Below are 230686 nucleotides of genomic sequence, written 5' to 3' on the forward strand. Positions count from 1 at the left end.
CGCAGCGAAGCACAGGTCGAGCTCCAACAGTTCTCGACCCCGCCGATGCTGGCCTGGCTGATGGCGAAGGCCGCAGCCGTCTCTGCGCAAGACACGCTCCTCGAACCGTCCGCAGGTAATGGTGCCATTGCCCTATGGGGTAGCGTCCAGAACACCTCACTGCTCCTCAACGAGATCGATCCAGCCAGACGAGACGGCTTGGGCCACATCTTCCCTTCGGCCGCGATCACCGCGCATGACGGGGAACTGATCGCCGACCTGCTTCGCGGCCCTGTTCCGTCAGTCGCGCTGATGAACCCGCCATTCGCCCGCAGCCAGGAGCGCGGCAAGGACGGCGATACAGCCCAGCGCCACCTGCGAAGCGCGATCCGGTCTGCCGCCGTTGGAGCGAGGATTGTCGCCATCATGCCCGAAGGCTTCGAGGCCTCCTCCTTCGCCGAGGCTCAGGAGGAAGCATCGCTGCTCCTCGATGTCCGGTTGCAGCAGATGTTTCGCCGGACCGGAACGGGTATCGCCGTTCGTCTGGTCGTGATCGACAAGACCCAGACCGAGTCCGCGCCAGTTCTCACCGGAGATACTTGCGACCTGATCGCGCTCGGCGAACTAGTTACCGAGCTTCCGCCACGTGCGCAAATATCCGCCAGCGTCCATCGCCTCCCAGTCAGCAAGCCAGTGCGCCTCGGTGGCAAGACCTCAACGCATCGCGCGCCGGTCCGTCCGGTGGCGCCTTTCGCAGCGAAAGCAGCAGTCAGGGCGAATGCGATCGAACTGGCCTATTCGGTCCTCGCCGATCCCGCACCGGTTTCCGAACAGGCGGGTATCTATCTCCCTTACCGGCCTAGCCGCATCGCGTTCGAAGACGCGCCGGTCCATCCCACCCCGCTCGTGGAATCGGTCGCCATGGGTTCGGTCGCGGCCCCCATTCCCGAAGCTAAGCTTCGTCTTCCTGCAGGTTGGCAGGCCGACAGCCTGCTGTCCGAAGCGCAGTGCGAGACACTCGTATACGCTGCCCAGGCATTCGCACGCGATCTTCCGGGCCAGTTCCGGCCGAGCCAGGAAGGCACCTCGCTCGAATTGTCCGAAGACGGGCACGCCTACCGGCAGGGCTTTTTCCTCGGCGACGGGACCGGTGCGGGCAAGGGGCGGCAGATCGCAGCGGTGATCATGGATCGCTGGCTTGCAGGCGAGCGGCGTCATATCTGGATCACCAAGAACGAGGCGCTGCTCGAAGACGCACGCCGCGACTGGGAAGCGCTCGGTGGGTTGCCGCTCGATCTCCAGCCGCTCTCGCGCTGGAAACTCGGCCATCCGGTAACGATGTCCGAAGGCATTCTCTTCGTCACCTATCCGACGCTACGCTCTGGGCGCGCCGAAGATACGCGGCTCGACCAAATTCTGGCCTGGGCGGGTGAGAGTTTCGAAGGCGTGATTGCCTTCGACGAAGCCCACGCCATGGCCAATGCGCTCGGGGGCTCATCGACCCGCGGCAAGGTCAAGGGTTCCGAACAGGGCATGGCAGGTCTGAGGCTGCAGAACCATCTGCCGCGCGCCCGGGTGCTCTACGCGTCTGCCACTGGCGCTTCGGATATCGCCAACCTTGGCTACACATCCCGGCTTGGTCTCTGGGGACCCGAGACTGCTTTCCCGACCCACGAGGCGTTCATGACCGAGATCCGCGCTGGTGGTGTGGCAGCGATGGAACTCGTCGCCCGCGACCTCAAGGCCCAGGGGCTATATCTCGCTCGCGCGTTGTCCTTCGCCGGGGTTGAGTACGATATTCTCGAGCATAATCTGACCGAAGCGCAGGTAAAAACCTATGACGCCTATGCTGATGCCTGGGCGATCATTCACCGCAATCTTGAAGCGGCGCTGGAGGCAACGCGGGTGGTCGACGAAGACAGCGGCGATACGCTCAATCGCAACGCCAAGGCTGCAGCCCTCTCGATCTTCGAAGGCACCAAGCAGCGCTTCTTTGCCCAGCTCCTGCTGTCGATGAAACTGCCGAGCTTGATCCCGGCGATGGAAGAAGCACTTGGCGAAAGCCATTCGGTGGTCGTCCAGCTGGTCTCGACCGCCGAAGCCATGCTCGACCGGCGCCTTGCCGACCTCACCGAAGAGGAACGCGAAGCGCTCGATATCGATCTTTCCCCGCGTGAATACGTGATCGACTACCTCGCCAAGAGCTTCCCGGTGCGTCTTATGCAGGTCTTTGCAGACGAAGACGGTAATCTTCGTTCCGAAGCGATGAGCGACGAGCTGGGCAATCCCGTTTTCTGCCAGCGTGCGATTGCCGCGCGCGATGCACTGATCGAGCAACTCTGCGCGCTGCCGCCGATCGCCACAGCGCTCGATGCGATCATCGAGCACTTTGGAACCGAAGCCGTGGCCGAGGTCACAGGCCGGACCCGAAGGCTTGTCCTGGGGCGCGATGGCCAGCAGCGCCTCGAACGGCGTAGTCCCAGTGCCAATGTCGCCGAAGCGCAAAGCTTCATGGAAGGAACCAAGCGCATCCTGGTATTCTCGGATGCGGGCGGGACTGGGCGTTCCTACCATGCTGATTTGGGCGCCAGGAACCAGCAGCGCCGGGTTCATTTCCTGCTCGAGCCGGGCTGGCGCGCTGACAACGCGATCCAGGGGCTCGGCCGCACCAATCGCACCAACCAGGCCTCGGCCCCGCTGTTCCGGCCGGTAACCACCGACGTGAAGGGCGAACGCCGGTTTATCTCGACCATTGCGCGAAGGCTCGACGCATTGGGCGCGCTCACGCGTGGCCAGCGCCAGACCGGCGGGCAGTACCTGTTCGACCCGGCCGACAATCTTGAAAGCGACTATGCGCGCGACGCTCTCAGCCGCTGGTTCCAGCTCCTCTATGACGGCAAGCTCGAAGCCACCACCTTTGGCAACTTCGTCGAGCGCACCGGCCTCCGGCTCGAAAGCCCCGACGGCGGACTGACCGACAATCTTCCCACAATCCAGCGTTGGCTCAACCGCATCCTCGCGCTGCCGATCGCGCTCCAGAATGCCATATTCGATGAATATCTCGGCCTCGTCGAAGCGCGGATCGACGCCGCGCGCGAGGCCGGAACGCTCGACCAGGGACTGGAAACCATCAGGGTTGATCGTTTCACGTTCCTCGCCGATGAGCTCCTGCGCACCGACCCCGTGACCGGAGCAGAAACCCGCCTCGTCTCGCTCGAACTCACCAGGCACCTTCGGCCTCTGCGATTGCAGCGCTTGGTGCGGATGCACGAGATCGGCGGCTCGCACGCGATCCCGATGCGCAATGCGCGCTCTGGCAAGGTCGCGCTGTCGGTTTCGGCCCGTCGCCTCATTGCTGACGACGGGGCTGTAATTGATCGCCGACGCCTGCTGCGACCGCTCAAGTCCGCGAACTGGACGCTTGAGGCGCTCGCAGAGAGCCACTGGGAAGAAATCGGCGTCACCGCGTTCACGAGCGCCTGGCGGGCCGAGGAAGAGGAGGCCGCCGCTTCACCGGTGACCGAGCGCGTCCATCTCGCCACCGGACTGCTGCTCCCGGTCTGGAAACGCCTGCCCGGCGATCATGTTCGGGTTACCCGGCTCGTTGCCGAGGACGGCCAGTCGATCATCGGCCGCGAAGTGCTCGATATCGATCTCTCTGCGATCGCCGAGACCTTTGGTCTTTCCGGGGTTGCCGGACCAGCGGTGGAGCAGATCGGCGACCTCGTCATCGCCAGTGGAAAGCCGCTCGGCCTCGCAAGCCACGATCCACTCACAGTGAAGCGCTCGTTGGTCGGCGGCGAACAGCGCCTCGAACTGACCGGCTTCTCGCCCGATCGGCTCGACTGGTACAAGGGCAAGGGCTGCTTCACCGAGATTATCCGATACCGCACGCGGCTGTTCGTGCCAGTCTCCGCAGCCTCGTCGGTCCTCCCCGCGCTTGCCGCCTGTTCCCTCGGGCAGACCCCAATCTCAGAATGAGAGGGGAGGGAGCCCTTTGGGCTTGTGGGCCTCGTGATCCTCACCTGCGCCTTCATTCCATCAGGAGAATACCCATGATCCAGTCGATTCCCTTGAAGAAGCTCGTCCCGAGCCCGCGCAACGTTCGCAAGTCAGGCGACGTGCTGGCCGACCTCCAGCTGCGGGCAGACATCGCTGCGCGCGGCCTGCTGCAGAATCTTGTCGTTCGTAAGGCCAAGCGCGGCAAGTTCGAGGTCGAGGCCGGCGGTCGTCGTCTCGCCGCGCTGCTGGCGCTGGCCGAAGAGGGCACCTTGCCCGAAAACCATGAGGTCACCTGCCTCGTCATCGAAGGCGAGGAAAGCGAAGTGCGCGAAGCTAGCCTTGCCGAGAACTTCCAGCGTCTCGCGATGAACCCGGCCGACGAGGCGCAGGCCTTCGCCTCCATCATCGAGGCTGGGGCTACCCCTGAAGACGTGGCGCGCCGCTTCGGCCTCACTGTCCGTTTCGTCGAAGGACGTCTGCGCCTCGCAAGCCTCGCGCCTTGCGTTTTCGAAGCGCTCGCCGAAGGCACGATCACGCTCGATATGGCCAAGGCCTACGGCGCGATTTCCGACGTCGAGCGCCAGGCGCATGTCTATGCCGAGCTGCAGGATGCCTGGTACCAGATCACGCCCGATACAATCCGACGGATGGTGCTCGATGCCACGGTGCGCGGGTCCGATCCACGAGCTGTTTTGGTCGGTCGCGACGCCTATCTCGCCGCAGGCGGCCGGATCGAGCGCGAACTCTTCGATGATGATGCCAGCGAGAGCTGGATCGATGTCGCGCTGCTCGAGGACCTCGCGCACAAGGCCATGGAGGAAGCGGCCACCAGGACGGCTCAGGAACACGGCCTTGCCTGGGTGCGACCGACGCTTGGCAACTACGTCAGCCACGACCTTGTTGAAGGTCTCGGTCGCTTGCCCTGCGAGCCTGCGCCAATGACCGAACAAGAAGCGCAGGAGCTCGGCGAGCTCGAGGCCGACTACGACCGCGTCGCCGCCATGCTCGAAGATGAAGACAGCGACGAGGACGAGGTAGCCAAGGCCGAACAGGAACTCGTCGTCATCGACCGCGCCATGCGCGCGATCAATGACCGGCCGCCGGTACTCGCCGACGAACTAAAATCCGAGGCCGGAGCGTTCCTCGTCCTCTCGCGCAATGGCGAGCCGACCTTGGTCCCTCAGTACTACACCGAAACCGAAGTCATCGCTGACGAAGGCGTTTTCGAGGCAATCGAGGAAAGTGGAGCGGCAAAGCCCAAAGGGAGCTCGCTCTCACAGCGCCTGCTTGACGAACTGGCCATGCAGCGCCGCGACATCCTGGCGATCCATCTCGCTAACGATCCGGCCCTGGCGCTCGATTTCATGGTCTTCACGCTCGCCGATGCCGATGGGCACGACTGGCGTGCCAAGAAGGCGTCGACGCTCGTTGGGTCGCTGGCGTCGGGCCCGGTCACCGGGTTCGAGGCCAAGGATGCACCGGCGAGTGCTGCGCTGGTCGAGTTCGCAGGATCGCTCGATGAAAGCTGGCGTTCTGGCGAAAGCGACGTGGAGCGATTTGCGAGGTTCCGGGCGCTTTCCGACGAAGTGCGTTCGGCCTGGCTTGGCCATGTCATCTCGCGCACTCTAATTGCCAGCCTTGCCTGCGAAGGCGAACGCTCGGTGCCGATGCACGAAGCACTCGGCTCACTCCTCGAAATCGAGACCTCCCATTGGTGGCGTCCTACGGCGGCCAACTACTTCGATCGTGTAGCCAAGGCTCGTACGCTCGAGGCGCTCGATGCCGCAGGTGGTCCCGAACTGGTCAGTCGCTACGCTGCCTCCAAGAAGGCCGAACTGGCGAGCGCTGCCGAGCGCATCTTCTCGGGCAACTTCATCGGCGAGGCTGACGTCAAGGAACGGGCGCAGGCTTGGGTTCCGCCGATGATGCGTTTCGCCAGTGCCGAGGAAGTCCAATTGACTGACCACGAAGGAGACGAGGCGGACAACGCAGAAGAAACAGACGAGATTGCCGAGCAGGCTGCCTGACCCCTCCTGACAGGTCCAGGTCACTCGGCGGGCGGTCCGTCCCTTTTGGGACGGGCCGCCTTTCGCATGTCAAATTTTGGGCCGGTTGCAGACTGTCTGCTATCGGCAATCAGATCGCAAAAAGCTGCCATTCGGCTAGCGACCCAGTTGCGGATACATGTTTATCCAGCCTAAGGTTCCTGCGATGACGGTTGACGAGAACACTGTTGCTCGAGGTGGATGCCCTCGCTGTCAGACGACGATACCATTAAAGCGCTGTTTGTTGCGTCGAGGCCATCCTTTCAAATGCCGTAGATGCGGAACATCGATCGTCGTTCCGAAGACAAGCGTCCGCCTAGCGATCTCGTTGTTCGTTTTATTTTCAGCAACACTCAAAGAAGCGCCTTACTGGTTCGTAGCAAGTATCATCGTTTGTTTAATAATAATGGGATGGATGTTATCAAAAGTTACCATATACAAAGGCGAGGTAAACACGGCTACTTGATTTACGGGCAGCTTTCCACCCCACTTCCTGCCGTCTAAGCTTGCGTAGCGGCCTCTCAAAAGCTGCCACGCGTTCAAGTTGCAGTTCTTCGGCTGCAATTGGGCCGGTTGCTGACTATCTGCTTTGGGCAGGCAACCAATGCAAATCGGCCATTTTGCTTCCGACCCCATGGCAGACCACCCATGTATGCCCAGCACCTGTTCAATGGCAGCCGTTTGTCGTGTCTCTACAATACATCAGGTAGCAGAAGCCCATGAAGTTCATCACTCTCAATCGCGCCTCGACCCTTTCCGTTGGGCTGAGCTGGCCGGGTTTCCGGCTCGTGAAGCAGCAATGCCGCTCGACCATACGCGCCTAATCGATACTTCTCTGCGCTTGGCGCAGATGCCATTGCCCGCTTCGTTCGCGACGGCTTCGTCTGGGTGGGTGCTGCATTTTCATCCAAGGTGGCCGCAGAAGCGCGCGCGATCCTGTGGGTGGCCACGGGATGCGATCCGATGACTCGACCACCTGGACCCGGCCCGTCTCGAGCGGTTCGATCAGGCTCCGTTTCACGAAGCGGCAAACACAACCGCCCTGCATACAGCATTCGACCAGCTTGTGGGCAAAGGTCGGTGGCTGCCGCGGGGCGGACGCGGAACATTTGCTGTTGGCTTTCCATCTGCCGAAGAACCTGGAGACGACGGGTGGCACATCGAGGTCAGCTTCGCTTATGAGAAGCCCGACTTCATGGAGTGGCGGGCCAATGTGCACCGCAAGGGCCGCGCCCTGTTGATGCTGTTCCTATTCTCGGATGTGGGTATTCACGATTCCTCAACGCGCATTCGGGTCGGCTCGCATATCGATACAGCGCGACAACTCGCACCGGCCAAGGAAGCCGGTCTGACCCTTCGAGAGTTGGCCTCGGACGGATTCGCCGGATCGGCCCATCGCCTGGAGCAACTGGCAACGGGTCCGGCCGGCAAGGTGTATCTGTGCCACCCTTTCCTCGTGCATTCTGCATATAAGGATTACGGTAAGCAGCCGCGCTTCATTGCGCAGCCGCCACTGCTACCGCGTGAGCCGATCAGTCTCGAGCGTTCCGACAATAGCTACTCGCCGGTCGAGAAGACTATTCTGAGGGCTTTGGGCAGGTGACGCGGTCAGAATTTGACGCAAAGGCGTGTCTGCCAGCATGACGCGCCTTGCAAATTATATATTGCGCACAATATAATTGGATACTATTTATCCTGCTGTCTAACCGTAAGGAGCTAACATGAAAAATCTCTACAACACTCGCGTTAACGCCTATGGTGGCCGCGCCGGAAAGGTCAAAAGCGAAGATGGCATTCTCGAGCTCGACCTCGCTCTACCGAAGGAACTCGGTGGCAAGGGCGACGCGACTAATCCCGAGCAACTCTTCGCTGCTGGTTATGCGGCTTGCTTCGAAAATGCCGTGATCCATGTAACGCGGGCACAGACCGACAAGGTGGGTGACGACGACATTGAAGTCTCCTGCCAGGTCGGCCTCTTGCCGAATGGTAATGACGGGTTTAATCTCACTGTCACACTGGATGTCGAAATTGCCGGGGTCAATCAGGCAAAGGCTGACGAGATCGTGAAGAACGCCCACGCTGCTTGCCCCTATTCCAACGCAGTCAGCGGAAACGTCGATGTGAAAATTAATGTGTTCGCCCAATGAATGACGGGGTGGCAGCAGCACAGGACCCGCGCGATCCCTTGTTGCTCGATCGACAGGTTTGCTTTCCCCTTTATGCTGCCACCAACCTCCTCAGCCGCCTCTATGGCCCTGTTCTTCGGGAGCTGGGTCTCACCTATCCGCAATATCTGGTCATGCTGGTATTATGGGAGAAAGAACCCCAGACGGTGGGCTCCCTCGGCGCGCGGCTTTACCTCGATAGCGGAACTCTCACCCCTCTGCTGAAGCGTATGGAGGCCGCCGGCCTGGTTCGACGAACACGCGATCCGGAAGACGAGCGCCGAGTGGTTATCGAACTGACCGAGAGTGGAAAAATACTGCGCAACCAGGCAGTGTATGTTCCCGAAACCCTCGCGAGGGGGCGCAAATCCGAAGGGATTGACGAACTGCGGGACAGCGTGCGCAGGCTTGTCGAACTGCTTGCGGAGCAAACCGGCTCGAAGAGGTGAAGCCTCTCAGCAGGTGTCGCACGTCTGCGAGGATTGCCTGTCCGATCTTCGTGGGGCGTCCACTGGGACGCTTGGCGATAGTCGAGCGACCTTGCGATGCAGTTCGTTTCCTCTCGCCCGCCCGCGTAAATGAGGACTGCCGACCCGACTTTACAGACCTATCTCGACCGCAATGTCGCCGGTGCCACTCTACTGGTGGCACCCGAGACCGGACAGCCAACATCGGGCGATCCGATCGAAATCGTCCTGACCGGCCCCGACATGTTGAAGCTGCAAGAGCTGTCGCAGGACGTGCAGGCGCTGCTGGAAGACGAGGTTGGCGTAGTCGACGTTCGCGACAATCTCGGCAGCATCAAAGGTGAGATCGCACTTCAGCCAAACCGCGAGGCTTTCCGATGAATCGGCAAGGTCAGAGACGTCGAGCCGTTCCACCGACTTGGCTCTTGCCGATATCCCGTTCAACCATGGCCGCCGCATTTCTGGAGAATGGCCAGGCGCGGACCCTGTGGCTGTCGGGCGTTCACCGGAGAAGTGCCACGAAGGCCGATGCCAAGATCCTTGCCGGACAGGATCTGGACTATTCGCTCGACCCCTTTGATGACCAGAGCTTCTACCGGTCGGCCGCGCGTTCGCGCAATGCCGCGCTGGAAGTTACCGTGGGCGTGTCGCCCAAGGCCTCGCGGGTCTGGCTTGGCAAGGCAAATTCAATCGAAGGGTTTGCCGCTTCGGCGGCGCTGCTCATCAACGCTGTCGCGGCCGCGAAGCAAGGAACCGCCGAGCCATTCCGCTTTCTCGCAACCCCGGTGCAGGCGCTCGACCCTGCACAAGTCAAAGGCGGATAAAGACCGAACCCAGGTCGCTTTGTTGCCACCGTTCGAGATGTCCTTAAGCCCAATCCATCTCCGTTAAGCCGACTAATCCTATTGTCCGATATGGGCATCGCTCCGACGCCCTCGAACCGACGTCCGCTTTCGGAACGTAGCCCTCAATGCTCGGATGACTGGGATGAGAGGGCGAAGCCGACCTGGGCGCATGCCATGCGAACATCTGCTTCTGGCGAACCGCCGAGTTGGTGGTTAGGACCGACATTAGAGTCGCAACCCGCCATTCCACTTTTGACCATCCAGTCTACGCAAGCGCCAAGCCCCAGACTATTTGTCGAAACCCGGGCGGATCGGCGTTTTCTACTTGGACAAGGCGATGCGGGTAGAGTGGGCAGGCACAATCGTTTATGCTAGCCAAAGTGAGCCGGTTCTGTACGAAGTCATTCTGCCGTCGAAATGTGGGATCGCGTCGAACTGCCTTTCTCCTCGCGCACCTGACCCACGAATTCGAGAAGAAACGCAGTGCTCAAACCGAACATGACGAGGCCGTTGGCAGCCACGATCGCAGACAGCAGCCGCACATCCTGCGAGAGGATAACGTCGCCGAAGCCTAGCGTCGTCAGGGAAACCGTTGCGAAATAGAGCGCCGGTTCCAGCGCTTCGAAGGCACCCAATACAATAAACAGGCCCGCCCAAATCCAAGCCGCCAGCGTGATAGCGAGCAGCATCCATATCGTAGAAGCGGCAAGAAGCAAGGTCGCTCCAAAGCGTGTTGTTCGCGTGCGAGGCGGCGTGAAGCGATCATCGACTGAGAAGGCTATTGCGGCAAAACACGCTTGCATGATGATGGTAAGTGCAACGGTCACCGTTCCGATCACGAGTTGAGCGACGATACTCATCGTTGATGATCCTCAATTTTATCAATTTGATTTACTCCTCCGATTATTATCAGTCTGCAGTGGAGTCTCGCTCATTCTGAGCTTCTACCCGCCGACAACAGCACGACTTGCACATGCAGTCCTCGGCCCGGCTTGGACCGGAACGAGACGGAGCCGCCTATGGCTTCGGCAAGTCCGCAGACGATCGCTAAGCCAAGGCCGGCTCCGCCCGTCTGTCGATCGCGTGACGGATCGAAACGGGCATAGGCCGTGCCTAACGTCAGTTGTTGGTCGGGCGCAACTCCCGGGCCATCGTCCTCAAACGACCAGCAGGTCTTACCGCCATCCGAAACATTCCTTACCGTGACGGTCGAGGCGTGGCGCAGGGCATTATCGACGAGGTTATCAAAAATCCGTCCGAGCGCGGTGGGATCACCCAGCACATGGCTTGCCGGCGAAAGGTCGAGGCCGATGCGGTCCTCATCTGAATGCAGCGCCAATAGATCACCAGTCAGAGCCGTAAGGTTGACCTCCACCGTCGCCCAGACCGCGGCGTCGCTCTCTTTATAGTAAGAGGGCGACGCTGCGCTTCGTGAAAGTTTTGAGGTCAGGAGAGAGGCTCCCGACCGGCCCGTCATGGAGAAAACTCATGGGCTCCGCCGCGAACCCGAACTGCCCGATCATCTCGATATCGCACGAGAAACGCCGGACTCGTTACCGACCGGCGAGTTCCCGATTTTCGAGGATGACCCGGATGAAGCTGCGCGCGCATCGGCCTTGCGGCGACGGATGCAAGGGCTGGCGCGACAGGCCTCGCAACCCCGACGACGGCATTGATCTGTAGGAGATCGTGATGCGAAGCGTTACTAAGGGTTTATCGAGACGCTCGGGCGGCGGTACGCCTCTGGCAGAACATTGCTCGACGAGATTCCAGAGCACATTGAGCCGGGGCCATCTTCTGGACACTCCGATCACGATGAATCCGAAGGATACTGAAATATCTTTAGGTTCAAACCAATGCAACGAAGTTACTGATTTATAAGATATGCGCCAGCTTACCGCCCATTCGTCGAAAAGACGACGCCAGTGCGAAGTGCAGCCATCACGAAATCAAGTTCCTTGTCCAGGCTGACGGATTCGCTGCCATGATATTCGGGACCCATGCCCCTCAGTATTTCATAATTCGGCAAGGAGAATAATAAGTCGAAGACTATCTTAGCGATCGCCGGGAAGTCTGAGAACGCAATTTCTCCGTTTGCGTAGCCGTCCTTTAGAATTTGGTTCATAACGCCGGTAACGTCAGCCACGGCTTTGGCCCTGATCTTGTTCTGCAAATCGGGGCGGTAATTGGCAAGCCATGTCAGCAAGGTCTGTATGCCGCGGCCTTCTGCGGTGAGCGAGGCTTCTAGAAATTTATGCGCAACGGCTTCGAGGCGCTCGCGAATGGGGCCATTGGCAGGAAGAGTGCTCACCGGACGGATGTGCTTCGCAATACCATAGTCCATCGTCGCACATAGCAGTTCATCCTTGGATTTGTAGCGTGCGTAAAGTGTTCGCTTCGATACGTGGGCCGAAGCGGCGATCGCGTCCATCCGGGACGCATCGAGGCCCTTAGCGATAAATTCCTGCAGCGCTTCCTGCAATATGTGCTCGCCTAGTTTCTCGGCCTCCTCTTTTGAAGGACGACCGCCGCTTGAGGTTCTGCGGGGAAGTGACATCTATTCTTTCACTATTGCATTGGTTCGGCCATCTGATCTGCTGCCCAGTAGGACGAGGCCTTTGTGGTATGGCCAGGCAAAGCTCCGCAGCGGGCAACGCGGACTAATGATGCCCACATGAACGCTTGCCTGCCGCAACGGAAAACGGCATGGTACCGGTGAGTTTACTTTCTTTCATCGCCGGCGCCAGCAAAAATGGCCTTTCCCCAAGGCAATCTCTCCGATCGATCAGTGAGCCGAGCTTTAGCGGTTGGAATGCAATCTCTGTCTTTCGTAGGTTCGTAGGGTTGAAGCCATTGCGGAACTGCGATGGCCAGCGCCTTCCAGATAATATCCCGATCGGACCGATATCGGTTCTCCGTCTTTCTGCCCTTTTATTGCTGGTCGCCTGCGCCGCCTTAACACCGGCTTCCGCTCAAATCGCTCCTGTGGCGGAGCCGATGGCCGAGCAGGCCGCTGAAGTGGCTACCGACCCTTTCGGTCGCGAGACGCCGCGTGGAACGGTGACCGGCCTGATCAGCGCCCTGGCGGCGAAGGACTACACGAGGGCTGCTCACTATTTCCACCTGTCTGCGGAAGAGGATGAGGCTCAACTTGTCGATCAAGGAGCGATCTGGGCCACCAAGCTGCAAGCCGCGCTCGACCAACAGGGGACGCTCCTGCCTTTCGGTGCCTTGTCGAACGAAGCGAGTGGGCGTCTCGACGATGAACTGCCGGCCGACACCGAAGAGGTAGGCAGGCTCGGCGGCGAGGAAAGTCTGCCGATCCTTCTCACCCGGACCGACAGCCCTGTCGGCAGCGAGGTCTGGGGGATTTCGCAGGAGACCGTTGAAGCTCTCGAAGCAGTGTCTGTGGCGGCGACAAATCGGGCTGAACCGGAAGACGGTGAAAGCGCCGAGGTGGCCGGAGCCCCGCTGCAGGACTGGGCTCTCTTGCTCGGGAGCGCAGCCGGCAGTTTCTTTCTCTACTGGCTTATATCGGCCGGACTTCTGGCCATCATGCGGCGTTTTGTGGCCGACCGCGAGAAAAGCGCGATCTACCGCTTCACGCAGGCCGCCTTGCCGCCGCTCAGCCTGTTTCTCGCAGTGGTGACCTTCCACCTGTGGACGGGCAGCATCGAGGCGTCCATCGTCGCGCGCCAGACCTTGCTGCGCTATATCGGTATCGTTGGCTGGGTAGCGCTTGCTTGGTTTGCGCTGCGCCTGGTCGATGCCATCGCACGCGTTGCTAGTGCCCGGATGGAACGCCGCCAGCGGCGGCAGGCAGTGTCGGTCGTCGTCCTGTTGCGGCGTACGGCAAAGATAGTGCTCTTCCTATTGGCGACGGTAGCGGTCCTCGACACGCTGGGGGTCGATGTGACCACGGGCATTGCCGCATTGGGCATTGGCGGCATCGCCTTGGCGTTAGGCGCACAGAAGGCCGTGGAGAATTTGATCGGCAGCCTGAACGTCATCGCAGACCGCCCTGTTCAGGTCGGAGACTTCTGCCGCGCGGGAGATATTGTCGGCACCGTAGAGGATATCGGTATGCGCTCGACGAGGATTCGCACGAATGAACGCACGCTCGTCACCATCCCGAACGGTGATTTTTCCTCCCGCGAGATCGAAAACTTCGCCAAGCGCGACCGCTTTCTCTTCAATCCCACGATCGGCGTCGAATACGGTATCTCCGCAGGCCAGCTGCGCCGGGCCGTGGAGATTATCGAGCAGATCCTGCGCGATCACCACCTGATTGAAAAGGATGGCCTCCGTGCTCGATTTGCTCATTTCGGCGAGAGCTCGCTGGATATCGAGATCTGGTCCTACATCATGGTTGCCGATTACGCGGAAAGCCGACTGATCCGGCAGGAACTGCTGCTGGCCATTTTCGAGAGGTTGAAGGCAGCCGGTCTCGCTATCGCCTACCCGACGCGGACGGTCCATTTGGTGACCCAGGAGAATGACGTCGGCGCGTAGGTCGCCGCGCCCAGATGGTATTCACAGCAGCCAATCGATCGGCGTTTTGCTGAGAAGGCGAGTGAGCACTCGCGACCACCATGTGGTTCCAGGCTCGGCCAGTTCACATTGACGGACATCGTCGCGCATGTCCACCCAGTTCAGTCGGCCTTTGTCATCCACGACGATTTTGTAGGAGCCGGACGCGATCATGGTATCGAAGGCGTGGTGCATCTGTGCCGCCAGATTCTCACTCTGGATGACGATCCCGAGCTCAGTATTGAGAGCGAAAGAGCGCGGATCGAAATTGAAAGAACCGACAAAGACCCGACGGCCGTCTACAGCGAACATCTTGGCATGCAGGGTGGCATTCTCGTTTGTGTTGCGCGGCGAAGGTCGACGCAGAGATTTGCGGGTGGTCTTGGGCCGGTCTCCAGGGGCAGGCATCTCATACAGACGCACCCCCGACTTCACGAGAAAATGCCGATGCTTTGCATATCCGGCATGAACCATAGCGACATCGGTCGAAGCAAAGGAATTGGTCAGGACGCGCACATCGACCCCGTTGCGTGCCATTTGCGCAAAGGCCCTGGCACCTGATGAGGTCGGCACGAAATAGCCCGAAACGACGAGCAATTCCCTTTCCGGTTGACCGATGAGACTCCTGAGGACGCTAGCCATGAGATCGCCTTGACGCGATTGTCCGAGAACCTTGGCGGGCCGATCGCTGACCAGCTCGACGGGCACCCATTCGAATTCAATCCGTCCGGCCCGCGCACGCTCAAGCAAAACAGATCCGGCGGCACGGCTTAGATAATCGGTCGCGGAGGGGCCGGAAACTGACCGCGTGAAATCAGTTGCCCCGCTTGCCGCGTACTGCTTCGGATCTTCCTTCACGATGCAGTCGATTTCGACTGCAGCGGGAAAATTCCAGAACGCATCGAAACATTCGGAGACTTCTTGCACCACCGCGCCTACGCAAAGCGCATCCACATCGGCAAAAATCCCCTGCTCTCGGTTGGCGAAGTACTCGTCTCCGACATTACGCCCGCCGACACAGGTTATCTGATTGTCGACTGTAAAGCTTTTCGAATGCATCCTGCGATTGACGCGGTGGAAATCCAGCAGGAAATCGAGCGGCTTGAAGTGTCGGTTTCGAAACGGATTGAAAATGCGGATTTCGAAATTGCGGTCGCTGGCCAGCCAGCGCAATTTGCGGTCGAGGCCGGGAATGCCGTTATCGTCAACCAGCAGACGGACCCGTACACCCCGCGCTGCCGCTCTGCGCAAGTCTTCCAGCAGGAGATTACCGGTCAGATCGTCGCGCCAGATGTAATATTGCAGGTCGATCGATCTTTCGGCCGCGGCGATGAGTCGAGAGCGGATGGCAAACGCGTCTATGCCGTCCTCGACAAGTGCAACGCCCGTCAGGCCGGGATGGCCCACCGCGTGCTTAGCGACACTCAAGCCGATTGCGGAAAGTGCCGTATTTCCGAACGCATGAGAAGCTGCGCGCTGTATCATGAACGGAGGGTGCCGGTCGCGCATCCGCGTTACGGTGCGCTGTCGGGAGGCGTTGTCTGCGACGGAACAGCAGGGCCAATGTCCGGTTCTGTTCCGGTTAGTGCAACCGACCTGTTGCACAGCTTTCTCGTCATCTCCCGGTCGCGAGTCGGGTCTGTCACGACCGCGCGACCCGAAGTCTGGCCACGCATCCCCATGAGACCGCAAGGACCGGGATGGTCGCCGCCTTCCGCTTGCGGATCGGTCACGGCCTGTAAGACACGCAAAGTGCCGTGCTCGGCATCGCGACACGCCAGCAGCACGCGCACGCCTTTCATCGCCAGGTGCGGGGCGATCTCGTAGCCGGTGCCGCTATTGGCGCCGTTAACGACGGCCGGCCGTCCGGATTGATGGGGGATATCGGAAAAGGCGAAGCTCATGCGGAATGTTCGTCCCGGTGCCATGACGGGCGCTAATCCTCGGAACTCGTCGTTTCGGGCACGGCTGATGCGACAGTGTCCGGATCCGACGATGGCGGACTATCCTGCCATGCCTGTGCCCGACCGCGCTCCACGCCATAGTCGAACAGCGTGCGCATATAATCCTGCTCGAAAAGATCGTGCTCGTCCGCGTCGAAGTCCTGCTCGATAAAGGTCAAGTGATATCCGGCGCCGGTCGATCTCGCCCAGACATAGGCCGAGGCCACACGGTCCTGGAGGCTGGAGAAGAGCATCACCTCAAGCGTCCGCTTGGCGATGCTGGAGAGACCTGCTTCGATCAGCTCGAACTCGCCTGCCATCTTGCCGTTGACCAGCAGATACAGCTCCGTTGGGGACTGGCTGTCCCGCAGGATCTGGTCGTTCGCGACCGGCGGAGCGGCCATCAGGGTCGCAATGGTGCCGCCATCGACATGGAGTTCGCTGATTCGCTCTCCCTGCGCTTCCATCTCGATCAGCACCGGGGGGAACTGCACCGGGACGGAGCTGCTGGCGAGCAGGATGCGCCGGAAAAGGGCATAGCGACCGGGCGCATCACCGGCCGCGATCGCTCCCATGTCCCAGATCGCATTGCCGGGGCGGTCGAGGCTGACGGTGCCGACGAACAGGCGCCGGCCCTTGCGGTGCTCTTCGCCGATGGCATCGATCACCGCATCAGTGGCGAAGCGGGCGATTAGAGCCTCGAGCGGCCCGGTCGTCGCGACGCTGGTCGAGAACGGGATCGCCAACGCGAAGCGGTCCTTGTAAATGTCGTCGGGCGTGATCTCGGTATAGGCGCGTTTCAGCTCGTCGTCGTAGTCCGGCCCGAGCAGCGCGAAGGGGGCGATGAGAGCCCCGGTGCTGACTCCAGTGACCACGGCAAATTCAGGTCGCTTGCCGGTTTGCGACCATCCGTTGAGAAAACCCGCACCATAGGCCCCGTCATCCCCACCGCCCGACAGCGCGAGCACGCGCAGTGGCTCGCCCGGCGGTGGCGGGGCGATCGAGATCTGTGTCAACAGGTCGGGGGAATTGGCCCAATGGCGGATTTTCGGCGAATCCGGCGCGTGCGCGGCTTCGATCTGCGCGGCCTCGAACGGTTGCCGGTCGAAGCTGGCACAACCGCCAAGCAGCAATGCGGGGCCGAGCACTCCCAGGACGAGCGTTCGCACCAGGTCGATGGCCTGTCCCGGCATCATGGTCAGGCGGAGTTCTTTACGGGTTCGCATCGCCATCCTTCTCGGAAATCTCTGGGGGATCAGCCTCCGGCGCGTTCCAGCTTCCGCCGAGCGCCAGATTGAGCGTGACGAACTGCTCGCGTTCCATGCGCTCGATCGTCGCCAGATCGCTGCGCGCAGTGATCGCCTGCTGCCGGATCTGCAACACGTCAAGCAGGCTGCTTTCGCCGACCCTGTACCGCAGATCCTCGATCCTGAGCGCTTCCTCTATCTCGCGCACGCGGATGACGGCCGCGTCCCGGCGGCGGCGAAGCACCACGCCGCTGTCGAGCGCGGTTTCCACCTCCTCGAAAGCGGCCAGCGCGGCGCCGGCATATTGCGCGATCGCCGCGCGCAGTTCGGCATCGGCAATGTTTTCGCCGGCAGCCAGCGCGCCGCCCTGGTAGATCGGCGCCGCGACATTGCCGCCAATGCTGAACAGGGTCGCGGTAGGATCGAAGATATTTTCAAGGGCGTCCGACACCGCGCCCGCCAGCCCCGTGAGCGACAGGCGCGGCAGGCGCGCCTTGCTGGCCTGGTCCTCGGCATGCAGTGCGGCGGCGACGCGCCGCTCGGCCGCGACCAGATCGGGCCGCCGCTCGAGCAGCGTCGAAGGCAGCCCGGCAGGCGGCGGCGTTGGCATGGGCGGCAAGTCAATTCCCGAGGCGAACTCGGCCGCGGGATAGCGCCCGACCAGTAGTTCGAGAGCACGGATCGCCTCGCGCCGCGCGCCCTGTGCCCGTGCGAGAGCCTCGCGCGCCTGTTCGAGATTGGCGCGGATCAGTGCCAGATCGCCATCCATCGCGACGCCCTCGCGGACCTGCAGACCCACCAGGCGATGCAGATGTTCGAGCGTATCAACCGCTTCCTCGGCCAGCCCCACCTGCCGCGAAGCCTCGATCGAGACCAGATAGGCGCGCGCCACGCCCGCGGCAATCGATTGCCGGGCCGCGAAATAGTCGGCGCGGGCAGCCGCCTCGTTCTCGAGCGCGGCATACCAGCCATCGCTGATCCTGCCCCACAGGTCGATTTCCCAACTCGCCTGCGCCAGTCCCAGAAAGCTGGTGCTGTCATATTCGATGCTGGACGGCACCGGCAGTCCGGCCTGCCCGCCGATTTCGATATCATCGATCTCGATATGGCTGCGCGAACCCAGGCCGACCGCCTGAACGGCCGGACGCAGCCCGGAACGCGCCTGACGGGCAAGTGCTGCGGCGCGCTGGACCTGCGCCGCGGCGGCCTGAAGATCACTGTTCTTCTCCTGCGCTTCGGCCACGAGCGCGGCGAGGCGCGGGTCGCCGAAGGCGGCGACCCATCCGTCCGCGACCGGCCCTGCGGCATCGGCGACTGCCCGCCAGCGTTCCGGCAAAGGCGGCAGGGCCGCGCGGGCGGGTGCGACCGGACCATCGCCGACCCTGTCGGGATGCGAGCAGCCTGACACCAGCATCAGGCCGAGCAACATGGCGGTGAGAGGGACGATGCGCATGGTTCAACTTGCCCCCTGTGGCTCGGCTGCGGTCTCGTCAGGGCCGATCTTGAAGAAGATTGCATAGAGGACCGGCACCACGAACAGGGTCAGTACCGTCCCGAAGGCCAGCCCGAAGGCCAGGACCACGGCCATCGCCTTGAAGAAGGCGTCGAACAGCAGTGGGATGACGCCGAGTACCGTCGTCAGCGAACTCAGGATGACCGGGCGGGCGCGATCATAGGCTGCCTCAATGATGGCATCGAAACGCGGTTTGCCCTCGCCGATCTCGATATCCATCTGATCGACCAGCACGATCGCGTTCTTGATCAGCAGGCCCGAGAGCGAGAGCACACCGAGAATGGCGATGAACTCCATCGCTATGCCGGTGATGAGCAGGCCGATGGTTACGCCGATGATCGCCAGCGGCACGATCATGAAAATGATCACCGGCTGGCGCACTGCGTTGAACAGCACGATTACCACCAGCACCATGCCGATGACACCGAGCGGGACCACGCCAATCAGCGAATCGATCGCCTCGGTGCTCGTTCCTTCCTGGCCGTCCCATTCGAAATGGTAGCTGGAAGGCAGTTCGATCGCCTCGACGTCTCCGCGCACGCGATCGAGCAGACGGTTGGCGGTTTCGCCCGGCGCGGGATCGGCCTGGGCGTTGATTGCCCAGCGCTGATCGATCCGCTGAATCTGCGAATGACGCCAGCGGGTCTCGAAACCGTCGATCACTTCCTGCAGCGGAAGCGAGGCGCCGCTGGCGCTGAACACCTGGATTGCTTCCATGTTCTGCGCGTCGCGCGTTTCGCTTTCGGGCGAGCGGGCGATGATCGGGATCAGGTCGTCGCCCTCGCGGAAGACGCCTATCGGACGGCCCGCGAACGTGCCCTGCAAGGCCTCGGCCACGTCCTCGCGGCTGACGCCAAGGCGACGCGCGCGCGTTTCGGAATAGAGCGGGTGGATGACCGGCACCTGCTCGCGCCAGTCATCCTTCACGAGGATGGCCGCTTCGTCCTCGGCGAAGACATCCTTGGCCTGCTGCGCCAGGCTCTGCAGAACCGCCGGATCGGGCCCCGAAAACTGCGCCTCGATCTTCGAGCCGCCACCCGGCCCCAGTTCGAACAGCCAGACCTTGGCGCGCGCTTCGGGGGCGTTCTTTTGCAAATAGGCATGCACATCTGCCTGCAGCCGCTCGAGCGTCGAGGCGTCCTCAACCCGCAGGATCATCTGGCCGAAGGAGGATGTCGGCGCCTCGGGCTGATAGACCAGCTTGTAACGCAAGGTACCCATGCCGACCACGGTCTGAACGTCAGTAACGCCGTCCATCGTCGCCAGATCCTCCTCAATCTCCTCCAGATCGGCATTGGTCCGCTCGATATCGGTGCCCGCAGGCAGCCAGTAATCGACCATCAAATGCGGCGTGGTGGAGGCGGGAAAGAAACCCTGTTCCACGAACGCGAAGCCCACAAGGGAGACGGCGAACAACCCCCCGGTCAGGCCCATGGTACGCCAGCGATGGCGCAGCGCGCGCGCGAGCCATTCGCGATAGGCGGTGCCGATCCGGCCGGCTTCGCGCTGCGGGGCGGCCTCGTCCTCGAGACCGTCGTGGCCTGCATCGAATCCTGTCTCCCGATCAGTGCCGGAAGCGGCAGCATCCTCCTCCTTCTCGAACAGCCAGTTGGCGAGAAAAGGCGCTACGGTGACCGCGAAGAACCACGAGAACAAGAGCGAGATCATCACCACCCAGAACAGGTGATTGGTGTATTCGGCGACCTGCCCGGGGGCGAGGCCGATCGGGGCGAAGGCGATGATGCCGACCAGCGTGCCTCCTAGTAGCGGCCACAGCATCTGGCCCACGATCGCGCGCGCCGCCTCCAGCCTGTTTTTGCCCTGCTTGAGGCCGACGAGCATCCCCTCGACCACGACGATGGCGTTGTCCACCATCATTCCCAGCGCGATGATCAGCGCGCCCAGCGAGATGCGGTGCATCGGTATCCCGCCGGCATTCATCCCAGCCAGCGTCGCCGCGACGGTGAGCATGAGCACGGCGCCGATGACCACGGCCGAGCGCCAGCCCATGAAGATCAGCAGCGTGACCACCACGATGACGAGCGCCGTCGCGACATTGATCACGAAATCGCCGATCGCGTCCGACACCACCTTGCCCTGGTGGTAGAATTCGTGGATCTCGATGCCGATCGGGCGGTCGCTCTCGCTCGCGCGCAGCTTGGCTTCGATCGCCTCGCCGACCTCGACCACATTTGTGCCGGTCGCATTCGAGATGCCCATGCCCACCGCCGGCCTGCCATTGTAGCGCAGGATCTGCATCGGCGGATCGACATAGCCGCGCGTCACGCGGGCCAGATCGCCCAGTCTCACGACCGCGCCTTCCTGGCCGGTCATCACCGGCAGATCGCGCAATTCCTCGACCGAATCGATCTCGCCGGTGGGAACGATCTCCAGACGCTGGTCGCCGACGCGCACGCTGCCCGCTGCGACGACGGAATTCTGCTGTGCTAGATCCTGATAGACGCTCTGCACCGACAGCCCCAGCGCCGCGACCCGCTCGCGCATGATCTCGACATAGAAGGCCTCGCGTTGCTCGCCCGACAGCACCACCTTGCCCACACCCTCCACACCGCTCAGGTCGGTGCGCAGCTTTTCGGCATAGTCGTACAGCTCGGCCGGCGAATAACCATCGGCGGTTAGCATGTAGAAGATGCCGAAGACGTCGCCGAAATCGTCGTTGACGATCGAGGGACCTGCCCCGGGCGGAAGCAGCCGGGCGGCATCGGCCACGCGGTTGCGCAGCTTGGTCCAGACGATCTGGAGCTGTTCCTTGTTGCGCCCGAACTCGTACTTGATCTCCACCTCGATGCGCGACTGGCCCGCCTCGGAGGTCGAAACAATCTCCTTCACCTCCTGCATCTGCCCGATCTCCCGCTCGAGACGCTGGGTGACCTCGGTGGCGACCTCCATCGGCGATCCGCCAGGATAGGGTGTTACCACGACAGCGCGGCGGATGGTGAACTCGGGATCCTCGAAGCGCGGCAGCGACCCATAGGCCGCCATCCCGGCAACGATCGTCCCGATGATGACGAGCAGGATGAGCAGGCGATTCCTGATCGAGAAGACGGCGGGATTAAACGACATGGCTCAGTCCCGCTCGTAGGGGCGGACTTTCATCCCCTCTTCGAGATTGGCCACGCCAGCAGCCACTATCAGGTCTCCGCGGCCGATGCCGGCAGTTACAGGCAGCATTCCGCCTGCTCCCTTGCCTACGGTGACGCGGCGCAGCGCGATGGCTCCGGTCCTGCGGTCCACGCGCCAGACGAATGTCTTTTCGTCACGCCCAACGATCGCTTCCAGTGGCACAGCCGGCATCTCGGCATCATCGGTATCGAGCTCGACATGCAGTGTTCCCGTCATGCCCGGCAGGATCAGCGCGCCGGAAGGCGGATCGAACAGGAACGTCGCCTCGTAGGTGAGCGACTGACGCGTGGCGTCGGTGGCGAACGAGCCGAACCGGGCCGCGAACCGCCTGTCGGGAAGACTGTCGAACGCGATCGCCGCGTTGATCGGGGCCCGCTGCTCGGCATTGGCAACGATGGACGAGGGAACCTGGACCACCACCTTGGCGGAACCGGCGGTCTGTAAGGTCACGACCGGCTGCTGCGGCGAAACATATTCGAACGGCTCGGTCAGTCGCCTGGCCACGCGGCCCGAAAAGGGCGCCCGCAAGACGGTCTTCTCCAACTGCTCGCGCACATTGTCAAGTTCGGCTCGCGCAGTGTCGCGCTGCGTTTCGCGCTGAACGTGCACTGCCCGCGGAATCGCGCCTTCGCCGACCAGCGCGTCGGCGCGGCGGAATGCATCCTGTGCCGCCTCGTACTGTTCGCGTGCCTGGACGAGCTGGTTGCGCGCGATGGTCTGGTCGAGCTGCGCGATCACCGTGCCGGCCCTGACGAAATCGCCCTGGTCCACCGTCAGCCGGACGATCTTGCCCGGCACATCGAAGGTTAGATCCGAAGATGTGCTTGCCTCGATGATCGCGGGAAACTCGTAAGTCCTCGCCTGACCGCCTGCCGCCACGGTGTAGAGTTTGACCGGACGCCGATCGGCCTCCTCCGGAATGGGAGCATCGTCGCAACCTGCAACAAGGCATGCGAAAATTAGCGAAACGAATATGCGCAGCATGAAGAATTTGGGTCTGAAAATGGTTCGGCGCGAATCAGACTTTGACATGCGCCCAAAATGAAACGAATAAGTTTACATATCATCGCTCGTCGCAATAGGAAGACCCAATTGCAAGGCCAAACGCTTTCGCTGAACCTGTCTCATCCCGAATCGACGAACCGCCCCCGGGTCGTCATCGTCGGCGCCGGTTTCGGCGGCATGGCTGCGGCGCGCGCTCTTCGCGGCAATGCCGCGGAAGTGACGCTGATCGACCAAACCAATCATCACCTGTTTCAACCGCTGCTATACCAGGTCGCGACTGCGGCGCTTTCCCCGTCCGATATCGCTACGGCCACCCGTGTGCTGATGCGCGGCGGGTCAAACCTAAGTGTGTTGATGGCGGAGGTTACAGGCGTCGATATCAGGGCGCGCTCGGTGCTGCTGCGCGATGGGCATCGGTTGCCATACGATTATCTCGTACTCGCCACGGGATCGGCCTCGAGCTTTTTTGGACAGGACAACTGGCGCGAACACACGCTGGTTCTCAAGACGATTGAGGATGCGCTTGCCATCCGCGCGCGGTTGCTGGAAGCGTTCGAGCGGGCCGAGCAGTCGACCGACGACGCAGAGATACGACGCCTCCTGACCTTTGCTATTGTTGGGGGCGGCCCAACTGGCGTGGAACTGGCTGGGACCATCTCCGAACTCGCACGCGCGACTTTGGCGCGCGATTTCTCTCGCATCGATCCGCGCGACACGCGTGTGGTCCTATGCGAGGCGGGCGGCCGTTTGCTGTCGGGTTTCGATCCCGCGCTTTCGACCTATGCGACCGAAGCTCTAACCTCGATGGGGGTGGAGGTGCGGATTGGCACGGCCGTCGAGGCAATCGATCCCACCGGCGTGGTGCTCGGTAGCGAGCGGATAGATACCGGAGCCGTGCTGTGGTGTGCCGGCACTGAGGCCCGTCCGGCTGCTGAATGGCTTGGAATCGATGGGGTCCGCAACGGGGCTGTAACGGTCCGGTCCGATTGTTCGGTGCCGGGTCATCCAAACATCTTTGCGATCGGGGACGTCGCAAGTTTCGAAGCAGGCGGCGACGAGCGCTTGCCGGCTCTTGCACCAGTTGCCAAGCAGCAGGGCACATATGTCGGGAAGCTGCTCGCGGCCCGTATCGCCGGTCGGCGCGAGCCCGGCGCCTTCCGCTACCGCGACTATGGTACCATGGCGGTGATCGGGCGCTCGCGTGCGGCGGCGCAATTCGGCAGGCTCCGGCTCACGGGATTTCTCGCCTGGCTGGTCTGGTCACTTATACATTTGATGCTGCTTGTGGACTTTCGCAGCCGCCTGGTCGTCTATGTCAACTGGGCTTGGGCATGGTTTACTTACGGACGCGGGGCGCGGTTGTTGACGGGATCAACCACAAGCGATGCCCGGCAGCCGCCGCTCAGCGACCCAGAAAGCGGGCGGCCCGATGACAAGTAGCGGTCTCAGCCAATATTCAAATAGTTGACCATGATGAAAGCATGCTCCCGCACCGCCATCTAGGACCATTCGAAGGCTCGCCTGGCCTCGCTATCCATCACCTGCAAGTTGTCGCGACCTAGCTTGCACTTGATCGCAGGAAGCGCTCGAAGCCAAACCGCATCTAAGATCAGCGTATCTGTCTTTGGCGTCGATCTACCTCAGTTGACTAAGCAGCGGTAGGCATGGCGGTCGCATGAAGACCGAACGGCTTCGGCGACACTACGTCATAGCTCTCATCTTCCCTGGAAACCCGGCTAGCGGCGAAGATATCGCGTTTCAGCTCACCATGCCGGGTTTGGAGGAGGAGCTCTTCTATCGTGGCATCCTGCTGTTCGCGCTGGATCAGGCTTTCACCGGAAGGAGACGGTTCCTCGGGTCGATTGGGGATGGGGCGCGGTCCTGTCGTGCTTCCTGTTCGGATTGGCACATGCCTGTGGCTTCTCGGACGACAGCTTTGCCTTCGATCCCATCACGATGGCGCTGACGGCAATCCCAGCCTTTATCGCGGTCTGGCTGCGTTTGCGCACCGGAAGCCTGCTCCTGCCGGTTCTGCTTCACAATTTCGGCAATTCGCTCTCGTTCATCGTGTGAAGATGTCTTCCCGGAATGCCCGCTTCCGGGATCAGCATTCTGCCCGTAAAATGACCGAATTTAGGGCGCATAGCGGCAATAATTAACGAGAGGGGAGGGAGCTTTGCTCTTCCTGAACCGGGGCATGTCCGTTCCGGCGATCAGGAGAATTCCCATGAAAAAGTCCCGCCGCACTGCATCGACTTCGCCTGCCGCGCGCATCACCTCCGCCATTATCGAAAAGCTCGAACAGGGCACAAAGCCGTGGGTCAAGCCGTGGCGCGGCGTGCCAGTCTCCCGTCCTTTGCGTTCTTGCGGAACGCCCTATCGCGGAATGAATACCTTCTGGCTGTGGATGGTGGCCGATGGCTGTGGCTACACCTCGCCATACTGGATGACCTACCGCCAGTGCCAGAAGCTTGGTGGACAGGTCCGCAAGGGCGAGAAATCGACCATTGCGATATTCTACAAGAGCTACACCAAGGAGATCGAGAACGCTGATGGCGAAGCGGACACCGAGAACCGCCGCGTACTCAAGGCCTACGCCGTGTTCAACGCCGACCAGTGCGACGGCCTCCCTGACTTCTATCATCCCAAGCCGCTGGTTGCCGCGCTGGAGCCCGAAGGACGCGAAGACCGGCTCGATGCCTTCTTTGCCCACATCGGCGCAGACCTGCGCCATCATGGTGCCCAGGCCTACTACGAACCGCTGCGCGACCGCGTCACGATGCCGCCAGCCGAACTCTTCGAAGCCTATGATCACTACTATGCGACACTCGCGCACGAGCTGTCGCACTGGACGGGGCATTCCTCGCGGCTTGATCGTGATCTTAAGAACCGTTTTGGCAGCGACGCCTATGCTGCCGAGGAACTCATCGCCGAGTTGTCCTCGGCCATTCTTGGGGCCGAACTGGGTCTTCCAGTCACCCATCTCGATCATCACGCCAGCTACATCGCGTCCTGGCTCAAGATTCTCAAATCGGACGAGCGCGCGATACTGACGGCTGCGGCCAAGGCTGAGGAAGCGGCCAGCCTGCTGCTGGGCTTGGGTGGATACCAATCATGCGAGAGCGAGGCCGATATCGATCTCGCTGAAGCGGCCTGAGCGGGAGACTGACGATGGGACGTTCCGTCAGCTATCCGACCGGCTCGGTGGTTGCCTTTCGCCTGCTTGATGACGGCGAAGAGGACGACACCGACTGGGTCTACGAGTGCCTCGTCGACGAGGTCATCGATGCCGCGAAAGCCGCCTTTCCTTCCTTTCAACCCTTTGATGGATGGCGCGGCCGCGAGGACCGTATTCTCCTGCGCAACGCCTTCGCCGATTGCGGCATATCGACCTATTGCGGGCTCGCGGCGATCTGGCTCGCCGAACGCGACGATGCCCGGTACTGGGAGGCCGACTTCTACAACCCACGAACGGCGAGGGCACGGCACTGGCTTGGCCAGGTGTCGGGAAGGTTCATCGACCTGTTCGGTGAGATGCGCCTGGTCGGGCGGTTCTCGAATGGCGAAGCGATCTTCGAGCGCTCCCGATCCACCTGCGACACCGGGTCCTGATCCTGCCTCATCCTTGTCCGCCGGGAGAGGCCCTTGGGCCGGTCGGGGCGCGCCGCAACCTGCGGCCCGTCGGCCCGTGTTGCCCGCGCCAGCCTTAGGGCCGCAGGTTCCCCGCTACGCGGTGCGTCTCGCCCCTTGTCCCGGCCCTGATCGGGCTCCGGCGGACAGGACCGAGGCAATGGTGCCTCCTCTCCTTGTCTGCCCGATCAGGAGACACCCCATGTACGACAGCTTCATCGACCAGTTGAGCGGCCTCGACCTTTCAGGCCTCAGCATCAGGCCGGCCCCCTTCAACGCTACTGACTTTCCCTGCGAGGACGCGATCGACCAGACACTCGGCGCCGTATGGTCCGACCTCTTCGCGATGTTCTCCGACACCGCCCTGGAAGCCGATGCCGAGGACATTGCCTGGAGCGTGGTCAATCTCTTTCATCGAGCCGCCAGCCGCAAGTCGGCTCAGCTTGACCGGGCCAGCGACGAGATCCGGGTCCTCCTCGCATCGGCCGATGGCTCCGAAGTGCATTCGAGCAATCTTGAAGAGCAGGTCGCGCGCGCGCAGGCAGCCGAAGCCAGCATGCTGGCCTTCGAGCAGATGCGTGAGGCGGCGGCTGCACTTTACCGCGACGAGACCGGTTCCTCGTGGAAGCCCGTTTCCGGCTCGCGTGCTAGCCATTCGCGCAACCTCACTTCAGCCGTAATCGATGCCCGCGATTTCCTCCGCGCACGCGCCGAGAGCCAGCGTCATGCCCTGATCCCGGAAGGAACTCCGGTTGTTTTCGCCGGTGGTCGCCAGAGCTTCGAGAGCGCCGAGGATGCGAAGCGTTATGCTGACAATATCTGGGCGACGCTGGACAAGGTTCGCGATGCAGTCCCCGATCTCTTCCTGGTCCATGGTGGCGACGGCAAGGGTGCCGATCGCCTCGCAGCGAGCTGGGCGGAGCGCCGCGAAGTCCAGCAGCTGACTTACTCGCTCGATCGTCGGCTTGGCGCCCGCGCCGGCTTCAAGCGCAACGAGCACATGATTTCGCTCAATCCGCGTTACGTTGTCGCATTTCCGGGCAACGGCGTGACCGAACGGCTGGTGATCGATGCCAAGACCCGCCGGATCACCGTGGTCGATCGTCGCGGCCCCTTGGGCACTTCTCCCGGGTCCTGAGGGACCCTTCGTTATCGATATTTGAAATGCCTGGATGTGCATTCGGCGCCGACCCGACTATGGACCAGTCATGCAACTTGACGATCTGCTGCAGCGCTACTTTGCCACCACCGACCTCTCCGGGGTTGCCCCGGACACCTTTGCAGCCGGCATCGAGCACTGCCGGGTCGATCTCGGGCTTGAGGAGGACCGTGGCAAGCGCTTTGCACTGTGGTCGTTCCTGCACATGTTCGGGTCCGCCCCCGATCTCGATGTGGCGTTCGAAAGCGAGGAAGACCGGGAAGCGGCCCGCAACTTCATGGATCTGCTGGCGGCATCGGAAGGCGAAGGCGAAGCCTGATTGCAAGTGCCGGTCACGGCACCTTCAGACCCGCACCCGATACCCATCCGGCTTTCTTCGCGAACAGTCCTGAACCACGTCAGCTGAGGACGGCAACCCGTTCCTTTCCGGCCGTGTTGGCAGCTGCGCTGCCTGGCCGCACCACCCGTCATGAACGGGTTCCCCTTGGAGCTTTGCTCCTGCGGTGCAGTCCCCGCATGCCCTGCTTCTTCTGGATGTTCGCAAGCCGGAGATGGTCTCCGGTTTGAGGAACTGAAGGACTTACACCATGACCAATATCGCAATCCTCACCGGCCGCATCGCCCGCGATCCCGACACCCGCGAGACCAAGGGCGGCACCAACGTCACCGGGATCACCGTCGTCACCGATCGCCCCGCTCGCGACAAGGACGGCAAGACCTACAAGGACGAGAACGGCTACACCGCCAAGGAAAGCGAGTTCCACCGGGTGACCTGCTTCAACGGCCTTGCCAAGACCGTCGGCCAGTACTGCTCCAAGGGCCAGCTGGTCAGTGTTCAGGGCCGCATCCACTACACCCAGTGGGAGGACAAGGACGGGGTCACCCGCTACGGCACCGAGATCCTTGCCGATAAGGTCGACTTCCTCTCCCGCGGTAACGGGTCGGGTGACGACAACGACAACACCGACGCTCCCGAGATCGACTGAGATCGATCCCGGTCGTTCCCCCTACGAAGAGGCTCTGCTGCAAGCGGCAGGGCCTCTTCTTCCTTGGCTACTGGGTTCCCGGCGCGCTATTCGAAGCACGGGTTGCACCGCGCCCGGTTAGTTTCTCGATCGCGGCGTCCTCGCCGAGTTTCCCGAGTTCTTCGGCAACCTTCCTCAGACCTTTCTTCGAGAAGCTTTCGAGGCCGCTTCCCAGGATGATTTCGCCGAGTTCCTTGGCCGCTTGCATTTCAAGTTCGCGTTGCTTGGCGTCCAGTGCCGCGCGGTCCGCTTCGAGCTTTTGCAGGGCTGCAATCGCGCTCCTGTTTCGGGGCATGCTACTTGTCCTTCTATCCCCCTCGGATCTGCTCCCCGGTTGTTTCCATGCCCGCGTCATCAGGGTGTAGGAAAGGCAATTCGCACGCAGCAGGCGTTCGATATTGGGGCGGAGGTGGTGGGTTCTTGCTCACGGTTCTCCCAGCATGATGGCCTTGCGCCTCCCGCCTCAAGGACGGCGGGGCCCCACCATTTTGCCCGCCACCGGATTGCATCCGGCAGCGAACAAAATCGTTACCCCCACCGCCGCTATCGCGGTCGCCCATTCGGGCGATCCCTGACCCGGGATGCACAAGACCATCGCGCGCACCTCCTGTCGTCTCACGACAGAAACCAGGAGGATTATCATGGCTTATTCAATGCATTGCGCCCTTCCGTCACGGAGCTATTTCGAGGCTCTGGAAACAGCCGAAAAGAGAGCGCTACATAGCTTCTTCGATCAGCACGTTATCGAGGATGACGAACTCGGGTACTTTGCCGTCGACGAGGGTGACTACAACATCTTGCCAGCGCATCTCGCGGCGCGGGTGGTCCACACGGTCCACGGCGGCATGGTCGACGAATTCTGAGACTACCGACAGGGCGGGAACCGGAAGCGGTTCCTGCCCTTTTTTCTCGTTCGCCGGGTAATTCAATCAATCACAAGAAACCGGTTGGGCCGGTTGCCCTGGCGGCCGCCCACCGCAATGCGGCGGCGCCCGATAAATGGAGCGGGGCTGTGGACGCACTCTGTCCCGCGCATCTTGCGATGCGCTCCTGAGGGTGCGGCGTGATCTGTTCTTGGGCCCCGCGCGCACTTGCGAACCGGCACCGGGTCGGGCGGCGGGAAGCTGGGCACGCGACATGCCCCGCTTGCCTTGCTTCCCACGCGCCCTTGGCCGCTGCCTCTTTCGCAGGTGCTGTCTTTGGCTGGAGGCGTCCAACTGCTTTCTATCTGCATGCGGTGAGCTGCCAGGCCCGGTTGCTCGCGCTCTAACGAGGAGGTCGGAAAAGGTCGTCCTTGATCAATCCCCCTCACTGTCTGGACCACCCCGCGCAGATGGGAACAAGGGAGCACACCGTACCCCGCGAATTCGGGACTTATCTTCTTGTTATCGTGATGAAATTCCGTTTGCGCACTTTCAACCCGCCTGCGAGTAGAGCGGCTTTGCGCCGATCCGCCAGCCACTCGTCCTGGTGTATCATTCTGAATTATCTCCTGAATCTTTCGATTGACTGCGAGTTGTTCACGATTTATTCTCATCGGCACCTTCCGCAAGGTGAGCTAGGTTCCGTCGGCCCGACAAGGAACCTGTTTCATGACCCGACACGATCGGCTTCAGGCATTCGTACCGCTTCCCGTTTCCACCTGGGTGCGGCAGCGGGCGGCTGACCAAGGAGAGAGCGTCAGCGTCTTCATCCGCGACCTCATCGTCGCGGCGTGGCAGCGCGAGAACGAGGCGAAGGACCGGCCCGCAGGGCTCGATCCCGCGCGCCAAGCTATCTTCATTTCGGTAGCGCTCGATGCGCTCCTGGCCAGCCATGCTGACGCAAGTTTGCGCGACCGTACCCACGAGGCGTACCGGCGACGCCTCGAGCGTCTTGGCCTCCCTGTCAACGCGAACATGGGAGGCCAGTCCCATGAAGCATAATCTCCTGAACTTTACCCGCGGTAGCCAACTGCTCGGCCACTTCGGTTTCATGTTTGCTGCGGGGCTGAAGGGTCCACTCATTGTCACCGGGCTGGTTGCGGTCGGCACCTGTTATTGGGAAGTGCGGTCGGCCCTGACCGATGACCAAGTCTACCTTGTCTGGATGCATATCTATGCCAGTCTCTATGCCTTCATGGAGTTCGATCCGGCCAAGCTAGTCAACCTTCAATTGCTTGACGGCGAAAGGGTCGGCCTCCCCTTTGGCATCGTTCGCGAGTTCCCGCCGATGCGCGAGGCGGTCGAGGCGTTTCGCACGGCAGTGAAGCAGGGATTGCTCGTCTCGGCGGTACTGTTGATCCCGGCCTTCGTGTTCTTCTGGTGGTTCGCCGAGCGCTTTGGCGGGCGGTCGAAGGCGCGCAAGCACGAGCGCGGCGCAATGCTTGTTTCGCTCGACGAACTCGAAGAAGAAATCGAGCGTCACAACAAGGCATTCCGGGCCGAAGAACTGGGACGCAAGTTTGGCTGGAAGTGGCGGCTTGCGAGCTCGTCGGCGCTTGCCGAAGCGGGCCATTACCAACCGACACATCTCGCCGGTGTGAGCTGGCCGTGGCGGCTCGAGCAGAGCCACGCGATGCTTATTGGCACGACCGGAACCGGCAAGACCGTGGCGCTCACCGAACTCGTTGCCGAAGCGCGCGAGCGCGGCCAGCGCGCGGTCATTTTCGACCTGACCGGCGCCTTTATCGAAACCTTTTACGACCCCGCGCGCGACATCATTCTCAATCCTGTCGATGCGCGCTGTCCGCTGTGGAGCGTGTTCAATGACTGTACGAGCGAGGCGGAGTTTCATGCCGCGGCGGAAGCGCTCGTGCCCCATGACGGGGGCGGTTCGGAACAGTTCTGGGTGCTCGCGGCGCGCATGCTGTTCGTCGAGATGTGCCTCCATCTTGCCCGCGCCGGCACGCCGACCAACGAGGACCTGGCGCGGCGGCTGATGACCGCTGACCTGTCCGAAGTGCATAAGCTGATGCGCGGTACCATGGCCGATCCGCTGACCGCTCCGGAAGCCGCACGAATGGCGGAATCGATCCGCTCGGTTTTCAATGCGAATGCGAAAGTGCTGAAGCTTTTGCCCTCCACCGGACCGCGCTTTTCGGTCCGCGACTGGGTCAAAGGAGACTGCGAGGCGGGCTCGATCCTGTTCCTCTCTGCCCGTTATGTCGACATGAGCATCTCCTCGCAGTTGCTGACGCTGTGGCTCGATACGGCAATGAATACGCTTATGACGCTCGAGCGCACGCAGGACCTCAGAATGTGGTTCCTGATCGACGAGTTGGGCGCCCTCCACCGACTACCGGCGCTCGAAAAGGGGCTGCAAACCGCGCGCAACTTTGGCGGTGCGATCGTCACCGGGGTGCACGCGTTTGCCAAGCTCAAGGAGGTCTACGGCGAGAACATGGCCATGACATTGTCCTCGCTTGCGCGCACCAAGCTCATTCTGGCGACGGCCGATCGCGAGACAGCGACCTGGTGCTCCGATTTCATCGGCCACCGGCAGGTGCGGGACATGGAAGAAGGCTACAGCTATGGGTACAACAATGCGCGCGATGCAGTCAGCCTGACACCTCGTCGGCAGATCGAGCCGTTGCTCCTGCCCGACCAGTTCATGAACCTTCCGCGGTTGTCGGCCTACATCAAGTTTCCCGACGGATTTCCCGCTGCGCCGGTCTCGCTCATTCCGCGCACCCGTGGTCGTATTGCCGAAGGTTTCATCGCCCGCGAGAAACCGCTCACAAAGCCTGACCAGGGTCCTGCGGCGACGACGCTCCAGGCGAAACCGGGTTCGAAACCGAATGACGAGCATCCCGCCTCGAACGATGACGGTGCAGGTAAGCCTGTCGATTCAAAGCAGCTTAAACTCGACCTGGAGGGACAGCGCCGTGTCGCCGATGAACCGCAGGATCGGCAGGAGCCTGTGCAGCATGAAAAGCTGAACGCAGGGCGCGCTGGTGGTGATCTCCGTGCCGAAACCCCGTCCGATACGCATCTGGATGCAGGTCCAACGCTACCTCTCGCCGCCGTGCAAACCAGAGAGGATGCACCAGCAATGGGCGCGGAACAGCATTCGTCCGAACCCGGAGCCGCCGGAGATGATACTCGTGGCAAAGGCGGTTCGACGCCTCAAGGCCGTTCGGCTGCCAACGGGCGCCAGCCACTAACGCCGGTCGAAAAAGACCTGCGTGAAGGTGCGGTTGCAGATCCTCCGGAAAAGGATTTCGGCGAGTTCGAGCCCGACATGTGAAAGGCAAATGGGGAGGGATTACCCGGCCGCGAGGGGAGCCGTGACGAGGATCAGACAGTATGCTTTCCGTCGCCAATGTGCGCTCCCCTTCGGCTGCCGCGAGCTATTTCGCGGCAGACAATTACTACACCGGCGCCGATGCCGATCGTTCCGGAACCTGGGTCGGGAAGGGAGCGGAACGACTTAGCCTTGAGGGCCGCGTCAGTGCCGAGCAGTTCGATGCCTTGCTGCGGGGAGAACTTCCCGGTGGTATCGAGGTCGGCAACGCGGGACAGGCCCATAGGCCAGGAACCGACCTCACGTTCTCACTCCCGAAAAGCTGGTCGCTGCTCGCGCTGGTGGGCGGCGACCAGCGGATTATCGATGCTTATCGCGAGGCAGTCATCGAGACCTTGCGCTGGGCAGAAAAGAACGCGGCGCAGACCCGGATGGGCAGCAAGGCTGGATACGGGAAGGTCGCGACCGATAACCTGACAATTGGTCTTTTCCAGCACGACACCAACCGCAACCAGGAGCCGAACCTGCATTTTCACGCGGTCGTGGCGAATGTCACGCAAGGCAGCGACGGGAAGTGGCGCGCGCTTCGCAACGACAAGCTTTGGTCGTTCAACACGCTGCTCAACTCGATGACCATGGCGCGCTTTCGCCTGGCGGTTGAGAAAATGGGCTACGAAGCAGGGCCGGTTGGAAAGCATGGCAACTTCGAAGCAGCGGGCATTGCCCGCGAGCAGGTGATGGCCTTTTCAACGCGGCGCGAAGAAGTCCTCGCAGCCAGGCGAGGGAGCGGACTGGAGGCAGGGATTGTCGCAACGCTCGAAACGCGCAAAGGCAAAGAACCAGTGCGCGATCGCGAGGGCCTTCTTTCGTCGTGGCGCCAGCGGGCCGACGAGGTCGGTCTCGATCTTGGAGGCCTCATTGACGCATCCCAGATGCGTGCCGCGGCGAAGGTCGCCGGAGGTTCGAAAGAGCAAAGCCTCCTTCAGCGCGGGATTGCGAAGCTGAGGGAGTTTGCGCAGCGGATCAAGGGCGATCCGGCTGATCCACTGATCCCTGCCCATGTCCTCAAGCAGGATGCGCCGACCATCGCGGCTGCACAGGCGGTGGCCTCTGCGGTGCGTCATCTTTCGCAGCGCGAGGCAGCCTTTCCCCGTGAGGGATTGCTGAAGGCGGCGCTCGATTTTGGGCTACCGACGACGGTGGGCCACGTCGAAACCCGTGTGAACGCACTCGTCAGAAGCGGCGCACTCGAGTCCGGCAAAGGCGAACACAAAGGCTGGTTGGCGAGCCGCGAGGCGCTAGACCTTGAAAGCACCATTCTCGCGAACGTCGACCAGGGACGAGGTGCGGTGTCGCCCATCCTGGATCGATCGGACGCCGCAGAACGGGTCCAGGCTGTTGCCGCGATCAACCACGGAATTTCGCTGAACGAAGGGCAGGAGAATGCGGCGAGCCTCGTGCTCTCATCGCGTGACAGGATCGTGGCGATCCAGGGCATAGCCGGGGCAGGCAAAAGCAGCGTGATGAAACCGGTCGCCCAGCTGCTCCGCGAGGAAGGCAAGCAGGTGCTGGGGCTCGCGGTGCAGAACACGCTCGTCCAGATGCTCGAGCGCGACACCGGTATCCATTCAATGACCATTGCTCGCTTCCTCGCGCAATGGGGCAGGCTTCTGCGAGAGCCGGGCAATACCACGTTGCTTGGTGAGGCTCGGAGCGCGCTCGGAGACCATGTCCTGCTACTCGACGAGGCCTCGATGGTGTCAAACGAGGACAAGGCCAAGCTGGTACGGTTAGCCAACCTTGCCGAAGTCCAGCGCCTGGTTCTCGTCGGCGACAAGCGACAACTTGGTGCCGTCGATGCCGGTAAGCCCTTCGACCTCGTCCAGCAGGCCGGGATCGAGCGCGCCAACATGGACGTCAACCTGCGCGGCCGCGATCCCGACTTGCGGCGAGCCCAGGCCGCCGCGCAGGAGGGACGCATCGACGATGCGCTCAGGGCCCTTGCCCCTTCAACCATCGAGGCTCGGTGGGACAGTGCGATCGTTGCTGCCGAGCAATGGCTCTCGCTGAGCCCGGCGGATCGTGATCGGACGTCGATCTATGCGTCGGGGCGATCCCTTCGATCCGCGATCAACGAGGCTGTGCAGCGCGGCCTCAAGGCCAATGGCGAGCTCGGGCCAAGGGTGGCAAGGTTGAGCGTCCATGTACGGATTAACGCCACGCGCGAGGAACTGCGACACCTCGGAGCATACCAGTCTGGCATGATCCTCAACTTCCGATCCTTTGACCGCGCGCAGGGACTGGCGGCGGGAGACTACACGGTCAAATCGATCGACCACGCGCGAAAGCGACTGGTGCTTGAAGACAAGAAGGGACGTGCCCGCAACTTCAGCCCGTCTCGGCTTCGCCCTGGTGCAGGGAATGACCGGCTGTCGCTTTTCGAGCGAAAGTCGCTGGTCGCTTTCGAGGGTGACAAGATCCGTTGGACCGACAACGACCACAAGCGCGCGCTCTTCAACGCCGACCAGGCGAGGATCGTCGCGATCGATCCGAAAGGCGTCACGGTGGAGACCACGTCGGGAAAGGAACTGCGCTTGTCGCGAAGTGACCCGATGCTGAAACGCCTAGACTTGGCCTACGCGCTGAACGCGCACATGGCACAGGGACTGACGTCAGATCGCGGGATTGCCGTGATGGACAGCCGCGAACGCAACCTCTCGAACCGGCAGACATTTCTTGTCACGGTCACCCGGCTTCGCGATGGCCTGACGCTTGTCGCAGACAATGCCGAGAAACTCGGCCGGGCCATCAAGTCAAACAGCGGCGAGAAGACATCGGCCCTCGAAGTTACGCAGCGGCTCAAGGCGGCGGCTGCCAAGGGCCTTGCGAAGGACAACGGGAAGGAGGTTGTACCTTCGGAAAAGGAGAAACCCGAACTCGTGAAGGAACGCGTAAAGCCCTTCGAGATCGGGATCTAGGGGGATTGGATAGAAGCCGGCCGCTTCTACGCGTTCCGGAAGGTCTCGAGGAGCTGGTCGTTCGGTGTCAATTGATCCATCTGGACATTGAGGCAGGCCGTCCAAAACGTCGTACCATTCGAAGGATCGGTCTGCCCGGCGTCCCAACGTTTCGCCACACGGTCGAGGTCTTGTAGCGAGATCCCGCCCATCAAGTATGCCTCTTTGAAGCGCCTAGGATCTGTCGCGCCGAGAGACTTTTCGCGGAGCAACGAAATGAAGTAATAATAGTCGGGGCGCTGGTGTGGATGGTTGTACAGCGGGACCGAGTTGTCGAAGTGGCGTTGCGGACGAACCGTCCGATCTTTCGTCTTCACGTCCAGCGCGAGCGAATTCCCGATAACGTAATCACGGCGGGTAGAAATCGTGTCGTTCTTGAAGGTGACCTGGTGGTGAGCGAGGTATCTCTCGAAGACGACCTCGCCGATGCAGCCGACGAGGTTTGCCTGTTCTTGCCTATGCGAATTCTCGAAGATGGGGAGGCTGTCGGCACGCTCCATGGCCTCATCGATCAGCTCAACGGTGAGCTTCATGCGCCGATAGCCTACAGCCATGATGATACCTTCAAGAAGTGGTCAAAAAGGGCGCTCACATACACTGAAACGGCTTAAAGCTTCGTGTTCTCAAGGTTCTGCTGTCTATCGATACGTATCCCGGGAGTCGAGAAATGGTCTCCCGTGGAGCTGCTGGCTGATTGGGCGTTGGAATCTTTTGGTGAAACGCATACCCGTGAGAGGCGTCTATTTTGGACCGTCTCAAGCGAGGTTTTGCGCGTAGCTCTATGGCAGACAACTTCAACTACATTTCATTCGGTAACCCCGATTACGTCGTAGGTGTTGACGAGATCGGCATGAGCCGTGGCCGCATGTTCGAGTATACTCCTACCGATCTGGCCAAGGGTTTGGAGGACCTCGGGCAGCCTTCCCTCGAATTCCTCGGCAAGCTGCCGACCTTCCTCTGTAGCGAGATTGACCGGTCGACCGACAATCCCACGATGATTGTCCGCTACGGGCGCGTTTCGAACCTCGAGGCCGGCAAGAGGGAAGTTACGGCCGATTTCGATCCGATCATAGATTTCGGCGAGGTCGCGTTCGAGAGCGTTGACCAGGCAACAGAGATTTTCGGTGCCGACGGGTTCCAGCTTTACCGCACGCACTGGGCGGTGCGGGAAGGCGCATCCGGTGCAATTCTCGAAGCTCTCGCCCAAAGAAAGCCTGCATTTGCCGATGCGGTCGCGGAATTGCTCGGTGGAGTGGCCGATGCTCCCGGTGCAGAGCCTCCCGAGAGGCACAAGAACATCATAGATGAGGTCGACAGCGTCGAAGCGTTTCTTGCCGTGTTGCAGGCGCATCCGCCGAAGGACGGAGAACAGACGTTCTACAGGGGCCACGAGGATGTCACGTTCGAACTAACGCCTTCGCTGCTTCGAAAGTGGCCGAATGGCAGTTGGAAGTTCATGCCGAACGAGGATCGCCTCTGCAAGGAACTGCTCATCGCCCACTACGACGAGTTCGAGGGCGACCAGTACTGCTTCGACCAGCTGGTCAGGATGCAGCACTACGGGTTACCGACGCGGCTTCTCGACATCTCGGGCAACCCGTTGGTGGCGCTGTTTTTCGCCTGTTATTGCAAGCCCGAACTGATGGACGAGGACGGTGAGGTCATCATCTTCCGCGTGCCGGAAGAGCAGGTGAAATACTACGATTCCGATACGGTTAGTTGCATCTCCAACCTATCCAAGCTGAGCTACGAGCAGAAGAGCGATATCGATCTCTCGTTGGAACTTGAAGAGTTCAACGACGAGCCTGTCACGGGCAAGCTCCTGCATCACATCAAGTCGGAAAAAGGCTTCTTCGAAGCTCGGATCGTGCCCGACGACCTTGGCTCGATCGTCTGCGTGAAGGCAAAGCAAACGAACACCCGCATCAAGTCGCAATCAGGCGCATTCTTGCTGTTTGGCCACGAGGCGATCTTGCCCGAATCTGGTCAGGACGGGCTCGAGGTTTCGCGCATTACCGTCAAGGACAAGCAGCGGATCCTCGGTCAACTCGACGCCCTCAACATCAACGCCACGACGGTCTATCCCAGCATCCAGGAGACCGCGCAGCACGTGAAGGCACGCTACAGCCTGCCAGACAGCTAGATCGCACGGCCGAACCAAATGACGCGGCCGACCACCTGGATACCCGACCGGTCGACGTCATCCCAGCTCGGGTAGGCCGGGTTGTCGCTGCTGATCGTGATCTTGCGTCCACCGGGCTTGAGGGTGACACGCTTTACAACGAGGGCATCGTCGGCCCGCAGGACGTAGATCCCATCACGCAGGCGGGAACCGTGGTCGGACGCATCGACCATGACCTCGTCGCCGTCGCTGAGCGTGGGCTCCATGGAATCGCCCAAGACGTGGATGATCGAGAGGCTGGGGCTCTTGGCCGGGGTAAGTCGCTTGAGCCACCGCTCGTCGAAGCCGAACCGGGTATGTGCCGTTTCGCTCTCGGCAATCGCCCCGAAACCGGCCGATGCATCGACATCGAGTACCGGGATCTCGACCAAGCCGTCGCGAACCGGCAACGGTGGGCCACCCAGGACCTGCTCGTCGACACCGAAGAAGCTCGCCAGCGTTCGCCGGTCGTTATCGTCGAGCCGACGCGGCGACCCGCGCTTGATGAACTGCTGGATATACGACGAGTTGCGCCCGATCAGGCGGGAAATCGAGGAGTAACCGAGCCGCCTTTGCTGGATCAGCCTGTCGAGTTCTTCCCGTACTTGTTCCATCGCTTGCATCCTTCCGGTCAATGCCGGGGTGAAGGAAATTTCCTAGACTCAATGGAGTCTTCCTACTAAGAACAAACCAAGAACACAAGGGCAAAGCGAGTCGAGGACTACATGAAACTGCTGGATAGGATCGAGTGCCACCTGCGGGAATCGCGGATGTCCGCGACGCGCTTCGGCAGGCGGGCAGTTGGCGACCCCCGGTTCGTTCTTGACCTTCGGCTCGGAAGGCGACCGCGGCGCCGCACGATCGAGAAGGTTGAAACCTACTTGGCGTCATATGCGAAGCCGACCGTGCCTCGCGAAGATCCTAGACAGCCTTGAACGCGCACCTGCTGGAAATGAAACACGACTTGCAGTAGGGGTTCCGCGCGCGACAGGTCAACGCGGCATGGTCGAGCACCGACCAATTGACCGTTTTTGGATCGCCTCGCCTCACTAGCCACTTGCAAGCTTGCTGAAGCCAAGGATCGTGCCGGATGTCGGCAAGTTTGCGCGGACGCACGAACCGCTCGACCACGCGTGCCATGTTCACGTCGATGAGCGGAAACCTCTCTCCATGCTGGAACATCAAGATCGCGTGGGCAACGTACTGGCCAACGGCTGGTACCTGCAGGAGCTCCTGGTACCGGGAAGGAAACATGCCGTCATGTTCGGAAGCATACGCCGCGAGTGCACGCAAAGACGCGGCCCTGCGTTTCCATAGGCCGAGCGGCTTGAGGAACTCCTCGAGCTCTACGGCCGGTGCGTCCGCGAGCGCGTGCCAACCCGGGAATCGGGTGAAGAACCGGTCGTAAAAGCTTGCGACCGTCTCGGCCCGGGTCCGCTGGAGCAAGACTTCCACGCAAACGAGCTGGTAGAGCGGCGTACCCGGCTCGCGCCATGGGAAGGACCGGCCGCCACCCTGCCGGTACCAGTCCGCGAGATCGGCCGCGAGGAGCGTCAGCTTGCGCTTTTCGCCCGTCCCCAGGACCGTGTCAGGCGAGGACATGGACATTGGATGGCGGGAAGAGTGCCGGGAAGTCCTTTTGCTTGATCTTGAAGAGGTAGCCGTGGTCCCTGACCAGTTGCTTCTCGCCCCTCTGGCTCATGAGGTAATCGACGGAAATCACACCGCTTTCCAAGAGCGCTTGGAAATTACGCACGCTCGGTGCGCGCGTGTGTTCGACCTGCATGTAATGGAAATGCTCGTCTGCGCCTTTGCCGCGGCAGCGCGCACCGACCCAGAATGTCTGGGGATGCTTCTCGCGAAGCCTGCCTCTCAAGACCTCGAGGGGCCAAGTGACTACATGCGCGCGCCGTTCTTCCTCGGCTCGGACGTGATCCTGCTTCAGCCAGTCCTTTTCCGTGTCGACGCTCAGCATGAACCCGAGGGAGTTTGGAGCTTTCGCGTTGATCTCGCAATTCAAGCGAAGCTTGCCATTGCGATGGTACCCGAAGGTGCTGAGCAGGTTCCACGCCGAGCCGACGGGGCTGACCGTCCAATCGGGCGACTGCGAGAATAGCGTGGACCTGGTGGGAGCCCGCTTGATCCGCTTCGCCTTGAGCTCGATCCCCTTGAAGTCAGGCGTCTTCTCGGCATTGGCCGCGATGCCGAGCAAGGTCTCCAGCGTCATGCCGACGCCGGTGTCACCCGGACGCAGCGTGCGAACAAACCCTTGCGCGGCAATCTCCCTCAGCGCATCGAGCAATTCGCCGACGACAGGGTCCTCGCCTCGCCGGTACTTTGCCGCGATATGCCCGAGGGGGCTGGCAGCATTGTCGAGCGAGGCCAAGACCTCGGGCCGGCTCGCGTTGACCACGTAGAGGTCGCCTTCGTGCTCGAAGACGGCAAGCAAGTTGTAGGGATCGGCATAGCGCCCGAGCAGGGCAAACCAGATACGTGGGTCACCGGACTTCGTCTGGGGACGATACAGGGACACCGTCGATTCCACGAGGCGATCGGGCTCGACGAAGTAGGCCCTACGGACCACCTTGTTCTCCGGGCCTTGCGCCTGGTCGTCGAAATCGTGGATGCCGGTCGACAGGAGGTAATCCCGCACGTTGGCGGTCGCGTCCATGATCGACTTCTTCAACCCCGTTTCGGTGGGGACCAAGAGTGCTACGTCGATCTCTTGGCGCGTGAACGCGGCGAGGACATCGCCGACGTCCGTGTCACTCTTCTCAAGCACGGGTTCCCACGGCCTCGTCCAGAACCTTGCGGAAATGCTTGCCGACGGCCTCGGCGAGGCCGACGGGAACGGCATTGCCGATCTGCGTGTACTTGGGAACCTCGCGGTCGAAGTTGCCCTCGAGCGGGTTACCGGCCCGCCGGATGCCACCCGTCGTCCGCTTGCCCGAGAACTCGTACCAATCGGGGAACATTTGGAGCCTTGCCCATTCCCTCACGGTGAGGATGCGCGGCTGGCTGAAATGGACGTAGTCGTCAGGAAGCGAGGTCGCGGTCATGTTCGGTTCGGCATTGCCCCAACGCGGCTTCAAGACGCGCTGCGAAAACTTCTTGGTTTGCGCGTGGGCGGGAATCTCGCCGCCATTCGCCAGCATGTAGTCGAACTTCTCGACGATCTCGCGCTTGTGCTTGCTGTACTCCTGCTCCGTCAGCTTGCCTGCCCGGGAGGCGGCCCAGGCCGGCGGGGTGCGAAAACCCTCCTGCAACCCGTTCATCGGCTTGCGCGGGTAGGCAGTGGTTTGGAACGAGCCGGATGGGAAGTCGCCGCTTCGTAGGATCTTCTCGATCTTGGGATCGATGAGGTCGCCAAGCAGGTCTACGAGATCGGGAAACGCTCCCGTGTTCGGCGGCGGCAAGAACCCGCATCCGACAGCGTCTTCCGCGTCGGCGTCCTTGTCGAGGAAGCTACAGGACTCGAGAACGTCCTTGCGTATCCCGACGAGCAGCACGCGCGGTCGGTTCTGCGGCACGCCGTAATCCTTGGCGTATACCAGCGACCACCGGACCTCGTAGCCCGGAATCTTGCGAAATTCTTCCAAGACGTCCGGGAAGATCTTCCGCGATCCCTCGCGCGTCCAGCGGGAAGTCAAGAGTCCGCGCACGTTCTCGAACAGGAACATGCGTGGACGAAGCCGGTCAATGATCTTGGTCATCCTCGCGTAAAGCCGGTTGGAAGGCAGGGCTTCCTTGTCGACCGCGTAAGAACGCCTGATCCCGATGCCCGAGTACCCTTGGCAAGGAGGGCCGCCGGCAACGAGGTCAAGGTTGCTGAGCTTGCCAAGGCTGGCTTGCTCGAAGCGCAAGTCGACCTCGCTTATCGATCCGAGATCACTGACCAGCTTCTCGAGCCGCTTGCCCTTGAGCTCGTGCGCGTCGTGGCAGCGAAGCTCGGCATTGTCAGAGAAGCGCATCCCGCCGAGCTCGTGTCCCCGGTTGCGCAGGTAGGTTGCCATCGCGTCCTTATCGAGCTCGTTGACGAAGACCGTCGTGAAGCCGGCGTTCTCGAGCCCGGTGCCAAGCCCGCCGCACCCGGCGAACAAGTCGACCGCGGAATAGATCGAACGAGTCGCCGTTGGCTCTTTGGCGGAAGTCAGCGGGACCGCGGTCGTCCCGTCCTTGTCGAGGGTCTTGGTGTCGAGAGTCATGCCGCGTTTGCTAGCACGGGGCCTGGCGGCGGTCCAGGTGTTTCGCTCGGTTTTCGACTTTTCATTTTGAACGAGAATCGATGTTTGGTTCGTGCTACTCACTCGGCTCCGAGGCGTCCCTGCGCGCGTAGGAGGCCTTCAATCGATTACTCTACGGGAGTCGCCAGACTCGCGATGTCTTGAGGTTGGGTTCGCATGGACTAGGTCAAGAACACGCCGATGGTGTTGCAGAACTCCGCCTAGTTCATGGTTCGGTTGTCTACGATATCCCCCAGTGCATCGGCCACGCTCAAGATCTCCTTCGCAAGAGGGCTTGAGAGATCATCCAAGGTGATTACGAGCGTGTCGATAGGTCTTGTCAAAGCAATAAAGACCCAGCGCCATGCTTCGCGAGATGCCAGCTGTTCATTCGACATCATCGAGTCAGCTTCGCTTGCCGACGGGCCCTTGCGAAACTTCTCCTCACGTTTTTCGGCCCAAAACTCATCGAGCCGTTCCAGGATCACGTTCCAGCCTTCAAGCCCCCTGCACGAATGATAGTTCACTACGCGGTGCTGGTTTGTTGACCTGGGGAAGTCATGCCGTTCGTCGCCATCTGTTCCGTCCCAAACCTCCAAGCCCCATTCTTCGAGCGCCTTGGCTAGGTCGGCGTGGCTCTCATCGCCAACGGTCACCACGGAATCGCTGGGCACGCAAAAAAGCGAATCCACTGGTTCGTTCTTTGCTTCCCGCGCCTGCTCGGAGAGTTCCTCGTGCAAATCCCGGTGCGCCGACCAAGGCCCTTGAACGATGATTACACGGCCGCCGCCAGCCTGATCGTTTGGAATGATGTCGAGGTTTAGGCCGATATTGTCGGCCAAGTCGGAAGCGAAGACCGCCAGGTTTCGCTTCATGCGAAGGCAGCGAATGACATTCAGTATCAATCGTCGATCCTTGGGTATGCCCGAAAGCCAATCAGCGCGCTCGCCCCGCACTAGCTGGTCCAGACCGTCGGAGATGACGATGTTCTCTAATGGATAGAGCGCCTTGAGGAGAGCGACTTCCTCCGCGGGCGAATCCTGTGCCTCGTCGACCACTATCCGGTCAAACTCGAATTGCGCGGGATTTCGGGCCTTTATCGATGACGTGTCGTCTCGAGAAAGTGCGCCCCCATCAATGAGTTCGAGCGCTTCGGCACAGAGGTGCCTGTAATCCTCGAATCCGTCTTGGTGCGGCGATGAAACTCCCAGCTGAGATAGCCAGCTGTAGAAAAATGACATCGTCGTTTGGACCTTGATCCCCCCTTCTTCTCCGGAAGGCACTCCCATGAGAGCCAAGAGGCGCCGAATGTCAGCTGCGAGGGCGTGATTGTACGTAAGGACAAGGGTCCGATCCGCGTCTTCCTTGTAGGCTCGCCATGCGGCTTGAAGGCACGTGACAGTTTTTCCCGTCCCGCCATGCCCACGGATGCTGGTGAACTTCTCTCCTGCACTAGCAACAATCTGATCTACCCGTGGCCCCTTCCGAAGAAGCCTATCCATCCGCAATCGATCCAGAGAGCTTGGAACGAGTTGTTCGAAGATCCGGGCCGACAGCATCATCTTCGCATCATCCGCGCGGCAGGATGATATCGAGTAGTTTCCTTTCCAAGCCCGTGGGGGGCTAGCCGCGCAAACGGCAGTAAAGAAGTCAGTTGCCGTGAAGCCGGCCGCAACCGCGGTGTCGACATCGATTTCGTCGAGGCCTTGCATGATCAGGCACCGGTGAACGTAAGTGTTTGCGCCAAGGTCAGCGAAGTAGTCTTTGATCACATGTGCCTGATCAACGTTTTGTCCCGTGGCGTTGTGCCAACCTTTTGAAGATCCGCGACTGTAGTGAACTTCGACCTTGTCGCCGACAATCCGTACTGCCCTCGGCCCCTGATCCTTGACCTCGACGGCGCACAAGACATTCTGGACCGAAATCGGGTTGCCGGTGAGTCTTTTTCCTTCGCTATCCCGTAAGACCTTCTTGGGAAAAATCGTCCGTCCTTTTTTGAAGAAACCTGCGACCACGACATCGATATCAGTACGCTTCGCATTGGCGATCTTCACGTCAGATGCAATCTTGACGTGCTCGTCTTCACTAGGCGTCTCCAACAGGTCTGGCCAATGCGCGATGAAGGCATCGTAGAGCGACTTTGCAGCAGCATACTCGCGGGTGCCCTCGAGTCCGATCAATTCAATCACGCTTGGTTGCCCAACTCGACCACGTACTTCTGCGGATTAGCTGAAAGTTCTCTAATATCGACAAAGAGAGGACTAGTGCCTGCTCCGAACTCCTCGCGTATCGCCAGCTTTGCGTCTTGTTGCCAATCGTGTGTCAAGCCGTCCCGGTGATGCCAAAGAGGGTGACCTATGATGATACCCAATTTCCCCGGTAGCACCACGGATGTGAGCTTTGCCGATTTTGCAACCACGACGTCCAATCCGTTCGGTAAGCAAAGCTCCTTGAACCGGCTGGCAACATCGACTGATTTACTCAGCCATCGATCGACATCCAATTCCTTGCCTAGGAATAGCTCGGCCATGTCGAGTGCCAGGCGCCAATCGAGATGCCCGTGCATGAACCGGTTGCCGTAATTCCGCAAGCAATCGGGACATGACCGATCGCAGTCCGCATGGGCAGCATTCTGCCAGTCAATCGAGACCTTGTCGTAATGTTCGCGCAGCAACCTTTGCAGCCGCGTATCATCGAACAGCTGGCGGGCGTAGCCAGCCCCGTTTTCCAGCGTGTCTGCCAAGAATACCTGGCTTGTCACGCACTTCGACGAGCGGAACTTCTGTGTCCCTACCCTGAATTCGCTGGAATCGACATCGAGGTGGACTGCAGACGCGACACGAAGGAATTCCCCAAACGACGTGAGCGCTGGCAATGCGGCCGGTTGGCCGTCAGTCCCGGTGTCGAGAATGCCGTGGGCGCCTATCCCCTCGGGGCCTTCGAAGACCAGCGAAAGGATGTCCGTCTTGAATACTGCGCCGATTGCACCAGAGCCTTCGAAGTCTCCGTGGTCGCCTTGTGGAGGCGCGTCTCGGTAAAGCGAGGGCTCTGGCACCGTGACGGTATTGAACCGCTTGTAGAAATCGAAAAGGCGCCCTTGGTTGTCATTCACCAGTGCAATGGGTCGATCCGACGTAAGCGCGAGTTTGAATGGACCAACAGCTATTCCCGTCTCGTAATCCGGCTGAAACGCCAAGACCGGTGGTGCTATGGACGAGCCCCGTTGGCGGGTCCCCTCGTAATCCTTTCGGCCGAATGCCCGGAAGCCCTTGGGTTGGAACAGGGAGAACTCCTCCGTTGGCTGCTCGCAAACTGGGCATGTCGAATGCTTACCCGCGGTGATCGCCTCGCAATCTTCAGCACGGCATCTCGAGAATTCTATGGGATCTCCGAGCGGATTGGGGTCTTCCCTGACCTTTCCGCGGCTCTCGTACATGTACATGAAGCCACATGCAGTGTGGATCCTCTTGTCTCTCGGCACTTCGGCGCCCGGAGAAAATGCCCATACCGCGTGGTCAAGCGATCGGTCACTTATCACCATGTCCTCCGCGCGGGCGTCCTTCTTGAATCCAAAGAGGCTTCGAACTTGGGACGGGAAGCCGAACATCGGCAAAATGCCTGCAATTGCGAGGCGTTCGCTGAGCTCTTCCTGGATGAACGAGGTACTATCGACCACCTCGGATATCTTGGACGCCAAATCGTTTCGTAGGTAGCTCTTGATACTCGCTTCGGTACCCTCGATTCCCGGGGCGAAAACCGAAAGACGGCGGAAGACGTCATCGACCTCCGCGCTACTGGCAAGCCATGCCGACACATCGCTCTTGTACCGATCATGCCATTCGTCAAACTTGCCAAAAGATCCGTGCGTTGAAGCTCCGGTTTGGTCCGGTGGGCTGCCAAGTGATCGGAATGCCCGCCGCAGGCACTCAGCCGAGGCGACGCGCTTAATGATCTCCTCGCGACGCAAGTCCAAATACGGCTGCGGTGGTGGGTCGCCAGTGATGCGCTCCGGATGGGAATAATAAAAGTCGTCATGGGAGCCGCCACGACAAATGGTGAGGGCATAGGAAAATGATTGACCGGCCCGGCCTGCTCGACCGACGCGCTGTTGGTAGTTGAAACGCTGCGGCGGCATGTTCGCCATCATGACGACCTGCAGCGATCCAATATCAACGCCGACCTCCATCGTGGTCGTAACGCTCAGTAGATCTATGCCGTGGGTTAGGGGTGTCTCCTGCCCGACGAAGGCGCCTTTAAAGAAGCGCTGTCTCTGCCTTTGCTTCGAAAGTGGTTTCGTTGCGCCGGTTAGTTCCTCGACGTGAAGCCGATGAATGGGCTCGGTTGACACCCAGCGATAGTAGTCCTCGACCGCTGATGCCGCGGGCGAGAATTTTTCAGAGGAACAATGCGAGGCAGTGCAGGCCAAGACCGGCAAATTCGCCGTGACTTTCGAGCACGTGTCGCAGCTTTTCAGGTCATCCGGCGCAACAACCTTCAATTCCACTGGTAGCCCAACAGCGCGTCCAGTCCGGATGATCCAGTTCTGGTTGATTATTCCAGCATTCAACAGCGCGGTACGGACTTTTTCCGAGAACTCCGACGGCGATTGCCCTAGTTTCGCAGCGGCCCGTTCGAGATAGCCTCGAAGGGCCTTCGGAGCTTCTTCGCTCGTCGCGTTCTTACCCGCGCCTTCAAAGTACTTGGCTTGTCCTAGGACACGCAGGATGTTTCCAAGCACCTTTGCAGCTTGCTCATCGGTAATGCCCAGTTGGGCGCCAAGCCTGCCGCTTGGGACCATGTATGCCACTCCGATTGACTCAAGGTCTCTCCCGCCCCGGTCGAAGATCGCGGCGACAACGTGGTTCGACAGGGCTTCTACGAGGGAATTGCGACCGTCTGCAGCTTCACTCGCCGGAAGCGAGTCCCAATCTTTCCCAGGAGGAGGTTTGAAATACCGCCACCACGGCTCCTGCCCCACTTCTTGCATAGAAGCTGCCGGCCCCGCCGGATTGATGCCGAGCGAAAGCATCTTGTCCCGGACCTTGTCCAACAGCGATCCCCAAGACATCCCTCCGCCGGTTTGATACTTCTCCAAGTAGCCCTTGATCCGGTCGAGGTGACCTTCCTTCGCACTGCCTTGGGATTCCATGAGGAATGCCATCCAAGCACTGGTATCTCGCTCTTGGACAAGGTCAGCGATCTCCCGGTCGCGGGGAGTAAGGTCCTCGCAATCTGCTTCTTTCTTCGCGGCCACGCGGATTTCTTCGGCGGTGGCTTCGCCGGGACTTTGGAGAGCTTGGAACACGGCTTGCCTTACCGTGTCCCTGAAATGGTTTAACTCAAGACCTGCGGCTACGTCGGCCGCATCGTCGCGACTGTCTGTAAAGGAGATCATCTGGGCCGGCCCGTTCTCGTCCCCGAGCACTGACACGGTTCGATCCGCCACGAGCTGGGTCGTTGCGTTAAGACCAGTCCGAAGACCCCGGATAGGGGACTCGACCTTCCCGCCGAAAAACGATTTCAAGCTAGGCTGCCATTTCGTTGAATCGCACTTCGGGCATTTTTCGGGAAGAGCCGGCACCGTGGCTCCCCCTCCCACCAGCAGCATCGTCCCATCTGGATCTTCACCAGGAGGGCACTGGGTCAAGTACCCGAACATCGGGTTGTACTTGGCCGCGGAGAACCTTAGCGTCGTGGACTTGCCACCCTCCGGATTCTTGTGCGTCGCAATCTTCTCGTTCGCGACGCTTCCTGGCCAAAACCAAGTGAAGTCACCGTGCTTCCGTTCGAAGACCATACCCGCGTTGGTGTCGGCCGGTGGGCTGGATTCGAGGAAAAAGCCATCGGTAACACCGGTTGGAGACGGCGTTACGAAGCCGCCAAGGTAAGCTTCGCCACAGTCGTAGCAGTACAAGAGTTCCAAGACCTGCCCACCGCAACCGCACTTGATCGCCGGCACCTTGAAGAGCTTTCCGAACTTGCGATCCGGTGACCGGAATGCCTCGTCGACGTGATCGCAGGCCTTGTTCGAGCAAGCCCAGATCCCTTGGATCTGGCGAATGAACATATGCGACCTGAATGACGGCTGGGGATCGTGAAAGGATTCGAGCTCTTCGCGGTCGGCAGCCGCCAACACGGTATTGAAGTCCTCCTCTTTCGCCCCAGGTCCTAGCAAGGCATCCTTGATTGCAGACAAACGTGCGGGAACCGTTCTTCCATCTCCCTGCATGCCCGCGCGAAGACACGCCGCGCCCAGAGCCCGCCGCGCAGAATCCGCGCCAGTCAATACATCAAGGGCATCCTCGTCTCCTCCCGCGACGCGACTGGTGATTTGCTGTACCTTGCCAATGTCGAGGGGGAGCTTGAACTCGGGCTTTAGAGGATCGCCTTCGAAAACGGCGAATGTCTCGCGATGGACACCGAAGAACTGCTCGAGGTATTCGCGGCCTTCTTCACCGTCCAGCGACGCACTGGTCGCCAAGCACCTTAACTGGGGGCTGTCTGGCTCTAGTCCCAGCCGCGAAAGCAAGCTGCGCACGACCAAGGCGACTTCCGTTCCCTGCGTGCCGCGGTAGCCGTGAAGCTCGTCAACGATCAGTGAAAATTGGTTCTCTTCTGACTCTGCCAGCCAGCTCCTGGTCTCCTCGAAAATTCGCTCCTCGTTGTCACGCATCAGCATAACATTGAGCATCGATGTGTTGGTAATTAGAATGTCTGGGGGAGAAGCAATCATGTCCCAGCGCGTGAGCATCTCGCCACATTCGGGGTCTGAAAATTGGCCTCGCAATTCTTCCTTCATGCCGCGTAGGACGTCGGCCTCTTGCGCAATCTCGCGCAGCGCCCTCGCTTCCTTTTTGATCTTCGTGCGATCCCCGGACTTTAGCTTGTCGGGCGGGTAATACATCCCGCCCGGAGTGGCTCCCGTGTATCGACCGAAAAAGAAAAGCGGCTCCCCGTGAACTTCCTTGGCCCTGAAAGCCGCCTGTCGTAGTCTCGAAACCTGGTCCTCGACGAGCGCGTTTGTCGGGTAGAGCAGCATTGCACGTACTGCCGCTCTTGGCGCGCCGGATGAATTAGACCGTAAGTCGAACCAACAATCTTCCGAATCCCAGTCCTTCTCCCACCATTTGTTGACGAGATGATGTCCTGCTCCGTTCCGCCGTTCCTTAAGAAGGCGAGCAATCACAGGGAGCAGGAAGCTTTCCGTCTTTCCCGACCCCGTCCCGGAGGTAACGACCACGTTGCGTTTCTTTGCTCCCACGGGAGCCAGAGACGTCTTGAGCGATTCCGCTTGGTGCTTCCTGAACTTGTATTCGCGCCCGAACACTAGCCGCGAGAGCATCTTGGCCTCGTCTACGGACAGGCCAACATCCTCCGCTACCTCGTCCGGTGCGACCACCGACGGATAGGGCAAGACTGCCTCGAGCAAGATTTCTTGCGCAGTCAGCCCCTTTTCTTCGAGAAGCTTTGAACGCTCTCGCATCAGGAAGTCATCCCGCATCCAGAAGGCGCTATCGTAGTAGGAATGGTAAGCCTTCTGAATGTAATCGAGAACTTCGGAGGGGCTTTTCTTCAACATCTTAGCGTCAGGCTCCGTAGAGTTTGGAAAGTAGGCGGGAGGCGATGGGTTCTTCGACCTGCTCGTAAAAAAGGCGGCCGCGGCCCTCGCTTGGTAATCGTCCCGAGCAAGAGACGATCGCGCGTGAGAAGAGCCCCGGCAGATCGCAGCCAAGGCCGGAAACTAGGCGACCGATGGCTGGGTCGTAGTCGTGCAACCTGACTCCTTCGAGCCGAGCAGCGAAAAGCTTTGCCAATCCGGGGCTGGACGACTTGGTCTCCCCGATTGAATCACGGATGAAATATCGGCGACCGGCAAAGTTGGTGCGATAGGCCCCTGGCTCTACGCTTTGCGAAACGAGGCCCCAGCGCCCACTACGCGCATCAAACCGCTCGAGGCCGTCCTTGCTCTCGAAATGCACGGGTGACAGCGAGCCCACGAGATCAGCAAGCCCGGGAGAACCCGCCAAGAGCGTCGCGGCTGGGACTTCCTCCACCGCTACGGTCCTCCCGAACGGGTCCTTGATTCCCTCGAGTGCGGAACGAGCGACCTCGATCGAGACTCCTTTCCAGGAATGCCGCGTGACTCCACCCCCTGTAGATTCGACGTTGTATTCACAGTCTTCCGCTTCGAGCGCGTCTCCGACCTCGTCAATTAGGCGCCTATTGCGAAAGCCAGCGAGGTAGGCTTCGCCATCCGCCTTGACGACGATCGCGGGAGGGGGAACCGACCAGCCGGTGACCCTGCCAAAGCTAGATCGGGCGATGTCAATGTGACCGAGATCACGCAAGTCTTGAGCAAGAGACCACGCGAACCAAGGCTCTTGGCTATGGGCAGATGAAAGCGATTGGAAAGCATGCCAGGTCCCAGTTCCAAGGTAACATAAACCATCGAGAACTAGATCGAGGTCGATTTCGCTTGTTCTCTCTTCAACTGGAGGGGCCGAAACGGTCGATGAACCGCTCCCCCTGCGAGCCTGACGTCCGCCACGCTGATTGCGTCCCCGGTTACGGAGTACCGCCGTCAGCTTGCAATCCTTGCAGTCCATTCGCTTGGCTTCCCAGCGAGTGTCGTCCATGTGGCCGGGTTCGCAGATCCAATAGTGGTAGCCGCGGATGACACAAGTTTCCGAAACGCCTTCGATTTCGCTGACAAGGTATTCTTCTGTACTTTCCGAGGCCTCGTCCTCGACATCGCCTTGGAACTCGGTGTCCGCCATCGATAGCTCGACCATTGCCGGGACCTCGCCTCTTACGATCATTCCGCGCACTTCCAGCAGGCACTCCGCATTCTTGCTGCGCTCGACGGCGTTCAATATCGACGCGGGGAAACTCGGATCGAGACAATAGGAGAGCTGCTCACCTCTCATCGGGCGCGGGATATCCGCGTCCCTAAAAGCAAGATTCTTTTCGCCGCTTTCTTGCCGCCCCGCGATGGCGACGATGCTCAATTCACTGGCGCCAGCGGTGGAGATTTCTTCTGGTGCAAACTCGCAGCTACCCTTGGAAGAGCCGCGCGAAAGAAGGCACTCGTCTTCTGTCTCGTCACCCGGCATCCTGATTTCGAGGGTGAATTCTCCTTGATCACTCGTGGCGACCACGTTGGGCGGTGCATCCCTGTGCCAAATCTGGGGAGCCAGCCTGAGTCCCCCTTCAGGTTTGATCGCCACGCCCTCCGAGAGCGGCACCAAGACGGCGAGATTATTGTGGGCTGTGTCTAGCACTCGCACTATCTCTACGTCTTCGAAGAGCACCCAGTCTGGCGGAAGCCCGGGCAACCTTTCGCAGGTCGATATGCGAAAGCCCGGGCGAGCGCACTTGTCGAGATGGTTCGAAACCTGCGCCGTCCAGTGTTCATGGCAGAGCACAGCATGGCGTTTCAGTAGCGAGGTGCGTTGAACCTCTCGAAAAAAGATTCCCGTGTCCAGTTTCGCAAGGGGGATGATGGGGCGGGCCAGGTGGAAATAGGAGCCACCTTCCTTGGACTCTAGTTCGATGGTTGCCAACATCAGCGCACCGATGTCGATCCCGTTCGTCGGCTCGAGTACCGAGAAATCGCCACTGCCTGCGGGCGCTAGCCAAGGCTTCTCGTCGCACGCCCTGAATGCAAGCCTTGCAGCCTTTGAGCCCGTATCTAGGGGGGTGAGCTCGATGTCATCATCTCGCTCGAGCGAAGCGGTCGCAAGATGCAGGGAGATGCGCCTACGTGGAAACGTGCTGATAGAAGCAGCCCAACTAAGTCTCTTCCTATTTTGTCCATTTCCCGCTTCGGCCTCGTCCCAAGATTCCAGCTCTGCAATCGCAGCCGCCGCTAGGCGTTCGCGTAGATCGACGTTTGACCAGAGGCGCCTGATCCATGCGCTCGGCCCGGTGCCTGTCATCCAGTCATGGAGATGCAACATCATCTCGGATTCTTCGATGTCGTCTAAAGGAGAGAGACCAAAATCCCGGAAGAGGTGATGGAGGCGTTGACGATCCGCGTCACGCACGAGCGCCTGCGAGAGCGCGTAACTAACGTACTTCCAGCTGTTAACCTGCCGAGCAGTTGGCCTGCCCAACTCGAAGTCGTGTTCGGTGAGCCACTGGTTTAGTTCACGCCAAAACGGTCGGGTGTAGCGAGCCTTGTTTCGCAAAAGTCCCTGGAGGTGAACATCTTCCACCCCAAGTACCTCGAATAGCCTCTCGTAGTAATTGGTCGCTGAGAATTGCGTGTCGGCACGCATTTTCTCGGCTGCCAGCGACAGGGCTGCCAGGAGACCGGTAAACGGGGGAGGGGTTTGCCGACCCCTGCGGATCCAGTTCCTCAATCTTTTGGTGTGCCATGAATAGGGATTCACGGGGTTCGCTAAAAGCGTTTCCTCGACGGCAACGGCTATGAAATCGTCGAGGTCCTTCGGCTCGATTCCGAGTTGACGCGAAACTTCAGCGGCGACGTCCTCCTCGAGGTCAACGTAGACCGGCTTCATTGCGAAACGACCGTCGAAGAGGACGTCATTTAGGGCTTCGTTGAGAAGCTCGTAGTCTTCGAAGTCATGCACCTTGGATTGCCCTCATAAACCGAAAAGCGCTCAAGGGCATACCCTTGAAGATCATTACGCGAGCGTCGCAATGCTCTACCAAGCGGTTATTTTACAAGAGTTAACTCGTTGGCAAACGTGGAAATCCTGAACTCTCGGCCTAGTCGAGTGCGCGCACGCCGTAATTTGATGGATGCGTGGATGTGGACGCTCAATGTGCAGCGAATTACACTCTCGCGATCCTAAGAAAGGCTTGCCGATTCATCGAGAGGGATTCCCGATATCATAGGATACTGCGGGTGTCCGGCCGACCAGCACGAGACTCCATAATCACGACGCGCGCCAACGTATTAATGCTTCAAAATCGATGCATTAAACCCGAATTCGGTCTTTGTGTCGCGATTTCGATACACTAAACTACCATCGATTGGAGACCGTTATGGCTCGAAAAGAAAAATCCACGCAGAATTCAGAGCATCGCTGGGAAGGCTTGCAAGAGATCGACCGTGCCATCTCCGAAAATCGCCTCACGTCATACTCTTGGAAGAAGGCCTGGGCCGACCCGTGGGGCAGGGTCAAGCTCATCGCAATCTTCGTTGCGCTGGCTGCTTTTGTCGTGTTCGTAATCGTCAACGATGTAATCCTCTAAGGGCGCCGCCACTCCTTTATTGCATCTGCCGCCTCCTCGCTCGCGCCCGTGGCGCCTTCTGTTTGGCCATCAAGGTAGCCTCTCAAGGTTCCGATCCGCCCGCGACCTTGCCGACGAACCCGCTCGACCTCATCCGTGATGTCAGACCGATCAGGAGCATCGGGCATTGAGGGACCACTCGTAGAACCTACAGTTCCCCTAGCTCGCACCTGCCCAGCGCTTCCGATCCCGGGGCGGCTGACAGGAGCGAAGTCCGGCAGCGAAAGGTCGGCTTCGATGTCGTCTTGCAGGCGATCAGCATAGCTTTCAACAAACCGCGATTGCAGCTGCTGGCCGCGCGCACTCATCTGGAACTCGATGTCGTCGAAGCGCACCGGCCCGTAATAGTCGCGATTGGCTTCGATCTCGGCCATGCCCCATTCGCGATAGGCCTGGCTCAGGTTCAGCGTGCCTGCGGCGCTGTTAGCCTCGTGCCAGCTGGCCTGATTCTCGAGGCGGCTGGCCATCTCTTCGGCCCGACGCGCCTCTCGCGTATAGCTCTCGGCTTCGGTCAGCGATCGGCTGAGACCCGACGAGCTGGTCGATACCTGCGATACCGAGCTCGAGCTCGTCTCGCGCAGGAAACCTTCACGCGTGTTCGACCAGTTGCGGCTATCCGAAAGCTGCCGCAGCGTTCCCATGATCCTGCCGCGGTCTTCCGAGGCGATGCCGATATCGCTGTCTGTCCAGCTCTGATTTCGGCCTCCCCTGACGCCAAGTTGAGCAGTACCAGGGCTTCTTTCTCCCTTGAGACCCAAAGATGCATCGCCGTTGAGAAACCATGAAACCGTGATGTCGTCAGACGCGCGCCGGGACAGCCCGAACTGCCGCTGGAGCGTCCTCGAGGCATTGTCGACTTCGCTGAATGCCGTGCCGATGCTGTCGTTCGTGCCGACGCCGCTGACCGTGTCGGAGCTCTGACCCTGGCTGTAGGCGTTGCGGATCTCGCTGAACCGGGTGAGCGCAGAGCTCGTCGATTGCTGGGCGAGATTGGCATAGGTCTCGCTCTGCGTCCGGCTCTGGCTCGCCATCGTTCCGAGCCGGCCGGTGAAGTCCTGCCCCAGCGTCGGCGTGAACGGATAGCTTGAATTCGGGACTGCAGCGAACTCGCCATCGGGGAAGCTGGTCGTCTGCGTGCCGCTGTCGCTGAAACCGCGCGTCTGTGCCGCGCCATAGGCGATGTTGGGTGCAAGATTGCCCTGCGCAAACTGGCGGGAAAACACCGTCGAATTGTCGATATTCGAATTACCCAGCGAGACATTGCCGGTGCTCGCTTCGCGCGAGGCTTCCTCGGCCGCGTTCTGGCTCGGGTTAAGGTAGCTCGTTGCCTGGCCCGAGATCGCCAGCGCACCACGCGCCACCCCGCCGGCAAGGAAGGGGATCGAAGCGACGAGATAGCCTGCCAAGATGCCGATATCGCTGTTGACGTCGCTCATGCCGGCAAAGGTCGCCAAGCTGAGGCCCGTGCTGCCGCCAGCAGCCGCGACATCGCCTGCACCTTTGAACATCAGGATCATGTGCAGGATGACGAAGAGCGGTCCCCACGCGGCAAGGTAGAAGAAGCCGGTGACATAGCCTCGGAGCGCAATTGGTCCGGTTCGTGGCATCAAGAACAGCGGAAACAGGACAGGAAACAGCGCGTAGAACACCACTGTCAGCACGACATTGAGGATCGGGACCCATTTCATCGCGTTGTGCGCGATCGAGGAATAGGTCCGCTCGGTCTGAATATCGGCCCGGGTCTGGGCGAAGACGTCAATGCTGCCGGTGCCACTCGCCCCTGCAAAGCCGTGCATGGCCTGGTTCATGGCATTGATCGTCAGCACCTGGCGGAAGATGTCGCTCGCGCTGCGCGAGACGCCGGTGAGATACTGATAGGCAATCGGGAGGTCGGCCATGAGCTTGGCCTTGGCGAGCGCTTCGGTCTGGCGCGGATAGAGTTGGCGGCCGGCGACTAGCGTCATCTCGTCGATAAGGCTCGCCCACTGCCCCGAAAGCGCGGTGTAAGCCTCGCGGCAGGTTATGATCGAGGCCGTCACGCTGTCGTCGGCCTGCCGGGTCAGGAATTTCTGCGCGCGCGCCGCGCTACCCGGTGCGATCGTTGCCCAGATATCATCGCTCTCGGACAGCTCCTTCATCGAGTAGCGGCCAAGCAGCAAATCGTAGAATACGCATTGCCGGACATGCTCGTCGAAGTTCGCGGCAAACTCCGGATCGGAAATCCGCAAAGTTCGCGTCGATTCAAGCAGCCGCGCGCCGTAGATCATGCCGTTCTTCGAGTAGTTGAGGTCGTCGGGCAGGCCAAAGACGAGCTCGGCAGAGCGGGTCAGATAGTCCCCCGCTTGGCTGGTGAAACTTGCCATCAGGGCAAGCCCGAGCGGGACATTGGCCACCGTTGCCGGTGCAAGGCTGGGATTGACCCGGTCGGTCACATGGACGTCCATGCGCGGCACCATCAGGCACATGTAGATGAGCGTCGCCCCGAGGAACCAGTTGAGCCAGGCGCGCCAGTCCTGGTTGAACGCGACCACTATGACCGCGAGCACCATGCCCATCACCAGCGCGACCTGGATCAGGCTCTTGTAGCCGCCCGCACCGGTCCAGGCGGCAACGGCGTTGAGGACATTGACGATGTACTCGCCGCCGCCGACCGTGAAAATCTCGACCATGCTGCCTGACCCTTATGGAACGATGGAGCGGGACTGCATCCCGCGCGACCAGTCGAGCGCGGCGGCCATCGACGGCGACATCGAGGCGGCGAGCATGTTCTCGATCATCGCGGTCTTCTCGATGATCTGCATGATCGCGGAGACCCGCGCCTGTCCGGTCGCTTGCCGCTTGGCGAGGCTCGATCGCACCTCGGCGACCTGAGCGCGCCAAATCGCGAGTTTCGCTTCATCGGCCGCAATGAAGCTCGCCATCGAGCGTCCGGCCTCTGCGGTGATGCGTTCGAGGATGGCATAGAGGAGATCGATGCTGGCGATCTCGGCCAGCGTGTCGCGGTCGTCGGTTGCCATCCCGCGACCATAGGCCGCCTGAACGGTGAGTATCTTGTAGAGCGGCACCGATGCCACCTGAAGCAGCTCCTTCTCCTCGTCGCCGATCGCGGTATCGCTGCGAATGGCCTCGACCATGCTGCCGATGAGCCGGGCAACGCGCGGCCGGATAGCCTCTGCGCTCGACAAGCTCATCTGCTGGAAAGTGGGGTTGAGGCACTGGTCGGGCTCGTCGCACTGCAACACCCGCACCGATTGGCCCTGTGTCCCGTCGAGCAGCGCAGTGACAAGCGTCGAGGAGGCGTCGCCGGCGAAAGGCACGAACTTGCCCGGCTCGTCGTCGCGGGGCGGCACATAGATCACCGTGCCGATGAGCGTCATCGCATACTCGGCAAGATCGCGGTCGAATGTGCCACCGGGGTTGAAGAAGGCGCTCTGCTTAAGGACATGCCAGGTGTAATTGCGCGGCACACCGGGATTGACGTCGGCATAGTCGGCGCCGGCACCCTCATTGGTCGAGGCGCGCTGGCCGCGCGTCCCGCAGCCGTGTTTGGCGGCGGCATAGTCGGTAAAGATACCTTCGGAATTGCCGATCGCTTCGCAGATCGCCTTGTCGGCGAGATCACCCTTGGGCCAGACGCCGCCGACCAGCCCCTGCGCCATCTCGCAGGAGTTGATCGAGAGATTGTTCATGAGCTGCGCCTTCTGGCTGAACTCCTGCATGATCTTCGAGCACTCGGGGCAGACGGTATCGATCGCGAGGCTGAAGGCGAACCCCACCGCATTGTTCGCGACGGCCTTCAAGAGCGCGACCATCTCGCTCGCGTTGATGAAGGAGAAGGACCCGGCGAAGATATCGATACCGCCGCAACCAGCGCGGGCACGCGGCAGCTGGAGATTGGCGATGTTGGTCGTCTTCTGCGGGAAGCGCGTCCAGACGTTTCCAAGGCTGTAGTAGCCCGCCGACTGGCCTTCGAACGCGCTCGGCCCAGTGACATTGGCCGCCGCGCCCATGTCGTCCATGAAACGGTCCATGCTGTCGCCGACATTTGCGGCGACAGGCGACGCGACCATGCTGGCAGCAGCTATGCTGAGCGTCGCATTGCGAATGCTAGTAATCATGTCCGGCTTCCTTCGAGGTGAGGAGGTAGATGCGGTCCTGCAGCTCGTCGGCCGAAAGCACGCCATATCCGATCGGGATCGGGCGCCTGGCCACGCTGTCCCACAGTACGAGCGCCGGGGTAATGCCGGGTTCGAGCCCCATGCGCGGCCGCTGCCCACTTTCGACCTTGTAGTCGGGGAAGTGCCGGGACGGTCCGCCATCGGTCGAGATCGCCCGGACCGTGATATGCCAGCGGTCGGCCACCGAGCGCACGATCGGGCTCATCACTTCGCAGGCGCCGCAGGTCTGGGCGAAGAAGTAGAACAGTCCATAGCGTTCGGAGAGCCTGGCCATCACCGCGTCGCGGTCGGCAGCGCGCGCGTCCTGCCATTGCTTCTTGGCGAGCGCGCCGACCGGTCGTTCTAGCGTGTAGTCGAGCTCGGGATCCTGCCAGATCGCGCGCTGCCAGACATCGGAGAACAGCGAAGCCCGGTCGAGCTGGGCACGCTGGAAGCGGATATAGGCGGTTACGTTTTCCGGCGTCGGATAGAGGATCGCGCGCGCTTTGAGTTCGCGCAGTTCTCCCGTAACCGCGTCGAGTTCTTGCGTGGCGGTTACCTGGGCCGGAGGCTGCGCCATCTGCGGCTCCTCTGCCGGCACCGGCTTTACGCAATAGAACCAGTAGCCGAGCCTGCGCTGCTCGCAGTAGAGGATGTCTGCCGAGGCAGCTGGCTCTGCCTGGCGCGCTTCCTGGGCAACTGCCCGAACGGGAAGCAGTGCAGCGAGGCACATGGCCAGTGCTGGGAGGGCCAGCACTGGCGGTGATTGGCGGCGCGTCATTGGCCACTCCTTGCGTAATAGTCCTCGATTTTCTGCTGGATGAGGATGCTGGTCTCGAGCTCGTCGGGAAGCCGCGCAGCCTCGGTGAACTCGGCATAGACCTCGCTGAAATCCATCTGGCTGAGGTCGAGCCGGGCGAATTCGTCGAGCGTGAACCCCTCGCACTGCTCTTCCTTGGGCTTGTCCCAGGGCTTGGGCAGTTGGCGGCGGCCCTGTTCCTGCAGGATCCGCGAGAGCTTGCTCTCGAAACAGCAGTAGACCTTCTTCTTGGTCAGGCAGACGCCGAGGAACTTGTCCGAGCAATAGGTCCCCACATAGGCGCACAGCCCTTGCGCATCGCGTTCGTGGAGCAGCACTTCCTCGCGGTTGCAGCCGAGCGCGACCAAGAGGCTGATGCCGGGGATGAGCGGGAAACCCTTGCCCTTGCAGCAGTTGAGCACGCCGAAAACCTTGGAGGAGCAGGTGTTGCGCGTGCCGCGGAACAGCGTCAGCGTCTCGGGATCGAACTGGCCGCGGGCCTCGTCCATCGCATGGAGCGCGGTGACAGCATCCTTGAACTCGTCGTTCGCGGTGCGCTCGATCGTCTCGCAGCTGCCATCGATGCAATAGACATCGCCGTCGCAGACATACTGGGTGGAGCTGTCGTTCCCGGGAAGCGGGCACTCGTAGATGCGCTCCCAGGTCTCGCAGGGAGTTTCGTCAGTGAGGCATTCCTCGCGGACAAAGCGGCAGGTTCCCTGGCTTTCGATGTCGGAGCAGTCGGTCGCCGCTTCGCGCGCGATGCAGGTGTAGCTGCGTTGCCATTCCCAGCAGGGCCTGGTGACAGAGACGCCGTCGACCACGCGGGTCTGCGGATCGGTATCGGTGCAGATTTCGGCGTCCAGCGTGCAATCGCTATTGCCCGCGAAACCTGTGCATTGGCTTTCGTCCGGGGTCGTCGTGACGGTTGTCGCGGCGGTTATGCGGTAGGGCGTCTGACCTGCGACCTGTTCGTCGCAGGTCAGTTCGGTAAGCGGATCACCGGGCTCGGTGCACCACTTGCGACCGCCGGACCAACCCCACTGCAAGCAAGGACCGTCCCGGTGTCCGGTCACCCGGCAAAGAGCGCCCGAGAACTCTTCGCAATCCGGCTCACCTGACAGGTTGAAGCTGCCCAATGGGCTGCAAAGGTAATGATACTGCAGTTGCTGGCTGACCGTGGCCACGAGCGGCACCGTGCATTGGCCAACCGACTGGTCGATCCGTGTCCCCGTATTGCAGGTCGCCGTATAAGTGCCCGCTGACCCCGAGCCAGGCGGCAGCGGAACGCAGGCCCCTTGGCTGCCCGAAATTGCCATGCCGCTGGTGTAGTCGAGCGGCGTCTCGTTGATCGCGAGACTGCGCGCGATCACCTCCTCGATCTCGTTCGGCTCGAACCGTGCGCGATTGGCCATGCTGTCGCGGATGGTTCGCATCGGCGTGCTGGTCGTCGCGGCACTCCGCCCGCGAGCCTCGATCTGGTCGGGATCGCGCGATAAATCCTGCAGGTCGCGCGTCGCCTGCGGATCGAAATTGGGAACGCGCGCTGCGTCGGGATTGGTCGTTGCGGCATCGCGCGCTTCGCCCAGCAGCTCGGTGGCAAAGTCCTTGCCGTCAGCCCGGGCTTTATCGCGGTTCTGAGCGTGAAGTGACGACGCGCAGGTCAAGGTGATGATAGCGGCGAAGAGACTGGCGAGGGTTTTGCCGGTCATGGCCGTTCCTCCCTGGTGAGCTGGCGCAGATGGAGGCGGGCAAGCTCGGCACCCGGACCCTTGCCCGAGGCAAAGGTCTCGAGGACTTCGCCCACGCTGATGTTCCCGGCGATGCGGTCGTGCGGCGGCACTTCACTGGTGCAATCGAACCCGTCGCATGGGCTGAACTCGGTGCTCAGCATGACGAAGCTCGGCGCGGCCTCGATGTTGAAGGCACGGAACAGCCGCGGATCGATGCCGAGCGAACCGGCCGCGTCGCGGTTGCTCCAGATCGCAGCAAGGCGCTTTTTGAACGCCTCGCTGTTTCCTTGCGGGAAGCCGCGCAGCACGGTGACGCCGCCCGCCTTGGTCATGTCGTGGACCAGTGCTTTCAGCGCCTCGGGCGGCATCGACAGGCTGGCAAAGGCAATGAAGCGCGGGGCTCCCCCGAGCGATGCCTTCTCGGCGGCGGCTTGCCCTGCGATCATCGCGTCGAAGTCGAGGACGGCGTCGGTCTCGATTGCCTCGATGCTGTCGGCATAGGCTGCGCGATTGGCCTGCGCTTGGGTTTGGATGGCCTGTGCGTCCTCGGTCAGTGCCTCGGCGCGTTGGCGGACATTGGTGCTGAGCGCCTGCGCATCATCGGCATGTTCGGCCGCACGCTCGCGGATCGCTTCGAGGTCGATGCCTTCGGGCGCGCTCTGGGCGAGAGCGAGGCCACCGAGGGTGACGGCAAGGCCGACGGACAAAAGGAAGAGGTACTTGTTCATAGCGCGCAGCAGTTCCGCTTGCGCCAGACGAGGTATCCCATGTCTTCGCCGATGGCGGGGATGACCTGTCCTGCGACTTGAAAGGTGGTGGAGGCACCGATGGGCGGGCAGGCGTAACGGCCCGAGGTCGCCGGGTTGGGGTTGGTGGCCTGGAAACGGTATTGCTGCTTGCGCATCACCGGCATCAAATATTTGCCGCACAGGCCCTTGGACCCCATCGTTCCCCACGAGACGAGTTCGCGGTGGAGCTTGTAGGCAAAGCGCGAAAGCACAAGCCGCGAAGCCTGGACGTGCCCGATGGAGGCCGAGACATTGCCGTTCATCGGGTACATCGACCCCTGGCAGCCCGCGCACCAGAACATCTCGTCGATCGGCAGCTTCGCGGTCGAGGCGACGCAGTCGGCCGCACAGGCGGCGAGCGCCAGCGGGTTGGCGAAGAGCACGGCCTCGGGGTTGATGATCGCGGTGAGCTCGGAATCCTGCCACAGCGGATCGATTTCGGAGATGTAGAGAATGTCGATCGAGCCCGATTCCAGGCACAGGAAATCGGCGACGATCTCCATCCAGTAGATCAGCGGATAGGCATACCAGTGGACATGCCAGCTCGAATAATACTGGCTCGCGCCGCCTACCGCCGAGGGACCCGAGATCGAGCGGAAGCCAATATCGAAACCGGGATCGAGTTTCATGCCGCCGAGGTTGACGAAGCACCACGGCTTCATGCTGACATCGGCAAGCCGCACCGGCTCCCAGAAGCCCATCGCGATCCCGGGCCTCAGACCGCACAGGCACACCGGCAGATCGGGGTTGTCGGGATCGGGCCGGCTCGACGGCCAGATGTCCAGCCCGCCGATCGAGATCGGGAACAGGCACGACCAGCAGATGTCGGTGATCGGGTTCACAAAGCTGCCGGTGCAGCGGCCGGGACCGGCATCGGCCATGGCGGGCGTCGCGGTCGCGAGACCAAGAACAGCCGCCAGCAAGAGTGCCAATTTTCGTAAGCGTGTCATTGGGCGGGCTTCCTTTTCGGTGGCAGCGCGATTTCGCTGAGCTCGAGCAGGCGGCCCTGCTGGCGCACGCGTGCGGGCACCGACCTGATCCCGAACCTTTCCGTGAGCTTGCCGCCCTGGTCGAAATAGAAGCGGCGCTGGCGAGCCTTCATCAGCTCGAGCGGCGCGCCCTTTACCAGGATCAGCTTGGCATTGGCGTCCTGTTTCAGCGCCCAGGCGAGCTGGTCGGGATCGTCGCCGTCGAGGAACAGAAGATCAGCGCGAAGGCCGACGCTGTCGAGCGGATTGACCCTCGTGCCAGCGGCATGGATCAGCTCGCCTTTTGCGCCGCGGATATCGGCAGCGAGCGTGATCGTCGGATCGAAGTGCCAGCGCCGGGCTTCGCTGGCCCGGACTATCCCGGCGACGGGGTCGGGCCGGTTCACCCGCGCGATCGTGCGGCGCTTCAGGTCTTCATTGAGCCGCGCGGTCTCGCCCGAACGTTCCATCTGCGTCAGGCGCGAATGGATCTGCTCGAGGAGGTCGCGCTCGATCACGGGAAACACCGTGCCGCGCTGGCCAAAGTCACGCGCCAGTACCTCGGCAGGGCAGAGCAGGACTGGAAGCAGGGCTGCAGGGAGGATGAGCTTGCTCACAGGATCGCCCTCCCGCTGCCAAGGATCTGGCCGCGGCAGACGAAGCCGATCTCGGCGTAGCGGCTGTCGAGACCGCGGGGATGGCTGGTCCCGGTGTAGAAGCAGCCGTCGGGGATCGGTCCTTCGGGGCCTTCGTGTAGCGCAATGCCGAGACGAGTCTCATCGAGCCGCGCGGCAATCTTGCGGCCATTGATGAAGACCTCGTGACCGCGGTGGCTCACGACATCGCCCGGCACGCCGAGCACCCGTTTGCCGAAGAGCTGCGCGCCTTTCCCGAAATGCACTTCGACGAGTCTGCTTGGCGGCGGCTCGAAGAAGATCAGGCTGCCGCGCCCGATCCGCGCGTGCTTGTCCAGCCAGAAAGCCCAGTTGGGCAGGCTCGGGCTGGCATTGATGAGGAAGGCATGGTCTTTCGCGAAGGCGTCGACCGCGCCCCATCCGAGCGGCAACAACACCAGCGCGGTCAGGACCAAGGGCCGTTTGATCGTGCGAACAAGGCGAGAGGCAAAGTGCGTCACTGACCGCCTCCCTGCTCAAGTTGGCGAACGATCCGTGCGCGCAGTTCATCGGTAGCATCGGGAGCATCGCCCGCGAGCACCGCTTCGCCGACCAGCACCACGCGGCCATCGGTGCCCATTTCTGCAACGGCGCGTTCGGAGGCCTGGAGGAAAGCGAGCACGCGCGCCTGGCTGGCTTCGGGATCCTGTTGCTCGCGCGCTTCAGCATCGACGAAACCCGCGATGGTCTCGGCAAGCCGGACAGTGACGATCTGCTGGCGCGGCTCGATCAGCTCGCGGCTGACCCAGGCCGCCCAGAGCAGTGCGGCCACGAGCGCGAGCACGCCAAGAACTCTCAGCAAGAGCGGACGATTGAAGGATGGTAATCTGCGCGTGTCAGTCACGGTTTTCCTCCCGGGCCGGATGGTTGTCGAGATCGGCCGCGAGCCGCCTGAGGAAGCGCGGCATGCGAAGCAGCGTGATCGCGCCTGTCAGCACGAGGAAGCAGCCCTTGAGGTCCTGGCTGAAAAGGCTGCGGCGCATGGCACCCGCCTCGAGGTAGCGGTCCGACAGATTGGCGAGCTGGGTGAAGAGGCCGGCAAGGTCCCAGCCTGCAACGAACAGGAACAGCGCGAGCGGCAATCCCAGCACGATCAGGAGCGAAGTTACGGCAAAGCGTGCGGTCTCGATGAGGACGAAGCAGGTCCCTTGCAGGACTGGCATCAGGCTGCGGAGATTGGCCGGAGGGGTCCGGTCGGCGAGATGCGAGACCATCATTGCCCGCCTCCCGCCACGATGCGGATGGCATCGGCGAGGCTGTGCCCGCGCCGCTCGCAGTCCTGGATCGCGGCATAGGTGTCGGGATCGGAGGAGTAGATTGTCGCCGAGAAGGGATCGAGCACGAGCCGGCCGACCGCCTCGGTCTCGGGACCCTTGATGAAGACCTCGCTGTACTCGGTCCCCGAACGCTTGAGGCTGCGGATCAGCGTTTCGGTACGGTCGTCCATGTCGAGCCGCGCGTTCGCCCTGAAATCGGCGATCGTCTCGGCCTTCTGCTGAAGCACCAGCATCCAGTCGCTGTTCTCGAGCGCGGCGCGCGCGCCATCGGACTTGTAATAGTCATTGAGGGACTGGGTCGCGGTCGCGAGCGCGCCGCCATATTTGCGCGCGGTGCGGGCATAGGTCTCGACAAACTCGCCCATCGACCCGCCCTTGAGCATGGCCCAGGCCTCGTCGATCAGCAGCAGCTTCTTGGTTGCTCGCGACGAGCGCGTCATCGCCTGGCTGGTCATGAACATGATCGCCGAGAGGACGACGCTGCGCAGTTCCTCACGGGACGCGAGATCGCTCATCTCGAAGACGGTAAAATCATCGTCGAGTGCAAAGCTCGCCTTGCCTGCAAAGAACCCCCCGTAGCTGCCGCCGCGGCAGAAGGGCGCAATCGCGGTGGCGAGATCGCGGCCGGCTTCGCTTTCCGATCCATGGAGCGCATGCGCGACATCATCGACCGATGCGCCGCTGCCGAGTGCCTCCCAGGTCGCGTTCACCGCCCGGTCGATAAGGCCGCGTTCGGTATCGCTCGGCGCGGTGCCGGGACGCGCCATCTGGCCGACGATCGCCTTGATCATGGCAAAGCAGTCGAGACGGTAGTCTTCGTCTTCGTGCGCGCGGGCATCGTCGACCATCGAGAAGGGATTGAGCGAGAAGCCGGAGGCGAGCGTGAACTCGACGAAGCGTCCGCCCTGCAGCTTGACCGAATGCTCGAAGCTGCGCCCGTCGTCGATCACCACGACCTTGGCGCCTGCGCCGCGCAGGGCGGCGCAGAGTTCCTGCAGCAGCACTGACTTGCCTGAGCCCGACTTGCCGCAGATCGCGATATTGTGATTGCCGGCAGAGTTTTCGAACGGTGACCACCAGAAGGGCTGGCCGCGGCGGCCAACGAGCAGGAGGTGCGGGATCACGCCGCCAAGATATTCCCCCTGCATCGGCGCGATATGCGCTGCCGTCGTCGAGAGCATGGTCTTGAGGCGCTTCAACCGCGCCATGTCGTCGGCGAGGCCATCGGCGAGGCTCAGGGGAAACGCAGCAACGAGGCCCTGCAGCTGGAGGAAGCGCTCGTCGGCAAGGTCCCAGCCCGCTGCCTTGTAGATCGCCTTGATGATGCGTTCGTGCGCGTCGCCCTGGCCGAGCGGCGAGATGCTGGTAAGCCCGTAGAACAGCTTGACGAGCTTCTTGCCGGCCTGGAGTTCGGCCTGGACGTGGCGCCATTCGGCCGACTGTTCGGCGAGCTTGGGCAAGAAACGCGCGCTCTTGGTCTGGCTGAGGCTGGTCGTGCGCATGAACTTGAAGCCCGCGCGCGCCGAGGCGGCTTCCTGGTCGGGATAGACCAGGCACAGCATGGTCGCCGTCGGACAGGGGAAGCGCAGTTTGTCGGTGAACATGTCGCCGATGAGCCGCGCGCATTCCCAAGGCGCCCAGCGCTCAGGGGTAGAGCGAACGGCATAGTGCCGCACGTCGAAATGATCGGGATAGCATTCGCCGACTTCGGGATTGCCCTCTTCGTCGCGGCCCGTCTCGCGAAAGCGCTCGGTCCTGAGGATCAGGCGATCGTCGCCGACCTCGAGCTCGATGTCGCGGCGGATCGCCTGGACATCGAGCGTGTCGTGCGGGTTCCACGCATGGATGTCGGACTCGTGCGCGGTGGTCGGCGAGGTGAGCTCGTCGATCAGCGCCAGCAATCCGCCCGGACGCAGCTCTTGCGCGTGGAGTCCGAGCGAATGGAGCATGCCCATCAGCCCTTCGCGGCATTCGGAGAGTTCGGCGTCGGTCACGCTGCCGGGCACCGGCACGCCGAGCGAGACGATCAGCCGGACGTTGCGGGCATGGAAGGGCGCATGCGCCGAGCCCGAATTCCAGACGAGATCGTAAAGACGCCTGGTGCGCGCCCTGGCGATGGCCTCGTAAATGCCGCCTTGCTCGTAGCGCGGAGCGAACCAGGGGCCGACAACGCTGCCGATCCGCGGAGATGCGAAGTTCAGGACCTGGAGGCAGGCGCCCTGCGGCAGGCCTTCGGAGAAGAACTGCCCGAGGATCTCGCCGGTCCGTTCGTCGGCCCCGATCAGCGGGGTGACTTCGAGCACGAAGCCCTTCGAGCGGGCGTTACGGTAGAGCTTCGCCCCCTCGTCATAGACCCGGTAGGGCAGCCAATCCGAGAGCATGTCGAGCCCGAAATGCGCCTGCGGCTTCTCAGGCCGAGCTGTGTCTGCAAACAGGCCCCGCGAGAGTGCGTCGCGCGCGGCAGCAAGGGATAGCGTCACTGGCTCTCTCCTTCTTGTGTTTCAGGGTGGGGGACCGGCTCGCGGGGAGGGGAAAACGAGCCAGGTCCCCCGGGTTCCGGCGCGTCAGCGCCGGGCATCGCCGGAACGGGCTGCGAGGGGATGAACAGCTGTTCCGGCAATGTGTCTGTCGCTTGGAAATCGGGTGCGGCGTTGCCCTCGCGCGTCGCGGCAATGGTCGATGCCAGCGAGCGCAGGACTTCGCGGCGGCCCTGCGGGGCGCGCCAGCCTGTCCCTGCCTGTTCGGGCAGTGTCAGGTGAACGACGCGCGCCTCATGGTCGCGGCCCGCCGCGTCACGGTAGGGCGTCAACACGACCTGCAGGCGGCGTACCGCTTCGCCGTTCGGGGTCACCGTCCGCTGCGCCTCAGACGTGTCGGCCTTTTCGATGCCAGTCGCCCCGGCATCGATCGCGGAGGTGGGCGCGCAGGTCCCTTCGGGAGCGCGGCAGGCAAAGCTGCCTTTGACGTTGCCGCCAAGGCTGGCGCAGCCACTGGCCAAAAGGAGCGGCGCAGCGAGCACCGCGGCGCGACGGATCGGGAGCCGGCTCATTGCGCCTCTCCCTTGCCCTCGGCGACGAAGCGGCGGATCGCCGCGGCGTCGCGGTAACCATGAAGCACCGCCCCATCGCGGGCGCGCACGATGACCGGAGTTCCGGCAAACCCGTTGGCCTTTGCGAAGGCTTCGTTGGCATCGAGCGCCTTGGCTTGCCCACAGGTTTTGGCACTCGCCGGAGCCTGGCCGGCATAGGCCGCATGGAGCGCCTTTGCCGGGTCCTTGGCGCACAGCACCGCCTCGGAGATCCTGCGGCTCGCCGCGCCGAAGATCGAGATCGGCCGCTCTTCGATCATAACCTTGGCCTTGGCGAGTTCAGCGGTCAGGCGTTGGCAGTAGCCGCACTGGAAATCCGAGAAGACGACCAGGCGTTCGCCCTTGGGGTTGCCCCAGTGGATCGCGCCGGCAACCGGAAGCGACGAGAGGTCGACATGGTCGGCGGCTGCCTGGACAGGCGCTTCGTCGCGTCCCGCCGGCGCGTCGCTGGCTACGCGCGCCGCACCGGCCGCGAGCAGGTCGGGATTGAGTTCAAGCAGGCGGGCGGCGGTCACGTCGCGCCGCTCTTCCATGTCATAGAGTCGGCCCACGAACAGGTAGCGGGCGGTCTCGTCGATGTAGAACAGCGTGTCGCCCGAGACGACTTCGCACCAGGGGCCGAGCGTATCGCAACTGATCGCGTCGATCGGAGTCTTGGGCAGCCGCAGTTTCAGTGCCTGCGCGACATCGCTGGCCATCCCGGCAGCGCTCGCAGGCATCGCGGTGACGGCAGAGACGCCGAGCGTCAGCACGGCAGCGGCGCTCGAAAGGGCAAGGGCAAGGTGAGCGGCGCGGGCCTTCAGGCTTGGCGGCGAGTCATTGTAGTTCATTTGGAGGGGCTCCTGACGTGGACGCCGTCGAGAAAGACGATCTCGACCTCGATGCCGGTCGGCATCTCGACGACAGGTTGGTATTGTTCGGCGCGTTCAATGAGGTATCGGCTGACGGTGTCGGCAGCCTCGCCGGCACCCTGGCCAAAGCCACCGCCGAGGATGTCGGTCGGCGACAGCGCCTCGCGCTGACCGTTGGCCCCGACCTGGTCGGTGAAGATGCCGTTGGCGTTGGCGGAAAATCCGCGCCCGAAGCCGCCAACGATCCCGGCCAGCAGTGCCTGGCTGACAAGGCTGCCTTCGCGGCTGACCACGCGGCCACGCACACCCGACTTTCCGGCAAAGGAGATGAACCCCTTGACCTCGCTGACCGCGAAGCGGCCACCGGGCTGCGCGCAGGTCATGCGCACCAGCTTGACGTAGACCTTCTCGGCCGAGAGATCGCCGCGCGCCGCGCCATTGACGAGGCAGCCGGTAATGTCGGTGGTGAGGAGCTTGTTGCCGCGCATGACAGAGCGGGCCGGGCCGGTGATCCGAAGCACCACGGGAAGCGGATCGCTCTGGCTGGCAACGCCGGTCGACGCATCGACACCCACGATGACCGTTGCCGGTGCATAGCTGTTGGGCGGAAGGTAATCGCGGCTCGCTTCGAGCAGCAAGGTTGGCGCAGTCTCAGCCGCACGCGGCTTGCCGTCCTTGCCCGGCTCAGGGCTGAAACTCATCAGGCTGAGCTGTCCGCCCTGCGCTTCCGGCGCTCCTTGCGGTGGCTGGACAGCCCCGCCCGTGCCGACGCCGGGACCATAGGCCGGTGGCGGGGGCAGCGGCGGAGCGGCGGCCGGCGCCTTCGCAGCGTCGCTGAGCTGTGACCGGAGATTGGCATTCTCGGCCGAGATCGCGTCGATCGCCGCCTGGCCGTCGGAGCGCATCTGCGCGTTCTCGCTGCGCAGGGCTTCGAGTTCCTGCTCGATCTCGGGGCGCGGCAGCTGGGCCTGCTGCAGATCCTTGATCGCGCGGCCCTGTGCATCGAGCCGGTTACCGTAGCTCGCGACGAACTCGCGCTGCGAGAGGTTGCGATTGACGAGGCCGCCGGTGTCGATTGTCGCTGCACCATTGGCATCCGTGCCAGCCTCGTCGCCGTCGCCGCCGAAGATGAACATCCCGCCGCCGATGAGCGCGATGGCCCCGATCCCGGCGAGCAGCATTTTCTGGCGCTGCGCGATCTGCGAATTGAGGGTGCGCCGTCCGCTTTCACGCGCTTCGGGCGAGCCTGGCAGAGGCCTCTTTTCGGCATCCTTCTGTGTTGCCTCGGCCATCAGTCGAGCCCTCCCTTGGCAAAGACAAGGAAGGCACTGGTCGCTTCACCGGGAGCGAGTGCATCGCGGCCATAGGCAAAGGCGAGCGCGCCTGCGGGACCCTCGCGCTCGGAGCCAAGCGCAAGGCTCTCCTGGCCGAGGTTGCGCACGAGGAAGCGCTGTCCGGTGAGTTCATCGCCCTGGTATTCGGCGACCAGCTGGACCTCGATCCCGCCGGTGCGGCGCGGAACAGACAGTTCGGCGCGGGCGGTGAATCCGGGCAGGACGGCATCGCTCGCCATCGCCTCGATCAGGCGGATCGCAGCGTCCTCCGGCCCGGTCTCGGTCTCCCATTCGGTAGCCGCGGCTTTAGCGAGCGCGGGATTGGTGATGAAGAGCTGGGTCGCTTCCTCGCCGCCGAGGCGGCAGGCGAACTTGTAGACATAGCCCGCCTTGCTGGTCGCAAAGAAGCTGACCCGGGCAGCGGCAAATTGCGGGGGCACGGAGATATAGATGTCTCCGCGCACCGGCTCGTGCGTCACCTGGAAGTCGTTGTAGGGGAAGCCGCTCGCGATCTTCGAGACATTGGCAAAGCCGTCATCGATGAGCGCGATCCGGGTGAGTTCGCCGCGGGCGAGCTCGCAGTCGATGGTCGCGTCGTCGGCGGCCTCGATAAACTGGTCGGCATGCGCCGGGACAGGGGCGAGCGCGAAGGCGAGCACGGTGAGGCCGGTCAGCTTGAGCCCGGGATCAGGGCGCCTTGTCGCGCCGATCGCGAAACAGGCAAGGCCGGTTCCGGCAAGCGCGGCAGCGAGGGGAGATGGGAGAAGGCTCATTGGCCGGGTTCCTCCTTGTCGGTGGGAAGTTGTTCGAAGCCGGCGAGCGCGAGGCTGAGGCCACGCTTCGACCAGCGGAAACGGAAGGAGCGGCGCTGGCTCGCGATCACTTGCGCGCCGACGAAGGTCTTGAGCGTGCCGGTGACGGTCGAGGTCAGGGCCTTGGGGTCGACATGCATTTCCGCGATCACGAAGGCCTGGCTGATGTCCGAGCCGCGCTGTTCCTCGACGATTCTGACGAGCTCGGCCTTGAGGCGGCCGTGCGCGGCGGGATCGGCGAGCTTCAGGATGTTCGCCATCCAGTAGTCGAGGTTTTCGGGTGCCCGGTTGAGGAGCATCAGCGCCGTGTCGCGGGTGACGAGCTCGAGATAGGGCGCGTCGATCCCGCCGCTCGAAACGGTGATCCGCTCGGCGGTAATCGGCACCAGCACCACCTGCTCGTCGCGGGTGACCGCGGCGCCGAGGCTGACCAGCGTGGTCAGGCCCAGGACGCCTGCCAGCACGGCGAAGCGGTTGCGTTGCCGGAGGTAGGTCTGCGCCTGTTCGTGCGCGAATTCTGCTCGCATGGTTCGCCTCCTTCAGCCCGCCAACAGGCGGCAGTGGGAGGGCGGCGTGGCCTTCAACCCGAGAAAGCTCCCGGGCAGGTACCAGTACGCAGCATGCACCAGTGCCGAACCGGCGCCGCGTGCCTTTGCCTTCCGCAAGGCAAGCCAGGCCCCGGCGGCCAGGCCGATACCGATGAAGATATGCTGCGAGAGAATGCCCCAGGCGAAGGGAATAAGGATCCCTGCAAACTCGTCGATGGTCCAGAAGCCGATGAGCTCCGGGTCGTCGAGCCGCCGTGGAACGAGGTACCTGTCGGCCATGCCGCCCTCCTGTCGTGACCGGATCCGCTGATCAGATGACCGCGGTCACGACCGAGGTGACGATCGGAACGCCGGTACCGACACCGATCCCGACGCCGACCGGCACCGCGACCTGGCCGAGTGAGAAGCGCCCGGAGGCGAGACCGATCAGACCGCCCGCGAGGCTGAGCACGGTGATGATCTTGCCGCCCGAGCCTTCGAGGAAGTCGGTGAACTTGGTCAGCGCGGGATCGAAGGTGGTGTCGGCGCCGGCAAAGGCGGCACCGGCGCAGGCCAGTGCCACGCAGGCGGGAAGAACGTAGTCGCGGCCCCGTGCACGGTTGGGCGTGCGCTGTTGGACCGGAAGGGCAGTCTTGGTGGTCATGGATGGAACCTTTCGAGGGATTGAACATCAGCCAACGATGCGTTCGCTGTATGTTCTTTCCTCTCCCCGGAGCCGGGCTGTAGGAAATCGGGAACTGGATTTTGGGGCTGCTGCCCAAGCAAAAAGCGACATCTGGAGGTGCGCAAGCTGGGATTCGCGCAGGTTGATCGCGGATCAGCGCCAACTGTGCCGCGTTTGGCGAGGAGCGTGCCGCCATATGCGCGAACACGACCGGAATTCGCGCGAATCGCCGAAGGAAGCCGATTCGGTGGCTCCTCTATGTTCTGTAATTGTTCTTTTCGTTTTCCTACAGGCTTCCTTCGCGGTTAGCCGGTGAGTCGATCACCTCCAGAGATAAGGATTCGTCGATGACCAACATGGCGCTCTTTGCCGAACAACAGGTTCGCGCCGACCTTGCCCGGCTGCTTTTGGCTGCCGTCGAAGCCAGCGGCCGTGCACGCTGCGACATCGCGCGCAACGCGCAGATCCATAAAGATGCCTTGCGCCGGGTCCTCGCCGGCGAACGCTCGGCCAGCCTCGGAGAAGCCTTGCGCATTCTTGCCGCGTGCGGCGTCGCGCCGCACGCACACCTGCTCCTGTTCCTCGTCAGCAGCGGCGATCATGCGATTGCGTGGCTGCAATCGGACCTCGCGCAGTTCTTCGAGGACTTTTCCGGCGAACTGCCCTCGGCGCTCGAACGTGTCCTGGGCAACCAGGTTCATGAGGTGAAGCCGCGTTGGGCCAAGGGCACGGCACACCGTGTCGCCCGCCTGCTTTCCGATCACATCGATGAGCTCGAACGTAAGGACGCGCTGCTTGGCGATGTCTTCGCCGGTGCCGAAAGAGGCCATCGTGGGTGAAGAGATCGACAAAGGAGCGACGGAGTCTCGCCGGGTGACGCGGCTTATTCGCTTGCCCGAAGTGCAGCACCGCGTCGGGCTTGGCCGTTCGACGATCTACCGTTGGATGAGCGAGGGCAAGTTTCCCAAACCCGTACAGCTCGGAGGCTATTCCGTGGCATGGTCGGAAAGAGAAGTCGAAGCCTGGATTTCGGACCGCCTGAAGTGACCGCTTATTGGTCTGGAGCTGACTGGTTGGAGGCGGACGTGCCATCGACAGGGGCAGTCAAAGGCATCCTTTGCGCGGTCGCCGGATCGAAGCAGTCGGCCCGATACCCTCGAGTATTGGGAGCGCTCGTCGCTGCAAGAACCGAGCTGCTTTCGGAAGCCACCGGCGCCTATTAAGGAACATACAATATTGAGTAGGTCGAGCCGATCATGACAAAGTGCATCGAACAAGATTTCCCGTGTCAAAATCAAGAGTACGATGCGTTCGATCAAATAGCGCTCTTAGAACTAAGCCAGCCAATTTCTGCCCATGAGTTGGTGAACGAGAGCGCATTTTGTGCGGAACTGCCGGTCGACGACGAACTTCGTATTGGGAACATAACGTACAAGCTCTATCTTAAATTCCTCCGTGGTCAGACAGGCCTCTATCACCTGTGGGTAGACTATGACGCCTGCGACGACCATGGCAATTACACGATGTTATGCGTGTATGTCGGGAAAGGGTTTGCTGAGCTTCGCGTTGATAGCCACGTCAAAAAAATGGCCGAAGAATGCCCAGCTATACGTGACATTCACCAGCATGGAGAATCGTCTCTCTAAGTACTACGAGCAATTGTTTCTCGATGTGTACGATTTCGAATTAAACAACATTGAGAATTCTGGCGCAGAACATCTGTTTGCGGTTTGGGATGAGGAACGCCATCACTTGGAAACGCACTTGAATGAGGTTTCCAATCTGAGCAAAATTCAAAGTTTCGACGACTGGTAAGAAGTCGTAATCCGACCGGCCTCAGGTCGAACGAACTCCAGTCTACAGCCCACGCCGTTACCGGTCTGGACGTCTGGTGTTTTGGCGCAGAGCGGCGGCGATATTACACCCCAAAAGCGACCGCCGAGCACGAATATGGCCGCATGATTCTTCAAGAGATCGCACACCTGCGTGGAGCAATGAGAGCTTCCGGATCAGATCGGCTTAATGCCTTCGAATTGGACATCGGCAGCGTGTCCCCGCCAGATGGGCCTTTCAACGTTTTCCGCCAACGCAAAGCCAAAAGATGCGAAATTCCCCAAGTGACTGAGAGCTTCGCATTGCTTAGCGATGGCCTCTACGTTGCTCGGGATCTGAGCCACCTTTTCTGGATATCGCGCTGCTCGTACGATTACCCACTCGGGTCCATTGTCTCCGACAAATCAGATGTTCGGATCGACGTTGGGATTTGAGTGAGTGGACATGATCTCGAAACCCTTCCTTTGGAGCCATTGCTTGACAACTTGAACTGCAAAATCAAGTAGTTCCCAGTCGGTAACCTCAATGAGTTCATCTGAGGCCAGGGAAAACGGATCGACCGATTGCGCGTTTCTAAGGTCGATCAAGCCCCAACCGCCCAACTGCGGTTTCCAGCCTGTCAGCGTCCTTCCCATCGGCCAGAGGTGACCTTCCCCCCGAAAAGTGGTCCGTTTTGAGAGTTAGGATTTCGGCTATTTACGGCTTGAAAGGGGCTGATGAATGGCACGGAAGAGATACACGCCGGAACAGATTATCGGGATACTGCGTGAGGCCGAAGTTCGGCTCTCGCACGGAGAGAAGATCGGGGAGATCAGCCGATCGCTGGGGATTTCGGAGCAGAGTTACTATCGCTGGCGACGCGAGTACGGTGGGCTGAAGGTCAGCCAGGCTCGGCGATTGAAGGATCTCAAGAAGGAGAACCAGCGGCTCAGGAAGGCGGTGTCTGATCTTACGCTCGATGCGCTGATCCTGAAGGAGGTTGTCGAGGGAAAGTACTGAGCCCTTCACGGCGTCGGCTGGCCATCGACCATGTGCAGGAGGCATTAGATATCTGCCAGCGCCGTGCCTGCCGGGTCGTTGCCCAGCACCGCTCGACCCAGCGCAAGCTGCCCGCACCACCAGCCGACGAGAAGCCGCTGACAGCTGCAATCATCCGGCTGGCCCAGCAATATGGTCGCTACGGCTATCGCCGGATCACGGCGCTGCTGCGCAATGAAAGTTGGTTGGTGAACGCCAAGCGGGTCGAGCGGATCTGGCGCCGTGAAGGGCTCAAGGTTCCGCAGAGACAGCCAAAGCGCGGGCGTCTGTGGTTCAACGATGGATCATGCGTGAGGCTGCGTCCGCAATATAGTGGCCATGTGTGGAGCTACGACTTCGTCATGGATCGCACCCATGACGGCAAGGCCTTCCGCATGCTTACCGTGATCGACGAGTACAGCCGCCAGTGCCTGGCGATCCATGTCCAGCGCAAGCTCAAGAGCGATGATGTCCTGGCCGTGCTGACCGAGCTGTTCCAACGCCATGGTCCGCCTGATCACATCCGTAGCGATAATGGCGCTGAGTTCACTTCTCATGCCGTGCGCGACTGGCTCTGGCGGATTGGTGTGAAGACTCTCTACATCGAACCCGGATCACCATGGGAGAATGGCTACAACGAATCCTTCAACGGCAAGCTCAGGGATGAGCTTCTCAACGGGGAGATCTTCTACACTCTGAAGGAGGCAATCATCCTGATCGAGCGCTGGCGTATCCACTACAACACCGTCCGGCCACACTCTTCGCTGGGCTACCAGCCGCCGGCCCCACAAACGATCTTGCCTCGTCCTGCCATGCTGCCTTACGCTGCGCTCCAGGCCGCCCAGCAGGGCGACCCCAACCGCCGGAACTCTAACTTAACCGGTGGACCACCCTGATGGGGCAGGTCAGCAGCATGGTGGCGGCAGGCACCGCTTCGGCAGGTTTCTGTTCGGTCATTTCCACTCTTCTCCCTTGATGTAGCCAATATCGGTGCCGGGCGGCCGTGGTCTAAGCGTTCATTGTGTGTGGTCTTATCAGTTCCATCTAGGAATGAGTGCTATTCCCGCGAAAGCCAGAACAATTCCTGCCAGTAACAACGATTGGTCGGCCAGCAATGCGGCAGAGATGATCAACGCTGCCACCACCGGACCCTTGACGGGGGTGCTGCGGTCCTCTTCCCGCGTCAGATGGTTCAGACTGGCTGGGTCGATGGATACCTGAATCGTACCTGATCGAGCGACCGAGGCAACGTTATCGATTAGCTCGGGCAGCGATGCCGAGAAATCAAGCAGGCCACTGCGGACCTTGGCCAAATGATCCCGCGCGGCTCCGATCGAAAATCGCTCGGCAAACAATTGCATCACGATCGGCTTCGTTTCTTCGGCGATATTGTAGTCCGGCGCCAAAGAGCGAACGAAGCCCTCTGCGGTCAGCAGGGTGCGCAGCAAAATAGCGAGGTCGGGCGGCAATACGAGGCGATAATCGCGCAACAATCCGAAAACCCGATCGAAAATTGCCGCGAATTCTATCCCGGCAAGAGCTGTGCCGCTAAATTCCGCGATCAGCTCATCCAGGTCCATCACCAATTGCGCGCGATCCACGAGTGGATTGCCTGCCCAGTCGAGCAGCAGATCGGCCACCTTGTCTATCTGTCCGTTCGCGATAGCGAAAATCAGTCGGACGATTTCCTGACGCCGCGCGCCGCTGAGAAAGCCGACCGAGCCGAAATCGATGAAGCCTACCTGGTTCCCTTCCATCCAGAAGACGTTGCCGGGATGCGGGTCGCCATGAAACTCTCCATTGAGAAGGATCATCCGTAGCACTGCATCGGCATAGCGCTTCGCGAACTGGGCATTCCCTGCCGGATCAGTTGCCGGGTGCCGCGACGCGGGCTTTCCGCCCAGGGCTTCCTGCACATTGATCGTCAAGCCTGTGAGTTCCCAGTGGATCGCGGGCGTCTTCACCCCAAGCATCTCCAGATAACCGCCAATCCTTTCACAGGCACGTGCTTCTGCCGCCAGGTCCATCTCCCGCGCTAAATTCTTGGCGAATGTCTGAAGGAATTCCACGGGTCGATAGCGGGCAATGTCGCTTGACCGACGCTCGGCGAGGCCCGCGAGCCGTGTCAACAGCCTCATGTCCGCCTCGATCCTGGACGCCATGCCGGGTCGGCGGATTTTCACGATAGTCTCGCTTCCGTCCAGCAGGGTTGCGACATAAGTCTGCGCGATAGAGGCTGAGGCGATCGGGTTTCTCTCGAAAGCGGCGAATTCACGTTCCCAGTCGCTGCCCCAAGCCGATACAATCACCGGTTCGATCTTATCGAACGGCAGCGGTTCCACCTGGTCGTGGAGAGTGCCGAACGCGGAAATCCAGGGTTGTGTAAACAGATCGCTTCTGGTCGCCAGGAGCTGGCCAAGCTTTATTCCGACAGGGCCGACATCGCGCAACAGCGCCACCACCGATGCAGGACGCAAGTCGTCGGTATCTGGCTCATTCTCCGAAACCGGCATAAAGCCAAGCAAGCTTCCGAGATTTTTCAGACCGTGCCGGGCGAAAATCTGACCGAGTTCTGCTAGCCGCGTCAGTTCACCGACACTGTTTTCCAGATCATGCTTCATCGGCTTTCTTCGCAAGTGTCAGCCTGCTTCTGATTCTCCGCAACTTTTCGAAGCATCGTACGCAGGAGGTCGATTTGAGGCGCAGACATTCCCTTCCAGAGAATTTCGTGGAGTCGATCAGCCGCTTCGCGCAGTTCCGGCCAGATGGTTCTTACTTGCTCGGTGAGGTGGAGGTTCCAAACCCTTCGATCGTGCGCCGCCCGCTCTCGCTCGATCAAACCTTTTTCAACCAAAACTGCGACAGCCTGTCCTATCGTCGCCGATTCAAGCTCGAGCAGGCGAGAAATCTCGGTCTGTGTTAGCGTAGGTTCTCGCAACAAGGACGCGATGATCCGCCATTGTGTTTGATTGAGGTCGAGCCCCACGATCAGAGCGTCGAAGGTCCGCCGAGCGGTCCTGTTCACCTCTTCTAGCAAATAAAGGATGTCATCCTTTTCGTTGGGGGCGTAATCACGTATCTCATCTTTCGGCATATGCTTATCCATAGCGCTATCTTGGAAGGCTCGCGCATGCCTGGCGTGTTCAAGCTCAGCGTCAACCATATTCGCTAGCAGTGCCGCCATGCAAACACTCGCTGATTTCACGCTACAGCAGAAACTGAATCCGATGGTCGCTCAAGCTGATAAGGAACCGAACGGCGCTGGGTGAGTGCGGGGGCTCCGGCCACCTCGCCTGCCACGACTGCCGGGATGTTATGATCGCATGCGCTCGGCGTCCCTCATCTGAGCATCAGACCCCCTGAAGGGCAAACGCGGGCGTGAACGCGGGGCATGGGCTCGATTTCGAGTGATTATGGCTCGCTGCCCAGATTGTCATGCATCCTAGCCAGCGATCCGCGTAAGCGCTCCAGTTCCCCAAAACGGATCCCCCCGAGCAAGCGAGCATACATTGCATCAGCTTCTACTCGCATCTTGGGAAGTAGCTCGATTGCGGCAGGGCGTAAATGAACCCGCCAAACGCGCCTGTCGTTCTTCGCGCCTGCGTCTTTCCACCAGCTCAAGTTCTTCCAGGCGATCAATAGTCTGGCCGATGCTAGCGCGCTCTAGCTTCAGTTCCCGAGCCAGCTCTGTCTGGGTCATGCCTGGGCTCCGAAAGATAAGCCAATATACTCCATTGCGTCCGCGTGAGCCCGAATTGTTCAACCGAAGAATCGGCGGTCCTGCGCAAACGCCGGGTCACTTCCTCCATAAGAAAGAACAGCCGATCGGTATCGGTGAGGAAACTTGCCCCCCTTTGTATCCGCGTCATAGCCCGTCAAGGCAGCCATCTAGGGCAACCTACCATAGCGGATCAGGAAATAAAGCCGTTTACTGTAAATCGATTTACAATATGAGGTTGCGGTATGCAGTCGCAAATTTTCCATATCGGGGGAGATGGTGGCATCTCCATAGCAGCCGAAGCGACCGGAAATGCCGATGCTTTACCGGTCTTGCTCGCGCATGGGGGCGGCCAGACCCGTCACGCATGGAAACGTGTCACAGCCGATCTCGCCAATGCGGGATTTCGTCCGATCGCAATTGATATGCGCGGTCATGGCGACAGCGAATGGTCTGCCGAGGGCGCTTACGAAACGCGCGACTTCGCTTCAGATCTCGTTGCGATCGCTTCAAAAATGGACCGCAAGCCAGCGCTCGTCGGGGCCTCCCTTGGCGGGTTGGCCGGACTGATCGCCGAAGGACACCTTGCGCCGGGCCGCTTCGCGTCGCTCACTCTCGTCGACATCGCGCCGCGTATGGAGACGGGGGGCGTTATGCGCGTAGTCGGCTTTATGGAGGAGCACGTGGAGACCGGTTTCTCTTCACCGGACGAAGCGGCAGAGGTCATCGCGCGCTACATGCCACATCGCCGCAAGCGCGGAGCCGGCAAGGGCTTACGGCGCTATCTGCGAGAGAAGGAAGACGGCCGCTACTACTGGCATTGGGATCCGGCCTTTATCCGCAACATCACACTAGCCAAGCGAAGCGATCCGGCTCATCAGGAACGCCAGTTTGATGCGCTGAACGATGCAGCCAGCAGGCTTTCGCTGCCATTGCATATTATTCGCGGCGGATCGAGCGATCTGGTTTCCGAAGACGCGGTCGCGCAATTGCTCGAACTTGTTCCACACGCTGAATACACCGACATCGCAGAGGCAACACATATGGTGGTTGGCGATGCCAACGATGCCTTTTCGGCAGCGATACTCGATTTTCTCAAGCGTAATCACAGTCCGCAGGGAGCCGTTACATGACCGATAATCTGACAAGGATCGATCCTAAGCGCCTCGAAGAGATCCTGCAGATTGCCCCGTTTCACCGGTGGCTTGGCCTCACTTTACGGTCATGCTCGAACGAGCAGCTTGAACTGGAGATGCCTTGGCGCGACGAGATCGTGTCAAACCCGGCAATCGGTTCAGCGCATGGCGGCGTGCTCGCCTCTCTGATCGATTTAACCGGGCTCTACACCTTATTGTCGCAAGGTACAGGGGCCAAGGCGACCGCCGATCTGAGGGTCGACTACCACCGCCCGGCAACCTCGGGACCACTCGTAGCATCGGGCAAAATAATCAAGATCGGTAAAAATATCTCGGTCGCTGAAACACGTGTATACGGTCCTACTGGCAACCTTTTGGCTAGCGGCCGCGGTGCCTACGTATGCTAACAGCGTTATCCTAATGGAACTAACTGCAGGGCGAAAATTAGCAGGTCTGTTCCTCGAAGACCTGCAAAATAGTCCCACGACTTTCAGAGCGAATTGCGTCGCGATAGCCGCCTTCCAATGAGTGACGTGACCCCCTGATCTTCCCCCCAGCCGGGATTAGAGCCGAGCTGCGTTGATGCGTATGAGCGCGGTTGAAGCAATGGGCTGCGCAGCGGAGCCCGTAGGGCGTGGCGAAGCAGGCCATTGCTTATCTAGTTCGGCGGCGAACGCCGCCGGTGTCGCGTAGCCAAGGGATGAGGGCGGTCTCTCTCGGTTGTAGTCTTCCACCTGACCTGCCCCATCAGGGTGGTCCACCGGTTAAGTTAGAGTTCCGGCGGTTGGGGTCGCCCTGCTGGGCGGCCTGGAGCGCAGCGTAAGGCAGCATGGCAGGACGAGGCAAGATTGTTTGTGGGGCCGGCGGCTGGTAGCCCAGCGAAGAGGGATTCATGCAGCGAACACCGCTGCCGGCCTCTCCCTATCACATCATCGACGATATTGAGCACACGGAACTTTTGTTCGGACGCCACCTAGTCGTGAGCAAATAAAAGTTCGAAAAAGAGGGCTCGACACAGCGAAGCGCCGAACCCTCTTGCAATTAGCGAGTAAGTTTAAAACTTGCCGCGCACGGTGATGCCGTAAGTCCGCGGTTCCGCAAGAAAAGCGGAGAACGTTTGTTGCGGAGCCACGAAAGGCGTGTTGAAGGCCACCTGCGTATACCCAACGTCAAACAAATTATTGACCCATCCCTCGATCGCGAAGCGATCCGCAATATTGGTCAGACCCACACGCCCGTTCACTACGACGAAGCTGTCCTGTTCCTTGCCGAAGAGCAGGTCGGAGCCGGTGTTGTAATCACCAGCCATACGAGCGTTCACGAAGACCAGGCCTTCGAGCCCACTGTCGCCGATTGGCGGCGTCCACGTAAGCGACGATGTTGCCACGATCTCTGGTGCATTCGACAGGTTGTCGCCTGGCAGCAAGCGTAGTGCGGGGTCGAGCGGTGCCCCGGTATCGTCCCCGATAAGATTGTCTTCAAAGCTCGTATCAGAATAGGTGACGCCAAGGGTAATATCCAAATCACGAGCGGGCCGTAGATAGGTTTCGATCTCGACACCTTGAGCGATCACACCTGGTGCAACTTCATCGGAAGAGCATGCACCGGTTGTCGCGCTTGCGTCTCTGTCGGCCCCGCCGAGATCGCTATCGCAACTATTGACCGTCTGCACAATGTAGAACGCCCCATTGAACGTGTTCAACTGGAAGTTACTGAACTCTTGCCGGAAGCCTGCAATGCTAACCCCGAACTCGCGTGTCGAGTATTTGAGGCCGATCTCATATGCATCGACTGTTTCTTCATCGAACTGCAGCGCGGCTGCCGAGATATTGGCCGGATCGAACGCAAGCGGATTTGACAGTGCAGACCTGTCGAGGTTGAAACCGCCCGCCTTGTAGCCGCGTGAATACGAACCGTAGACTAGCAGATCGGGAGTTGGCTTCCAGCTCAGGATAGCCGTGCCGGTAAACTCCTCTTCTTCGCGCGAGTCTTCGAGAGAAACTCCATCGAGCTCCGATGTCGAATTGCCTTGGCAGGAAAGGCTGATGATACCACCGGCCAGAGGTGCCAAAGTCGGAACACCCAGAAAGCCTCCGAGCAGATTGCGGTTTGTCGGACAAACCGTGTTGTCGTTGCGGAAAGTTGCGTCGAAGTCCTTGGTTTCGTTTGTATAACGAAGCCCCAGCGTCAAATCGAGCGTATCCGTGATCGCAAAGATATTATGCGTGAAGAACGCGAAGTTCTCACTCGTCTGATTGTAGACCTCGCTGACCGTTCCCAAATCGCTGATGCTTGCAAGGTTGTTGATACCTGCGAGGATCGCCGGGGTTGCAGCGCCGAATGCCGGGCTTCCGGTCAGCGTACCGTCCAATGCCGCCACGTTGGCACCCAGGCAATTGGAAGCCCCCGGATTGACCAAAGCCGGGTTGATCGCGATAGCGATGCGGCACGCTACGAAATTGCCGTACTGGGTGCCGAACCGCAGATTGTCACGCACCTGCAGTTCTTCATTGGCGTAATACGCGCCGATCAACCAATCGAGTTTGCCATCGAAGGCCTCACCGGTAAGGCGCAGTTCCTGAGTGAATGTTTCAAAGTCTCGAGCAAGAGCATTCTCGGTCGGAGCGCGGTAGAGAATATCGACAGTAGTGTAATCGGTGTCAGATCCCTGGCTGTTGGCATATTCACGGTAGCCCGTGATAGACGTCAACGTGACGTTCCCGAAATCCCAATTGATCTCAGCCGAAATACCGTAGTCTTCGGTTTCGCCTTCATAGCTTCTGCCCGGCGTAGGGTACAGGTCGCGGTTGAATGTATCCTGGGTGAGGGCACGCGGATCCTGCCCAAGCGCAAGCAACACGGGAACGATCGGATTTGCGGTACTCGTCAGGGCGGCCCCATCCGATGGCCTCGTAAAGGGATCAAATCCAGCGCTGATCCGTGCAAGCGGAGCAAACTCGGGCTGGACGAACGTCGCGGCACAGCACGCTTCGTCCTTTTTGGAATAATCCCCGACAAGGCGAATGGACAGGTCGTCATTGGGTTCGAACAGGAGCTGACCGCGGACCAGATAACGATCGCGATTGTTGATCGTCCCGCCGTTGGTAATATCGTTGTAGAAGCCGTCGCGCTCAAAATACACGCCGTCCACACGCGCAGCTACGGTGTCGCCAAGCGGAGCGTTTATGCCACCTTCGACGCGGATCGCATCATAGTTGCCATAAGTGAAGGCCCCGTATGCGCTGAAATCGAACTCGGGCGGTGCGGTGTAGATATTGATCAGGCCTGCCGATGAGTTCCGCCCGCCCAGAGTACCTTGGGGACCGCGAAGGATTTCGACCCTGTCGATAGGGCCGAGCTCACTCAGGGCGCTTCCCGAACGAGAGCGATAGACTCCATCGACAAAAACCGCGACCGAACTTTCCAGACCAGGGTTGTCGCCGACCGTGCCGATACCGCGAATACGCGCGGAACCGTTAGCTTCGTTGCCGGTGGAAGACACCAGCAGGGACGGTGCAACCTGGTTCAGCTCACGTATGTCGCTGGCGCCCGAATTCTGGAGGGTTTCTCCGGAAACAGCTGACACGGCGACTGGAACATCCGCCAAGACCTGCGATCGCCCTTGCGCGGTAACAATGATTACGTTTTGGTCTTCGACATCGGCCCCTTCAACCAGATCCGCATCGGGTTCGCCAACATCCTGGGCGAAGGCGGCTGTCGGTGTGAAGGCAAGTGCCGCTGCCAATGCACCAAGGGCGCAATGGTGGCGTGATGGAAATCTTTTCATGTGCCTCTCCTCTAAGAATGTGCCCCATCCTAGGCACTAGTCGATGTTAGAAACGATGCCGATAAGCGCGTTTCATTTCAAGACTTGGTAGATGAATTGACGGATTATTTCACATTGTCGACAAGCATGTGGCAAAAATGCCATGCAGGTCACTACATGCAGGTTTCTAGTAGCCAGAAAGCTTGGAAAATCGGTCCTTTAACCAGCTCGACGAACCGAAGCTCTGCTCCAGCACGCGGGCGCGCTTGAGATAGAAGCCGACGTCGTACTCATCGGTCATGCCGATCCCGCCGTGCAGCTGGATGCCCTCGTTTGCCATGGTGTGCATAACGCGGTTGGCTTCCGCCTTGGCGATGGTCGCCGCGCGCGCCACGCCGAAGCCGGCATCGACGGCTTGCAGGCCCGCCTCGACCGCGCTGCGCATCTGGGCGAGATCGGCGAAGAGGTCCGCCATGCGGTGTTGCAGCGCCTGGAAGCTCGCCAGCACCTGGTTGAACTGCACGCGCTGCTTCAGATAGTCGAGCGTGTCGTCGAACACTTGCTGCGCCATGCCGAGCATTTCGGCTGCGGTGAGCACGCGCGCGCGGTCGAGCACGTCATCGAGCAGGTTGTCGCCGCCATTGGCGAGCTTCTCCGCCGCCGCGCCGTCGAAGGTGACGTCGGCATGGCTGCGCTGGTCGGTCAGCTTGCGGGTGGTGAGCGCGACGCCGTCGCCTTTCTCGACCAGGTAAAGCCCGTCCTTCGCCGCGACGACGAACAGGTCCGCACCATGCGCTTCATGGACGAAGGCCTTGGTGCCGCTCAGCTTGCCGTCGGACACACTGGTCTCGATCTTCGCAGGATCGTGGCTCGGCCCTTCGTCGACGGCGAGGGTGGCGATGGCCTCGCCGCTCGCCAGCCTGGGCAGCCACCTGGCCTTCTGCTCGTCGCTGCCGCCAAGAACGATCGCCGAGGCGGCGACGGTGTTCATCACCAGCGGGCTGGCGGTGAGCGTCTTGCCGAGTTCCTCGACGACGAGGCCCGCGGACAGGAAGCCGAAGTCCGACCCGCCATGCTCTTCGGGGATGATGACCCCGGCCCAGCCCATCTGCGCCATCGTCGCATAGGCGTCGCGGTTGAAGGCTTCGGGCTCGCCGCTGGCGCGGACCTTGCGGAATTCGGTGACCGGGCTTTCGTTGACGGTCCATTCGCGCGCCATATCTCGCAGCATTTCCTGTTCTTCGTTGAGAACGGCCATTGTCCTTGCTCCCCTCTCTTACTGGTGGTCGAGCATGCCGAGCACGCGCTTGGCGATGATGTTGTTCTGGATTTCGGTCGAGCCGCCATAGATGGTGGTCGCCTTGCCGAAGAGCCACGCGCGCACGGCCCCGAGCTCGCCGTCCGAAAAGCCGTCGCCTTCCCAGCCGAGGCCCTGCAACCCGCGGATTTCGATCAGCAATTCGCTGCGTTCCTGGCTCAGCTTGGTGCCGAGCTTCTTGAGCACAGAGCTGATTTCGGAGACGCCGCCAGCTGCCTTGCTCTCTTCCATCGCGCGGCGCGCGGTGAGCAGGAAGCTGTTCCAGCGGATTTCGAAATCAGCGATCTTGTCGCGCAGCACCGCATCGGCGAGTTCGCCGTCGGCGCCCGTCGGCTGGTACTTCTTGGCGATATCGCCAAGGCTCTGGCCCATGAGTCGGGCGAGGCTGCCGCCGCCCGAGATGTTGGTGCGCTCGTGCTGCAGAAGGCGCTTGCCGATGGTCCAGCCCTGGCCTTCCTCGCCGACGAGGTTTTCCTTCGGGACCTTCACGTCGGTGAAAAAGGTTTCGCAGAACGGGCTGGTCCCGCTGATCATGGTGATCGGGCGGACTTCGACGCCGGGCGTGTCCATGTCGATCAGCATGAAGCTGATGCCCTTGTGCTTGTCGCTCTTGTCGGTTCGTACAATTGCAAAGCACTTGTCGGCCCATTGGCCGCCGCTGGTCCAGGTCTTCTGGCCGTTGACAAGGTAGTGGTCGCCCTTGTCCTCGGCAAAGGTCTGGAGGTTCGCGAGGTCAGAGCCGGCATTGGGTTCCGAATAGCCCTGGCACCAGCGGATTTCGCCGCGGCAGATCGGCGGAATATGCTCCTGCTTCTGTGCCTCGTTGCCGTATTCGAGCAGCGTCGGGCCGAACATCATGACGCCCATGCCGCCGATCGGGTTGTAGGCACCCGCCTTGGCGAATTCCTGGTCGATGATCTTGGCCTGCGCCTTGGTGAGGCCGCCGCCGCCGTATTCCTTCGGCCAGGTGGGGGTGCCCCAGCCGCGCGCGCCCACGGCTTCGCGCCACTTGGTCTGCGCCGGCGTTTCATTGGTGGGGCCGTCCACGCCGGCCAGCGCGTTCGACTGGCCCTTGAGTTCGGCGGGAAAATTGTCCGCCAGAAACTGCTGCACTTCCGCGCGGAAGGCGTCTTCGTCGGTCTGGGTTGCGGGCTCGATTTGTGTGGCCATGGGTGTTTTCTCGAAGAATCAAGGAAAGACAGATAAGAATGTAGGCTACGGGGACGAGGATCCCTCCGTCAGTATTGTTGTTCGGGTAGGTGAAGAACCAATCCATCCAGCATCGGCTTCATCGGAATCTGACAGGCAAGGCGACTGTATTCAGTGGTGCCTTCGGCGAACTGCAAGAGGTCGGCCTCCATTCCATCATGCATAAGCCGACCCACCTTGTCGATCCATTCGGGATCGACATGCACATGACAGGTCGCGCAAGCACATACCCCTCCGCAATCGCCATCGATACCCGGCACGTCATTGTATAGCGCCGCTTCCCTGGCTGTCTCGCCTTCTTCTATTTCGACCTCCCGTCGCTCACCATCGCTAGCCACGAACGTAATTTTGATCATCTTGAACTCCGCATTTCGATCTCGAGAGTCAGCGGGCGCGGAGCCGCACCGGCAGCCTGGTGATTCCGCGGACGAGGTTTGAAAAAAGACGCTCTGGTTCACCTGTAACCTCGACCCGGGAAAAGCGCTTGTGAATTTCTTCCCAGATGATCCGCAGCTGCAGTTCCGCGAGCCGGTTTCCCATGCAGCGGTGAATGCCATAGCCGAATGAGAGGTGATGGCGCGGATTTTTGCGGTCGATGATGAACTGGTCCGCGCGCTCGATAGCACTCTCGTCGCGGTTGCCTGACAGGTACCACATCACCACCTTGTCGCCCTTCTTGATCTGTTTGCCGCCGATCTCCCAATCTTCCAGCGCGGTGCGGCGCATATGAGTGAGGGGGGTCTGCCAACGGATGATTTCCGGAACCATTTTGCTAATGAGCGAAGGATCCGCGTCGAGTTTCGCGTACTCGTCCGGGCTTTGGTTCAAGGCGAGCACGCCGCCGCTGATGGAATTGCGTGTTGTGTCGTTTCCACCGACGATCAGCAGCATAAGATTGCCGAGAAACTCGAGGAACGGCATGTCGCGCGTGGCGGGAGAATGAGCCATCATCGAGATGAGGTCGTTCTTCGGCTCCTCGTTTATCCGTTCGTCCCACAGAGTCTTGAAATACATCGCGCAACCGATGAGTTCTTCGCGCCGCGCCTCGTAGGATTCGACGATCCCGGTTTCAGGTGCCGCAGTTGCTACATCGGACCAGCGCGTCAGCTTGCGCCGCTCCTCCCAAGGGAAATCAAACAAGGTTGCCAGCGTCATCGTCGTCAACTCGATCGCAACCTTATCCACCCAGTCGAAATCTTCGCCAATCGGGAGTTCATCGAGAATCTCTCCCGCGCGCTTGCGGATGATCGGCTCGAGCAGTTGCAGGTTGGACGGAGCCACTGCCGGAGTCACCGCCTTGCGCTGCTGATCGTGCTTGGGCGGGTCCATCGCTATGAACATTTCAAGTTCGAGCGCGCCTTCCACCGAATGCATGTCCTGGATTGCAATTCCGCCTAGCTTCGCTTCCGAAGAGAAGACCTTATGATTGGTGTCCACCGCCATGATGTCGTCGAACTTGGTAATGGACCAGTAAGGGCCGACATAGCTCTCGCGGCAGTAGTGGACAGGTTCTTCGGCGCGCAACCTGTCAAAAAATAGACCGATGGTATCGTTCTGAAACAGGCTTGGCCGGGCCACGTCGATTTCCTCGATCGGAATTGACGCGATCCTCGCCGCGGCATCCGGCTCGGCGATCTGGCTGTCCATAAGAACTATTCCTTCTACATCTCAGGCCTGATCGGCCTTCAGTCATCCTTAAGGGAGACATCTCGTGCAGTCAATAAATCGTATACTCTTTTAGTCCCTTGCAGACACCAATCCCATCGGATAGTGTGCCGATCCAACGAAGGTTTGCTAATATCCTTATACTTTTTATTCGAGAGGTGCGGGTGTGCTGATGAGTGGCGGATGTCAGCGGTGAAGAAGGCCAAGCGTGCCCTTTCTCTTGCGCAAAGCATCGTGCGGGACATCGAGGCGGGTCGCCATAACCCGGGTGACAGGCTTCCGCGCGAGGATGAAATGCTCGCGCGTTACGAGGTTGCGCGCGCAACTTTGCGGGAGGCTTTGCGGTTCCTGGAATTGCAAGGGGTCATCCATCTCCAGCTCGGCCGTGGTGGAGGTCCCGTCGTAGCCCGTCCGCAGACCGGCGATTTTGCAAGCAGTTTGTCATTGATTCTGCATTTCATGGAAGCCGATTTGCGTGGTTTGCTTGAATTGCGCGAAGCAATTGCTCCCGATGTCGCAGGGTATGCAGCCCAGCGTGCAACTACCGCTGATCTCAGCGCGTTGGCAGGGTGTCTGGCGGAATTGAGGCATCATGAAGCCTCTGATCAATTCGAGGAACTTAATCGCAGATTTCACGACTTGTTGGGTTGGGCGAGCGGCAATCCGCTGTTCGGTTTGCTGACCTCTGCGATGCATCTGTTGACCCGCGAGTTTTCCCATTCGCTGGGATATTCGGCACAGGAACGGGCGGTGCAGATGAAGTTTCTGGTGCGGGTGCTCGAGGCAGTGCGGACTGGCGACAGCGCCGCGGCCCGTCAAGCAATGAGCCGGTTGGTGGCCGGCTCTGCCGTCTATCTTTCGGAGCGCAGCCCCGAGCTGGTCTCGCAGCGGGTGCGGTGGGGGCAGCTGTAGAATTTTCAATAGTTTGAGTGTGCGTTTAGGCAAGTGGCTGGAGAGGAAGAATGGCGTTGAAGAGCCGAATATGCGAAATGCTGGGGATCCGGTACCCGATCCTGCTTGCCGGGATGGGCGGAGCGAGCGTTCCGGCGCTGGCGGCTGCGGTTTCGAATGCCGGCGGGCTCGGGGTCCTGGGTGCCGCGGCGTGTTCGCCCGATCAGTTGCGTGACTGGATTCGCCAGACCCGGGAATTGACCGACAAACCTTTCGGTGTCGATACGCTGCTCCCCGCGTCGGTCAGGCGCGGCTCTGCCCCTCAAAGCGGTGCTGCACCCCAAAATCCCATGGATCTGATGGGTGAATATCAGCAGTTCGCGCGCGACTTCATGGATCGTGAAGAGCTTCCGGAGGTCGATGCTGCCGCCGCCATGCGGGCGGCGGGCGCGCCTGAAATGGGCAAGGGCGGCCCGCAGTTGTTCTCGAAGGAATTCTTTGAGGCGCAGATGGAAGTGGTGATCGAGGAAAAGGTGCCGGTTTATGCTGCCGGCCTTGGCAATCCTGAACCGTGGATGGATCGGCTCCATGCCAATGGCACCAAGGTCATGGCGGTGATCGGCAAGGTCAAGCACGCCGAACAGGTCGTCGGGTCGGGCATCGACATGATCGTCGCGCAAGGGCACGATGGCGGAGGTCACAACTCGCCGATCGGGACTATTTCCTTGATTCCCCAGGTGGTCGACGCCGTTGGCGATCGTGTTCCTGTCCTTGGGGCCGGCGGTATCTCGGATGGCCGGGGTGTTGCCGCTGCGATGATGCTGGGGGCAGAGGGCGCGTGGGTCGGCACGGCATTTCTCGCGACCGAGGAAGCGGGCATCGAGCGCTTCCAGAAAGAGGCGATCACCGAAAGCGGCGATGCCGATACGGTCGTTAGTCGATCGCTTACCGGCAAACCGGCGCGCATGATCCGTAACAAATGGGCCGACGCCTGGGTGCAGGCCGGAAAGGAGCCTCTGCCGATGCCCTATCAGTCGATGATCTCCGGCCCGGTCATGGCCTCCGGGATCAAGGCAGAGCGCAAGGATGTCATCCCCGGCTTCGCGGGGCAAGGCATCGGCCTGATCGATTCGATCCGGCCTGCCGCCGAAGTGATGCGCGACCTGGTCGATGGAGCCGAGAAGGCGTTGGCGTCCGCTGGTATCTACAAGTGAAGCGCAGGAGGCAAGAAGATGGCTTACGCCAAAGGTCATGAATTGCGCCGCCCCGTAGAGCCTCTCAGAGCGCTGGGGCAATGAGGCAGTTGATTGCCGACAAGGAGGATACGGCGCAGGTGTTCCGTATCGTCAAGGCATTGTCGGGCAATTCCTATTATCGGAATTTCAATCGCTTCATGAAGTCGAGCGATGGGCGGCGTATCGCTTCCGACCGGGCCGACCTACTTGAAACCTTGTGCGATCGCAAACGCCTTGCGACCTGTGCGTCTGGCACGCTTGGCCGAGCCTACCTCGATTTTGTTTACGGGGAGGGTCTGACAGCAGAAGGTCTGGCGGAAGCCAGCGAGGCCGGAGGTCTGGAGGACCTCGGCGACCCCGATGTTTCCCTCTATCGTCGGCGCCTTCGCGATTCGCATGACCTGTTTCATGACGTCGCCGGATACGGCAGGGACGCACTGGGCGAATTGTGCGTGCTGTCCTTCGGAAACGCGCAATTCTATAATCACGGGATCGCTTTCATCGTGGGCGTCGGCATTCCCAAGATGAAACTGGAAGCTGCCCAGTTGCCAGTGGCGCGCGCTGCATTTGAAGCGTGGCGCCGGGGCCGGGCTGCAGCCGATCTGACCACCTTCTACTGGGAAGAAAATCTCGATCGTCCGTTGGAGGATGTCCGCCGCGAGTTGCGACTGCGTCCGCCGGAGACCTATCAGAGGGTGCGCGCTCTTTCCGAACAGCTCGAACGCGATTACCAGGCGGTCAGGCAGGCATGAGCTTAAGCGACAAATCGGCCATCACCGGAGTGGGCGAAACCGCTTTCGTGAAAGGCACCGAGAAAACCGCGGTCGACATGATGCTGGAAGCATCGCGCAAAGCCATAGCAGATGCAGGGCTGAAGCCGTCGGATATCGACGGCATGGTTCCTCCGCCGATCTACACCACCTCGGAAGAGATGGCGGCTAACCTCGGTATCGAAGTTCTGCGCTATGCCTCTACGGTCCACATGGGCGGGGCGAGCCCTACCACGGCACTCCAGAACGCCGCGATGGCAATTGCCAGCGGCTTATGCGACCATGTGCTGGTGACGCTCGGGTGGAACGGTTATTCCGCCTTGCGGCCCAAGCCTGGCGCACCGCCGACGCGGCCGATGAACATGAACACCCTGACGAATACGATCCAAGGCTATTACATTCCGTATGGCGTGTTCCTGCCGGTGCAGATGTATGCCTGGCTCGCCACCCGGCACTCCCGAATTTACGATATCGGCCCGGAAGCGATGGCGGCCGTTGCACTGGCGTGCCGTCGCCATGCGCAGATGAATCCGCAGGCCTTCACTTATGGCCGGGAACTGGATGCCGAAACCTACCATTCCGCGCGCTGGATATCCGAACCCTTTCGCCTCTACGATTGCTGTCTGGAGACTGACGGGGCATGCGCAGTCGTGGTTTCGCGAATAGACCGCGCCAGGGACATGCCGCATGTTCCCGTGAGCATCGCCGGTGCGGCTGAAGGGCATCCTTACCCCGCCGACGATATCCCTTCGCGTCCCGACCCCTTCAAGATCGGCCTGAGCTACGCCGCGCCGCGCGCGTTCGAAATGGCGGGGGTCGATCGCGAAGACATGGATTTTCTGCAGATCTACGACTGCTTCACCTACGTGGTTCTCCTTCAGCTGGAGGCCCTGGGCTATTGCGAACCAGGTGGACAGGCAGAGTTCGTCGCGAATGGCCAGATCGAGCTGGGCGGGCGCTATCCCGTCAACACCCATGGCGGCCTGCTGAGCGAGGCCCATGTTTGGGGACTGAACCATGTCGTCGAGGCGGTGCGTCAGTTGCGCCACGATTGTGGGGAGCGGCAGGTCGAAGGCGCCCAGACCGGCCTGGTGACCGGCTGGGGCGATCTGGGTGACGGCAGTATAGCGATTTTGAGGAGGTTTGCGTGAGCGACGAGAAAGATCTGCCGCCCAAGATGCGCCCCTCGGCGCAGGCCGCACCAGCCAAGCCAAAGCCGCGCCCGCAGGATCCGGTGGAGCAGGAATTCTGGAACCGGTGTCAGGACGGCAACCTTTACTTCCAGCAGTGCGAAGGATGCGGCAGTTTTCGGCATTTGCCGCGCTATATGTGCGCCCGATGCGGTTCTCCTGAATGGTCGTGGGAGCGTAGCACCGGCAATGGCACGCTGTTTTCCTGGACGGTGACCCATCAGGCACTGCATCCCGCCTTCGCCGGCGAGATTCCCTTCATCGCTGCGGTGGTGGAACTGGAGGAGGGAGTGCGCATGGCAACCCGGCTGGTCGATTGCGCGCTCGACGAGCTTGAGCTCGATCTGCCGGTCACGCTGGATTTCGAGCCGATCTCCGAAGATTTTCGCCTGCCAGTATTCCGACCCGTCGCGATCGCGCGCGCAGAAGGATAGACCAAGATGGATCTCGACTACGGACCCCAGTATGACGCGTTTCGCGAGGAAGTGCGCCAGTTCCTGCAAACCCACGGTCACCGCGCACCCGATGGCCAAGGCCGTGCCGCGCGCCCTTCCCCCGAAGCCGTCGAATGGCAAAAGCTGTTGATCCTGCATGGTTACACGGCGCGTACGATTCCCAAGGAATACGGCGGATACGGAGCCGAGCCGGACATCCTGAAATCGCGGATCATTGCCGAGGAATTTTCGCGCGCTGGCATCCCCGCAGGCCTTGCGAACCAGGGCATTTCCATGCTCGTTCCCACGCTGCTGGAACTCGGAACCGAAGCCCAGAAACGGCAATGGATCGAGCCGACCCTAAATGGCGAGATAGTCTGGTGTCAGGGATATTCGGAACCTGGAGCGGGATCGGACCTCGCCGCGCTCAAGACCAGCGCCCGCGTCGAAAATGGCGACTTTGTCATCAACGGACAGAAGATCTGGACCAGCACGGCCAAGCAGGCGGACATGATCTTTTGCCTTGTTCGGACCGAACCGGACGCGCCCAAGCACGGCGGCATCTCCTACTTGATCTTCTCGATGGACACACCAGGGATCGAGGTCCGACCACTCAAGACCATGACCGGTCATGCCGAGTTCAATGAAACGTTCTTTACCGACGTGCGGGTTCCCCTGGATCAGATCGTCGGGCAGCGCGGGCAGGGGTGGTACGTGGCCAATGCCACACTGGGCCATGAACGTGGCATGCTGGGCGACCCCGATGCACTGGAAAACCGGCTCCAGGCGCTGGTCAGGCTGATGCAAAAAGAACGCATCGGCCAGGGTTGCGCAATGGACAACGCCGTTCTGCGTGACCGGCTGGTTGCATTGCAAGCCGAAGTCGCGGCGATGAAATTCAACGGCATGCGCATCCTGTCGAACAGCCTTAGGGGGGATGCCGGCGGCATGGCGAAACTTGTCGTGAAGCTGCAGAGCTGTGAGCTCGCCCATCAGATTTCCGCGCTCGCGATCGACGCAATGGGCGAGATGGGCATACTCTATCACGGAAGCGAGCGCGAGCGCGAAGACGGTGCCTGGCAGTGGAACTACATGTTCCAGCTTGGTCTGATCATCGGTGGAGGCACCGCCCAGATCCAGAAGAACATCATCGCCGAACGCGGGCTGGAAATGCCGCGCGAACCCAAGTTCGCAACGCCTCCCGCCGTCGAACAGGCGACGGCCGTTGCAAGCGGGCAGAATAAGGGAGCCGCCTGATGGATTTCGGACTTTCGCAAGACCAAGAGATGCTCTGCGACGCGATCAGCCGCACTCTTGCTGATACTTGTCCGCTCGATCATGTGCGCGAATGCGCGGAGGGCTCGGTTCCCTTCAGCGACAACGTGCGTTCGGCGCTGGGCGAAATCGGCATTTGGGGAATGATGGTTCCCGAGCAACATGACGGGCTCGGGATGACAATGCTCGATGCCGCCGCTGTGGCCGAGCAGCTCGGCTATGCCGTCGCGCCGGTGCCTTTTATCGGTGCCCATGTACTGGCACCCCTTGCGCTGGCACAGGGCGGTAGCGAGGAGTTGAAGGCGCACTGGCTGCCGAGGATAGCGAAGGGCGAGGCGCAAATCGCCGTCGCGATCGCGGAAACGGTGGAGATCCGGGACCGGGCAGGCGTGGACTTCGACGGCGCAAAGCTCGACGGAACGGCTTTGTTCGCGCTCGACTTCCTGGAAGCCGACGCGTTTCTGGTAGCCGATACCGCCGGTCGTATGCACTTCGTAGCTGGCGATGCTGCGGGTCTGGAGAAGGTTGCTCTCAAAACGATCGACCGCACCCGGAGCGTAGGGGAGCTGCGGTTTTCTGGCGTAGCGGGCGAGGCTCTCGCGGACGATGGTGGGGCCACAGTCAGGCGCCTGCGGGACGCCGGCCGGGTGCTCCTGGCCGCCGATAGCCTCGGTGCGGGCCAGGCTATGATCGAAAAAGCGGTCGACTATGCCGGGCAGCGCGAACAGTTCGGACGAGTGATCGGCAGCTTCCAGGCGGTCAAGCATATGTGCGCGGAAATGGCTGCCCGCCATGAACCATGCCGTTCGCTGGTCTGGTATGCCGCCCATGCGTTCGATGCGACGCCCGACGAGGCTTCGCTGGTGGCATGCCATGCCAAATCACATACGGGCGAAGTCCACCGTTTTGTCGCCCGAACCTCAACCGAGGTGCATGGGGGGATGGGTTTTACCGATCTCCTAGGTCTGCATTTCTGGTTCAAGCGAATCGGTTTCGACCGCCAGGTTCTGGGAAGTCCCGAAGCGGTCCGGGCCGAAGCAGCGGCCTTGCAGGGGTGGACGCAGGTCGCATGAGACGATGAATTAGGCGCACGCTACCGACAAAATCGTGGCCACCAAGGAGAGAGGAATTAATACGTGATCGACTGGAACCTTGGCGACATCCTTGATGCAATCGAACCTGCGGTCCCGGAAGATGCTCCGGCGCTGATTCACGGCGACCGGATCATTAGCTGGCCCGAAATGTCGAAGCGTTCGAACAATTTGGCGCGCAATCTGCGCGCGCAAGGTGCAGGCGACGGGGCGAAGATAGCCTTCTACATGCGCAACCGTTCCGAATACGGGGAATTGATGGCCGCGTGCTTCAAGGGCCGCCTCACGCACGTGAACATCAATTATCGTTACCGTCCCGAGGAGGTTTTCTACATCTTCGACGATTCCGATAGCGAGGTAATTGTTTACAGTTCCGAGTTCCGCGACTGCATTCTTGAACTGAAGGAACGGTTGACCAAGGTTCATACATTTGTAGAAATCGGCGATGCTTCGCAGATCGCTTCCTTCGCGCTTCCTTACGAAAAACTTGTAGAAGGTAACGGCGCGCCTCTCGATATCGAGCGTTCTCCCGATGACCTGCTGTTCATATATACAGGCGGTACCACCGGCATGCCCAAGGGCGTGATGTGGCGACACGATGATATGCGCAAGGCTCAGCTCGACGCGCAAAAGCTGCTGGGTCCGGTTCCCCAGACCATGGAGGAAATGGTGGCCCTGGTGAAGCAGGGCGAGCTTGCGCGCATCACTTTGCCGGCGTGCCCGCTGATGCATGGAACCGGGTTCATTACTGCTATTGGCACGCTCATGTCGGGCGGGGCCATCGTCACGCTGTCCGATCCATCCTTCGACGCGGAAGAATTGTGGGATGCGGTGGACCAGCACAAGGTGCAGAGCATCGCCATTGTCGGTGACGCTTTTGCCAAACCCATGCTGCAGGCGCTGGACGCCCACCCGAAGCGCTGGGACACGAGCAGCCTGATTTCGATCATCTCGTCCGGCGTCATGTGGAGTAAACAGGTAAAGGCGGGCCTGTGCAAACATATCCCCCAGGTCATCCTCATGGACAGTTTTGGCGCTTCGGAAGGGCTGGGCTACGGCTTGTCGGTGACGACCGCACAGGGCGGCACCAACACCGCGAAATTCGGGATCGGGGAATTTTGCGACGTATTCGACGAGAACGACCGGAAGGTCGAGGCGGGGAGCGGCGTGCCCGGCTTTATTGCCCGCAAGGGCGCAATCCCCACAGGATACTACAAGGACCCGGAAAAGTCGGCCAAGACTTTCAGGACGATCGATGGCGTGCGTTACTCCATCCCGGGCGACTGGTGCCGGGTGGAATCCGATGGAAGCCTGACCTTGCTGGGCCGCGGCAGCGTCTGCATCAACACCGCAGGTGAAAAGGTTTACCCCGAGGAGGTGGAGGAAGTGCTCAAAACCCATCCCGCCATTGCCGACGCGCTTGTCGTCGGGGTGCCTGACGAAAAATGGGGCGAAGCGGTGACCGCTGTGGTGCATTTGACCCAGGATGCGGACTTCGACGCGCAAGCGATCAAGGATCACGTGCGCCAGCAACTGGCAGGTTACAAAACGCCCAAGGCGATTTGCCCAACGCAAACCGCCTTGCGCGCGTCAAACGGCAAGGCGGATTATACTACGGCTAAAGACATCGCGAAAGCGGGTGCCGGGGCCTCGTGAGCCATTCGCCCCCTCCTGACTATGATGTCGTAATCGTCGGGGCCGGGTTCAGCGGAATATACCTGCTTTACAAGCTGCGTCAGGCGGGGTTCGATGTTCTGCTGGTAGACGCAGCGGAGCAGCCGGGCGGAATCTGGTACTGGAACCGCTATCCGGGAGCACGGGTCGATTCCCAGGTTCCACTTTACGAATTTTCCATTGCGGAAGTATGGAAAAGCTGGACGTGGAGCGAACGATTTCCAGGCTGGGAAGAACTGCGCGCCTATTTCCTCCACGTCTGCGATACGCTCGACCTCTGGCCGGCAATGCGAATGAAAACACGGGTCGAAAGCGCGCCGTTCGATGAAGACACCGCCTGCTGGCGATTGAAGCTCGACGATGGCGGAAAAGTAAGCGCGCGTTTCCTCTTGCCGGCCCTGGGGTTCGCCTCGAAACCCTACATTCCCGATATCCTGGGCCTTAGCGATTTCGAAGGCGAATGGTGCCATACCGCCCGCTGGCCGCAGGAAGGCATCGACCTTTCCGGCCGCCGGATCGCCCTGATCGGCACGGGTGCCAGCGGCGTACAGGTGGCGCAGGAGGCGGCAAGCTGCGCGGAGCAGCTGACGCTTTTTCAGCGAACCCCGATTCTCGCCCTTCCCATGCGGCAGGAAAAACTGGACGATGATCGTCAGCTTCGCGAAAAATCCGAATATCCCGCTGTCTTCCACAAAAGGCTTACGACAAGTGGCGGTTTCGAATGCCAATCGCTGGACATCTCGGCCCTGGCTGTGACCGAGGAAGAGCGGACTACGCATTTCGAGGATTTGTGGCAGCGAGGAGGGTTGCGCTTCTGGTATCATAATTTCGCTGACATACTGACGAACGAGGACGCCAATCGCCACGCCTACGAGTTCTGGTGTGACAAGGTGCGCGAGCGGATCTGCGACCCGACCATTGCCGAGAAGCTCGCTCCCGATGAGCCGCCACATCCCTTCGGGACCAAGCGACCATCGCTCGAACAGAATTATTACGAGATCTTCGCACAAGACAATGTTACGCTGGTCGATCTGAACGACACCGCGATCACTCGCGTCACCGAGGCCGGGATAGAAACAGCCACTGGCATGATCCCGTGCGATCTCATTGTCTTCGCGACCGGCTTCGATGCCGGTCGTGGCGGGCTCATCGACATGAACATCACCGGCCGCGGTCGGCTGGCGCTGGCAGAAGCATGGAAGAGTGAGATCAAAGCCTATCTGGGCATGGCCGTCGCCCAATTTCCGAACATGCTGTTCGCCTACGGCCCGCTCAGCCCTTCAGGCTTTTCCAACGGTCCGACAAGCGCCGAAATCCAGGGTGACTGGATCTGCGATTTCCGGATCTGGCTGCGCGATAACAGGATCGGCCTTTTCGAAGCCGATGCGCTGGCCGAGCGAAGCTGGACCGATATGGTCGCCCAAGTAGGGTCGATGACGCTCTTCCCCAAGGCTGAATCGTGGTACATGGGCGCCAATATTCCCGGCAAACCCCGACAACTGATCAATTTCCCCAGCGTATCTGGTTACGCCGATCTATGCCACGATGTCGCACGGCACGATTATCGTGGTTTTATCAGGAATACACTATCCGGTATGGAGACTGCGCCGAAATGAATGAAATGAAACCAATCCACGACGGGTCAACAGATATTGATCCCGTATGGGCCGGCGACGGGGCGGATATACCCGAATGGTTCGCCTGGGCGCTGAGCGTGCCCCGTGAGGAAGGCTTCGTAGAGGTTGGTGGCGCGCGGGTGCATTATCTTCGCTGGGGCAGGCGTGACCGGCCCAAATTGCTCATGACTCACGGTTTTCTCGCCCATGCCCGCTGCTTTGCCTTCATCGCACCGTACCTTGCCGAAGACTACGACGTGGTGGCGTTCGATCTGGCCGGTATGGGCGATAGCGAGATGCGCGGCGTGGCCGATATAGCTGCGCGGGGAAAGGAATTTGTCGAGATCAGCGAAGCGCTCGATTTGTTTGCGGATGGAAGCAGACCGACGATCATCGCCCATAGTTTCGGCTCGGGTGCAGCGCTGACCGCCGTTTCCCAATCGCCGGATGCCTTCGCCGGCGTTATTGTCTGCGATCTCATGGTGATGCGGCCCGAAAAGCTGGAGAAATACTGGACCATGGGCAGATCGAGCCCCGGGTCGGGTAATCCTGACAAACCGGTGCGACGCTACCCGACCTACGAAGCGGCGCGCGAGAGGTATATCCTGTCGCCGCCGCAGGCAGTTGGTGAGCCGTTCCTGATGGATTACATGGCCTATCACTCTCTCCGCCGCGATGGCGAGGAGTGGACATGGAAGTTTTCTCCCGAAGTGTTCCGGCGCAGCAACAAGCCCGACGAATGGCTGACAGTAGGCCAGAGGCTGGTCGATGCGCCCGGGCGCAAAGCGATTGTGTACGGCGAGAAAAGTCAGCTCTTTGATCGCGATTCCGCCCGCTATATCCGGGAACTGGGAGGGGGAAAGATACCAATTGTTGCAGTGCCCGATGCACGCCATCATCTCATGCTGGATCAGCCGCTCGCGTTCGTCGCTGCGCTTCGGGCGGTACTGGCCTTTTGGAGCCTCTGAGATCCCCCATACTAAGAGGCTGGTTCCTGGTCAGAGGCCAGCGAGATGGGGGCAAAGGGCGTCCATATTCATCTTGTACTATATCCGAACTATTGTCGCCGTCGGCACGGCGAACGCTTCGTTGGTCTCGATGCCAGCTGGGGCAAAAGCTTTATCGGGAGCAACTCGCTTAGCGCGCCAACCATTGCTGATCTTTAGCAAACGTTCACTCCGCGTGCGATCTGGATCGTGGCCCATGGGGTCAAAAGATAAGGCGCTTTACTAATATCACGCGGATGTATATGCCCATGGACGGGGATTGGGCTAATTCTCTCCCTCTCCTCTCCACAGACTAAGGGGCGACCCTCGAGGTCGCCCCATTTTGCAGTAAGCGGCGGAGCCAATTATCGTCGCACTGAAGAGATGGGAAGGGATGCTATATGACACTGAGAGCGATGGTGCTCGCCACTTCGGCCATCTTGGCTTGGCCGCAGATGGCTTTAGCGCAGGATCCCACAACTGATGAGGCGGAACCCCAAGGATCCGTAATCATCGTTACGGCCCAACGCCAATCTCAAAGTCTGCAAGAGGTGCCGATCGCGGTCAGTGCCTTCGATGCTACGGCTCTCGAAAGCCAGCAGATCGAAAACGCTGCTGACCTTCAATTGACGCTCCCGAACGTCTCATTTTCGAAGGGCAACTTCACCGGGTCGTCCTTCACCATCCGTGGTATCGGCGATCTTTGTGTTGGTGTGACGTGTGACGCAGCGACGGCTATCCATATCAATGGTTCCCCTCTTTTTGGTACCCGGCTGTTCGAAACAGAATATTTTGACCTTGAGCGAATTGAGGTCCTACGGGGGCCGCAGGGCACCCTCTTCGGCCGCAACGCTACCTCGGGTGTTGTCAACCTTGTGACAGCCAAGCCTGACCTCGGTTCTTTCGGCGCGGCCGGAGAGTTCGAGTATGGGAATTACAACAGCATCAAGGCCGAAGGGATGGTCAATGTCCCGATCGGCGATTCTATCGGCGTTCGGGTAGCCGGATTCTTTCTGAATCGCGACGGTTACACCACAAACCTTTTCGACAATTCGGATGTCGACGACCGAGACATGTACGCTGTTCGTGGTTCTCTTCGTTTTGAACCCGGTGCCGATACCACTCTCGACTTCATGGCATATTATTTCAGGGAAGATGACACCCGTTTACGTAATCAAAAGCAGGCCTGCCAGCGTGACCCGCTCGGCGTGCTGGGTTGTCTGAACAATCGCCGCGACTTTGACATCACCAATGCCAATTCCACAGTCGGCGCAACGCTCAGTTCGCAAGAGTTCTTCGCTATTCAGGGAATTCCCTCAGTACTGGGATTGGGAAGCCTGTACGGCCCCGACGCATTTGCAGGATTCGATAAGCCCGACGATGTGCGCACGGTAAACACGGCGTATACTCCATTCTATTTTGCCGATGAAGTGCAGCTACAGGCCCGTCTCGAGCAGCGCATCGGAGCTATGACACTGACTGCAACCGGTCTTTATCAGGACACCGAAGTCGATTCCCGGCAGGACTACTTTCTGGGCATTCAGGATCGTACCGGCTTTGCTACGGCCTTGAACGTGTTGTCCGGCTTCGCGGCCAACGGTTTGCCTACCGGCCTCCCCGCACCTGCACCGGCGTTCGTGCCAGGTTCGTCGGCGTATTTTACCCCGATTGTGGAGGCTCTCATCCCCAATGGCCCAGGGGGCGTATTGTGCACCTCCGATAACGATGATGGGAACAGGGGCGCGTTCGAAGGTAATGTATTGTGCGGCGAAACGCCGCTATCCTTCGACAGGTCTTCAGAGCAACGCGAATCCTGGAGCGGCGAAATCCTCCTTTCCAGTGATTTCGACGGAGCATTCAATTTCCTGCTCGGAGGGATCTATGCAAAGTCCAAGACTACCGACAACAGTTACTATGTAAACTCATTCGCGCTTGACTACGCCAGTGCCATTCTGGGATCGTTTGGTACTTTGGCAGGCGGTGCACCGCCATCCTACTTCGCAACATCCATGTACCGCAACAATTCTCTCGAGGCTAATCTTGAGAGCTTCGGTGTGTTCGGGGAGATCTACGTCGACCTGACCGAGCGTCTGACCTTCACCGGAGGTTTGCGGTATAACGACGACAAGAAAGACGTGACTGCGCGCACGACCTTGATTAGCTTCCTCAATCCTTACGCGAATGACGGGGAGCCGTTCGACAGCCCGATCACTCCCTTAACCGGTCCCTCTGGTCTTTTTGATGCCGATCCTGGTACGCCAGGTGAGCAGCTAACGCAATTTAGAGAAGTAGGTTTCGATGAAATAACCGGGCGTGCGGTGCTCGACTACGAAGTTACGCCTGACAATTCGATTTACGCATCTTATGCCAGGGGCTATAAATCCGGGGGTATCAACCCGCCCCTTTCGCCCGTTTTCGATGTGGCTGAAAGCTTCGGATCAGAAACCATCGACGCATTTGAAATCGGATCGAAAAATACCTTTGCGAATGGCGCACTGCAATTAAACGCTACTGCATTCTACTATAAGTATAGCGGGTTGCAGCTTAGCCGCATCGTCGCCCGTACCTCAGTTAATGATACTATCGATGCCGATATCTGGGGTGTGGAACTAGAGTCCGTTATCCGGCCCGATCCCGATTGGCTTGTCAACTTGACGTTCAGTTATCTCAACGCGGAAGTTGCCGGCGACCAGTTCTTCTCCAATCCGCGCGACCCGGGTGGCGGCGATCCTGATGCCGTCATCATCAAGGATATTAGCAACGGTGCTAATTGTGCCGTAACCGGGCCAGCCCCCGGCGCGGCCGACGCATTCGTGGCCGGAGTGAACGCAGCTCTGGGTCTTCGTGGTCCCGAAGAATTTCCTAATGACGGCAATCTTGCGTCAAGCGGCGCATTCAGCATTTGCGATGTCTTGGCCGGAGCCGTTCCGGCGGGCAGCGGCCTTGCGGTATTAAGCCCTGGCGTAGAGGTCAACATAAAAGGGAACAAGTTGCCGCAGGCCCCCGAAATGAAGGTTTCGATGGGTGTGCAGTACACCGCCACTTTCGACAATGGCATGACTCTGGTTCCTCGCGTGGACGTAGCGCTGACTGGTGAGCAATACGGCAATATCTTTAACGGCAGGGTCAACCGGATCGAGCCATTCGTGCAAGCCAACGCGATCGTGCAGTTGAACAGTGCGGATGAGCGTTGGTTCGTGCGCGGATTTGTTCAGAACATTTTCGACAGCAGCTCGGTGACAGGATTGTACTTGACCGACGCATCCTCGGGGAATTTTACCAATATCTACACTTTGGATCCTCGTAGATATGGTGTTGCTTTGGGGTTCAGTTTCTAACAGGTCCAGATCGTGTTGGCGGGGAGATCGGTGGTCCTCCCAACGACCCGAACGGACAGTGCCAGCTAGTTCGTATTTCGACCCATGACTTTATAGCTTTTCCAGAGCGGCGTAATGCTCGATGACCGCCTCGTAAGCCTACCGACGAGGCGGTCATCGAACCGGCCAAATGCGAGCTGCACTCGAAATGCCTGTACGATCGCTCGTTGATGTCGCTACGAGATGCTCGCGGAAAGCTTAAGGCCTTACATAGAAACGACAATGAAGAGTCACCGAATAGTGCAATCGGGATATCCGATGGTGATACTGGCAAACGCACTCTGCGAAAGGCGGAAACATGCTGACCCCTATGATCCAAGATTGGGTCGTAGTGCACGAGGTGCTGACGCGTTAGGAAAAGTTGGAAGGGGCTGCGGGGCAGACTTCTGAGAAAACTTATCCTAACTCTGTTCAGGTTTCATAACTGATTTTCGATCGACCGGAGCTGGCTCAACCGACGTGCGATTGTCGCGAGACAATTCGACCCATCCCAACCCAAGCGACTTCTGGATCGCGATCCAGCCATTTGTCATGGCGGCGATCGCCCGATCGAGATTTGCTCTGGCCTGTTCGCGCTTGCGGATCGAAGTGTTGAGTTCGCCTTGCGAGATTACCCCCGCGGCGCGGCGTTGCTCGTTAAGCTCCGCAGCCGTGTCGGCCTGCCGACTGATCTGCGCCAGCGCGGCTACGTTGGCTCTTTGTTGCCCGAACCGAGCAAGCGATTGTTCGGCGTCGCGTAGTGCGCCCAGGACCACTTCAAGATAGCGCGCTTCGGCCTCGTCGCGCGCACTCTCGGCCTGATCGATCGATGCTGCCGTGCGGCCGAAATCAAGCAGGTTCCACTGCAGCCGCGGCAAAGCGATTGCCGATAAGTTGCCCGGGTCCAGGATGTCGTCGGGCTCCGATCCGCCCAAACCGAGAATCCCCATGAAGGAAATCTTGGGGAAGCGAGCAGCCTCTGCCACGCCAATGCGCGCATTCGCCGCGGCCAGCATGCGTTCGGCGGCTCGAACATCCGGCCGCCGCGCTATTAGCGCTGCGGGATCGCCCACCGCGACCCGTTCGGGGGGAAGCGGAATTTCGGCCTGAGCCGCCAGGAGCCCGTCGAGTGCGCCGGGCGCTTCGCCCGTCAGCACCGCGAGCGTGTCTTTGAATACATCGATGTCCGCTTGAGCTTCCGCGATCTGCGACTTGAGCAGTTCGAGCTCGGCGTTCGCGTTACCGACCGGGAACAGCGCGAGAGCGCCCTGTGTATAGCGCTGATAGGTCAGTTCGAGAATTTGCTGCTGCAAGTCGCGCTCTCGCTGGACAAGCTCGAGCCGCCCTTGCGCTTCTCGCAGGCTCACATACGCCCGCGCGATTTCGGCGGCGAGCTGGACTTTCGCATCCTCGGCGTTCGCCACCGAGGCCGCAGCCTGAGCGTTAATGGCCTCGACACGCCGTGCCTGCCCCCCAGCGAAATCGATCTCCCAGTTTGCATTGAGCCCGACGTTGTAGACGCTGAGGCTGTCCTGCTCTTCGGTGTCTGCAGGAGCGCCGGGCGATCCCGGGGGCGGGCCACTGCCGATATCTAGCCCTGGGATATTCGCCTGGACCGCAGTCGCCTGCGCAGCCACGGCGGGTAGCCGGTTGGCGCGCTCCTGGCGGACAGAAGCCCTTGCCTGTTCGATGCGAGCGCGCGCCGCGGCCACGCCCGGATTGCCGACCAGCGCGCGCGCCTCCAGTTCATTGAGAACCGGATCGCCGAGCAGCGTCCACCAGTCGCCGGCAATCGGCGCAAACGGATCGATTTCGGGGCCGGCGCGTACGAACGCATTGCCTGCGGCGGTCGCAAGTTGCGGGGGACCGGCATAGTCGGGACCGGACATGCAACCCGCGAGGAGCGCCATGGGAGCGAGGAGGGTTAGGGTCTTGCGCATAGAGTTCTCAGTGCATCGAAAGGGATAAGTTCTTCGGGAGAGGCTTGAGGAACAGTACCAGCGGCACCGTGACCAGGGTAATCGCGCCCATGGCGAAAAAGACATCGTTGTAGGTCATCACGAACGCATCGCGCTGAATGATGCCGGAAAGCATCTCCAGCGCGGCCTGTGGGCTGCCCAGCGACGCCGTCATGCCGTCCAGGTATTCCTGTAGCCGGGGGCTGTTAGCGTTGAGGGTTTCTTCCATGCGTCGACTATGATGCCACTGGCGCTGATCCTGGAACGAGGCAAGCCCCGCGAGCGCGAACGAGCCCCCGAGGTTTCGCGCCGCGTTGAAGATGCCCGAAGCATCGCCGGCATCCTCCTTGGCAACCGAAGCTACCGTCGCCTGGTTGAGGAACATCATCGTGAGGATCATGCCGATGCCACGCAGGAACTGGCTTTCGGTGAACACTCCACCTCCCGATTCCGCTGTCAGATTTATGCTGACGAAACAGCTTAGCGCCATGATGAACATGCCCGCGCCGACCGCAATGCGGATGTGAATCCTGCGGATCATGAACGGGAGAACGGGCATCAACAGGAAAGCCGGAACGCCCATCCAGAAGATCACAAGTCCGGTCTGCAAGGCATTATAATCGGAAATTATCGCGAGAAATTGCGGGATCACGTAGGTCGAGCCATACATGACCATGCCAAGCGCCAGTGCCATCACCACGACGCTGGCAAACTGCCTGCTGAGCATCAGGCGCAATTTGAGCACGGGTTTGCGCGCGTAAAGCTGTCCGTAGGTCAGAAGTGCAAAACCCACGACCGTCATCAGTGTGAGCTGGACGATCAGCGTGGAATCGAACCACTCCTCGCGGTGGCCTTCTTCCAGAACGATGGTCAGCCCACCCAACCCAAGGATCATACCAGCTATTCCCGCCCAATCAGCCTCGCGCAGGTAAACCCAGTCGGGCTTTTCATGGGGTAGCCCGATGAATAGTAAAGCAAGGAGCAACGCGCAGACGGGCACGTTGACGAAGAAGGCGTAGTGCCAGCTCAGGTTCTCGGTAAGCCAGCCCCCCACCAACGGGCCCATTACCGGCCCAAGAACCACGGTCATTCCGAAGAGCGCCATGCCGATCGGCTGTTGCGATGGAGGCAGTCGCTTTGCGACGATGGTCATAGCGGTTGGAATAAGCGCGCCGCCCATGAACCCTTGACCGGTGCGACCGATGATCATCGTCGTCAGATCGGTGGCAATGCCGCACAACACCGAAAAGGCCGTGAAGGCAGAAACCGCGACGATGAGCAGCGTGCGAAGGCCGAGCAGTCTTTCCAGCCACGCGCTCAGAGGGATGATGATGATCTCGGCAACAAGGAAGGCTGTCGCGATCCAGGTGCCTTCGGTTCCGGTCGCGCCGATTTCCCCCTGGATCGTCGGCAGCGCCGAATTGACGATCGAGATGTCAAGCGTTGCCAGCATCGCCCCCAGCGCACCGGCGGCTACGGCGATCCAGGCCGTAGCATCGGCCTTTTCGACCGGCGGCGAAACCGCTGCAGCGGCGCCTGCCATCGGTCAGTCTCCGGCCGCGTTGCGGATCGAATCGAGTTGGTCTCTAGCGGCGCGCGTATCGACACTCGCGACAACAGACATGCCCGGCACCAGCAGACGCAGGATCTCGGGCGAAGCCTGAATGGATATGCGCACCGGGACGCGCTGAACGATCTTGGTGAAATTACCCGTCGCGTTTTGCGGAGGTAGGATCGAGAATTCTGCCCCGGTCCCGGGGGCGATGCTTTCCACTCTTCCTAATAGCTCGAGGTCCGGCAGCGCGTCGATTTCCAAGGTGACGGGTTGCCCCGGGCGGACAAGTCCGAGCTGCGTTTCCTTGAAATTTGCTGTCACGTAGAGGCGGTCGGTCGGTACGAGGCTCATAAGGCGTTGGCCAGGCTGGACAAATTGTCCAGGTCGGACCGTGAGGTCACCCACCCGCCCGGAAATACTGGCCTGGAGCGTGGTCGATGACAGGTTCAGACGGGCGGCCTCGAGTTGCGCACGAGCGGCGTTGGCTTGCGAATTGGCCTGGTCTATCTGCTCGCTAAGCGTGTTCTGTCGGCGCTGTGCCGCCGTGAGCGCGGCGCGCGCTGCCGCGACTTGAGCCTGCGCTTCTCTGGCCTGGGCCTCCAGCTGATCGAGCCTCTCGCGCGGCTCCGCTCCCGAAGCGGCAAGGGGGCGGTACCGGACAACCTGCTCAGCAGCGAGACCAGCCTGTGCAGATGCTGCTGCGAGCTGTGCACGGGCCTGGGCAATTGCCGCGTCCTGCTCTTGTTGCTGGGCGCGTACCGTATCTGCTCCGGCGAGCGACGCGGCGATCTGGGCTTCGACCTGGTTCGTTTGGGCACGATAATCTCGCACGTCCAGCTGGACAAGTGCATCGCCCGACGCGACCGTTTGATTCTCCGTCACTAATACGCGCTCGACGTAGCCCGCAATTTTGGGGGAGATGATGACGCTGTCGGCGGCAATATAAGCGTTGTCGGTGGACTGCTGGAATCTGCCGTACGTCTGATGATTGTAATACCAGTAGCTCCCGGCGAGCAGGACCAGAATGCCGGCGATCAGCAGACCCAGCCGGACCCGCGGACTGGACAACCCCGTCGGACGTGCGCCTTCATCGCTAGCCCCTGCTGTCTCGTCCGCCATGATTATTTCGCTCCTCGCCATCGTTTGAGCCGCTGCGCGAGCGATATAGCGGCCAAAACAAAATGCGAAAGTCCTTTACTATTTTTCTCCGATCGATAGGAATGTCTCATGCCAGAAGATGAGGGCACTCTCGCACTCGACAATGTCATCACCCACGATGATCGAGCGATCTTCATGATGGACCAGATCAGCCGCGCCGCGCGCAAGGCATTCGATGACCGAGCACAGCCGCTGAGCCTCAATCGTACGCAGTGGCGTGTGTTGGCGCAGCTCATCAGAGCTCCTGCCCTGAACCAGTCGGACATCGCCAGGAGACTTGAAATCACATCCTCCAGCAGCGGCCTGGAAGACATGACGCCTTCGCGCTTGAGTGACCGGACGCGGCTTGCGCAAGTCATAGCAATATTCGGTCGCCACGGGCGGGGCGGCATCACGCCCGTGTTGGGACTAGGCCGATCTCAAACCAAAACACATTCGACGCGCCCGGATGCCCCGCTCGTGGCGATTGCGCCAGGGGACGAACCTCGGTCATGTTCTATAGCGGACAACCGAATGGAGCATGCGGGACGCGAACTTTCATTGCACCGGCCCTCTGCCGGACGAACAAACCGCTGGCGGCGTGCTAGATGGAAACTAACGCAAACTTCTCCCTAGTGGCGTGGATCGTTGGCATTCTGATGCTTACGACCATCGCTTTCGCGATGTGGCTAATCGATCCCAGACCAAATCAGGAAACATATCAGATCAAGTTTGATCGCTCCGTGGAAGGCCTTCAGTCGGGATCGACTGTAACACTATCGGGAGTCCCTGTGGGACAGGTAACATCGGTCCGTCTGGCGGAAAATGAACCGGAAAACGTGGTCGTTGTTCTGACTCTCGATCCTTCTGCGGCGAAAGTCCACGGCCTTGAAGCGACAATCAGCACGGATCTGATAACTGGAGAGGCTGCGCTCGTGCTCGAGGGCCGACGGGGTCGTCAGGGCATTTACACCGACAAGTCAGGAAAAAAGATCATTCCCGCCGCGGACGAAACCGGACTATTGGGGAGGGATGCGACCGCCACTGTAGAGACCGTGGCAAATAGCATTCGCGCTCTGAACGAAGGACTGGAGCCAGAAAAGCAACGGGTGATCACCTCCGATCTTGTCCGGCTTCGAGTCACGACGGCCGCACTCGCATCGGACGCCGAAGGTTGGGACGAACGATTGGCCTCAACAAAAGGAAGATTGTTAGACTTAGGGCAAAGGGTTGGTGGATGGGGAAATAATCTTCGAGATGCAGATCGGCGGATCTCAGGGCGGAGCGCTTCTGCTATCGCGCAACGACGCCTTCGCCAATTCAGGGAGGGGGTGCAGAACGCTGAAAACAAACTTTCCCAGATAAGGAGTGGCATTCCGGCGGTCGAAGATTCTTTGGTTGAAGGTGAAACGGACCTTCGCGAGCTTAGTCGCGAACTTGCTCCTCTCAGTGAAAAAATCGAAGATATTCAGGTTGAGGGAATTACATCAAATCCTCCCCTCCCAGACTATCGGCCAAAAAGAAGAGAAGCTGGAACGAATATCGATGATTTAAAGTAAACCGAACGGATGACTGCTTCCGGGCAGAGCGCGCAGCCCGTAGAATAGCGGAGATTGGAGCGCAAAGCGGATAACGACCTACTCCGCGGTCAAGTTTGAAATTGAAATTCCGAGTCCTAAAAAAGGCATCGAACCAATACATTAGAGGGATTTTGCGGGCCTTTTGCGGGCTTTTCAGCTTGACCGAAATATCTAAACATCAGAAATTAAACGGAAAAGAAGTTCGAATGTGATGCCTCTTCTGGGAGCTGAAAGCCTGCATTCTCGGGAGCTACTGGTGCAACCGAGAGCGGCTGCAGAAGGCCTTCGAGAGCCCTGACTTCCGCTTCTGCACAAACCTCGCTTTCCGCAATTAAAGTCTGTTGTTCAAACATGGGGGAGGTTCCTTCCTGCTTTTGATCCGGCGAGACCGTCTCGTCGAATAGAGATGCCGGTGAAGAGGCTGTCGGCGATGGCTCGGGCGCGCTGCGCGACAAGCGCGGTGCCATCCGGCTGCGCCTCAAGGCGCTGCAATGTTGCATAGAAAAGCTCGAGCCAGCGCGCGAAGTGCCGTTCCTCGAGGTCCGGAATGGCCATGTGCTTGGCCATCGGGTTTCCGGAAAATTCACCGCTGTTAAACAGTATCGAGCGCCAGAAGGTCTTCATTCGCTCCAGATGTTCAGGCCAGTCGGAGATACGGTGTGCGAAGATCGGAGCGAGCAGATCATCCTTGCGAATGCTGGCATAAAAGCTCTCGACCATGATTGAGACGAATTGCTCATCGACGCCGCAAGCCGCGGCATGAGCGCGCTTTTCGGCCCGTGCATCGCGCACGTGTTGGCGGGCTCGTTTGATCGGTGCGTGCATTTCAGATACTCGTTAAAAGGTATTTGATATACCTATTAAATGCGCTTTCCGCTAAAAGCAATATCTGATATACCTTTTTTATGCAGTTAAACCTCCGAACCGATTATGCGCTCCGAATGCTCATGGTTCTCGCGGCCAAGGATGAAGTCTTGTCGATTGACTGGATAGCCGATCACTACGCCATCTCGCGCAACCATCTGGCTAAGGTCGCTCAGGATCTGGCTGCCGCCGGGTTTGTCGAGACGCAGCGCGGCAGAGGCGGAGGACTGCGCTTGGCTCGCCCTCCCTCGCAAATCAATGTCGGTGACGTGGTGCGGAAGCTGGAGAACACGACAGGCTTTGTTGCCTGCATGGGCGGCAAGGAAGACTGTGTTATTGACGGCGCTTGCGGCCTCAAGCCCGCATTATCGGGCGCTCTGAACGCTTTTCTGGCGCATCTCGACCAATTCGATCTTGCGCAGATTACCGGATCACGGTCTCGCTTTCTCCAGCAGCTGGCTACTGAGAAAGCTTGAGAAGAGGACCATCGACGCTCCACTCCATCTCAAACACCTTCTTCATAAACAAGGTGGGCTCCGCTATCGTGTTCGCAGCTTAGCAGAAACTATTTTTGTGCATAATCACGTGGCCGTTGCCGACGTGAGTTCTGCTACAAACCGCTAACACTCTAACGAAATTCGAGTTGCAGCGGACTTCCATTGCGCAGCCGCTCCGTATCAAGCGGGCGGGACTGCGCGGCTAAGCCGTCGAGAGTGGGGCGATCAGGGTCGATCACCGCCGACTGGATGGCATAGACTCCGCGATATCCGCGCTGGAAAAGATTGTTCGCCATCGCGACGATGGCCTCCTCGTCCAGCAGATCGGTGTGCACCGTGGTCCGCACGTCAAAAGGTATTTTCCCTTGCGTGCAAAGCAGGTCGAGCGTCGCCGAGAAGCGCGAATAGGCTGTGACCCCGGTGACCTTGTGAAAATGCGACCGAGGCGCCTTGTAATCGAGCGCGATGCGGTCGACCAATTGTTCATCGAGCAGGTATTCGACAACGTCCGGCCTAAGGCCGTTAGTGTCGAGCTTGATCGCAAATCCCATCGATTTCACCTGAGCGGCGAAGCGGGCAAGATGCTTCCAACTTGTTGCCTCACCGCCGGAGAACACTACACCGTCCAGAAATCCCTTACGGCGGGTCAGAAACTCGATCACCCGGTCTTCGTCGATGCTTCCCCTGCCCAGTACGATTTGCGGATTGTGGCAATATCCGCAGCGCATATTGCATCCTGCGATCCACAGGATGCAGGCAATACGATCTGGGAAATCGAGCATGGTGAAAGGCGTTACGGCATAAAAGGGCGTGGCGACACGGGTCGTCCCGTGCCGCGCATTCCTCTCCACTGGCGCAACAGCTCCCATTTCAGCGATGTGGTGCAAACAAATCGCCCACCATGGCAGCATCTTCGGTAAAGTGGCGGCGCTGCCGGTGTTCACCTTGCTTACCCTTGTTGAAGCTGTCCACGGGCCGGAAATAACCCATCACCCGGGTCCAGACTTTGGTCCGTTCTCCGCACTCGGGACATTCAGGCTGTTCGCCATCGAGATAGCCATGCGTGTCGCAGACTGAAAATACCGGCGTGAGCGTGACATAGGGCAGACGGTAATTGCTCAGTACCTTTTTCAGGAAATTACGGGCCGCGTCCGCGCTCGAGAGCTTCTCGTTCATATAGAGGTGGAGCACCGTTCCGCCGGTATATTTGCATTGCAATTCATTCTGCAGTTCCAATGCCTCGAACGGGTCATCAGTGTGTTCGACGGGGATCTGCGAGGAATTCGTGTAGTAGATGTTTTTATCGCTGCCCGCCTGAAGAATGTCGGGAAACCGTTTAGCATCTTCCTTGGCAAACCGGTAGGTGGTGCCTTCCGCCGGGGTTGCTTCCAGATTGTAGAGGTTGCCGGTTTGCTCCTGAAAGCCGACCAGCCGTTCGCGCATATGGTCAAGGATCGCCAGCGCCATATCGATACCGCCCTGCTGTGTCAGGTCAGACGCGTCCTCAGTGAAGTTGCGAACCATTTCGTTCATTCCGTTGACCCCGATGGTCGAGAAATGGTTCCGCAGGAATGGCAAATAGCGCGCCGTGAATGGATAAAGCCCGCGATCATACATCTTTTGCACGAAGGCGCGCTTTTTCTCCAGCGTGGACTGCGCGATATCCATCAGCCGGTCGAGCTCCGCCATCAGTCCGGGCAGGTCTCCTCTGAAACGGTATCCGAGCGCCGCCATGTTGATAGTGACAACCCCCAGCGAACCGGTCATCTCGGCTGATCCAAACAGACCATTTCCGCGTTTCAGCAATTCGCGCAGATCCAGCTGGAGGCGGCAGCACATCGAGCGAACAGCGCCGGGCGAATACGCCTCGGGATTGGGGCGTCGTTCGCCCGTGTCGGGGTCGCGCAGATATTGGCTCCCGATGAAATTCTGGAAATATGAAGAACCAACTTTGGCAGCATTTTCAAAGATCGCAGTTGCAACCTTGCTGTCCCATTGGAAATCCTCGGTGATGTTTACCGTCGGGATCGGAAAGGTGAACGGTTGTCCCGTGGCGTCGCCTTCTGTCATCACCTCATAGTAAGCGAGATTGATCAGCTCCATTTCCGGTCCGAAATGAGCAAAGGACATGTCTTCCAGATTGCGTAGCCCCATGTCGCGCGTTTGTGCCTGCGCGAGCAGCTCTTCGTTCTTGATCCCTTTGAACAAATGCTCGTCTCTATATGTCGGATATAGCTCACGCAAATCGTCTGGCACCACGATATCGAGCGTGATGTTGGTGAAGGGGGACTGCCCCCACCGTGCCGGTACATTGAGATTGTAGACGAATTGCCGGATCGCCTTTTTGACCTCGGCGAAGCTCAGATTGTCATAGAAGACGTAGGGCGCAAGATAGGTGTCGAAGCTTGAAAAAGCCTGAGCACCAGCCCACTCGGATTGAAGGATGCCGAGGAAATTGCTCATCTGCCCCAGCGCTTCTCGGAAATGCCGCGGCGGGCGTGAGGATACGCGGCCAGCGACCCCGTTAAACCCATCGTTGAGGAGCGCGCGCAAGGACCAGCCCGCGCAATAGCCGGTCAGGCAGTCGAGATCATGGATATGGATGTCGCCCTGGCGATGGGCCAGACCTTCTTCAGGGGCGTAGATTTCGTCGAGCCAGTAATTGGCGATCACCTTACCTGCCACATTGCTTATCAATCCGGCATGCGAGTAACCGACATTGGCATTTGCCTTGATCCGCCAATCGGCACCAGAGATATATTCGCCGACAGTATCCGAACAATCGATCTTGCTCCCCGACCAGACCGGGCCTGGCATTGGGTCGCCAAAACCCAATTGATCATTAGCCGCAATTGCATCGCCGAAGTTCTTCTCTTGCAGTTCAAGTGTCATAATCGCTTTTCCTCCCGACAGTGGCGCGACCGCGGATTGCGCCGCCAAACCACAAGATGTTGTGTTGCGCACGCATGCCTAAGCACAAAATTCCGCGTCTCATTTGATAAATGTCAAACCGAGAAGGTTTTTGGGAGAAGTTCAGGGCGATGACCTCCTGCCTTTGATTTCGGTCAAGGAGAGCCCGGCAGTTGGCCACCATAGCTGCGCCAGAGATGCTCTCCCGAGCACGCCGTTTGGAAGGAAATCTCATTGTCAGAAACGCTCGGAACTGTCCTTCTGAACGCGATGAAAGAACGCGGAGCAGACCGCATCTTCGGGCTCCCCGGCGATTTCGTCCTGCCATTTTTCCGCACTATTGCCGAAAGCGGCATCCTTCCCTTGCACACGCTCAGCCATGAGCCCTCTGTTGGCTATGCGGCAGATGCGGCCGGACGGATTGGTAGTTCGCTGGGCGTAGCGGTGGTGACCTATGGCGCGGGCGCTCTTAACATGGTTAATGCCGTGGCGCAGGCCTATGCGGAGAAGTCTCCACTGGTGGTCATATCGGGGGGACCGGGCGCCGACGAGGGCAAACTCGGGCTCAGCCTCCACCACCAGGTGAAGACGTTGAGCTCGCAATTCGAGATCTTTCGCGAACTGACCTGTGCGCAATGCATTTTGAACGATCTCGAAACCGCTCCAATCGAAATTGCCAGAGTGCTCGATACGGCGCTGAGCCTCTCACGCCCTGTCTACATCGAGATCCCCCGTGATCTGGTCGATCAGCCTTGCGCGTCAGCACCGGCCATAGCGTTGCCGGCTGCCAATCACGATGCAGCGCGTGCCTGTGCCAAGGAAGTCCTCGACAGACTGCGCTCGGCCAAGTCGCCCGCAATTCTGGTGGGCGTCGAGGCGCGCCGATATGGTCTTGAAGACAAGATCGCGAGCCTTTGCCGAAAACTGGGGGTGCCAGTCGCAACCAGCTTCATGGGGCGCGGGCTGTTTGCCGACTTCACACTTCCATTGCTGGGACCATATCTCGGATCCGCAGGTGACATAAATATTGCGAGCGCAATTGAAGGTGCAGACTGCTTGCTGATGCTAGGTGTTATTACATGCGACACCAATTTCGGTGTCTCCGGTCGTGCCATAGATATGCGAGCTTCTATCCGTGCCCTGGATCGTACGGTTGTACTCGGCCATCACCTCTATCCGGACGTTTCTCTTGAGGCACTGGTTGATGCCCTGCTCGAGATTGCTGAGACAATCGGCGTTCCGGAGCCGCAACCGGAACCTGTCTACGCGACCGGATTACCCGACGACGAAACGCCCTTGGAACCATCGCATATCGCGATTGCCGTCAATGATCTCTTTAATAGCAAAGGATCGTCTCCGATCGCAGCCGATGTTGGCGATAGTCTGTTCATCGGGTTGGAGATTGCGGACACGGCGCTGGTCGCGCCGGGTTATTATGCCTCGATGGGAATGGGAGTTCCGGCAGGCCTCGCGATCAATGCCGTTACCGGGCGTCGCCCGATCGTTCTCGTCGGTGATGGCGCATTTCAGATGACTGGCTGGGAGTTGGGAAACTGCCAGAAATATGGCTGGTCTCCAATCGTCATCGTCCTGAACAACCAGAGCTGGGAAATGCTCCGCGGGTTTCAGCCCAATCAGACTTATCACGATCTGGATGACTGGCACTTTGCCGACATCGCTCCGTCGCTAGGCGGCCGCGGGATCAGGGTAGAGACCTGCGCTGAACTGAAGCGTGCGCTGGATCTGGCCGTAGACGATGAGAGTAGCTTCTATCTGATCGAAGCGATGTTGCCTCGCAGTAGAACATCCATGTCTCTGCATAAATTCACGCGGGCGATGCGCAACCTCTCAGCGATGAAGAATGAATGACGGTGTTCAGCCTCATTTGAGTAGCGGTTTCCGCGATTGCCGGCGTCATCCCTCTATGGGCATCGCTCGCTCGACGATTGCGCGCGTGTCGATCACGGCGTCCGATCCACCATAGGCAAGAGATGGCCGGGCAAGACGCAATCGGCAAAACGCTTCGGCGAGCGGACTATTCGCATTGATGAGAGCCGCGCCTTGGGCCGCTAGAGCCAGCCGTTCGACGGTGTTACGCGCATGGTGCTCGCTAGCATCATCGAACCGGAGGGTGTCGGCCCATTTGTCATAGGCTGCATAGCTTCCGCGTGCTTTGGCGAGAAACGTCTGCAAGGCGTCCAGCGCATCTGGCTCGCGGCCTAACGCTCGCATGACATCAAGCGCGATGACATTGCCTGAGCCTTCCCAGATTGCGTTCAAAGGCGATTGCCGGAACAGGCGCGGCATCGGCCCGTCCTCGACGTAACCGCCGCCGCCCAGACATTCCATCGCCTCGTACACCATTCCCGGCGCGCGCTTGCAGACCCAGTATTTTGCGATCGGCGTCAGCAGACGTGCGAGCGGTTCCTTCTGGTCGAACGCAGCCGCCAGTCGAAAAGCAAGCGCGGTTGCCGCCTCGCTCTCAACCGCGAGATCAGCCAGCACCGTTGCCATCGCCGGCTGGTCTGCGAGCATACGCTGAAAGGCAGAGCGATGGTGGGTGTGCCACAGCGCCTCGGCAAGTGCGGCGCGCATTGTAGCAGCTGAGCCAACAATGCAGTCAAGCCGGGTGTGCTGAACCATTTGGAGGATGGTTGAGACGCCGCGGCCCACTTCCCCGATACGCTCAGCGTAGGCACCACGATATTCGACCTCCGACGACGCGTTGGAACGATCACCAAGCTTGTTCTTGAGCCGCATGATCTGGAAGCCAGCATTGCGTTCGCCGTCTGGCGTCCAGCGGGGCACGAGGAAGCAGGTAAGGCCAGATCGGGTGTAGGCCAGCGTCAGGAATGCATCGCACATCGGTGCTGAACAGAACCATTTGTGCCCGGTTAACCGGTAGGCGCCATCAGCAGTCTCGGCTTTCGTTGTGTTTGCCCGAACATCAGAACCGCCCTGCTTTTCGGTCATCGCCATACCGATGGTCACACCGGTCTTCTTTGATGCCGGACGATTGGAGGGATCATACCGCGACGCTGTAATCCTGGGCACCCAATTCATCCCGACTTCAGGATCGAGGTTCAGCGCCGCAACAGCCGCATACGTCATCGTCATCGGGCAACTTGTCCCGGCATCTGTCTGCCCCGTCAGAAAGCTCAGGGTGGCATGGAGGGTATGCCCAGCCTCGGTCCCGTCCCATGCGACTGATGCCACGCCTGCGTCCAGTCCAAGAGCCATCAGGTGATGATAATCCGGATGAAACCGCACTTCATCGATGCGATGCCCGAAACGATCATGGGTCTCAAGCACTGGCGGTGATCGGTTCGCTTCAATGCCCCAGTCGATGACTTCAGCCGAGCCTGTGCGGTCTCCAAACTTCTCTAACTTGTCGAGATGACGGCCAGCACCGGCCATAATGACAGCTTCGTGCAGCGCCCGATCCGATCGAAACCGGTTGAAATTCTTCAATGGGGGAGGCTGGTTAGTGACCTCGTGTGTGTCGAGTGTTTCGATCGGGCGGACGGGTGCCATACCTGTTATACTCCTTCGGGAAACATACTTTGCTTTCCCCCAAGACTAAGAACCGTCACTTGTCCGGCTCGAGGAAATCCACCTTGCCGCTATCGAGATGATAGAATGCTCCCACCACTTTGAGCATCCCGCTCTGCTGGGGCTCGAGCAGGGCAGGAGAGGCTTCTTCGCGCAATTCGTGTACCACGCGGCGAACATTCGAAAGCGCTGCGGAATCGACGATGTTGTCGGCCCAGGGATCGGTCTCGAGCACGGCGGGCAGCAGTGACTGAAGCACTTTTGCAATGTTGCCGGAGAAACTGGCCTGACCGCGCGCAAGCGAGACGGCGGCGTTCAGCGCTCCGCAGGCCTCATGGCCCATCACGACGATGAGCGGAACTTGAAGATGGGCCACCGCGAACTCCAGGCTACCGAGTGCTGTGGCGCAGAGCGTGTTGCCTGCATTGCGGATAATGAAGAGTTCGCCCAGCCCCCGCTCGAACAGCAGCTCTGGCGGGACGCGCGAATCCGAGCAGCTCAAGTAGGCAGCAAAAGGACGCTGAGCGGCTGCAATCTCGAGACGCCGCATTCGGTCCATTATAGGTTCATAGGATGTATCCTCCAGAAAACGTCGATTGCCCTCTTTTAGCAGGTCAAGCGCTTGATCCGGGGTGAGTGCGGGCTCATCAGGCATAAGTCGTCGCTATCCTTGCTTGCCATCAATCCGGGGAGACAGATAAATTGCGCCGTTGCGTATCACCCACGGCAATAGGCTGACGGCAAATGCCGCAGCTCCAAGCATAAGCCAGCTGCCGCTTTCACTCTGCAAAGCGGCCGCTGCCCGGCTGATGGCCGCGATCTGTATGCCGTAAAAGGCAACCCATGATACCATCGGCATGACCAGCGGCCGACCCGAATGTCCTTGCGTGACGCGGGTCACCATCGCGACCAACAGGCTGCAGCAGAAACCAATCATCAGCGCGTGGTCCGGCCCGCGCCCAAACAAGCCAAATGCTGCGTCAACCGCAGCGAAAGCGAAGCCCACCGGCGCCCAGGCGAAACCCCAAATCAGGACATTTAACAAGCCAGGCGCGCTTGCTTTTGGCCACCATCTCCAGCACATCACGGCGGTGGTAACAGCCAAGCCGGCATTAGCGCCTGTCTGCATGTGCCCAAGGTTCAGCACTTCCCCCACAAGGCGAGCAAAAAGCAAGGCCCAGAGCAGCGCGAGCAGCCAGTCTGGTCGCCAGCTAATGTAATCCTTCACGACATTCCCGGCGAAGAACGGCACCATTCTATGGGCAACCGTCAGGAACACCGGCAGCAGAAAGCCCGATATGCCGATGCGGTTGGCGATGGGCAGCCAGGCCGGGTCTCTCAGCGCAATGAAGGCAACCGCGCACAATATACCGGCCAGCCCGAAAAGAATGCCCGCCATGGCCGACCAGCCATGAGTGCAGCGCGGTCCGCTTTGCGCCCGGTTGCGGTAAAGGACAATGGCCAGCATGATTGACGCCAAGACCCACCCTGCACCCGCAAGCCCGAAGCCAGCCAAAACCAATCTGTCTGACCCGGTCCACAGCCCAAGTTGGGCTGTCACGACCCCGGCAAACAGTGCGCATGCGGCTGGACCAACCTGCTTGGCAGAGAGATCGGGCAGACTCATCCAGCGCGGAAATACCGTGAGCAGGAAGCCGAAGATGAACGGTGCCAATCCGAGGTAGATCATGGCGGGGCCATGAAGCAGGGACGCGGGCAGCTCGGTCTGGGGCGGCAGTGGCCCATCCCCATACAGCCCCAGCACATGGATCAGCCACCACGAAGCCAGTCCGCCAATGCCGATCGCGCCGCCAAGGAAGGGAAGGCGGTGCGGTGCGGCCAGCAAGATCGAGGGTGACATCATATCTCGCGCTTGCCCCCTACATAAGCCCGTGCGCGCCCGCCATCGCACCCAGCACAGTGACGAGAGCGATGACCGAAAGCACGCGATGCACCCATACCATCAGGTTGAAGTCGCGTTCCGGTGACGGCGATTCTGCCATGCGCCGGTGGAGTACGAGCGGTTCCGCGATGAAAAGCATAGCAGCGAAAACGAGCCAGAGTCCGAGCATGGCGTGCATCCACCAGTAAGACGTTTCCGCAAATCGCGACCACATATCAGCGCGCCAGGTCATCCATAAGCCAGAGACTCCGGCAAGAATTACCCAGAACTTTGCTTGCACAGAAAACCCCTGTTCGATCCGGTGAAAGGCATGGAGCCTGTCCGCCGGCGAAGCAGTCTTCGCGATCGAAGGCATTACGACGAATGTTACGAACCAGACGCCTCCTATCCAGCCGACAATGGATACGATGTGGAGCACGCGGGCCAGAGTGAAATCATCAAAGATCATATCGCCCTTTTGGTGGAGTTGGATGCGCGCGACTTTGACACGGATCAAATACTTTGGCTGCCTGCCCTCTATCTGAGCGGCCATGAACAAGACTCTTCTCACGCTCGGTGCCACCTCATTGGCGATCACGATGTCCACGCCAGTGTTGGCACAAGACGGTGATGCCCTGCCATTCGATCCATATTTAGACCTGCGCTACCGGCTTGAAGTGGTCGACCAGGAAAACCTGCCCGAAGATGCTACCGCGTCGACGCTCAGGATAAGAGGCGGGGTCGAAACCGATGAGTGGAACGGCCTCAGCGCGCTCGTCGAAGGAGAGGCAGTGGTTCGTCTGGGACCGGAAAACTTCAACGATACCGTCAACGGCCAAGTACAGTTCCCGGTTATTGCGGATCCCTCGGACCTATTGCTCAACCGGGCATTTGTTCGCTGGCGACCGGACCCTGCTGTCGAAGTGCTCGCCGGACGCCAGAAAATCAACCTCGACAATCAGCGCTGGATTGGTTCGGTCGACTGGCGCCAGAACGATCAGACTTTCGACTTGGCGCAGGTCACGGTGAACCCGGTGGAAGGCGCTTCCGTGGATTATTTCCATGCTTGGCGGGTCAATCGCATCTTCGGGCCGGATTCGCCGCAAGGGATATGGCGCGATACAGACATCCACAATGTCCATGCGACTTATGCGATACCATCGGTAGGCACGGTGTCCGCCTATGGCTATTTCCTCGACATTCCGGTGTCGCCAGCCAACAGTTCGCAGACGCTTGGAGTGCGGCTTTCTGGCGCGCAGCCCATCGGCGGATCGACAAAGATCCTCTACGCAGCCGAATACGCAAACCAGCGCGATTTGGGGCTGAATCCGGCCGAGTTCTCACTCGACTATTTGTTGCTTGAGCCGGGAATCTCCTCCGGAGGTTTCACGATCAAGACAGGTTACGAGCGGCTTGAGGGTAATGGTGCATTCGCCCTGCAAACCCCGCTCGCAACATTGCATGCCTTCAACGGCTGGGCAGACAAGTTTCTTGTGACGCCGCCCGGTGGCTTGCGCGACCTTTATGGTGACATCAGCTACCGCTTTGGCGATGGCTCACCGCTCAACGGATTGCTGCTCCGCGGTATCGTCCACGATTTTGATGCGACTTCGACGGATCAGTCCTATGGGCAGGAGATTAATCTGCTCGCCGTTTATCCGATCCAGGCAAACCTCAAGGTCTTGCTGAAATTTGCGCACTACGAAGCGGATGAGTTCGCGGTCGATACGACCAAAGGGTGGCTATCCTTGCAAATGACTTTTTGATGCTGATTGAGGATTCGACTTAATGGAGGAGCAAGACAACATCGCTACCTTGCGCGAGTTCATAGCCGCCTGGTCGCGGCTCGATCCCGAGGAACTGGTGGGCTATTTCGCCGAGGATGGCATTTACCACAACATGCCGATCGACCCCGTTCAGGGCCACCATGCGTTGCGGCAATTTATCGCTGCATTCCTGCACGGCTGGTCCAAGACACAATGGGACGTTTTGTCGATTGCTGCCTCTGGAAACACCGTATTCGTAGAGCGGTTGGATCGTACGATCGTGAATGGAAAGCCGGTTAGTTTGCCGTGCTGCGGGGTCTTTGAGATGAAGGATGGAAAAATCGCGGTCTGGCGCGATTATTTTGATATGGCGACCTATCGTCAGGCCGTTGGCGACTGAGCTGCTAGTGACCTTGTGCTTTTAGCTTTCGCCAATCCTTGCGCATCATCTCCCAGTAGCGCGATTGGCGCGTCGAACCATCTGGCCGGACACTGTCGCGCTCGCCGAAAAACGTGAATCCAGCAGCTTCGATCACCTTTGCTGAGCGCACATTATCTATCGCAGCTGTGACGCCGATGAGTCGCACTCCCAAGTGCTCAAACATCCAGTCAAAGCTGCACGCAGCGCCCGCCTTGCCGGCACCCATGCTTTGCGCGTCACCGCGATAGGCACCTGCGATTTCGGCTGAGGAGCGCTCCGGCCATACCGTGAAGTAGGAGTAGCTCACGATCTCGTCAGTGCTATCGATCATAATCGCAAAGATGGCTTCACCCTGACGCTGTCTCGCCCGTGCATCGAGAACCCAACTTCGAATGCTTTCATGCGTCAACGGTCGCGGAAAATCGTAGATCGGATTCGACACTTCAGGATCAGCGAGAAGCTCCAGCAGGCCTTCGGCGTCTTGAGCAACGGCTAGGCGATAGCCGGGACCCAGCAAAGCTACATCCGCGCCTTTTACAGCTGATCGTATCCGCCTCTCTTCTTCTGGAGTAACGAACAATCGTGTCTGCGGCGGCGAGCTCACACGGGTGGTTCCTCAATTTGGATCGGCGGGTACTGAATCGGGACGGGCAAATGCAGTCAGAGCTTCCCTGTCCTCGATCCGCACTCTTGCTCCGACTACGTTTACCCCGTGCTGCTTCAAGGTCCCGAAGGCGCGCGACAGATTTTCCGGTGTCATACCGAGCAGAGATGCCAGAACCCGCTTTTCTCCACTAAGTTCGAATTGCCACGCATCGCCGTGCTTCGCACTGTATCCAAGCAGATAATTGCCCAGCCGCTCGGCAGATTGTCGGATCTTCATATCGACAAGCGCTCTGACCATGTCCCTGTACCCAAGCGCAAGCTCAGTCATAGTCGCTTGCATCAAGGCAGCATCTTCCTTGATCGCACCGCGGATACGTGCAGCTGGAACGAGCAGAACTCTTGATGACGTAAGCGTGCGCGCCGACATCAGATAGGGCATATCGTTGACCGCTGCAGCGAGGATAAAGCTCTTTACCGGCTCAATCAGCTGGATCGTCGTATCGCGCGCTGTCCCGGGAACATAGAGCTCGATCAAGCCATCGACGAGCACATGCAAAAAATCCACCTGCTGGCCTGCTTCGAAAAGCGTAAGCTGCGCAGGGAATACCTGCAGGAATGAACCGGAGAAGATGTCCTCGCGTCTGGTATCATCCATGTCGCGAAACAGGGGAAGTCGCGCGATTTCCGGCTTTTCTTCGATTCGCACCCGAATTCGCTTCCCTTACAACTTGATCTGCTTTGGCTAGCCCAGCGATTGATATTCATCAACCAAAGACTTGATACCCAAAACCCGCGCTTCCCGAAAATAGCAAGCGACCGCGAGTTTTGCGGTCTTTCCACGCGCTCTTTGATCTTGGTCAAATAGTATCCCGTTTTCTTGGCTCAGCGAAAGACCACTGATCGCTGATCCATGAGGAAGCCGAGCATGCCAAAACAGCAAGCGCTAAACGCCGCCGACCAGAACCGAGCTCTCGGCTTGAGTACGTTTGCGTTTACAATCTGTTTCGCCGTCTGGACGATCTTCGCCATCGTCGGGATCGAAATCAAAGCCGAGTTGGGGCTTAATGATACGCAATTTGGATTGTTGGTCGGCACTCCGATCCTGACCGGTTCGCTGACCCGGCTCATGCTGGGCATCTGGACCGACCAGCGTGGCGGCAGGATCGTGTTCCCGCTCACCATGCTGGCGTCAGCCGCATCAACCTTTTTGCTGTCTTACGCCGAGAATTACTACGTCATGCTCCTTGCAGCGCTGGGCCTCGGCCTGGCCGGAGGCGGCTTTGCCGTCGGCGTTGCCTATGTTTCAAAATTCTATCCGCAAGAGCGACAGGGTGCGGCTTTAGGCTTTTTCGGCATGGGCAATGTGGGTGCGGCGGTAACCAAATTCCTGGCCCCGTGGGTCATGGTCGCGATCGGCTGGCAAGGCGTCGCCCAGGTGTGGGCAGGTGCGCTCGCACTTATCGCCGTATTGTTCTACCTGTTTGCCAGGGATGATCCGGAATTTGCCGCGCGCAAAGCGGATGGGACCAAAGCGCGGAGTTTGAAGGAGCAGCTCGAACCGCTCAAGAGCGAGCAGGTCTGGCGTTTCTCGCTCTATTACTTCTTTGTCTTTGGCGCGTTCGTCGCGCTGGCGCTGTGGCTGCCGCAATACATGGTCAGCCTCTATGGCGTCGACGTTAAAACGGCCGGGATGCTGGCGGCGACCTTCTCGCTCTCGGCCAGCCTGTTTCGCGCATATGGCGGGATGCTGTCGGACAAGTACGGCGCGCGGCGGATCATGTATGCGACCTTCGGCGTGTCGTTGGTGTGCCTGTTCATGCTGTCTTACCCGGCAACCGACTATGTCATTCATGGCATCCGCGGCGACATCGTATTTTCGACTTCGATGAGCCTGGTTCCCTTCGTCATCACGGTGTTCGTGCTGGGCTTCTTCATGTCGCTTGGGAAAGCAGCGGTCTACAAGCATATCCCGGTCTACTACCCCGACCACGTGGGTTCGGTTGGCGGCATGGTGGGCATGGTTGGCGGCCTGGGTGGCTTCATCCTGCCGATCGTCTTTGGCGCCGTTAGCGATCTCACCGGAATCTGGACCAGCTGCTTCATGGTGCTGTTTGCCCTCGTCGGCATTGCCCTCGCATGGATGCATATAGCCATTCGGCAGATGGAGCAGAAGGCAGCAGGGATGGATAACCGCTCGCTGCCTGAATTCCCAGAAATGGCCGATCTGCATGAAGAGAAGAAGCATGCAGCAGCGAAGCCGAGCAAGGTGCTCGCGGAGTGGAAACCGGAGGACTCCGAGTTCTGGGAACAAACCGGCGAGAGAATTGCCCGGCGCAATCTTTTCATATCAATCCCGGCCCTGCTCTTGGCCTTTGCAGTCTGGATGGTGTGGTCGGTCGTGGTCGCCAAGTTGCCTTCCATCGGCTTCGACTACAGCACTGACCAATTGTTCTGGCTGGCAGCCTTGCCTGGACTTTCAGGGGCGACACTGCGGATCTTCTATAGTTTCATGGTCCCGATTTTTGGGGGTCGACTGTGGACCACTTTGTCCACCGCATCGCTACTGATCCCGGCCTTCGGGATTGGGTATGCAGTCCAGAACCCGGAGACGCCTTACGTCATTTTCCTGGTGCTGGCGCTGTTGTGCGGGTTTGGCGGAGGCAATTTCGCCTCGTCGATGTCTAACATCAGTTTCTTCTTTCCGAAGGCGCAGAAGGGCAATGCGCTCGCCCTCAATGCCGGGCTTGGCAATCTTGGCGTTTCGGTGATGCAGTTTGCCGTACCGCTTGTCATTGTCGCTGGAGTGTTCGGCGTCTTGGGCGGCGAACCGCAGCAGACCGCAGAAGGTGGCGAGTTATGGCTGCAGAATGCCGGCTTCATCTGGGTGCCGTTCATTATCGTTGCGACCATGCTGGCATGGTTCGGGATGAACGACATTGCCGATGCCAAGGCCAGCTTCGCCGAGCAGTCCGTGATTTTCCAGCGCAAGCACAATTGGCTCATGTGCTGGCTCTACACAGGGACCTTTGGCAGCTTTATCGGCTTTTCGGCCGGTCTGCCTTTGCTTGCAAAACACCAGTTCCCTCAAATTGATGTGCTCCAGTTCGTTTTCCTCGGGCCTTTGGTCGGTGCACTCAGTCGTGCTGCGACCGGATGGGTTTCGGATCGCTGGGGCGGGGCGCGGGTGACCTTCTGGGTTTTCGTCCTCATGATGCTCGGTGTGCTCGCAGTGGCGTACTTCATCGAAGCGGGCAGCTGGTGGGGCTTCCTCGCAGCGTTCATCTTCATGTTCTTTATGACCGGGGTGGGCAATGCCTCCACTTTCCAGATGATCCCCAACATCATGCGTCAGGAAGTGCCGCGGTTGATGCCGCAGCTGTCTCGGGAAGCAAGCCTGCGCCAATCGGAGAAGGAATCGGCAGCGATTGTCGGCTTCACCTCCGCCATCGCCGCCTACGGGGCCTTCTTCATCCCGAAAAGCTTTGGCAGCGCGATCTCGGCGACCGGCTCTCCAATGGCGGCGCTCTGGGGCTTCTTCATCTTCTACGCCAGTTGCGCAGCGCTGACCTGGTGGGCTTATTCCCGTCGCGGCGGCCTGCTGCACGATATCGAACGTGGCCGGGCGCCTGTCCCCGCTGAACCAACCAACCAGCTCAAGGGAGCAACCGCATGAGCAAGCTTCTCGACCGCCTGACCTTTTTCAACCAGAAGAAAGTCGCCTTTTCCGAAGGCCACGGCGTCACCACCAATGAGAACCGCGACTGGGAGGATAGCTATCGCAGGCGTTGGCAGCACGATAAGATCGTGCGCAGCACCCACGGAGTGAACTGCACCGGCTCGTGTTCCTGGAAAATCTACGTCAAGGGCGGGATCATTACGTGGGAAACGCAGCAGACCGATTATCCGCGAACAAGGCCCGATCTGCCCAACCATGAGCCGCGCGGTTGTCCGCGCGGGGCGAGCTATAGCTGGTACATCTATTCGGCCCAGCGGCTGAAATATCCGATGATACGCTCGCGCTTGCTCAAGCTGTGGCGTGAGGCGCGGGTGGTTCGCACCCCGGTTGCAGCCTGGGCGTCGATCATCGAGGATCCGGTCAAGCGCAAGAGCTATACGGCCATTCGCGGCCATGGCGGATTTGTTCGCTCGACATGGGATGAAGTCAACGAGATCATCGCTGCGGCGAACGCCTACACTGCCAAGACTTATGGCCCTGACCGGGTCATTGGTTTCTCGCCGATCCCGGCGATGTCGATGGTCTCCTACGCCGCTGGTTCGCGCTATCTCTCGCTGCTCGGTGGTACCTGCATGAGCTTCTACGATTGGTATTGCGACCTTCCTCCCTCATCCCCGCAAACCTGGGGCGAACAGACCGATGTTCCCGAAAGCGCCGACTGGTACAACGCCGGATTCCTGATGATGTGGGGTTCGAACGTTCCGCAGACGAGAACTCCTGATGCGCACTTCATGACCGAAGCCCGCTATCGCGGCACCAAGGTGGCGGTTGTCTCACCTGACTATGCCGAAGCCACCAAGTTTGCTGACCTTTGGCTTAATCCCAAGCAAGGCACCGATGCGGCCCTGGCGATGGCCATGGGCCATGTCATCCTGCGCGAATATCACCTCGATCGTCAGGCGGAATATTTCGAGGATTACTGTCGCAAATATTCCGACATGCCGATGCTGGTGCGACTGGTCGAGAAAGATGGCGCCTACGTACCCGAGAACCTGCTGCGTGCGGCTGACTTCCTTGACGGTTTAGAAGAGGAGAACAACCCCGACTGGAAGACAGTCGCAATCGATGAAAACACCGATGAAGTCGTTGCGCCCAATGGTTCGGCAGGCTTTCGCTGGGGCGAACAGGGCAAATGGAATCTCGAGGAAAAAGATGGCCGCGGAAACGACACGGTGCTCCGCCTTACCAACATCCTCGATGCCCATCACGACGAAACGATCGAAGTAGCCTTTCCGTATTTCGGCAACCGCGAGCATGATCATTTCCAGGGCACAGACCATCCCAGCGTGCTCAAGCGACGCGTGCCAGTACGCCAGCTGCAGCTGAAAGAAGGCAAAGCCTTTGTCGCAACTGTGTTCGACCTCTTTTGCGCCAATTATGGCCTCGACCGGGGCCTCGGCGGCGAGCATGTCGCCCGTGATTACAGTGAAATGGTGCCCTACACTCCCGCCTGGGCCGAGAAGATTACCGGCGTGCCGGCAGACCAGATCATTACGATTGCGCGCGAGTTCGCGGGTAATGCCGAGACGACCAACGGCAAATCGATGGTCATTCTCGGAGCCGGGCTCAACCACTGGTATCACATGGACATGAATTATCGCGGCATTATCAACCTGTTGGTGATGTGCGGCTGCGTCGGCCAGTCTGGCGGCGGCTGGTCGCATTATGTCGGACAGGAGAAGCTGCGTCCGCAGACAGGATGGCTTCCTCTGGCATTCGCCTTGGACTGGAACCGTCCGCCGCGGCAGATGAACTCCACGAGCTTTTTCTACGCACACACCGACCAATGGCGATACGAAACCCTCGATGTGGAGGAGATCCTGTCGCCAACCGCGCCCGAGGGTGATTGGGATGCAAGCCTGATCGATTACAATGTGCGGGCCGAACGGATGGGTTGGTTGCCGTCAGCGCCGCAATTGAAGACGAACCCGCTCGAAGTGGGCAAGGCCGCCAAGGCGTCAGGCAAGGAGGCCAAAGACTACGTTGCCGATGCGCTCAAATCCGGCGAGCTTGAAATGTCTTGCTTCGATCCGGATGATCCAGCCAATTGGCCGCGCAACATGTTTGTGTGGCGCTCCAACCTGCTGGGGTCGTCTGGCAAGGGCCACGAATACTTCCTCAAACACCTGCTTGGCACAGCCCACGGCGTGCAGGGCAAGGACCTGGGTGAAACCGGCGCGCAGAAACCGAAGGAAGTAAAGTGGCATGACGATGCGCCGAAAGGCAAACTTGACCTGCTGGTAACGCTCGATTTCCGCATGTCGACGACCTGCGTCTACTCCGACATCGTGCTGCCGACCGCGAGCTGGTATGAGAAAGACGATCTCAACACGTCCGATATGCACCCGTTCATCCACCCACTGTCGGCTGCAGTCGATCCGGTCTGGGAATCGCGCAGCGACTGGGACATCTACAAGGGGATAGCGAAGAAATTCTCCGAAGTGGCGCCCGAAGTGCTTGGCGTCGAACAGGACGTGGTGTTGACCCCGATCCAGCACGATACTCCGAACGAGATCGCGCAGCCCTATGATGTGGCCGATTGGGGCAAAGGAGATGTCGAGCCGATACCCGGCAAGACGATGGCGACGGTTGCCGTAGTAGAGCGCGATTATCCGGGGCTCTACGAGCGATTTTCTTCGCTTGGGCCGCTGATGGACAAGCTCGGTAATGGCGGCAAGGGGATCGCCTGGAACACTGAAACCGAGGTCGAGAACCTTCGCAAGCTCAACGGAGCCAGAAGCGAGGAGGGCTCGGCCAAGGGTGCGCCCCGTATCGATTCCGCTATCGATGCTGCTGAAGTGATCCTGATGCTGGCGCCGGAGACCAATGGCGAGGTCGCAGTCAAAGCATGGGAAGCGATTTCGAAGAACACCGGCCGCGATCACACTCATCTTGCATTGCCCAAGGAAGAGGAGAAGATCCGCTTCCGCGACATCCAGGCCCAACCGAGGAAGATCATCTCCTCGCCGACATGGTCGGGGCTTGAGAGCGAGCATGTCTGCTACAACGCAGGCTATACCAACGTGCACGAGTTGATCCCTTGGCGCACGCTGACCGGGAGGCAGCAGCTCTATCAGGATCACAAATGGATGCGCGCCTTTGGCGAAGGGTTCTGCGTTTATCGCCCGCCGATCGATACGAAGGCGGTCAAGCCGATGCTCGATGAAGCCAAGGATGCGCCGCACGTAATCCTGAACTTCATCACTCCGCACCAGAAGTGGGGCATCCACTCGACCTACACCGACAACCTCTTGATGCTGACTTTGTCACGTGGTGGGCCGATCGTGTGGATGAGCGAGGTCGATGCCGCCAAGGCAGGACTGGTTGATAATGACTGGGTGGAAACCTTCAACAGCAATGGCGCACTGGTAGCCCGGGTGGTGGTCTCGCAGCGCATGAAGGAAGGCACCCTGTTCATGTATCATGCGCAGGAGAAGCTCACCAATATGCCCGGCTCGCCGCTGACCGGCCAGCGCGGCGGCATTCATAATTCAGTGACGCGCGCTGTACTGAAACCCACCCATATGATCGGCGGTTATGTCCAGCTTGCCTACGGCTTCAACTATTACGGCACGGTGGGCTCAAACCGCGATGAATATGTCATCGTCCGCAAACTCAGCAAGGTCGACTGGCTCGAAGAAGCTCTGCCTGAAGGGGAGACCGTAGCATGAAAATTCGCGCGCAAATCGGCAAGGTTCTGAACCTCGACAAATGCATTGGCTGTCACACCTGCTCGGTCACCTGCAAGAATGTATGGACCAGCCGTGAAGGGATGGAATACGCTTGGTTCAACAATGTCGAAACCAAGCCCGGCATTGGCTACCCCAAGGACTGGGAGAACCAGAAACGCTGGAAAGGGGGCTGGGAGCGGGTTCCAGGAGGATCAATCCGGCCCAGGATGGGCGGCAAGTGGCGGGTGCTGGCGAAGATTTTTGCCAATCCCGATCTGCCAGAGATCGACGATTATTATGAACCCTTCACTTTCGACTACGCCCATCTTCAGCAGGCGGGTGAGAGTAAGGCCTTTCCGACCGCACGCGCGCGCAGCCTGATATCGGGCAAGCGGATGGAGAAGATCGAATGGGGTCCGAACTGGGAAGAAATTCTTGGCGGCGAGTTCTCCAAACGTTCGGAGGACTACAACTTCGAAGGTGTTCAGAAGGAGATTTACGGCCAGTTCGAAAACACCTTCATGATGTATCTGCCAAGGCTGTGCGAGCACTGCCTCAACCCGACTTGCGTCGCGGCCTGTCCCTCAGGCGCGATCTACAAGCGCGAGGAAGACGGCATCGTTCTGATCGATCAGGAGGCCTGTCGTGGCTGGCGCATGTGCGTATCGGGATGTCCTTACAAGAAGATCTACTACAACTGGAAAAGCGGCAAATCGGAAAAGTGCACGTTCTGTTATCCGCGTATCGAGGCTGGTCAACCGACCGTTTGTTCTGAAACCTGCGTTGGCCGCATCCGCTACCTAGGCGTGATGCTTTATGATGCTGATCGTATCGAAGAAGCTGCATCGGCGGAAAATGTCGAAGATCTGTATCAGGCCCAGCTCGATATCTTCCTCGATCCCAATGATCCCGAGGTAATTGAACAGGCCCGCAAGGACGGAGTGCCCGAAGCCTGGATTGAGGCTGCGCGGCATTCGCCGGTGTGGAAGATGGCCATGGAATGGAAGGTCGCCTTCCCGCTGCACCCCGAATACCGGACCCTGCCGATGGTCTGGTACGTACCGCCGCTGTCGCCGATCAACGCTGCGGCAAACGCCGGGCAGATTTCCGTGAACAACAATATGCCCGACATCCGGTCTTTGCGCATTCCGCTCAAGTATCTCGCCAATCTTCTCACAGCGGGCGACGAGGAACCGATTGCGGTCTGCCTCGAGCGCATGCTCGCCATGCGCGGCTACATGCGGGCCAAATCGATCGACGGCGTCCATAACGAAAGCATTGCCACCGATGTTGGGCTGACCGGCGCGCAGATCGAGGAAATGTACAAAATTATGGCGCTGGCCGATTACGAGGATCGCTTTGTGATCCCGACCGGACACCGCGAGGATGCCGAGGACATGTTCGAAGAACGCGGTTCGTGCGGCTTCTCCTTCGGCAACGGGTGCTCGGGTGGGTCAAGCAAGACCAATCTGTTCGCAACCCAAACCCGCAAAAAACTCCAGACCCCAACGGAGGTGTTATGATGCAATCGCTTCACCTGATGTCACTGCTGCTGCAATATCCGACCAAGGACCTGCAATCTGTTATCGGCGAAATCCGCCAGCGGCTGGAGGCCGATACCTCGCTTACGCCCGCGTCGGTGAAGTCGCTTGCTCCGCTACTCACGCGGCTGGCGACCAGCGACATCTATGATGCGCAGGAGACCTATGTGGAACTGTTCGACCGGGGCCGGGCGCACAGCCTGCACCTGTTCGAACACGTCCATGGTGAAAGCCGCGACCGTGGCCAGGCAATGGTCGACCTGCGCGAACGTTATCTTGCGGCGGGACTGGAACCCAGCGGCAATGAGCTGCCCGACTACCTGCCGTTGTTCCTCGACTATTGCTCAACCTTGCCGGAGCAGGCTGCCCGCGAAGCGCTCGCAGAGCCGGGCGTGGTTATGGTGGCCATAGCCGCGCGTCTGGCCGAGCGGGAATCGGACTATGCGCCGCTGTTCGAAGCGCTCTGCGCCATTGCCGGAGTGGAAATGGACGAAGAGGCGCAGCAGGCGCTCTCTCCGGTTGACGACCCGCAGGATCTCGAGGCGCTCGATGCGCAGTGGGAAGAAGAAGAAATCCGGTTTGGAGCCGAAGCCGCTCCAGACCCGAATGCAGCATGCCCCAAAATTGGGGAGATACTCGAAAGAATGCGCGAGCTTCCCGTCACCAAGACATCAGCGGGGGATTAGTCCATGGACACCTATCTTAACCATCTGCTTTTCGGAATTTACCCGTATATCGCACTCGCCACTCTGGTGGTGGGATCGATTATTCGTTTTGACAGAGAGCCTTATAGCTGGCGCTCGGGTTCGAGCCAGCTGCTTCGACGCAAACAGCTGATGTGGGGGTCTGTGCTGTTCCATGTCGGTGTGCTGTTCGTGCTCTTCGGCCATATCGTCGGACTGTTGGTCCCCATCTGGATTTTCGACTCTTTTGCAATCAAGCATGAATGGAAGCAGGCGCTGGCGGTGTACGGAGGTGGCTTTGCGGGAACCCTCGCCTTCATCGGCGCAACATTGCTTCTCCATCGCCGTCTGTTCGATGCACGCATAAGGGCGAATTCGAGTTTCTCTGATACAGGGATCATTTTCCTCCTGTGGCTGCAACTGGCTATTGGCCTCGCAACCGTTCCAATTTCCCTAGGCCATATGGATGGCGAGCAAATGGTTCGCTTCATGGCTTGGGCCAACGGGATATTCACTTTCAACCCGACGGCTTCGCTCTGGCTCGATGGCTCGCACTGGATTTTCCGTGTCCATATCTTCCTGGGCCTTACAATCTTTCTGCTCTTCCCATTCACCCGTTTGGTCCACATGCTGTCTGCTCCGGTCCGCTACCTATGGCGGGGCGGCTACCAGATCGTGCGTTCGCGTAAGGATCTGAGCCATGGATGATGTGATGGAACGCGTGCAGGTCAGCGTCGGCGGTGTAGAGATTGCCGAAGCCGCTATCGCCGCCGAAGCGCAAAATCATCCGGCTCCCGACGCGGAGGCCGCTTGGACGGCCGCGGCCGAAGCGCTGGCAATCCGTCAGCTTCTACTTGCGGAAGCTGACCGGCTGGAAATCTCTGCCGACGAGCGCTTCGATGATGAGGGACGCAAGCTCGCAAGCGAGGATGCCCGGATCGATGCCCTGCTTAGCCAGGAAGTCGACGTTCCTGTGGCGAACGAAGAGGAAGCAAAGCGCTTCTACGACCAGCACCGCGATCGCTTCGCCAGCGAACCGCTGGTCGAAGCAGAACATATCCTGTTTTCTGCCAGCCCCGATGACTCATTCAATTATGGTTTGGCAGTCGGTGATGCGCGTATGGCGATCCGTGAATTGGAAAAGGACCCGTCGCGCTTTGGCGAACTGGCCAAGGCCAGATCTGCCTGTCCATCGAAAGAACAAGGCGGCAATCTCGGCCAGATCGGCAAAGGACAAACGGTCGCCGAGTTCGAAACAGCGTTGTTTGCCCTATCGGAGGGCGAGCTGTGCTTGTCTCCGGTAAAATCGCCTTTCGGCGTTCACGTGATCCGTGCCGGGCGGCGGGCGGAAGGCAAGCAACTGCCGTTCGAAGTGGTCGAGCAATCGATCCGCAATTATCTGGAAGAAGCCAGCTATCGCAAAGCCGTTGCACAATATCTGTCGATTCTGGCGAGCCAGACGGAGATCGAGGGCGTGGACTTGGCTGCAGCAGAAGGACCATTGGTTCAGTGACAGATAATCGCGACTTCGCTGCCCTTGCCAGTGACCGGCGTGTTGACCAGTTGTTCGACGGGATCGGACGGCGGTTCGAGTATCTTCGCCTGTCCTTGACCGATGTCTGCAATTTTCGCTGCACCTATTGCCTGCCCGACGGCTACAAGAAGCCCTGCAGTCGCCCGACTGAGCTTTCCGCCGACGAAGTGCGCCGTATTGTGACAGCCTTTGCCAGACTCGGGCTGTGGAAGGTGCGCCTGACAGGCGGCGAGCCAACTTTGCGCCGCGACTTCGACGAGATCGCCCGGACAGTTGCAAATGTACCGGGCATCCGGCGCGTGGCGATGACGACCAACGGGTATCGGCTGGCAGAAAAGGCAGCCGCCTGGCGGGCGGCAGGGATCAGCGCGATCAATGTAAGCGTGGACTCGCTCGATCCGGCCCGGTTCGCCGAAATTACCGGGCATGACAGGTTGCGGCAAGTCCTCGCTGGTATCGACGCGGCACAAGCAGCGGGTTTTGACAGCGTTAAGCTCAACGCGGTGCTGATGCGTGGTATCAACGACCGGGAACTCGAGGCAATGGTCGATTTCGTTTCGTCGCGCGATCTTTCACTCCGGTTTATCGAAGTCATGCGTACCAACGACAATGCCGAGTTCTTTGCCGAGCGGCACGTCACGGGTCAGTCTGTCATCGACCGCCTGCAGGCTCTGGGGTGGTCGCGCCTTCCGCGACAGGCTGGCGCCGGTCCCGCAGTCGAGTTCGGGCATGAGCACGCGAAAGGACGGATCGGCATAATCGCGCCTTATTCGAAGGATTTCTGTTCCAGTTGCAATCGCCTGCGCGTCTCTTCGCTTGGAAAACTGCATCTGTGCTTGTTTGGCGATGCTGGCATCAATCTGCGCCCTCTGCTCCAGGACGATGACGCAGGGGACGAACTGATCGAACGCATCCGCAAGCTTACAGCGACCAAGGCTCCGGCGCATCGGCTTCATCAAGGAAATAGCGGTGCCACGCCGCACCTGGCATCCATCGGAGGTTGAATTGAACCAGTCGCTCAATGTTGAACTTTGCGGCAAGCTGGCTGACAGCTACGGGGGTTCTGTCACGCTCGACATTTCACCTAGCGGCTTGCCGGTCAGGGAGCTCTTCGAGGCGGTAAGCAGTGCGTATCCCTTGCTCGCACCGATCCTCGCTGGCGGTCGCATTCGGGCTTGCGTCAACGAGACGATCGTACCCGATGATGCGATCATTCGCCAAGGCGATACAGCGGCGCTTTTTCCTCCGGTTTCGGGCGGATGACGGCGTTTGTCGAAGTAAAGCAGGAGGTGTTCGATCCGTCTGTATGCCTTTCGCAGTTTACAGGGCGGATCGGTGATGAAGGGGCCGTCGTAAGCTTCACCGGAAGAGCCAGAGGGCAGACCAAGGACGGTTTGCCGATCAACGCGCTGGTCCTTGAAAGCTACCGGGGCGTCACATTGGCCTCCATGCAGCAAATCGCAGCAGACGCGCACGCAAAGTTCGCAATAACCGCAAGCCATGTCATTCATCGCGCGGGCCGGATCAAACCGCTGGAGGCGATAGTGTTTGTGGCAACGGCCTCACCCCACCGCAGAGCGGCGTTCGAAGCGGCCGACTATCTGATGGACAGGCTCAAGACAGAAGCAGTTTTTTGGAAGCGCGAGGAGCATGCAAACGGCTCGGCCTGGATCGAGCCGACCGATGCGGACAGGAGCGATGTTGCGCGCTGGTGAAGCACGTCATCCGGATCAGCTGCGATGCAGCCTGCGACACAACGCGCTGCAATATGCCTTTGCTTTGTTTGGTTCAGCCCCAGAATGCTTGAGTGACTGCGCGGTGATCATCGACCGCTTTGACAAATGGGATCGCCGCCACCGCCTCGCGCGAAGGCAGCAGTGCGTCCTCGTCCTGCACGGTTCCTGTCAGGGTAACGACGCCCTCTGAAACGGCCACGTCAGTCAGCCACGCGCTTGCACCCTTAATGGTCAGAAGCTTCTCGATCACCCGTGCACGAATGATGTCGTCATCATTGGTCATCGGTCCATGCGAGCCTACTGGTCGCACGATCAGCGCTCGCACGATATCAGCACGACTGACGATACCGACGAGATTGTCGTCGCGCAGGACCGGCAGGTGCTTGATCCGATGTTCATCCATGAGGTTCGCGATTTCGGACAGGGTGGTGGTCTCTTCGACGCTGACGACGACCGGTGTCATGACCTCGCCAACCGTGTGTCCGAATGCCTTCACGCATTCAGGTTCCGGGGAATCAACGTCGCAGGTGTCGGGCGGGTTGCCCAACTCCTCCCGGTGGAGCAAATCGGTTTCGCTTAGAATGCCGACAACCTTGCGACCGGAAACGACGGGCAGCGCGCTGACTCCGTGATCGATCAGCATTTCTGCAGCGTCATGGATCGATACATCCGTGTGTATCGAGATCACCGATCCGCTCATGATGTTGCAGGCTTTGAGTTCTGCAATGGTAGGGGGGCCTGTTCCCTGGCCATTATCATCACTGCGTCTTGTGGCAGGCTTCGTATTGGTTGCTTTGGTCATAATAACCTCCTTGATGGCGGAGGCATCACTTCATTCTCAGTGGGTCGCGAGACGGCTGGCTGCAAAGCCTCGAAGCCCAGTTGGAGTATGTAAGGTCACCTCCATTTGATTATCATGCCATGAAGCCACCAGTCAGTCATTGATCCACGTCAAATACGCGTGAGCAAATCCCGGACAAAGAAAATACCAGTCAATCAAAGGAAGTATGTCGTGCCCGGAATAGACGATAGCCTGGAGTTTCATCCACTTAAGGTTGCAGTTCTTACCGTATCGGATACGCGGACACCGGAGACCGACACGTCGGGCGCGCTCTTCGCCACACGCCTCCAGGAGGCTGGGCATCATCTCGCAGGCCGCGCTATCGTGCCTGATGAGGTCGACTCAATCCGCAAGCAGGTATCTGCCTGGGTCGCAAATCCGGACGTGGACGTTATTGTCAGCACCGGAGGAACCGGATTCACGCCCCGCGATGTCACGCCTGAAGCCGTAGGTCCGTTGCTGCGCAGAGTGATGGATGGCTTCAGCGTCGTCTTCCATCAGGTAAGCATGGACACGATCGGCGTTTCCACGCTGCAATCCCGCGCATTCGCAGGCCAGGCCGATGACACGTTCATATTCTGTGTTCCCGGCTCCACAGGAGCCTGCCGCGATGCTTGGGATCGCATTCTCGCGCTCGAGTTCGATAGCCGTTATCGTCCTTGCTCGATCGCAGGCCAGGTACCCCGCCTGAGACACCTTTGCGCATGACCGACCTTACTCATCTCGATCGAGAAGGTCGCGCAAGAATGGTTGATGTCGGCGAGAAATTGCCGACGAGGAGGAGCGCCGAGGCCTTAGGTCGACTTCGGTGCGCACCGGCAACGCTTGTCGCGGTATCGGAAGGCCGGACGCCCAAGGGCAGCGTGATTTCGACTGCCGAATTGGCAGGGGTCATGGGTGCGAAGCGCACGGCGGACTTGATCCCGCTATGTCATCCCCTTCCTCTTTCCAGCGTCGTGGTTGAGGTGACGCTCGACGAGAGCCTGCCGGGCTTCGTTGTAAAAGGCGTCGCGCGCTGCGATGGGAAAACCGGTGTTGAAATGGAAGCGCTTATGGCAGTCTCAATCGCTGCGCTCACGCTCTTCGACATGCTCAAGGCGATTGATCAAACAATGCAGATCGAAGCGGTCCAGGTTACTTCGAAGACAGGTGGCAAATCGAGCTCATGGGGGACGTGATGATTCCTTTCGACGAGGCGATTGGACTGATAAACGACCAAGCAACTACGCTTGGTGAAGAGGTCGTACCTCTCGAACGAGCAGCCGGCCGTGTTCTCACAAGAGCTCTGGACGCCAGACGGGATGCTCCATTCAGCGCAGTTGCCGCGATGGATGGCTATGCCGTCATCGATAGTGCCACACGTCCCGGCGAGGCATTGCGGGTTATTGGGCAATCTGCAGCCGGAACGGGCTTTACTGATGCTTTAAAGCCCGGCGACGCTGTGCGGATTTTTACCGGGGCTCCCATGCCCCAGGGTAGTGACCGCTGCATCATGCAGGAATATGCCGAGCGGAATGGCGATTTGGTGGTTTTCAAGGAGGATTATGGGCCAGGCTGGCACGTTCGTCCGCCGGGCAGCGACTTCCGCAAAGGTGACCGGCTCGTATCGCCGGGCACCCGTCTGGGAGCCCGGGCAATGGTTGCTGCGGCCGCAGCCGACCTTGCCACCGTTAGCGTGAGCGTGCAGCCGCGTGTGGCCATCATCGGCACGGGCGACGAGTTGATGGTGCCAGGAACTGCATACACGCGCGCTGACGCCATTGCCGAGAGCGTAACCTACGGGGTCGCCGCCATGGCTGCCGCATCAGGGGCTGAGGTGGTCGAACGAGCATTGGCCTCCGACGATCTTCCCGCGCTTGAGGATCTGGCCGGTACAATGCTCAGCTGTGCTGACGTGGTTATAGTAACGGGCGGCGCATCTGTCGGCGAACGCGATTTCGCCAAGCCGATGTTTGCCCCGCATGGACTGGAATTGGTGTTCGCGAAAGCTGCGATCAAGCCTGGAAAACCGGTCTGGCTCGGACGCGCCAAAGGCAAGTGGGTCTTGGGGCTTCCCGGCAATCCGACATCCGCCATGGTTACTGCGCGTCTGTTCCTGATGCCACTGCTCGCGCGGCTGCAGGGACAATCGATTGCCGAAGTCAATTGCTGGCGAAAAATGGTTCTGGCGGAGGAACTACCGACGACAGGGGGGCGGGAAACCTTCATTCGCGCCAGCTGGGAGAAAGACGGCCTTGTCCCGGTCACCAACCAGGATAGCGGTGCGCAGCGTGCATTGATGCAGGCGGACTGGCTTATTCGTCGTCTGCCCAACGCGCCGGTCTGCCGCGCAGGAGAGCATGTTAGCGCGCTTGCCTTTTGAGCCGATGCCTCGCTTCTGTGAGCGCTCTCTCGTCATTGATGTTGGCAAAGGGGTCTTGCTTGGGCTCGGATTCCCACGAAACCCGCACCGCACCTGACGCTTCGGCAAAGCTCCAGAGCGATCGTCCTCCATTGGCGATATAATCTTTCAGTATTGGCCGATCGACGCGCCACATGGCCGCCATCGGATGATCCTTTCCAGCGCTGACTGGCATTGCGCAACCGCCTTCCCCGATTGCCTCCTTGAGCCGAAGCAGGAGATCATCGGGCAAGAATGGCATATCGCACCCGATGACAAGCACACGGAGATGATTGTGCGTCGCCGCGAACGCAAATGCGCTGCTCAACGCGCTGATGGGACCGATATCGACTTGCTCGTCGGTCAAGAGCGGTATGCCCGGGGTCGCGATTTGATCGACGCTGCGCACCGCAATTGCAATCCTATCGGCATGCGTGTTGGCCCAGTCGATCGCCCGATCAAGAAGCGATTGGCCTGCCAGCAGCCGCGCATGTTTAGAGCCACCGATACGCGAACCGTTGCCCCCGGCGGCGATCACGATCGGAACAGTTGGGTCAACCTTGCTGGCGACTGGCTTTTCCAAATTTGTATGCGCCATGGTTTCAAGAGGTCCTCGGTATGCCTAAAATCATGGATAGAGCAGGAATTGCTGCCATGCGCCATCGCAGGTGCGTTGATAGCAAACGCGATCATGCAGCCTGAACCTGGCATTGCTCCAGAATTCGATCCGCTCGGCACGAACCCGGAAACCTGACCAGAATGGCGGACGAGGAACATCCCGAGACTTGAACCTGGCGACTACGCTGGTCAGCCGCCCGGCCAGCTCGCGCCGGTTCTTGAGCTGCGATGATTGTTGGGATGCCCATGCGCCATAGCGGCTGGCCAGCGGGCGGGTCGCGAAGTAGCGATCTGCTTCAACATCGCTCACTGACATGGCGTGACCTTCGATCCGCACTTGTTTGCCAAGGTCTGACCAGTGGAAGCACATCGCCACGGCTGCGTTCTCGGCCAGCTCGGTGGCTTTGCGGCTCTTGAGATTGGTATAGAATACGAAGCCTCGCTCATCGTGCTCCTTGAGTAAGACCATTCGGCTGGATGGCTTCCCTTCGCCTGATACGGTCGCCAGATTGACTGCCGAGGCTTGCTCAGCCCCTAGCTCGCGCGCGGCCTGAGAAAACCAGTCGGTGAATTTGGCGAAAGGATCTGCAGCTTGCCTGGTCATGGTTCGATCCCATCTGACGCGTCAGCGATCTCGCCATTCCGCCAAGCGCGATCCAACCTGTGCCAGCTCAATACGGGCGATCGATCGCAAGTGAACCTCGTCAGGTCCATCGGCAATCCGCAGCGCGCGCATACCGGCATAGACTTCAGCCAGGCCGAAATCATCTGAGAGCCCACCCGCGCCATGCGCCTGCATTGCGTGATCGAGAACTCGTAGAGCCGTTCTGGGTGCAGCGACCTTGATCAGAGCGATCTCGAGCTTGGCAGCCTTATTGCCTGCTTTGTCCATCATGTCAGCGGCCTTAAGACACAGCAGTCTTGTCATCTCGATATCGAGGCGTGCTTCTCCCAGCCTTTGTTCCCATACCGACTGCTCGGACAGTCTCTTCCCAAATGCGATGCGCGACTGAAGACGTTCGGCCATCTTCTCTAGTGCGCGCTCGGCGGCACCGATTGCGCGCATGCAGTGATGAATGCGACCGGGTCCAAGCCTTCCTTGAGCGATCTCGAAACCGCGTCCTTCACCCAGTATAATGTTGGCCGCAGGAACCCGCACGTTGCGCAGCACCACTTCGCCATGGCCGTGTGGAGCCCCGTCATACCCGAATACTGGTAGCATGCGCACAATCTCCACGCCCGGCGCGTCGAGCGGAACGAGGATCTGAGATTGCTGCTGGTGCGTGTTCGCGTCCGGGTCAGTCTTGCCCATGACGATGGCGAGCTTGCAGCGTGGATCACCAACTCCGGAAGACCACCATTTGCGCCCGTTGATGACGTATTCGCGACCTTCGCGGCGGATCGAGGTCTGGATATTGGTTGCATCGGAGGAAGCGACATCGGGCTCGGTCATCAGGAATGCTGACCGAATTTCTCCGTCGAGCAGAGGCCGTAGCCATTGTGTCTTTTGCTCTGTCGTTCCGTAGCGGTGTAGCACCTCCATGTTTCCGGTGTCGGGGGCCGAGCAGTTGAACGCTTCCGAAGCGAAGCCGACCCTGCCCATTTCCTCCGCGCAAAGCGCATAGTCGAGATTGCTGAGCCCTGCTCCGCGATAGTCTCCGTCATCATGGTCCGACGGCGGCAGGAACAGGTTCCACAATCCCGCGGAATAGGCCCGTGCCTTCAATTCTTCAACAACCGGCGGCACTTGCCAACGCTCGTGTTCATGCTTGCCCAGTTGGTCTCGGTATACTTCTTCTGCGCGATAAATATGCGCGTGCATGAAGTCGCGTACGCGGTCCCGCCAATGGGATTGATCGTTTGAAAGGCTGAAGTCCATCGAGAGAGCGCTTTGCTGTAGAAGGGTTTGGACGCTTAGAGATAGACGCAAAGCTCCGATTTCAATTGATCTTGGTCAAAGCCCGGCGAGGTAAGTGTGGGGCTAGGTACCAGCGAGAATTTGGGCAAGTTGCGGCCTCGAGGACTGGTCTCGCCTCGAATTCGTGCTGCAAGGCTTCAGATCAGGAGAGTTAAGCGAATGCGGAGCAACGCGGAGCGCCTCGCATTGCGGCGGCGTCGTATGGAAAGCGGACCAACGATTTTCCGAGGGGCCTTTCGCCCGTTCTTTCTCGGCGCTGCGTTTTGGGCTGTCTTCGCCATGAGCCTCTGGCTGGGATATCTACTTGGACAAATCCCTGGCGGTTTCGTGTCTGACGCACTGGCGTGGCATCGCCACGAGATGCTGTTCGGATTTGTCGGAGCGGCAATCACTGGCTTTGCGCTAACGTCCGCGCCCAACTGGACCGGACGCTTGCCCATCGCTGGATGGCCGCTTGCAACGCTATTTTTCTTCTGGTGTGTAGGGCGGGTTCTCCCGTTTGGCCTGGCGGATACGAGTGCGGCCCTTATTGCTCTCGATGGAGGGTTCTACCTTTTTCTCTCTTTTCTGATCGGGCGCGAAAAGACCCACGGTCGCAAACGAAGTCTCACGATTTGCATGTTTATTGCGGCGTTTGGTTTTGCCGACATTCTTGATCGGATGGAGATCGCAAAATGGATCGATAGCGCGGGCCTGGGGTGGCGAGCGGGAATAGCTCTCGTCACTGCTCTTGTCATGCTGATCGGAGGGCGGCTTATTCCCAGCTTCACGCACAATTGTTTGCTGAAGCAAGTCAGGCTGGACCCCACTCCGACCCAGCCGGGCCTGACAGACGCCATTGTCATGGCCGTCACGATTGGCGGCTTGCTCATCTGGATTCTTGCTCGCGCAAGCGGCGCATCCGGAACCCTGCTGATGCTCGCGGGCCTTGCCAACTTCGCGCGGTTGGCCAGGTGGCAGGGCTGGCGCTGTTTGCCTTGCCTACCGGTATTTGTTCTTCACCTGGGATATTGTTGGCTCGCACTCGGCCTGCTCCTCCTCGGAGCCGCGCAATTCGGATGGATCAGCGAGAGCCCTGCAATTCATGCGCTTTCGACAGGGGCGATGGCGACGATGATACTTGGCGTCATGAGCCGCACGTCGCTTGCAATGACAGCGCGCGAACCGAGTTTTAACTTGGCCATCGCATCGGCATGCGTGTTGATCACCCTAGCTGCTATTGCTCGCGTCGTGGCCGGGCTGCAAATTGGGCAGTCCTTTGTTCTTCTTGTTGTTGCGGGCTTTGGGTGGCTAGGAGCATTCGGGCTCTTCCTGGTTGTCTTTGGCCCGATACTCAATTCGCCGAGAAAAGGGGCTCTGGGGAAATAGCTGTCCAGTCACGAATGCATGGCTCACAGGCTGCCACCCCCTTTTGGTAAGCGGTGGGTGACAGATCTCAGAGTTTCTCTTGGTTGTTTCCGGGCCAAAACCCTCTTTGGCTTGGCGAGCCTAATTAAACGCGCTATTCCAACAATATGGATTCTCTCGAAATCGAGCCATCATTAAACTTCTGCCAGGCTTGTGCTGTTCGCAACCGTGCGATCTGTGCTGACCTCGACGAGGATGAATTAGGATTGCTGAACGCAATCGGTCGGCGAAAACGGCTTCAAGCAGGTGAACAGTTACTTTGGGAAGGCGATGACGCGATCATCGTCGCCAATGTGGTGGAAGGCGTCCTCAAGCTTTCGACGCAGACGGCGGATGGAAGAGAACAAATCCTTGGGATGGTCTATCCGTCGGACTTCCTAGGTCGCCCCTTCGGTGAGACCACACCCTATGGCGTCGAGGCGATTACCGATGCGCAGGTCTGTGTATTTCGGCGCACCGATTTCGACAGGTTTGCCCGAGAACACCCCAGGCTTGAGCACAAGCTCCTCGAGCGGACGCTGGCCGAATTGGATCGCACGCGGCGCTGGATGGTGCTGCTGGGGCGAATGAATGCCGAGCAGAAATTGGCCACCTATCTTGTCGAGACGGCAGAAAGGCTCATTCCTGCAAACTGCGAAGAGGCGGAACTGGGTGATGAGCGATCGCTGACCTTACCTCTTTCCCGCCAGCAAATGGCTGACGTTCTTGGCCTCACGATTGAGACGGTTAGTCGGCACATGACCAAGCTGAAGAATGATGGGTTGATCGGTCTTCCAGGCCGACGCGAACTGACAATCAATTCGTTGAAGGCTCTCGCAGAACGAGGGGGTTAGTCTGGCCCAGGCCAGCTGAGAAGCAAGCTGGCCGTGTTATAAGTTTCGGACCCCCGCACCAACCGGTGCTTCCACGAGACCGAATACGAAACGTTCGGTTTGACCGAAATCAATGACGTCGCCTCGTTGATCATCCAGATTTCGCTGATGCATGCAAAGCAATCAGCTGCGGCCTCGCCGACTTCGATCGTTTTCACGGGAGCGACAGCACCTGTGGCTTCTCTTGGCGCTAACGAAGCAACGCATCTTCGTCTGCAGGCGCTTACCAGATATGTCGGCGCTCGCTCCGGAGACTCTCGAGTAACTGATAACAGCGCCAGCCAGGTGGTTCTTGTCGTTGAGGGTGCGGTCAAGCTCATAGCCAGTGCGTCAGCCGGACGCACTCAGGTGATGGGGTTCTACTTCAAGGACGACTTCATCTACGTGCCCGCACGAGAAACGCATGCCTATAATCTCTGCGCCCTGAAGGACTGCGAGCTTGTCGCCTTTCCGGCCACGGAATTCATTCGTCTGGCTCAAAGCGACAAGACCCTCAACAACAATTTCCTGAGTCACCTGCTGCGCGCCCTCAGTCGTTGTCGCGAAAAATCTCTTGCTCTTGGGCAAAAGACTGCGCGGGAGCGGGTCGCGACGTTCCTGGTCAGTATGGCGGAGCGTATCGGAGCTCCGTTCTCAAATGGAGCCCTGCTCGACCTTCCCATGTCTCGTCGTGATATCGGCGACAATATTGGTCTTACGATCGAAACCGTAAGCCGCCAAATGACGGAACTGCGAAATGCGGGCCTCGTATCCACTTCTGGGAGATCGCAGGTCAAAATCCTTGATCTTGCCGCGCTCAAGCAAGAGGCAGGTCATCTCTCCGGCTTGAGCTGAGAGCGACGCCGACCCGGCACGTGGAAATGCTCTGCATTGCCTTGGTGTTTGGAAGTTGCGACCGGCGCGTCGTATGATTTGATACAGATCAAGGACTTCCGAAAAGGGAGAGCGCATCCGTTGGCCATGTGGCCTTACCATCCCGAATTGCTCGAACAGCCTGTCCCGCGCTACACCAGCTTTCCGACTGCAGCCGAGTTCGAGGCGATCGACGCAGGCGATTACAGCACTGCGATTGAGAGCACGTCCGGAGACGTCTCGCTCTACGTGCATATCCCTTTTTGTGAAAAGATCTGCCATTACTGTGGTTGTAACACGGGCGCTGCAGGACGTCGGCACAGACTGGAATCATATCTCGAAGCGCTGCATCGTGAGATCGAGACGGTCTCGCGCTTGCTCCCTTCGGACTCGCAGGTGCGCCGAATTGCATTTGGCGGCGGTAGTCCCAATGCGCTCGCACCCACGGATTTTGTCCGCCTCGTCGATGATCTGATCATCCGCTTCGGGATCTCTGATCCCGTTTTCTCCATCGAACTTGATCCACGCACGATGTCTCGTGAATGGGCCGAGGTCATAAGAGCGCTTGAGATCGATCGCGCAAGCCTTGGCGTTCAGACCTTCGCGCCGCATTGCCAGGAAGCGATAGGGCGGGTCCAATCTGAGACATTGATAGCCGAAACGACCGACCTTTTGCGCAACGCTGGCGTGTCATCGCTCAACTTTGACTTGATGTACGGGTTGCCGCAGCAATCCAACGATGATCTGTCCGAAAGCTTGCAGCGGGCAGTGGCGTTCGGTGCCGACCGAATTGCCCTGTTTGGTTATGCGCACATGCCGAATTTGGTGCCGCGGCAACGCGCGGTCGATGCCCGCTTCATGCCTGACCGGGCCGCGCGTTTCGAAATGGCGCAAATCGGGTTCACCTATCTTTGCTCCAACGGCTTTCGTGCCATCGGGTTTGACCATTTCGCACGCTCGGAAGACGATCCGCTTGCAAATGCTGCTCAAGCGGGAACTCTCCGGCGTAATTTCCAAGGCTTCACCGATGACAATGCGCGCGCCTTGATAGGCTTGGGTGCATCGGCGATCAGTTCATTCGAGACCCTGCTCGCCCAGAACGAGAAGAATAGCGGCCGATACCGTATGCTAGCATCGGATGGCCGTCTAGCCACCGTGCGAGGTAGGTCCAGATCAACGGATGACCGCACTCGGGGCCAGGTAATCGAGCAACTCCTGTGTTCGGGGAAGGCTCAGATATCCTCGGAAACTGAAGCCCAGGTAATGCCGTTTTTGATGCCATTTCTTGAGCGAGGTCTCGCGTGCTGTGAAGAGGGTGCCATCTCAATAACACCTCATGGGCTTCCATACTCACGGGCGATTGCGGCCTTGTTCGATCCCTATCTCGATCACCCGCCCGGCCGTTTCAGTTCGGCGGTTTAATCGAACGGTGAGCGATCAGCACTGCCACCATGAAAAGCATAAGGGTTGCGCTGAAACGCCTCAAAGCAGCGCCCGATACGATGCGATTTCCGAAGGCTGCGCAGGCGCGGTTTACACGTGTCCAATGCATCCTGATGTAAGACAGGCCGCACCTGGCCCATGCCCCTTTTGCGGTATGGCGCTTGAACCGCAGAGCGCGGCTATGGCGCTTCATGAACCCAATCCGGAACTGAATGATTTCGCGCGCCGGTTCTGGGTGGGTGCGATCCTAACGCTTCCGGTCCTGCTTCTCGCCATGGGTCCGATGATCGGACTTGGTGCGATCCGCGAAGCGCTAGGGCATCGCACGGGCCAATGGGTTGAGCTTGCCTTGGCAACTCCTGTGGTCTGGTATTGCGGCTGGCCTTTCCTTGAGCGCGGCTGGAAATCGTTTCTATCTTGGAACCTCAACATGTTCTCGCTGATCGCGATGGGCGTTGCCGCATCCTGGCTGTTCAGCATTGCTGCGGTCATTGCCCCGGAAATTTTCCCAGCAAGCTTCCGCGACACACACGGTATTGTCCCTGTCTATTTCGAGGCTGCCGCGGTGATCGTGGTGCTGGTCTTACTTGGACAAATTATGGAACTACGGGCGCGCGAAGGAACGAGCAAGGCGATCCGAGCGCTGCTTGATCTCGCTGCGAAAACAGCACGGATTGTGCGAGCGGATGGCAGCGAAGAAGATGTCGCGCTCGACCGGGTCACAATCGGCGACCTTGTTCGTGTTCGCCCGGGCGAGAAGATTCCAATCGACGGGATCGTGGTCGAAGGCCACTCTTCGCTTGACGAAAGCATGCTATCGGGCGAGCCGTTTCCAGTCGAAAAGCAGACCGGCGATATGGTCACGGGCGCTACAATCAATGGTACAGGCAGCCTGGTAATTGAGGCGCGGCGCGTTGGCGCCGACACGATGCTAAGTCAGATCGTCGAGATGGTCGCCGCAGCCCAGAGATCGCGCGCGCCGATCCAGAGATATGCCGACAGAGTTGCCGGATGGTTCGTTCCGGCGGTCATTGGCATTGCGGTGTGTGCTTTCATAGCCTGGGCAATCTGGGGGCCGCCGCCAGCCTTTTCCCATGCACTGATCACGGCTGTATCAGTCCTGATTATCGCCTGTCCCTGTGCGCTCGGACTGGCAACGCCGATGTCGGTGATGACGGCAACCGGGCGCGGCGCACAGGCGGGAGTGCTGATTAAGAATGCCGAAGCGCTCGAACGCTTCGCGACTGTCGATACACTGCTTGTCGATAAGACCGGGACGTTGACCCATGGCAAACCGCGCCTGGTCGCGGTACTCCCTAGCGAGGGCTATCGTGAAAACGACATTCTACGGCTGGCCGCGACTCTAGAGCGAGGATCGGAACACCCGCTTGCCGAAGCCATCGTCGAAGGCGCCAAAGCACGCGGCATTGTCCTTGGGTCAGCCAAGAATTTCGAAGCGGTCACCGGCAAGGGGGTACTGGGAGAGGTCGATGGCAGGTCTGTGGCTTTGGGCAATCTCAAGCTATTGCAAGACCTTGGAATCGAGCCACCGGTGCTTGCAGATGCAGCGGACGCTCGCCGCGATGAAGGCGAAACGGTGATGTTCGTCTTGGTCTCAGGCGAAATGGCTGGTCTCCTCAGCGTCGCCGATCCGATCAAGAAGACGTCACCAACCGCGCTCAGGGACCTTCGTAGTTTGGGCTTTCGTATCATAATGGCGACCGGCGACAATGAGCGCACCGCGCGGGCAGTTGCGGCAAAACTCGGGATCGATGAAATCCGAGCCGACGTGCTACCCGAAGACAAGGCGCGGATTATTCGCGAACTACAAGGCGAGGGTCGGCGAGTCGCGATGGCGGGCGATGGGGTGAATGACGCCCCCGCACTGGCGCAAGCGAATGTCGGCATCGCAATGGGGACCGGAGCTGATGTGGCAATCGAGAGCGCCGGAATTACTCTCGTCAAAGGCAATCTTGATGGGATCGTTCGCGCGCGGAGGCTAGCGCGCGCAACCATGCGCAACATCCGGCAAAATCTGTTCTTCGCCATTGTCTATAATGGAATAGGCGTACCAATCGCTGCCGGCGTGCTATATCCGTTTTTCGGCATCCTCATCAGCCCGATGTTGGCGGCCTTCGCCATGAGCGCGTCGTCGGTCTCGGTCGTGACCAATTCGCTGAGGTTAAGAAACCATCCAATCTGAGCAGTCACAGATCTATTCACGGTCGTGTGGTTCTATCGGGTGCAAGCCTCCAGTTTGTCGTGGGGGGCGTCGAAAACACAACGATTCGAGTCCTAAAAAGGGCATCGAACCAGTCACTTAGTAGGCGCTGTGGGCCTTTTTGTGGGCCTTTTTTATTCACCCCAGAGAATATCGTCGTCATATCAGTTGGTTATTCCAGCTATGCGATGCCTCTTCTGGCACCAAAGTTTCTCCTGAATACAGAAAAAACGGCTGCGTTTAGAACGTTAGCGCGGCCGCGTGGTGGCCTGTCTGCATGGCTGGCTGTCCTGGCGGACAGCGGATCAGCCAGTCTGCCGCGAGCAGGGGGGCTTGTGCGCCGCTTTCCTGATTGCCGACCGGTTGCAGCCCGTGCGGCCCTGCTGAGGCGCGAACGAATGTCTCGCGCGGGCCGGTGGCGGGCAGCGCCTGGGCCAGCGGCATCGCCTGAAACGCAAGGTCGGTTGCCGGATCACCTCCCTGCAGGCGTGTGAGGGCCGGCTGGAGGAACAGGCGCGCCGTCACCATGGCGGAGGTCGGATTGCCGGGCAGCCCGAGGATCAGTGACCCTTTCGCCTTTCCCAACCAGACGGGTTTACCTGGCTTGATCGCAACTCCTGCAAAGGCGAGCTCCGTTGCGGTCTTGGCAAACATGGGGCGCGCGAAATCGCGGTCGCCCACCGACGCACCGCCAATTACCACCACGCAATCCGCCATTTCCAGCGCCCGCGCGGCCAACGAGGCCAATTCGTCCAGGCAGTCGCGGCCGCGCATTCGCGCCACTACGACGCCGCCCATTCGGACACACAGGGCGGCAACGCCATAACTCGCCGATTCAGGGAGCGTGTCGGGCGTGTCCGATGAGGTTCCGGGCTCGGCAAGTTCGTCGCCGGTGGCGATGATTGCCACGGTCGGGCGGCGATAAACGTCCAGATGCGCCCTATCGGCAGCGGCCGCGGTGACCATGGCCCGCGGCCCCAGACGCGTTCCGGCAGGAACCAGAATGTCGCCGACCCGAAAGTCGCTCCCCGCGGCGCGGACATGGGTATCGGGGCCGTAGCCAGGGCGAAAGCGCACGCGTTCGCCCTGGCGGTCGGCGTATTCCTGCATGATTACGAGATCGGCGCCATCGGGCAGCGCAGCGCCGGTGAAAATTCGCGCGGCTTCTCCCGGACCCAGGCGGCGCGATGCCGGCGCACCGGCGCGTGCTTCGCACACCACGTCGATCCAGCGGTCGGGATAGGTCGTATCCGCAGCGACGGCGTAACCATCCATCGACGAAACCGCGCGGCGCGGAGCATTAGCGCGCGCCACAAGCGGGGCCGCCAGAAACCGGTCGGCGGCATCGGCCAAGGTGACGGTTTCCGTGCCAAGCGGGCTGACCGCCTTGGCCAGAAGGCCGATCGCATCATCGAAGGAGATCAAGGCGGGCGTTCCCTCTAGCCGCCGATGGAAGCCAGGTGCGGGGTGGCGCCGCTATCGCCATCGTGCAGGCGATGTCCCTGAGCCTTGCCCGGCATTGACGACAGGATACGCGCCACCAGCTCGTCCCGCTGTGCGTCCGATTGCAGCAAAGGTCGCAAGTCGATGCCCGCTTCACCGAACAGGCAAAGGTGCAGCTTGCCCGTGCTCGACAGGCGCAGGCGATTGCAACTGTCGCAGAACCCGGGCGAATATGGGGCGATGATACCGATGCGCCCGCGTGACGCAGGGTGCGCGTATTCGACAGCCGGACCGGCCCCGCTGCGGCGTGCAAGGGCAGTCCAGCCGCCATGCTCCAGTCGTTGGCGAAGCGCATCGGCGGGCGTGTGGGTGGTTTCGAAAAAGCGTGCGTTATCGTTCGTGCGCATCAGTTCGATGAAGCGCCATGACACATCGCGATGCTGAACAAAGGCCAGTATGCGATCCCACGCGCCTTCATCGATCTGGTCCATCAACACGCTGTTGACCTTTACGGCGGCGTATTCGGCAGCCAGTGCCGCGTCGATCCCGGCAACCACTTCATCGAGCCGGTCGTGTCCGGTGATCTGCGCGAAGGCGTGCGGGTCGAGCGTATCCACGCTGACGTTGACCGCATCGATCCCCGCGCTGCGCCAGTCGCTAGCCCGCTGCGCCAGACGGTATCCGTTGGTGGTCATCGCCACCCGCCGGATGCCCGGTACGGCGGCGACCTGGCGGGCGATCGCGTCGAAATCGGCCCTCACCGTGGGTTCGCCGCCGGTCAGGCGCAATTTCCACAGACCCAGATCGGCGAAGGCCCGAACCGCGCGACCGATTTCGTCAGGGGTGAGTTCAGGCGCACATCCGGCTGGCTTGCGATATCCGTTCGGCAGGCAATAGGTGCAGCGAAAATTGCACCGCTGGGTAAGCGAAAGGCGCAGATATTCAAACCGTCGCCCGAACGCATCCTGCAGCTTTGCGGCGCCGCTTTCCCGACTGTCCGTTGGGGCGCGGGGAAGGGGGGCGGGCTGATCCATCTTCGGGCCTGATAAACCACCCGAAACGATGTGGCCACAGCCAGCCACTGGTCGCCCCGCAAATCGGCTGTTAAGCGTGCCGCCGGTTTCACGATCTAGGGGGTGGGAGCAGCATGGCTTCGGACGCCGCGGACAATTACGCAGGAGCGTATGACGGCAAGGCCGGCTTCGGGCGTAATCCAGCACTGGTGCTGGTCGATTTCGTGCAGGCTTATTTCGAGCCTGACTGCGAACTTTACGCCAACGTCGGGGATGTGTTGCAGAGTGCCCTTCGCGTTCGCGCCGCCGCGCACGCTGCGGGCGCGCCGGTTATCCTGACCAACGTCGTCTATCACCCCAAGGCGCTGGATGGCGGGCGGTTCTTCGAAAAAGCGAGCCCGCTGCACAATTTCCTGAGCGGCAATCCGATGGGCGGCTGGCCCGCCGGGCTGGTGCCGCGCGAGGACGAACTGGTCGTTTCCAAACAATATCCCAGCGCGTTCTTCGGCACATCGCTTTCGTCCACCCTGACCAGCCTGGGTGTCGATCAGGTCATCCTCACGGGTCTGACGACCAGCGGGTGTGTCAGGGCCAGCTGCGTGGACGCCATGTCGCACGGCTTCATCACCACCGTGGTCCGCGATGCGGTGGGCGATCGTCACCCGGGACCGCACGAAGCCAACCTGTTCGACATGAACGCCAAATACGCAGATGTCGTTTCCGAAACACAGATCATCGCATTCCTCGGCTCGTTGGCCGCAGACCGCTGAAGCGGTATCAGGGACATAATATGACGAAGCGCTATGATGCGGTGATAATCGGGGCAGGCCACAATGGGCTGGTGTGCGCGTTCTACCTTGCGAAGGCCGGGCTGAAGGTCCGCATCGTGGAGCGGCGCGATGTGGTGGGCGGCGCTGCAGTGACCGAGGAATTCCACCCCGGCTTCCGCAATTCGGTGGCGAGTTACACCGTCAGCCTGCTGCAACCCAGGGTCATCGCCGACATGGGCCTCGAAGACCACGGCTATCGTGTGATCGAGCGGCCAATTTCCAATTTCATGCCGCAGGAAGACGGCGGCTATCTCAAGCTGGGTGGCGGGCTGGAGCGCACCCAGGCGGAATTTCGCCGTTTCAGTGCCCACGATGCCGAGATACTTCCCGCCTATTACGACGCGCTCGAAGGTGTGGCGGGTGTGCTGCGGGATCTGGCCCTGAAAAGCCCGCCCAACGTTGGCGAAGGGTTGCGCACGCTTCTGGCAGGAGCGGCGCAGGGCTGGGGGCTGTCGCGCCTCGATCTTGAGACCAAGCGCAACGTGCTGGACCTGTTCACCAAGTCGGCGCGCAGCTTCCTCGACAGCTGGTTCGAAAGCGAAGCGGTCAAGGCGGCCTTCGGCTTCGATGCCGTTGTCGGTAATTACGCCAGCCCCGACACGCCAGGCAGCGCCTATGTGCTGCTGCACCATGTCTTCGGCGAAGTGAACGGCAACAAGGGTTCGTGGGGTCACGTGGTCGGCGGCATGGGTACGATCACGCGGATCATGGGCGAAGTCTGCCGGCAGAACGGCGTCGAAATCAGTCTGGAGAGTCCGGTCGACGAGGTTCTGGTGGATGGCGATGTCGCTGTGGGCGTACGGCTCGAAAGCGGCGAAGAGATCGCGGCAACGCGCGTCATCGCCAATGTCGGACCAAAGCTGCTCTATGGGAAAATGCTCGACCAGAGCCATCAGCCGGCGGATTTTCGCCGCCGGATGCGCGGCTTCAAGGCAGGCGGCGGGACGTTCCGCATGAATGTGGCGCTGAGCGAACTGCCGCGTTTTACCGCGCACCCCGAACCGGGCGAACATCATCGATCCGGCATCATCATCGCGCCGACGCTGGATTACATGGACCGGGCCTACATCGATGCAAAATTGCACGGCTGGTCGAAAGCGCCGATCGTGGAAATGCTGATCCCCAGCACCGTGGACGACAGTCTCGCCCCCGCAGGGCAGCACGTCGCCAGCCTGTTTTGCCAACAGTTCGCCCCCGAACTTGCCGACGGCAGGGACTGGGACGAAGAGGAGGGCAGGGCTGCCGATACGATCATCGACACGGTGGAGGCGCACGCGCCGGGTTTCCGCGCTTCGATACTTGGAACCCAGGTCCTCAGCCCGAAAGGCCTCTATCGCAAGTTTGGGCTTGTGGGCGGCGATATATTCCACGGGCACATGAGCCTCGACCAGCTTTGGTCGGCGCGGCCGGTGTTGGGGAACGGGGCCTACCGCGGGCCGGTAAAGGGGCTCTACATGTGCGGCGCCGGTACGCATCCGGGCGGCGGAGTGACCGGCGCGCCGGGCCATAATTGCGCCCGCGAAGTAATAGCCGATGGCGGCAAATGGGGGCGGTTTTCGGCCACGGCTTGAAAACCGGCGTCAAAAGGTGTGCGGACATGCGCACGGCAGGAAAGAGGCTTGGCAATGAAAATGCGGTCATGGCTGTTCGCCCCGGGCGACAGCGAAAAGAAGATGGGCAAGGCTGTCGATGGATCGGCAGATGTGGTGATCTTCGACCTCGAGGACGCCGTGGCGACCGCGAACAAGCCCGAAGCGCGGCGCATGATCCGCGCGTTCCTCGATGCGCATCCCGACAAGCGCGAGCGTATCTTCGTGCGCGTGAACCCGTTGGACGGGCCTTATACGCTGCACGATCTTGCTGCTGTCATGCCGGGGCGGCCGGGGGGCATCATGCTGCCCAAGGCTTACGGTCGGCAGGACGTGGAGGCGCTGGATAAATACCTTTCGGCGCTGGAAGCGGCGAACGGCATCGACATCGGTTCGACACCGGTCATCGTCTTGCTGACCGAAGTCGCCGAATGCATGTTCCACGCAGGCGATTTCAAAGGCGCGCCGCGACTGGTCGCGCTGACATGGGGTGCAGAAGACCTTGCCGATTCGATCGGCGCCGCCAGTAATCGCAACCCCGATGGCAGCTTCACCTTCACCTATGAACTGGCGCGCAGCCTGTGCCTGCTCGGCGCAGCGACGGCAGGTGTGCCAGCGATCGAGACGATCCAGGCGGATTTCCGCGACACTGAAGGACTGGGCACCCGCGCGCAAGCGGTGCGCCGGTCGGGCTTTCGCGGCATGCTGGCGATCCATCCGGCGCAAGTCGATGTCATCAACGACGCCTTCACGCCTGCCGAGGAAGAAATCGCCGAGGCGCGCGAAATCGTTGCGCTGTTCGATGCCAATCCGGATGCGGGCACGATCGGGTGGAAGGGCGGGATGCTGGATCGTCCGCATCTTTCGCGGGCGCGGCAACTGCTGGCACAGGTCGAAGGCGGCTAGCAAAGCCATTTGAATCGCGTTCTTAATTGCAACCCATCGCATGGCTTGGCATGCAGGGGCCAACGCAAGGGAGAGAACGCGCATGACCGACAACGCAAGCAACGGCCCACTTACCGGAATCAAGGTGGTGGAATTTCAGGGCATCGGGCCGGGGCCGCACGTGGCCATGCTGTTGGCAGACATGGGCGCCGAGATCGTGCGGATCGAACGGCAGGGGTATCAGCCGATGAACCCCGTTGTCGAACGTGCGCGGCACCGCGTTGCCGTTGACCTCAAGAGCGACGACGGGCGCCAGTTCTGTCTGGACGCCCTGGCCAATGCCGATGTCGTGATCGAAGGCTTCCGGCCCGGTGTGATGGAGCGGCTGGGGCTGGGGCCAGACGTGCTCCTCGCTGCGAACCCGCGCCTCGTCTATGGCCGGATGACCGGCTGGGGACAGGACGGCCCGCTGGCGCAGGCTGCCGGGCACGACCTCAACTATATCGCCATAACCGGCGCGCTCGACGCGATCGGAAAGAAGGGCGAACTGCCGATTCCGCCGCAGAACCTGGTCGGCGATTTCGGTGGGGGCTCGATGTATTGCGCGCTCGGCATCCTTGCCGCCCTGCTGGAACGCGAACGCAGCGGAAAGGGTCAGGTCGTCGATGCCGCCATCGTCGATGGCGTGACCAGCCTGATGAGCTTTTTCTCCGGTCAGCCGAAAAACGCCCTGCGCACCACCGAACGCGGCACTGGCCTGCTGGGCGGGGCGGCACATTTCTATCGCTGCTATGCCTGCAAGGATGGCAAGGAAATCAGCGTCGGCGCAATCGAACCGCAGTTCTACGCCGAACTTCTCCAGCGCGCCGATGCGCCCGATAGCCTGCGCGAAGGGCAGATGAACCCGGCCAACTGGGACAGCTATGCCGATGACATGGCGGCGTTGTTCGCCACGCGCACACAGGCCGAATGGTGCGAACTTCTCGAGGGTACGGACGCCTGCTTCGCCCCGGTCGTATCGCTCGACGGGGCCAAGGATCACCCGCATATGAAGGCCCGCAGCGCCTTCGTCGAACGCGATGGTCACTGGCACACGGCACCCGCACCGCGCTTCGACCGGACACCGTCGACAATCCGCGATGCGAGCGAGGACGGTGCCGAGATCGTTGAGCGTTGGGCAAAGGAAGGCTAGAGGCGCTTTCCATAAGGAGAGACGCCCCATGTACGAATACACCCAGTTTTATATCGACGGCCAGTGGGTCGACCCGGTCACCCCGAACACCGTGGCCGTCGAAAACCCCGCGACCGAAGAAACGATCGGCCATATTTCCATCGGCAGCGCAGCTGATGTCGACAAGGCGGTGATCGCCGCGCGGCGCGCGTTCGAGAGCTGGCAGTTTTCGAGCAAGGCCGAGCGGCTGGACCTGATGCGTTCGATCCTGGCCGAGATCGACAAGCGCAAGGAAGACCTCGCCCGCGCGGTAAGCGACGAAATGGGCGCGCCGATGAGCCTTGCCAGCGGGCCGCACACCGGCCTGCTTTCGGGGCATCTGGCAACCGCAATCGGAATCCTTGAGCGTTTCGAATTCGAAAAGCAGGACGGCCCCACGCTGCACCTTTACGAGCCCATCGGCGTGGTCGGGATGATCACTCCGTGGAACTGGCCGCTGAACCAGATCGCCTGCAAGGTCTTCCCCGCGCTTGCGACCGGCAACACGATGATCCTCAAGCCGTCCGAAATCGCCCCCTTCGATGCAGCGATCTTCACCGAGATCATGCACGCCGCGGGCGTTCCCGCAGGCGTCTACAACCTCATCAACGGGGACGGTCCGGGTGTCGGCACCGCGATTTCCGGTCATGAAGACATCGACATGGTGAGTTTCACCGGTTCGACCCGCGCAGGCATCGCGATTGCGGCCAACGCGGCGCCGACGGTCAAGCGCGTGGCGCAGGAATTGGGCGGAAAGAGCCCCAACATCATTCTGGATGACAGCGCGTTCACCCGTTCGGTCGCACGCGGCACCACCGGCATGATGGGTAATTCGGGCCAGACCTGCACGGCACCCAGCCGGATGCTGGTTCCCCATGCCCGCATGGAAGAAGCCAAGGCCGCCGCCAAGGAAGCCGCCGACAGCGTCATCCCCGGCGATCCCAAGGGCAACGCAACGATCGGTCCGGTCGTGTCCAAGGCCCAGTGGGACAAGATCCAGGGCCTGATCGAAACCGGCATCGAAGAAGGCGCTACGCTGGTTGCAGGCGGCCCGGGTAAGCCCGAAGGGCTGGATGTGGGCCATTACGTCAAGCCGACCGTCTTTGCCGATGTCACAAACGACATGACCATCGCGCGCGAGGAAATCTTCGGCCCCGTGCTCTGCATCCTTGGCTACGACGATTACGATGACGCCATCCGCATCGCCAACGATACCGAATACGGTCTCGCCAGTCATATCATGGGCGAGGACATCGAGACCGCCAAGAGCCTGGCAAAGCGCATCCGCGCGGGCCGCGTTGCGATCAACAACGGCTATGACATGAACGCTGCCTTCGGCGGCTACAAGAAGTCGGGCAATGGCCGCGAATGGGGCGAGTTCGGTTTCCACGAATTCCTCGAGGTCAAGGCGGTGATGGGATACGACGCCTGATGGCGGGTCGTCATTTCGACGAATGGCAGGTTGGCGACCGGATCACCCACGAGATCCGGCGCACCGTCACCGAGACGGACAACCTGCTGTTCACGACCATGACCCATAATCCGCAGCCGCTGCACCTCGATATCGAAGCCGCAAAGGCAAGCGAGTTCGGGCAGATACTGGTCAACGGCACCTTCACCTTCGCGCTGATGGTGGGGCTGAGCGTGGGGGACACCACGCTGGGTACGCTGGTGGCCAACCTTGGTTATGACAAGCTGGCGATGCCGAAGCCCGTCTTCATCGGTGACACACTCCATGCCACCAGCGAGGTTGTGGGCTTGCGCGAAAGCAAGTCCCGTCCCGATGCCGGGATCGTCACCTTCCAGCACGAAGCGATCAACCAGCGCGGCGAAGTTGTTTGCCGCTGCGAACGCACCGCCCTGCTTGGCAAAAAGGGCGATTGATGCTGCGCGGACCCTTTTCCTTGCCCTGAACGTTCAGGTGCCAGGGAAAGGGCCCGTGTCATGCAAAAGCAACCGGAAAGCGTCGGTGAAGTGCTGGGCGAGCTCGACGAGCTTGCAGCGGCCCGCGAGAACGTATGCATCGCGGATGTGCTGGACGATTTCGGCGGACGCAGTTTCGGCCCGTTCATCATGCTGCCCGCGCTCATGGAACTTTCCCCCATTGGCGGCATCCCCGGGGTGCCCACGTTCCTTGCCCTGATCGTGGCGCTGGTGGCGGCCCAGTTACTGGTTGGCAAGGAACACGTCTGGATGCCCGATTTCATCCAGCGCCGCGCAGTGACGGGCAAAAATCTGCACAAGGCGGTGACCAAGCTGCGCGGCGTGGGTGCCTTCATGGACCGGCACAGCGAAGGGCGCCTGGAAGCCCTGACGCAAGGGCCGGCCATCAAGATCGTGGCGATTGCCATCCTGATGCTGTGCTGCACTGTGCCCCCGCTGGAATTCCTTCCCTTTGCCAGCTCGATCCCGATGCTGGCGATTGCCATCCTCGGTCTTGCCCTGACGGTTCGTGACGGGGGTATGGTGCTGGCCTCGCTTATCTTTACCATCGCAGCGAGCGCGGCGGGCGGGTACATGCTTTTCAATTCGGACATGGCCAACGCGTTCACCGGTTGACGCGTGCAGCAAGCGGGCGCAGAATTCGGTTGCAAAGTGCAATCGGGGGAGGATGCGATGCGCAAGGGACTAGGCCTGCTGCTGGCCTGCGGAATGCTGTCGGCCTGCGACATGGGCATCGGCGGAACCGCGACGGCCGAACAGAGCGGCGACGGCACACAAACCATCGAACTCGCCGAATTTCCCGACCGCCCATATTGGGGCGACACCCATCTTCACACCGACGTTTCGATCGATGCCTTCGGATTTGGCGTCCGCCTTGGCCCTGAAGATGCGCTGAAGTTCGCGCGGGGCGAACAGGTCATCGCGACCACGGGGATGGAGGCCCAGCTCGATCGCCCTCTCGATTTCCTGGTCATCTCGGACCATTCGGACGCGATGGGGGCCACACGGCGCCTGTACGATGCACCGCGCATGCTGGTGCGCGATCCGACGCTGCGCCGATGGTACGACATGATGCACGAAAGCCCCCGGCAATCGCAGCGCGCGGTCGGCGAATTGATTACGGCAGCCGCGAACAACGAAATCCCCGAAGCGCTGCGTGATCCGGAACAACAGGCCAAGGCCAATCGTGAACTGTGGGACAACCATGTCGCCCTGCTCGACCGGTACAACCAGCCGGGCAAATTCACCGCATTGGCCGGCTTCGAATGGTCGCTGATGCCCGACGGCAACAATCTTCACCGTGTGGTGATGTTTAGGGACGGCAGCGCCAAGACCGGGCAGGTGCTGCCTTATCCCGGGCTGGAAAACGACGTCGAAGGCCTGTGGGATTACATGGACGCCTATGAGGAGAGCACCGGCGGAAACGTGTTGGCCATCCCCCACAATTCCAACCTGTCCAACGGCGCGATGTTCGAGATGACCGGTCCGGACGGCGGCCCGATGACGCAAGCCTACGCCAGCCGCCGTGCTGCGCGCGAGCCGGTGGTCGAAGCGACGCAGATCAAGGGGGACAGCGAAACCCACCCCTTCCTTTCGCCCAATGACGAATTTGCCGGTTTCGGGGTTCAGGGCTGGGATATCGGCAATTTGCCGCTGACCCATAAGAGCACGGATGCGATGCGCGCCGGTTCCTACGTTCGCTCTGCCCTGCTGCGCGGCCTGACGCTGGAAGCGCAGATGGGCGTGAACCCGTATGCCTTCGGGCTGGTCGGCTCGACTGATAGCCACACTGCGCTTGCCACTGGCGACGAAAACAATTTCTTCGGCAAGCACACCGGCAACGAACCGCGTGCAGGGCGGGCGATGGAACCGCAGAACCTTGGAACCAGGGTTGGCCGGTTCGGCTGGCACTATCTTGCCGGCGGATATGCCGCCGCCTGGGCGAGAGGCAACACGCGCGCCGAAATCTTCGATGCGTTCAACCGCCGCGAAGTCTATGCCACCACGGGTCCGCGCATGGTGCTGCGCCTGTTCGCCGGTTTCGATTTCACCGAAAATGACTGGGGCGGCGATTGGGTTCGTTCCGGATACAGCCGCGGTGTGCCGATGGGCGGCGATCTGGTGGACAGCGGCAAGGCGCCGGTGTTCCTGATCAGTGCGCTGAAGGATCCCGATGGGGCAAACCTCGATCGGGTGCAGGTGGTAAAGGGCTGGGTCGATGCCAAGGGTGTCGCCCAGGAACGGATTTATGATGTCGCCTGGTCCGACATGGACGGTACCCGCAAACGCGTGGGCGCAAAGGTCCCGCCGGTCGGCGACACCGTAAACCGCGCCGAGGCGACCTACGAAAACACCATCGGTGCTGCCCAATTGCGCGCGACATGGACCGATCCCGATTATCGGGCCGGACAGCGTGCGTTCTACTACGTCCGCGTGATCGAAATCCCGACCCCGCGCTGGGTACTGTTCGATGCCAAACGGTTCGGCCTCGACCTGCCGCAGGAGGTGATTGACGCCAGTGTCGCGCAGGAACGCGCCTACAGCTCGCCCGTGTGGCTGCGCCCTGCGGCGAGGAAACAGGTTGGCGATGCGCCGATGATCATGGAGGAAACGTGATCCGACGCTGGCTGCATGAGCCGCTCGTCCATTTCCTGATCGCCGGTGTGGCCATCTATGCCGCGCTGGGCTGGCTTGGCAATCCGGTGGATCCGGCCGACCGCACGATTGCGCTGACGAAGGAAGGTCAGGCCGGCATTGCCCTCGGCTTCGAACGGACGCTGGGCCGTGCGCCGACCGACGCCGAGATGGACGGGCTGGTTGACCGCTGGGTTCGCGAGGAAGTCCTGTACCGCGAAGCGCTGCGCCTCGGTCTGGATTCCGATGATCCGGTTGTGCGGCGCCGTCTGTCGACCAAAATGGAAGAACTGGCCACCGCCAGCGCCGAGACGGACGCCGTGTCCGATGCAACCTTGCAGGATTGGCTGGACGCGCACCGCGATCGCTTTGCCGACGGGGGAACGGCAAGCCTGAGCCAGCTGTGGTATGCAAGCGAAGCCGCCGCGCGCACCGCGCTGGCCAAGGGCAGTCCGCGCGGATTTCCGATAAGCCTCCCGCCGAGCGTATCGCAAATGCCGCTACGCGAAATACGCGAGATCTTCGGCCAGCAGTTCGCGGTCGAACTGGCGGGTCTTCAGCCGCAACCGCAATGGCAAGGCCCGATCCCGTCTGGCTTCGGCTGGCATCTCGTGCGGTTGACCGCGCGCACGCCCGGAAGCGTTCCCGCGCTGGAGAGCGTCCGCGCCGAGGTAGAGGCCGACTGGCGCAATGCAACCATCGCTGAACGGCGCGAGCAGGCTTATCAGGTGCTGCGCGATGCCTACACGGTCAAACGCGAATGATCGCCCGGCTGCTTGCCGTCTTGATGGCGCTTTGCCTGGCCGCCCCGGCTCTGGCGGACGAATTGCGGCCGACGTCGATCCAGTTCGTCCAGACAGATGCGCAGACATGGCAGATCGGTTGGAAACAGCCGCTGTCGGGCCCTGCCGACAACCGGCGTGCCATGCCGCAGCTACCGGATATCTGCCGCATCGAGGGGGAGCCCCGGCGCGAAATGGCGGCGTTGGCGATCATCGGCAGCGCAACGGTCAGGTGCAGCGGGGACGTTTCGGGCCAGTCTATCGCCTGGCCTGCGCTTGCCGGCCAGGCCGATGCCATCGTGCGCGTCGCGCCGCTTGGACGGCCCGTCCAGATCCACCGCCTTACCGCGGCGCAACCGCACGCGGCTATCACCGCTATCCCGTCGGCGGCACAGGTCTGGCGTAGCTATTTCGTCATTGGCGTCGACCACATCCTCGCCGGGTGGGATCACCTGCTGTTCGTTATCGCCTTGGTCCTGCTCGTGGCGCGGCCATGGCCGGTCGTGAAAGCGGCCACGGCCTTTACGGTGGCGCATTCGCTGACCCTTGCCGCGGTCACGCTGGGCTTTGCGGGATTGCCGCAGCGACCGGTGGAGGTGCTGATCGCACTCAGCATCGTCTTCCTCGCGGTGGAAATTGCCAAGGGAACGCGCGAAACGCTTGCCCGGCGTCTGCCGTGGCTGGTCGCTTTCATCTTCGGGCTGCTTCACGGGTTCGGCTTTGCCGGGGCGTTGCGCGAAATCGGGCTGCCGGAAGGCGAAGTTCCGGCCGCCCTCATCAGCTTCAACCTCGGCGTGGAAGCCGGGCAGTTGTTCGTGATCGCCATAGTCCTGGCGCTCCGCCGCGCACTTGTCCGGATTGCCCCGCACCGCGAAGCTGCGGCGCTCCGCGTGGCATCCTACGCCATCGGGACGGCGGGCGCCTACTGGCTGATCGAGCGGATCGCTGCCTGAAAGCGAAAATTCCGTACCCGCAGTCAACTTGCCATTCACTCGTGCGAACCTACATTACGCCTAACGAAAGGACTCCACGCGCATGAGCGAGCAGAACACGCCACCCGAGCCCGAGGGCAACGGCCCGAACCCCTGGGTGAAAAGCCTGATGATCTGGGGCGGCATTTTCCTTGCGCTCCTGATGGTTGTCTCCGTTTTCGGCGGCAGCAACCAGACGGCTGGCGCACAGATCCTCTATTCCGATTTCCGCAACAAGGTGGCCGAAGGCTCGGTCAAGTCGGTCGAAATTTCGGAAAAGAGCATCGCAGGCGAGATGAAGAACGGCGAGGTGTTCTCGACCGTGCCCGTGGCCAACGATGTTTCCCTGCCGCAATTGCTCGAAGAAAACGGTGTCCAGTATTCGGGTGTCGAAGCGGACGAAGGCAATGTCCTGCTCTATATCCTGATCCAGACCCTGCCGTTCCTGCTCATCCTTGGCGTGGCCTTTTTCGCGCTGCGCCAAGTGCAGAAGGGCGGCGGTGCAGGCGGGGCGATGGGTTTCGGAAAATCCAAGGCCAAACTGCTTACCGAACGTCAGGGCAAGGTCACTTTCGATGACGTTGCCGGGATCGACGAAGCGCGCGAGGAACTGGAGGAAATCGTCGAATTCCTGAAGGACCCGCAGCGGTTCTCCAAGCTGGGCGGCCAGATACCCAAGGGCGCGCTGCTGGTCGGCAGCCCCGGTACCGGCAAGACCTTGCTTGCCCGCGCAATCGCGGGCGAGGCAGGGGTCCCCTTCTTCACCATCTCGGGTTCGGACTTCGTGGAAATGTTCGTCGGCGTCGGCGCGAGCCGTGTGCGCGACATGTTCGAACAGGCCAAGAAAAACGCACCGTGCATCGTCTTCATCGACGAAATCGACGCAGTGGGCCGCCATCGCGGCCACGGCCTCGGCAATTCGAACGACGAGCGCGAGCAGACGCTGAACCAGCTGCTGGTCGAAATGGACGGCTTCGAAGCCAACGAAGGCATCATCATCATCGCGGCGACCAACCGCCCCGATGTGCTCGACCCTGCGCTGCTTCGCCCGGGCCGCTTCGACCGCCAGGTCGTGGTGCCCGTGCCTGACATCGACGGGCGCGAGAAGATCCTTGCCGTCCACATGAAGAAGCTGCCGCTGGCACCCGACGTGAACCCGCGCACCATTGCGCGCGGCACACCGGGCTTCTCGGGCGCGGACCTTGCGAACCTTTGCAACGAAGCCGCGCTGCTGGCTGCTCGGCGCAACAAGCGCCTGGTGGCGATGCAGGAATTCGAAGACGCCAAGGACAAGGTCATGATGGGCGCGGAACGCCGATCCATGGTCATGACCGAGGACGAGAAGAAGATGACCGCCTATCACGAAGCGGGCCACGCGCTGGTCAGCATCAACGAGCCGGCATCGGACCCCATCCACAAGGCCACGATCATCCCGCGCGGTCGGGCGCTGGGCATGGTCATGCGCCTGCCGGAACGCGACAATTATTCGTACCATCGTGACAAGATGCACGCCAACCTCGCGGTTGCGATGGGCGGACGCGTGGCGGAAGAAATCATCTTCGGTCACGACAAGGTGTCGAGCGGGGCATCGGGCGACATTCAGTATGCCACCGACCTCGCCCGCAACATGGTCACCAAGTGGGGCATGTCGGACAAGCTCGGCCCGCTTCAGTACGAAGCAAGCCAGGAAGGCTATCTCGGCATGGGCCAGACCGCGCGCACGATGGGCGGCGCGGAAACCAACAAGCTGATCGACGCGGAGATCAAGGGCCTTGTCGAAGGTGGGCTCAAGCGCGCGACCGACATCCTGACGGATCAGGAGGACAAGCTCCACCTGCTCGCCCAAGCCTTGCTGGAATACGAAACCCTGACCGGCGAAGAAATCGACCATCTCATGCGGGATGGCACGATCGATCGGCCCGATGTTCCCAAGGGGCCGGTCGCAATCAAGCCTCTGGCTGGCGCAGCCGTGCCCAAGGCGGGCAAGAAATTCGGCGGCGAAGGCGGGGCGGCACCTCAGGGCGCCTGACACCGCAAACGAGGCAGAAACAGAAAGGGCGTCCCTCGCGGGGCGCCCTTTTCGTATCGGTCAGACTGTGCCCAGCGCCAGCAGAAGCTGAAGGAACAGCAACAGGATGAGGATGATGAAGACCGACAGCACCAGCAGGCGCCATGTGGCCGAGAACCGTCCGAGACCGTAGGCGCCCCGCAACTGCTTGTAGAGATGGATCGGCGGCGCGAACACGATGGCCAGGCCCCACAGCCATTCGGGAGCACCGACTTTCACCAGGATCGATATCAGGACGAACAGCAACGACATGAACGCGATCGAATAGGTGACGAAGATCGCATGATCGTATGCGCGAAAGCGGCGCTTCCAGATAAACAGCAACCACATGAAGGGGACCGACAGCGGGATCAGCAGCCAGCTGAACTTGTAGCTGTTGGCCTGCAATTTATAGAGCATGAGGCCCGGATTTTCGCGCCACTTGCGGACGCCGTTATCGATAAAGGCAATGCCTGATCCGTTTTCGATCGCGGTGTCTACATCGCGCCCAAATGCGTAGGCTTCGGTCGTCTCGAGGGCGTTTTGCGTCGCCTCGAGATCGGCCACTTTCTTTTCGGCATCGGCACGGCCCGGATCGTCCGGCGCCATCGCATCGAGCCTGGATTTGGCGGCGGAAAGCTCTGCGCCCGCATCCACCTTTGCCTTGTCGAGCGTGTTCTTCACCTCGACCGGCGTATCGGCCTTGATATCGGTCGGCGCGCTGACACCAAGCGCCTGAAACACCGCGAACATCAGGAAGATCGAAAAGAGGAACAGCGCCATCGGGCTGACAAATCGCGCCCGCTCGCCTTCGATGTAACGCCGGGTCAGTTCGCCCGGCTTGAAGATCAGTTTGGGCAGCGTGCGCCAGGTCTTGCCATCGAGGTGAAGGGCGCCGTGCAGCAGATCGTGCACGAAGGCGCCCAGTGTGCGGTGAAGGTGTGCCATCTGCCCGCATTCGTGGCAGTGCGCGCCGACAAGGGCGGTCCCGCAATTAAGGCAGTTGTGTTCGGCGAAATGGCCCTTGTCGAGGGGTGTTTCACCGGGGGAGCGGGGCTTGCCGTTGCCGAAAGCGCGCGCGAACAGCCCGCCTTCCGCCGCGGTCCCGATCGCTTCGCCAAATTCGCTCATAAGCCCCTCCTGCTGGCGGCAAGATTATGCCGCGTGACAGGGCGCTGCAACGCAAAAGGCCGCCCGGTGGGCGGCCTTTTCAACGGTTTCACAAGGAAACGAGCGGCTTAGCCGTCGTAATCGCCACCGATCGACGTGGACCGGGTGGGTGCCGATGCGGTGATACGCAGCGCTTCGGCCGACTGGCTGAGCGAACCGACATCATCCATTTCATCGTCGTCGTCGGGCAGGATTTTCTGCAGATTGGTGACTGCCGCTTCGAGCAGTTCCTTGGGCTTGATCGTCTGTTCGGCGATCTCGCGCAGGGCGACGACGGGGTTCTTGTCACGATCGCGATCGACGGTCAGTTCGGCCCCACCGGAAATTTCCCGCGCACGCTGGGCAGCCAGCAATACGAGGTCGAAACGGTTGGGAATCTTGTCTACGCAATCTTCAACGGTAACGCGCGCCATTCGGGCACTCCGGTCATCTGGGTGATTCTGGAAAGGAGCCGCAGATAGGCGGGCATGGCGCCACAGTCAAGGATTTGCGCCGACGACGGGTGCCGCTAAGGTCGCCGTAATGGGTGATCTACAAGCCTGCCAGGAAAACGCCGTCTATTGCGATCCGCCGCCGTTCAGCGTCGAGGCGCAAGGCCAGTCCCTGACCTTCTACCCCGCAGGCGCGGATCGCCGTGCGGCCCTGATGGACATCGTGGCGTCCGCGAAGGAACGGCTTGATGTCTGCTTCTATATATTTGCCGAGGATGAAATCGGGGCCGAACTGCGCGATGCGATGGTCGCCGCGGCCCAGCGCGGCGTCGCGGTAACGCTGATCATCGACCGTTTCGGCGCTTCGGCTTCCGATGCGTTTCTCCAGCCGCTGGTCGATGCGGGGGGGCGGCATTTCTGTTTCAGCCCGCGGATCGGCCTGCGGTATCTGATCCGCAACCACCAGAAAATGGTGATCGCCGATGGCGCACGCGCCATGTTCGGCGGGTTCAACATCGAGAACGATTACTTCGCCCCGCCGGAAAACAACGGCTGGAACGATCTGGCCATCGCGCTGGAAGGCGATGCGGTCGACGGCCTTGTCGACTGGTTCGAAAAGCTGGCCGACTGGACCGATGACAAGGATGCGCATTTCCGGGCGATCCGCAACACCGTGGCGCAGTGGGAATGGAAGTCGGACGATGGCAAGGCGCGCTGGCTGGTTGGCGGCCCGACGCGCGGGCTGTCGAGCTGGGCCCGAAGCGTCACGCGCGACCTTCTGGAGTGCGAACGGCTGGATATTTTCATGGCCTATTTTTCGCCGCCCTACACGCTCCTCAGGCGCATCGCGCGTGTCGCCAGGAAGGGGCAGACGCGCCTGTTGATGGCCGCGAAGAGCGATAACGGCGCCACCTTGGGCGCCACCCGCTCGCTCTATTCCTACCTGCTGAAACGCGGTGCCCGCATCTGGGAATTCTCGCCCTGCAAATTGCACACAAAGCTGCTGGTGGTGGACGACACGGTCTATCTGGGCAGCGCCAATTTCGACATGCGCAGCCTGTATCTCAACCTCGAGATCATGCTGCGGATCGAAGATGCGGATCTTGCCGAAACGATGCGCGACTTCATCGGTCGCCACATCGCGGTATCGGAAGAAATCACGCCCGAACTCCACCGGTCGCGCAGGACGCTGTGGAACCGGTTTCGCTGGTGGATGGGGTGGGTGCTGGTGTCGGTGATCGACTACACGGTCACGCGCCGGCTCAACCTGGGTATCTGATCTACTCGTAATCCTCGTAGTGCCGCACGTCGGGGCTCGAGAATTTGGTGAACTCGCTGTGGAACAACAGCGGCACGTTGCCCGTCGAGCCATGGCGCTGCTTGGCCACGATCAGCGTGGCCTTGTTGACCAGCTCGAGATGCTTGGCCTCCCATTCGGCGTATTTCATCCGCACGTCTTCGCTGGAACTGCCGTCCGGCGTGTCGGGCTTGGAGGCGTTGTGGTAATATTCGGCGCGATAGATGAACCACACCATGTCGGCGTCCTGCTCGATCGAGCCGGACTCGCGCAGGTCGGACAATTGCGGGCGCTTGTCCTCGCGCTGTTCGACCGCTCGGCTCAGCTGCGAGAGAGCGATCACCGGGACGTGCAATTCCTTGGCCAGCGTTTTCAAACCGCGGCTGATTTCCGAAATTTCGTTCACGCGGTTGTCGCTTGCGCGGCCCGATCCCTGCAAGAGCTGCAGATAGTCGACAATCACCACGCCGATATCGTGACGCCGCTTGAGCCGGCGCGCACGGGTGCGAAGCGCGCCGATCGTCAACGCCGGCGTGTCGTCGATATACAGCGGCAGATCGTTGAGTTCCTGGCTGGCGAAGCTCAACCGCTGGAATTCGTCGCGGCTCAGCTTGCCCGAACGCAGCTTCTCGCTCGAAATTTCGGCCTGTTCGGCAAGGATACGCGTCGCCAGCTGGTCCGCGCTCATTTCCAGGCTGAAGAAGGCCACGCCCGCACCGGGCGAATTGGACGGTTCGATCCCGGCCTTGGCATCGTCCATCAACCGGCGGGCGGCGTTGAACGCGATATTCGTGGCGAGCGAGGTCTTGCCCATGGCCGGACGCCCGGCGAGGATCACGAGGTCGGAATTGTGGAGGCCCGACGTCTTGTCGTTGATCGTATCGAGGCCCGTGGTCTTGCCCGAGAAACGCCCGCCTGAATTCATCGCGGCCTGGACCACCTCGAGCGCGCCGAACGCCGCGGTGCGGAAGCTTTGGGCTTCGTTTCCGGTCGTGGCGCCTTCGGCAACGCGGTAGAGATCGGCTTCGGCCTGTTCGATCTTCTGCAGCGGCGCGACTTCTTCGGAAGTGTCGAGCGCGCCTTCGACAAGATTGCGGCCCACGGTCACCAGCTCGCGCAGCAGCGCAAGATCGTAAATCTGTTCGGCAAGCTGGCGCGGGTGCAGCAGACCTTGGCCATCAGCGGTCAGCTGCGCCAGATAGGTCGTGCCGCCGAGCTGCTTGAGCGCCTCGTCGCTTTCGAAATAGGGCTTCAGCGTGACCGGGGTGGCGACCGAATTGCGATCCAGAAGCTTGAGGATGCGTTCGTAGATACGCTGGTGAACGGGTTCGTGAAAATGCGCCGGGATCAGCGCGGTTTGCAGTTCCTCGATGACCTTGTTGTCGATCAGGACGGCGCCCAGGAACGCGGCCTCTGCTTCCAGGTTTGCCGGCAGGACCGTGCCCTGCACCTGCTTTGCCGGGGTCGAATCATCGGAACGGATCAAAAGGTCGCTGTCAGCCATCCGGGCCTGATGCCCGCCGGGATGGGGCGCTGACAAGCGATTTGGGCGGCAAATTTGTCGCGGCCGGTTGTGGATAGCGTGGACTACTTCGCAAACGCTTGCCCCGCGCGGGCAATCTCTGCGAAAGCGGGCCAGGCCATGACCGAATCTGCACTTCCTCCCGGCGAGCATCGCATCGCGCATATCGAGCTCGACGAAGAGACGATCATCTGGCGCAACGCGGATATCGAACAGGAACGCAAGATCGCGATCTATGATCTGATCGAGGAAAACAGCTTCAAACCGTTGCGCGCTGTGGAGCGCGGGGCGACCGGTCCGTACCGCCTGAAACTGGCGGTGCGCGACGGGCGGCTGCTGATGACCATTGCCGACGAAGCGGACCAGTTGCTGGAAGAACTGTTGCTGGGCCTGGCGCGTTTTCGCCGCCCGATCCGCGAATATTTCGCCATTTGCGACAGTTACTATCAGGCGATCCGCAAGGCGACGCCGGCCGAAATCGAAACCATCGATATGGCCCGGCGCGGGGTTCACAACGGCGCAGCGGAATTGTTGATGGAACGGCTCGAAGGCAAGGTCGAAACCGATTTCGCCACCGCGCGGCGCCTGTTTACGCTCATTTGCGTGCTGCACATCAAGGGCTGAGGAGGACGCATGGCACGGCGCAAGCGCACCCGGCCCAGGAAACGCAGCGTTTCCCGCGGGACAATGATGGGGCTTTTCTTCCTTCTGTGTGTGGCGATCGGCGCGCTGTACGCGTGGCACGAAGGGCGCAGCTGGCGTCCCGATGAAGCCATGTGGCCCGATCAGGGCGCGTTGATCGGCGTGGCCGATGGCCCCGTGGCGTTCGACACGCTGGCGGGGCTGGGCGCGCGGTTCGTCTATCTCGAAGCCAGTTCGGGCGAAAGGGACACCGATATCGCCTTTGCCCAGAACTTCGCCCGTGCGCGCACCGCCGGTCTTCAGGTCGGCGCTGTGCACCGCTTCGATCCGTGCGTCGTGGCCGATGGGCAATCGGCGAATTTCGTCACCGTGGTGCCGCGCGATGCCGAGCTGCTGCCGCCCGCGATCCTTCTGGAAGGCACCACCGCCGACTGCGCGCAGCGGGTTTCGGACGCCGCGGTGCAAAGCGAGCTGATGACGCTGGTGAACCAGATCGAAGCCCATTCGGGCCAGCCGGTGATCCTGGCGCCGTCCGAAGATTTCGAGACCGCCTATGGCATTTCGCGCCGGATCGACCGGCAGATGTGGCTGACGCGTAGCTGGCTGGAACCCGATTACGCCGCGCGTCCGTGGCTGATGTGGACCGCGAACCGGTGGTTCAAGACAGAGGCTGCCGACAACCCGCTGCGCTGGGTGGTGGTGCGCCCCCTATGACCGAGGACACGATGACCGACCACGACCTGATAGACGCTGCCCGCGCGGCGGCCGGACATTCCTATTCGCCCTATTCGGGTTTTGCGGTTGGCGCGGCCCTGCGCTTTGCCGACGGCAGCGTGGTGACGGGAACGAATATCGAGAACGCAAGCTATGGGCTGGCGCTGTGCGCGGAAACGGTCGCCGTGTCGAAGGCCATGTCCGATGGCGTGCGCAGCGGGCTGGTTGCCGTGGCGGTGACGGGTCCGGGGGCCGATCCGATCACCCCGTGTGGCCGCTGCCGCCAGGTGCTGAACGAACTGGCGCAGCTTGGCGGGACCGACCCGGAAATCCTGTGCGTCGGCCCGGACGAGGTGACGCGGATCCTGCTGTCGCAACTGCTTCCCCATGCCTTCGGGCCTGCAAGCCTGGCATGATTGACCGGCGCGCGGCGCTGGGCGGGATCGGCGGACTGGCCGCCGCTACCCTCCTGCCTGCACCGGCCTTCGCGCGCCGTAATGCCAAGCCGCCGCGCTTGCGCGCGGGCGACATGGCAGCGCTGGTCGCGCCTGCCAGCGCCGTGACCTTGCCCGACGAACTGGCCCGCGCCGAACACTGGGTGCGCGGAATGGGCCTGATCCCTTCGCCCGGCGCCCATGTCGGCGGGCGGGATGGATATCTTGCGGGAACCGATGCCCAGCGCGCGGCCGATATCAACGCGATGTTCGCCGACGATGAAATCCGCGCAATCTTTGCCGTACGCGGCGGATGGGGCGGTGCGCGCATTCTCCCGCTGCTGGATTGGGGCGTGATCCGCGCAAATCCAAAGCTGGTCATCGGCTATAGCGACACCACCGCACTGCATCTGGCCATCGCCACGCGGGCGGGCTTTCCCACGCTTCACGCCCCCAACGCCGCCAGTCGGTGGGAAAAGCAAAGCTGGGACAGCCTCTGGCGCATGGCGTTTGCCGGGAGCACGCCGGTTCTGGGCGGTGCCGATGCAGAAATCGAAAGCGGGCGCGAAGGCCGCACCTTGGTGGGCGGAACGGCGACGGGGACACTTCTGGGCGGGAACCTGACGATCCTGTCGACCTTGATGGGGACACCCTGGCTGCCCGATTTTTCCGGTGCGATCCTGTTTCTCGAAGACGTGAACGAGGCGGTCTACCGCGTCGACAGGATGCTCCAGCAATTGCGCCTGGCCGGTGTACTGGATCGGGTCGCCGGTGTCGTCTTCGGCCAGTGTACGCGCTGTGACGCGAACGAGCCGGAATACGCGGGGTTCACTCTCGACGATGTTCTGCAGCACCATCTGTGCGCGCTTGGCGTGCCGGTATTTACCGGCGCGAACATCGGGCATGTGCGCGGCCAGTTGAGCCTGCCGGTCGGGGTGGAGGTCGAACTCGATGCCGGTGCGCGGACGATCCGGCTGCTCGAACCTGTGGTTTCCTGACCCGGTCCGTAGTGCGGGCGCTTGCCCTCCTGCTCTGCCGCGCTAGGTTGCAGGGCAAGGGGAGAATTCATGACATCACGCCTGCTTCGCCGTGCCAGCCTTATCATCGGCACCATGTCTGCCGCCTGCGCGCTGCCCGCCGTGGCGCAGGATCGCCCGGTCGCCTTTACCGGGGCGACGATACACACGATGGCTGGCCCCGCGCTGGACAACGCGACCCTGGTGATTGCCGATGGCAAGATTGCCGCTGTCGGCACGGATATCGCCATTCCGGCCGATGCCGAACGCCGCGATGCGACCGGCATGGTGATCATGCCCGGCATCGTGGACACGCATTCGCACATCGGATCGGTTGCGGGCGCGGATCGCTCATCCCCGGTCCAGCCCGATGTGCGGGCAATGGATGCGATCAATCCCAAGGATGCCGGCATCGCCAAGGCGCGTGCAGGCGGCGTCACCACGGCCAATGTCATGCCCGGTTCCGGATGGGTGATGAGCGGCCAGACATTCTACATGAAGCTGCGCAACGGCGACACGGTGGAAGACATTGCCTACCTGTTTCCCGATGGCGGGGTGATGGGCGGCATGAAGATGGCCAACGGCACCAACCCGATTGGCGACACTCCGGGTTTTCCGGGCACGCGCGCCAAGTCCGCCGCGCTGGCGCGGGCCGCCTTCACCGACGCGCAGGCCTATTGCAGGGGCGATCGCAAGGCCAAGGATCTGGGCAAGGAAGCCCTGTGCGAAGTGTTGTCGGGCAAGCGCCTGGTCCACCACCACACCCACCGCGCCGATGACATAATGACGGTGCTGCGCCTGCAGCGCGAATTCGGTTTCAAGGTGCTGATCCAGCACGGGATGGAAGCATGGAAGGTGGCCGAAGAACTGGCGGCTGCGGGCATTCCCGTGTCGAACATCATCGTCGACAGCCCCGGCGGCAAGCTGGAGGCAATGGAATCCCGCCTTGAAACCGCGGGCATCCTCGAACGTGCCGGGGTGCTCACGTCGCTCCATTCCGACGACGGGATCATCGATTCGCGGCTCATGTTCCGCCAGGCCGGCATCGCCGTGCGCGGCGGGATGACCCGCGAAGGGGCCTTGCGGGCGCTGACCATAAACGGCGCAAAGCAGCTGGGCCTCGACGCGCGGGTCGGCAGCCTGGAACCCGGCAAGGATGCCGATTTCCTGCTGATTTCGGGTGATCCGCTGTCAGTCTACAGCCACATCATGGAAACATGGGTCGAAGGCGAAAGGCTGTTCGACCGTACGACGGAAGAAGGGGCGCTGATGGCCACCGGCGGTTATGGCGCGGGCAGCCCGATGGAGCTGGCCCACCACCACTGGGAAGTCGCCGCATCGGAGAACAGCCAATGATCGCGCGTATCGCAACCTCGCTCGCCGGGCTGGTCCTGGCGGTTATCCCGGCAGCGCTCGCGGCACAGGATGTCGCCGTGCGCGCAGGCACCCTTCACACCATGGAAGGCCCGGCAATCGCCGATGGCGTGGTGGTCATCCGTGGCGGCAAGATCGTTGCCGTGGGCCCCGCGTCGGCCGTTACCGTTCCCGATGGCATCGAGGTGATCGAGGCGAAAATCGCCACGCCCGGTCTGGTCGACGCGCACACCGTGGTGGGCCTCGCCGGTTACATGAACCAGCCCGACGATCAGGACCAGCTGGACAATGGCGCGCCGGTGCAGCCGCAACTGCGTGCGATCGACGGGTATAACCCGGACGAGGAACTGGTTGGCTGGCTTCGATCCTTTGGTGTCACCACGATCCACACAGGCCACGGTCCCGGCGCCCTCGTGTCGGGACAGACGATGGTCGCCAAGACCTGGGCGAAGACGGCCGATCGCGCCGCCATTGTGCCGCGCGCCATGGTTGCGGCAAATCTGGGGCCGTGGGCTCTCGATTCCGAAAAGGGTCCGGGCACCCGTCCCAAACAGGTCGCCATGCTGCGCGCGGCGCTTACCGCTGCGCGCGGCGGCGGCGTCAGTGGCGACAAGAAAAAGGATGCGGGTCCCGAAAAGCTGGATGCACAGGTCTGGAAGGCGGTGCTTGCCCGCGAATTGCCGTTGCTGGTCACGGCCAATCACGCGCAGGACATCATGTCCGCCCTCCGCCTCAAGGAAGAATTCGGCATCGATCTGGTGATCGACGGGGGCGCGGAAAGTTACCTGCTGACCGACCAGCTTCTTGAAGCGGGCGTTACCGTTATTCTTCACCCGACCATGGCGCGTCACTATGGCGACATGGAGAACGCCAGTTTTGCCACGGCGGCAAAGCTGCGCGAGGCTGGCGTGCCGTTCGCGCTGCAATCGGGTTACGAAGGCTATGTCCCCAAGACCCGGGTTATCCTGTGGGAAGCGGGTTGGGCAACGGCCAATGGTCTTGCGCCCGAACACGCCCTGGCATCGATCACCATCGATGCGGCCCGCGCGATCGGCGTGTCCGAGCGGCTGGGTTCGCTGGCTGTCGGCAAGGACGGCGACGTTGCCCTGTTCGACGGCGACCCTATGGAATTTTCCAGCCACGTGACGGGCGTGATCATCGAAGGCCGCGTGGCGAGCCGTGAGGCGCGCTAGAAGGGCGAACGCCACCGGCCCACTCCGCACGCGATAACTCCGGCCGCGGAGATTGGTATCCCGAAGCTGTCTTTCTGGCGGCGGGAACCGTTTGGTGCGCGGGTCGTAAGAGATGCGCATCATTTTAGGGAACCAGAATGCCTCTGCGGTCTTCAGCGCCGATGAGCCACGATCAGCTGGGTAAGATCGTCGAAGGCTCAGCGAGCGAAATCTACATTTTCTGCCCGAGGCAATTCACGTTTCTGCTTGTGAACCGCGGAGCGAGGGAAAACCTGGGCTATACGTTCGATGAACTCGCGGAACTGACCCCGTGGGATATCAAGCCGCTGGTCGACGAAACCGGTTTTCGCGACCTCGTGGCGCCGTTGCTGACGGGCCAGGTTCCCGATCTCATGTTCGAGACGGTGCATCGCCGCAAGGATGGCACCGATTACGATGTCTCGGTCCATCTCCAGCTGCTTCGCACGGGCGCGGACGATGTGTTTTTCGCTGCCATTCGCGACATCACCGACGAAAAACGGCTGAACGCGGAACTTGAACTGAAGGCGGTGCAGCTCGAAGAAGCCGTCGCTTCGAAAGAGGTGCTGCTTCACGAGGTCAACCACCGGGTGAAAAACAGCCTGCAGGTGGTCATGTCCCTGCTTCAGCTTCATGCGCGCCAGGCCAGCGATCCGACCCTCAAGGCGGCGCTTGCGGAAGCCGGAAACCGCGTGTCCGTCGTGGCCGCGATCCATCAGAAACTTTACACCACCAGCCAGCATGCGTTGGTGGATTTCAGCGAACTGCTGGGCGAACTTGCCCAGCAGATAATCGGTACGATGGCGGTCGAAAGCAGGATCGAAATCGAAAACCGGCTCGAACCCGGTATCGAACTTGGAATCGACGTTGCGGTGCCGCTTTCTCTGGTTGTCGCAGAAATTCTTACAAACAGTGTCAAATATGCATTTCCCGATGGACAAGCGGGCACTATTCATCTGAATTTACAGCATAAAGATGACAAGCTTCATCTGCGTGTGGGCGATGACGGGGTCGGTCTTCCGGCCTCTTTCGAGGCATCGGAAACGCGCGGTTTGGGAACCCGGATCATCAAAGCGCTTTCTTTACAGGTACGCGCGGCGCTGAATGTCGAATCCTCGCCAAGCGGCACCGTTTTTATTATCGACATGCCCCATCACAACAGAGCAGAACCACAAAGAGCCGGCCAATGAAGATCCTGATAGTCGAAGACGAAGCCCTGACTGCCATGAGCATGCAGGCCATCCTCGAAGATAACGGACACACTGTGGTCGATATCGCCGACGATGGGGCGTCCGCCTTGCGCGCGGCCGAACGCGAACGGCCTCAACTTGCTTTCGTGGACATTCAGCTTGCTGGTGGCGAATCCGGCATCGACGTCGCCTCGCGGCTGCGCGAAATGGGCATTCCGGTGCTGTTTTCGACCGGCAATTGCCCTGGTCCCAAGGGTGCCAATCTGGCAATCGGATGCCTGCACAAACCTGTTTCTGAAGAACAGCTGGCAGGCAGCACGGCGGTTGCGGAAGCGGTCATTCGCTCCGCGCCGCCGCCGTCACCGCCCCCCGGTATGCATCTCTACATCTGAAGCGCTGTCCTGCGCGCGCCAGCGGCGCAGCGCAGGCAGCCCATAATCAGCGCTCTTCGCTGTCCAGCCATTCGAGCAGGCTGGCGAGGCAATCGCGCGCCAGGATCTTGCAGCGTTCCGGGCTCCAGCCCTGTTCGGGTTCCGGCTTTGCGGGGTTGTCCTTGTAGGGCATTTCCAACGTCATGGCCGTCGCGCCGAAGCGTTCGGCAACCTGGGTGGTGCTCATCGACAGGTTGGCCTTGCCGGGGGCAGACTTGGTGTAACCCTGCTCGGTCTGGAAGTCCGGCGTGCGGCGGTCGAGGATGCGCTCGAAGCGATCGTAGCGATCGCCATGTTCCTGGGTCCAGCTGGGGATACCTTCGTATCCTGCGATGAAGGCTACGGGAATCGCTTCGTCACCATGGACATCCATTGCGAAGTCGACGCCGGTCGCATCCATCGCGTTGCGAATGGCCAGCACTTCCGGGCTCTTTTCAGCGGTGGGGTTTTCCCACTCGCGATTGAGATTGACGCCGACCGCGTTGGTCCGCAGGTGCCCGCGCCGCGATCCGTCGGGATTGGCGTTGGGCACGATGTGAAGCCGGCACCTCTGGCGCAGTTCACGGCCCACGGTGTCGCTGGGATCGGTCAACACTTCCAAAGCGCCTTCCATCCACCATTCGGCTTGCGTTTCGCCCGGATGCTGGCGGGCATACAGCCACACCTGCTTGTCGCCTTCGCCCATTTCCAGACAGTCGATCGGCTGTCCGTCGAGGGTGGTTCCAAGGTGCCGGTAATCGACGCCTTCGGATGCGGCGGCCTCGGCAACCAGATCGTGATGGCGTTCCATCGAATAGGGCGCGAAATAGGCGAAATACACGATGTCGCTGGCCGGCGCGTAGCGGATGGTCAGCGTGCCGTTGTCTTCGTCCTTGTCGAAGCTCGACGGCGCGCGGCCCCAGAAGTCCCGATCTTCCGAGACGCAGGAATCGTAATCCGGCCAGCCACCGGGATAGGCGCTGGCGTTTAGGCCCGTGATCTTCAGTTCCAGTTCGCGCCCTTCGGCACCGCTTACCCGGAAGTGGAACCACTGGGCAAACTCGCTCATGTGGTCCTTTCGGAGCGCGAGCCTTGCCGTGGCACCTTCAATCTGCAGCACTTCGATATTGCCGCTGTCAAAGCCGCAATCGATCCTGATGTCGCTCACTCGCCAACCTTCACTTCTATTGTTTCGCCATTGTTGCCGGGAAACTCCCGGAACAGCGCGGAGGCGACCGTATTGGCGCTCGCCTGTCCCCGCGCAAGGGGTGAATTTTCGGGCGGGCTGAAATCCGCCCGGCCTTCCCACAGGCTTGCCCCGCCGGCCGCCTCGGAGATGCGAACCGACAGTTCGGTGCCCAGCCGGTCCTTGGCGCCGCCGCCAAGGTTGATGCCGATCCCGACGCCCAGGCCCGAGCCGTAGCTGCCGGTCGACCCGCCCACTCCCACGCTGACAGGGCTGCGATCGCCGCCGGCTTCGAGGATGTAATGTTCGACGCCGACCTGCGCGATCTGGGCGGCGGACGCCCGGTCGGTTTCCGTATAGCCGAGCTGTACCAACTGCGCGGCGACGGCGGCCTTGTAAGGTGCCATCGCGAGACTGGAGCCGCCGGCCCCCGGACTGCTTTCGATGAAGATAGTGCCCCGGCCAAGTTGCCCGACACGTTCCGGCGCAACGAAGCGCGTAACTTCCACCGGCCCCGACGGCGTGGCGCAGGCCGACAGGGTCAGCGCGGCAGCAATCCCGATAAAGGGTGCGAATGGTTTCATCGTGCGATCCTTCTACGTCTCTATGGCAGGCGGCGACCCTCGTTCAACGCACGAGCGCCGCATAGTGCTCCTGGACGCGTTGGTGGCGGCCCTAGCCGCCTTGCCGTTACCAAATCGTATGCTAGTTGACCGGGCCATGGAAGCACACGGAAAAGTCCCGGTCCTGGTCACCGGCGGAGCGGGATATATCGGCAGTCATGCCGTTCTTGCCTTGCGCGATGCCGGATGGCCGGTGGCGGTGATCGACAATCTTTCGACAGGCTTTGCCTTTGCGGTGCCCGAAGGCGTCACGCTCTATCGCGGCGATATCGCGGACCAGCAGCTTCTCGGCCGGATCTTTGCCGAACAGGGCATCAAGGCGATCATGCACTTCGCAGGATCGGTCGTGGTGCCCGAATCGGTCGAAAATCCGCTGAAATACTATGACAACAACACCGTGAAGAGCCGGGCGTTGATCGAGGCCGCCGTGGCAGGCGGGGTGGATCACTTCATCTTCAGCTCCACCGCGGCGACCTATGGCGTTCCCAACGTCTCACCCGTAACCGAGGATAGCCCGAAGGAACCGATCAACCCGTATGGTTGGTCCAAACTGATGACCGAGCGGATGCTGGCCGATGCCGGCGCAGCGCATGGCTTCAATTTCTGTGCGCTGCGGTACTTCAATGTCGCGGGTGCCGATCCGCAGGCGCGCACGGGTCAATCGACCGCCGGGGCAACGCACCTGATCAAGGTCGCGTGCGAGGCGGCGACCGGCCAGCGTGATCATGTCGCGGTGTTCGGCACCGATTTCAACACCCCGGACGGGACGGGTGTGCGCGACTACATTCATGTCAGCGATCTGGCCGACGCGCATGTTCTGGCGCTCGAGGCGCTGCTTGAACGGCCCGACCGGTCTCTGACAATGAACTGCGGATACGGGCAGGGGTTTTCCGTGCTCGAAGTGCTCGATGCGGTCGACCGTGTGACCAACATGACTGTCGCGCGGCGGATGCAGCCGCGCCGGGCAGGCGATCCGGGGCACCTCGTTTCCGATCCGGCGCGAATTCGCGGCACACTTGCGTGGGAGCCGAAGTACGCCGATCTCGACATGATCGTCACACATGCGCTGCAATGGGAACGCCGCCTGTCCGAGCTGCGCGGCAAGGCTTGACGGGAATCACCTTCGCCGCTAGCGGGCACCCTTGATTTCGGCGCGTCGGGGCTCCATCTCCGGCGCGTAATTATTTCCAGCGAGAGACATCATGAAAATCCGCAACAGCCTCAAGTCGCTCAAGGACCGCCATCGCGATTGCCGCGTGATCCGTCGTCGCGGCCGTACCTACGTCATCAACAAGACGAACCGCCGCTTCAAGGCCCGCCAGGGCTAAGCATTCCGGCGCGCGTGGCCTGTCGGCCTCGCGAATGTCTGCAACCGGCCCGGCTCCATCAGGAGTGCGGGCCGTTTGCATTCCTGTCGTGACCGCACGATCACCCGCCGAGAGGTAGCCAGAGGCATGAGCGAAACACCGGTCCAGGCGGTCGTCTACGATGTCGGGCGCGTTCTTTACAAATGGGATCTGGCGTTATTGATGCGCAAGGTCGAGCCGGATCCGGTCCGGCTGGCGTTTCTTCTCGACCAGGTCGTGACGGAAGAATGGCATTTCGAGGCCGACCGCGGCCGCGCGCTGGCCGACATGCTGCCCGAGCGGATTGCCATGTTTCCCGGCTACGAGGCAGCGATCCGCGCCTACGCCACGCGGTTCAACGAAACGATCCCAGGTCCGGTGGACGGCAGTCACGATCTGGTCCAGCGGCTCCATTCGCGAAACGTGCCGTTGTTTGCGATCACCAATTTCGGCGCGGAATTCTGGGCTTCTTTCCGCCCGACCGCACCGATCTTCGACAGGTTCCGCGATATCGTGGTTTCGGGCGAGGAGAAGCTGGCGAAACCCGATCCCGCTATTTTTGCACTGGCCGAACGCCGCTTTGGCGTTCCCGCACCGGCAATGCTGTTCATTGACGATAACGCCGCCAATATCGCGGCTGCCAAGGCCTGTGCGTGGCAGGTGCACCATTTCACCGATGCAGCCCGGCTCGAAGACGATCTGGCGCAGCGGGGGCTTATTCAGCCATAGGAAAAGAGCCCCGGCAGCAATGACGGAGCCAGTCCAGCCATAAGAAAAAGGGCCCCGGCAGCAATGCCGGAGCCCTTGAGTCATCCCACCGATGGAGAGGGGTGGGGGGTTCGGTTTCAGCCGTTGCACTTGGCCAGCTTGTCTTCGCCCAGCGCTTCGCCCTTGGCGGTGAAGTCGGCGATCTGGCCGTGCTCACGCTGAAGATCGCGGCACACGCGCATCGGGCGCGAATTGCCCTTGGCGGCGACGCACTTGGTGCCCTTGCAGGCCCAGGCGATGCCGCCAGCGACGACAGTGCCCTGTTCGACCGGCTTGGCGAGTTCGGCGGTGTAAAACACGCCGTTGTTGCTGGCGGCTTCGGCCGCGGTCGGTGTAATGGCTGCGCCGAAGCTCATCGTGGTCCAGGCCAGGGCGGCTGCGATGGCACCGAAGTTGACCGTACGGGGGAGAGAGATGGTCATGGGTGGGGTCCTTCCTAATTGCAAAATTCTCAACAGGGCTTGCCTTTGGTGCAATTGAGTTTCAAATAGCAACCTGTCGTGAATCGCCACCTAGGAAAGTCGGTTGCGTATTGCAACCCTTTTCGCGAATTTTTTTGGCATTGCGGGTTTTCGCGTTAAATAGGTTGCACAAAGGGGACTGATTTTATGGGTGACATCCGCGAACCACTACGCGAACTGACTGAATGCGGCTTGCCGCAGGCGCTGGAAGTGATGGGGGAACGCTGGTCTTTCATGATCTTGCGGGCCAGCTTCAACGGCCTTCACCATTTTGAAGAGTTCCTCACCGAACTTGGTATTGCACGGAACATCCTGTCGAACCGGCTCGCAAAACTGGTCGAACACGGGATATTGAAACGCGATCCGTGCCCCGATGATCGCCGCAAGATCGAATATCGGCTGACCGACAAGGGCTTCGATCTCCTGCCGACCATGGTTGCGCTGCGCCAGTGGGGCCAGAAATACGGTGCCGAAGTCGTCGAAAATCCGGTTCTAGTCGATGCCCGGGATCGGCTGCCCATCGGTCCGACCTCGATTCTCAGCCACGACGGACGCATTCTCGGTCCGGCGGATCTCTCGCTTGTCGAACGAAAGAACCTGGGTATCCGTCCGGACGGCACGCGGGCCGAAACCGGCGGCGCGCTGACGCAGGTCGGGGTGGTGAACCTCGCCGAAGCGCGCAAGGCAAAGGACGCGGCCTGACCGCACCGCCGCGCCGCGTGCGCACAAAGTGACTGTTTCCTGATTTTTTCGACCGGTCGATGCATGGCGCATCGGCCGGTTTTTCTGTTTCAAGCCCCTGTCTTGCGCCTTGCATGGCGCAAAGAAAGCGTGGCTGCGTGACGTCATCGTTAAAACCATCTCAACACCTGCCTGCAAGACAGGCCTCTGTCGCGAATAACGAAGTGAGCCGGGTTCCCTGTGATCGACATCGAAATCCAGAATGAAACGCACCAGACGCAGTTCCGCATGAAGGCGGTAACGGTGCCGCGGATCGGTGAAGGTTTGCGCCTGCGCGAACCCAACGAATCATGGGCCAGCTACGATGTGCTCGACGTGTGGTACCAGAAGGCCGACTATGGCGATGTCTGGGTTCCGTATCTGCATGTCCGCCGGACTCCGGAAGAAAGCGGTGTGGCCCCGGCTGCGGCGCCCGCTGCGGTCGTGAACCGCGACCAGGCGATGCCGATCGAGGATTTCCTCGCCAAGTTCGAAGGCGACCGGGAGCATGAAACGGTCCGCCTGAACCTCGACATGAGCGAGATGGAGTAGGGCGCACAGCCCGCTGCAAGCGGCGCGAGACGCCCAGCCCAGCATCCCGAAAAACGACAACCGTGATGTGAGCGCACGCTTACGCTCTCGGTTTCTCGTGCCTGCGACCCACCAGCGGCAGATCCGTGCGTGCCTTATGCGCGCGGTGCCTGGCGGCGGTAGGAAAGGGCTTCCGCCACGTGAATCCGGCCAACCTGCTCTGCCCCCGCCAGATCGGCAACCGTTCGGGCGACCCGCAACATCCGCGTGTAGCTGCGGGCGGACAGGCGCATGGCCGTGGCCGCTTGCATGAGCAACTGGCGCCCCGCTTCATCCGGGGTGGCAAAGCGTTCGAGCGCGTCGCCATCCAGTTCGGAATTGGTGCGGACCCCGCTCAGGCCAAGCCGCGCTGTCTGGAGATGGCGGGCGGCTAGCACGCGCGCGCCAACTTGCGCGCTGCCTTCGGCTGGCGGGGGAAGCGCGAGATCGGCGGCGCTGACGGGATCGACTTCGACATGCAGATCGATGCGGTCCAGCATCGGACCCGAAACCTTGGCCTGATAGTCGGCGGCACAGCGCGGAGCACGGCTGCACGCCAGCGCCGGATCCCCCAGATGACCGCAGCGGCACGGGTTCATGGCCGCGATCAGCTGAACATTGGCGGGAAAGCTGACGTGGGCATTCGCGCGCGCGACATCGACTTTCCCGGTCTCCAGAGGCTGGCGCAGCGAATCGAGCACCGCGCGCTGGAACTCCGGCAATTCGTCGAGGAACAGCACCCCCAGATGCGCCAGGCTGACCTCACCGGGTTTGACGCGCAAGCCACCCCCCGTCAGCGCCGCCATGCTGGCCGAATGATGCGGCGCGCGGAACGGGCGGGCGCGGCTTATCCGGCCATCCTCCAGCGTTCCCGCGACCGACTGGACCATACTCACTTCCAGCGCCTCGGGCGGGGTGAGGGGCGGCAGGATGCCGGGCAGGCAGCTGGCGAGGAGCGACTTGCCCGCCCCAGGCGGCCCGACCATCAGCAAATTGTGTCCGCCGGCCGCCGCGATCTCCATCGCGCGCTTGGCCGTTTCCTGCCCTTTCACCTGCTTGAGGTCGGGTCCGATGGCCGATTCCGCGACTTCGCCGGGCTCGGGATCGGGGAGGCGCTGGGTGCCCTTGAGATGGTTGAGCAGGCTGGCCAGATCGGGCGCGGCACACACCGGCACCTCGCTTGCCCAGCGGGCTTCGGCGCCTTGCGCGCGCGGGCATATCAGGCCGATGTCTTGTTCACTGGCGTGCAGCGCGGCGAGCAGGACGCCGGGCGACGGCACGATCCGCGCATCCAGAGCCAGCTCGCCGACGGCAATCCAGTCGGTCAGTTGCTCGGCATCGGTAACGCCCATCGCGGCCAGGAGGGCCAGCGCGATCGGCAGGTCGTAATGCGAACCTTCCTTGGGCAGATCGGCTGGCGACAGATTGATCGTGATTCGTTTGGGTGGCAGCGCCAGCCCCATGCTCGACAGCGCGGCTCGAACGCGTTCCTTGCTTTCGCCCACAGCCTTGTCCGCCAGTCCGACGATGTTGAACTTGGGCAAGCCGGGCGCGACCGAGCACTGAACCTCGACCCCGCGCGCTTCAAGCCCGAGATAAGCGACCGTTTTCACCAGTGCGACCAGCGTACTTCCCCAACCCTGCGTTCGAACCATGCAAATGAAGGCAAGTCACTGGATTGTCGAGCGGAAAGCCCGGTCCTTTCGGCAAGAATGACGCCTGCGTTAACCCGTCTTTGACCAATCCCGTTGGCACGCTGGCAAGCCGCGCGGGCGCATAATATGTGCCATGATCCGGCGCGCTGCATCCCTGGTGTCCCTGTTCGGTCTGGCGTTCGCCGGTCCGTTGGCGGCGCAATCGTTCGGCCTGGTTGCGATGCCGATGGTCATTGTCGCCACACCTGCCGCCGCCTTGTCGCCCGCCATCGTGCAGGGGATGCGCGCGCCTGCATCCGATGCCGCCATTGCGCCTTTCGCCGCTGTGCATCGGGGGGCCGATCTGGCTCCGGCCGCGCAGCCGTCCTGGCTGCCGCTGCCATCTGTCGATCGCGGGCTGCGGGATTACCGGCGCGGCATCGCTCACTATGGCCCGTTCGTGGTCCTTGATTCGCGGCGCGTTGCCCTCGTTGGTGAAACGGACCGATCCACCCCCCAGGCCTTCAGCGCGATGGTTCGCGATTTTCCGCAATTGGCGCAGCTCGACATGGTGGAATGTCCGGGCACCCGCGACGACCTGGCAAACATGAAGCTGGGCCGGATGATCCGCGCGGCCGGTCTCGTCACCCATGTGCCGAGGCGCGGTTCGGTTCGGTCGGGCGCCGTGGAACTGTTCTTTGCCGGTATCCAGCGCGATATCGTCGAGGGGGCCGAATTCGCGGTGCACAGCTGGCGTGACGAATTCGGGCGTGAGGCCGACGATTTTTCGGCCGAATCGCAGGAGAATCGCAAATATCTCGATTATTACCGCGAGATGGGCATGAGCGAGCGCGAAGCGCACGATTTTTACGACTTCACCAATTCGGTGCCGCATTCCGAAGCGCTCTGGCTCGATGCCGGGGACATGCGCCGCTGGGCAGGGCCTGCCATCCAGGCTACAGGCGATCCACGCGCGGCGGCACCACAGGAAACCGCGCCCACGACGCCGAAACTCGCCTATGTCGACGTGACTTTCTCTTGACGCCGCGCACCGGGTTCATTAAGCGCGCGCCATTCAAGCGGTCACCCCGCCAGGGTGGCCCTTTTTGTTGGCGGCACCAGTCGTCCACCTGACCAGACAAGATTTTTGAAGGACACTTCCCATGAAGCGGACTTTCCAGCCCTCGAACCTCGTGCGCGCCCGTCGCCACGGTTTCTTCGCGCGCAAGGCCACCCCGGGTGGCCGCAAAGTGCTTCGTGCTCGTCGCAACCGCGGCCGCAAGAAACTCTGCGCGTGATTCGCTGACCTGCTGCGCCCCGGCGCGGCGGACAGTGTGGAAATGCCAAACGGGCTCCCATCGGGGGCCCGTTTTGCGTATCTGTTGCCAATGCACCCATCCCTTTCCGTAATCCGCAAGCGGAGCGATTTTCTCGCGGCGAATCGGGGTCTGCGAGTCGCGCGTCCGGGATTCGTCCTGCTGGCACGTCCCAACGAAGGGCAGGGCAAGCGGTACGGCATCACGGTTACCAAGAAGATCGGCAACGCGGTTGTCCGCAACCGGATGAAGCGGCGTTTTCGTGAATTGCTCTGGGATGCGCTGCCCGACAGCGGCCTGGCTGACCATGATCACATCCTGATCGGGCGCGAAGGCGGGATCGAACGCGATTTCGCCAAGCTGCGCGCCGAACTGAGCGAGGCACTGGCCCGTGCGGGCGAAGGCAAGGGCGATCGTCCACGGCCCCCGCGGAAGCCGCGGAGCCGCCGTGCATGAAGCATGTCTTCATCTTCATCGCGCGGTTGTGGCAATGGGGTCCGAGCCGAATCCTGCCGCCCACCTGCCGCTTCGCACCGTCCTGCAGCCAGTATGCCATCGAGGCTTTGGCGAAATATGGGGCGATCAAGGGTGGATGGCTTGCGACGAAGCGTATAATGCGCTGCCACCCTTGGGGTGGGCATGGCCATGACCCGGTGCCGTAGCGCCGCTGTCTTGAAAGACTAATACACCTCCCCACATAACGATTTGCACTGACTACGACGGGACCGAACTTGGAAAATCAGCGTAACCTGATCCTAGCCATCGCGCTTTCATTCCTGCTCCTCATCGGGTGGGATTACGCGATGCAGTATTTCTACCCCCAGCCGGAAGAATCGCTGGTGGAACAAGTGACGAATGCGCCCCCGGCCAGTCCGTCGGGTCAGCAGGATGGTGCGGCGACGCAGCATTCGCGCAATGGCGGCCTGGTGGACCCGGTCGCCCAGGCGCAGGAACAGGCTGATATCAAGGTCGCTCTCGCATCACCGGATCGCATCGCTATCGACGCTCCGCGCGTTGCCGGTTCGATCAATCTGCGCGGTGGCGTGGTCGATGACGTGGTGCTCAAGGATCACACCGAAACCAGCCAGAAGGACAGTGGTCCGATCCGCATCTTCTCGCCCAATGGCACGCCTGCCCAGCAGTTCGCGCAGTTCGGGTGGGTTGGGGCGAACCTGAAGGTTCCCGGTCCGCAGACCCTGTGGACCGCCGATGGCGACAGCTTGACCGCCGATACCCCCGTTACCTTGACGCATGACAATGGCGAAGGCCTGACCTTCACCATCCGTTACGCGATCGACGATCAGTACATGATCACGGCCGAACAATCGGTTGCCAACCGCAGCGGGGCACCGGTCGTGGTGCAGCCGTTCGGGCTGGTGAACCGCACCAGCCGCACCGCCAGCCAGGACCTGTGGATCGCCCATTCGGGTCCGATCGGCGTCTTCGGCGACAGCGCCGATTACGATGTCGATTATTCCGATCTCGACGAAAACGCCCGCGTTACGCCCGAGGGGCGCACGCGCTGGGCCGGGTTTACCGACATCTACTGGCTCGCCGCGCTTGTCCCGCAGGACGGCACCGCGCCCGACACCACGTTCCGCGCAATGGGCAACGAAACCTACCGCGCCGACATGATCTACGAGCCGGTAACGGTTCCGGCCGGCAGCATCACGTCGACTTCGTCGCGCCTTTTTGCAGGGGCGAAGGAAAGCGCAATCCTGGACACCTACGAGAATGCGGGCCTCGAAAAATTCGGCCTGGCAATCGACTGGGGCTGGTTCCGCTGGTTTGAAAAGCCGATGCTGTGGCTGCTGCGCACGTTGTTCGATGCGGTTGGCAATTTCGGCGTGGCCATCATCCTGCTGACGGTCATCGTTCGCGGCCTGATGTTCCCGATCGCGCAAAAGGGCTTTGCCAGCATGGCCTCGATGAAGGCGATCCAGCCGAAAATGAAAGAGGTCCAGGAAAAGCACAAGGATGACAAGCAGCGCCAGCAGCAGGAAATCATGGCGCTCTACAAGAAGGAAGGCGTCAATCCGGTGGCAGGGTGCCTGCCGATGCTGCTTCAGATCCCTGTCTTCTTCGCACTCTACAAGGTGCTCGTCCTCGGCATTGAAATGCGCCACCAGAAGTTTGCCTGGATTACCGATCTTTCCGCGCCCGATCCGGCCAATCTGGCCAACGCGCTGTCGCTGGTCGGTATCCAGGTGCCGGGCTGGCTGATGTTCATCTTCGGCCTTGGCGTTCTGGCGGTGTTGCTGGGTGTCACCATGTGGCTGACCTTCAAGCTCAACCCCAGTGCGATGGATCCGGTCCAGAAGCAGGTCTTTGCGATCATGCCATGGATCCTGATGTTCGTGATGGCACCGTTTGCTGCGGGTCTGCTGCTCTACTGGGTCACCTCGAACATCCTCACGCTGGCGCAGCAGAAGTATCTGTATTCAAAGCATCCGCAGCTCAAGGCCGCAGCGGAGGCCGAAAAGGCCGAGAAAGCCAAGGTAGCCGGATGACCGAACAAGACCTCGCCGCGCTGGAAAAGCGCGCGAACAAGCTGTTTTCGGGCAGGGTGGAGTTCCTCCTGTCCGCCCCGCAGCTTAAATTCCTGCCCGAACCGACCGTGCCGGAAATCGCGTTCTGCGGCCGGTCGAACGTCGGGAAGAGCTCGCTGCTCAACGCCCTCACGGGGCGCAAGGCAATTGCGCGCGCATCGGTGACGCCGGGGCGCACGCAGGAACTGAACTTCTTCGAGGTGGGCGAGCCTACGCTGTTCCGCCTCGTCGACATGCCCGGATACGGTTTTGCCAAGGCCCCCGTGAAGGTGGTCGACAAGTGGAAGAACCTCGTGAAGACCTTCCTGCGCGGGCGCGCGGTGCTGGCCCGCACACTGGTTCTGGTCGATGCGCGGCACGGCCCCAAGGACGTCGACCGCGACATGATGAAGATGCTCGACGAAGCCGCCGTCGGCTATCGGGTCGTCCTCACCAAGGCCGACAAGATCAAGGCGAGCGAACTGGAAAAGGTCATCGCCCTGACCGAAGCCGAGGCGCGCAAGCATGTTGCAGCCTTTCCTGAAATCCACGTCACCAGCGCGGAAAAGGGCATGGGTATCGGCGAACTGCGTGCGGCAGTGCTGGGCGACGCCGGCGTCTAGGTCGCGAACAGCATATCGTCGCTGGCGAAGGCTTTCATCTCCAGCGCGTTGCCGCTGGGGTCGCGGAAAAACATCGTTGCCTGTTCGCCCGGCAGCCCCTTGAACCGGATCGTCGGCGCAATCGCAAAGTCCACCCCGGCTGCGGTAAGCCGGTCGGCCAGCGCCTGCCAGTCCGCCATTTCCAGCACGATGCCGAAGTGCGGCACGGGCACACCATGCCCATCGACATGATTGCTGGCACGGTCGCCCGCATTGCCGGGCGCGAGATGGGTCACGATCTGGTGCCCGTAGAAATCGAAATCGATCCATTCGTCCGAGCTGCGGCCTTCGCGGCATCCCATCGTCGTGCCATAGAATGCGCGCGCGGCCGCCAGGTCATCGACCGGAAAGGCGAGGTGGAAAGGGCGAAGGTTCATACACTGTATCTAGCCAAGACTTCGACGCCCGCCTAGCCATGTCGTTCAGTCTCGACAGCGGGAAAGTGAACCTATACCGCCGGGCAAAATCGCAGGGGAAGCGTTTGTGAAGCTGATTATCGGCAACAAGAATTACTCGAGCTGGAGCCTGCGCGGCTGGTTGGCGGCCAAGCAGTCGGGCCTGTCGTTCGAGGAAATCACCGTCCCGATGTTCGGGGAGGCCTGGAACGAACTGAAGTCCGGCGATGGCGGCACACAGCCCTCCAGTGGCAAAGTGCCGATCCTGTGGGACGGCGAAGCCGTGGTGTGGGACAGCCTGGCGATCCTCGAATATCTTTCCGACAAGGTCGGGCGCGACCGTTTCTGGCCCAAGGACGAGGTCGCTCGCGGCATGGCCCGATCGATGGTTGCCGAAATGCACTCGTCCTTCCAGGCGCTTCGCAGCGAATGCCCGATGAATGTCCGCAAACGGTTCGACGGCTTCGAACCTTCCGATGCCTGCAAGTCCGATATCGTGCGCGTGCTGGGCCTGTGGGCGGAAGCGCGGGCACGCTTCGGGAACGGCGGCCCGTTCCTGTTCGGCACGTTCGGCGCCGCGGACGTGTTCTTTGCCCCGGTCGTCAGTCGCTTCATCAGTTACCAGATCCCGGTCCCGGGCTTTGCCGCTGCCTACATGGAAGCGTCGTGGGAACACGAATGGATGCAGGCCTGGGTAGAGGCATCGGAAAGCGAAGAATGGGTCATCGAACAGTACGAGTCGGTAGGATGAAACGGATCGTCGGGGCGCTGCTCGCGGCGCTCGCTACGCTGTTGATTCCGTCGCAGGCGTTTGCCTGGGGGTTCTACGCGCACACTGTCACAGCCGATGTTGCCATGGAAAACGTGACGCCCGAGACACGGGCCGGCATCGCACGGCTGATCAGGGCCGCGCCGCAGCTCGGCACGCCCGATTGCAGCCTCGCTTCGCTGCAAGATGCATCGGTCTGGCCCGATTGCCTGCGCGGCGAAGGCTGGCGCTGGGGGTACACCTTCGCCTGGCATTACCGCACGACGCGCGTGTGCGAAGATTACAACGCGCGCGCCAACTGCTCGGGGGGCAATTGCATCCTCGCCCAGATCGAACGCAACCAGCGCGTGCTTGCCGACGAAACCCTGCCCGACAATGTCCGGCTCGAAGCGCTCGCGTTTCTGGTGCATTTCATCGGCGACGTTCACATGCCGCTCCATTCGGGCGACCATGACGACCGCGGCGGCAACGCGATCGAGACGGCGTACGGCAACGCCCCCGGCCTCAACCTGCACTGGATCTGGGACGGCCCCCTGGCCGAACGCGCCATCACCTCTGCGCCCGAACCGATCGTGCGCCGATACAGCGCGGACGAACGCGCCGAACTGGGCGGCGGGTCACCGGCCGATTGGGGGCGGGAAAGCTGGCAGATCAGCCGTGATTTCGTCTATCCCAACGCCTTCAACCGGGCCGCCTGTGACGGGGATTTGCCCGATACAGCGGCGTTGACGCAGGAAGATATCGAGGCGGCCGCCCCCGTGGCCCGCCAGCGCGTGACGCAGGCCGGTTTGCGGATGGCCCGGATGCTGGACGAAGCGTTTGCGCCCGGCCCCCTGCCGCAGGCGGAACGTGCCCCATGAGCAACGCACTCGACCTTGCGCGGCGGCTGATGGCTGCCCCCAGCGTCACCCCGGCCACGGGCACCGTGTTCGATACTATGGAAGCGATGCTCGCCCCGCTTGGCTTCGAAATCACGCGGTTTACCCGTGGCGACGGCGAGGCCCGATCGCCCGAGGCACCGGTCGAGAATCTTTTCGCGATCCGGCACGGGCCAGCGGGATCGAAGCATTTCTCCTTTGCCGGCCACCTTGACGTGGTCCCCCCGGGCAAGGGGTGGACGAGCGAAGCGTTCGAGCCGGAGATTCGCGGCGAATTGCTGTACGGGCGCGGGGCGGTGGACATGAAGGGCGCCATTGCCTGCATGGTCGATGCCGCCGCCCAAGTGCCGCAGGATGCCGGGACAATCAGCTTCATCATAACCGGTGACGAAGAAGGCCCCGCGCTCCACGGGACGCGCGCGCTGATCGACTTCATGCGGGCGGAAAACCACCAGCCCGACCTGTGCCTCGTGGGTGAACCCACTTCGGTCAACCGGCTGGGTGACATGATGAAGATCGGCCGGCGCGGTTCGGTCAATATCTGGCTGGAAGTCGAAGGCGTGCAGGGCCATGTCGCCTACCCGCATCTGGCGGACAATCCGATCCCCAAGCTGGTTGCCATGCTCGCCGAACTCGACGCGCTGGTGCTCGACGAAGGGACGGACTGGTTCCAGCCGTCCAACCTCGAGATCACCGAACTCGACGTGCCGAACGACGCGCACAATGTGATTCCGGCCACGGCGAAGGCGCGAATTTCAATCCGGTTCAACGATACGCATTCGGGCGCATCGCTTTCGGAATTGATCGGGGCGATTGCCGAAAAGCATGGCGGAACCGCACTGCCGATCATTTCGGGCGAACCGTTTCTGACGCCTCCCGGCGAATTTTCGGATATCATCGCCAGGGCGGTGAAGGCGGAAACCGGGGTCGACCCCGAACCGTCGACCACCGGCGGCACGTCCGATGCCCGCTTCCTGCGGGCGGTGTGTCCGGTCATCGAATTCGGCCTGGTCAATGCAACCATGCACAAGCGTGACGAAGCTGTGGCCATAGAGGACCTGTCCACGCTAAGCCGCATCTATGCACGCGTCGCAAAGGATGCGCTGGCGCAATAAGAACACCGGCACGCAAGGGGATGGAAATGCTGAAAACGTGGTTTGAAATTCCGCTGTGGCAGCGGGTGCTGACCGCGCTGATCCTTGGTGTTCTGACGGGCTGGGCGTGGGGGCCCGAGGCGCAAAGCATCAAGTGGATCGGCGATTTCTTCATCAAGTCGATCAAGATGCTGGTCGTGCCGCTGATCTTCTTCAGCCTCGTTTCGGGCGTTGCCGCCATCGGCGATCTGCGCAAGCTGGGTGCTGTCGGCGGTCGCGCCATGCTGCTGTTCGTGATCACCGGCCAGATCGCGGTCTGGCTGGGCCTTGGTCTGGGAACGCTTTTTTCCCCGGGCAGCGGGGTCGATACCTCGGCCATTTCCAAAGGCGTGACGCCCGAACCCAATCCCACCACGGCGGTGGACATGATCCTGTCGATCGTGCCCGAAAGCCCGGTGCAGGTGATGGCCGATGTGGCGGTGCTGCCGCTGATCGTTTTCTCCATGCTGATCGGCATCGGCATCCTGATGGCCAAGGAAGAAGGCGAGCCGGTCCAGAAGATCTTCGATAGCGGCGCGGTGATCATGCAGAAGGTCACCATGATCGTGATGGAACTGACCCCCTTCGGCGTCTTCGCGCTGATGGCGTGGGTGGCCGGCACGCTGGGCATGGATGCGCTCTCGGCGCTCGCGCAGCTGGTTGCGCTCAACTACTTCGGCTGCCTGCTGATCATCTTCGTGATGTATTCGGCGATGATCAAATTCCTCGCCAAATTGCCGGTGCAGGACTTTTTCCGCGGGATCATCGACGCGATGGCGGTGAGCTATTCGACCGCCAGCTCCAATGCGACGCTGCCGGTCACGCTGCGCTGCGCCGAGCGGAACCTCGGCGTGTCGAATTCTGTGGCCAGCTTCGTGATCAGCCTCGGCGCGACGATCAACATGAACGGCACGGCGATGTATCTCGGCCTTGCCACGCTGTTTGGCGCGCAGGTGTTCGGGGTCGATCTGACGATGGGCGACTATTTCCTCATCTCGGTCCTCGCGACGCTGGGCGCGGTCGGCGCGGCGGGCATCCCGGGCGCGGGCCTCATCATGATGGCGCTGGTTTTCGGCGCGGTCGGCGTGCCGCTGGAAACGATCGCTTTCGTCGCCGGGGTGGACCGGATCATGGACATGATGCGCACCACCACCAACGTCAGCGGCGATGCCGCCGTGGCGACCACGGTGGCAGTGATGACGGGCGAGATCGACCGGGGCGAGATGGTCTCGGCGGACGATGTCTGACGATTAGCGGACTCGCCGGAACACGAGGACGCTCGATCCTCTCAGGATGAGAGTATCGCCATCCTCGCTGATCCTGGCTGGTGGTAATGCAAACAGCGCCGATTCAGCCTGCTCGACCAGTTGCGGTTCAGCATCGAAGCGCGGGTGGCAGCCTGCGGCCGTGATGATGGCGGTGCCAAATTCGATTTTTTGGCCGCTGATCTGGTAGTCGGTCAGAAAAGTGTTGCACTCGATTGCCCCACTGACCTGGCCGTCTGCCCTGAATTCGAGCGAGATCGCATTGGCAATAGGGTGTCGATCAACCCGCTCGAGATCCCATTGACCCAGAATGGACGCCTGGTCGATCGACTTTTCGGCCACCGGCAACGGCGTCATGCATCCCCCGAGGAAGATCGCACCTGCGATGAAGCTCGATTTGATCACGTTCATTTCAAGGAAACGCGCGTGTCCACCTTCCTATCCCGGGCGCTGCTCACCGTCCCTTCGGCTTCTCCAACACCTTCTTCCGGTAGCTACACAGATCCACCACCTTGCATCGCCAGCATTCCGGCGTCCTCGCCTTGCAGACGTAGCGGCCGTGGAGGATCAGCCAATGATGCGCACCGATGCGGAAGGGCTGGGGCACGCGCTTTTCGAGCTTCGCCTCGACCTGTTCGGGCGTCTTGCCCTTGGCCAATCCGGTGCGGTTTCCAACGCGGAAGATGTGTGTGTCGACCGCGAAGGTCTCATGCCCGAACCAGCAGTTGAGCACGACATTGGCGGTCTTGCGACCCACGCCGGGCAGCCGGACGAGGTCTTCGCGGGTGTCGGGCACCTCGCCGCCGTATTCGTCGACCAGCAGTTGGCTTAGCGCGATCACGTTCTTGGCCTTGGAGTTGAACAGGCCGATTGTCTTGATGTGATCTTTCAGCCCTTCTTCGCCAAGGTCGAGCATCTGCTGCGGCGTTTTCACTTCGCGAAACAGAGCTCGCGTCGCCTTGTTCACGCCGACATCCGTGGCCTGTGCGCTCAGGGCGACCGCCACCACCAGCTGGAAGCAATTGCCATATTCCAGTTCGGTTTCTGGCGAAGGGTTATCCTCCGCCAGGCGGCGGAAGAATTCGAAGATCTGGTCTTTGGTCATGGGTGGTGATGGTTCGCCCGTTCCAGCGCGGCCAGCTTGGCCTGGACGCGTTCGTCCTCCTCGTCGAGCCGTTCGAGATGCCGGCGCATTTCGTCGATCTTCTGGTCGCGCCGGCGCTGCATCGCATCGGAAAAGGCGGCGGCGATGATGCCCGTGGGCATGGCGACGAACGCGATGCCCGAAAGGGCCAGGATGCTGGCGAAACCCTTGCCCAGCGCGGTGACCGGATAGGCATCGCCATACCCCACGGTGGTCAGCGTGATGACCGCCCACCACAGCGCCCGCGGGATCGAGCCGAAGACATCGGGCTGGATCGTGCCTTCGATCATGAACAGCGCGGTTGCACCGAACAGCACGAATATGAACGCCAGCGCGGCGGTGACGATCAGGTCGTCCGCCCGTTCCGATACCGCGTGCCAGACTTCGAGGACGGCTTTGGAGAAGCGTCCGAACTTCATCACCGCGATCACGCGCAGCAGGCGCACGGTGCGCAGCATGGCGCCATCGGCGGTCACCAGCGGCATCAGCGTTGTGACGACCACGATCAGATCGATGATCCCCAGCGGCGAACGAATGAACTTCCAGCGTTTGCGCCAGGCGCTTTCGGTGCCCGGCGCATCGGCGGCGGCATAGATGCGGGCAAGATATTCGAGCAGGAAGATCGAACCGAACACCAGTTCGGCGAACACCAGCGCATCGTGCCAGCGTTGGGGCACGGTGGGTTCGGTGGACATGGCGGCCGACGCTACGGCCAGTATGATGACGAGGATCAGCAGGCGGTTGAGCCAGGTCAGACGCCCGTCGGGTTCGGCCCCGACGACGAGCTGGCGGTACAGAAAGTGCCTAAATCCCCCCATCGCCTGCCCCTCAGAGTGCGAGAACGTCCCCCATCCGGTAGCGGCCCGGCTCCTTGCCGATCAGCCATTCGGCCGCCTTTACCGCTCCACGCGCGAAGATGGCACGGTTTTCCGCGCTATGCGAGAGGGTCAGCCGTTCCTCTTCGCCTGCAAGGATGACGCTGTGTTCGCCGGTTACCGTTCCGCCGCGTAGCGAAGCAAAGCCGATCGCGCCTTCGCGCCGCGCCCCGGTGTGTCCGTCGCGTCCGCTTTCGCGGTTGTCGTCAAGGATCACGCCGCGGCCCGAAGCGGCCGCTTCGCCCAGCAATAGCGCCGTGCCGCTGGGCGCATCGACCTTGCGGCGGTGGTGCATTTCAACGATTTCGATATCCCAGTCGCTGCCCAACCGGGACGCCGCTTCGCGCACGAGATGGGCCAGCAAGGTCACGCCGAGCGATGTGTTGCCCGTCTGCAGGATCGGCACCGCGCGCGCCGCATCGTCGATCGCGCGGTGATGCCGCTCTTCCAGCCCGGTTGTACCGACAAGCAGCGGTACGCCCGCGCCGATTGCCGCATGAAGGTTACCCTCGAGCGCCACGGGCGCGGAAAAATCGATCAGCACATCGCTGGCGTCGGCCAGGTTGGCGGCATCCCCGCCCTTGTCGATTCCGCCAGCCAGCGTATGCGCGCCAGCCTCGACGATGTCGGCTATCGCCCGCCCCATCGCACCCTGGCTGCCAATAATTCCGATACGCGCCATTGCCACTCCCTTGTCTGGCGTGTTTCATGGCCCCGATGACTGACATTCGCAACATTGTGGTCCTGACCGGTGCGGGAATATCGGCGGAAAGCGGGATCGATACCTTCCGCAGCGACGGTGGATTGTGGGAACAGCACAGGATCGAAGACGTGGCGACGCCCGAAGGGTTCGCCCGCGATCCCGAACTCGTGCTGCGGTTTTACGACATGCGGCGCGAAGCGATCCTGCAAAAACGGCCCAATCCCGCGCATGACGCGATCGCCCGTCTCGACGCCGAATGGCAGGGTGAATTGCTGATCGTGACACAGAATGTGGACGATCTGCACGAACGCGCCGGTGCGCGCCGGGTGCTTCACATGCATGGAACGCACCTCAACGCATGGTGCACATCGTGCGACGCGCGAACGCCCTGGACCGGCCCGATGATCGATCGGCCGCCTTGCCCGGTATGCGAGGCGCGATCCTTGCGGCCCGATGTCGTCTGGTTCGGCGAGATGCCCTACGAGATGGAGCGTATCTACAGCGCGATCCACCGTGCGGACCTGTTCGTTTCCATCGGAACTTCGGGTGCCGTCTATCCCGCGGCCGGTTTCGTGCGCGACGCCCGCCAGCTCAACATAGAAACGCTGGAACTCAACCTTGAACGCAGCCAGGGATCGCAGTGGTTCCATCGTTCGCGGCAGGGCCCTGCCTCGCAGCTGGTTCCCGACTGGGTCGACGAGATGCTCGGCACGGGAACACGATAGGCCGCCTTACGGGCGCCGGCACGCGCGGCAGCGGACAGGTAGACTTACGGGCAACCACACGATTTGCAGGCGGGGTCTTTCGCGATCGTGATGGGGCGCATGTTCGGCGTCAGCCCATCGAGCAGATAAAGCGTCCCCCATTTCGGATCGCCCATGCTGCCGATCCCTGCGAGCAGGAGGCGGATGGCCTGCAGCGATGCAAAGGTGGCCACCCACCCGGCCATCGCGCCCAGCATCCCGTTTTCGGCGCAGGTATCGCAGTCCTCGGCATCGAAGGCGTCCCCGACGAAGCAACGATAGCAGGATTCGCCCGGCAAGTGCCCGGCAAAGGCGCCGACCTGGCCCTGAAAACGCCCGACGGCTGCCGCCAACAGGGGTACGCGTTCGGCCACGCAGGCGTCCGACACCGCGAGCCGCGTGGCGAAATTGTCCGTTCCGTCCACGACGAGGTCCGCCCCGACCACAAGGTCGTGCGCGTTTTCGGCCGTGATCCGCCGATCGCTGATCGCAACATCGAGGCCGTGATCGAAGCCGGTTACCCAGCGCTTGGCCACAACGGCCTTGCCGTGGCCGATGTCGCGTTCGTTGAACAGCGTCTGGCGTTGCAGATTGCTTGCTTCCACACGGTCGTCATCGACCAGGGTCAGCTTGCCGATTCCCGCCGCGGCCAGATATTGGAGCGCCGGCGAGCCGATGCCGCCGAGGCCGACCAGGACGAGGTGCTTGCCGCCAAGGGCGACCTGACCAGCGCCGCCGATTTCGGGCAGAACGATGTGGCGGGCAAAACGATCTAGCCGGTTTGGCGACAGGCTCATTTGAGGACGCCTTCGTCATCGTCCTGCGCCCGTTCGCGGCGAAAGCCGTGCATCCCGTTCCACCATTGCAGCGCGATCACGGCGCCCTTGGCCGGCTGGAGCAGGGCAATCATCATCGCGACCGCCAGCGGAAGGATAATCGCGACAAGCGCGCCTGCCGAAAGGTCGAAGTCCAGCACCAGGGCGATGATGATCGGCGCAAGCAGGTGGCCGGTAACGAACATCGCGATGTAGGCGGGGAAATCGTCGGCCCGCTGGCCGGAGATATCGAGCGCGCAGACCGGGCAATGGTCGCGCGGCTTGAGCCAGGCGTGGAACAATTTGCCATCGCCGCACCGCGGGCACCGGCACCGGGTACCGCGCAGCAGGGTCCCACCAAGATTGGCAGGCAGGGCATAGCTGGTCCGGATTTCGGGGCGCTCGGTCATGGAACGCCCTTTGGCCTGTCGCACGCGCGCTGTCGACAGCCCTGTGAACAGGGCTGTCGATCAGCTGTGTGCATGATGTTGAAGAGCTGGGTTCAGCTTTCCAGCTGGCGAAGCAGGCTGCGCACGTCGCCATCCATGTCCGCATCGCGCTGGCGCAGGTCTTCGATCAGGCGGACGGCGTGGATCACCGTGGAATGGTCACGGCCACCGAACTTGCGTCCGATCTCGGGGTAGCTGCGCGGGGTCAGGACCTTGGCTAGGTACATCGCGACCTGACGCGGACGAACCACGGCACGCGCGCGGCGCTTGCTGCTCATTTCCGACCGGTCGATGCGATAGAACTGGCAGACCGTGCGCTGGATCTCGTCGATCGTGATCCGGCGGCGGTTGGCCGACAGAATATCGGTCAGCTGCTCTTCGGCGAGCTGGAGCGAGACTTCCTGGCCAGTCAGCTGGGCGTAGGCGATCAGCTTGTTGAGGCCGCCCACCAGTTCGCGGACATTGCGCGTGATCGTGCGGGCGAGAAAGTCGAGCACGTCTTCGGGCACTTCGAGCGGCGCGAAACGCGTGAGCTTGGAATGGAGTACCTTCTTGCGCAGTTCGATATCGGCGGCTTGGATGTCGGCCACCAGACCCATCGACAGGCGGCTGAGCAGGCGCGGTTCGACACCGTCCAGCGCCTGGGGCGCACGGTCGGCGGCAAACACCAGTCGCTTGCCTTCTGCCAGAAGCGCATCGATCGTGTAGAGCAGTTCTTCCTGCGCGGAAGCCTTGCCGATGATGAACTGGATATCGTCGACCAGCAGGAGGTCGAAGCTGCGCAGGCGTGCCTTGAATTCCAGCATCTGGTTGGCTTTGAGCGCCTGGACGAATTCCACCATGAAGCGTTCGGCGCTGCAGTAGAAGATACGGCTGCGCGGATGCGCCTGAAGGAAGGTGTGGCCGATCGCATGGAGCAGGTGCGTCTTGCCCTGTCCTGTTGCCGCCTTGAGATAGAGCGGGCTGAATTGTGGCTTCTCGGTTGCGGCCATGCGCTGGGCTGCGTTGAAGGCCAGAACATTGGCTTCGCCGGTCACGAAGGCGGCAAAGGTCAGCGACGGATCGAGGCCGACGCTGGAGGTGAAACCGGAATCGCCCAGCGTATCGGCGCTGATCGCCATCATCGACGTGTCGGCGCCATCGTTGGCGGGGCGGCGACCATCGCCATGCAGGCGCAGTTCGGCAACCTGGCGGCGGCCCGGATGAACCGCAATGCGCACGTGGCGCACTTCGCTGCGGGCGATCTTCCAGGCCAGGCTGAGCCGGTCGGCAAAACGATCGTTGACCCAGTTGGCGCTGAATTCGGTCGGCAGGAAAAGGTCGAGAGTGCCGCTTTCCTTGTTGATGCCGCCGACCTGGATCGGCTTGATCCACTGGCTGTGCAGCTGATGGCCAAGATCCTTGCGCAGGCCCTGGCTGATGTCAGACCAGTCCGCCGCGAGATTTACCGCTTCGCTGTCTTCCATGAAATCATCTGCCGCCTTGCGCTTTGCTCCCGCGGTGTCGGATGCCTTGACCATTGTTGCTCTTAATCCCCCAAGCGGGCGCCCGGTCGGGCGCCGCAATCCTCTGAAATCCCCTGTGTCGAGGTTTGCGGGCAAAGCTCCGCCCTTCTCCGGAATCCGTGGATTCGGAGGGTCCCCCTAGCAGTTCGAATGTGAAGCCAGGACTGTCCCGTTCCTGGCTGGCAAGACCCTGTTTAAGTCGCGCTTGGCGAAACTCGCAAGGGGGATAACTGCAAAAAAAATGAAATAATGTTGTTGACTCACCGCAACCCCGCAGGCGGCCGTTCAAGTGGCGGAATTGCGTCGGTTTTGTGCATTTCCGGCTGCGAATCGCGGGATTCGCTAGGTTTATTATTCGGCAGAATGCGGTCGGAGCGCCGGCTCCCGATTTGGCACGACAAAAAAGCCGCTACCAGTGGCAGCGGCTTGATGTCTTTTTGTCCGATGCGAAGCCGGTTGCGGGCCTTTCGACCCGTCCGGCCAGCGAATCAGAGAGCGGCGACGCGCTTGGTCAGGCGGCTCATCTTGCGCGACGCCGTGTTCTTGTGGAGCACGCCGCGGGCAACACCGCGCGCCAGCTCGGGCTGGGCGCTCAGGAGGGCAGCCTTGGCCGCATCCTTGTCACCGCCTTCGATCGCGGTTTCGACGCGCTTCACGAAGCTACGGATGCGGCTGATGCGCGCACCGTTGATCTCTGCGCGGTTGGTGTTGCGACGAATGCGCTTTTTGGCTTGCGGCGTGTTGGCCATGTCTGTCCTCGATTGGCCGCGCTTGCGCCGCGCGGCGAAAACTCTTTAAAACGTTGCGAAAGGGGCGGTCGGACCGCCTGAAAGCGGCGCACTTAGCTGCGGTGCTGCGAATCGTCAAGCAAATGCTTGGGAAACGGAACGCCTCGCCCTGTGCACGGTTGCCTATATAATGCGCGCAAGCGTGCAAGGAAAGGACCTGCGTTGAGCGACAAGACAATCCGTAGCGAAGCCGAATGGCGCGAAGCCCTTACGCCCGAACAGTATCATGTGCTGCGCGAAGGCGGGACCGAACGCGCTTTTGCCGGCGCCTACGATGGGATGAAGGCCGAAGGCGAATACCACTGTGCCGGGTGCGGCCAGCTGCTGTTCTCCAGCGCCAAGAAATATGACAGCGGATCGGGCTGGCCCAGCTTTACCGATCCGGCGGAAAACGATGCGGTCGAAATGCGCCGCGACACCAGCCACGGCATGGTGCGCACTGAAGTGCTTTGCGCGAATTGCGAAGGGCACCTTGGGCACGTGTTTCCCGATGGTCCGGGCGAAAACGGCCTGCGATACTGCATCAACAGCGTCGCCCTGGAATTCGAAGGCGAGGATGCCCCGCCGAACGATGGGGGCGGGGATTAATTCCGTTCACGCCGGGTTAGACCTCGCCTTTGCAGAGTGTGGCCGATATAGGGCGGCAAGCAGCTGAGGGGTGACCCGGGTCACATGGAAAAAAGAGGCAGTCGCCGGAAACTGGCGGCACGCAACGACAGGGCCCGGCGCGCCGCGGCGGATCGGCCGCAAAGCCGGTGGCGGCGCTGGCTGCGCCGTGTCGTCGTGTGGGGCGGCGCGTTGGTGCTGCTCGGCGTCTTGTTCCTCGGCCTGGCGGTCGCTTTCGCGGCCCGCTCGATGCCGACCTACTATCAGCTCAAGGCGACCCAGACCGCGCAGACGATCGTCGTGCGTGCCCGCGATGGGACCGAGATCGTCGAATTGGGCCCGAGTTTCGGCAAATGGCTGTCGTCGGACGAAATCCCGCAGGTGATGAAGGATGCGATGGTGTCGGTGGAAGATCGCCGGTTCTATTCGCACCTCGGGATCGATCCCTATGGCCTGGCGCGCGCGCTCTATGTCGCGGTGACAGGCGATGGCCGCGTGTCGGCCACGTCGACGATCACGCAGCAGCTGGCCCGAAACGTGTTCCTGAATTCCAACCGCTCGCTGGATCGCAAGGCGCGCGAGGCGATCCTTGCGATGGCGCTGGAATCGAAGTTCACGAAGGAGCAGATCCTCGAGCTGTACCTCAACAAGGTTTATTTCGGCGGCGGTGCTTACGGCATCGATTCCGCCAGCCGTAAGTTCTTCAGCCATCCCGCAACCGAGCTGTCCACCGCCGAAGCCGCCATCATCGCCGGACTGGTCAAGGCGCCGAGCCGCTATTCGCCGACTGCCGATGTCGATGCGGCGGTTGGCCGCGCCAGCGTGGTCCTGCGGCTGATGAAGGAGCAGGGGCGCATCCCCCCGGACGTCACGGTGGATCCGTCGGCGGTGAACCTCAAGGAAGAGAAGGGCCAGAATTCGGTCCGTTACTTCACCGATTGGGCGCTGCCGCAACTGGACCTGCTGCTGCCAGAAACGTTCGAGCCGATCGAGGTGTGGACCACGCTCGACGTGGGGATGCAGCGTGCTGCAACCGCGTCGATCAAGGCAAACACACCGGCGGGCGCGCAAGGCGCCATGGTCAGCCTCGACAGGGATGGGGCGGTGCTCGCGCTTGTCGGGGGCACCGACTATGTCGAAACAAGCTTCAACCGCGCCACAGATGCCCTGCGCCAACCGGGCTCCAGCTGGAAATTGTTCGTCTACCTCGCCGCGCTGGAGGCAGGATACACGCCCGATGACCGGGTGGTGGACACGCCAGTGGATATCGGCGGCTGGAAGCCGCGCAATTCCAGCGGGCGCAACGCAGGCGAAATCAACCTTCGCACCGCCTTTGCCTATTCGATCAACACCGTGGCCGCGCAATTGGGCAACGAAGTGGGCTTTGGCACGGTCGCATCGATGGCACGGCGGTTTGGCATCACCACGCCGATCAACACCTATCCCGCGATGGTCCTGGGTTCGAACGAGGTGCGCCTGATCGACATGGTTCGTGCCTTTGCCGCGGTTTCCGACAAGGGCCATTCGGTTGAACCCTATGGCATCCTCAAGGTGACGACAGCGGACGGCAAGCTGCTGTACCAGCACGAGAAGCGCCGTCAGAGCCAGCTTGTGCCGGATTATGTCGCAGCGGGGATCACCGACCTGCTGCAAACCGCCGTGAACACCGGCACGGGCCGCGCGGCGCAGATCGGTCGCCCGGTTGCCGGCAAGACCGGAACGACCAGTTCGAACAAGGACGGCTATTTCGTCGGGTTCTCGTCCGGCGTGACCACCGGCGTGTGGATGGGGCGCGACGACAACGGGCGGGTCGGCGGATTGCAGGGCGGCACTGCGCCTGCTCGCGCGTTTGCCGCCTATATGCGTTACGCGGTAAAGGACCGGCCGGTCGAGGAGTTCGATACCGATCTGAAGCTGCCCGAATGGCAGCTGGAACCGGACGACGAGTACCTGTTGGGCAACCCGGACGACTATTACTTTATCGACGAGCAGGGCAATCTGATCGAACCGGGCACTTCTGGCGAACCGCGCCGCGATCCGTTCGACGAGGCGTTCGACGGGAATGGCGAGGGCCAACGGCCACGCCCCGGCGCGCAGCGTCCGGGACAGGCGCCCCAGCCGCCGCCTCGCGGCGCCGACGGGGCACCGCAGGCGGTTGGCGACGACTTTCTCGATCAGGCAACCGGTGCGGATCGCGAACGCGCCCCGCGCCCGATCCCGACGCCCAATGTCCAGATAATCCGGCCGCAATAATCGGCGGACAAGAAAAAGGCCCCCCGTTCAGCCGAACGGGGGGCCTTTTCGTTTTTGGGGTTGCGTCCGTCCTAGCGGAGACGAACCGGAAGATAGGTTGCCGGACGGCCGCGACGCTGAATTCGCAGCAGCACCGCTTCGCGATTTTCGCTCTTCGCGGCGCTCACGATGGCTTCGAGATCGTCCGCACTGGCAACGCGGCGGTAATTGGCGGTGAGAATGATGTCGCCGCGCTGAAGACCCTTGCGGGCTGCGTCCGAATTGGGGTCGACGGTGCCAACCACCAGCCCCTGGGTATCGGCCGCCACGCCGAGCTGACGGGCGATCTGCGCGTTCAGCGGCAACACCTGGAGACCGAGGCTTTCCTCGATCACGGTGTTTTCGCCGGGCTGCATGTCTTCTTCGTCCTGGGCATCGGGATCGAACATCTGCTGCTGGCGCAGTTCTTCTTCCGATGGACGCTTGCCGACCTTGACGTTGAGGCGGCGCATCTGGCCGTCACGGATCAGTTCGACCGGGATAGTCGTGCCGGGGCGGATGTTGGCCACCAGATAGGATAGCGTCTGTTCCGGCGTCACGTCCTGGTTGTTGACCTTGAGGACAATGTCGCCCGGTTCGATGCCGGCTTCGGCGGCGGGTTCACCGGGCTGCACGGCCTGGACGATTTCGCCGCGCTTCTGCTGGATGCCGAGCGAATCGGCCAGATCGTCCGTCACCGGCTGGATGTTGATGCCAAGGTAGCCGCGTTCGATTTCGACGCCGGTACGCAGTTTCTCGACGATCGGCGCGGCGATTTCCGCAGGGATGGCAAAACCGATGCCCACGCTGCCGCCCGAAGGCGAGAAGATCGCGTTGTTGATGCCGATCACGTTGCCCTGCATGTCGAACAGCGGTCCGCCCGAATTGCCGCGGTTGATGGCGGCATCGGTCTGAATGTAGCGATCGTACGCACCGCCCGACCCGGTGTTGCGATAGACAGCCGAAACGATGCCGCTGGTTACCGTTCCGCCAAGGCCGAACGGGTTGCCGATGGCCACCACCCAGTCGCCCGGTCGGGCCTGGCTGCTGTCACCGAATTCGACGAAGGGGAACGCCTCGCGTCGCGACACCTTGAGCACCGCAAGGTCGGATTGCGGATCGGTCCCGACGAGCTGGGCTTCGTATTCGGTCCCGTCGGGCATGGTGACGGTGATTTCTTCCACCGTGCCGCGACCGCTTGGGCTGACGACGTGGTTGTTGGTGACGACATAGCCGTCAGCCGAGATGATGAATCCGGAACCCAGCGACTGGCCTTCCCGGTATTGCGGCTCCTGCTGTTGCTGGCCGGGGCGGCCGAACAGGCCTTCGAACGGCGTGCCGGCAAACGGATTGCCGTTCGCCTGGACCTCGATCCGCTGGCGGGTCGAGATGTTGACGACGGCTGGCTGCAATTGCGCCGTCAGGTCGGCAAAGCTTTCAGGTGCCCCGGCGCGCGGGACGACACGGGCCATGTGGCTATCGTCGTTCTGCGCAACCTGCGCTCCGGCCGGATAACCGGTAGCAAGGGAGATGGCAGCGCCACCAACCAGCAGCGCGCTCGTTACGGAATATGCATATCGCACAGGCTTCACTTCCTTTTCGTCCATATCCAAATTCGTCGGCCCGACGGACCTTGCCTGGCCCGAACCGTGCCTGTCGTTCACACTACACACAGCCCCGCAGCGCTGAATGCCAATTGAACGAACCTGCGCGCCTTCGACGAACGGTCAACGCTGCCCGCGGAACTGCCGCAGATACTCGTTGTCGGGCGACAGGATGATTGAACTGTCGCCTTCACCTTGCTCGAAGGTGCGGCGATAGCTTTCCATCGCACGATAGAAATCGTAGAAATCCGGGTCCTTGCCGTAGGCGGCGGCGTATGTGCCCGCAGCGTTCGCTTCGGCTTCGGCGCGGATGATCTGCGCGTTCTTCTGACCTTGTGCGCGGATCGTCGCGGCTTCTTCCTCACGGTCGGTCTGCATCCGCGTGAACGCCGCTTCGAGCGGGCGGCCATCGGGCAGATCGGCGCGCTTGATGCGCACGTCGATGACCTGGGCGCCATACTGGCGCGCCTGCGTGTCGAGCGTGCGGGTGATGTTCTCCATCGCGGTGCCGCGTTCGGCCGTCAGCAGGGCGGAGAAGGGCCGGCGGCCCAGTTCCTGGCGCAACACCGATGTCAGGATCGGCGACAGCTGGGTGCGAAGGTTGTCTTCCGTACCGGCGTTTTCGACCATGCGAATCGGGTCGATGATGCGGAAACGCGCATAGGCATCGACCTGCAGGCGCTGCTGATCGTTCGAGAGAACCTGCTGGCGATCCATGTCGAGATCGAGGATGCGCTTTTCGACCATCTGCACACGTTCGTACCCGGGCACGCGGAAGATGATACCGGCACCGGTTTCGCCGAACGGCTGGTCGGCGCGGAACATGTTGGCCACGCGGTCGGGCTTACCGGCGCGAACCACCACGGCCTGCTTGGTTTCAGGGACGATGACGGTAGCCGCGAGCAGCGCGAGCAGCGCCAGCGCGACAGCGATAATGGTCGGTTTTTGGTCTTGCCAGATCGTGTTCATGTCAGCGGCTCTCCGTCGGGGCGATCGCGCCGGGCGCTTGCTGTTGTGACGGTGTCGGCGTTTGCGCCTGCGATTGCGAACGGCGTCGCACTTCGGGCAGCGGCAAATAGGGGGTCACACCCTGCGCCTCGACGATGGTCTTGTCGGTCTTGCCGAGCACGCTTTCCATGGTCTCGTAATAAAGACGGCGGCGCGTGACTTCGGGGGCGAGGCGGTATTCCGCGTAGATCTTGTCGAACGCCGCGGCATCGCCTTGCGCGCGGGCCAGCACACGCTGGGCGTAAGCCCGGGCGGAATTGACCGCGGTTTCCGCGTCCTGCTGGGCTGCGGACACATCCTTGAAGGCCTCGACCACTTCGTTCGGCGGGTCGGTCTTCTCGATTTCGATACCCTGCACGGCCACGCCGGCGCGGTACGCGTCGAGAATGTCCTGCATACGCGTGCGAACGCGCGCTTCGACTTCGGCCCGGCCGGCGCCCGACAGGACGCTGTCGAGATCCTGTTCGGCAACCGATGCGCGCATGGCGGCTTCGGCCACTTCGCGGATCGTCTCTTCAGGATCGGCGAGCTGGAAGCGGAACTGGCGCAGGTCCTTGATGTTCCAGCGGATGAGATAGCTCAGATCGACAAGGTTCTGATCCCCGGTGAGGATCAGCTTTTGTTCGTTGGTGCCCGGAATGCTTTCCGAACGGATCTGGCTGACGTTCTCGATATCCACGACCTGCAAGGGCCATGGCGCGGTCAGGTTCAGACCCGGCGTGAGCGTGCGGTAATACTTGCCCCCAAGCCACGTCACCACGCCTTCTTCGCGCGGCGCGACCTGGTGGACGCTGGAAATGAACAGCCACACCGCGGCGATGCCGGCGACCGCGATGGGAAACCAGCTCTTGCCGCCGGGGCGGGGTGGAAGCCGGAAGCCGGGGCCGCCAGGGCCACCGCCGCGGCGCGGGCCTTCGGGGCCGCGGTTCTTGAAAATATCCTCGATATTGGCGGAACGGCGCGAGCCATCGCCCGAACCGGGCGGCAGCCACGGGTTGCGCGGACCCTTGCCCTTGTCCGAAGCCGGCTTGTCGGAGCCACCCGCTCCGCCGCCATCGCCGCCTGGCTTGTCCCCGTCTCCCGAGCCATTGCCGGAGCCTGTGCCCCATGGGCTTTTCTTGCCGGCCATTGCCAAGCTGATCCTCTGTCCGAAACCGTCCATCATTCTCATGGCATTACTTATAGGTGTGGTTTGAAGGAAAAACAGGGTTGAACGCTGCTTTTTGATGCTACAGCAGCCGGACACATGAATCCGACGGACCTCAAAGCGCTGTTGCCTGACGCCATCGCGCAGCGCGTTAGCTCGCTCACCATAGTCAATCGCCGTGCCATCGCCGTGGTCGATGCCACCGGCATGGGCGAACGCGCGCGCACCGACATAGAACAGGCAATCAAGGACATCCTGTCCCCGCACGAAGATGTGGATGACGTTCGCGTGGCGATGACCGCCGAGCGCAAGCAACTGCGCCTGATTGCTGTCGGCAGCGGCAAGGGCGGGGTGGGCAAGTCCACGCTGACTGCCAATCTGGCGATTGCCCTGACCCGGCGCGGGCGCAAGGTCGGGCTGGTCGATGCCGACATCTACGGCCCGTCCCAGCCGGTGATCCTGGGCAATCAGGGCGCCAAGCCGACCGCGCGCGACGACAAGCTTGAACCGGTTCCCAGCAAGTTCGGCGTTCCGGTGCTGTCGATGGGACATCTGGTGGAACCGGGGCGGGCCATTGCGTGGCGCGGACCGATGGCGGGCAATGCCCTGACCCAGTTGATCGACGCCCACTGGGGCGATGCCGAGGTGCTGCTGGTGGATCTGCCCCCGGGCACCGGCGATGTGCAGTTGACCATGTTGCAGAAATTCAAACCCGCGGGTGCGGTCATCGTATCCACCCCGCAGGACCTTGCCCTGATCGATGCCGCACGTGCGGGGCAATTGTTCGACCAGGCCGGCGTGCCGGTGATCGGGCTGGTCGAGAACATGTCCGGTTATGCCTGCCCGCATTGCGGCGAAGTGTCCGATCCCTTCGGGCGCGGCGGGGTGGAAGAAGCCGCGGCGCGGCTCGAACTGCCCTTCATGGGGCGCATTCCGCTCGATCTGAAGATCCGTCAGGGAAGCGATGCCGGCGCCCCCCCCGCAGCATCCGACGATGCGATCGCCCAGCCGTTTCTCGACATAGCCGAAAAGCTCGACGCATGGATTGGCGCGAAAAGCTGACGTCCCTCCCGGTGACCCGGCGCCAGATCGTCGCCGGGGCAGCCGCTGGCGGGGGCCTGGCCATCGCGTGGTGGTTGTGGCCGCGCCATTATTCGAGCCCGCTGACGCCGGGGCAGAACGAACGCGATTTCGGGGGCTGGATCACCATCGGGCGCGATGGCGTGGTGACGGTAGAGATCCCGCAGCTGGAAATGGGGCAAGGGGTCACCACCGTACTGGCGCAGGTCGTCGCGGTCGAACTGGGTGCCGATTGGCGCCAGATCGCTGTCGAGCCGGCGCCGCCCAGCGGCCTTTACGCCAACGTGCCCCTTGCGGCCAGATGGGCGCAGCTGTGGGCCAACCTTCCTTCGCTGGCCGACGAAGCGGACAGCCGGCTCGCGGAAAATTACGCGCGCCGCAACGGCTTTGCCGCCACCGCCGACGGCACGTCGCTGGACGCTTACGAGGCGCCGTTGCGCGATGCTGCTGCGGGTGCGCGCGCCATGTTGGCGATGGCCGCTGCGGATCGCTGGGACGTTTCGTGGGAGGAATGCGAGGTCGAGGGCGGCCTTGTGCGTCACGGGGATAAGCAGCTGGGCTTCGGCGTGCTGGTGGACGAGGCGGCGGATTTCGATCCGCCCCAGCCACCGCCCTTGCGGGTCCAGGCGGCCAGCGAACAATCCGAACCGGGCGAAGCGGAGGTCGATCCGCTTTATCCCCGCCTCGACCTTCCCGCCAAAGTGGACGGGAGCTTCCTGTTCGCCGCAGACATCCGGCTGCCGGGGCTGGTTTACGCGTCCATTCGGCACGGCCCGCTGGGCAATGGCACGCTTTCGCGCTTCGATGCCGATGCGGTTGCCGGCATACGCGGGCTGGTCGGCGTGGTGCGGTCCAAGCGATACCTTGCCGCCGTTGCCGAAAGCTGGTGGGCTGCGGAACAGGCGCTCAAGGCGATGAAACCGGTTTTCGTAGGTCCCGACCCGCTGGAATCGCGCGCGATCGACGATGCGCTCGAGCAGGCCTTCGAAGATGGAGAAGCGAAGCGTGTGGCCGGGTTTGGCGATGCCGACGGGCTGATGGCCAGGCCCGATCTCAGCCAGCGCTATTCGGTTGCTCCGGCGGTGCACGCGACGATCGAAACGGCGTCTGCCACGGCGCGCTTCGATGGCGACAAGCTGGAATTGTGGATAGCGTCGCAGGCGCCCGAACTGGCGCGCCGCGCGGCGGCCAAGGCGGTCGGCCTGTCGGAACGCGACGTGGTACTTTACCCCACTGCGGCCGGGGGCAGCTTCGATGCCCGGCTCGAACGCCGCCATGCCGTCGAAGTCGCGCAGATTGCCAAGCAGATCGGCCGTCCCGTTCAGCTTACCTGGCCGCGGGTTCAGGAATTCCAGTCCCTGCCGCCACGCACGCCGGTTTCCGCGGACCTGGCCGCAGCGTTCCAGCCAGCCACCGGCGGCCGCGTTGCCGCATGGCGCGTGCGGCTGGCAATGCCGGCAACGACCCGCGAATTCGGGCATCGGTTGTTCGACAATTTCACTGCCGAAGCCGCCAGCCATCGGGCTGCGGGCGAGGCCGATCCCCTCGCCTGCGAAGGGGCGATACCGCCCTATCAGATTGCCAATGTTGCCGTCGATCACCTACCGATCGACATTGCCTTGCCCACCGGGCGGATGCGCGGGAATTCCGCCGCCTACACGGCCTTCTTTACCGAGAGTTTCATCGACGAACTGGCCGAAAAGGCCGGGCGCGATCCCTTCCTTTACCGGATGGAAATGCTGGGCCAGTCGCCGCGCATGGCCGATGTGCTGCGCCGCGCGACACGCCTTGCGGGATGGGATGGCGGGCGCCGCGGAACGGGCCAGGGGCTGGCCATGGTCCGCATGGGTTCGACAGGCGATGGGGGCGGGCGGATCGCCTGTGTCGCGCAGGCCACCCTGGCGCAGGGCGGGGTGCGGGTTGCGCGTCTTCATGCGGCGGTCGACATCGGGCGGATCGTCAATTTCGATATCGCGCACCAACAGATCGAGGGCGGGCTGATCTTCGGCCTTTCGCTGGCGAGCGGGTCCAGCGTGGTTTTTGAAAACGGCAAACCGGTACCCAACCGTCTGTCCGCGCTGGGTCTGCCGACGCTGGCCGACAGCCCGGAAATCACGATCGAGTTCGTCGCCAGTTCGGCCCCCGCATTCGACCCGGGCGAACTGGGCGTTGCCGTGGCTGCGCCCGCAATTGCCAACGCTCTCTATTCTGCTACCGGCGTGCGCTTCCGCCGCCTGCCACTTCTATCGGAGGGATTATGACCTGGCGCGAGCAACAGCTCCCGGCCGCCCACCCGGCTGTCCGCTCGGGCAGCATCGGCGTCCTGCTGGTAAACCTGGGAACGCCCGACGGGCCCGACCCCGGGTCGGTAAAGCGCTATCTGGGCGAATTTCTGTCCGACCGGCGCGTGGTCGAAATTCCCGCACTCGTGTGGCAACCGATCCTGCGCGGCATCATTCTGAACACGCGCCCGAAAAAGAGCGCCAAGGCCTATGCCAAGGTCTGGACCGATGAAGGTTCGCCCCTGGCAGTCATCACCCGCAAGCAGGCCGAAGCGATGCGGGCCCGGTTGGGCGATGGGGTGCAGGTGGACTGGGCCATGCGCTATGGTTCGCCGTCGATCCCCGACCGTCTGAAGGCCATGATGGACGCCGGCTGCGAACGCATCCTGCTGGCCCCAATGTATCCGCAATACAGCGGGGCGACCACGGCCACGGTGATCGACAAGGCGAGCGAGGCGCTGCGCGGCATGCGCTGGCAACCGACCTTGCGCACCCTGCCGCCCTACCACGACGATCCGGTGCATATCGCCGCGCTGGCATCCGACCTGTCGCGCCAGCTCGACGCGCTCGATTTCGAACCCGAAGTCCTGCTTCTGAGCTTTCACGGAATGCCCGAACGCACCTTGCACCTGGGCGACCCCTATCATTGCCAATGCCGCAAGACGGCGCGATTGCTCGAACAGGCAATGCCGCGACCGGGCCTGCGCTTCCGCACGACGTTCCAGTCGCGCTTCGGGCGGGCGAAATGGCTCGAACCGGCGACCGATATCACGCTGGAAGAAGAAGCCAGAGCGGGGACAAAACGGCTGGTTGTGGCGGCACCGGGCTTTTCGGCCGATTGCCTCGAAACGCTGGAAGAAGTCGCCATGGAAGGGCGCGACCAGTTTCTCGAGGCGGGGGGAGAGCGGTTTGCGGCGCTGGAATGCCTCAACACCTCGGCAGCTGGCCTCGATATGCTGGAGCAAATGTTCCGCCGCGAACTGTCGGGGTGGATTAACGGTTAGAGATTACTTACACTACGGTAAGTTGTCAGGAGCTACCTATGGCCACCCTAGCCCCCCACCAGGAAATGCAGTTCACCCACTGGTCGCAGCGCCTGCCGGACGATGCGCTCGCGCATATTCCCGGTGAAGGCGGCTGGCCCGTTGTCGGCAACACGTTCCGGATGCTGGCCGACCCGCATGGCTTCGCGCAGCGCATGTATTCGACGTATGGCCCGGTCTACAAGAACAAGGCGTTCGGTGGATGGCAGGTTGCCATGATCGGCGCGGATGCGAACGAATTGATGCTGTTCGATCGCAACCGGGTGTTTTCATCGGAACAGGGTTGGGGCCCGATCCTCGACAAACTGTTTCCGCGCGGCCTGATGCTGATCGATTTCGATCATCACCGCGCCGACCGGCGCGCGCTTTCGATCGCGTTCAAGCCGGAACCGATGCGCCATTATTCCGGCGCTCTCAATCGGGGCATCGCCAAGCGTGTGGAGGAATGGGGCGCGGGCGATATGCGCTTTTACCCCGCCATCAAGGAACTGACGCTCGATCTTGCGGCGGACAGTTTCATCGGCCTTCCCTGGGGTCCGGAATCGGACAAGATCAACCAGGCGTTCATCGACATGGTCCAGGCCAGCGTCACACCGATCCGTGCACCGCTGCCGTTCACCCAGATGAAGAAGGGCGTCGACGGGCGCGCGTTCCTGGTCGATTATTTCACCCGCGAAACCCACCGGCGCCGTGCCGAAGGCGGCGGGCAGGACATGTTCAGCCAGTTCGCAACCGCAACGCGCGAAGATGGCGAATTGCTGCCCGTTGACGAAGTTGTCGACCACATGAACTTCCTGATGATGGCAGCGCATGACACGATCACTTCCAGCGCCACGTCGCTGATCTGGTTGCTGGCCAAGCATCCCGAATGGCAGGAAAAGCTGCGCCAGGAAATCGAGGCGGTAACCGGCGGCCCCGGCGCGGACGGCAAGCCGCGCGATCTTGCCTATGAAGATCTGGGCAAGCTGGAACTGACCGAAATGGCATTCAAGGAGGCGCTGCGCTTCGTGCCGCCGGTTCCCTCGATGCCGCGCCGCGCGCTCAAGGATTTCGAGTTCGGCGGATACACTATCCCGGCAGGTGCGGCGGTGGGCATCAATATCCACCTGGTCCACCACCAGGAAGAGCATTGGGACAATCCCTATGCCTTCGATCCGATGCGCTTCACGCCCGAAAACGTGAAGGCGCGCCACAAATACGCATGGGTACCCTTCGGCGGCGGCGCGCACATGTGCCTGGGCCTCCACTTCGCCTACATGCAGGTGAAGATCCTGATGGCGCAGCTGTTGCCGCGATACCGCATCGAACTGGAAGGTGGCCGCGATCCGGAATGGCAGCCGTGGCCGATCCCGAAGCCCAGGGATGGCCTGAAGATCACGCTGAAGCCGCTCTGATCAGAAATCGATTGCGATGCCGTCCTTGACCCAGTCACCGTAACGGGTCGGGCTCAACTCCTCCTCGTCCTTCGCCTTGGCAGGGGCGGGCGGGGGATCGTTGGTCCAGTGGGCGGGCTTGTCGAAGCCGCCGGGACGTTTTGTCGCGCGTTTGTCCATGCGGGTGAAATGCGCGGGCTGGCGCAAGGTTTCAAGTGCGCGTAGAGGCGCGGCCATGGTCCAGCCCACCGGAATTCACGCGCGCCGCGCCGCGCTTCGCCTGCTCGATGCCGTATTGCGGCGGGGCGAAACCCTGGACGTGGCGTTTGGCGCTGCGACGAAGGACGTGCGCAAACCCGAAGACCGCGCGCTTGCCCGCGCCATTTCGAGCGAAGCGTTGCGCTGGCTCACCGATCTCGATGCGCTGATCGATTCTGCGACCAAGCAGAACCTGCCGCCCGATGCGAAGCCGCGCATGGTGCTGCGCCTGATGCTGGCGCAATGGCTACGGCTCGACACGCCGCCCCATGCGGTGGTGGCAACGGGGCTCCCGCTGCTTGCGGGCGGACCCCGCCGCCTGGCGCATGGGGTGTTCTCCACCCTGACCAAGGGTGAAGCGACGCTTCCCGACACGCCCAGCCTGCCGGAAGAAGTCGCCGCACGATGGGGCGAACGCGCAACCGCCATCGCTGCGGGACTGGCCAATCCGCCAGCACTCGACCTGTCGCTGGCCGATCCGGCGCAAACGGCGCATTGGACCAACCAGCTTTCGGCGGACAGTCTTGCGCCTGGCCACGTCCGGATGCCGCGCGGCGAAAATGTCGAAAAGCTGCCCGGTTTTGCGGACGGGGCGTGGTGGGTACAGGATTTCGCGGCCTCGTTGCCCGCGCATTTGCTGGGGCCGGGCGACGGCCGTCATGTGCTGGATCTGTGCGCGGCACCCGGTGGCAAGACGTTGCAGCTTGCCGCCGCCGGATGGAACGTAACCGCGCTCGACGTTTCGAAGCGCCGTCTGGAATTGCTGCGCGACAATCTGAAACGCACGAAGCTCAAGGCTGGTATCGTGCGGGCCGATGCGCTGACGTGGGAGCCGAAGCACACGTTTGACGCCATCCTGCTGGACGCGCCGTGCACGGCAACCGGTACCGCCCGCCGCCATCCCGATGTTCTGCATCGTATCGGCAACCGCCAGATAACGGATATGGCCGAACTGCAATCGGCGTTGCTCGAAAAGGCCGCCAGTTGGCTGAAGCCCGGCGGCGTTCTGGTTTACGCCACCTGCTCGCTCGAACGGGAAGAGGGCGAGGAGCAGGCCGCGAAGGTAACCCTGGAGCCCATGCCGATCGAAGCCGGCGAATTGCCCGAAGGCGTTGCTCCGACAGCCGAAGGATGGGTTCGAACCGATCCCGGAATGCTGCCCGAGGCGGGCGGCATGGATGGATTTTTCATTGCCCGGTGGCGCGCGCCCTAAGCTGGCCGGATCCGGTATTCGATCCGCGTGCAGTCACGGCCCGACTGGCGCAGGATCATGCGGATAGTTTCGCCTTCGTCGCCGGAAACCCGGCTGATTTCAAACGGGGCGCCCAGTTCGACATAGCGGTCGAACTGCATCTCCGCGGCCTCGACAGCAAAGCGTTTCCCTCCGCGCAGGAGAGCGACGAACTGCCGGGCAATTTCCGCAAGATGGGCGGAATTGACATGGTCGCCCGATCCATCGAGCCATGGATGGTTTGGCGGCATGGCGTTCGCATGATCCAGTAGGCCCGACGCCGTGCCACCCACCAGCGGGGCAAGAAACGGCTTTTCGCCTTCGTCCAGCGCCAGTTGCGCGCGGTCCGCATAGGCGAAGCGGCTGGACGGTGCCGCGCCCCCGGCATCCTTTGCTTCCTTGCGCCAGCTTTCGAAATCGCGGGTTCGGAAGATCACGCCGCGGCCATCCAGCCAGCAGATCGGTGCGCCCGCGGCATCGAACAATTCGACAGAAAAGCCTTCGCGGCCTTCGATCACGGTGTTGCGATAGGTGCCCGTCGCAAAGCGCCCGACGCCCGGCTCGCCGCAGCGCCAGCGGGTCCATGTCAACGCGGACCATTTGTCCGGATCCCATCGACCCAGTGCCATCGCACTTTCCACGCCGACCCAATAGCTCAAGGCCTGGATCGCGCCGGGATGATGCGAGTCGAGGGTCGACCACGGCCAGAGCGCATCGTTCTGCGAACAGGCAAAGGTTACGCTGCCGTCGTCGCGTAACGCGTGGTCGCTCGTGAAGCTCTTGGTCGCTGGGCCGGGCATGCCGCCAGATTTGCAGACCCCGCGCCCGGCGGCAATGGGCTTGCGCCCCGGCCCGCCGCTCGGCAGTGAGCGGGCAGGCCGGGCGATTGCTTCAGCCTGCCTTGACCTTGTCCTGGAAGCTCTTGCGAAGCTTCATCAGTTTGGGCGGGATCACGGCCAGGCAGTAGGGGTTGCGCTGGCCTTCGCCGTCCCAATACTCCTGGTGATAATCTTCGGCCGGATACCATTCGCCGCCTTCGATCGTGGTGACCGCGGTCTGGCCGGGATGGTCGGCGTTCCAGCGCGCGATTGCGGCTTGCGCTTCGGCGTGCTGGCCTTCGATCGGGAAAATCGCGCTGCGGTATTGCGTGCCGACGTCATTGCCCTGGCGGTTGAGCTGGCTGGGGTCATGGGTTCCCATGAACACGTCGAGCAGATCGGCCAGAGAGATCGTTTCGTTATCGAACGTCACGCGCACCGCTTCGGCGTGGCCGGTGTTTCCGCCGCACACTTCCTTGTAGGTCGGATCGGGCTTTTCGCCGCCGATATAGCCGCTCTCGACCTCGCTCACGCCGATCACGTCCTTCATTACCGCTTCGGTGCACCAGAAACATCCGCCTGCAACGATTGCCTGTTCGATAGCCATGGAATTCTCCTTTGCCCGCCAGATAGGTAGTCGGCGGCGGCTTGTCATCCGCTGCAGTCACGGGCAGGACCCGAACACGTAATTCCTGGGAGATCCACAATGCGTTATCTGTTCGCCGCCGCCGCACTGACACTCGCGGCACCTGCCGCTGCCGATCATCACATGCCTGCGGGTCATGGGGCGCACAGCCCATCGCACCACGCGCTGATGATGGCCCTGGCCAGCGAAAACCGGTCCGAAGACCGCGCCCGCGACCAATATCGCCACCCTGCTGAAACGCTGGCCTTTTTCGAGGTCGAACCCGCCATGACCGTGGTCGACTATATGCCGTCCAGCGGGTGGTATACCCGGGTGCTGGTTCCCTACCTTGGCTCTGAGGGCCGCTACATGGGCGTCAATCCCGACGCGTCGACCGCCAACCGCCAGAGCTTCATCGACTATGTCGCCAAGATGACGCCCGAGTTTACCGAACAGTCGAAGGGCTGGGCGCTCAAGGGCGCGCCGGTATCGGTGATGAATTCGGACGCAATCACCGAAGACATGGCCGGCACGGTCGATCGGGTTCTGGTGTTTCGCGAAATGCACAATCTCTTGCGTAACGGCATCATGCACCAGGAACTCACCCGTCTTCGCGGGCTGCTGAAGCCCGACGGGAAGCTCGGCATCGTTCAGCACCGCGCCAGGGATGACGCCACCGGAGAATACACCGATGGTTCCAAGGGGTATTTGCGCCAGAAGGATGTCATCGGCCTGGTCGAAGCGCATGGTTTCGAACTGGTCGGGATGAGCGACATCAACGCCAACGCTGCCGATCCCGCAAATCACGAACTTGGCGTTTGGGAAATGCCGCCGGTGTGGGGCAGCAAGCGCGAGGAATTGAAGAACCTCGGCGAAAGCGACCGGATGACGCTGCTCTTCCGCAAACGCTGACCTGTCAGCCGATGTTCATGGAATGACTGCAATCTCCCCTATGTAATAAAATCACATAGGGGAGATTGTTCCATGATTCGTTGCCGTTACATCCTGTTCGCCGCACCGCTTGCGCTGGGTGCCTGTTCCGATCGCGCCGACGAGGCGCGCGGGGTCGATCATGGCGAAACCCTCCTTTCGGTCAGCGCCAGCGGGCAGGCGGAAACCCGGCCCGATCGCGCCCAGTTCCAGGCCGGAATTGAAACATGGGCCCGCAGCGCCAGGGATGCCAGCAAGGCCAATGGCGTAAAGATCGCTGAAATCGTGGCCGCGTTGCGTGCCCTGGGGGTCGACGAAAAAGACATCCAGACCCGCACGGTTGGCGTCCAGCGAATCGATTGGGGCGATCGCAAGGGCCAGTTCCAGGCGAGCAATGTGGTAGCCGTCACGATGCGCGATCCAGCCAAGGCGGGCGATGCCATCACGGCGGTGACCGAAGCAGGGGCCAACATCGTATCCGGCCCGGACCTGTCGATGACCGATCCCGAAGCCACCGCGAACCTTGCCTATGCCGATGCCTATCAGGCGGCCCGAAAAAGAGCGGAAGCCTATGCCGAGGCCGCCGGGATGGAAGTCAGCCGCGTTCTGTACATCCGCGATGCCGGCGGGACGCAGGGACAGACCTGGCTGCGCGGCGCACAGGCGATGAACGATGCGATGGTCGAGCGAAGCGCGTCGGTTCCTCCCCCGCCGCCGCCCTTGGCAATTGCTCCGCAGATTCAGGGCGGGCCCGGCATGATGATCGGAACCACGCGTTCGGACGTCCATATCCAGGTAGACTTCGCGCTGCGGGAGAAATAAGCCCCCCAGCCATGAGGGAATTGACCGTCGCCGTCCTGCAGCTGCCACTCGCCCGACCGGACGAGGCAGACAATATCGCCGCCGTATCCGCGCTCGTCGAAGATGCGGCACGCAAGGGCGCGCAGATCGTCCTGCCTCCTGAACTGTTCGCCGGCGAATATTTCTGCCGCGAGGAGGACGAGGCCCTTTTCGCCCGCGCCCGCCCCACCGCCGCGCATCCTTCGGTACAGGCGATGCAGGAACTCGCCCGCAATCTCTCGGTGACGATTCCGACGAGTTTCTTCGAGCGCGACGGGCACCACTATTACAACACGCTCGCGATGATCGGGCCCGATGGCGCGATCATGGGCACCTACCGCAAAAGCCATATTCCCGATGGGCCAGGGTACGAGGAAAAGTACTATTTTCGGCCGGGGAACGACGGGTTCAAGGTCTGGGATGTGCCATGCACCGACGGCACCGCGCGTATCGGCGTGGGCATCTGCTGGGACCAATGGTATCCCGAATGCGCCCGCGTGATGGCGCTCAAAGGGGCCGAAGTGCTGCTGTATCCGACCGCCATCGGGTCCGAACCGTATGATGCGGATCTCGACACCAGCCGGATGTGGCGGCGTGCAATGATCGGTCACGCTGTTTCCAACTGCATGCCGGTGGCCGCCGCCAACCGGATCGGCCACGAAGGACCGGCGGATCGCCAGCAAAGCTTTTACGGCCACAGTTTCATTTCCGACGAATGGGGCGACCTGATCGAGGAGTTCGGCGGGTCGAGCGAAGGTGTGCTGGTGGCGAGCCTCGATCTCGACCGCGCGGCGACCCACCGTGCAGGCATGGGTTTCTTCCGCGACCGCAGACCACAGCTCTATTCCCGTATCTGCGAGGATATCTGACCGCCGCGTGGACGCAAACATCAGCCAGAATGCGCTCGACCGCCTGTTTTCCGCTGCGCTGGAGGCCGCCGTTGCGCGGATCGAGAAGGATGGTCATTTCCATCCCCTGCTATTCGAACAGCGCGCTGACGGCACGATCCAGAATGTCGCGGTCCTCGAAACAGGATCAATCGACGGCGCCCAATCGGTGATCGATCGGTTGGTCGACGTGCTTCGCAATCGCGGCAAGGACGGCACAATTCGCGCGGCTGCCATCGTCATCGACAGGCACGAAGATAACGCGGTGGAAGTGCGCCTGCGCGCGCGCAATTATTCCGCCGATATCCGGGCGCCCTACGGCGTCGAGACCCGCGGACTGATCCGCCGGCGGCGTGAACTCACTCTTGGCGAATTCAGCGTTCAGACGGTGGCCAACGACGTGTTCTGACGGTCAGTTTCCGGCCAGTTCCTTCAGGACGATCGACCAGTGGTCGAGCCCGGCATAGAACCCGTCGACATTGGCCCGTTCGTTGAGGCCGTGGGCATACATGTCCTGCGGGCGGCTGGCGCCGCCGCTGATGGCCACCGTATCGTAGCCGAGGGTGCGATAGTGCATCCCGTCGGTGCCGCCTGATTCCATATAGGGAAGGATCGGAACAGCGCGACCGTATCGCGCCGCGAGGCTCTTGGCGACAGCCGCGCGCACATCGTCGCGAAGGGCCGATACAGGGCTTTCGGTCACGTCCGTCGCAAGCTTGAAGGTAACGTTGTCGTTGCCCATCACCTGCGCCAGTTCAGCCTGCGTCTTCTCGACACCGATGCCCGGGAAAATCCGGCAGTTCACGGTCGCGGTCGCGCTTTGCGGCAGGGCGTTTTCGGCATGGCCTGCGCGCAGCATCGTGGCGATGCAGGTCGTCCCCAGTGTCCCCACGGTTTCAGGATTGGCCTGCAGTACGGCAATCGCCGCTGCGTCTTCGGGATTGGCGGCAAAGGCCCGCATGGCATCGCCCATCTCCCCCGAAACGGTCTGCCCCAGCGCCGCGAAATAGCTGCGCGTCAGGGGCGTCGCCTGCACCGCAAACCTGTGGTTCGCGATCTTCAGAAGGGCTTCGGAAAGCTCGTAGATGGCGTTGTCCGACCGCGGGCGTGACGAATGGCCGCCCGGGTTCGTGACCGTCAGTTCGAATGTGGCGAACGTCTTTTCGGCCGCCTGGACCTGCATGACCAGCGGGTTGAAATCGGCATCGAGTGCCGTGCCGCCAGCATCGGAATTGAGCACGAAGGCGGGGTCGACATTTTCGGCCACCCACTTCGCCTGCGCGCGGGTGGATATCATCCCGGTTTCCTCGTCACCGGAAAACACCAGGTACAGGTCGCGGGTCGGGGTCCACCCTTCGCGCTTCAGGCGGATGAAAGTGCCGGTCAGGTTGGCGACGCCGTACTTGTTGTCCATCGTCCCGCGCCCGAAGAAATACCCGTCTTCCTCGGTCAGCGTGAACGGATCGCGCTCCCAATCTTCGGGAAGGGCGTCGACAACGTCCATGTGGGCCAGCAGGGCAATCGGCTTTTCGCCAGACGATCCGTTGCCGCGATACCGCACGATCAGGCCCTGCGTGGGTTCGCCGTCGCTGTCGTAATCGGTGACCATGATGTCTTCGTCGGCAAAGCCTGCCTCGGACAGCCTGGCCACGAGATAGGCGACCATGTCGTCGATCTGCTGGTGGCCACGGGCGGTGCGGAAGGCGATGATGTCGCGGTAAATGTCATGCACACGTTGTTCGTGTTCGGTCAGGACACGCGGTGCGCGATCCTGAGCCGCGGCCTGTCCCGAAAAAACCACCGCACCCGCCAGCAAAATAGCCTTCACCCGCACACATTCTCTCCCGTATCCCTGGTTGCAAAGGGACGCTAGGACGAGGGCATGACAGTGGCAAGCGACCATCGATACCTGATCGCGATCGGCTCGAATATGCGTGTGCCCGGCATCGGCAACCCGCGCGCTGTCATTGCGGCCTCGCTGGACGATCTGGCCGCACGGGGCCTGAATGTGTGTGCGGTTTCCACCGTTGTCGATAGCGCGCCAGTGGGCCCATCCCGGCGGCGCTATGCCAACGCTGCCGCCGTGGTTGGCACCGCGCTGTCACCGCCCGAAGTGCTCGCCCTTCTGCAAATGGCCGAGACCCGTTTCGGACGAACGCGGCGCGGCAGCCGCTGGCGTTCCAGGCCGCTCGATCTCGACATCGTGCTGTGGAGCGGGGGGGTATGGGTATCGGGCAGCCTGGCCATTCCGCACCGGTTGTTCCGCGAGCGGGATTTCGTGTTGCATCCGGCCGCCGAAATCGCGCCGCACTGGCGCGATCCGGTGTCCGGTTTCACCCTGCGTCAGCTCAACGCGCGCGTTTCCTGACAGCGGTGGCAGGATTGCCGCGATAAATTGTCCAGGCCGCGGCATCCTCGAACAGGGCGCCGCGCGCCGCGAGCACTGCCCCGTCCGCCATGCTCACACCCGGGCCGACGAACGCTTCGGCAGCGATCCAGCAGTGCTCGCCCAGAGCAATCGGCCTCAGGATCAGCTGGAAATCCGGATCATCGACATCGTGCGAACTGGCGCACAGATGCGCCCGCTGGGACACGACGCTGTCATTCCCGATCACGATTCGCCCTTGGTTATAGAGGATCGCGTGCGGACCGATCAGGACATTGTCGCCAAGGGAAAGGTTTGTCGGAAGCCAGATTCTGGCGCTGCCGTGCACGCGGCAACCTGTGCCGATGCGTGCCCCGCACAGCCGCAGGATAAAGGCCCGCCAACCATGCAGCGGCGCCGGCGTCCAGCGCGCCAGCAACAGCCAGCACAACTGCCACACGACGCGCGAAATCCGGTTGCCCAGCGAAAACGACGGACCGCCTGTCCGGCTTTTCGCCAAGCCTGCATCGAGTGGTTCGACCATCCGCTCCCCGTCCAATCCCAAGTTTCGACGCTGGTAAGGCCATCGCGTCGTGCAAACAACCATCAGCCGCTTGACCCGCCACGATGCCATGCCTAGGTGCGCTGCGTGCCGAACACATTGGTCGGGGCCCTTAGCTCAGTCGGTAGAGCAACTGACTTTTAATCAGTAGGTCGCTGGTTCGAACCCAGCAGGGCTCACCACCTTTCCCATTTCCCGTCGGATCCGTGGCGAATTGCACACCTGACCCATGCGGGAAGGTGATGTAATCATTGGAATGGTGAGAGAAACGGCTGTCCAATCGGCCCCATGATGCTAGATACCGCGCCCGTGGATGGAAGAACTTACACCATCAAAGGTTTGTGCTTGCTGTGTGTCGCCGCGCCCTTCGCGTCGGCGATGCCGCTTGCGGCGCAGGACATCGAAATGGCTAGCCCGCAAGACGATGGGCCGGCGGTGCTTCCCGTGCCCGAAGGCAATCCGCTGGCGGTGGATTTTTCGAACGATCCCATCCTTGCCCTGTCGCGCAGATCGGCAGATCCGGACCAATTCCGGATTATCGTGGCCGCTGCGCTGGGCGCGAACGCCGCGCGCCGCGAAGCCGAAGCCCAGGTGGATATGGCAAAGGCGCGTCTCGACGAGGCGGAAGCGGGTCTGCTGCCGACGGCCGATGTCACCATGACGACCTACCGAACGCTGGCCCGCGAATTTTCGAACGATCCGTTCAACCTTGTCGAACGATCCCGGCCTACGCGCCGCAGCGATGTCCTGGGCGAGCTGGAATACACGCTGTTCGATTTTGGCGCTGTCCACGGTTCGATCGAGGCCGCCCAGGCCCGCCTGCGGGCCGCCGGGTACGATCGGGATGCGGCCAACACCGGGATCGTCACCGATGTGGTCACGGCCTGGTACACCGTTTTTGCCTACCAGTCCCTGCTGCGGCTGACCCGCGGGTTCGTGGCCGCGCAGGACGATATCGAAGGTGCGGTCGACCGCCGTATCGCACAAGGCGCCTCGGCCGAGGCGGAGCGCGCCCGTGTGGCATCGCTGAAGGCCGAAGGCGCTATCCGCCTTGCCCAGTTCGAACGCCAGCTGGCGAGCGCGGAGGCGCGCTTTCGCGAGCTGACAGGTGTGACCGCGCCGCCCTTGCTGGGGCGCCCACCGCTGCTCGACACAGCGCGCCTCAGCCGCGAATATGTCGTGGCTGCGGCCGGCGAAGCCCCCGAAGTGCAAAGCGCCGAAGCGCTGGAAGATGCCGCCCGCATCGAAGTGGAAAATTCCTGGGCCAGCGAAGGCCCGCGTTTGACGGCGCGGGTGGATGCCGGGCGATACGGCGTGTTCGAAGACCGCGAGGATTACGACGTGCGCGGCAGCGTGAACCTGCGGTTCCGGATTTTTGGGGGCGGCGGCAAGGCGCGCTGGGCGCAGGCGCGCGCGCGCGCGGACGCGGCTTCGGCAGTGGCGGACCGCACGCGGCAGGAAAGCGAACGCGAAGCCGCCGTGATCTTCGCCGATGTGGAAGCGCTGGAAAAGCAGCTGGTGGCGCTGGAAGCGGCGTATATTTCGGCGCGCCAGACGCGTGACGTGGTTTTCCGCCGGTTCGGTGCCTTGCGCGGAACGCTGTTCGACGTTTCGGAAGCGCAAGGTTCGTATCTGAACGCCGCGGTGGCTTATATCGAAGGGCTGACACAGCTCGATGCCACGCGCTATGTGTTGCTTGCGCGCACGGGCCGGTTGCTGGAACTGTTCCCGCCCGCTGGGCCAGATGGTGCAACCGGTTTCGAAGGCGAGGGCGAATGAGCGAGGAACCCCTTGTTCACCAGGACAGGAAACGGCTCGCCGACTGGCTGGTCGAACCGATCAGGGCGAACTGGCGCACCTATTCCAAGGTTGCGATCGCAGCCACGCTGATCAACATCTTCGGGCTGGTCACCGCCCTGTTCACCATGACGGTGTATGACCGTGTCATTCCGAATGCCGCGTTCACGTCTCTTGCGGCGTTGTCGATCGGCCTTGCGATCATCGTCGTTTTCGATTTCGCTCTCAAACTGCTGCGCGCCTATTTCGTCGATCACGCGGGCACCAACATCGACCGCGACATCGGCATGACCGTGTACGAACGCCTGATCGAGATGCGCCTGGAACTGCGCAAGGGATCGACCGGGCAGCTGACCGGTCTGATGCGCGAACTTGAAACCATGCGCGACTTCTTTGCGTCGGCCACGCTGGCGGCGGTGGTGGATGTGCCGTTCATCATCATCACGTTGACGATGGTTGCCCTGATCGGCGGATGGGTGGTTCTGGTCCCTGCGCTGATGGTTCCGCTGGTCATTCTTGTCGGACTTGCCGCTCACCCCACGTTGCAGCGGCTTTCGGCCCGCGCGATGGACGAAGGATTGCTCAAGCAGTCGGTCCTGGTCGAGACCATCGGCAGCATCGAGGCGGTCAAGACGTCCGGTGCTCGCCACCTTTTCGAGGACCGTTGGACGAAGGCACTGGAAGGCCATGCGGACATATCGCTGCGCCAGCGGCTGATCTCCTCGATCGGGACCACCTTCGCCACGTCAGCAGGCACGATTTCGTATGCAGGCGTCGTGATCGTGGGCGTGTTCGCGGTGGCCGACAACCGGTTGACGATGGGCGGCCTGATCGCCTGTTCGATCCTGGCGGGCCGCGCCATTGCCCCGCTTGCCCAGATATCCCAGCTCGTTTCCCGGATAACCGCAACCCGCACCGCCTACCGCCAGATACGGGCGCTGATGGACCGCCCGCCGGAAGGGCCGGGCGCCGATGCCATCGTGATCGACGCGACACGCGGCGACATAGAGCTGCGCAACGTCAGCTTTCAGTATCCCGGCGCGCAGACCAAGGCGTTGGACGCGGTCAATCTGAAGATCGCAGCGGGGGAACACGTTGCGCTGATCGGCCGCGTCGGCTCGGGCAAGTCGACCCTGGCGCGCATGATCCTGGGTTTGTATCCGCCCCAGGACGGCATGGTCCTGTTCGACGGCATCGACATCGGGCAGCTCGATCCCAACTCTCTGCGCAAATCCATCGGATCGGTTCTTCAGGAACCGGCGCTGTTTTCCGGCACGATCCGTGAAAACATCGCGCTGGGCCGCGACGGTGTGGACGACGAGGAAATGCTGCGGGCTTCGCGCCTTTCGGGGACGGACCTGTTCGCCAGCCGTATCCCGCGCGGATACGATCTGCGTCTGGTGGATCGCGGAGAAGGGCTTTCGGGCGGCCAGCGCCAATCGATCGCGATCGCCCGCGCCCTGGCGGGCAGGCCGTGTGTGCTCGTCATGGACGAACCGTCCAGCGCGATGGACGCCCAGACCGAGATGGACCTGATCGGCCGGCTCAAGGATGAGTTGAAAGGCCGCACCCTGGTCGTCGTGACCCATCGCCAGCCGCTGCTCACCCTGGTCGATCGCGTGGTCGTGATCGACGATGGCAAGGTGCGCGCCGACGGGCCCCGCGATGCCGTGCTCGCCAAATTGGCCGAAGTTTCGCGGCAGGCGCCTGCCGTGACGAAGAAGGGCAAGGGCGCATGAGCGAACGCGAAGAGCTTTTCGCCGAGCATGAACCGGAAGCCACCGGTGGGCTAGAAGCGTTCGTCGACCGGATAGAACCCGGCAAGGCGTCGCGCTGGATGTTCTGGGCCATCGTTGCGTTTTTCGTGATCTTCCTGACATGGGCGGCGTTGGCCGAAATCGACCGGACCGTTCGCGGGCAAGGTCGGGTTATTTCCAGCAGCGAACTGCAGGTCGTCTCCAGCCTCGAAGGCGGCGTGGTCGAGGAAATCTTCGTGACCACAGGCCAGTCGGTGAAAGCCGACGAGCCGCTTCTTCGTCTGGATCCGACGGAAACGGGCGCGTCCCTCGGCAGCACGGCGGCAACGGCTGGCGCGCTCGAGATCAAGGTCGCGCGGCTCGAAGCGGAAGTGGCCGGACGTGCGCCGCGTTTCCCGGCGCCTGCGGACGAGGACGCAGCGCGGCAGTTGCGTATCGAACGCGCGCTCTATGCCTCTCGCCAGTCCAATCTGCAAAGCGCGCTCGCTTCCTCGCAGGCCCAGATTGCCCGCGCGAACCAGTCCGTCATCGAAGCGGAAAGGCAGGTCGATTCGATTGCCAGCAGGGCGGCGGCTGCCCGGTCGGAAGCCGCGCTTTTGCGCCCCCTGGTCGAAGAAGGGATCGAACCGCGCCTGTCGCTTGTCCGGGCCGAAAGCCAGGCTGCCAGCGCCGAAGCCGAGCTGGCCGGTGGCCGCGCCGCAGTCGGCCGCGCACTGGCGCAGGTCGCCGAAGCGCGGGCCAACACCGACCGCGTCCGGCGCGATTGGCAGGCGCAGGCGGCGAACGAATTGGCAATGGCGCAGGCCGAATTCGGCGCGCGTTCGGCAACCCTGCCCGCGTTGGAAGAACGCCTTGCCCGCACCACCTTGCGCGCGCCCGTGGCCGGTACGGTGAACCGCGTGCTGGTCAACACCCGTGGCAGCCCCGCCGGGCCGGGCCAGGCGCTGGTCGAGATTGCCCCCTCCGACGATGCGCTGCTGGTCGAGGTCCGCATTCGCCCGCAGGATATCGGAACTGTCAGCATCGGCCAGACCGCAAAGGTCGGCATCACTGCCTTCGATCAGACGATCTATGGCAGCCTCGATGGCAAGGTCGTGACGATATCGCCCGATTCCATCACGGACGAACGTACGGGCGATGTGTTCTATCTCGTGCGCGTCAGGACACAGGTCGAGGAAATTCCCAACGCGGGCGGCGAATTGAAGGTCGGCACGGGGATGATCGCGGATGTCAGCCTGTTGGGCGACAAGCGCACGGTGCTGCAGTATATTCTGACGCCGCTTACCCGGTTCACAAACCGCGCATTCCGGGAATAGGGTGGTCAGGGCGGGTTCACGCGTGCGCCCGCACCATCGGACGCTGAAATCGGCCTGACTTGAGCGCGTATGCCGGAGAGGTCATGTGAAACATTATGCAATCCCCTTTGCCGCAGTCCTCGCCGCTTGTACCGCCACCACCGGCGGGGTGGACAGCGTGAGCGGGGCGCAACCCGCGTGCACGGTGACCGGCGTGGCCGTGCCGGGGCTGGCACAGGCCGATGTGTGCGATGGCATCCGCGAAGGGATGGCGGGCTGGCCGCGCGCGGCAGGGCTGAGCTTTGCCGTCGAGGTCAAATCCGCCACCCAGGCGGAAATTTCGGTGAGCGAGGCTGACGGCGAACTCGATCTGAAACGTTGGGTCGTGGCGATGGACAAATCGATCGACCGCGCGCTGTTTGCCGGGTTTGCGCGGCGGCTTGTGGAAGATGCCGAGGCCGGCAGGATCTGATCGCTGTCGCATCGGTCCCTTGGCAGGGCCTGCCACCTTGCTTTAGTGCCGACCACGCATGAACGCTCCGCGCCTTTCCATATTTGTACGCTTTCCCCAGCCGGGAACCGTCAAGACGCGCCTGATCCCTGCGTTGGGCGGCGACGGCGCGGCACGGGTCTATTCCGCGCTGCTGGACCACACGATTGCCCAGGCCCGGGCCAGCGGGCTCGATTTCGAATTGCGGGTCACCGGCGCGCCGGTCGAGGATTGCCGGAGGCTCTGGGGTGACGGCATGGCCATCGTCGATCAGGGCGAAGGCGACCTTGGCGACCGCATGGCGCGTGTCCACGGGCCCGCCCTGATTATCGGCAGCGATTGCCCCGGCCTCAACGCGGCAGTCCTGCGCGCGGCAGCTGGGGCGCTGGACGAGCGGCCCGTGGTCATCGGTCCGGCAAGCGACGGTGGCTATTATCTGATCGGATTTCGCGACCCCGCGCCGTGGTTGTTCGAGGATATGGAATGGAGCACGTCGAAGGTGTTTTCCCAGACGCTCGCGCGCGTGGCCGCACAGGGTATCGGCCCGGCGGTCCTGCCCGAATTGTCGGATATCGACACGATCGAGGATCTCGAGCCGTGGCCTGAATTCCAATGAGTGTGACGTTGCTGATCCCGACGCTGGATGAAGAGGCGGCGCTGCCCGATCTTGTGGAATTCTGCCGCACCCTGGAACCGCAGCCTGCGGAAATTCTGCTGGTGGATGGCGGCAGCACGGATGCCACCGTGGCCATCGCCGCCGATGCCGGTTGGCGCGTACTTGCGTGCGAGCGGGGCCGCGCCCTGCAGATCAATCACGGCGTCGCCCACGCGCAGGGCGATATCGTTTGCGTGGTTCACGCAGACACGTTTCCTCCGCGCGATATGGTTGCGGTCATCGAAGCGACGCTGGCCGATCCGAAGATCGCCCTGGCCAGCTTCATGCCGCTAATACGGGGGGCCGAGCGTGTTCGCTGGGTGACCAGCTTTCACAACTGGATCAAGACCTGGTACGCCCCGCTGATTACGCGGCCGCATCTGTTCGTGCGGGGGGTCCGCCTGTTGTTCGGCGATCATGCCATGTTCTTCCGCGCATCCGATTTCCTTGCCGTTGGGGGCTGCACTCCCGGCGATGCCGTGATGGAAGAAGCCGACCTGTGCGTTAAGCTGGCGACAAGGGGCAAGACACGTATGGTGCGCCGCTGGGTCGTGACATCGGACCGGCGGATTGCCGCATGGGGTCCGATCAAGGCGAACTGGATCTACTTCAAGGTTGGTATGCTGTGGGCGTTCGGGCTGCGCGGCCGCATGGCCAGCCATTATCCCGACGTGCGTTAATCGGCCGAAAGAAATCCTGCCGCGATGCAATATTCGATGAGGCGGCGGATATAGGGTTCCCCGGTTTCGGGGCAACCGCAACCGGCAACGGCGCGTAGTCCGGTGTCGGCGAAATGCGGATCGCGCTGGAAATAGCTCGCATACAACCCCGCCACCCGTTTGAAGAGCCGCCGTTCCAGCGCAGGCAACATGGCTGGATCGAAGGCATCGGGCGGCACAAGTTCCGGTTCGTGAAACTGCTCGAACCCGCCGATCACTGCGGTGAAGCGTTCGACCGGCAAGGGTTGGCGCGAAACGAGGTGAAAGGTGCCACCTGCGGCGTGAGCGATATTTTCCGCCAGCGAGACGATGGACCTCGCCACGTGATCGATCGGTACGAAATCCAGCGTCGCCCCCGGTGTCGCTGGCATATGGCGAACGCGGCCTTCGGCGATCAGCTTGAAGGCGGCGTAAGTCGTGTCGAACTGGCGGATGCGCCCGCTTTGATGTTCGCCCACGACGATGGATGGCCGCGCGATGGCCCAGCGCAGCCCGCTGGCACGCACCAGGCGTTCGCCCGCCGCCTTGCTGGCTTCGTAGCCGTTGGCGAAGCCGCCATCGGGCAGGGGATCGTCTTCGTGGATCGTCCCGCTGCGCGCGCCGCAAACATACGCGGTCGATATGTGGAGGAAATCCATGTTTCCCGCTTCGGCAAGGGCGAGCGCGTGCGCGGTGCCGTTGATGTTGACCGCCGCGTACTCGCCCTCTTCCAGATCGAACCGGACGGTCGCCGCGCAATGGAGCAGGAGATCGTGGCCCGCGGCAACCTGTGCGTATTCGCCTTCGTTCCATCCGAAACGCGGCTGGGATACGTCGCCGGAAAATGCGTGGATTACCTTAACCCCGGTCCCGTCGTTGGCGAGTATGTCCGGATTGCGGTGGACCAGCGCCGACACACTGTGGCCCGCGGCAACCAGACGGGCGCAAACCTCGCCGCCGAGCAGCCCGGCGGCACCGGTGACAAGTATCCTGGCGATGGCGAATGCCTCCCGTTTAGCGCGCATGGAACCGTGCGATGGGCTTCGCCGAACTTGCGGACAACCATCCCGTTTCGCTTCCTAGGCATTTTGGGTTACGGGGCAAGGCAATGACATTCACTCATGACGTTATCGTGATCGGCGCAGGTGCCGCCGGGCTTACAGCCGCTGGCGGCTGTGCGCTTTTCGGGCTCGAAGTTGCCCTGATCGAAGGGCACAAGATGGGCGGCGAATGCCTCAACAATGGCTGTGTGCCATCAAAGGCGTTGATCACGGCCGCTAAACGCGCCGCCGTTGCGCGCGACGGGAAACGGTTTGGCATTACCCTGTGCGCTCCGCAGGTCGATTGGGCGGGCGTCCACGGGCATATCCACCAGGCCATCGCCAATATCGAACACCATGACTCCGTCGAAACGTTCGAGGAAATGGGCTGCGACGTGTTTCGCGGGTGGGCGAGGATCACGGGCAAGCATACGGTCGAGGTCGATGGCCGCCAGTTGCGCGCACCGCGGATCGTGATCGCGACCGGTTCGGCGCCCTTCGTGCCGCCGATCGACGGGCTCGACAGCGTGCCATATCTAACCAACGAAAACCTGTTCGATATCGACGTGTTGCCGGGCCACCTGGTGATCGTGGGCGGCGGGGTCATCGGCATGGAAATGGCGCAGAGCTTCCGCCGCCTCGGCAGCGAGGTGACCGTGATCGAGCCGGGTGAACCGATGGGCCGCGACGACCCCGATTCCGTCGCCGTGGTGGTTGATGCCATGACGGCTGAAGGCGTCCGATTCATCAAGGGAAAGGCCGCCCGCGTCGAAGGCGGCGAAGGCCGCGTCTCGGTTCACACCGATGGGGGCGATACCGTTACCGGGACACATCTGTTGATCGCGGTTGGCCGCAGCGCGCGCGTCAACGGTTTCGGGGCGCAGGAAATCGGAATCGAAACCGGCGCAAACGGCTTTACCACCGACGCCCGGCGGCGCACGTCGATCCGGTCGATCTACGCCATCGGCGATTGCCGCGAAGGGCCGCGGTTGACGCATGTGTCCGGCTATGAAGGGTCCAACGTCGCGCTGGAGATCGTCACGGGCCTGCCCACCAAGGTCGATTTTTCGGCCCTGCCGTGGTGCACCTACACAGAACCCGAAGTCGCGCAGATCGGCCTGACCGAAGTCGATGCGCGCAAACAGCATGGCGACGCGATAACGGTCGTGCGCGAGGAGTTTTCGGAAAACGAACGCGCCGTGGCCGAAGCTTCGACGCTGGGGCACATGAAGATGATCCTCAAGGGCAAGAAGGTTTTGGGCGTCAGCATCGTGGGCAAGAACGCGGGCGAATTGCTGTTGCCCTTCACGCAAACGATCACGGGCAAGAGCAGCACATTTGCCCTGGGCAGCGCGATCATCAGCTATCCCACCCGTAGCGAGATTTCCAAGGCCGCCGCCTTCAGCGCCTGGGAGCCGACGGTGTTCGGCAGCCTGCCCCGGAAATACGCCGCGCTGGTATCGAAGCTGCGCCGGATGATGAATTGAGCGATCCCGCCCCCGCCCCCGCCCCCATCCGCAGCCGGAGCCGCAACGCCCCGGTCGGCCCGTCGCCCTTCGTAGTCGATGCAGCACCCCTCCCGCGCGAAAAATTTGCCGATCCGATGGTGACGGCCAAAGGAGAGGCAAGGGCGCGCGTACCCCTCACCAGGCTCGAAACCGTGTGGTTCAACACCGGGACGCAGTGCAACCTGGCCTGCGCGACCTGCTACATCGAAAGCAGCCCGACGAACGATGCGCTGATCTATCTTTCGGCACTGGATGCGGCGCGTTTTCTCGACGAAGCGCAGGCCATCGGCACACGGGAAATCGGCTTTACCGGCGGCGAACCGTTCATGAACCCCGCCATGGTGCCCATGCTGGAAGACGCGCTGTCGCGCGGCTTCGACGCGCTGGTCCTGACCAACGCGATGCGGCCCATGCGGCGCCACGAAGCGGCCTTGCTGACCTTGCGGGACCGTTTCTGCAGCAAGCTGACGCTGCGCGTCAGCCTCGATCATTACAGCCGCGCAGTCCACGAAGCCGAGCGCGGCGAACGCAGCTGGATTCCGGCTCTTGAAGGACTGCGTTGGCTGTCCGGGAACGAATTTTCCATCGCCGTTGCCGGTCGCCTGTTGCCCGGCGAGAACGAGGCCGACGCACGCGCGGCCTACGCCGCCCTGTTCGCGCGCGAAGGCATCGCCATCGACGCGTTGGACCCGGTGCGGCTGGTGCTGTTCCCCGAGATGGATGCGGGCAAGGATGTCGCGGAGATCACCACGGATTGCTGGGACATCCTCGGCAAATCGCCTGAACAGGTGATGTGCGCCACCAGCCGTATGGTGGTGCACCGCAAGGGTGAAAAGGCGCCACGGGTCGCGGCCTGCACGTTGATCCCGTACGATCCGGGTTTCGACCTGGGCGATACCCTGGCCGAGGCGTCAGGCGAAATTGCCCTCAATCACCCGCATTGCGCGCGGTTCTGCGTTCTGGGCGGAGCAAGCTGTTCGGCCTGACCCACGGCGGTATACTGCCTTGGCCTTATCGACGGCCGCGTTCGTCCAGCCACCGTGCCAGCGCCACTCCGCCGGTGATCAGGAACGGCACCAGGATGATGCTGAGCACGACCTTGGCGATCACCTGGCCGATCAGCAGATTGGTGATTTCGAACTGGCCGTAGAATGCCAGGGTGATGAAGATCACCGAATCGACAGCCTGGCTCAACGCGCTGGCGATGGCGCCGCGCGCCATCAGCGATACCGCGCCGCCCCCTTCGCCTGCACCGCGCAGGCGCGAGAATATCCAGACGTTGAGCAAGAGCGATACGATGTAGGCTGCCGGGCCTGCCATCCAGACGCGCCACAGGGTTGCGTGGACCTGTTCGAATGCGGCAAGGTCTTCGCCCCGGAACTGCACCATCTCGGTCGAAGCCGGCAGGTTCAGGACCAGCTGCATCAGCAAGGACGCGATCAGCAGCGGGATAAAGCCCCACCAGACGATCCGCTTGGCCAGGTTTTCGCCGTAGATCTGGGCGATGGTGCTGGAAATCACGACCAGCAGGAGAAAGGCGAAGATGCCCGCTTCCACCGCCAGATCGGTCGGGTAAAGCTGGACCTGTTTGAACGCGAGTACCCCGGCGAGCACGGTCATGCCGCCGTAAATCAGTGTGAATACGAACAGCCCACGCGGCATCGCGGCGGCCGCGAGGCGGGTCTGGTTGGCGATATCGTCCGACATGCGGGATCCCTTGAACTGTTCACAGCACACGCTGCATTGTGCCCTGAAAATTGACTAACCGTCCTCCGCACGCAAGACAGCCGATGATTTCATCCGCAACTGTCCGCGTCGGGCAGCGCAGCAAATCCAGGGGACAAGCCGCATGCCGCCCATTCTGATCAACGTCGTCGGCATTGCCGCGATCCTGCTGATCGCCTTCCTGCTGTCGACCGGCAAGCGCAGGATAAGCCTGCGAATAGTCGGCGCAGCGTTCGCCTTGCAGGCGTTCATGGCTTTCCTGGTGCTGGGCACCACCGCCGGCCGGGCCGTGATCCAGGGCATGGCAGGCGGCGTGGCGGCGCTGCTGTCCTATGCCGATCAGGGCACGCAGTTCCTGTTCGGACCCAACGAAACCAATCCGCTGGCGAACACCTTTGCCCTTGGCGCTCTGCCGGTCATCATCTTCTTCGCGGCCCTGGTATCGATCCTCTACCATCTCGGCGTCATGCAGCGGGTGGTGCGCTGGGTTGGCGGCGCGATTGGCTGGGTAACCGGGATCAGCCGGGTGGAATCGCTTGGCGCGGCAGCCAATATCTTTGTCGGCCAGTCGGAAAGCCCGCTGGTTGTGCGCCCCTATCTTGCCGCGCTCGCGCCGAGCCGGTTGTTCACCCTGATGAGCGTTGGCATGGCGGGCGTCGCCGGTACGATCCTGGCGGCCTATGCCGGATTGCTGGGTAACGACTACCTGCCGTTTCTGCTTGCGGCGGCGTTCATGTCCGCGCCGGGCGGCATCCTGATGGCCAAGATCATCATGCCCGACGATGGCGAACCTTCCCCCGAGGCGGAAGGCGAACTTACGCTGCCGCGCACCCGCATCAGCGGCGACGGTCCGGCGGCCATCACCGAAGGCGACAAGCCCCACGAAGTCGAGGTCGCCGAAACCTTCGAAGAAGGGCACAAGCCGGCCAATGTCATCGAAGCGGCCGCCCAGGGCGCGCAAACCGGCGTCAAGCTGGCCGTGGCGGTCGGCGCGATGGTGCTGGCGTTTGTCGCGCTGGTGGCGCTGGCGAACGGCCTGCTGGGATGGGCGGGCGGCCTGTTCGGGTATCCCGATCTCAGTTTCCAGATGCTGCTCGGGCTGGTGTTCGCCCCGGTCATGTATCTGATCGGCATTCCATGGGACCAGGCGGGTGCGGCCGGCGGCCTCTTCGGCACGAAGATCGTCCTGAACGAATTTGTCGCCTTCATCGATCTCGGGGCCATGGAAGCCAGCGTGCTTAGCGAACGCAGCCGTGCGATCATCACCTTTGCCCTGTGCGGCTTCGCCAACTTCAGCTCGATCGCCATCCAGATGGCGGTGACCGGGGGGCTTGCGCCCAACCAGCGGCCCGTTATTGCGAGGCTCGGGCTGCGCGCGCTCGCTGCCGGCTCTCTAGCCAACCTGATGAGCGCTGCGTTGGCCGGACTATTCCTGCCTTACTGAGTCGCATCCATATGTCTGATATTGCCGTTGTTTCGATTGCCCGCCCGCTTGAAGATGTTGCCCAGGAACTGGGCCGCAGTTTCGAGGAATACGGGTTTGCCGTGATTCGCGATCATGGCATTCCGCAGGACCTGATCGATCGGGCCGAGGCGATGTCGAAGGAATTCTTCGCGCTGCCGGATGCCGTGAAGAAGGCGTATCATATTGCCGGTGGCGGCGGTGCGCGCGGTTACACCCCGTTCGGCACCGAAAAGGCGAAGGACGCCGAGGTCCACGATCTGAAGGAATTCTGGCACGTCGGGCGCGAACTGGCGGCGGGCCATCCCCTGTCCGAATACATGGCGGCAAACGTGTGGCCCGATGAAGTCGAAGGCTTCAGGGAAACCTTCACGGCGCTCTATTCCGCGTTCGAGGAAGCAGGCGCCCGCGTGCTCGAAGCAATCGCGCTTCACCTCGGCCTCGATCGGGATTTCTTCGCCGCGACGGTGGAAGATGGCAATTCGGTCATGCGCCTGCTGCGCTACCCCCCGATCGAAGGTGCCCATGCCGAAGGCGCGATCCGCGCCGCCGCGCACGGCGACATCAACACCATCACCCTGCTGCTGGGCGCAGAAGAAGCGGGCCTCGAGTTGCTGACGACGGAAGGCGAATGGAAAGCCGTGGAAGTCCCCGACGGCGCGCTGGTCATCAACATCGGCGACATGTTGGACCGGCTGACCAACGGCAAGCTCCGCTCGACGACCCATCGGGTTGTCAATCCGCGCGGCGCGGCGGCGTACAGGGCACGGTATTCGATGCCCTTTTTCCTGCACTTCCGCCCCGATTACGTGATCGAAACGCTTTCCGGCTGCATCGATCCGGCACGGCCCGACGATCACCCCGCGCCGCTATCGAGCCATGAATTCCTGTTGCAGCGGCTGCGCGAGATCAACCTCGCCTGATCATGCTGCAATGCACCAATATCGATGGTGCCGAATCGTGGAAGAATCGAAAAATTTCCCCAGTGGTGATTTTGCAACACGTTTAAGTCGTTAATTGGAAACGATAAAATGTTCGTGCTGGGGGTGCCCGTCGCGAAGTTGCCACGGTCGTCTTGACTCTGTCACAAAACCTCCGCTTGGCGGTTGCGTACCCGGAGCACCGGGCGCGAAATTCTCTCTAATCCATTCCAGGTTTGGACACGAAGAGGTCACCGACATGAAGTTCAAATATCTCCTGGCCGCCTCGGCTGTCAGCATCACCGCAAGCGCGCTTGTCGCTGCTCCCGCGGCCGCTCAGTCGACCGGCTCTGTCGATTTCGAAAGCAGCGATGATGTCATCGTCGTCAGCGGCGCACGCGCCAGCGACATTGGCGGCGTCGACATTCCCGACACGCCGAAGGCGAAGCAGGTTCTCGACGAAGAAATCATTCGTCGCCAGCGCCCCGGCCAGACGGTCAACGACATCGTCAACCTCGTCCCGGGCGTTAGCTTCCAGAACAACGATCCCTGGGGTTCGTCGGGCGGCAGCTTCACCATCCGCGGCTTCTCTTCGGACCGTATCTCGCAGACCCTCGACGGCCTGCCGCTGAACGATTCGGGCAATTACGCGCTCTACACCAACCAGCAGGTCGACCCGGAAGTCCTGGAATCGATCAACGTGAACCTTGGCGTTACCGACGTTGACAGCCCCA

General features: G+C 61.4%; 209 protein-coding genes, 1 tRNA gene and 2 pseudogenes (1 of these 212 cut by a window edge). 121 read left to right on the forward strand and 91 right to left on the reverse strand.

Annotated features, from left to right (window positions below; genetic code table 11):
- The 7 genes from VR863_RS00005 to VR863_RS00035 form a co-directional block, all read left to right on the forward strand.
- Positions 1-3960, forward strand: a 3960-nt coding sequence (locus tag VR863_RS00005; RefSeq protein WP_324826433.1) for a strawberry notch family protein, incomplete at its 5' end; no start/stop codon positions are given.
- A gap of 74 nt (positions 3961-4034) precedes the next feature.
- The gene (locus VR863_RS00010; protein ID WP_324826434.1) at positions 4035-6008 is read left to right on the forward strand and encodes a ParB/RepB/Spo0J family partition protein; all 1974 of its coding nucleotides are present in this window, start codon (positions 4035-4037) and stop codon (positions 6006-6008) included.
- A gap of 1084 nt (positions 6009-7092) precedes the next feature.
- The gene (locus VR863_RS00015; RefSeq protein ID WP_324826435.1) at positions 7093-7629 is read left to right on the forward strand and encodes a hypothetical protein; all 537 of its coding nucleotides are present in this window, start codon (positions 7093-7095) and stop codon (positions 7627-7629) included.
- A gap of 118 nt (positions 7630-7747) precedes the next feature.
- Positions 7748-8173 carry an organic hydroperoxide resistance protein gene (locus tag VR863_RS00020; RefSeq protein ID WP_324826436.1) on the forward strand — a complete coding sequence of 142 codons (426 nt, stop codon included), beginning with the start codon at positions 7748-7750 and terminating at the stop codon, positions 8171-8173.
- Entirely contained in the window at positions 8170-8640 is a 471-nt protein-coding gene (locus VR863_RS00025) for a MarR family winged helix-turn-helix transcriptional regulator (RefSeq protein WP_046903469.1), read from the forward strand. Before VR863_RS00020 ends, VR863_RS00025 begins: the two co-directional genes overlap by 4 nt.
- Positions 8641-8769: 129 nt before the next feature.
- The gene (locus tag VR863_RS00030) at positions 8770-9039 is read left to right on the forward strand and encodes a hypothetical protein (RefSeq protein ID WP_046903470.1); all 270 of its coding nucleotides are present in this window, start codon (positions 8770-8772) and stop codon (positions 9037-9039) included.
- Between the two features lie 65 nt (positions 9040-9104).
- Positions 9105-9482 carry a hypothetical protein gene (locus tag VR863_RS00035; RefSeq protein WP_063612560.1) on the forward strand — a complete coding sequence of 126 codons (378 nt, stop codon included), beginning with the start codon at positions 9105-9107 and terminating at the stop codon, positions 9480-9482.
- A 422-nt stretch (positions 9483-9904) separates the two neighbouring features.
- Here VR863_RS00035 and VR863_RS00040 read toward each other — a convergent pair whose 3' ends face one another.
- The 3 genes from VR863_RS00040 to VR863_RS00050 form a co-directional block, all read right to left on the reverse strand.
- The gene (locus tag VR863_RS00040) at positions 9905-10363 is read right to left on the reverse strand and encodes an ion channel (RefSeq protein WP_324826437.1); all 459 of its coding nucleotides are present in this window, start codon (positions 10361-10363) and stop codon (positions 9905-9907) included.
- Positions 10364-10434: 71 nt separating this feature from the next.
- Positions 10435-10980: a sensor histidine kinase gene (locus tag VR863_RS00045; protein ID WP_082347913.1), complete on the reverse strand. Its 546-nt coding sequence runs from the start codon at positions 10978-10980 to the stop codon at positions 10435-10437.
- 417 nt (positions 10981-11397) lie between these two features.
- Positions 11398-12060 (reverse strand): TetR/AcrR family transcriptional regulator, encoded by a 663-nt coding sequence (locus VR863_RS00050; protein ID WP_053833462.1) that lies wholly within the window; start codon positions 12058-12060, stop codon positions 11398-11400.
- Positions 12061-12500: 440 nt separating this feature from the next.
- Between VR863_RS00050 and VR863_RS00055 the strand changes: the two genes are divergently transcribed.
- Positions 12501-14015: a mechanosensitive ion channel family protein gene (locus VR863_RS00055; RefSeq protein WP_324826438.1), complete on the forward strand. Its 1515-nt coding sequence runs from the start codon at positions 12501-12503 to the stop codon at positions 14013-14015.
- A 21-nt stretch (positions 14016-14036) separates the two neighbouring features.
- Here the strand turns inward: VR863_RS00055 and VR863_RS00060 are convergent, their stop codons facing one another.
- Genes VR863_RS00060 through VR863_RS00085 form a run of 6 tightly spaced genes read right to left on the reverse strand, consistent with a single transcriptional unit; the run spans position 14037 to position 22864 of the window.
- Entirely contained in the window at positions 14037-15518 is a 1482-nt protein-coding gene (locus VR863_RS00060) for a phospholipase D-like domain-containing protein (RefSeq protein WP_324826439.1), read from the reverse strand.
- Positions 15519-15547: 29 nt separating this feature from the next.
- On the reverse strand, positions 15548-15937 hold the full coding sequence (locus VR863_RS00065) for a hypothetical protein (RefSeq protein WP_046903475.1): 390 nt from the start codon (positions 15935-15937) through the stop codon (positions 15548-15550).
- Between the two features lie 32 nt (positions 15938-15969).
- Entirely contained in the window at positions 15970-17208 is a 1239-nt protein-coding gene (locus VR863_RS00070) for a patatin-like phospholipase family protein (RefSeq protein WP_063612557.1), read from the reverse strand.
- A complete protein-coding gene (locus tag VR863_RS00075; RefSeq protein ID WP_053833465.1) occupies positions 17189-18676 on the reverse strand; it encodes an efflux transporter outer membrane subunit in 1488 nt (495 codons plus the stop codon). The genes VR863_RS00070 and VR863_RS00075 overlap by 20 nt, the downstream gene beginning before the upstream one ends.
- A gap of 3 nt (positions 18677-18679) precedes the next feature.
- Positions 18680-21820: an efflux RND transporter permease subunit gene (locus VR863_RS00080; RefSeq protein ID WP_066850902.1), complete on the reverse strand. Its 3141-nt coding sequence runs from the start codon at positions 21818-21820 to the stop codon at positions 18680-18682.
- Between the two features lie 3 nt (positions 21821-21823).
- Positions 21824-22864, reverse strand: a complete 1041-nt coding sequence (locus tag VR863_RS00085; protein WP_324826441.1) for an efflux RND transporter periplasmic adaptor subunit — start codon at positions 22862-22864, stop codon at positions 21824-21826.
- A gap of 108 nt (positions 22865-22972) precedes the next feature.
- Between VR863_RS00085 and VR863_RS00090 the strand changes: the two genes are divergently transcribed.
- The 7 genes from VR863_RS00090 (at position 22973) to VR863_RS00120 (ending at position 28660) form a co-directional block, all read left to right on the forward strand.
- Entirely contained in the window at positions 22973-24325 is a 1353-nt protein-coding gene (locus tag VR863_RS00090; RefSeq protein WP_225871714.1) for an NAD(P)/FAD-dependent oxidoreductase, read from the forward strand.
- Between the two features lie 462 nt (positions 24326-24787).
- Complete coding sequence (locus tag VR863_RS00095; protein WP_230292605.1) at positions 24788-24958, forward strand: CPBP family glutamic-type intramembrane protease; 171 nt, start codon at positions 24788-24790, stop codon at positions 24956-24958.
- Between the two features lie 154 nt (positions 24959-25112).
- The gene (locus VR863_RS00100; RefSeq protein WP_324826442.1) at positions 25113-26042 is read left to right on the forward strand and encodes an ArdC family protein; all 930 of its coding nucleotides are present in this window, start codon (positions 25113-25115) and stop codon (positions 26040-26042) included.
- A gap of 14 nt (positions 26043-26056) precedes the next feature.
- Positions 26057-26497, forward strand: coding sequence for a hypothetical protein (locus VR863_RS00105; protein WP_324826443.1), 441 nt, complete (start codon positions 26057-26059; stop codon positions 26495-26497).
- A 220-nt stretch (positions 26498-26717) separates the two neighbouring features.
- On the forward strand, positions 26718-27653 hold the full coding sequence (locus VR863_RS00110) for a DUF2493 domain-containing protein (protein ID WP_324826444.1): 936 nt from the start codon (positions 26718-26720) through the stop codon (positions 27651-27653).
- Positions 27654-27723: 70 nt separating this feature from the next.
- Positions 27724-27993 (forward strand): hypothetical protein, encoded by a 270-nt coding sequence (locus tag VR863_RS00115; protein WP_324826445.1) that lies wholly within the window; start codon positions 27724-27726, stop codon positions 27991-27993.
- Between the two features lie 268 nt (positions 27994-28261).
- Positions 28262-28660, forward strand: coding sequence for a single-stranded DNA-binding protein (locus VR863_RS00120; protein ID WP_119594256.1), 399 nt, complete (start codon positions 28262-28264; stop codon positions 28658-28660).
- A 67-nt stretch (positions 28661-28727) separates the two neighbouring features.
- Here the strand turns inward: VR863_RS00120 and VR863_RS00125 are convergent, their stop codons facing one another.
- Positions 28728-28994, reverse strand: coding sequence for a DUF6437 family protein (locus VR863_RS00125; RefSeq protein ID WP_324826446.1), 267 nt, complete (start codon positions 28992-28994; stop codon positions 28728-28730).
- A gap of 346 nt (positions 28995-29340) precedes the next feature.
- Here VR863_RS00125 and VR863_RS00130 point away from each other — a divergent pair, with 346 nt between their 5' ends.
- The 4 genes from VR863_RS00130 to mobF all read left to right on the forward strand — a co-directional run bounded on the left by VR863_RS00130 (position 29341) and on the right by mobF (position 35901).
- Entirely contained in the window at positions 29341-29562 is a 222-nt protein-coding gene (locus VR863_RS00130; protein ID WP_324826447.1) for a hypothetical protein, read from the forward strand.
- 729 nt (positions 29563-30291) lie between these two features.
- Positions 30292-30624 carry a hypothetical protein gene (locus VR863_RS00135; protein ID WP_324826448.1) on the forward strand — a complete coding sequence of 111 codons (333 nt, stop codon included), beginning with the start codon at positions 30292-30294 and terminating at the stop codon, positions 30622-30624.
- Positions 30614-32926, forward strand: a complete 2313-nt coding sequence (locus VR863_RS00140) for a type IV secretion system DNA-binding domain-containing protein (RefSeq protein WP_324826449.1) — start codon at positions 30614-30616, stop codon at positions 32924-32926. Before VR863_RS00135 ends, VR863_RS00140 begins: the two co-directional genes overlap by 11 nt.
- A 59-nt stretch (positions 32927-32985) precedes the next feature.
- The gene (mobF, locus tag VR863_RS00145; RefSeq protein ID WP_324826450.1) at positions 32986-35901 is read left to right on the forward strand and encodes a MobF family relaxase; all 2916 of its coding nucleotides are present in this window, start codon (positions 32986-32988) and stop codon (positions 35899-35901) included.
- A gap of 26 nt (positions 35902-35927) precedes the next feature.
- Here the strand turns inward: mobF and VR863_RS00150 are convergent, their stop codons facing one another.
- Positions 35928-36473 carry a hypothetical protein gene (locus VR863_RS00150; protein ID WP_324826451.1) on the reverse strand — a complete coding sequence of 182 codons (546 nt, stop codon included), beginning with the start codon at positions 36471-36473 and terminating at the stop codon, positions 35928-35930.
- A 212-nt stretch (positions 36474-36685) separates the two neighbouring features.
- Here VR863_RS00150 and VR863_RS00155 point away from each other — a divergent pair, with 212 nt between their 5' ends.
- Positions 36686-38083: an FRG domain-containing protein gene (locus VR863_RS00155; RefSeq protein WP_324826452.1), complete on the forward strand. Its 1398-nt coding sequence runs from the start codon at positions 36686-36688 to the stop codon at positions 38081-38083.
- Here the strand turns inward: VR863_RS00155 and VR863_RS00160 are convergent.
- From VR863_RS00160 to VR863_RS00190, 7 genes are all read right to left on the reverse strand, one after another.
- Positions 38080-38715, reverse strand: coding sequence for a S24 family peptidase (locus VR863_RS00160; RefSeq protein WP_221597146.1), 636 nt, complete (start codon positions 38713-38715; stop codon positions 38080-38082). The two genes, VR863_RS00155 and VR863_RS00160, sit on opposite strands and share 4 nt — an antisense overlap.
- 307 nt (positions 38716-39022) lie before the next feature.
- The gene (locus tag VR863_RS00165) at positions 39023-39703 is read right to left on the reverse strand and encodes a hypothetical protein (protein ID WP_324826453.1); all 681 of its coding nucleotides are present in this window, start codon (positions 39701-39703) and stop codon (positions 39023-39025) included.
- Positions 39690-40883 carry an MvaI/BcnI family restriction endonuclease gene (locus VR863_RS00170; protein WP_324826454.1) on the reverse strand — a complete coding sequence of 398 codons (1194 nt, stop codon included), beginning with the start codon at positions 40881-40883 and terminating at the stop codon, positions 39690-39692. The genes VR863_RS00165 and VR863_RS00170 overlap by 14 nt, the downstream gene beginning before the upstream one ends.
- Entirely contained in the window at positions 40876-42306 is a 1431-nt protein-coding gene (locus VR863_RS00175; RefSeq protein ID WP_324826455.1) for a DNA cytosine methyltransferase, read from the reverse strand. The genes VR863_RS00170 and VR863_RS00175 overlap by 8 nt, the downstream gene beginning before the upstream one ends.
- A gap of 239 nt (positions 42307-42545) precedes the next feature.
- On the reverse strand, positions 42546-44513 hold the full coding sequence (locus VR863_RS00180; RefSeq protein WP_324826456.1) for a DEAD/DEAH box helicase: 1968 nt from the start codon (positions 44511-44513) through the stop codon (positions 42546-42548).
- The gene (locus tag VR863_RS00185) at positions 44510-49903 is read right to left on the reverse strand and encodes a DEAD/DEAH box helicase (protein WP_324826457.1); all 5394 of its coding nucleotides are present in this window, start codon (positions 49901-49903) and stop codon (positions 44510-44512) included. The genes VR863_RS00180 and VR863_RS00185 overlap by 4 nt, the downstream gene beginning before the upstream one ends.
- 7 nt (positions 49904-49910) lie before the next feature.
- Positions 49911-52919 (reverse strand): hypothetical protein, encoded by a 3009-nt coding sequence (locus VR863_RS00190; RefSeq protein WP_324826458.1) that lies wholly within the window; start codon positions 52917-52919, stop codon positions 49911-49913.
- 418 nt (positions 52920-53337) lie between these two features.
- Here VR863_RS00190 and VR863_RS00195 point away from each other — a divergent pair, with 418 nt between their 5' ends.
- Positions 53338-53547, forward strand: coding sequence for a hypothetical protein (locus tag VR863_RS00195; RefSeq protein WP_324826460.1), 210 nt, complete (start codon positions 53338-53340; stop codon positions 53545-53547).
- Here VR863_RS00195 and VR863_RS00200 read toward each other — a convergent pair.
- From VR863_RS00200 to VR863_RS00285, 18 genes are read right to left on the reverse strand one after another with little or no spacing between them, the layout of a single operon-like run.
- The gene (locus VR863_RS00200; protein WP_324826461.1) at positions 53544-56255 is read right to left on the reverse strand and encodes a conjugal transfer protein TraG N-terminal domain-containing protein; all 2712 of its coding nucleotides are present in this window, start codon (positions 56253-56255) and stop codon (positions 53544-53546) included. The genes VR863_RS00195 and VR863_RS00200 overlap by 4 nt on opposite strands.
- 12 nt (positions 56256-56267) lie before the next feature.
- Complete coding sequence (locus tag VR863_RS00205; RefSeq protein ID WP_324826462.1) at positions 56268-57704, reverse strand: conjugal transfer protein TraH; 1437 nt, start codon at positions 57702-57704, stop codon at positions 56268-56270.
- Complete coding sequence (locus tag VR863_RS00210) at positions 57694-58524, reverse strand: conjugal transfer protein TraF (RefSeq protein WP_324826463.1); 831 nt, start codon at positions 58522-58524, stop codon at positions 57694-57696. The genes VR863_RS00205 and VR863_RS00210 overlap by 11 nt, the downstream gene beginning before the upstream one ends.
- Positions 58521-60254 carry a conjugal transfer protein TraN gene (locus VR863_RS00215; RefSeq protein ID WP_324826464.1) on the reverse strand — a complete coding sequence of 578 codons (1734 nt, stop codon included), beginning with the start codon at positions 60252-60254 and terminating at the stop codon, positions 58521-58523. Before VR863_RS00215 ends, VR863_RS00210 begins: the two co-directional genes overlap by 4 nt.
- Positions 60251-61003: a type-F conjugative transfer system pilin assembly protein TrbC gene (gene trbC, locus VR863_RS00220; RefSeq protein ID WP_324826465.1), complete on the reverse strand. Its 753-nt coding sequence runs from the start codon at positions 61001-61003 to the stop codon at positions 60251-60253. Before trbC ends, VR863_RS00215 begins: the two co-directional genes overlap by 4 nt.
- A complete protein-coding gene (gene traU, locus VR863_RS00225) occupies positions 61000-62013 on the reverse strand; it encodes a conjugal transfer pilus assembly protein TraU (protein ID WP_324826466.1) in 1014 nt (337 codons plus the stop codon). Before traU ends, trbC begins: the two co-directional genes overlap by 4 nt.
- Positions 62010-62648: a type-F conjugative transfer system protein TraW gene (gene traW, locus VR863_RS00230; protein WP_324826467.1), complete on the reverse strand. Its 639-nt coding sequence runs from the start codon at positions 62646-62648 to the stop codon at positions 62010-62012. Before traW ends, traU begins: the two co-directional genes overlap by 4 nt.
- Positions 62645-63166 carry a S26 family signal peptidase gene (locus VR863_RS00235; RefSeq protein WP_324826468.1) on the reverse strand — a complete coding sequence of 174 codons (522 nt, stop codon included), beginning with the start codon at positions 63164-63166 and terminating at the stop codon, positions 62645-62647. Before VR863_RS00235 ends, traW begins: the two co-directional genes overlap by 4 nt.
- A complete protein-coding gene (locus tag VR863_RS00240; protein ID WP_324826469.1) occupies positions 63163-63549 on the reverse strand; it encodes a TrbI F-type domain-containing protein in 387 nt (128 codons plus the stop codon). The genes VR863_RS00235 and VR863_RS00240 overlap by 4 nt, the downstream gene beginning before the upstream one ends.
- Positions 63542-63922 carry a hypothetical protein gene (locus VR863_RS00245; protein WP_324826470.1) on the reverse strand — a complete coding sequence of 127 codons (381 nt, stop codon included), beginning with the start codon at positions 63920-63922 and terminating at the stop codon, positions 63542-63544. The genes VR863_RS00240 and VR863_RS00245 overlap by 8 nt, the downstream gene beginning before the upstream one ends.
- A complete protein-coding gene (gene traC / locus VR863_RS00250) occupies positions 63919-66462 on the reverse strand; it encodes a type IV secretion system protein TraC (RefSeq protein ID WP_324826471.1) in 2544 nt (847 codons plus the stop codon). Before traC ends, VR863_RS00245 begins: the two co-directional genes overlap by 4 nt.
- Entirely contained in the window at positions 66459-67031 is a 573-nt protein-coding gene (locus VR863_RS00255; RefSeq protein WP_324826472.1) for a hypothetical protein, read from the reverse strand. The genes traC and VR863_RS00255 overlap by 4 nt, the downstream gene beginning before the upstream one ends.
- Entirely contained in the window at positions 67028-67900 is an 873-nt protein-coding gene (locus VR863_RS00260) for a DsbC family protein (protein ID WP_324826473.1), read from the reverse strand. Before VR863_RS00260 ends, VR863_RS00255 begins: the two co-directional genes overlap by 4 nt.
- Positions 67897-69213, reverse strand: a complete 1317-nt coding sequence (locus VR863_RS00265; RefSeq protein ID WP_324826474.1) for a TraB/VirB10 family protein — start codon at positions 69211-69213, stop codon at positions 67897-67899. Before VR863_RS00265 ends, VR863_RS00260 begins: the two co-directional genes overlap by 4 nt.
- Positions 69213-70028, reverse strand: a complete 816-nt coding sequence (locus tag VR863_RS00270; protein WP_324826475.1) for a type-F conjugative transfer system secretin TraK — start codon at positions 70026-70028, stop codon at positions 69213-69215. Before VR863_RS00270 ends, VR863_RS00265 begins: the two co-directional genes overlap by 1 nt.
- Complete coding sequence (locus tag VR863_RS00275; RefSeq protein WP_324826476.1) at positions 70025-70594, reverse strand: type IV conjugative transfer system protein TraE; 570 nt, start codon at positions 70592-70594, stop codon at positions 70025-70027. The genes VR863_RS00270 and VR863_RS00275 overlap by 4 nt, the downstream gene beginning before the upstream one ends.
- A gap of 12 nt (positions 70595-70606) precedes the next feature.
- Positions 70607-70894 carry a type IV conjugative transfer system protein TraL gene (gene traL / locus VR863_RS00280; RefSeq protein WP_006834208.1) on the reverse strand — a complete coding sequence of 96 codons (288 nt, stop codon included), beginning with the start codon at positions 70892-70894 and terminating at the stop codon, positions 70607-70609.
- A 31-nt stretch (positions 70895-70925) separates the two neighbouring features.
- Positions 70926-71258: a hypothetical protein gene (locus tag VR863_RS00285; protein WP_324826477.1), complete on the reverse strand. Its 333-nt coding sequence runs from the start codon at positions 71256-71258 to the stop codon at positions 70926-70928.
- 368 nt (positions 71259-71626) lie between these two features.
- Between VR863_RS00285 and VR863_RS00290 the strand changes: the two genes are divergently transcribed.
- From VR863_RS00290 to VR863_RS00300, 3 genes are all read left to right on the forward strand, one after another.
- Positions 71627-72118, forward strand: coding sequence for a hypothetical protein (locus VR863_RS00290; RefSeq protein ID WP_209198259.1), 492 nt, complete (start codon positions 71627-71629; stop codon positions 72116-72118).
- The gene (locus VR863_RS00295; RefSeq protein ID WP_063511184.1) at positions 72111-72326 is read left to right on the forward strand and encodes a helix-turn-helix transcriptional regulator; all 216 of its coding nucleotides are present in this window, start codon (positions 72111-72113) and stop codon (positions 72324-72326) included. Before VR863_RS00290 ends, VR863_RS00295 begins: the two co-directional genes overlap by 8 nt.
- Before the next feature lie 209 nt (positions 72327-72535).
- Positions 72536-72925 carry a hypothetical protein gene (locus tag VR863_RS00300; protein WP_196793211.1) on the forward strand — a complete coding sequence of 130 codons (390 nt, stop codon included), beginning with the start codon at positions 72536-72538 and terminating at the stop codon, positions 72923-72925.
- Positions 72926-73288: 363 nt separating this feature from the next.
- Here VR863_RS00300 and VR863_RS14950 read toward each other — a convergent pair.
- A pseudogene (locus tag VR863_RS14950) lies at positions 73289-73747 on the reverse strand (DUF8840 domain-containing protein).
- A gap of 85 nt (positions 73748-73832) precedes the next feature.
- On the opposite strand from VR863_RS14950, the gene VR863_RS00310 reads away from it, so the two are divergent.
- A protein-coding gene (locus tag VR863_RS00310; RefSeq protein ID WP_369765956.1) for an IS3 family transposase occupies positions 73833-75025 on the forward strand; the annotation gives its coding sequence in 2 pieces (ribosomal slippage) (positions 73833-74082 and positions 74082-75025; 1194 coding nt in all).
- Positions 75026-75163: 138 nt separating this feature from the next.
- Here VR863_RS00310 and VR863_RS00315 read toward each other — a convergent pair.
- From VR863_RS00315 to VR863_RS00325, 3 genes are all read right to left on the reverse strand, one after another.
- Entirely contained in the window at positions 75164-76750 is a 1587-nt protein-coding gene (locus tag VR863_RS00315; protein WP_151884732.1) for an ABC1 kinase family protein, read from the reverse strand.
- On the reverse strand, positions 76747-77313 hold the full coding sequence (locus tag VR863_RS00320; protein WP_006834198.1) for a MarR family winged helix-turn-helix transcriptional regulator: 567 nt from the start codon (positions 77311-77313) through the stop codon (positions 76747-76749). The genes VR863_RS00315 and VR863_RS00320 overlap by 4 nt, the downstream gene beginning before the upstream one ends.
- Before the next feature lie 330 nt (positions 77314-77643).
- A complete protein-coding gene (locus VR863_RS00325; RefSeq protein WP_228135198.1) occupies positions 77644-77829 on the reverse strand; it encodes a MarR family transcriptional regulator in 186 nt (61 codons plus the stop codon).
- A gap of 263 nt (positions 77830-78092) precedes the next feature.
- On the opposite strand from VR863_RS00325, the gene VR863_RS00330 reads away from it, so the two are divergent.
- Both VR863_RS00330 and VR863_RS00335 read left to right on the forward strand, forming a co-directional pair.
- The gene (locus VR863_RS00330) at positions 78093-78980 is read left to right on the forward strand and encodes an alpha/beta fold hydrolase (RefSeq protein ID WP_324826478.1); all 888 of its coding nucleotides are present in this window, start codon (positions 78093-78095) and stop codon (positions 78978-78980) included.
- Positions 78977-79390, forward strand: coding sequence for a hotdog fold thioesterase (locus tag VR863_RS00335; protein WP_006834195.1), 414 nt, complete (start codon positions 78977-78979; stop codon positions 79388-79390). The genes VR863_RS00330 and VR863_RS00335 overlap by 4 nt, the downstream gene beginning before the upstream one ends.
- Before the next feature lie 156 nt (positions 79391-79546).
- Here VR863_RS00335 and VR863_RS00340 read toward each other — a convergent pair.
- From VR863_RS00340 to VR863_RS00365, 6 genes and pseudogenes are all read right to left on the reverse strand, one after another.
- Positions 79547-79726 (reverse strand): annotated as a pseudogene (locus VR863_RS00340) (IS3 family transposase); the annotation flags it as partial.
- A 311-nt stretch (positions 79727-80037) separates the two neighbouring features.
- Positions 80038-82770, reverse strand: coding sequence for a TonB-dependent receptor (locus VR863_RS00345; protein ID WP_034922553.1), 2733 nt, complete (start codon positions 82768-82770; stop codon positions 80038-80040).
- A 166-nt stretch (positions 82771-82936) separates the two neighbouring features.
- Entirely contained in the window at positions 82937-84007 is a 1071-nt protein-coding gene (locus tag VR863_RS00350; RefSeq protein WP_006834193.1) for an acyl-CoA dehydrogenase family protein, read from the reverse strand.
- Positions 84008-84025: 18 nt separating this feature from the next.
- The gene (locus tag VR863_RS00355; protein ID WP_006834192.1) at positions 84026-85237 is read right to left on the reverse strand and encodes an acyl-CoA dehydrogenase family protein; all 1212 of its coding nucleotides are present in this window, start codon (positions 85235-85237) and stop codon (positions 84026-84028) included.
- Positions 85238-85305: 68 nt separating this feature from the next.
- A complete protein-coding gene (locus VR863_RS00360; protein WP_006834191.1) occupies positions 85306-85632 on the reverse strand; it encodes a 2Fe-2S iron-sulfur cluster-binding protein in 327 nt (108 codons plus the stop codon).
- A 28-nt stretch (positions 85633-85660) separates the two neighbouring features.
- Positions 85661-86923 carry a cytochrome P450 gene (locus VR863_RS00365; protein WP_006834190.1) on the reverse strand — a complete coding sequence of 421 codons (1263 nt, stop codon included), beginning with the start codon at positions 86921-86923 and terminating at the stop codon, positions 85661-85663.
- Between the two features lie 201 nt (positions 86924-87124).
- On the opposite strand from VR863_RS00365, the gene VR863_RS00370 reads away from it, so the two are divergent.
- The 11 genes from VR863_RS00370 to VR863_RS00420 all read left to right on the forward strand — a co-directional run bounded on the left by VR863_RS00370 (position 87125) and on the right by VR863_RS00420 (position 101441).
- Entirely contained in the window at positions 87125-87853 is a 729-nt protein-coding gene (locus VR863_RS00370; protein ID WP_006834189.1) for a FadR/GntR family transcriptional regulator, read from the forward strand.
- A 50-nt stretch (positions 87854-87903) separates the two neighbouring features.
- Positions 87904-89046: an NAD(P)H-dependent flavin oxidoreductase gene (locus VR863_RS00375; RefSeq protein WP_006834188.1), complete on the forward strand. Its 1143-nt coding sequence runs from the start codon at positions 87904-87906 to the stop codon at positions 89044-89046.
- 80 nt (positions 89047-89126) lie between these two features.
- Entirely contained in the window at positions 89127-89819 is a 693-nt protein-coding gene (locus tag VR863_RS00380) for a Coq4 family protein (protein WP_324826479.1), read from the forward strand.
- Entirely contained in the window at positions 89816-90988 is a 1173-nt protein-coding gene (locus VR863_RS00385; RefSeq protein WP_006834186.1) for a thiolase C-terminal domain-containing protein, read from the forward strand. The genes VR863_RS00380 and VR863_RS00385 overlap by 4 nt, the downstream gene beginning before the upstream one ends.
- Entirely contained in the window at positions 90985-91461 is a 477-nt protein-coding gene (locus VR863_RS00390) for a Zn-ribbon domain-containing OB-fold protein (RefSeq protein WP_006834185.1), read from the forward strand. The genes VR863_RS00385 and VR863_RS00390 overlap by 4 nt, the downstream gene beginning before the upstream one ends.
- 6 nt (positions 91462-91467) lie before the next feature.
- Complete coding sequence (locus tag VR863_RS00395; protein ID WP_063506922.1) at positions 91468-92718, forward strand: acyl-CoA dehydrogenase family protein; 1251 nt, start codon at positions 91468-91470, stop codon at positions 92716-92718.
- Positions 92718-93809: an acyl-CoA dehydrogenase family protein gene (locus VR863_RS00400; protein ID WP_050599567.1), complete on the forward strand. Its 1092-nt coding sequence runs from the start codon at positions 92718-92720 to the stop codon at positions 93807-93809. Before VR863_RS00395 ends, VR863_RS00400 begins: the two co-directional genes overlap by 1 nt.
- Before the next feature lie 63 nt (positions 93810-93872).
- Positions 93873-95483, forward strand: coding sequence for an acyl-CoA synthetase (locus tag VR863_RS00405; RefSeq protein WP_006834182.1), 1611 nt, complete (start codon positions 93873-93875; stop codon positions 95481-95483).
- The gene (locus VR863_RS00410; RefSeq protein WP_324826480.1) at positions 95480-97117 is read left to right on the forward strand and encodes a flavin-containing monooxygenase; all 1638 of its coding nucleotides are present in this window, start codon (positions 95480-95482) and stop codon (positions 97115-97117) included. Before VR863_RS00405 ends, VR863_RS00410 begins: the two co-directional genes overlap by 4 nt.
- Entirely contained in the window at positions 97114-98085 is a 972-nt protein-coding gene (locus VR863_RS00415; RefSeq protein WP_050599570.1) for an alpha/beta fold hydrolase, read from the forward strand. Before VR863_RS00410 ends, VR863_RS00415 begins: the two co-directional genes overlap by 4 nt.
- Positions 98086-98504: 419 nt before the next feature.
- Complete coding sequence (locus VR863_RS00420) at positions 98505-101441, forward strand: TonB-dependent receptor (RefSeq protein WP_006834179.1); 2937 nt, start codon at positions 98505-98507, stop codon at positions 101439-101441.
- A gap of 440 nt (positions 101442-101881) precedes the next feature.
- Here VR863_RS00420 and VR863_RS00425 read toward each other — a convergent pair whose 3' ends face one another.
- The 3 genes from VR863_RS00425 to VR863_RS00435 are packed head-to-tail and all read right to left on the reverse strand — an operon-like array spanning position 101882 to position 106091.
- Positions 101882-103369, reverse strand: coding sequence for an efflux transporter outer membrane subunit (locus VR863_RS00425; protein ID WP_006834178.1), 1488 nt, complete (start codon positions 103367-103369; stop codon positions 101882-101884).
- Between the two features lie 37 nt (positions 103370-103406).
- Positions 103407-104960 (reverse strand): DHA2 family efflux MFS transporter permease subunit, encoded by a 1554-nt coding sequence (locus VR863_RS00430; RefSeq protein WP_006834177.1) that lies wholly within the window; start codon positions 104958-104960, stop codon positions 103407-103409.
- A 3-nt stretch (positions 104961-104963) separates the two neighbouring features.
- Positions 104964-106091: an HlyD family secretion protein gene (locus tag VR863_RS00435; RefSeq protein ID WP_063511170.1), complete on the reverse strand. Its 1128-nt coding sequence runs from the start codon at positions 106089-106091 to the stop codon at positions 104964-104966.
- A gap of 177 nt (positions 106092-106268) precedes the next feature.
- Here VR863_RS00435 and VR863_RS14915 point away from each other — a divergent pair, with 177 nt between their 5' ends.
- Positions 106269-106745 carry a MarR family transcriptional regulator gene (locus tag VR863_RS14915; RefSeq protein ID WP_353545344.1) on the forward strand — a complete coding sequence of 159 codons (477 nt, stop codon included), beginning with the start codon at positions 106269-106271 and terminating at the stop codon, positions 106743-106745.
- Complete coding sequence (locus VR863_RS00445; RefSeq protein ID WP_006834175.1) at positions 106718-107668, forward strand: MlaD family protein; 951 nt, start codon at positions 106718-106720, stop codon at positions 107666-107668. Before VR863_RS14915 ends, VR863_RS00445 begins: the two co-directional genes overlap by 28 nt.
- Before the next feature lie 206 nt (positions 107669-107874).
- Here the strand turns inward: VR863_RS00445 and VR863_RS00450 are convergent, their stop codons facing one another.
- Positions 107875-108042: a hypothetical protein gene (locus tag VR863_RS00450; RefSeq protein WP_324826481.1), complete on the reverse strand. Its 168-nt coding sequence runs from the start codon at positions 108040-108042 to the stop codon at positions 107875-107877.
- On the reverse strand, positions 108035-108514 hold the full coding sequence (locus VR863_RS00455) for a group III truncated hemoglobin (protein WP_324826482.1): 480 nt from the start codon (positions 108512-108514) through the stop codon (positions 108035-108037). Before VR863_RS00455 ends, VR863_RS00450 begins: the two co-directional genes overlap by 8 nt.
- Before the next feature lie 80 nt (positions 108515-108594).
- On the opposite strand from VR863_RS00455, the gene VR863_RS00460 reads away from it, so the two are divergent.
- On the forward strand, positions 108595-109029 hold the full coding sequence (locus VR863_RS00460; protein ID WP_324826483.1) for an RrF2 family transcriptional regulator: 435 nt from the start codon (positions 108595-108597) through the stop codon (positions 109027-109029).
- A 152-nt stretch (positions 109030-109181) separates the two neighbouring features.
- Here VR863_RS00460 and VR863_RS00465 read toward each other — a convergent pair whose 3' ends face one another.
- Complete coding sequence (locus VR863_RS00465; RefSeq protein WP_324826484.1) at positions 109182-109994, reverse strand: anaerobic ribonucleoside-triphosphate reductase activating protein; 813 nt, start codon at positions 109992-109994, stop codon at positions 109182-109184.
- Positions 109921-111942 (reverse strand): ribonucleoside triphosphate reductase, encoded by a 2022-nt coding sequence (locus VR863_RS00470; protein ID WP_324826485.1) that lies wholly within the window; start codon positions 111940-111942, stop codon positions 109921-109923. The genes VR863_RS00465 and VR863_RS00470 overlap by 74 nt, the downstream gene beginning before the upstream one ends.
- 252 nt (positions 111943-112194) lie before the next feature.
- On the opposite strand from VR863_RS00470, the gene ipdC reads away from it, so the two are divergent.
- The gene (gene ipdC / locus VR863_RS00475) at positions 112195-113829 is read left to right on the forward strand and encodes an indolepyruvate/phenylpyruvate decarboxylase (protein ID WP_324826486.1); all 1635 of its coding nucleotides are present in this window, start codon (positions 112195-112197) and stop codon (positions 113827-113829) included.
- Between the two features lie 45 nt (positions 113830-113874).
- Here the strand turns inward: ipdC and VR863_RS00480 are convergent, their stop codons facing one another.
- The 4 genes from VR863_RS00480 to VR863_RS00495 are packed head-to-tail and all read right to left on the reverse strand — an operon-like array spanning position 113875 to position 117947.
- A complete protein-coding gene (locus tag VR863_RS00480) occupies positions 113875-115494 on the reverse strand; it encodes an acyl-CoA dehydrogenase family protein (protein WP_324826487.1) in 1620 nt (539 codons plus the stop codon).
- 55 nt (positions 115495-115549) lie between these two features.
- Complete coding sequence (locus VR863_RS00485) at positions 115550-116167, reverse strand: carbonic anhydrase (protein ID WP_324826488.1); 618 nt, start codon at positions 116165-116167, stop codon at positions 115550-115552.
- Positions 116168-116176: 9 nt separating this feature from the next.
- A complete protein-coding gene (locus VR863_RS00490; protein WP_324827539.1) occupies positions 116177-117376 on the reverse strand; it encodes an NnrS family protein in 1200 nt (399 codons plus the stop codon).
- Between the two features lie 16 nt (positions 117377-117392).
- Entirely contained in the window at positions 117393-117947 is a 555-nt protein-coding gene (locus VR863_RS00495; RefSeq protein WP_434784949.1) for a DUF4149 domain-containing protein, read from the reverse strand.
- Between VR863_RS00495 and VR863_RS00500 the strand changes: the two genes are divergently transcribed.
- Positions 117946-119160, forward strand: a complete 1215-nt coding sequence (locus VR863_RS00500) for an alginate export family protein (protein WP_324826489.1) — start codon at positions 117946-117948, stop codon at positions 119158-119160. The genes VR863_RS00495 and VR863_RS00500 overlap by 2 nt on opposite strands.
- A 22-nt stretch (positions 119161-119182) precedes the next feature.
- Complete coding sequence (locus VR863_RS00505; RefSeq protein ID WP_324826490.1) at positions 119183-119560, forward strand: limonene-1,2-epoxide hydrolase family protein; 378 nt, start codon at positions 119183-119185, stop codon at positions 119558-119560.
- A 4-nt stretch (positions 119561-119564) separates the two neighbouring features.
- Here the strand turns inward: VR863_RS00505 and VR863_RS00510 are convergent, their stop codons facing one another.
- Together VR863_RS00510 and VR863_RS00515 are read right to left on the reverse strand one after the other, a co-directional pair.
- Positions 119565-120185, reverse strand: coding sequence for a GNAT family N-acetyltransferase (locus VR863_RS00510; RefSeq protein WP_081853357.1), 621 nt, complete (start codon positions 120183-120185; stop codon positions 119565-119567).
- Between the two features lie 12 nt (positions 120186-120197).
- The gene (locus VR863_RS00515) at positions 120198-120893 is read right to left on the reverse strand and encodes a helix-turn-helix domain-containing protein (protein ID WP_034960252.1); all 696 of its coding nucleotides are present in this window, start codon (positions 120891-120893) and stop codon (positions 120198-120200) included.
- A gap of 219 nt (positions 120894-121112) precedes the next feature.
- On the opposite strand from VR863_RS00515, the gene VR863_RS00520 reads away from it, so the two are divergent.
- From VR863_RS00520 to VR863_RS00560, 9 genes are read left to right on the forward strand one after another with little or no spacing between them, the layout of a single operon-like run.
- On the forward strand, positions 121113-123860 hold the full coding sequence (locus VR863_RS00520; RefSeq protein ID WP_324826491.1) for a nitrate/nitrite transporter: 2748 nt from the start codon (positions 121113-121115) through the stop codon (positions 123858-123860).
- Complete coding sequence (locus tag VR863_RS00525) at positions 123857-127594, forward strand: nitrate reductase subunit alpha (RefSeq protein WP_324826492.1); 3738 nt, start codon at positions 123857-123859, stop codon at positions 127592-127594. The genes VR863_RS00520 and VR863_RS00525 overlap by 4 nt, the downstream gene beginning before the upstream one ends.
- A complete protein-coding gene (gene narH / locus VR863_RS00530) occupies positions 127591-129117 on the forward strand; it encodes a nitrate reductase subunit beta (RefSeq protein WP_324826493.1) in 1527 nt (508 codons plus the stop codon). Before VR863_RS00525 ends, narH begins: the two co-directional genes overlap by 4 nt.
- On the forward strand, positions 129114-129821 hold the full coding sequence (narJ, locus tag VR863_RS00535; protein WP_324826494.1) for a nitrate reductase molybdenum cofactor assembly chaperone: 708 nt from the start codon (positions 129114-129116) through the stop codon (positions 129819-129821). Before narH ends, narJ begins: the two co-directional genes overlap by 4 nt.
- 3 nt (positions 129822-129824) lie before the next feature.
- Complete coding sequence (gene narI, locus VR863_RS00540; protein WP_324826495.1) at positions 129825-130526, forward strand: respiratory nitrate reductase subunit gamma; 702 nt, start codon at positions 129825-129827, stop codon at positions 130524-130526.
- Positions 130519-131331, forward strand: a complete 813-nt coding sequence (locus tag VR863_RS00545; protein WP_324826496.1) for a peptidylprolyl isomerase — start codon at positions 130519-130521, stop codon at positions 131329-131331. The genes narI and VR863_RS00545 overlap by 8 nt, the downstream gene beginning before the upstream one ends.
- Complete coding sequence (moaA, locus tag VR863_RS00550; protein ID WP_324826497.1) at positions 131328-132356, forward strand: GTP 3',8-cyclase MoaA; 1029 nt, start codon at positions 131328-131330, stop codon at positions 132354-132356. The genes VR863_RS00545 and moaA (VR863_RS00550) overlap by 4 nt, the downstream gene beginning before the upstream one ends.
- Position 132357: 1 nt before the next feature.
- The gene (locus tag VR863_RS00555; protein WP_034960244.1) at positions 132358-132615 is read left to right on the forward strand and encodes a MoaD/ThiS family protein; all 258 of its coding nucleotides are present in this window, start codon (positions 132358-132360) and stop codon (positions 132613-132615) included.
- Positions 132612-133067: a molybdenum cofactor biosynthesis protein MoaE gene (locus VR863_RS00560; protein ID WP_034960243.1), complete on the forward strand. Its 456-nt coding sequence runs from the start codon at positions 132612-132614 to the stop codon at positions 133065-133067. Before VR863_RS00555 ends, VR863_RS00560 begins: the two co-directional genes overlap by 4 nt.
- A 73-nt stretch (positions 133068-133140) precedes the next feature.
- Here VR863_RS00560 and VR863_RS00565 read toward each other — a convergent pair whose 3' ends face one another.
- Positions 133141-133890 (reverse strand): CBS domain-containing protein, encoded by a 750-nt coding sequence (locus tag VR863_RS00565; RefSeq protein ID WP_324826498.1) that lies wholly within the window; start codon positions 133888-133890, stop codon positions 133141-133143.
- A 210-nt stretch (positions 133891-134100) separates the two neighbouring features.
- Here VR863_RS00565 and moaB point away from each other — a divergent pair, with 210 nt between their 5' ends.
- Genes moaB through VR863_RS00580 form a run of 3 tightly spaced genes read left to right on the forward strand, consistent with a single transcriptional unit; the run spans position 134101 to position 136291 of the window.
- Positions 134101-134637 carry a molybdenum cofactor biosynthesis protein B gene (gene moaB, locus VR863_RS00570; protein WP_034960240.1) on the forward strand — a complete coding sequence of 179 codons (537 nt, stop codon included), beginning with the start codon at positions 134101-134103 and terminating at the stop codon, positions 134635-134637.
- Positions 134634-135107 (forward strand): cyclic pyranopterin monophosphate synthase MoaC, encoded by a 474-nt coding sequence (moaC, locus tag VR863_RS00575; protein ID WP_324826499.1) that lies wholly within the window; start codon positions 134634-134636, stop codon positions 135105-135107. The genes moaB and moaC overlap by 4 nt, the downstream gene beginning before the upstream one ends.
- The gene (locus VR863_RS00580; RefSeq protein WP_324826500.1) at positions 135107-136291 is read left to right on the forward strand and encodes a molybdopterin molybdotransferase MoeA; all 1185 of its coding nucleotides are present in this window, start codon (positions 135107-135109) and stop codon (positions 136289-136291) included. Before moaC ends, VR863_RS00580 begins: the two co-directional genes overlap by 1 nt.
- On the opposite strand, the gene mobA is transcribed toward VR863_RS00580, so the two are convergent.
- From mobA to VR863_RS00595, 3 genes are read right to left on the reverse strand one after another with little or no spacing between them, the layout of a single operon-like run.
- Positions 136272-136907 (reverse strand): molybdenum cofactor guanylyltransferase, encoded by a 636-nt coding sequence (mobA, locus tag VR863_RS00585; RefSeq protein WP_324826501.1) that lies wholly within the window; start codon positions 136905-136907, stop codon positions 136272-136274. The genes VR863_RS00580 and mobA overlap by 20 nt on opposite strands.
- A 30-nt stretch (positions 136908-136937) precedes the next feature.
- The gene (gene pdxH / locus VR863_RS00590) at positions 136938-137531 is read right to left on the reverse strand and encodes a pyridoxamine 5'-phosphate oxidase (protein ID WP_324826502.1); all 594 of its coding nucleotides are present in this window, start codon (positions 137529-137531) and stop codon (positions 136938-136940) included.
- A gap of 21 nt (positions 137532-137552) precedes the next feature.
- Positions 137553-138806: an acyl-CoA dehydrogenase family protein gene (locus VR863_RS00595; protein WP_324826503.1), complete on the reverse strand. Its 1254-nt coding sequence runs from the start codon at positions 138804-138806 to the stop codon at positions 137553-137555.
- Between the two features lie 198 nt (positions 138807-139004).
- On the opposite strand from VR863_RS00595, the gene VR863_RS00600 reads away from it, so the two are divergent.
- From VR863_RS00600 to VR863_RS00620, 5 genes are all read left to right on the forward strand, one after another.
- Positions 139005-140213, forward strand: coding sequence for an NnrS family protein (locus VR863_RS00600; RefSeq protein WP_324826504.1), 1209 nt, complete (start codon positions 139005-139007; stop codon positions 140211-140213).
- A 146-nt stretch (positions 140214-140359) separates the two neighbouring features.
- Complete coding sequence (locus VR863_RS00605; protein ID WP_324826505.1) at positions 140360-141085, forward strand: Crp/Fnr family transcriptional regulator; 726 nt, start codon at positions 140360-140362, stop codon at positions 141083-141085.
- A gap of 99 nt (positions 141086-141184) precedes the next feature.
- On the forward strand, positions 141185-141958 hold the full coding sequence (locus VR863_RS00610; protein WP_137677632.1) for a Crp/Fnr family transcriptional regulator: 774 nt from the start codon (positions 141185-141187) through the stop codon (positions 141956-141958).
- A gap of 126 nt (positions 141959-142084) precedes the next feature.
- Complete coding sequence (gene hemN / locus VR863_RS00615; RefSeq protein ID WP_324827541.1) at positions 142085-143398, forward strand: oxygen-independent coproporphyrinogen III oxidase; 1314 nt, start codon at positions 142085-142087, stop codon at positions 143396-143398.
- Between the two features lie 7 nt (positions 143399-143405).
- Positions 143406-145622: a copper-transporting P-type ATPase gene (locus VR863_RS00620; protein ID WP_434784950.1), complete on the forward strand. Its 2217-nt coding sequence runs from the start codon at positions 143406-143408 to the stop codon at positions 145620-145622.
- A 258-nt stretch (positions 145623-145880) separates the two neighbouring features.
- On the opposite strand, the gene VR863_RS00625 is transcribed toward VR863_RS00620, so the two are convergent.
- A complete protein-coding gene (locus VR863_RS00625; protein ID WP_324826506.1) occupies positions 145881-147065 on the reverse strand; it encodes a molybdopterin molybdotransferase MoeA in 1185 nt (394 codons plus the stop codon).
- A 14-nt stretch (positions 147066-147079) separates the two neighbouring features.
- A complete protein-coding gene (moaA, locus tag VR863_RS00630; protein ID WP_324826507.1) occupies positions 147080-148117 on the reverse strand; it encodes a GTP 3',8-cyclase MoaA in 1038 nt (345 codons plus the stop codon).
- 113 nt (positions 148118-148230) lie between these two features.
- Between moaA (VR863_RS00630) and VR863_RS00635 the strand changes: the two genes are divergently transcribed.
- The 11 genes from VR863_RS00635 to ftsH all read left to right on the forward strand — a co-directional run bounded on the left by VR863_RS00635 (position 148231) and on the right by ftsH (position 160970).
- Positions 148231-148866 (forward strand): isochorismatase family protein, encoded by a 636-nt coding sequence (locus VR863_RS00635; RefSeq protein ID WP_324826508.1) that lies wholly within the window; start codon positions 148231-148233, stop codon positions 148864-148866.
- 20 nt (positions 148867-148886) lie between these two features.
- Complete coding sequence (locus VR863_RS00640) at positions 148887-150497, forward strand: phytoene desaturase family protein (protein ID WP_324826509.1); 1611 nt, start codon at positions 148887-148889, stop codon at positions 150495-150497.
- Between the two features lie 54 nt (positions 150498-150551).
- Positions 150552-151421, forward strand: a complete 870-nt coding sequence (locus VR863_RS00645) for an HpcH/HpaI aldolase/citrate lyase family protein (protein WP_324826510.1) — start codon at positions 150552-150554, stop codon at positions 151419-151421.
- Between the two features lie 82 nt (positions 151422-151503).
- Positions 151504-152592 carry a CaiB/BaiF CoA transferase family protein gene (locus tag VR863_RS00650; RefSeq protein WP_324826511.1) on the forward strand — a complete coding sequence of 363 codons (1089 nt, stop codon included), beginning with the start codon at positions 151504-151506 and terminating at the stop codon, positions 152590-152592.
- 28 nt (positions 152593-152620) lie between these two features.
- Positions 152621-154042, forward strand: a complete 1422-nt coding sequence (locus VR863_RS00655; RefSeq protein ID WP_324826512.1) for an aldehyde dehydrogenase family protein — start codon at positions 152621-152623, stop codon at positions 154040-154042.
- Positions 154042-154494, forward strand: coding sequence for a MaoC family dehydratase (locus VR863_RS00660; protein ID WP_324826513.1), 453 nt, complete (start codon positions 154042-154044; stop codon positions 154492-154494). The genes VR863_RS00655 and VR863_RS00660 overlap by 1 nt, the downstream gene beginning before the upstream one ends.
- Positions 154495-154554: 60 nt before the next feature.
- Positions 154555-155169: an exopolysaccharide biosynthesis protein gene (locus tag VR863_RS00665; protein ID WP_324826514.1), complete on the forward strand. Its 615-nt coding sequence runs from the start codon at positions 154555-154557 to the stop codon at positions 155167-155169.
- A 57-nt stretch (positions 155170-155226) separates the two neighbouring features.
- The gene (locus VR863_RS00670; protein ID WP_324826516.1) at positions 155227-157170 is read left to right on the forward strand and encodes a DUF3604 domain-containing protein; all 1944 of its coding nucleotides are present in this window, start codon (positions 155227-155229) and stop codon (positions 157168-157170) included.
- On the forward strand, positions 157167-157952 hold the full coding sequence (locus tag VR863_RS00675; protein WP_324826517.1) for a peptidylprolyl isomerase: 786 nt from the start codon (positions 157167-157169) through the stop codon (positions 157950-157952). Before VR863_RS00670 ends, VR863_RS00675 begins: the two co-directional genes overlap by 4 nt.
- Complete coding sequence (locus VR863_RS00680; protein WP_324826518.1) at positions 157949-158923, forward strand: HupE/UreJ family protein; 975 nt, start codon at positions 157949-157951, stop codon at positions 158921-158923. The genes VR863_RS00675 and VR863_RS00680 overlap by 4 nt, the downstream gene beginning before the upstream one ends.
- Before the next feature lie 82 nt (positions 158924-159005).
- A complete protein-coding gene (ftsH, locus tag VR863_RS00685) occupies positions 159006-160970 on the forward strand; it encodes an ATP-dependent zinc metalloprotease FtsH (RefSeq protein ID WP_324826519.1) in 1965 nt (654 codons plus the stop codon).
- 60 nt (positions 160971-161030) lie between these two features.
- On the opposite strand, the gene VR863_RS00690 is transcribed toward ftsH, so the two are convergent.
- Positions 161031-162119 carry a DUF3667 domain-containing protein gene (locus tag VR863_RS00690; protein WP_324826520.1) on the reverse strand — a complete coding sequence of 363 codons (1089 nt, stop codon included), beginning with the start codon at positions 162117-162119 and terminating at the stop codon, positions 161031-161033.
- Between the two features lie 107 nt (positions 162120-162226).
- Entirely contained in the window at positions 162227-162571 is a 345-nt protein-coding gene (gene rpoZ, locus VR863_RS00695) for a DNA-directed RNA polymerase subunit omega (RefSeq protein WP_324826521.1), read from the reverse strand.
- 109 nt (positions 162572-162680) lie between these two features.
- Here rpoZ and VR863_RS00700 point away from each other — a divergent pair, with 109 nt between their 5' ends.
- Positions 162681-163868 carry a phospholipase D-like domain-containing protein gene (locus VR863_RS00700; RefSeq protein ID WP_324826522.1) on the forward strand — a complete coding sequence of 396 codons (1188 nt, stop codon included), beginning with the start codon at positions 162681-162683 and terminating at the stop codon, positions 163866-163868.
- 1 nt (position 163869) lies between these two features.
- Here VR863_RS00700 and VR863_RS00705 read toward each other — a convergent pair whose 3' ends face one another.
- Entirely contained in the window at positions 163870-165390 is a 1521-nt protein-coding gene (locus VR863_RS00705) for a replicative DNA helicase (protein ID WP_324826523.1), read from the reverse strand.
- 138 nt (positions 165391-165528) lie between these two features.
- Between VR863_RS00705 and VR863_RS00710 the strand changes: the two genes are divergently transcribed.
- The 8 genes from VR863_RS00710 to VR863_RS00745 all read left to right on the forward strand — a co-directional run bounded on the left by VR863_RS00710 (position 165529) and on the right by VR863_RS00745 (position 172381).
- A complete protein-coding gene (locus VR863_RS00710) occupies positions 165529-166032 on the forward strand; it encodes a UPF0262 family protein (RefSeq protein ID WP_324826524.1) in 504 nt (167 codons plus the stop codon).
- A 9-nt stretch (positions 166033-166041) separates the two neighbouring features.
- Positions 166042-166764 (forward strand): glycoside hydrolase family 25 protein, encoded by a 723-nt coding sequence (locus VR863_RS00715; protein ID WP_324826525.1) that lies wholly within the window; start codon positions 166042-166044, stop codon positions 166762-166764.
- Between the two features lie 11 nt (positions 166765-166775).
- Positions 166776-167180: a cytidine deaminase gene (locus VR863_RS00720; RefSeq protein ID WP_324826526.1), complete on the forward strand. Its 405-nt coding sequence runs from the start codon at positions 166776-166778 to the stop codon at positions 167178-167180.
- Entirely contained in the window at positions 167177-168196 is a 1020-nt protein-coding gene (locus tag VR863_RS00725; RefSeq protein WP_324826527.1) for a S66 peptidase family protein, read from the forward strand. The genes VR863_RS00720 and VR863_RS00725 overlap by 4 nt, the downstream gene beginning before the upstream one ends.
- Before the next feature lie 69 nt (positions 168197-168265).
- Positions 168266-169570 carry an amidohydrolase family protein gene (locus VR863_RS00730; RefSeq protein ID WP_324826528.1) on the forward strand — a complete coding sequence of 435 codons (1305 nt, stop codon included), beginning with the start codon at positions 168266-168268 and terminating at the stop codon, positions 169568-169570.
- Positions 169567-170781: an amidohydrolase family protein gene (locus VR863_RS00735; RefSeq protein ID WP_324826529.1), complete on the forward strand. Its 1215-nt coding sequence runs from the start codon at positions 169567-169569 to the stop codon at positions 170779-170781. Before VR863_RS00730 ends, VR863_RS00735 begins: the two co-directional genes overlap by 4 nt.
- Before the next feature lie 161 nt (positions 170782-170942).
- Positions 170943-171989, forward strand: coding sequence for a sensor histidine kinase (locus tag VR863_RS00740; RefSeq protein ID WP_324826530.1), 1047 nt, complete (start codon positions 170943-170945; stop codon positions 171987-171989).
- Positions 171986-172381 carry a response regulator gene (locus tag VR863_RS00745; RefSeq protein ID WP_324826531.1) on the forward strand — a complete coding sequence of 132 codons (396 nt, stop codon included), beginning with the start codon at positions 171986-171988 and terminating at the stop codon, positions 172379-172381. Before VR863_RS00740 ends, VR863_RS00745 begins: the two co-directional genes overlap by 4 nt.
- 46 nt (positions 172382-172427) lie before the next feature.
- Here VR863_RS00745 and VR863_RS00750 read toward each other — a convergent pair whose 3' ends face one another.
- Together VR863_RS00750 and VR863_RS00755 are read right to left on the reverse strand one after the other, a co-directional pair.
- A complete protein-coding gene (locus VR863_RS00750; RefSeq protein ID WP_324826532.1) occupies positions 172428-173567 on the reverse strand; it encodes a M14 family metallopeptidase in 1140 nt (379 codons plus the stop codon).
- Entirely contained in the window at positions 173564-174169 is a 606-nt protein-coding gene (locus VR863_RS00755; protein ID WP_324826533.1) for a DUF4136 domain-containing protein, read from the reverse strand. Before VR863_RS00755 ends, VR863_RS00750 begins: the two co-directional genes overlap by 4 nt.
- Positions 174170-174305: 136 nt before the next feature.
- On the opposite strand from VR863_RS00755, the gene galE reads away from it, so the two are divergent.
- From galE to VR863_RS00770, 3 genes are all read left to right on the forward strand, one after another.
- Entirely contained in the window at positions 174306-175319 is a 1014-nt protein-coding gene (gene galE / locus VR863_RS00760) for a UDP-glucose 4-epimerase GalE (RefSeq protein WP_324826534.1), read from the forward strand.
- A gap of 91 nt (positions 175320-175410) precedes the next feature.
- On the forward strand, positions 175411-175536 hold the full coding sequence (ykgO, locus tag VR863_RS00765; RefSeq protein ID WP_029941846.1) for a type B 50S ribosomal protein L36: 126 nt from the start codon (positions 175411-175413) through the stop codon (positions 175534-175536).
- A gap of 126 nt (positions 175537-175662) precedes the next feature.
- Positions 175663-176283, forward strand: coding sequence for an HAD family hydrolase (locus tag VR863_RS00770; protein ID WP_324826535.1), 621 nt, complete (start codon positions 175663-175665; stop codon positions 176281-176283).
- 116 nt (positions 176284-176399) lie between these two features.
- Here the strand turns inward: VR863_RS00770 and VR863_RS00775 are convergent, their stop codons facing one another.
- The gene (locus VR863_RS00775) at positions 176400-176744 is read right to left on the reverse strand and encodes a DUF8200 family protein (protein WP_324826536.1); all 345 of its coding nucleotides are present in this window, start codon (positions 176742-176744) and stop codon (positions 176400-176402) included.
- 186 nt (positions 176745-176930) lie between these two features.
- Between VR863_RS00775 and VR863_RS00780 the strand changes: the two genes are divergently transcribed.
- Together VR863_RS00780 and VR863_RS00785 are read left to right on the forward strand one after the other, a co-directional pair.
- Complete coding sequence (locus VR863_RS00780; RefSeq protein WP_324826537.1) at positions 176931-177485, forward strand: winged helix-turn-helix transcriptional regulator; 555 nt, start codon at positions 176931-176933, stop codon at positions 177483-177485.
- A 219-nt stretch (positions 177486-177704) separates the two neighbouring features.
- Positions 177705-178055: a hypothetical protein gene (locus tag VR863_RS00785; RefSeq protein ID WP_324826538.1), complete on the forward strand. Its 351-nt coding sequence runs from the start codon at positions 177705-177707 to the stop codon at positions 178053-178055.
- A 134-nt stretch (positions 178056-178189) separates the two neighbouring features.
- Here the strand turns inward: VR863_RS00785 and VR863_RS00790 are convergent, their stop codons facing one another.
- A complete protein-coding gene (locus VR863_RS00790; protein ID WP_324827542.1) occupies positions 178190-179698 on the reverse strand; it encodes a YifB family Mg chelatase-like AAA ATPase in 1509 nt (502 codons plus the stop codon).
- 163 nt (positions 179699-179861) lie between these two features.
- Between VR863_RS00790 and VR863_RS00795 the strand changes: the two genes are divergently transcribed.
- The 6 genes from VR863_RS00795 (at position 179862) to yihA (ending at position 184174) form a co-directional block, all read left to right on the forward strand.
- A complete protein-coding gene (locus tag VR863_RS00795) occupies positions 179862-180749 on the forward strand; it encodes an alpha/beta hydrolase (RefSeq protein WP_324826539.1) in 888 nt (295 codons plus the stop codon).
- Positions 180750-180870: 121 nt separating this feature from the next.
- On the forward strand, positions 180871-181005 hold the full coding sequence (gene rpmH, locus VR863_RS00800) for a 50S ribosomal protein L34 (protein ID WP_036801591.1): 135 nt from the start codon (positions 180871-180873) through the stop codon (positions 181003-181005).
- 90 nt (positions 181006-181095) lie between these two features.
- Positions 181096-181479, forward strand: coding sequence for a ribonuclease P protein component (gene rnpA, locus VR863_RS00805; RefSeq protein ID WP_324826540.1), 384 nt, complete (start codon positions 181096-181098; stop codon positions 181477-181479).
- On the forward strand, positions 181476-181685 hold the full coding sequence (gene yidD, locus VR863_RS00810) for a membrane protein insertion efficiency factor YidD (RefSeq protein ID WP_324826541.1): 210 nt from the start codon (positions 181476-181478) through the stop codon (positions 181683-181685). Before rnpA ends, yidD begins: the two co-directional genes overlap by 4 nt.
- Before the next feature lie 69 nt (positions 181686-181754).
- Positions 181755-183533: a membrane protein insertase YidC gene (yidC, locus tag VR863_RS00815; protein WP_324826542.1), complete on the forward strand. Its 1779-nt coding sequence runs from the start codon at positions 181755-181757 to the stop codon at positions 183531-183533.
- Complete coding sequence (gene yihA / locus VR863_RS00820; protein ID WP_324826543.1) at positions 183530-184174, forward strand: ribosome biogenesis GTP-binding protein YihA/YsxC; 645 nt, start codon at positions 183530-183532, stop codon at positions 184172-184174. The genes yidC and yihA overlap by 4 nt, the downstream gene beginning before the upstream one ends.
- Here yihA and VR863_RS00825 read toward each other — a convergent pair.
- The gene (locus tag VR863_RS00825) at positions 184171-184590 is read right to left on the reverse strand and encodes a VOC family protein (RefSeq protein WP_324826544.1); all 420 of its coding nucleotides are present in this window, start codon (positions 184588-184590) and stop codon (positions 184171-184173) included. The genes yihA and VR863_RS00825 overlap by 4 nt on opposite strands.
- 106 nt (positions 184591-184696) lie before the next feature.
- Between VR863_RS00825 and VR863_RS00830 the strand changes: the two genes are divergently transcribed.
- The 4 genes from VR863_RS00830 to VR863_RS00845 are packed head-to-tail and all read left to right on the forward strand — an operon-like array spanning position 184697 to position 188635.
- The gene (locus tag VR863_RS00830; RefSeq protein ID WP_324826545.1) at positions 184697-185359 is read left to right on the forward strand and encodes a glutathione S-transferase family protein; all 663 of its coding nucleotides are present in this window, start codon (positions 184697-184699) and stop codon (positions 185357-185359) included.
- Complete coding sequence (locus VR863_RS00835; RefSeq protein WP_324826546.1) at positions 185356-186237, forward strand: S1/P1 nuclease; 882 nt, start codon at positions 185356-185358, stop codon at positions 186235-186237. The genes VR863_RS00830 and VR863_RS00835 overlap by 4 nt, the downstream gene beginning before the upstream one ends.
- Positions 186234-187370 carry a succinyl-diaminopimelate desuccinylase gene (gene dapE, locus VR863_RS00840; RefSeq protein ID WP_324826547.1) on the forward strand — a complete coding sequence of 379 codons (1137 nt, stop codon included), beginning with the start codon at positions 186234-186236 and terminating at the stop codon, positions 187368-187370. Before VR863_RS00835 ends, dapE begins: the two co-directional genes overlap by 4 nt.
- Before the next feature lie 26 nt (positions 187371-187396).
- Positions 187397-188635 carry a dicarboxylate/amino acid:cation symporter gene (locus tag VR863_RS00845; protein ID WP_324827543.1) on the forward strand — a complete coding sequence of 413 codons (1239 nt, stop codon included), beginning with the start codon at positions 187397-187399 and terminating at the stop codon, positions 188633-188635.
- Positions 188636-188638: 3 nt separating this feature from the next.
- Here VR863_RS00845 and VR863_RS00850 read toward each other — a convergent pair whose 3' ends face one another.
- From VR863_RS00850 to dapB, 4 genes are read right to left on the reverse strand one after another with little or no spacing between them, the layout of a single operon-like run.
- Entirely contained in the window at positions 188639-189064 is a 426-nt protein-coding gene (locus tag VR863_RS00850; RefSeq protein WP_324826548.1) for an META domain-containing protein, read from the reverse strand.
- A gap of 43 nt (positions 189065-189107) precedes the next feature.
- Positions 189108-189758, reverse strand: a complete 651-nt coding sequence (gene nth, locus VR863_RS00855) for an endonuclease III (RefSeq protein ID WP_324826549.1) — start codon at positions 189756-189758, stop codon at positions 189108-189110.
- Complete coding sequence (locus VR863_RS00860) at positions 189755-190615, reverse strand: ion transporter (RefSeq protein ID WP_324826550.1); 861 nt, start codon at positions 190613-190615, stop codon at positions 189755-189757. Before VR863_RS00860 ends, nth begins: the two co-directional genes overlap by 4 nt.
- Before the next feature lie 10 nt (positions 190616-190625).
- On the reverse strand, positions 190626-191354 hold the full coding sequence (gene dapB, locus VR863_RS00865; protein ID WP_324826551.1) for a 4-hydroxy-tetrahydrodipicolinate reductase: 729 nt from the start codon (positions 191352-191354) through the stop codon (positions 190626-190628).
- Positions 191355-191389: 35 nt separating this feature from the next.
- On the opposite strand from dapB, the gene VR863_RS00870 reads away from it, so the two are divergent.
- Positions 191390-192100 (forward strand): NAD-dependent deacylase, encoded by a 711-nt coding sequence (locus tag VR863_RS00870; RefSeq protein WP_324826552.1) that lies wholly within the window; start codon positions 191390-191392, stop codon positions 192098-192100.
- A gap of 44 nt (positions 192101-192144) precedes the next feature.
- On the opposite strand, the gene VR863_RS00875 is transcribed toward VR863_RS00870, so the two are convergent.
- The 4 genes from VR863_RS00875 to rpsT all read right to left on the reverse strand — a co-directional run bounded on the left by VR863_RS00875 (position 192145) and on the right by rpsT (position 195636).
- On the reverse strand, positions 192145-192915 hold the full coding sequence (locus VR863_RS00875) for a HesA/MoeB/ThiF family protein (RefSeq protein WP_324826553.1): 771 nt from the start codon (positions 192913-192915) through the stop codon (positions 192145-192147).
- Complete coding sequence (locus tag VR863_RS00880) at positions 192912-193343, reverse strand: DUF983 domain-containing protein (protein WP_324826554.1); 432 nt, start codon at positions 193341-193343, stop codon at positions 192912-192914. Before VR863_RS00880 ends, VR863_RS00875 begins: the two co-directional genes overlap by 4 nt.
- Positions 193344-193435: 92 nt before the next feature.
- On the reverse strand, positions 193436-194902 hold the full coding sequence (dnaA, locus tag VR863_RS00885; RefSeq protein ID WP_324826555.1) for a chromosomal replication initiator protein DnaA: 1467 nt from the start codon (positions 194900-194902) through the stop codon (positions 193436-193438).
- A 473-nt stretch (positions 194903-195375) separates the two neighbouring features.
- A complete protein-coding gene (gene rpsT / locus VR863_RS00890) occupies positions 195376-195636 on the reverse strand; it encodes a 30S ribosomal protein S20 (RefSeq protein ID WP_324826556.1) in 261 nt (86 codons plus the stop codon).
- 201 nt (positions 195637-195837) lie between these two features.
- Between rpsT and msrB the strand changes: the two genes are divergently transcribed.
- Both msrB and VR863_RS00900 read left to right on the forward strand, forming a co-directional pair.
- A complete protein-coding gene (gene msrB, locus VR863_RS00895; RefSeq protein ID WP_324826557.1) occupies positions 195838-196263 on the forward strand; it encodes a peptide-methionine (R)-S-oxide reductase MsrB in 426 nt (141 codons plus the stop codon).
- 84 nt (positions 196264-196347) lie between these two features.
- Positions 196348-198534 (forward strand): PBP1A family penicillin-binding protein, encoded by a 2187-nt coding sequence (locus VR863_RS00900; RefSeq protein WP_324826558.1) that lies wholly within the window; start codon positions 196348-196350, stop codon positions 198532-198534.
- 71 nt (positions 198535-198605) lie between these two features.
- Here the strand turns inward: VR863_RS00900 and VR863_RS00905 are convergent, their stop codons facing one another.
- The 3 genes from VR863_RS00905 to hflK all read right to left on the reverse strand — a co-directional run bounded on the left by VR863_RS00905 (position 198606) and on the right by hflK (position 202293).
- On the reverse strand, positions 198606-200159 hold the full coding sequence (locus VR863_RS00905; protein WP_324826559.1) for a Do family serine endopeptidase: 1554 nt from the start codon (positions 200157-200159) through the stop codon (positions 198606-198608).
- A gap of 120 nt (positions 200160-200279) precedes the next feature.
- A complete protein-coding gene (hflC, locus tag VR863_RS00910) occupies positions 200280-201125 on the reverse strand; it encodes a protease modulator HflC (protein ID WP_324826560.1) in 846 nt (281 codons plus the stop codon).
- A 1-nt stretch (position 201126) separates the two neighbouring features.
- A complete protein-coding gene (gene hflK / locus VR863_RS00915) occupies positions 201127-202293 on the reverse strand; it encodes a protease modulator HflK (protein ID WP_324826561.1) in 1167 nt (388 codons plus the stop codon).
- A gap of 117 nt (positions 202294-202410) precedes the next feature.
- On the opposite strand from hflK, the gene VR863_RS00920 reads away from it, so the two are divergent.
- The 4 genes from VR863_RS00920 to VR863_RS00935 are packed head-to-tail and all read left to right on the forward strand — an operon-like array spanning position 202411 to position 208110.
- Positions 202411-203373, forward strand: coding sequence for an Mrp/NBP35 family ATP-binding protein (locus VR863_RS00920; protein WP_324826562.1), 963 nt, complete (start codon positions 202411-202413; stop codon positions 203371-203373).
- On the forward strand, positions 203352-205652 hold the full coding sequence (locus VR863_RS00925) for a xanthine dehydrogenase family protein molybdopterin-binding subunit (RefSeq protein ID WP_324826563.1): 2301 nt from the start codon (positions 203352-203354) through the stop codon (positions 205650-205652). Before VR863_RS00920 ends, VR863_RS00925 begins: the two co-directional genes overlap by 22 nt.
- Positions 205649-206677, forward strand: a complete 1029-nt coding sequence (gene hemH / locus VR863_RS00930) for a ferrochelatase (protein WP_324826564.1) — start codon at positions 205649-205651, stop codon at positions 206675-206677. Before VR863_RS00925 ends, hemH begins: the two co-directional genes overlap by 4 nt.
- A gap of 38 nt (positions 206678-206715) precedes the next feature.
- Positions 206716-208110 carry a cytochrome P450 gene (locus VR863_RS00935; protein ID WP_324826565.1) on the forward strand — a complete coding sequence of 465 codons (1395 nt, stop codon included), beginning with the start codon at positions 206716-206718 and terminating at the stop codon, positions 208108-208110.
- Here VR863_RS00935 and VR863_RS00940 read toward each other — a convergent pair whose 3' ends face one another.
- Positions 208111-208269 (reverse strand): DUF1674 domain-containing protein, encoded by a 159-nt coding sequence (locus tag VR863_RS00940; RefSeq protein ID WP_324827545.1) that lies wholly within the window; start codon positions 208267-208269, stop codon positions 208111-208113.
- A gap of 55 nt (positions 208270-208324) precedes the next feature.
- On the opposite strand from VR863_RS00940, the gene VR863_RS00945 reads away from it, so the two are divergent.
- Positions 208325-209560 (forward strand): RsmB/NOP family class I SAM-dependent RNA methyltransferase, encoded by a 1236-nt coding sequence (locus VR863_RS00945; RefSeq protein WP_324826566.1) that lies wholly within the window; start codon positions 208325-208327, stop codon positions 209558-209560.
- Here the strand turns inward: VR863_RS00945 and VR863_RS00950 are convergent.
- Positions 209557-210378 carry a hypothetical protein gene (locus VR863_RS00950; RefSeq protein ID WP_324826567.1) on the reverse strand — a complete coding sequence of 274 codons (822 nt, stop codon included), beginning with the start codon at positions 210376-210378 and terminating at the stop codon, positions 209557-209559. The two genes, VR863_RS00945 and VR863_RS00950, sit on opposite strands and share 4 nt — an antisense overlap.
- A gap of 91 nt (positions 210379-210469) precedes the next feature.
- Positions 210470-210997 (reverse strand): peptide-methionine (S)-S-oxide reductase MsrA, encoded by a 528-nt coding sequence (msrA, locus tag VR863_RS00955; RefSeq protein WP_324827546.1) that lies wholly within the window; start codon positions 210995-210997, stop codon positions 210470-210472.
- A 105-nt stretch (positions 210998-211102) separates the two neighbouring features.
- Here msrA and VR863_RS00960 point away from each other — a divergent pair, with 105 nt between their 5' ends.
- The 4 genes from VR863_RS00960 (at position 211103) to VR863_RS00975 (ending at position 214087) form a co-directional block, all read left to right on the forward strand.
- The gene (locus tag VR863_RS00960; protein ID WP_324826568.1) at positions 211103-211933 is read left to right on the forward strand and encodes a class I SAM-dependent methyltransferase; all 831 of its coding nucleotides are present in this window, start codon (positions 211103-211105) and stop codon (positions 211931-211933) included.
- Between the two features lie 72 nt (positions 211934-212005).
- Entirely contained in the window at positions 212006-212773 is a 768-nt protein-coding gene (locus VR863_RS00965) for an SIMPL domain-containing protein (protein WP_324826569.1), read from the forward strand.
- Positions 212774-212784: 11 nt separating this feature from the next.
- Complete coding sequence (gene aguB, locus VR863_RS00970) at positions 212785-213660, forward strand: N-carbamoylputrescine amidase (protein WP_324826570.1); 876 nt, start codon at positions 212785-212787, stop codon at positions 213658-213660.
- Between the two features lie 7 nt (positions 213661-213667).
- On the forward strand, positions 213668-214087 hold the full coding sequence (locus VR863_RS00975) for a hypothetical protein (protein WP_324826571.1): 420 nt from the start codon (positions 213668-213670) through the stop codon (positions 214085-214087).
- A gap of 3 nt (positions 214088-214090) precedes the next feature.
- Here VR863_RS00975 and VR863_RS00980 read toward each other — a convergent pair whose 3' ends face one another.
- Positions 214091-215506, reverse strand: coding sequence for a M20/M25/M40 family metallo-hydrolase (locus VR863_RS00980; RefSeq protein WP_324826572.1), 1416 nt, complete (start codon positions 215504-215506; stop codon positions 214091-214093).
- 54 nt (positions 215507-215560) lie between these two features.
- Here VR863_RS00980 and folK point away from each other — a divergent pair, with 54 nt between their 5' ends.
- Entirely contained in the window at positions 215561-216046 is a 486-nt protein-coding gene (gene folK, locus VR863_RS00985) for a 2-amino-4-hydroxy-6-hydroxymethyldihydropteridine diphosphokinase (protein ID WP_324826573.1), read from the forward strand.
- On the opposite strand, the gene VR863_RS00990 is transcribed toward folK, so the two are convergent.
- Positions 216027-216587 (reverse strand): LbetaH domain-containing protein, encoded by a 561-nt coding sequence (locus VR863_RS00990; RefSeq protein ID WP_324826574.1) that lies wholly within the window; start codon positions 216585-216587, stop codon positions 216027-216029. The two genes, folK and VR863_RS00990, sit on opposite strands and share 20 nt — an antisense overlap.
- A gap of 124 nt (positions 216588-216711) precedes the next feature.
- Here VR863_RS00990 and VR863_RS00995 point away from each other — a divergent pair.
- The 7 genes from VR863_RS00995 (at position 216712) to VR863_RS01025 (ending at position 223279) form a co-directional block, all read left to right on the forward strand.
- Positions 216712-216787 (forward strand) — tRNA-Lys (locus tag VR863_RS00995).
- A gap of 223 nt (positions 216788-217010) precedes the next feature.
- On the forward strand, positions 217011-218384 hold the full coding sequence (locus VR863_RS01000; RefSeq protein WP_324826575.1) for a TolC family protein: 1374 nt from the start codon (positions 217011-217013) through the stop codon (positions 218382-218384).
- Complete coding sequence (locus VR863_RS01005; RefSeq protein ID WP_324826576.1) at positions 218381-220141, forward strand: type I secretion system permease/ATPase; 1761 nt, start codon at positions 218381-218383, stop codon at positions 220139-220141. The genes VR863_RS01000 and VR863_RS01005 overlap by 4 nt, the downstream gene beginning before the upstream one ends.
- A complete protein-coding gene (locus VR863_RS01010; protein ID WP_324826577.1) occupies positions 220138-221475 on the forward strand; it encodes an HlyD family type I secretion periplasmic adaptor subunit in 1338 nt (445 codons plus the stop codon). Before VR863_RS01005 ends, VR863_RS01010 begins: the two co-directional genes overlap by 4 nt.
- A gap of 85 nt (positions 221476-221560) precedes the next feature.
- The gene (locus VR863_RS01015; protein WP_324826578.1) at positions 221561-221926 is read left to right on the forward strand and encodes a hypothetical protein; all 366 of its coding nucleotides are present in this window, start codon (positions 221561-221563) and stop codon (positions 221924-221926) included.
- Positions 221927-221984: 58 nt separating this feature from the next.
- Positions 221985-222560 (forward strand): TIGR04282 family arsenosugar biosynthesis glycosyltransferase, encoded by a 576-nt coding sequence (locus VR863_RS01020; protein ID WP_324826579.1) that lies wholly within the window; start codon positions 221985-221987, stop codon positions 222558-222560.
- Positions 222557-223279 (forward strand): glycosyltransferase, encoded by a 723-nt coding sequence (locus VR863_RS01025; protein WP_324826580.1) that lies wholly within the window; start codon positions 222557-222559, stop codon positions 223277-223279. The genes VR863_RS01020 and VR863_RS01025 overlap by 4 nt, the downstream gene beginning before the upstream one ends.
- On the opposite strand, the gene VR863_RS01030 is transcribed toward VR863_RS01025, so the two are convergent.
- Positions 223276-224322 (reverse strand): SDR family oxidoreductase, encoded by a 1047-nt coding sequence (locus tag VR863_RS01030; protein WP_324826581.1) that lies wholly within the window; start codon positions 224320-224322, stop codon positions 223276-223278. The two genes, VR863_RS01025 and VR863_RS01030, sit on opposite strands and share 4 nt — an antisense overlap.
- Positions 224323-224405: 83 nt before the next feature.
- Here VR863_RS01030 and VR863_RS01035 point away from each other — a divergent pair, with 83 nt between their 5' ends.
- Together VR863_RS01035 and VR863_RS01040 are read left to right on the forward strand one after the other, a co-directional pair.
- A complete protein-coding gene (locus VR863_RS01035; RefSeq protein WP_324826582.1) occupies positions 224406-225824 on the forward strand; it encodes a dihydrolipoyl dehydrogenase family protein in 1419 nt (472 codons plus the stop codon).
- The gene (locus VR863_RS01040) at positions 225821-226831 is read left to right on the forward strand and encodes a radical SAM protein (RefSeq protein WP_324826583.1); all 1011 of its coding nucleotides are present in this window, start codon (positions 225821-225823) and stop codon (positions 226829-226831) included. The genes VR863_RS01035 and VR863_RS01040 overlap by 4 nt, the downstream gene beginning before the upstream one ends.
- 25 nt (positions 226832-226856) lie before the next feature.
- Here VR863_RS01040 and VR863_RS01045 read toward each other — a convergent pair whose 3' ends face one another.
- Positions 226857-227552: a queuosine precursor transporter gene (locus VR863_RS01045; RefSeq protein ID WP_324826584.1), complete on the reverse strand. Its 696-nt coding sequence runs from the start codon at positions 227550-227552 to the stop codon at positions 226857-226859.
- Positions 227553-227694: 142 nt separating this feature from the next.
- Here VR863_RS01045 and VR863_RS01050 point away from each other — a divergent pair, with 142 nt between their 5' ends.
- From VR863_RS01050 to VR863_RS01060, 3 genes are all read left to right on the forward strand, one after another.
- Positions 227695-229014, forward strand: a complete 1320-nt coding sequence (locus VR863_RS01050) for a NupC/NupG family nucleoside CNT transporter (protein ID WP_324826585.1) — start codon at positions 227695-227697, stop codon at positions 229012-229014.
- A gap of 11 nt (positions 229015-229025) precedes the next feature.
- A complete protein-coding gene (locus VR863_RS01055; protein ID WP_324826586.1) occupies positions 229026-229955 on the forward strand; it encodes an isopenicillin N synthase family dioxygenase in 930 nt (309 codons plus the stop codon).
- A gap of 256 nt (positions 229956-230211) precedes the next feature.
- Positions 230212-230686, forward strand: the beginning of a protein-coding gene (locus VR863_RS01060) for a TonB-dependent receptor (protein WP_324826587.1). 2042 nt of this gene lie beyond the right edge of the window; 475 of the gene's 2517 nt are visible here — the first part of the coding sequence; the start codon lies at positions 230212-230214; the stop codon falls past the right edge of the window.

Source organism: Qipengyuania zhejiangensis (genome assembly GCF_035607565.1).
GTDB lineage: Bacteria > Pseudomonadota > Alphaproteobacteria > Sphingomonadales > Sphingomonadaceae > Qipengyuania > Qipengyuania zhejiangensis.

Bases quoted from the DNA above. Each gene is read 5' to 3' on its own strand.
- VR863_RS00385 (WP_006834186.1), top strand. From the start codon at position 89,816: ATGAGCTTAAGCGACAAATCGGCCATCACCGGAGTGGGCGAAACCGCT.
- moaA (WP_324826507.1), bottom strand. From the start codon at position 148,117: ATGGATCAGCCCGCCCCCCTTCCCCGCGCCCCAACGGACAGTCGGGAA.
- VR863_RS00380 (WP_324826479.1), top strand. From the start codon at position 89,127: ATGAGGCAGTTGATTGCCGACAAGGAGGATACGGCGCAGGTGTTCCGT.
- traU (WP_324826466.1), bottom strand. From the start codon at position 62,013: ATGACACGCTTACGAAAATTGGCACTCTTGCTGGCGGCTGTTCTTGGT.
- VR863_RS00670 (WP_324826516.1), top strand. From the start codon at position 155,227: ATGCGCAAGGGACTAGGCCTGCTGCTGGCCTGCGGAATGCTGTCGGCC.
- VR863_RS00770 (WP_324826535.1), top strand. From the start codon at position 175,663: ATGAGCGAAACACCGGTCCAGGCGGTCGTCTACGATGTCGGGCGCGTT.
- VR863_RS00635 (WP_324826508.1), top strand. From the start codon at position 148,231: ATGGCTTCGGACGCCGCGGACAATTACGCAGGAGCGTATGACGGCAAG.
- VR863_RS00545 (WP_324826496.1), top strand. From the start codon at position 130,519: ATGGATGATGTGATGGAACGCGTGCAGGTCAGCGTCGGCGGTGTAGAG.
- VR863_RS00500 (WP_324826489.1), top strand. From the start codon at position 117,946: ATGAACAAGACTCTTCTCACGCTCGGTGCCACCTCATTGGCGATCACG.
- VR863_RS00680 (WP_324826518.1), top strand. From the start codon at position 157,949: ATGATCGCCCGGCTGCTTGCCGTCTTGATGGCGCTTTGCCTGGCCGCC.
- VR863_RS00285 (WP_324826477.1), bottom strand. From the start codon at position 71,258: ATGACCACCAAGACTGCCCTTCCGGTCCAACAGCGCACGCCCAACCGT.
- VR863_RS00245 (WP_324826470.1), bottom strand. From the start codon at position 63,922: ATGATGGTCTCGCATCTCGCCGACCGGACCCCTCCGGCCAATCTCCGC.
- VR863_RS01025 (WP_324826580.1), top strand. From the start codon at position 222,557: ATGAGTGTGACGTTGCTGATCCCGACGCTGGATGAAGAGGCGGCGCTG.
- VR863_RS00375 (WP_006834188.1), top strand. From the start codon at position 87,904: ATGGCGTTGAAGAGCCGAATATGCGAAATGCTGGGGATCCGGTACCCG.
- VR863_RS00255 (WP_324826472.1), bottom strand. From the start codon at position 67,031: ATGAGCCGGCTCCCGATCCGTCGCGCCGCGGTGCTCGCTGCGCCGCTC.
- VR863_RS00835 (WP_324826546.1), top strand. From the start codon at position 185,356: ATGAAACGGATCGTCGGGGCGCTGCTCGCGGCGCTCGCTACGCTGTTG.
- VR863_RS00210 (WP_324826463.1), bottom strand. From the start codon at position 58,524: ATGACGCGCCGCCAATCACCGCCAGTGCTGGCCCTCCCAGCACTGGCC.
- VR863_RS01045 (WP_324826584.1), bottom strand. From the start codon at position 227,552: ATGTCGGACGATATCGCCAACCAGACCCGCCTCGCGGCCGCCGCGATG.
- VR863_RS00030 (WP_046903470.1), top strand. From the start codon at position 8,770: ATGAGGACTGCCGACCCGACTTTACAGACCTATCTCGACCGCAATGTC.
- VR863_RS00990 (WP_324826574.1), bottom strand. From the start codon at position 216,587: ATGGTCGAACCACTCGATGCAGGCTTGGCGAAAAGCCGGACAGGCGGT.
- VR863_RS00565 (WP_324826498.1), bottom strand. From the start codon at position 133,890: ATGACCAAAGCAACCAATACGAAGCCTGCCACAAGACGCAGTGATGAT.
- VR863_RS00470 (WP_324826485.1), bottom strand. From the start codon at position 111,942: ATGACACTTGAACTGCAAGAGAAGAACTTCGGCGATGCAATTGCGGCT.
- VR863_RS00150 (WP_324826451.1), bottom strand. From the start codon at position 36,473: ATGAAGCTCACCGTTGAGCTGATCGATGAGGCCATGGAGCGTGCCGAC.
- VR863_RS00740 (WP_324826530.1), top strand. From the start codon at position 170,943: ATGAGCCACGATCAGCTGGGTAAGATCGTCGAAGGCTCAGCGAGCGAA.
- VR863_RS00205 (WP_324826462.1), bottom strand. From the start codon at position 57,704: ATGATTACTAGCATTCGCAATGCGACGCTCAGCATAGCTGCTGCCAGC.
- VR863_RS00745 (WP_324826531.1), top strand. From the start codon at position 171,986: ATGAAGATCCTGATAGTCGAAGACGAAGCCCTGACTGCCATGAGCATG.
- VR863_RS00320 (WP_006834198.1), bottom strand. From the start codon at position 77,313: ATGGCGGCACTGCTAGCGAATATGGTTGACGCTGAGCTTGAACACGCC.
- VR863_RS00075 (WP_053833465.1), bottom strand. From the start codon at position 18,676: ATGCGCATCGTCCCTCTCACCGCCATGTTGCTCGGCCTGATGCTGGTG.
- VR863_RS00945 (WP_324826566.1), top strand. From the start codon at position 208,325: ATGGTCCAGCCCACCGGAATTCACGCGCGCCGCGCCGCGCTTCGCCTG.
- VR863_RS00845 (WP_324827543.1), top strand. From the start codon at position 187,397: ATGCTGAAAACGTGGTTTGAAATTCCGCTGTGGCAGCGGGTGCTGACC.
- VR863_RS00775 (WP_324826536.1), bottom strand. From the start codon at position 176,744: ATGACCATCTCTCTCCCCCGTACGGTCAACTTCGGTGCCATCGCAGCC.
- VR863_RS00125 (WP_324826446.1), bottom strand. From the start codon at position 28,994: ATGCCCCGAAACAGGAGCGCGATTGCAGCCCTGCAAAAGCTCGAAGCG.
- VR863_RS00730 (WP_324826528.1), top strand. From the start codon at position 168,266: ATGACATCACGCCTGCTTCGCCGTGCCAGCCTTATCATCGGCACCATG.
- VR863_RS00505 (WP_324826490.1), top strand. From the start codon at position 119,183: ATGGAGGAGCAAGACAACATCGCTACCTTGCGCGAGTTCATAGCCGCC.
- trbC (WP_324826465.1), bottom strand. From the start codon at position 61,003: ATGAACAAGTACCTCTTCCTTTTGTCCGTCGGCCTTGCCGTCACCCTC.
- mobF (WP_324826450.1), top strand. From the start codon at position 32,986: ATGCTTTCCGTCGCCAATGTGCGCTCCCCTTCGGCTGCCGCGAGCTAT.
- VR863_RS00645 (WP_324826510.1), top strand. From the start codon at position 150,552: ATGAAAATGCGGTCATGGCTGTTCGCCCCGGGCGACAGCGAAAAGAAG.
- hflC (WP_324826560.1), bottom strand. From the start codon at position 201,125: ATGAACACGATCTGGCAAGACCAAAAACCGACCATTATCGCTGTCGCG.
- VR863_RS00640 (WP_324826509.1), top strand. From the start codon at position 148,887: ATGACGAAGCGCTATGATGCGGTGATAATCGGGGCAGGCCACAATGGG.
- VR863_RS00655 (WP_324826512.1), top strand. From the start codon at position 152,621: ATGTACGAATACACCCAGTTTTATATCGACGGCCAGTGGGTCGACCCG.
- VR863_RS00035 (WP_063612560.1), top strand. From the start codon at position 9,105: ATGGCCGCCGCATTTCTGGAGAATGGCCAGGCGCGGACCCTGTGGCTG.
- VR863_RS01005 (WP_324826576.1), top strand. From the start codon at position 218,381: ATGAGCGAGGAACCCCTTGTTCACCAGGACAGGAAACGGCTCGCCGAC.
- VR863_RS00690 (WP_324826520.1), bottom strand. From the start codon at position 162,119: ATGAGCGAATTTGGCGAAGCGATCGGGACCGCGGCGGAAGGCGGGCTG.
- VR863_RS01050 (WP_324826585.1), top strand. From the start codon at position 227,695: ATGCCGCCCATTCTGATCAACGTCGTCGGCATTGCCGCGATCCTGCTG.
- VR863_RS00705 (WP_324826523.1), bottom strand. From the start codon at position 165,390: ATGGCTGACAGCGACCTTTTGATCCGTTCCGATGATTCGACCCCGGCA.
- VR863_RS00960 (WP_324826568.1), top strand. From the start codon at position 211,103: ATGCGTTATCTGTTCGCCGCCGCCGCACTGACACTCGCGGCACCTGCC.
- narJ (WP_324826494.1), top strand. From the start codon at position 129,114: ATGATGCAATCGCTTCACCTGATGTCACTGCTGCTGCAATATCCGACC.
- VR863_RS00850 (WP_324826548.1), bottom strand. From the start codon at position 189,064: ATGAACGTGATCAAATCGAGCTTCATCGCAGGTGCGATCTTCCTCGGG.
- VR863_RS00050 (WP_053833462.1), bottom strand. From the start codon at position 12,060: ATGTCACTTCCCCGCAGAACCTCAAGCGGCGGTCGTCCTTCAAAAGAG.
- VR863_RS00660 (WP_324826513.1), top strand. From the start codon at position 154,042: ATGGCGGGTCGTCATTTCGACGAATGGCAGGTTGGCGACCGGATCACC.
- VR863_RS00135 (WP_324826448.1), top strand. From the start codon at position 30,292: ATGACCCGACACGATCGGCTTCAGGCATTCGTACCGCTTCCCGTTTCC.
- VR863_RS00315 (WP_151884732.1), bottom strand. From the start codon at position 76,750: ATGAAGCATGATCTGGAAAACAGTGTCGGTGAACTGACGCGGCTAGCA.
- VR863_RS00870 (WP_324826552.1), top strand. From the start codon at position 191,390: ATGACTGACATTCGCAACATTGTGGTCCTGACCGGTGCGGGAATATCG.
- VR863_RS00720 (WP_324826526.1), top strand. From the start codon at position 166,776: ATGACCGACCACGACCTGATAGACGCTGCCCGCGCGGCGGCCGGACAT.
- VR863_RS00185 (WP_324826457.1), bottom strand. From the start codon at position 49,903: ATGTTGAAGAAAAGCCCCTCCGAAGTTCTCGATTACATTCAGAAGGCT.
- VR863_RS00260 (WP_324826473.1), bottom strand. From the start codon at position 67,900: ATGAACTACAATGACTCGCCGCCAAGCCTGAAGGCCCGCGCCGCTCAC.
- VR863_RS01035 (WP_324826582.1), top strand. From the start codon at position 224,406: ATGACATTCACTCATGACGTTATCGTGATCGGCGCAGGTGCCGCCGGG.
- VR863_RS00120 (WP_119594256.1), top strand. From the start codon at position 28,262: ATGACCAATATCGCAATCCTCACCGGCCGCATCGCCCGCGATCCCGAC.
- VR863_RS00085 (WP_324826441.1), bottom strand. From the start codon at position 22,864: ATGCTGCGCATATTCGTTTCGCTAATTTTCGCATGCCTTGTTGCAGGT.
- VR863_RS00700 (WP_324826522.1), top strand. From the start codon at position 162,681: ATGGGTGATCTACAAGCCTGCCAGGAAAACGCCGTCTATTGCGATCCG.
- VR863_RS01055 (WP_324826586.1), top strand. From the start codon at position 229,026: ATGTCTGATATTGCCGTTGTTTCGATTGCCCGCCCGCTTGAAGATGTT.
- hemH (WP_324826564.1), top strand. From the start codon at position 205,649: ATGACCTGGCGCGAGCAACAGCTCCCGGCCGCCCACCCGGCTGTCCGC.
- VR863_RS00825 (WP_324826544.1), bottom strand. From the start codon at position 184,590: ATGAACCTTCGCCCTTTCCACCTCGCCTTTCCGGTCGATGACCTGGCG.
- rpsT (WP_324826556.1), bottom strand. From the start codon at position 195,636: ATGGCCAACACGCCGCAAGCCAAAAAGCGCATTCGTCGCAACACCAAC.
- VR863_RS00160 (WP_221597146.1), bottom strand. From the start codon at position 38,715: ATGGAACAAGTACGGGAAGAACTCGACAGGCTGATCCAGCAAAGGCGG.
- VR863_RS00525 (WP_324826492.1), top strand. From the start codon at position 123,857: ATGAGCAAGCTTCTCGACCGCCTGACCTTTTTCAACCAGAAGAAAGTC.
- hflK (WP_324826561.1), bottom strand. From the start codon at position 202,293: ATGGCCGGCAAGAAAAGCCCATGGGGCACAGGCTCCGGCAATGGCTCG.
- VR863_RS00060 (WP_324826439.1), bottom strand. From the start codon at position 15,518: ATGATACAGCGCGCAGCTTCTCATGCGTTCGGAAATACGGCACTTTCC.
- rnpA (WP_324826540.1), top strand. From the start codon at position 181,096: ATGCACCCATCCCTTTCCGTAATCCGCAAGCGGAGCGATTTTCTCGCG.
- VR863_RS00460 (WP_324826483.1), top strand. From the start codon at position 108,595: ATGCAGTTAAACCTCCGAACCGATTATGCGCTCCGAATGCTCATGGTT.
- VR863_RS00070 (WP_063612557.1), bottom strand. From the start codon at position 17,208: ATGGCGATGCGAACCCGTAAAGAACTCCGCCTGACCATGATGCCGGGA.
- VR863_RS00480 (WP_324826487.1), bottom strand. From the start codon at position 115,494: ATGGCACCCGTCCGCCCGATCGAAACACTCGACACACACGAGGTCACT.
- VR863_RS00200 (WP_324826461.1), bottom strand. From the start codon at position 56,255: ATGGTCGAGATTTTCACGGTCGGCGGCGGCGAGTACATCGTCAATGTC.
- VR863_RS00175 (WP_324826455.1), bottom strand. From the start codon at position 42,306: ATGACTCTCGACACCAAGACCCTCGACAAGGACGGGACGACCGCGGTC.
- VR863_RS00495 (WP_434784949.1), bottom strand. From the start codon at position 117,947: ATGGCCGCTCAGATAGAGGGCAGGCAGCCAAAGTATTTGATCCGTGTC.
- dnaA (WP_324826555.1), bottom strand. From the start codon at position 194,902: ATGGTCAAGGCATCCGACACCGCGGGAGCAAAGCGCAAGGCGGCAGAT.
- VR863_RS00045 (WP_082347913.1), bottom strand. From the start codon at position 10,980: ATGACGGGCCGGTCGGGAGCCTCTCTCCTGACCTCAAAACTTTCACGA.
- VR863_RS00100 (WP_324826442.1), top strand. From the start codon at position 25,113: ATGAAAAAGTCCCGCCGCACTGCATCGACTTCGCCTGCCGCGCGCATC.
- nth (WP_324826549.1), bottom strand. From the start codon at position 189,758: ATGACCAAAGACCAGATCTTCGAATTCTTCCGCCGCCTGGCGGAGGAT.
- VR863_RS00560 (WP_034960243.1), top strand. From the start codon at position 132,612: ATGACGGCGTTTGTCGAAGTAAAGCAGGAGGTGTTCGATCCGTCTGTA.
- VR863_RS00215 (WP_324826464.1), bottom strand. From the start codon at position 60,254: ATGACCGGCAAAACCCTCGCCAGTCTCTTCGCCGCTATCATCACCTTG.
- VR863_RS14915 (WP_353545344.1), top strand. From the start codon at position 106,269: ATGGACCAGATCAGCCGCGCCGCGCGCAAGGCATTCGATGACCGAGCA.
- VR863_RS00370 (WP_006834189.1), top strand. From the start codon at position 87,125: ATGTCAGCGGTGAAGAAGGCCAAGCGTGCCCTTTCTCTTGCGCAAAGC.
- VR863_RS00400 (WP_050599567.1), top strand. From the start codon at position 92,718: ATGGATTTCGGACTTTCGCAAGACCAAGAGATGCTCTGCGACGCGATC.
- VR863_RS01020 (WP_324826579.1), top strand. From the start codon at position 221,985: ATGAACGCTCCGCGCCTTTCCATATTTGTACGCTTTCCCCAGCCGGGA.
- dapE (WP_324826547.1), top strand. From the start codon at position 186,234: ATGAGCAACGCACTCGACCTTGCGCGGCGGCTGATGGCTGCCCCCAGC.
- VR863_RS00925 (WP_324826563.1), top strand. From the start codon at position 203,352: ATGGATTGGCGCGAAAAGCTGACGTCCCTCCCGGTGACCCGGCGCCAG.
- VR863_RS00105 (WP_324826443.1), top strand. From the start codon at position 26,057: ATGGGACGTTCCGTCAGCTATCCGACCGGCTCGGTGGTTGCCTTTCGC.
- VR863_RS00485 (WP_324826488.1), bottom strand. From the start codon at position 116,167: ATGCCTGATGAGCCCGCACTCACCCCGGATCAAGCGCTTGACCTGCTA.
- VR863_RS00395 (WP_063506922.1), top strand. From the start codon at position 91,468: ATGGATCTCGACTACGGACCCCAGTATGACGCGTTTCGCGAGGAAGTG.
- VR863_RS00455 (WP_324826482.1), bottom strand. From the start codon at position 108,514: ATGCACGCACCGATCAAACGAGCCCGCCAACACGTGCGCGATGCACGG.
- VR863_RS00335 (WP_006834195.1), top strand. From the start codon at position 78,977: ATGACCGATAATCTGACAAGGATCGATCCTAAGCGCCTCGAAGAGATC.
- ftsH (WP_324826519.1), top strand. From the start codon at position 159,006: ATGAGCGAGCAGAACACGCCACCCGAGCCCGAGGGCAACGGCCCGAAC.
- VR863_RS00965 (WP_324826569.1), top strand. From the start codon at position 212,006: ATGATTCGTTGCCGTTACATCCTGTTCGCCGCACCGCTTGCGCTGGGT.
- VR863_RS00130 (WP_324826447.1), top strand. From the start codon at position 29,341: ATGGCTTATTCAATGCATTGCGCCCTTCCGTCACGGAGCTATTTCGAG.
- traL (WP_006834208.1), bottom strand. From the start codon at position 70,894: ATGGCCGACAGGTACCTCGTTCCACGGCGGCTCGACGACCCGGAGCTC.
- VR863_RS00355 (WP_006834192.1), bottom strand. From the start codon at position 85,237: ATGGCCACACAAATCGAGCCCGCAACCCAGACCGACGAAGACGCCTTC.
- VR863_RS00900 (WP_324826558.1), top strand. From the start codon at position 196,348: ATGGAAAAAAGAGGCAGTCGCCGGAAACTGGCGGCACGCAACGACAGG.
- VR863_RS01010 (WP_324826577.1), top strand. From the start codon at position 220,138: ATGAGCGAACGCGAAGAGCTTTTCGCCGAGCATGAACCGGAAGCCACC.
- VR863_RS00020 (WP_324826436.1), top strand. From the start codon at position 7,748: ATGAAAAATCTCTACAACACTCGCGTTAACGCCTATGGTGGCCGCGCC.
- VR863_RS00265 (WP_324826474.1), bottom strand. From the start codon at position 69,213: ATGGCCGAGGCAACACAGAAGGATGCCGAAAAGAGGCCTCTGCCAGGC.
- VR863_RS00425 (WP_006834178.1), bottom strand. From the start codon at position 103,369: ATGGCGCTCCTCGCGGGTTGCATGTCCGGTCCCGACTATGCCGGTCCC.
- rpmH (WP_036801591.1), top strand. From the start codon at position 180,871: ATGAAGCGGACTTTCCAGCCCTCGAACCTCGTGCGCGCCCGTCGCCAC.
- VR863_RS00270 (WP_324826475.1), bottom strand. From the start codon at position 70,028: ATGAGCCTTCTCCCATCTCCCCTCGCTGCCGCGCTTGCCGGAACCGGC.
- VR863_RS00725 (WP_324826527.1), top strand. From the start codon at position 167,177: ATGATTGACCGGCGCGCGGCGCTGGGCGGGATCGGCGGACTGGCCGCC.
- VR863_RS00715 (WP_324826525.1), top strand. From the start codon at position 166,042: ATGGCACGGCGCAAGCGCACCCGGCCCAGGAAACGCAGCGTTTCCCGC.
- hemN (WP_324827541.1), top strand. From the start codon at position 142,085: ATGTGGCCTTACCATCCCGAATTGCTCGAACAGCCTGTCCCGCGCTAC.
- VR863_RS00345 (WP_034922553.1), bottom strand. From the start codon at position 82,770: ATGAAAAGATTTCCATCACGCCACCATTGCGCCCTTGGTGCATTGGCA.
- VR863_RS00595 (WP_324826503.1), bottom strand. From the start codon at position 138,806: ATGGACTTCAGCCTTTCAAACGATCAATCCCATTGGCGGGACCGCGTA.
- VR863_RS00450 (WP_324826481.1), bottom strand. From the start codon at position 108,042: ATGTTTGAACAACAGACTTTAATTGCGGAAAGCGAGGTTTGTGCAGAA.
- VR863_RS00080 (WP_066850902.1), bottom strand. From the start codon at position 21,820: ATGTCGTTTAATCCCGCCGTCTTCTCGATCAGGAATCGCCTGCTCATC.
- VR863_RS00880 (WP_324826554.1), bottom strand. From the start codon at position 193,343: ATGACCGAGCGCCCCGAAATCCGGACCAGCTATGCCCTGCCTGCCAAT.
- VR863_RS00435 (WP_063511170.1), bottom strand. From the start codon at position 106,091: ATGGCGGACGAGACAGCAGGGGCTAGCGATGAAGGCGCACGTCCGACG.
- VR863_RS00875 (WP_324826553.1), bottom strand. From the start codon at position 192,915: ATGAGCCTGTCGCCAAACCGGCTAGATCGTTTTGCCCGCCACATCGTT.
- VR863_RS00415 (WP_050599570.1), top strand. From the start codon at position 97,114: ATGAATGAAATGAAACCAATCCACGACGGGTCAACAGATATTGATCCC.
- VR863_RS00330 (WP_324826478.1), top strand. From the start codon at position 78,093: ATGCAGTCGCAAATTTTCCATATCGGGGGAGATGGTGGCATCTCCATA.
- VR863_RS00755 (WP_324826533.1), bottom strand. From the start codon at position 174,169: ATGAAACCATTCGCACCCTTTATCGGGATTGCTGCCGCGCTGACCCTG.
- folK (WP_324826573.1), top strand. From the start codon at position 215,561: ATGACAGTGGCAAGCGACCATCGATACCTGATCGCGATCGGCTCGAAT.
- VR863_RS01030 (WP_324826581.1), bottom strand. From the start codon at position 224,322: ATGCGCGCTAAACGGGAGGCATTCGCCATCGCCAGGATACTTGTCACC.
- VR863_RS00650 (WP_324826511.1), top strand. From the start codon at position 151,504: ATGACCGACAACGCAAGCAACGGCCCACTTACCGGAATCAAGGTGGTG.
- VR863_RS00860 (WP_324826550.1), bottom strand. From the start codon at position 190,615: ATGGGGGGATTTAGGCACTTTCTGTACCGCCAGCTCGTCGTCGGGGCC.
- VR863_RS00025 (WP_046903469.1), top strand. From the start codon at position 8,170: ATGAATGACGGGGTGGCAGCAGCACAGGACCCGCGCGATCCCTTGTTG.
- VR863_RS00290 (WP_209198259.1), top strand. From the start codon at position 71,627: ATGACCAACATGGCGCTCTTTGCCGAACAACAGGTTCGCGCCGACCTT.
- VR863_RS00110 (WP_324826444.1), top strand. From the start codon at position 26,718: ATGTACGACAGCTTCATCGACCAGTTGAGCGGCCTCGACCTTTCAGGC.
- VR863_RS00950 (WP_324826567.1), bottom strand. From the start codon at position 210,378: ATGCCCGGCCCAGCGACCAAGAGCTTCACGAGCGACCACGCGTTACGC.
- VR863_RS00735 (WP_324826529.1), top strand. From the start codon at position 169,567: ATGATCGCGCGTATCGCAACCTCGCTCGCCGGGCTGGTCCTGGCGGTT.
- VR863_RS00115 (WP_324826445.1), top strand. From the start codon at position 27,724: ATGCAACTTGACGATCTGCTGCAGCGCTACTTTGCCACCACCGACCTC.
- VR863_RS00605 (WP_324826505.1), top strand. From the start codon at position 140,360: ATGGATTCTCTCGAAATCGAGCCATCATTAAACTTCTGCCAGGCTTGT.
- VR863_RS00065 (WP_046903475.1), bottom strand. From the start codon at position 15,937: ATGAGCTTCGCCTTTTCCGATATCCCCCATCAATCCGGACGGCCGGCC.
- dapB (WP_324826551.1), bottom strand. From the start codon at position 191,354: ATGGCGCGTATCGGAATTATTGGCAGCCAGGGTGCGATGGGGCGGGCG.
- pdxH (WP_324826502.1), bottom strand. From the start codon at position 137,531: ATGACCAGGCAAGCTGCAGATCCTTTCGCCAAATTCACCGACTGGTTT.
- galE (WP_324826534.1), top strand. From the start codon at position 174,306: ATGGAAGCACACGGAAAAGTCCCGGTCCTGGTCACCGGCGGAGCGGGA.
- yidD (WP_324826541.1), top strand. From the start codon at position 181,476: ATGAAGCATGTCTTCATCTTCATCGCGCGGTTGTGGCAATGGGGTCCG.
- VR863_RS01000 (WP_324826575.1), top strand. From the start codon at position 217,011: ATGGCTAGCCCGCAAGACGATGGGCCGGCGGTGCTTCCCGTGCCCGAA.
- VR863_RS00165 (WP_324826453.1), bottom strand. From the start codon at position 39,703: ATGTCCTCGCCTGACACGGTCCTGGGGACGGGCGAAAAGCGCAAGCTG.
- narI (WP_324826495.1), top strand. From the start codon at position 129,825: ATGGACACCTATCTTAACCATCTGCTTTTCGGAATTTACCCGTATATC.
- VR863_RS00195 (WP_324826460.1), top strand. From the start codon at position 53,338: ATGGCTCGAAAAGAAAAATCCACGCAGAATTCAGAGCATCGCTGGGAA.
- yihA (WP_324826543.1), top strand. From the start codon at position 183,530: ATGACCGAACAAGACCTCGCCGCGCTGGAAAAGCGCGCGAACAAGCTG.
- VR863_RS00140 (WP_324826449.1), top strand. From the start codon at position 30,614: ATGAAGCATAATCTCCTGAACTTTACCCGCGGTAGCCAACTGCTCGGC.
- VR863_RS00940 (WP_324827545.1), bottom strand. From the start codon at position 208,269: ATGGACAAACGCGCGACAAAACGTCCCGGCGGCTTCGACAAGCCCGCC.
- VR863_RS00600 (WP_324826504.1), top strand. From the start codon at position 139,005: ATGCGGAGCAACGCGGAGCGCCTCGCATTGCGGCGGCGTCGTATGGAA.
- VR863_RS00580 (WP_324826500.1), top strand. From the start codon at position 135,107: ATGATTCCTTTCGACGAGGCGATTGGACTGATAAACGACCAAGCAACT.
- VR863_RS00520 (WP_324826491.1), top strand. From the start codon at position 121,113: ATGCCAAAACAGCAAGCGCTAAACGCCGCCGACCAGAACCGAGCTCTC.
- VR863_RS00430 (WP_006834177.1), bottom strand. From the start codon at position 104,960: ATGGCAGGCGCCGCTGCAGCGGTTTCGCCGCCGGTCGAAAAGGCCGAT.
- narH (WP_324826493.1), top strand. From the start codon at position 127,591: ATGAAAATTCGCGCGCAAATCGGCAAGGTTCTGAACCTCGACAAATGC.
- VR863_RS00935 (WP_324826565.1), top strand. From the start codon at position 206,716: ATGGCCACCCTAGCCCCCCACCAGGAAATGCAGTTCACCCACTGGTCG.
- VR863_RS00040 (WP_324826437.1), bottom strand. From the start codon at position 10,363: ATGAGTATCGTCGCTCAACTCGTGATCGGAACGGTGACCGTTGCACTT.
- VR863_RS00275 (WP_324826476.1), bottom strand. From the start codon at position 70,594: ATGCGAGCAGAATTCGCGCACGAACAGGCGCAGACCTACCTCCGGCAA.
- VR863_RS00300 (WP_196793211.1), top strand. From the start codon at position 72,536: ATGACAAAGTGCATCGAACAAGATTTCCCGTGTCAAAATCAAGAGTAC.
- VR863_RS00325 (WP_228135198.1), bottom strand. From the start codon at position 77,829: ATGACCCAGACAGAGCTGGCTCGGGAACTGAAGCTAGAGCGCGCTAGC.
- VR863_RS00490 (WP_324827539.1), bottom strand. From the start codon at position 117,376: ATGATGTCACCCTCGATCTTGCTGGCCGCACCGCACCGCCTTCCCTTC.
- VR863_RS00420 (WP_006834179.1), top strand. From the start codon at position 98,505: ATGACACTGAGAGCGATGGTGCTCGCCACTTCGGCCATCTTGGCTTGG.
- VR863_RS00795 (WP_324826539.1), top strand. From the start codon at position 179,862: ATGATCCGGCGCGCTGCATCCCTGGTGTCCCTGTTCGGTCTGGCGTTC.
- VR863_RS00010 (WP_324826434.1), top strand. From the start codon at position 4,035: ATGATCCAGTCGATTCCCTTGAAGAAGCTCGTCCCGAGCCCGCGCAAC.
- mobA (WP_324826501.1), bottom strand. From the start codon at position 136,907: ATGGCGCATACAAATTTGGAAAAGCCAGTCGCCAGCAAGGTTGACCCA.
- VR863_RS00365 (WP_006834190.1), bottom strand. From the start codon at position 86,923: ATGGACAGCCAGATCGCCGAGCCGGATGCCGCGGCGAGGATCGCGTCA.
- VR863_RS00665 (WP_324826514.1), top strand. From the start codon at position 154,555: ATGCAAAAGCAACCGGAAAGCGTCGGTGAAGTGCTGGGCGAGCTCGAC.
- ykgO (WP_029941846.1), top strand. From the start codon at position 175,411: ATGAAAATCCGCAACAGCCTCAAGTCGCTCAAGGACCGCCATCGCGAT.
- VR863_RS00055 (WP_324826438.1), top strand. From the start codon at position 12,501: ATGGCCGAGCAGGCCGCTGAAGTGGCTACCGACCCTTTCGGTCGCGAG.
- aguB (WP_324826570.1), top strand. From the start codon at position 212,785: ATGAGGGAATTGACCGTCGCCGTCCTGCAGCTGCCACTCGCCCGACCG.
- VR863_RS00920 (WP_324826562.1), top strand. From the start codon at position 202,411: ATGAATCCGACGGACCTCAAAGCGCTGTTGCCTGACGCCATCGCGCAG.
- rpoZ (WP_324826521.1), bottom strand. From the start codon at position 162,571: ATGGCGCGCGTTACCGTTGAAGATTGCGTAGACAAGATTCCCAACCGT.
- VR863_RS00780 (WP_324826537.1), top strand. From the start codon at position 176,931: ATGGGTGACATCCGCGAACCACTACGCGAACTGACTGAATGCGGCTTG.
- VR863_RS00710 (WP_324826524.1), top strand. From the start codon at position 165,529: ATGACCGAATCTGCACTTCCTCCCGGCGAGCATCGCATCGCGCATATC.
- VR863_RS00350 (WP_006834193.1), bottom strand. From the start codon at position 84,007: ATGGCCGTTCTCAACGAAGAACAGGAAATGCTGCGAGATATGGCGCGC.
- VR863_RS00905 (WP_324826559.1), bottom strand. From the start codon at position 200,159: ATGGACGAAAAGGAAGTGAAGCCTGTGCGATATGCATATTCCGTAACG.
- moaC (WP_324826499.1), top strand. From the start codon at position 134,634: ATGACCGACCTTACTCATCTCGATCGAGAAGGTCGCGCAAGAATGGTT.
- VR863_RS00445 (WP_006834175.1), top strand. From the start codon at position 106,718: ATGGAAACTAACGCAAACTTCTCCCTAGTGGCGTGGATCGTTGGCATT.
- VR863_RS00360 (WP_006834191.1), bottom strand. From the start codon at position 85,632: ATGATCAAAATTACGTTCGTGGCTAGCGATGGTGAGCGACGGGAGGTC.